Annotated in this window: 170 protein-coding genes, 1 tRNA gene and 1 riboswitch (1 of these 172 cut by a window edge); of the genes, 86 read left to right on the top strand and 85 right to left on the bottom strand. The window is 36.1% G+C overall.

Annotated features, from left to right (window positions below):
• Window positions 1-208: 208 nt before the first annotated feature.
• Window positions 209-283 (bottom strand) — tRNA-Val (locus IEV85_RS14050).
• A 415-nt stretch (window positions 284-698) separates the two neighbouring features.
• Here IEV85_RS14050 and IEV85_RS14055 point away from each other — a divergent pair.
• Window positions 699-3,197, top strand: coding sequence for an AsmA-like C-terminal region-containing protein (locus tag IEV85_RS14055; protein ID WP_188464455.1), 2,499 nt, complete (start codon window positions 699-701; stop codon window positions 3,195-3,197).
• Entirely contained in the window at window positions 3,178-4,236 is a 1,059-nt protein-coding gene (locus tag IEV85_RS14060; RefSeq protein WP_188464457.1) for a WD40/YVTN/BNR-like repeat-containing protein, read from the top strand. Before IEV85_RS14055 ends, IEV85_RS14060 begins: the two co-directional genes overlap by 20 nt.
• 11 nt (window positions 4,237-4,247) lie before the next feature.
• Here the strand turns inward: IEV85_RS14060 and IEV85_RS14065 are convergent, their stop codons facing one another.
• Complete coding sequence (locus IEV85_RS14065) at window positions 4,248-5,543, bottom strand: UDP-N-acetylmuramoyl-tripeptide--D-alanyl-D-alanine ligase (RefSeq protein ID WP_188464459.1); 1,296 nt, start codon at window positions 5,541-5,543, stop codon at window positions 4,248-4,250.
• A gap of 240 nt (window positions 5,544-5,783) precedes the next feature.
• Here IEV85_RS14065 and IEV85_RS14070 point away from each other — a divergent pair, with 240 nt between their 5' ends.
• Window positions 5,784-7,976, top strand: a complete 2,193-nt coding sequence (locus IEV85_RS14070) for a T9SS type A sorting domain-containing protein (RefSeq protein ID WP_188464461.1) — start codon at window positions 5,784-5,786, stop codon at window positions 7,974-7,976.
• 9 nt (window positions 7,977-7,985) lie between these two features.
• Here the strand turns inward: IEV85_RS14070 and IEV85_RS14075 are convergent, their stop codons facing one another.
• The 6 genes from IEV85_RS14075 to IEV85_RS14100 form a co-directional block, all read right to left on the bottom strand.
• Entirely contained in the window at window positions 7,986-8,423 is a 438-nt protein-coding gene (locus IEV85_RS14075; protein ID WP_188464463.1) for a universal stress protein, read from the bottom strand.
• A 166-nt stretch (window positions 8,424-8,589) separates the two neighbouring features.
• Window positions 8,590-9,153, bottom strand: a complete 564-nt coding sequence (locus IEV85_RS14080; RefSeq protein ID WP_188464466.1) for an outer membrane beta-barrel protein — start codon at window positions 9,151-9,153, stop codon at window positions 8,590-8,592.
• A gap of 268 nt (window positions 9,154-9,421) precedes the next feature.
• Window positions 9,422-10,210: an amidohydrolase gene (locus tag IEV85_RS14085; RefSeq protein ID WP_188464469.1), complete on the bottom strand. Its 789-nt coding sequence runs from the start codon at window positions 10,208-10,210 to the stop codon at window positions 9,422-9,424.
• Window positions 10,198-11,343, bottom strand: a complete 1,146-nt coding sequence (locus IEV85_RS14090) for a methionine aminotransferase (RefSeq protein ID WP_188464472.1) — start codon at window positions 11,341-11,343, stop codon at window positions 10,198-10,200. The genes IEV85_RS14085 and IEV85_RS14090 overlap by 13 nt, the downstream gene beginning before the upstream one ends.
• An 82-nt stretch (window positions 11,344-11,425) precedes the next feature.
• Window positions 11,426-11,602, bottom strand: a complete 177-nt coding sequence (locus IEV85_RS14095) for a histone H1 (RefSeq protein WP_188464475.1) — start codon at window positions 11,600-11,602, stop codon at window positions 11,426-11,428.
• A gap of 101 nt (window positions 11,603-11,703) precedes the next feature.
• On the bottom strand, window positions 11,704-12,954 hold the full coding sequence (locus tag IEV85_RS14100; protein ID WP_188464484.1) for an aminotransferase class I/II-fold pyridoxal phosphate-dependent enzyme: 1,251 nt from the start codon (window positions 12,952-12,954) through the stop codon (window positions 11,704-11,706).
• Window positions 12,955-13,124: 170 nt separating this feature from the next.
• On the opposite strand from IEV85_RS14100, the gene accC reads away from it, so the two are divergent.
• From accC to IEV85_RS14135, 7 genes are all read left to right on the top strand, one after another.
• A complete protein-coding gene (gene accC, locus IEV85_RS14105; RefSeq protein ID WP_188464486.1) occupies window positions 13,125-14,618 on the top strand; it encodes an acetyl-CoA carboxylase biotin carboxylase subunit in 1,494 nt (497 codons plus the stop codon).
• A 3-nt stretch (window positions 14,619-14,621) separates the two neighbouring features.
• A complete protein-coding gene (locus IEV85_RS14110) occupies window positions 14,622-15,923 on the top strand; it encodes a DUF1015 domain-containing protein (protein WP_188464488.1) in 1,302 nt (433 codons plus the stop codon).
• Window positions 15,889-16,464 (top strand): Maf family protein, encoded by a 576-nt coding sequence (locus tag IEV85_RS14115; protein WP_188464490.1) that lies wholly within the window; start codon window positions 15,889-15,891, stop codon window positions 16,462-16,464. Before IEV85_RS14110 ends, IEV85_RS14115 begins: the two co-directional genes overlap by 35 nt.
• A complete protein-coding gene (locus tag IEV85_RS14120) occupies window positions 16,464-17,405 on the top strand; it encodes a CPBP family intramembrane glutamic endopeptidase (RefSeq protein ID WP_188464492.1) in 942 nt (313 codons plus the stop codon). Before IEV85_RS14115 ends, IEV85_RS14120 begins: the two co-directional genes overlap by 1 nt.
• 534 nt (window positions 17,406-17,939) lie before the next feature.
• On the top strand, window positions 17,940-19,448 hold the full coding sequence (locus tag IEV85_RS14125) for a glycosyltransferase family 2 protein (protein ID WP_229712592.1): 1,509 nt from the start codon (window positions 17,940-17,942) through the stop codon (window positions 19,446-19,448).
• Window positions 19,449-19,620: 172 nt separating this feature from the next.
• Window positions 19,621-20,274 (top strand): spheroidene monooxygenase, encoded by a 654-nt coding sequence (locus IEV85_RS14130; protein WP_188464866.1) that lies wholly within the window; start codon window positions 19,621-19,623, stop codon window positions 20,272-20,274.
• Between the two features lie 36 nt (window positions 20,275-20,310).
• A complete protein-coding gene (locus IEV85_RS14135) occupies window positions 20,311-21,222 on the top strand; it encodes a hypothetical protein (RefSeq protein ID WP_188464494.1) in 912 nt (303 codons plus the stop codon).
• A gap of 82 nt (window positions 21,223-21,304) precedes the next feature.
• Here the strand turns inward: IEV85_RS14135 and IEV85_RS14140 are convergent, their stop codons facing one another.
• From IEV85_RS14140 to IEV85_RS14160, 5 genes are all read right to left on the bottom strand, one after another.
• Window positions 21,305-21,964, bottom strand: coding sequence for a phosphoadenylyl-sulfate reductase (locus IEV85_RS14140; RefSeq protein WP_188464496.1), 660 nt, complete (start codon window positions 21,962-21,964; stop codon window positions 21,305-21,307).
• Window positions 21,964-22,566 carry a precorrin-2 dehydrogenase/sirohydrochlorin ferrochelatase family protein gene (locus IEV85_RS14145; RefSeq protein ID WP_188464499.1) on the bottom strand — a complete coding sequence of 201 codons (603 nt, stop codon included), beginning with the start codon at window positions 22,564-22,566 and terminating at the stop codon, window positions 21,964-21,966. Before IEV85_RS14145 ends, IEV85_RS14140 begins: the two co-directional genes overlap by 1 nt.
• Window positions 22,550-23,308, bottom strand: coding sequence for a uroporphyrinogen-III C-methyltransferase (gene cobA / locus IEV85_RS14150; protein ID WP_188464501.1), 759 nt, complete (start codon window positions 23,306-23,308; stop codon window positions 22,550-22,552). Before cobA ends, IEV85_RS14145 begins: the two co-directional genes overlap by 17 nt.
• A 4-nt stretch (window positions 23,309-23,312) precedes the next feature.
• On the bottom strand, window positions 23,313-25,439 hold the full coding sequence (locus IEV85_RS14155; RefSeq protein ID WP_188464503.1) for a HEPN domain-containing protein: 2,127 nt from the start codon (window positions 25,437-25,439) through the stop codon (window positions 23,313-23,315).
• Window positions 25,440-25,592: 153 nt separating this feature from the next.
• Window positions 25,593-26,765, bottom strand: a complete 1,173-nt coding sequence (locus tag IEV85_RS14160; protein ID WP_188464505.1) for an O-succinylhomoserine sulfhydrylase — start codon at window positions 26,763-26,765, stop codon at window positions 25,593-25,595.
• Between the two features lie 306 nt (window positions 26,766-27,071).
• A riboswitch (SAM riboswitch) is annotated at window positions 27,072-27,185 on the bottom strand.
• 348 nt (window positions 27,186-27,533) lie between these two features.
• Here IEV85_RS14160 and IEV85_RS25220 point away from each other — a divergent pair.
• Window positions 27,534-27,620, top strand: coding sequence for a type II toxin-antitoxin system HicA family toxin (locus IEV85_RS25220; RefSeq protein WP_188464868.1), 87 nt, complete (start codon window positions 27,534-27,536; stop codon window positions 27,618-27,620).
• 406 nt (window positions 27,621-28,026) lie between these two features.
• Here IEV85_RS25220 and IEV85_RS14170 read toward each other — a convergent pair whose 3' ends face one another.
• Window positions 28,027-29,277, bottom strand: coding sequence for a DUF819 family protein (locus IEV85_RS14170; RefSeq protein WP_188464507.1), 1,251 nt, complete (start codon window positions 29,275-29,277; stop codon window positions 28,027-28,029).
• Complete coding sequence (locus IEV85_RS14175; RefSeq protein ID WP_188464509.1) at window positions 29,274-29,906, bottom strand: NUDIX hydrolase; 633 nt, start codon at window positions 29,904-29,906, stop codon at window positions 29,274-29,276. Before IEV85_RS14175 ends, IEV85_RS14170 begins: the two co-directional genes overlap by 4 nt.
• Window positions 29,907-30,220: 314 nt before the next feature.
• Here IEV85_RS14175 and IEV85_RS14180 point away from each other — a divergent pair, with 314 nt between their 5' ends.
• Window positions 30,221-31,045 (top strand): endonuclease/exonuclease/phosphatase family protein, encoded by an 825-nt coding sequence (locus IEV85_RS14180; RefSeq protein WP_188464511.1) that lies wholly within the window; start codon window positions 30,221-30,223, stop codon window positions 31,043-31,045.
• A gap of 85 nt (window positions 31,046-31,130) precedes the next feature.
• On the opposite strand, the gene IEV85_RS14185 is transcribed toward IEV85_RS14180, so the two are convergent.
• The 9 genes from IEV85_RS14185 to IEV85_RS14225 all read right to left on the bottom strand — a co-directional run bounded on the left by IEV85_RS14185 (window position 31,131) and on the right by IEV85_RS14225 (window position 45,993).
• The gene (locus IEV85_RS14185; RefSeq protein ID WP_188464513.1) at window positions 31,131-31,430 is read right to left on the bottom strand and encodes a helix-turn-helix domain-containing protein; all 300 of its coding nucleotides are present in this window, start codon (window positions 31,428-31,430) and stop codon (window positions 31,131-31,133) included.
• Complete coding sequence (locus IEV85_RS14190; protein ID WP_188464515.1) at window positions 31,417-31,740, bottom strand: type II toxin-antitoxin system RelE/ParE family toxin; 324 nt, start codon at window positions 31,738-31,740, stop codon at window positions 31,417-31,419. The genes IEV85_RS14185 and IEV85_RS14190 overlap by 14 nt, the downstream gene beginning before the upstream one ends.
• Before the next feature lie 537 nt (window positions 31,741-32,277).
• The gene (locus IEV85_RS14195) at window positions 32,278-32,514 is read right to left on the bottom strand and encodes a hypothetical protein (RefSeq protein ID WP_229712593.1); all 237 of its coding nucleotides are present in this window, start codon (window positions 32,512-32,514) and stop codon (window positions 32,278-32,280) included.
• 375 nt (window positions 32,515-32,889) lie between these two features.
• Entirely contained in the window at window positions 32,890-33,168 is a 279-nt protein-coding gene (locus IEV85_RS14200) for a Txe/YoeB family addiction module toxin (protein WP_188464517.1), read from the bottom strand.
• The gene (locus IEV85_RS14205; protein ID WP_188464520.1) at window positions 33,165-33,416 is read right to left on the bottom strand and encodes a type II toxin-antitoxin system Phd/YefM family antitoxin; all 252 of its coding nucleotides are present in this window, start codon (window positions 33,414-33,416) and stop codon (window positions 33,165-33,167) included. Before IEV85_RS14205 ends, IEV85_RS14200 begins: the two co-directional genes overlap by 4 nt.
• A gap of 364 nt (window positions 33,417-33,780) precedes the next feature.
• A complete protein-coding gene (locus tag IEV85_RS14210; RefSeq protein ID WP_188464522.1) occupies window positions 33,781-37,236 on the bottom strand; it encodes a hypothetical protein in 3,456 nt (1,151 codons plus the stop codon).
• A 204-nt stretch (window positions 37,237-37,440) separates the two neighbouring features.
• A complete protein-coding gene (locus IEV85_RS14215; RefSeq protein WP_188464524.1) occupies window positions 37,441-37,863 on the bottom strand; it encodes a hypothetical protein in 423 nt (140 codons plus the stop codon).
• A gap of 11 nt (window positions 37,864-37,874) precedes the next feature.
• Window positions 37,875-44,618 (bottom strand): DUF6443 domain-containing protein, encoded by a 6,744-nt coding sequence (locus tag IEV85_RS14220; protein ID WP_188464526.1) that lies wholly within the window; start codon window positions 44,616-44,618, stop codon window positions 37,875-37,877.
• Window positions 44,619-44,745: 127 nt separating this feature from the next.
• Window positions 44,746-45,993, bottom strand: coding sequence for a hypothetical protein (locus tag IEV85_RS14225; RefSeq protein ID WP_188464528.1), 1,248 nt, complete (start codon window positions 45,991-45,993; stop codon window positions 44,746-44,748).
• A gap of 867 nt (window positions 45,994-46,860) precedes the next feature.
• Here IEV85_RS14225 and IEV85_RS14230 point away from each other — a divergent pair.
• From IEV85_RS14230 to IEV85_RS14325, 20 genes are all read left to right on the top strand, one after another.
• Window positions 46,861-48,702 (top strand): 7TM diverse intracellular signaling domain-containing protein, encoded by a 1,842-nt coding sequence (locus tag IEV85_RS14230; RefSeq protein WP_188464530.1) that lies wholly within the window; start codon window positions 46,861-46,863, stop codon window positions 48,700-48,702.
• Window positions 48,703-49,053: 351 nt separating this feature from the next.
• A complete protein-coding gene (locus IEV85_RS14235; RefSeq protein ID WP_188464532.1) occupies window positions 49,054-52,026 on the top strand; it encodes a SusC/RagA family TonB-linked outer membrane protein in 2,973 nt (990 codons plus the stop codon).
• 10 nt (window positions 52,027-52,036) lie between these two features.
• A complete protein-coding gene (locus IEV85_RS14240) occupies window positions 52,037-53,512 on the top strand; it encodes a RagB/SusD family nutrient uptake outer membrane protein (RefSeq protein ID WP_188464535.1) in 1,476 nt (491 codons plus the stop codon).
• Between the two features lie 29 nt (window positions 53,513-53,541).
• Window positions 53,542-54,822 carry an Ig-like domain-containing protein gene (locus IEV85_RS14245; RefSeq protein WP_188464537.1) on the top strand — a complete coding sequence of 427 codons (1,281 nt, stop codon included), beginning with the start codon at window positions 53,542-53,544 and terminating at the stop codon, window positions 54,820-54,822.
• Between the two features lie 183 nt (window positions 54,823-55,005).
• Window positions 55,006-56,979 carry a glucoamylase family protein gene (locus IEV85_RS14250; RefSeq protein ID WP_188464538.1) on the top strand — a complete coding sequence of 658 codons (1,974 nt, stop codon included), beginning with the start codon at window positions 55,006-55,008 and terminating at the stop codon, window positions 56,977-56,979.
• 185 nt (window positions 56,980-57,164) lie between these two features.
• Window positions 57,165-58,520 carry a glucoamylase family protein gene (locus tag IEV85_RS14255; RefSeq protein WP_188464540.1) on the top strand — a complete coding sequence of 452 codons (1,356 nt, stop codon included), beginning with the start codon at window positions 57,165-57,167 and terminating at the stop codon, window positions 58,518-58,520.
• A complete protein-coding gene (locus IEV85_RS14260) occupies window positions 58,510-59,295 on the top strand; it encodes a carboxylesterase family protein (RefSeq protein WP_188464542.1) in 786 nt (261 codons plus the stop codon). Before IEV85_RS14255 ends, IEV85_RS14260 begins: the two co-directional genes overlap by 11 nt.
• Window positions 59,296-59,301: 6 nt before the next feature.
• The gene (bglX, locus tag IEV85_RS14265; RefSeq protein ID WP_188464544.1) at window positions 59,302-61,593 is read left to right on the top strand and encodes a beta-glucosidase BglX; all 2,292 of its coding nucleotides are present in this window, start codon (window positions 59,302-59,304) and stop codon (window positions 61,591-61,593) included.
• A 43-nt stretch (window positions 61,594-61,636) separates the two neighbouring features.
• The gene (locus IEV85_RS14270) at window positions 61,637-64,117 is read left to right on the top strand and encodes a glycoside hydrolase family 2 TIM barrel-domain containing protein (RefSeq protein ID WP_188464546.1); all 2,481 of its coding nucleotides are present in this window, start codon (window positions 61,637-61,639) and stop codon (window positions 64,115-64,117) included.
• 4 nt (window positions 64,118-64,121) lie between these two features.
• Window positions 64,122-65,816: a sulfatase family protein gene (locus IEV85_RS14275; RefSeq protein ID WP_188464548.1), complete on the top strand. Its 1,695-nt coding sequence runs from the start codon at window positions 64,122-64,124 to the stop codon at window positions 65,814-65,816.
• A gap of 2 nt (window positions 65,817-65,818) precedes the next feature.
• Window positions 65,819-67,648: a family 43 glycosylhydrolase gene (locus IEV85_RS14280; protein WP_188464550.1), complete on the top strand. Its 1,830-nt coding sequence runs from the start codon at window positions 65,819-65,821 to the stop codon at window positions 67,646-67,648.
• Between the two features lie 6 nt (window positions 67,649-67,654).
• Window positions 67,655-68,602, top strand: a complete 948-nt coding sequence (locus tag IEV85_RS14285) for an alpha/beta hydrolase (protein ID WP_188464552.1) — start codon at window positions 67,655-67,657, stop codon at window positions 68,600-68,602.
• A gap of 87 nt (window positions 68,603-68,689) precedes the next feature.
• Window positions 68,690-69,802 carry an alkaline phosphatase gene (locus tag IEV85_RS14290; RefSeq protein ID WP_188464554.1) on the top strand — a complete coding sequence of 371 codons (1,113 nt, stop codon included), beginning with the start codon at window positions 68,690-68,692 and terminating at the stop codon, window positions 69,800-69,802.
• 114 nt (window positions 69,803-69,916) lie between these two features.
• Window positions 69,917-70,492, top strand: a complete 576-nt coding sequence (locus tag IEV85_RS14295; RefSeq protein ID WP_188464556.1) for an RNA polymerase sigma factor — start codon at window positions 69,917-69,919, stop codon at window positions 70,490-70,492.
• A 246-nt stretch (window positions 70,493-70,738) separates the two neighbouring features.
• Window positions 70,739-71,653: a FecR family protein gene (locus IEV85_RS14300; RefSeq protein ID WP_188464558.1), complete on the top strand. Its 915-nt coding sequence runs from the start codon at window positions 70,739-70,741 to the stop codon at window positions 71,651-71,653.
• Between the two features lie 17 nt (window positions 71,654-71,670).
• On the top strand, window positions 71,671-75,093 hold the full coding sequence (locus tag IEV85_RS14305) for a SusC/RagA family TonB-linked outer membrane protein (protein WP_229712594.1): 3,423 nt from the start codon (window positions 71,671-71,673) through the stop codon (window positions 75,091-75,093).
• A gap of 11 nt (window positions 75,094-75,104) precedes the next feature.
• A complete protein-coding gene (locus IEV85_RS14310; RefSeq protein WP_188464560.1) occupies window positions 75,105-76,565 on the top strand; it encodes a SusD/RagB family nutrient-binding outer membrane lipoprotein in 1,461 nt (486 codons plus the stop codon).
• Between the two features lie 6 nt (window positions 76,566-76,571).
• Window positions 76,572-77,387 (top strand): endonuclease/exonuclease/phosphatase family protein, encoded by an 816-nt coding sequence (locus tag IEV85_RS14315; RefSeq protein WP_188464562.1) that lies wholly within the window; start codon window positions 76,572-76,574, stop codon window positions 77,385-77,387.
• A 1-nt stretch (window position 77,388) separates the two neighbouring features.
• Entirely contained in the window at window positions 77,389-78,282 is an 894-nt protein-coding gene (locus IEV85_RS14320; protein WP_188464564.1) for an endonuclease/exonuclease/phosphatase family protein, read from the top strand.
• Between the two features lie 25 nt (window positions 78,283-78,307).
• Window positions 78,308-79,327 carry a choice-of-anchor J domain-containing protein gene (locus tag IEV85_RS14325; RefSeq protein WP_188464566.1) on the top strand — a complete coding sequence of 340 codons (1,020 nt, stop codon included), beginning with the start codon at window positions 78,308-78,310 and terminating at the stop codon, window positions 79,325-79,327.
• Window positions 79,328-79,390: 63 nt separating this feature from the next.
• On the opposite strand, the gene IEV85_RS14330 is transcribed toward IEV85_RS14325, so the two are convergent.
• The 5 genes from IEV85_RS14330 to IEV85_RS14350 all read right to left on the bottom strand — a co-directional run bounded on the left by IEV85_RS14330 (window position 79,391) and on the right by IEV85_RS14350 (window position 83,516).
• The gene (locus IEV85_RS14330) at window positions 79,391-80,464 is read right to left on the bottom strand and encodes a formylglycine-generating enzyme family protein (protein ID WP_229712595.1); all 1,074 of its coding nucleotides are present in this window, start codon (window positions 80,462-80,464) and stop codon (window positions 79,391-79,393) included.
• 118 nt (window positions 80,465-80,582) lie between these two features.
• Window positions 80,583-81,188 (bottom strand): superoxide dismutase, encoded by a 606-nt coding sequence (locus tag IEV85_RS14335; RefSeq protein ID WP_229712596.1) that lies wholly within the window; start codon window positions 81,186-81,188, stop codon window positions 80,583-80,585.
• A gap of 40 nt (window positions 81,189-81,228) precedes the next feature.
• Window positions 81,229-81,684 (bottom strand): nucleoside deaminase, encoded by a 456-nt coding sequence (locus IEV85_RS14340; RefSeq protein WP_188464568.1) that lies wholly within the window; start codon window positions 81,682-81,684, stop codon window positions 81,229-81,231.
• 7 nt (window positions 81,685-81,691) lie between these two features.
• Complete coding sequence (locus IEV85_RS14345) at window positions 81,692-82,228, bottom strand: hypothetical protein (RefSeq protein WP_188464570.1); 537 nt, start codon at window positions 82,226-82,228, stop codon at window positions 81,692-81,694.
• A gap of 40 nt (window positions 82,229-82,268) precedes the next feature.
• On the bottom strand, window positions 82,269-83,516 hold the full coding sequence (locus IEV85_RS14350) for an ABC transporter permease (RefSeq protein WP_188464572.1): 1,248 nt from the start codon (window positions 83,514-83,516) through the stop codon (window positions 82,269-82,271).
• 100 nt (window positions 83,517-83,616) lie between these two features.
• On the opposite strand from IEV85_RS14350, the gene queA reads away from it, so the two are divergent.
• The 4 genes from queA (at window position 83,617) to IEV85_RS14370 (ending at window position 86,716) form a co-directional block, all read left to right on the top strand.
• Entirely contained in the window at window positions 83,617-84,663 is a 1,047-nt protein-coding gene (gene queA, locus IEV85_RS14355; protein WP_188464574.1) for a tRNA preQ1(34) S-adenosylmethionine ribosyltransferase-isomerase QueA, read from the top strand.
• A 137-nt stretch (window positions 84,664-84,800) separates the two neighbouring features.
• The gene (ubiE, locus tag IEV85_RS14360) at window positions 84,801-85,523 is read left to right on the top strand and encodes a bifunctional demethylmenaquinone methyltransferase/2-methoxy-6-polyprenyl-1,4-benzoquinol methylase UbiE (protein ID WP_188464576.1); all 723 of its coding nucleotides are present in this window, start codon (window positions 84,801-84,803) and stop codon (window positions 85,521-85,523) included.
• Window positions 85,472-86,209, top strand: coding sequence for a type IX secretion/gliding motility protein PorT/SprT (porT, locus tag IEV85_RS14365; RefSeq protein ID WP_188464578.1), 738 nt, complete (start codon window positions 85,472-85,474; stop codon window positions 86,207-86,209). Before ubiE ends, porT begins: the two co-directional genes overlap by 52 nt.
• A 93-nt stretch (window positions 86,210-86,302) precedes the next feature.
• Complete coding sequence (locus tag IEV85_RS14370; protein ID WP_188464581.1) at window positions 86,303-86,716, top strand: hypothetical protein; 414 nt, start codon at window positions 86,303-86,305, stop codon at window positions 86,714-86,716.
• Here IEV85_RS14370 and IEV85_RS14375 read toward each other — a convergent pair.
• The 10 genes from IEV85_RS14375 to IEV85_RS14420 all read right to left on the bottom strand — a co-directional run bounded on the left by IEV85_RS14375 (window position 86,711) and on the right by IEV85_RS14420 (window position 94,726).
• Entirely contained in the window at window positions 86,711-87,520 is an 810-nt protein-coding gene (locus IEV85_RS14375) for a M48 family metallopeptidase (RefSeq protein WP_188464582.1), read from the bottom strand. The two genes, IEV85_RS14370 and IEV85_RS14375, sit on opposite strands and share 6 nt — an antisense overlap.
• A gap of 4 nt (window positions 87,521-87,524) precedes the next feature.
• On the bottom strand, window positions 87,525-87,956 hold the full coding sequence (locus IEV85_RS14380) for a magnetosome magnetite crystal formation protein family (RefSeq protein WP_188464584.1): 432 nt from the start codon (window positions 87,954-87,956) through the stop codon (window positions 87,525-87,527).
• Window positions 87,953-88,363 carry a DUF2752 domain-containing protein gene (locus IEV85_RS14385; RefSeq protein WP_188464586.1) on the bottom strand — a complete coding sequence of 137 codons (411 nt, stop codon included), beginning with the start codon at window positions 88,361-88,363 and terminating at the stop codon, window positions 87,953-87,955. Before IEV85_RS14385 ends, IEV85_RS14380 begins: the two co-directional genes overlap by 4 nt.
• A 6-nt stretch (window positions 88,364-88,369) precedes the next feature.
• On the bottom strand, window positions 88,370-88,705 hold the full coding sequence (locus tag IEV85_RS14390; RefSeq protein ID WP_188464588.1) for a TM2 domain-containing protein: 336 nt from the start codon (window positions 88,703-88,705) through the stop codon (window positions 88,370-88,372).
• Between the two features lie 113 nt (window positions 88,706-88,818).
• Complete coding sequence (locus IEV85_RS14395) at window positions 88,819-89,481, bottom strand: AlbA family DNA-binding domain-containing protein (protein ID WP_188464590.1); 663 nt, start codon at window positions 89,479-89,481, stop codon at window positions 88,819-88,821.
• A gap of 97 nt (window positions 89,482-89,578) precedes the next feature.
• Entirely contained in the window at window positions 89,579-90,001 is a 423-nt protein-coding gene (locus tag IEV85_RS14400) for a VOC family protein (protein ID WP_188464592.1), read from the bottom strand.
• A 95-nt stretch (window positions 90,002-90,096) separates the two neighbouring features.
• Window positions 90,097-90,693, bottom strand: coding sequence for a NifU family protein (locus IEV85_RS14405; protein WP_188464594.1), 597 nt, complete (start codon window positions 90,691-90,693; stop codon window positions 90,097-90,099).
• A 25-nt stretch (window positions 90,694-90,718) separates the two neighbouring features.
• Window positions 90,719-92,170: a dicarboxylate/amino acid:cation symporter gene (locus tag IEV85_RS14410; protein ID WP_188464596.1), complete on the bottom strand. Its 1,452-nt coding sequence runs from the start codon at window positions 92,168-92,170 to the stop codon at window positions 90,719-90,721.
• Window positions 92,167-93,246: a chorismate synthase gene (gene aroC, locus IEV85_RS14415; protein WP_188464598.1), complete on the bottom strand. Its 1,080-nt coding sequence runs from the start codon at window positions 93,244-93,246 to the stop codon at window positions 92,167-92,169. The genes IEV85_RS14410 and aroC overlap by 4 nt, the downstream gene beginning before the upstream one ends.
• Before the next feature lie 22 nt (window positions 93,247-93,268).
• On the bottom strand, window positions 93,269-94,726 hold the full coding sequence (locus tag IEV85_RS14420; protein WP_188464600.1) for a BatD family protein: 1,458 nt from the start codon (window positions 94,724-94,726) through the stop codon (window positions 93,269-93,271).
• 153 nt (window positions 94,727-94,879) lie between these two features.
• Here IEV85_RS14420 and IEV85_RS14425 point away from each other — a divergent pair, with 153 nt between their 5' ends.
• Window positions 94,880-95,065 (top strand): hypothetical protein, encoded by a 186-nt coding sequence (locus tag IEV85_RS14425; protein WP_188464602.1) that lies wholly within the window; start codon window positions 94,880-94,882, stop codon window positions 95,063-95,065.
• A 36-nt stretch (window positions 95,066-95,101) separates the two neighbouring features.
• On the opposite strand, the gene queG is transcribed toward IEV85_RS14425, so the two are convergent.
• Window positions 95,102-96,040 carry a tRNA epoxyqueuosine(34) reductase QueG gene (queG, locus tag IEV85_RS14430; protein WP_188464604.1) on the bottom strand — a complete coding sequence of 313 codons (939 nt, stop codon included), beginning with the start codon at window positions 96,038-96,040 and terminating at the stop codon, window positions 95,102-95,104.
• A gap of 147 nt (window positions 96,041-96,187) precedes the next feature.
• Complete coding sequence (ruvB, locus tag IEV85_RS14435; protein ID WP_188464606.1) at window positions 96,188-97,216, bottom strand: Holliday junction branch migration DNA helicase RuvB; 1,029 nt, start codon at window positions 97,214-97,216, stop codon at window positions 96,188-96,190.
• Window positions 97,217-97,326: 110 nt separating this feature from the next.
• Here ruvB and IEV85_RS14440 point away from each other — a divergent pair, with 110 nt between their 5' ends.
• From IEV85_RS14440 to IEV85_RS14450, 3 genes are read left to right on the top strand one after another with little or no spacing between them, the layout of a single operon-like run.
• Window positions 97,327-98,409 carry an FAD:protein FMN transferase gene (locus IEV85_RS14440; protein WP_188464608.1) on the top strand — a complete coding sequence of 361 codons (1,083 nt, stop codon included), beginning with the start codon at window positions 97,327-97,329 and terminating at the stop codon, window positions 98,407-98,409.
• Between the two features lie 2 nt (window positions 98,410-98,411).
• Window positions 98,412-99,152: a class I SAM-dependent methyltransferase gene (locus IEV85_RS14445; RefSeq protein WP_188464610.1), complete on the top strand. Its 741-nt coding sequence runs from the start codon at window positions 98,412-98,414 to the stop codon at window positions 99,150-99,152.
• On the top strand, window positions 99,149-99,892 hold the full coding sequence (locus IEV85_RS14450; protein WP_188464612.1) for a ZIP family metal transporter: 744 nt from the start codon (window positions 99,149-99,151) through the stop codon (window positions 99,890-99,892). The genes IEV85_RS14445 and IEV85_RS14450 overlap by 4 nt, the downstream gene beginning before the upstream one ends.
• On the opposite strand, the gene IEV85_RS14455 is transcribed toward IEV85_RS14450, so the two are convergent.
• The 18 genes from IEV85_RS14455 to lepA all read right to left on the bottom strand — a co-directional run bounded on the left by IEV85_RS14455 (window position 99,846) and on the right by lepA (window position 130,848).
• A complete protein-coding gene (locus IEV85_RS14455; RefSeq protein ID WP_188464614.1) occupies window positions 99,846-100,538 on the bottom strand; it encodes a DUF6962 family protein in 693 nt (230 codons plus the stop codon). The two genes, IEV85_RS14450 and IEV85_RS14455, sit on opposite strands and share 47 nt — an antisense overlap.
• On the bottom strand, window positions 100,535-102,292 hold the full coding sequence (aspS, locus tag IEV85_RS14460) for an aspartate--tRNA ligase (RefSeq protein WP_188464616.1): 1,758 nt from the start codon (window positions 102,290-102,292) through the stop codon (window positions 100,535-100,537). Before aspS ends, IEV85_RS14455 begins: the two co-directional genes overlap by 4 nt.
• Window positions 102,293-102,492: 200 nt before the next feature.
• Window positions 102,493-103,305: an orotidine-5'-phosphate decarboxylase gene (gene pyrF / locus IEV85_RS14465; protein ID WP_188464618.1), complete on the bottom strand. Its 813-nt coding sequence runs from the start codon at window positions 103,303-103,305 to the stop codon at window positions 102,493-102,495.
• A 34-nt stretch (window positions 103,306-103,339) separates the two neighbouring features.
• Window positions 103,340-103,975 (bottom strand): outer membrane lipoprotein periplasmic chaperone LolA1, encoded by a 636-nt coding sequence (gene lolA1 / locus IEV85_RS14470; protein ID WP_345259739.1) that lies wholly within the window; start codon window positions 103,973-103,975, stop codon window positions 103,340-103,342.
• Between the two features lie 80 nt (window positions 103,976-104,055).
• On the bottom strand, window positions 104,056-106,554 hold the full coding sequence (locus IEV85_RS14475; RefSeq protein WP_188464620.1) for an FtsK/SpoIIIE family DNA translocase: 2,499 nt from the start codon (window positions 106,552-106,554) through the stop codon (window positions 104,056-104,058).
• An 86-nt stretch (window positions 106,555-106,640) separates the two neighbouring features.
• Complete coding sequence (locus IEV85_RS14480) at window positions 106,641-107,675, bottom strand: quinone-dependent dihydroorotate dehydrogenase (RefSeq protein ID WP_188464622.1); 1,035 nt, start codon at window positions 107,673-107,675, stop codon at window positions 106,641-106,643.
• A 74-nt stretch (window positions 107,676-107,749) separates the two neighbouring features.
• Entirely contained in the window at window positions 107,750-110,173 is a 2,424-nt protein-coding gene (locus tag IEV85_RS14485) for a TonB-dependent receptor (protein ID WP_188464624.1), read from the bottom strand.
• Window positions 110,174-110,212: 39 nt separating this feature from the next.
• The gene (locus IEV85_RS14490) at window positions 110,213-110,911 is read right to left on the bottom strand and encodes a hypothetical protein (protein WP_188464626.1); all 699 of its coding nucleotides are present in this window, start codon (window positions 110,909-110,911) and stop codon (window positions 110,213-110,215) included.
• Between the two features lie 2 nt (window positions 110,912-110,913).
• Window positions 110,914-114,285, bottom strand: a complete 3,372-nt coding sequence (locus tag IEV85_RS14495; protein WP_188464628.1) for a S8 family serine peptidase — start codon at window positions 114,283-114,285, stop codon at window positions 110,914-110,916.
• A 108-nt stretch (window positions 114,286-114,393) separates the two neighbouring features.
• Window positions 114,394-115,233, bottom strand: coding sequence for a hypothetical protein (locus IEV85_RS14500; protein WP_188464630.1), 840 nt, complete (start codon window positions 115,231-115,233; stop codon window positions 114,394-114,396).
• A 14-nt stretch (window positions 115,234-115,247) separates the two neighbouring features.
• Window positions 115,248-116,651, bottom strand: a complete 1,404-nt coding sequence (locus IEV85_RS14505) for a RagB/SusD family nutrient uptake outer membrane protein (protein ID WP_188464632.1) — start codon at window positions 116,649-116,651, stop codon at window positions 115,248-115,250.
• A 19-nt stretch (window positions 116,652-116,670) separates the two neighbouring features.
• Entirely contained in the window at window positions 116,671-119,736 is a 3,066-nt protein-coding gene (locus tag IEV85_RS14510; protein WP_188464634.1) for a SusC/RagA family TonB-linked outer membrane protein, read from the bottom strand.
• Window positions 119,737-120,633: 897 nt separating this feature from the next.
• Window positions 120,634-122,202, bottom strand: coding sequence for a RagB/SusD family nutrient uptake outer membrane protein (locus tag IEV85_RS14515; RefSeq protein WP_188464636.1), 1,569 nt, complete (start codon window positions 122,200-122,202; stop codon window positions 120,634-120,636).
• Window positions 122,203-122,220: 18 nt separating this feature from the next.
• Window positions 122,221-125,316, bottom strand: a complete 3,096-nt coding sequence (locus IEV85_RS14520) for a SusC/RagA family TonB-linked outer membrane protein (RefSeq protein WP_188464638.1) — start codon at window positions 125,314-125,316, stop codon at window positions 122,221-122,223.
• Between the two features lie 190 nt (window positions 125,317-125,506).
• Window positions 125,507-127,375: an OmpA family protein gene (locus IEV85_RS14525; protein WP_188464640.1), complete on the bottom strand. Its 1,869-nt coding sequence runs from the start codon at window positions 127,373-127,375 to the stop codon at window positions 125,507-125,509.
• Between the two features lie 80 nt (window positions 127,376-127,455).
• Window positions 127,456-128,079: a radical SAM protein gene (locus IEV85_RS14530; protein WP_188464643.1), complete on the bottom strand. Its 624-nt coding sequence runs from the start codon at window positions 128,077-128,079 to the stop codon at window positions 127,456-127,458.
• The gene (locus tag IEV85_RS14535) at window positions 128,072-128,956 is read right to left on the bottom strand and encodes a bifunctional 5,10-methylenetetrahydrofolate dehydrogenase/5,10-methenyltetrahydrofolate cyclohydrolase (protein WP_188464645.1); all 885 of its coding nucleotides are present in this window, start codon (window positions 128,954-128,956) and stop codon (window positions 128,072-128,074) included. The genes IEV85_RS14530 and IEV85_RS14535 overlap by 8 nt, the downstream gene beginning before the upstream one ends.
• Before the next feature lie 107 nt (window positions 128,957-129,063).
• Window positions 129,064-130,848: a translation elongation factor 4 gene (lepA, locus tag IEV85_RS14540; RefSeq protein ID WP_188464647.1), complete on the bottom strand. Its 1,785-nt coding sequence runs from the start codon at window positions 130,846-130,848 to the stop codon at window positions 129,064-129,066.
• A gap of 244 nt (window positions 130,849-131,092) precedes the next feature.
• Between lepA and IEV85_RS14545 the strand changes: the two genes are divergently transcribed.
• From IEV85_RS14545 to rny, 8 genes are all read left to right on the top strand, one after another.
• The gene (locus tag IEV85_RS14545) at window positions 131,093-132,592 is read left to right on the top strand and encodes a GH3 auxin-responsive promoter family protein (RefSeq protein WP_188464649.1); all 1,500 of its coding nucleotides are present in this window, start codon (window positions 131,093-131,095) and stop codon (window positions 132,590-132,592) included.
• A gap of 169 nt (window positions 132,593-132,761) precedes the next feature.
• Window positions 132,762-133,919, top strand: coding sequence for a 1-deoxy-D-xylulose-5-phosphate reductoisomerase (locus IEV85_RS14550; RefSeq protein WP_188464651.1), 1,158 nt, complete (start codon window positions 132,762-132,764; stop codon window positions 133,917-133,919).
• The gene (gene rseP / locus IEV85_RS14555) at window positions 133,919-135,235 is read left to right on the top strand and encodes an RIP metalloprotease RseP (protein WP_188464653.1); all 1,317 of its coding nucleotides are present in this window, start codon (window positions 133,919-133,921) and stop codon (window positions 135,233-135,235) included. The genes IEV85_RS14550 and rseP overlap by 1 nt, the downstream gene beginning before the upstream one ends.
• A gap of 30 nt (window positions 135,236-135,265) precedes the next feature.
• The gene (locus tag IEV85_RS14560) at window positions 135,266-135,883 is read left to right on the top strand and encodes a DUF1684 domain-containing protein (RefSeq protein WP_188464655.1); all 618 of its coding nucleotides are present in this window, start codon (window positions 135,266-135,268) and stop codon (window positions 135,881-135,883) included.
• A 201-nt stretch (window positions 135,884-136,084) separates the two neighbouring features.
• Window positions 136,085-138,502 carry a phenylalanine--tRNA ligase subunit beta gene (gene pheT, locus IEV85_RS14565; RefSeq protein WP_188464657.1) on the top strand — a complete coding sequence of 806 codons (2,418 nt, stop codon included), beginning with the start codon at window positions 136,085-136,087 and terminating at the stop codon, window positions 138,500-138,502.
• Between the two features lies 1 nt (window position 138,503).
• A complete protein-coding gene (locus IEV85_RS14570) occupies window positions 138,504-138,800 on the top strand; it encodes a hypothetical protein (protein WP_188464659.1) in 297 nt (98 codons plus the stop codon).
• Window positions 138,801-138,816: 16 nt separating this feature from the next.
• Complete coding sequence (locus IEV85_RS14575) at window positions 138,817-139,101, top strand: cell division protein ZapA (RefSeq protein ID WP_188464661.1); 285 nt, start codon at window positions 138,817-138,819, stop codon at window positions 139,099-139,101.
• 55 nt (window positions 139,102-139,156) lie between these two features.
• Window positions 139,157-140,719, top strand: coding sequence for a ribonuclease Y (rny, locus tag IEV85_RS14580; protein ID WP_188464663.1), 1,563 nt, complete (start codon window positions 139,157-139,159; stop codon window positions 140,717-140,719).
• A gap of 193 nt (window positions 140,720-140,912) precedes the next feature.
• On the opposite strand, the gene IEV85_RS24890 is transcribed toward rny, so the two are convergent.
• Window positions 140,913-141,137: a hypothetical protein gene (locus IEV85_RS24890; protein ID WP_229712597.1), complete on the bottom strand. Its 225-nt coding sequence runs from the start codon at window positions 141,135-141,137 to the stop codon at window positions 140,913-140,915.
• Window positions 141,138-141,354: 217 nt separating this feature from the next.
• Between IEV85_RS24890 and IEV85_RS14585 the strand changes: the two genes are divergently transcribed.
• The 5 genes from IEV85_RS14585 (at window position 141,355) to IEV85_RS14605 (ending at window position 147,990) form a co-directional block, all read left to right on the top strand.
• On the top strand, window positions 141,355-144,432 hold the full coding sequence (locus IEV85_RS14585) for a T9SS type A sorting domain-containing protein (protein WP_188464665.1): 3,078 nt from the start codon (window positions 141,355-141,357) through the stop codon (window positions 144,430-144,432).
• A 124-nt stretch (window positions 144,433-144,556) separates the two neighbouring features.
• On the top strand, window positions 144,557-145,687 hold the full coding sequence (locus tag IEV85_RS14590; RefSeq protein WP_188464667.1) for an ABC transporter substrate-binding protein: 1,131 nt from the start codon (window positions 144,557-144,559) through the stop codon (window positions 145,685-145,687).
• 50 nt (window positions 145,688-145,737) lie between these two features.
• On the top strand, window positions 145,738-146,706 hold the full coding sequence (locus tag IEV85_RS14595) for an iron chelate uptake ABC transporter family permease subunit (RefSeq protein WP_229712604.1): 969 nt from the start codon (window positions 145,738-145,740) through the stop codon (window positions 146,704-146,706).
• A complete protein-coding gene (locus IEV85_RS14600) occupies window positions 146,699-147,475 on the top strand; it encodes an ABC transporter ATP-binding protein (protein WP_229712598.1) in 777 nt (258 codons plus the stop codon). The genes IEV85_RS14595 and IEV85_RS14600 overlap by 8 nt, the downstream gene beginning before the upstream one ends.
• Before the next feature lie 116 nt (window positions 147,476-147,591).
• Window positions 147,592-147,990, top strand: coding sequence for a hypothetical protein (locus tag IEV85_RS14605; RefSeq protein ID WP_188464671.1), 399 nt, complete (start codon window positions 147,592-147,594; stop codon window positions 147,988-147,990).
• Here the strand turns inward: IEV85_RS14605 and IEV85_RS14610 are convergent.
• Window positions 147,984-148,427, bottom strand: coding sequence for a Fur family transcriptional regulator (locus tag IEV85_RS14610; RefSeq protein WP_229712599.1), 444 nt, complete (start codon window positions 148,425-148,427; stop codon window positions 147,984-147,986). The two genes, IEV85_RS14605 and IEV85_RS14610, sit on opposite strands and share 7 nt — an antisense overlap.
• 167 nt (window positions 148,428-148,594) lie before the next feature.
• Window positions 148,595-150,280, bottom strand: a complete 1,686-nt coding sequence (gene ettA / locus IEV85_RS14615; protein ID WP_188464673.1) for an energy-dependent translational throttle protein EttA — start codon at window positions 150,278-150,280, stop codon at window positions 148,595-148,597.
• A 139-nt stretch (window positions 150,281-150,419) separates the two neighbouring features.
• Here ettA and IEV85_RS14620 point away from each other — a divergent pair, with 139 nt between their 5' ends.
• On the top strand, window positions 150,420-151,673 hold the full coding sequence (locus IEV85_RS14620) for a DUF349 domain-containing protein (protein ID WP_188464675.1): 1,254 nt from the start codon (window positions 150,420-150,422) through the stop codon (window positions 151,671-151,673).
• A 111-nt stretch (window positions 151,674-151,784) separates the two neighbouring features.
• Window positions 151,785-152,006, top strand: coding sequence for a DUF2795 domain-containing protein (locus tag IEV85_RS14625; RefSeq protein ID WP_188464677.1), 222 nt, complete (start codon window positions 151,785-151,787; stop codon window positions 152,004-152,006).
• 16 nt (window positions 152,007-152,022) lie between these two features.
• Here the strand turns inward: IEV85_RS14625 and IEV85_RS14630 are convergent, their stop codons facing one another.
• The gene (locus IEV85_RS14630; RefSeq protein ID WP_188464679.1) at window positions 152,023-152,691 is read right to left on the bottom strand and encodes a 2-C-methyl-D-erythritol 4-phosphate cytidylyltransferase; all 669 of its coding nucleotides are present in this window, start codon (window positions 152,689-152,691) and stop codon (window positions 152,023-152,025) included.
• 185 nt (window positions 152,692-152,876) lie between these two features.
• Window positions 152,877-154,943, bottom strand: coding sequence for an OmpA family protein (locus IEV85_RS14635; RefSeq protein WP_188464681.1), 2,067 nt, complete (start codon window positions 154,941-154,943; stop codon window positions 152,877-152,879).
• Window positions 154,944-155,164: 221 nt separating this feature from the next.
• Between IEV85_RS14635 and yihA the strand changes: the two genes are divergently transcribed.
• Window positions 155,165-155,773, top strand: a complete 609-nt coding sequence (yihA, locus tag IEV85_RS14640) for a ribosome biogenesis GTP-binding protein YihA/YsxC (protein ID WP_188464683.1) — start codon at window positions 155,165-155,167, stop codon at window positions 155,771-155,773.
• 8 nt (window positions 155,774-155,781) lie between these two features.
• Here yihA and fbp read toward each other — a convergent pair whose 3' ends face one another.
• Window positions 155,782-156,771 carry a class 1 fructose-bisphosphatase gene (fbp, locus tag IEV85_RS14645; RefSeq protein ID WP_188464685.1) on the bottom strand — a complete coding sequence of 330 codons (990 nt, stop codon included), beginning with the start codon at window positions 156,769-156,771 and terminating at the stop codon, window positions 155,782-155,784.
• A 55-nt stretch (window positions 156,772-156,826) separates the two neighbouring features.
• Between fbp and IEV85_RS14650 the strand changes: the two genes are divergently transcribed.
• The 3 genes from IEV85_RS14650 to IEV85_RS14660 all read left to right on the top strand — a co-directional run bounded on the left by IEV85_RS14650 (window position 156,827) and on the right by IEV85_RS14660 (window position 159,248).
• Window positions 156,827-158,113, top strand: coding sequence for an aspartate kinase (locus IEV85_RS14650; RefSeq protein WP_229712600.1), 1,287 nt, complete (start codon window positions 156,827-156,829; stop codon window positions 158,111-158,113).
• 48 nt (window positions 158,114-158,161) lie between these two features.
• Window positions 158,162-158,641: a DUF5606 family protein gene (locus IEV85_RS14655; RefSeq protein ID WP_345259722.1), complete on the top strand. Its 480-nt coding sequence runs from the start codon at window positions 158,162-158,164 to the stop codon at window positions 158,639-158,641.
• Between the two features lie 154 nt (window positions 158,642-158,795).
• Window positions 158,796-159,248 carry an Rrf2 family transcriptional regulator gene (locus tag IEV85_RS14660; protein WP_188464888.1) on the top strand — a complete coding sequence of 151 codons (453 nt, stop codon included), beginning with the start codon at window positions 158,796-158,798 and terminating at the stop codon, window positions 159,246-159,248.
• A gap of 93 nt (window positions 159,249-159,341) precedes the next feature.
• Here IEV85_RS14660 and IEV85_RS14665 read toward each other — a convergent pair whose 3' ends face one another.
• The 5 genes from IEV85_RS14665 to IEV85_RS14685 form a co-directional block, all read right to left on the bottom strand.
• Window positions 159,342-160,532 (bottom strand): class I SAM-dependent rRNA methyltransferase, encoded by a 1,191-nt coding sequence (locus IEV85_RS14665; protein WP_188464687.1) that lies wholly within the window; start codon window positions 160,530-160,532, stop codon window positions 159,342-159,344.
• Window positions 160,529-161,245 carry a 2-phosphosulfolactate phosphatase gene (locus IEV85_RS14670; protein ID WP_188464689.1) on the bottom strand — a complete coding sequence of 239 codons (717 nt, stop codon included), beginning with the start codon at window positions 161,243-161,245 and terminating at the stop codon, window positions 160,529-160,531. The genes IEV85_RS14665 and IEV85_RS14670 overlap by 4 nt, the downstream gene beginning before the upstream one ends.
• A 29-nt stretch (window positions 161,246-161,274) precedes the next feature.
• Entirely contained in the window at window positions 161,275-162,360 is a 1,086-nt protein-coding gene (gcvT, locus tag IEV85_RS14675; protein ID WP_188464691.1) for a glycine cleavage system aminomethyltransferase GcvT, read from the bottom strand.
• Between the two features lie 142 nt (window positions 162,361-162,502).
• The gene (locus IEV85_RS14680) at window positions 162,503-163,126 is read right to left on the bottom strand and encodes a 3'-5' exonuclease (protein ID WP_188464693.1); all 624 of its coding nucleotides are present in this window, start codon (window positions 163,124-163,126) and stop codon (window positions 162,503-162,505) included.
• A 19-nt stretch (window positions 163,127-163,145) separates the two neighbouring features.
• Window positions 163,146-165,056: a DUF294 nucleotidyltransferase-like domain-containing protein gene (locus tag IEV85_RS14685; RefSeq protein ID WP_188464695.1), complete on the bottom strand. Its 1,911-nt coding sequence runs from the start codon at window positions 165,054-165,056 to the stop codon at window positions 163,146-163,148.
• A gap of 241 nt (window positions 165,057-165,297) precedes the next feature.
• On the opposite strand from IEV85_RS14685, the gene IEV85_RS14690 reads away from it, so the two are divergent.
• Window positions 165,298-166,521, top strand: coding sequence for a PQQ-dependent sugar dehydrogenase (locus IEV85_RS14690; RefSeq protein WP_188464697.1), 1,224 nt, complete (start codon window positions 165,298-165,300; stop codon window positions 166,519-166,521).
• Between the two features lie 44 nt (window positions 166,522-166,565).
• Here IEV85_RS14690 and IEV85_RS14695 read toward each other — a convergent pair whose 3' ends face one another.
• The 8 genes from IEV85_RS14695 to IEV85_RS14730 form a co-directional block, all read right to left on the bottom strand.
• Window positions 166,566-169,193: a PAS domain S-box protein gene (locus IEV85_RS14695; RefSeq protein WP_188464700.1), complete on the bottom strand. Its 2,628-nt coding sequence runs from the start codon at window positions 169,191-169,193 to the stop codon at window positions 166,566-166,568.
• A 163-nt stretch (window positions 169,194-169,356) separates the two neighbouring features.
• Window positions 169,357-171,255, bottom strand: a complete 1,899-nt coding sequence (acs, locus tag IEV85_RS14700; protein ID WP_188464702.1) for an acetate--CoA ligase — start codon at window positions 171,253-171,255, stop codon at window positions 169,357-169,359.
• A 12-nt stretch (window positions 171,256-171,267) separates the two neighbouring features.
• The gene (locus IEV85_RS14705; protein WP_188464704.1) at window positions 171,268-171,630 is read right to left on the bottom strand and encodes a response regulator transcription factor; all 363 of its coding nucleotides are present in this window, start codon (window positions 171,628-171,630) and stop codon (window positions 171,268-171,270) included.
• A complete protein-coding gene (locus tag IEV85_RS14710; RefSeq protein WP_229712601.1) occupies window positions 171,608-174,334 on the bottom strand; it encodes a sensor histidine kinase in 2,727 nt (908 codons plus the stop codon). Before IEV85_RS14710 ends, IEV85_RS14705 begins: the two co-directional genes overlap by 23 nt.
• Before the next feature lie 332 nt (window positions 174,335-174,666).
• Window positions 174,667-176,361 carry a sodium:solute symporter family protein gene (locus IEV85_RS14715; protein ID WP_188464708.1) on the bottom strand — a complete coding sequence of 565 codons (1,695 nt, stop codon included), beginning with the start codon at window positions 176,359-176,361 and terminating at the stop codon, window positions 174,667-174,669.
• Between the two features lie 25 nt (window positions 176,362-176,386).
• Window positions 176,387-176,650 (bottom strand): DUF4212 domain-containing protein, encoded by a 264-nt coding sequence (locus IEV85_RS14720; RefSeq protein WP_188464710.1) that lies wholly within the window; start codon window positions 176,648-176,650, stop codon window positions 176,387-176,389.
• 11 nt (window positions 176,651-176,661) lie between these two features.
• Window positions 176,662-178,014, bottom strand: a complete 1,353-nt coding sequence (locus IEV85_RS14725; RefSeq protein ID WP_188464712.1) for a porin — start codon at window positions 178,012-178,014, stop codon at window positions 176,662-176,664.
• Window positions 178,015-178,127: 113 nt separating this feature from the next.
• Window positions 178,128-178,544, bottom strand: coding sequence for an IS1/IS1595 family N-terminal zinc-binding domain-containing protein (locus tag IEV85_RS14730; RefSeq protein WP_188464714.1), 417 nt, complete (start codon window positions 178,542-178,544; stop codon window positions 178,128-178,130).
• Between the two features lie 295 nt (window positions 178,545-178,839).
• On the opposite strand from IEV85_RS14730, the gene IEV85_RS14735 reads away from it, so the two are divergent.
• On the top strand, window positions 178,840-179,904 hold the full coding sequence (locus tag IEV85_RS14735) for a VOC family protein (RefSeq protein ID WP_188464890.1): 1,065 nt from the start codon (window positions 178,840-178,842) through the stop codon (window positions 179,902-179,904).
• A gap of 82 nt (window positions 179,905-179,986) precedes the next feature.
• On the opposite strand, the gene IEV85_RS14740 is transcribed toward IEV85_RS14735, so the two are convergent.
• Window positions 179,987-181,771: an ABC transporter ATP-binding protein gene (locus IEV85_RS14740; protein WP_188464716.1), complete on the bottom strand. Its 1,785-nt coding sequence runs from the start codon at window positions 181,769-181,771 to the stop codon at window positions 179,987-179,989.
• A gap of 565 nt (window positions 181,772-182,336) precedes the next feature.
• Here IEV85_RS14740 and IEV85_RS14745 point away from each other — a divergent pair.
• The 8 genes from IEV85_RS14745 (at window position 182,337) to IEV85_RS14780 (ending at window position 190,128) form a co-directional block, all read left to right on the top strand.
• Entirely contained in the window at window positions 182,337-183,440 is a 1,104-nt protein-coding gene (locus IEV85_RS14745) for a Glu/Leu/Phe/Val family dehydrogenase (RefSeq protein WP_188464718.1), read from the top strand.
• Window positions 183,441-183,511: 71 nt separating this feature from the next.
• A complete protein-coding gene (gene nusB / locus IEV85_RS14750; protein ID WP_188464720.1) occupies window positions 183,512-184,693 on the top strand; it encodes a transcription antitermination factor NusB in 1,182 nt (393 codons plus the stop codon).
• Window positions 184,694-184,794: 101 nt separating this feature from the next.
• Window positions 184,795-185,097, top strand: a complete 303-nt coding sequence (locus IEV85_RS14755; protein WP_188464722.1) for a YtxH domain-containing protein — start codon at window positions 184,795-184,797, stop codon at window positions 185,095-185,097.
• Window positions 185,098-185,137: 40 nt separating this feature from the next.
• The gene (locus IEV85_RS14760; RefSeq protein WP_188464724.1) at window positions 185,138-185,707 is read left to right on the top strand and encodes a DUF1573 domain-containing protein; all 570 of its coding nucleotides are present in this window, start codon (window positions 185,138-185,140) and stop codon (window positions 185,705-185,707) included.
• A 6-nt stretch (window positions 185,708-185,713) separates the two neighbouring features.
• Complete coding sequence (gene yajC / locus IEV85_RS14765; protein ID WP_188464726.1) at window positions 185,714-186,031, top strand: preprotein translocase subunit YajC; 318 nt, start codon at window positions 185,714-185,716, stop codon at window positions 186,029-186,031.
• Between the two features lie 15 nt (window positions 186,032-186,046).
• Window positions 186,047-187,024 carry a YbbR-like domain-containing protein gene (locus IEV85_RS14770; protein WP_188464728.1) on the top strand — a complete coding sequence of 326 codons (978 nt, stop codon included), beginning with the start codon at window positions 186,047-186,049 and terminating at the stop codon, window positions 187,022-187,024.
• 75 nt (window positions 187,025-187,099) lie between these two features.
• Window positions 187,100-187,690 (top strand): dephospho-CoA kinase, encoded by a 591-nt coding sequence (gene coaE / locus IEV85_RS14775; RefSeq protein ID WP_188464730.1) that lies wholly within the window; start codon window positions 187,100-187,102, stop codon window positions 187,688-187,690.
• 176 nt (window positions 187,691-187,866) lie between these two features.
• A complete protein-coding gene (locus tag IEV85_RS14780) occupies window positions 187,867-190,128 on the top strand; it encodes a tetratricopeptide repeat protein (protein ID WP_188464732.1) in 2,262 nt (753 codons plus the stop codon).
• A gap of 10 nt (window positions 190,129-190,138) precedes the next feature.
• Here the strand turns inward: IEV85_RS14780 and IEV85_RS14785 are convergent, their stop codons facing one another.
• Complete coding sequence (locus tag IEV85_RS14785) at window positions 190,139-191,314, bottom strand: glycosyltransferase family 2 protein (RefSeq protein WP_188464734.1); 1,176 nt, start codon at window positions 191,312-191,314, stop codon at window positions 190,139-190,141.
• Window positions 191,315-191,518: 204 nt separating this feature from the next.
• Here IEV85_RS14785 and IEV85_RS14790 point away from each other — a divergent pair, with 204 nt between their 5' ends.
• The 8 genes from IEV85_RS14790 to IEV85_RS14825 all read left to right on the top strand — a co-directional run bounded on the left by IEV85_RS14790 (window position 191,519) and on the right by IEV85_RS14825 (window position 206,655).
• Window positions 191,519-196,585 (top strand): MBG domain-containing protein, encoded by a 5,067-nt coding sequence (locus IEV85_RS14790; protein WP_188464736.1) that lies wholly within the window; start codon window positions 191,519-191,521, stop codon window positions 196,583-196,585.
• Window positions 196,586-196,642: 57 nt separating this feature from the next.
• The gene (locus IEV85_RS14795) at window positions 196,643-197,653 is read left to right on the top strand and encodes a PorP/SprF family type IX secretion system membrane protein (RefSeq protein ID WP_188464738.1); all 1,011 of its coding nucleotides are present in this window, start codon (window positions 196,643-196,645) and stop codon (window positions 197,651-197,653) included.
• Window positions 197,647-198,948, top strand: a complete 1,302-nt coding sequence (locus IEV85_RS14800; protein ID WP_188464740.1) for a PD40 domain-containing protein — start codon at window positions 197,647-197,649, stop codon at window positions 198,946-198,948. Before IEV85_RS14795 ends, IEV85_RS14800 begins: the two co-directional genes overlap by 7 nt.
• A 161-nt stretch (window positions 198,949-199,109) precedes the next feature.
• Window positions 199,110-200,192: an OpgC domain-containing protein gene (opgC, locus tag IEV85_RS14805; RefSeq protein WP_188464742.1), complete on the top strand. Its 1,083-nt coding sequence runs from the start codon at window positions 199,110-199,112 to the stop codon at window positions 200,190-200,192.
• Between the two features lie 255 nt (window positions 200,193-200,447).
• Window positions 200,448-202,670 (top strand): exopolysaccharide transport family protein, encoded by a 2,223-nt coding sequence (locus IEV85_RS14810; protein WP_188464744.1) that lies wholly within the window; start codon window positions 200,448-200,450, stop codon window positions 202,668-202,670.
• A gap of 551 nt (window positions 202,671-203,221) precedes the next feature.
• On the top strand, window positions 203,222-204,649 hold the full coding sequence (locus IEV85_RS14815) for an O-antigen ligase family protein (protein ID WP_188464746.1): 1,428 nt from the start codon (window positions 203,222-203,224) through the stop codon (window positions 204,647-204,649).
• Window positions 204,650-204,724: 75 nt separating this feature from the next.
• On the top strand, window positions 204,725-205,423 hold the full coding sequence (locus IEV85_RS14820) for a TolC family protein (RefSeq protein WP_188464748.1): 699 nt from the start codon (window positions 204,725-204,727) through the stop codon (window positions 205,421-205,423).
• 50 nt (window positions 205,424-205,473) lie between these two features.
• Window positions 205,474-206,655 (top strand): glycosyltransferase, encoded by a 1,182-nt coding sequence (locus IEV85_RS14825; protein ID WP_188464750.1) that lies wholly within the window; start codon window positions 205,474-205,476, stop codon window positions 206,653-206,655.
• A 1-nt stretch (window position 206,656) separates the two neighbouring features.
• Here IEV85_RS14825 and IEV85_RS14830 read toward each other — a convergent pair whose 3' ends face one another.
• Window positions 206,657-208,099, bottom strand: coding sequence for a right-handed parallel beta-helix repeat-containing protein (locus tag IEV85_RS14830; protein ID WP_188464752.1), 1,443 nt, complete (start codon window positions 208,097-208,099; stop codon window positions 206,657-206,659).
• A 1,136-nt stretch (window positions 208,100-209,235) separates the two neighbouring features.
• Here IEV85_RS14830 and IEV85_RS14835 point away from each other — a divergent pair.
• Window positions 209,236-210,168, top strand: coding sequence for a sulfotransferase family protein (locus IEV85_RS14835; RefSeq protein WP_188464754.1), 933 nt, complete (start codon window positions 209,236-209,238; stop codon window positions 210,166-210,168).
• A 20-nt stretch (window positions 210,169-210,188) separates the two neighbouring features.
• Here IEV85_RS14835 and IEV85_RS14840 read toward each other — a convergent pair whose 3' ends face one another.
• Both IEV85_RS14840 and IEV85_RS14845 read right to left on the bottom strand, forming a co-directional pair.
• Window positions 210,189-211,067, bottom strand: coding sequence for a hypothetical protein (locus IEV85_RS14840; protein ID WP_188464755.1), 879 nt, complete (start codon window positions 211,065-211,067; stop codon window positions 210,189-210,191).
• Between the two features lie 36 nt (window positions 211,068-211,103).
• Window positions 211,104-211,994 carry a polysaccharide pyruvyl transferase family protein gene (locus IEV85_RS14845; protein WP_188464757.1) on the bottom strand — a complete coding sequence of 297 codons (891 nt, stop codon included), beginning with the start codon at window positions 211,992-211,994 and terminating at the stop codon, window positions 211,104-211,106.
• A 432-nt stretch (window positions 211,995-212,426) separates the two neighbouring features.
• On the opposite strand from IEV85_RS14845, the gene IEV85_RS14850 reads away from it, so the two are divergent.
• Entirely contained in the window at window positions 212,427-213,146 is a 720-nt protein-coding gene (locus IEV85_RS14850) for a galactosyltransferase-related protein (protein WP_188464759.1), read from the top strand.
• Between the two features lie 258 nt (window positions 213,147-213,404).
• Here IEV85_RS14850 and IEV85_RS14855 read toward each other — a convergent pair whose 3' ends face one another.
• Window positions 213,405-215,018 (bottom strand): hypothetical protein, encoded by a 1,614-nt coding sequence (locus IEV85_RS14855; protein ID WP_188464761.1) that lies wholly within the window; start codon window positions 215,016-215,018, stop codon window positions 213,405-213,407.
• A 196-nt stretch (window positions 215,019-215,214) separates the two neighbouring features.
• On the opposite strand from IEV85_RS14855, the gene IEV85_RS14860 reads away from it, so the two are divergent.
• The 7 genes from IEV85_RS14860 to IEV85_RS14890 all read left to right on the top strand — a co-directional run bounded on the left by IEV85_RS14860 (window position 215,215) and on the right by IEV85_RS14890 (window position 224,298).
• Window positions 215,215-216,126, top strand: coding sequence for a glycosyltransferase family 2 protein (locus tag IEV85_RS14860; protein ID WP_188464763.1), 912 nt, complete (start codon window positions 215,215-215,217; stop codon window positions 216,124-216,126).
• A gap of 57 nt (window positions 216,127-216,183) precedes the next feature.
• The gene (locus tag IEV85_RS14865; RefSeq protein WP_188464764.1) at window positions 216,184-217,083 is read left to right on the top strand and encodes a decaprenyl-phosphate phosphoribosyltransferase; all 900 of its coding nucleotides are present in this window, start codon (window positions 216,184-216,186) and stop codon (window positions 217,081-217,083) included.
• A 154-nt stretch (window positions 217,084-217,237) separates the two neighbouring features.
• The gene (locus IEV85_RS14870) at window positions 217,238-218,575 is read left to right on the top strand and encodes an FAD-binding oxidoreductase (RefSeq protein ID WP_188464766.1); all 1,338 of its coding nucleotides are present in this window, start codon (window positions 217,238-217,240) and stop codon (window positions 218,573-218,575) included.
• Between the two features lie 430 nt (window positions 218,576-219,005).
• Window positions 219,006-221,261, top strand: a complete 2,256-nt coding sequence (locus tag IEV85_RS14875; protein ID WP_188464768.1) for a golvesin C-terminal-like domain-containing protein — start codon at window positions 219,006-219,008, stop codon at window positions 221,259-221,261.
• Between the two features lie 312 nt (window positions 221,262-221,573).
• Window positions 221,574-222,302 (top strand): SDR family oxidoreductase, encoded by a 729-nt coding sequence (locus tag IEV85_RS14880; protein ID WP_188464770.1) that lies wholly within the window; start codon window positions 221,574-221,576, stop codon window positions 222,300-222,302.
• Entirely contained in the window at window positions 222,299-222,895 is a 597-nt protein-coding gene (locus IEV85_RS14885; RefSeq protein WP_188464772.1) for an HAD-IB family hydrolase, read from the top strand. The genes IEV85_RS14880 and IEV85_RS14885 overlap by 4 nt, the downstream gene beginning before the upstream one ends.
• Window positions 222,896-224,022: 1,127 nt before the next feature.
• A complete protein-coding gene (locus tag IEV85_RS14890; RefSeq protein ID WP_188464774.1) occupies window positions 224,023-224,298 on the top strand; it encodes a hypothetical protein in 276 nt (91 codons plus the stop codon).
• 326 nt (window positions 224,299-224,624) lie between these two features.
• Here IEV85_RS14890 and IEV85_RS14895 read toward each other — a convergent pair whose 3' ends face one another.
• Window positions 224,625-230,686 carry the 3' portion of a fibronectin type III domain-containing protein gene (locus IEV85_RS14895; protein WP_188464776.1) on the bottom strand. Its footprint extends 3,313 nt past the window's final position, so only the last 6,062 of its 9,375 coding nucleotides appear in the window; its start codon lies off the right edge, out of view; it ends in the stop codon at window positions 224,625-224,627.

Here is a 230,686-nt window from a genome sequence, read left to right on the forward strand (position 1 = left end):
TAACCTGGAAGTACTCAAGAATGCCTTCAGGCAAAAACAACTCAATTAAACCCTGATCCACTTTAACTTTTTTTTTGTGCAAAGTTAATCCTTCATCTATAAATCCCCAGATTTTCAGATTGATCCTCGATTTGTTGTCAACTTATTTCAGGACGAGACACATAAACGAAAAAAGCCTCCCGATTTTTATCGAAAGGCTTTTCTTTTGTGGGGATAGTAGGATTCGAACCTACGACCCCCTGCTTGTAAGGCAGGTGCTCTAAACCAACTGAGCTATATCCCCATTATGTGTAGTTGAATTAAGTCTTACAACTCTCCTAACCTCTCAGTCAGGATGCTCTAAATCAACCGAGCTATATTCTTTCTTTTGTTAAACCGCTCAACTCTTTCGTTGATTGGGAATGCAAATGTAGCACAGTTTTTTATACTTACAAACGTGTTTTAGTAAATATTTCACTTTTTTTTCACCTATCAATTTACATAATTGATTATCAGATTTTTATAACATAAAAAAAATTACTTTTAATTATTCCCATTACCTGTCTCTATTTTAAACATTACACATCAGGTAAAAATAGCCTTTTTTACTTCCCTCCTTAATTTGTATTTTTGTATCAGATTAGAAACTATAAATTTTTGTACACTCATTTAATACAGCTGATACATAAATTACGTTTCCCCCTTAAAACATCCATGCTTTGAATCGCATCAAGAAATTTTTTCTCTATACTTTTATCATTTTTATCACTGTCTTTGCGTCAGTCTCAGCCTACCTTTACTATAATCAGGACAAGCTGGTTAACCAGATTATCACCACACTCAATAAAAATTTGCAAACCCCTATCCAGGTGGGTAAAATTGATTTAAACTGGTGGACAGATTTCCCCAATATATCCCTGCGTTTTCAACAGGTGAATATTCAGGAATCTATTAAAGGAAGTAAATTCCCCTTAGCTAAGCTAGAAGAACTCTCCCTGTCATTTGATATTATATCATTGATTAAAGAAAATTACCAATTCGATAAAATTATCCTGAAAAATGGTGAAGTAACCATTCGCACCACTAAGAATGGCATCACCAATTACCAAATATTTAAAGAAGGAGCCGATGACGCGGACGAACCTCAGGCTTTTAATTTCAACCTCAAAGCAATAGTAATTGATGAAGTGGCCATCAATTATGTGGATGAATCACTAGAGCAATCTTACCTGCTTATAGGACACAAAGTAAATGCACAGTTGGCAAAGGAGGAAGATGTATATATTATAAAGGCAGATGGTTTACTTACTTCAAAAGCAATTAAAATTAATGAGTTCAGCTATTTTGAAAACAAGAAGTTAAACCTGGATGCCGCAGTTGACTATAATGAAGAAAAGAGCACTGTAACTATTAAGCCTTCCAAAGTAATGGTGGCTGCCAATAATTTTGAAATAGGAGGCCTTTACCAACTTTCAGACAGCTACATGAACCTTAAAATTAAAGGTATAGACACCGACTTCTCTACTTTGATTTCACTGCTGCCTGAACAATACAGCAAAACCATTACGGCTTATCAAAGTAGTGGAGAAGCCGATTTTAGCGGGACTGTAATTGGGAAACTTACTAAAGGAGAAAACCCTGCTATCAATTTTGACTTCAATGTGCAAAATGCCTCCTTATACCACCCTGAATATCAAACGAAAGTAAGCAATCTTCAACTGAATGGTCAGTTTACCAATGGCTCTTCCAGGTCTTTTAAGACTTCCAGGTTACAGTTGAAAAATATTGCCTGTAATATTCAGGAGCATCCTTTTACAGCTGAGCTCACCTTAAGCAATTTCAATAATTACTATATTGATCTATCTACCAAAGGAGTGCTAACCACTCAGGATTTATTTTCTTTTCTTCCCAATAAAGAAAAAGTAAGAGACCTAAGCGGGGAGCTGGAATTCAATATAAGTCTTTCCGGCTATACTAATGATTTTAAAAAGGCGTCTACAGCGCATAGAGTAAATAATTCGGGAGAAATAAGACTGAATAATGTTGGTGGCATCTATTTGGATTACCCATTACCACTTAAAAATATCTCCGGAAGGCTCTTATTCAATAAAAATGATATTGGTATTAATTCATTAAGTGGCAGCATCGGTGAATCGGACATATTAATGAATGGCTTCTTTCTCAATATTATTCCCTACCTGCTTCAGGAAAACCAATCTCTTTTAATTGAAGCTAAAACTCAAAGTGACAACATTAACCTTAATGAATTACTTTCGGGGCTTTCCAACGAAGAAAACACCATTGAAAAGCAGGAAAAATCATTCAAATTTTCCATCAGTCCTTATTTGCGTTTTGACCTGGAAAGCAAAGTGAAGAACCTGGCATTTAAGAGATTTTCAGCCAGGGATATCAGCGGACAAATAGAAGTAAAGCATCAGGAACTGAAAGCGAGGAACTTAAACCTTAAAAGTAGTGGTGGTGAAATGTTGCTCAACGGAACCATTAACACCGCCTCAGAAAATGAAGTAAGAATAAATACACTTGCTGCCTTTAATCAATTAAACATAGATAGTATTTTCTACTCATTTGATAACTTTAATCAGAATTTCCTCACCGACAGTCATCTTAAAGGAAAAATAAATGCCAATGTGAGAGCTTTCATTCTTCTGGACAAAGAATTGAATTTTAAGCCTGAATATTTCACGGCTGATATTGAAACGTCTATTGTAAACGGACAACTCAACAATTTTGCACCTATGCAAAGCCTTTCCAATTATGTGAATGAGAAAGACCTTTCTAACCTCAGCTTTGGTGAATTAACCAACACTATCCGAATAGAAAATAAAACTATTTACCTGCCGGAGATGCTCATAAAATCCAATATTTCAGAAATAGTGCTACAAGGAACACACACTTTTGATCAGGAAATAAACTACAGACTGCTTGTTCCTCTAAAAAATTTCAGGAAGAAAGACAAAGATGAAGCCTTCGGTGCCATAGAAAAGACTGATGATTATACTAAATTACATTTGAAAATTGTGGGCACCACTGATGATTTTAACGTTAGTTGGGATGGAAAGCGTTCTTTAAAATCTGTCGCAGACCGTATTCAAAAGGAAGGCAAAACTTTAAAGAAAATAATTACCGGAGAAAAGCTTCCGGATGAAAAGAAAAAAGAAGAAGTAGAACTCACTGAAGATGAATATTTTGACTGGTAAGCACATATTATTATCTCTCACTTTTATAGCACTGGCAAGCCTTGTCGGTTGTCAGAAAAAAACGATCCTTTTTGAATCTGAAAATATTGAGTCTGGCACTCAGGCCTTATTAATTGGCTTAGATGTTATAGATGAAGAAACTATTTGGGCCAGTGGCACCAATGCCACTTTGTTAAAAAGCACTAATGGAGGTGACTCCTGGCAGGTATTTCAATATACTGAAGCAGATACTCTACAGTTTAGAGATGTACAGGGACTTAACCAGAAAGAAGCAATTGTTTTAAGTGCCGGAGAAGGAAAAGCTTCTCAAATTTTTCATTTCCACGAAGACAATGGTTGGAAAAGAGTGTACCAAATGCAAAATGAAAAAGGCTTTTTAGATGCAATACAATTTTGGACTAACGGTACTGGCTTAGCCTATGGAGATGCGATAGACTCCAGCGCTTTTATTTTAAAAACAACTGACTTTGGAAAAACATGGGAGCGCCTCCCAAAAGAAAAATCTCCAATTGCCAGAAAAGGTGAAGGGGGCTTCGCTTCCAGTGGTACTAATATCGTTTCCATTGAAGGTGGCGAGGCATGGATTGGAACCGGAGCCGGCTCCAGTTCAAGAATTTTTTACACAAGTGATTATGGTGAATCCTGGAAAGCCTACAAAACTCCTATGGTGAAAGGCGAGGCTGCAGGTATCACTTCCGTTCGTTATGAAGCAGGCAGGCTATACATAACCGGAGGTGATCTATCAATTGAAGATTCTTACACTAATAATTTATATTATTCAGTTGATAAAGGTAAAAACTGGAATGAGATTCCTCAGCCCATAACTAAAGGAGCATTTTATGGATCAGCACTGGCAAGCTATGCCGATCAGCTATTGTATTTAGTAACTGGTCCACAAGGGGCAGATGTGTGGATAGAGGAACAATATGAATGGATGAACCTCTCCAATCTTAACTTATGGACAGCTGCTTTTATTAATCAGAATACAGCTATTTTGGCTGGTAGAAATGGAGAAATAATAAAAATTAGCTTCTACTAATAAATTTAAAATCACTCTTCAAAATAGGGCAGTAAATCTTCCAGTGCATTCTTGCGGGAGCCCTTTAATAGTATTGTGCTACCATGCTTAATAGGGTGCTCTTTTAAATAGGCTATAAATTCATCCTTATTTTCGAAAAACTTACCAAACTTATCAGTTTTTTTAGCCGCTTTAATCAGTTTACCAATATAAAAACGCTTACTCACTCCAAGGTCTACAGCAATTTCACCTACTTTCTCATGCTCCAGCTCGGAAAGCTCGCCCAACTCCATCATATCTCCTAAAATCACTACTGATTCACTATTTTCTGCTGATACAAGCCCTTTAATGGCCACCTCCATTGAATCTGGATTGGCATTATAGGCATCGGAGATAATGTTGTAATGCTTCGTTTTAATGAGCTGCGATCGCATATCTTTTGGCTGGTAAGTTGCAACTGCTTCCTCAGCCGCTTCTTCCGGAACCTCAAAAAACTTAGCCACACACAATGCAGCCGCTACATTCATAAAATTATACTGACCTACTAAATGGGTACTCACCACATTTGTAGCTGTTTCCAATTCAAGAAAAACCCCTCCGGTTAAAGGGTTAGCCGGATAATAATCATGTTCATTAGGGTAAGTGACTGCGTTTTCAAAACGCTTCTGCATATTTTTGAGTACTGCATCATTCGTATTGACAAATGGTATTCCATTATTCTTCTTAAGGTAGTCGAAAAGTTCACTTTTACCTAAAACTATATTCTCAAAACCACCAAATTCCCCAATATGTGCTTTACCAATATTTGTGATTAAACCATGTGTAGGTTTGGCTATCTTACAGTAAGATGCTATTTCTCCTACATGGTTAGCACCCATTTCTATGATAGCCATTTCAAAAGTATCATCGATAGCTAAAATGCTTAACGGCACTCCTATATGGTTATTAAGATTACCTCTGGTGGCAAAAGTTTTAAATTTTGCAGATAAAGCCGTCTGCATTAATTCTTTGGTGGTGGTTTTACCATTAGAACCAGTAATCCCAATCACTGGAATCCTTAGTTGATCTCTATGATAAGATGCCAAATTCTGTAAATATTTCAAGGCATTTTCAACCAGTATAAAGCTTTCTCCTCCCTTATCGTATTCAGGCTCATCAATTACTACTGCAATAGCTCCCTCATTCAATGCTTTTTCAGCAAATAAATTCCCATTGAAATTAGGCCCTTTTAAAGCAAAAAATAAATTGCCTTGCTTCAATTTCCTAGTATCAGTACAAATACCGGTACTTTTTAGGAATAATTGATGTAATTGATCAATGTTTGGCATAGTAAGAATGTTTACACAAAGCTAAAAAATTGTTTTCTCTTCGTGTGAAAACCTATTAATAAAACTTTAATAGAATTCCATTATTGGCTGGAATTTAGTAACGATGAATAAATTATGTTGTTTAAGGTAGAAAAAAAAGCTTAGCACTTAGATTATGTATCAATATTTGAATTAATCTATAAACTCATCATTTTTCAGATAGGACAACGTTAGAAATCCAAAGTATTGTAAATTTGAAGCATGCGAATCCTTTTCATTCTTTCTTTTCTCTTAGTCAATAGTATTAGCGCAATCGCGCAATGGAACTTTCAGTCTTTTGAAGGCATACCCGTACGTGATCAGGACAGTCAGCAGAAATTATTTCCCTGGGCCGGTGGATTAAATGGCGTACAATACAGCCAGGTAGATCTTAATAATGATGGCTTAAAAGATATTGTTGCTTTTGACCGATCCAGTGGAAGAAAAATGTGCTTTCTCAGAAGAAATAACGGGTATGAATATTCCCTGGCTTATGAGGCATACCTACCTCAGCAAATCTCTAATTTCCTCATTATGAAAGATTATGATCAGGATGGTAAAAATGACATTTTCACTGCCGGCAACCTTGGAATAACGGTGTTTAAAAACACCAGTACAGGTATTTTACCCACATGGGAAAAAGTAATAGATTTTATTCCTTACGAAAGCCTGAGCGGAAACACGGTAAACCTTCAGGTAAATTTTAATGACTATCCTTTTATTGCAGACATTGATGGAGATGGCGATTTAGATATTTTTAATTTCAATTTCTCAGGCCTGGAAAGCAAAATTATCTTCTACAAGAATGAAAGTATAGAAACCACTGGAACTGCCGACATCAATAATTATAGGATAGTAAATAATAACTGGGGAGAGGTAGAAGATTGCGATTGTGGCGTATTTGCTTTTTCCGGGGAAGAATGTAATACCGGTTTGGGTTTAAGTTTAGCCAGAGCGCAGGCCAGACATGCAGGGGGAAAGAGCATCCTAATTCATGATGTAGACGAAGATGGTTCATTTGAACTTATTACAAGCCATGAGGAATGCAAAGAGTTGTATGCTTTTTTAAATAGCCAGACTACCGGAACCTCACCAATATATAATAGTTTCACCAGCAGTTTTCCTTCCGCTGAAAACCCTGCAAATTTTAATTTTTACCCCAACTCCATGCTTATTGACTATAATTTGGACGGTACGGACGAATTGATTGTAAGCCCTAATCTGGAAGCTAATTTCGGGACTCCTGTCGACTTCGTTAATTCTAACTGGCTCTATGAAGTTAACGCTGATGGATACGAATTGACGACTAAATCCTTTCTACAGGAAGAAATGATTGAATGGGGTGCTTTAACAAGCCCTGCTTTTTATGATTATGATGCCGATGGAGACCTTGATCTATTCATAGCTTACACTCATTTAAATGAAGCAGAGAATCTCTACTCTGCTATTGCTTATTATGAAAATACAGGAAATGCAGAAAACCCCTCTTTTCAATTAGTAACTGATAATTTTTTAAACATCAGGTCCATTGGAATGGCCAATATGGTAATGCAGTGGTTCGATATCGATCAGGATGGAGCAATTGACCTCTCCTTACAAGGCACTATAGATAATAGCAACAGGCTTTTTTTCCTCTACAACAATGGAGGAAGTTTCAATATTTCTGAGCGACAGTTGATCACTGATGCTGCAATAGGCTTTGGTTTTTCTGTGCATCTGGCTGATGTAACCGGTTCTACTTCTCCCGATTTACTGGTAGGAAAATCATCGGGCGGCTTAATTTTATATGAAAATGTGGGTTCAGGAAGAAATCCCTCTTTTAACCAGGTAAATAACCAGTACCTGGGAATAAGCGATGATTTCTTCAGATCGGCACTTAATGTGTATGTGGACGACCTGAACAATGATGGAAATAAAGATTTAATAGCTTCTGACTTGAGTGGAAGAATGAGAATTTACAATGATGTAAAAAACAATGAAGGAGATTTTGACACGCTACAGCTTTACAATCCACTCAGTTCAGGTTTTGAAGCATTTGATTTCGGCAAAAGGAATATATTAACTACAGCAAGGTTATTTAATGATGATTACCCTTCTTTAGTAATGGGCAGCATTTCGGGGGGCGTAAGGGTTTTCAGAAACATAGAAGAATTCCCCGTTTCTGAAACAGCTGATGAAAAAATATTTATTGTTTACCCTAACCCTTCAGCTTCAGGCATTCTCAATATTACAAATAATCAAAACATCAGCGTTTCTGTTACTTCAGCGGATGGTAAGCGGATTTTAAACAATATTTTTGTGAGTGCAAATCAACCTCAAACTATTGATCTTTCAACACTAGCCAGTGGACTTTATTTTGTAGGGGCAAGATTTAGCGATGGATCAAGAGTAGTTAGAAAAATCATTATTAAATAAGAAATTGTTTTAGTTTTCTAAGGGAACCATTAAAACCGGTATTTTAGACTTCTTCATCACCTCTGAAGAAACACTTTCCTGAAAAATTTTATATAAAATACTGTGTTCATGATGGCCTATAATAATAAGGTCCGCCTTTAGTTTTTGAGCTTCCTGTAAAATTGATTCAACAGTAGCTCCCTGAATAAGTAAAGCCTCAGCCTTTACTGCTTGTGCGTGCATTAATTCAGAATAATGCTGTAAAGAATGGTGTTCTTCCCTTAAACCCTCTGCTTTGGCATCTCTAATGTATTGTGGCCCTACACTATATCCGACAAAATCAGGATCCGGAGCACCAATATGTAAAAGCCATATTTTAGCAGAAAAAGCCTTTGCGAATTGTACAGCCTGATCTAACAAGAGCTGCTCGTCATTCTTAAAATCGATAGAAACCAAAATATTTTTCATCAGCTTTTATTTAAAAATTGAAGAAGGAAATACCCACTCTTTTTCATCTATCTCTACTGTACCATTGATAAACTTCTTATAGGTATTACGAATATTAAAACAATCAGTTAAAAAAAAGAGCCTCACACTTAAAGTATGAAGCTCTGCTAATAAAATATATTATAAATTATTTTCTTCCTCCGAAAAAGAAACCACCTATTCTAATTCCAATATAGCTGTTTTTAACATCAAAAGTAGTTTCTTCTCCATTGCTATCGAAACCTTGAGCCTCAGAAGCACCTATAATGTTGTAATCTATATTAATGTTAAAATGACCTAAATCGAAACCAATTCTTGGGTAAAAACCAAATTTTGTCTCTGCAGCTGCACCAGCAGCATCTTGACCTACAGAAACTGAAGCCAAACCAAATAAACCTAAACCAGCTCCAACATAAGGTCTGAATTTATTATTTGAAAAGTAATATTTACCATTCACTGTATATGAAGAGGTTCCTGCAATACTTGCCTCAGTATCTCCTACAACTCTGCCCATTAAAGCTGTTTCCCATCTTAAACCTAAAGCAATGGCATCATTTAACCTATAAGCAGGTTCAACATCAAATAAAACACCACCTCCACCTTCCGGTATAGTATAACCAACACCAACATATAACTGAAATGGTTTAAACTCTTGTGCTTTTGCAGTTCCCACTGCAACTACTAACATTGCGATTAATAGAATTTTTTTCATAATTTTTATGTGTTAATTTTAGAATAAGACAAAACTATCACAATAAATTATAAGTTTTTTGACGCAATTATACTAATTCAAGTCATGCGTAATAAATAAAGAGTAGTGCAACTTTTATAAATTTAGGCAAATTCAAATATATCTTTCTAATTCCCTGAAATGCAAACGATTGATTTTTGATTTAATATTTCCCCAGGTTTCATCTTCAATTAGAAACTTTAAAAGGTACATTAACAAATTTTTAAAAATATTATACTATTCCAATAAATCACATAACTTTAAACCTGTCCGCGTCTAAATAGGCTGGAAATTTCTTACGAAAAGCTCTTAGCTCATCTTTTGACAGCACCACCGTTTTTATTTCTTCCCTATCATTGGCAAAATATATTGCTTCACCCTTAGGATTATATACAGCAGAATGTCCATTATGAGGAACACCATTACCATCATCTCCTATACGATTAACACCTATGCAATAACTGAGATTTTCTATAGCCCGTGCCTGAAGTAAAGTATCCCATGCATTTACGCGTACTGCAGGCCAGTTTGCTACAAACAATACAAGGTCAAAGGCCATTTCATCATCCTCAGAGTTATTTCTGCACCAAACAGGAAAGCGAAGATCATAACAAACCAATGGCTTTATTTTCCATCCCTTCCACTCTACAATCAATTGATTGGTTCCTGGTGAGTAGTGTGCATCCTCATCAGCCATTCTAAAAAGATGTCTTTTATCATAAGTAGAATAATTACCGTCAGGCTGCATCCATATAAGGCGATTAAAATACTTCCCTCCATCATTTACTATGTAAGAACCTGTTACTACAGCATTCCTTTGCTCAGCCATCTGTCGCATCCACTTAAAAGTATGCAAATTCATGGGTTCGGCTAATTTTTCAGCCTGCATGCTGAAGCCTGTATTGAACATTTCAGGTAAAACTATTATATCCGTTTCATCATCAATCTGCCATATTTTCTCCTCCAGCATAGCTAAATTAGCTTGCTTATCCTGCCAGTGAAGTGGTGTTTGTATGGTGGTAATTCTTAAATCCTGCATAATATATCCGCTGCTTTTTGCAAGGTATCTTCGCCTTTAGCAAAGCAAAACCTTAATAAATGATCGTCTTTTTTATTAGAATAAAATGCTGAAACAGGAATTGAGGCTAATCCATATTCCCTGGTCAGTTTTTCTGCAAATTCCATATCTGGCAAATCAGACACCTCATCATAACTTAAAATTTGAAAGTAAGTACCATAAGATGGCACTACTTTAAATTTAGATGCACTCACCGCATTCGCAAAAAAATCCCGTTTCTTTTCATACATATCGTTTAAGGAAAGGTAGTTGTTTTCATTTTGCAGATATTCTGCAATGGCAAATTGCGTAGGCGTATTTACTGTAAAGCAATTATATTGATGAACCTTTCTGATTTCATGCATAATAGCTTCAGGAGCAACTACATATCCTATTTTCCAGCCTGTAGCATGAAAAGTTTTGCCAAATGAATATACCACCACACTTCTGGAAGCCAGAAACACATCTTTCAATACACTCAAATGCTCCTTCCCATCAAAAATGATATGCTCATACACCTCATCACTTAGCAGCATTAGTTCAGGGTAATCCTCTAACAGCTGCTTAAGCTCTACTATATCTTCCGGCTTTAATATAGCCCCGGAAGGATTATGGGGATAATTGATCATTAGCATTTTAGTATTGCTGGTAATACTTTCCCTGATCAATTGCCAGTTGGGAGAAAAATCGGGTTGATTTAAAGGAATGGGAACAGGGGTAGCTCCTGCTAATTCAATAGCGGGTATATAACAGTCATAAGCCGGTTCCAGCACTATTACCTCATCTCCTTTTCCTACTAGTGCCATAATACTCGAAAAAATAGCTTCGGCCGCTCCTACAGTTACTGTAATTTCACTGTCAGCATTTATCGCCACTCCACCAATATGTTGAATTTTACCGGCAATTGCTTCTCTAAGGATGGGCAATCCGGGCATAGGTGCATATTGATTATGCCCTATTTGCATGTTTCTGTAAACTAAATCAATTAATTCCTGGGAAACGGGAAATTCCGGGAAGCCCTGAGACAGATTGAGCGCATTGTTTTCAGTGGCCATCTGTGTCATTACTGAAAAAATGGAGCTGCCCATATTGGGTAATTTGGAGTGTACTGGCATAGTTAAGGTTATTTTAAAATGGCTATAAACAAAAAAAGGCTGACAAAATTGTCAGCCTCTTCATTAAATACAGTGTAAGTGATTAAGCTTTGTTCTTTTTGTCTTGAACTTCAATTCTAATCTCTTGTGCCAAGTTTTTCAACTCTTGCATTCCTTTTCTAACACGAGTACCCGCTGCTTGGTTATCCTTGTCGTAGAATTTTTCAAAATCACCTTCTAGTCCCATCACTAGATCTCTTACTTGTTCGAATCTTTTCATTCTTATTTTAGTTTACGGTTGACTAAATAATTATTTAATTTTGAGCAATATAGGCAAAAACATTAAAAAACAACAATTGGAGCAACATTTTTGCTCTTTTTTTACTCTTTAAATGCTTTTGCGAGCTCATTTTCTCTGTAATGACCACTTGAAAGCTTCTCTTTAATAGCTTCAAATGCTTCAATTGTTCTCTTCACATCTTCTAAACTATGAGAGGCTGTAGGGATTAATCGGAGGATGATTGTACCCTTTGGTACTACCGGATAAATCACTACTGAACAGAAAATATTAAAGTTCTCTCTCAGGTCGTGCGCCAGTGAAGCCGCCTCCCCTACTGTACCATTTAAAACCACAGGAGTTACAGGAGATTGTGTACTACCAATACTAAAGCCTTTTTCCTGTAAGCCACCCTGCAATGCATTTACTACATCCCACAGTTTCTTTTTATGTTCAGGCTGGTCTCTTAGTAATTCCAATCGTTTAATAGCTCCCTCAACCATCGCCATAGGCAATGACTTGGCAAAAATCTGTGAACGTAGATTATAACGAAGGAATTTAACAATTTCCTTATCGCCTGCTACAAAAGCCCCTATTAAAGCCATTGATTTGGCAAAAGTACTGAAATACAGATCTATTTCATTCATTACGCCTAATGCTTCACCTGTTCCGGCTCCGGTTTCACCCATAGTTCCAAACCCGTGTGCATCATCTACCAATAATCTGAAATTGTATTTCTTTTTAAGCTCAACCACTCTTTTCAAGTCACCTGTGGCGCCTGTCATACCAAATACTCCTTCAGTAATCACCAAAATACCACCGCCTGTTTCATCAGTTAATTTAGTGGCTCTTTGTAATTGCTTTTCAAGATTTTCAATATCATTATGAGGGTAAACAAATCGTTTTCCCATGTGCAACCTTACCCCGTCAACAATACAGGCATGAGATTCCGCATCATAAACAATCGCATCTTTACGGCCTACCACTGCATCAATTATAGATAGTACACCCTGATAGCCAAAGTTTAAAAGCATTACTTCAGGCTTTTTAACAAAATCTGCCAACTGAGCCTCTAATAATTCATGCTGTGAAGTATTACCGGACATCATTCTGGCACCCATTGGATAGGCCAAACCCCATTTAGCTACTGCGTCAGAATCTGCTTTTCGCACTTCCGGGTGATTTGCCAAACCTAAATAGTTATTTAAACTCCAGGTAAGCACTTCTTTCCCTCTAAATTTCATGTGAGGAGAAATCTCGCCTTCCAGCTTTGGAAACATAAAATAACCTTCTTCTACGTTGGAATGCTTACCCAATGGGCCTCTATCCACTTTCAGTTTCTCAAATAAATCCACGATTGTTTCTTTTATTGATATGTATATTTACTTTTTTCGATCAGCAAAGGTAACAAAAAACTATTCGTTTAAAAATAAGCAGTGGGCTTTAAACAATGTTTCTTTAGCAAAAAACACATAATTTATGTAGCATTGTAAATTGATTTTTTAAGCGATTTTAAGGGAAAAATATGGCGGATATCAAGAAAATTTTAGTAGCTAACAGAGGTGAGATCGCCTTGCGTGTGATGCGCTCGGCAAAAGAAGCTGGAATTAAAACTGTGGCCATCTTCAGTGAAGCGGACAGAAACTCATTGCATGTACGCTATGCAGATGAAGCTGTTTGTGTAGGGCCTGCGGCCTCTTCGGAAAGCTACTTAAGAATAGATAAAATATTAAAAGTATGTAAAGACTTAAAAGTGGACGCCATTCATCCCGGATATGGTTTTTTATCTGAAAATGCTGATTTTGCCCGTCAGGTAGAAGAGGAAGGCATCATATTTATTGGCCCTTCTGCGGAAGCTATAGAAATAATGGGAGATAAACTGGCAGCTAAGGCTGCTGTTTTAAAAAGAAATGTTCCCTTAGTACCCGGCCTCGATAAAGCCATTACCGATATAGCATTAGCTAAAGAGAAAGCAGCAGAAATTGGCTACCCTATCCTGATTAAGGCCAGTGCTGGTGGTGGTGGAAAGGGCATGCGGATTGTGGAAGACCCTAAAGAATTTGAAGAGCAAATGGACAGAGCAGTGAGTGAGGCTAAAAATGCTTTTGGAGATGGCTCTGTATTTATTGAAAAATTTGTGACTTCTCCGCGACATATTGAAATTCAGGTGGTGGGCGACCAACAAGGAAATGTAATCCATCTGTTTGAAAGAGAGTGTTCTATTCAGAGAAGACACCAAAAAGTGATAGAAGAAGCTCCTTCCAGCGTTTTAACTCCTGAAAAACGTGAGAAAATGGGCCAGGCTGCAATAGATGTGGCTAAATCATGTAATTATTATGGTGCAGGAACAGTAGAATTTATTGTAGATGAAAATCTGGATTTTTATTTCCTGGAAATGAATACCCGCCTTCAGGTAGAACACCCTGTTACTGAACAAATTACCGGAGTAGATTTAGTAAAAGAACAAATAAGAATAGTAGAAGGAAAACCACTTTCCATTAAACAGGAAGATTTAAAAATTATAGGACATTCTGTAGAAGTAAGAGTTTATGCAGAAGATCCTAAAAACAATTTCCTGCCTGACATAGGAAAGCTTAAAGTATATAAAAGACCACAAGGCACCGGCATCCGTGTAGACGATGGCTTTGAGCAGGGAATGGATATTCCTATTCATTATGACCCAATGATTGCTAAATTAGTAACCTATGCCGATAATCGTGAAGAAGCAATAAAAAGGATGATCAGGGCGATTGACGAGTATGAAATTGTAGGCATTCAAACTACTCTTGGCTTCTGCAAATATGTTCTACAGCATGAGGCCTTTACCAGTGGTAATTTTGACACCAAGTTTATTGAAAAATACTATGCTCCAGAAGTGCTTGACAGCTCTCCTTCTAAAGAGGAAAAAGAAATTGCAGGAGCACTTGCTGTTAAATTATGGTCTGCAGGAAAATCAAAAGTGACAACTAGCGAATCCGGTCAAAGTAAGGTTTCACTTTGGAAAAAGAACCGCTTGTAATCTATGGCAGAAATTAAACCAATTAGAGCCTGGCGGTATAATAACGCATTACAATCACAAATAGAGCAACTGACAAGTCCGCTTTTTGATGTAGTATCAGAAAAACAGCGTGAGGCCCTCTACAAGCAGGAACTAAATAGTATTCATCTATCTGTTCCCAAAGGTCCGGATGCCTCAGACCATGCAGCAGAAACACTGGAACGATGGAAGAAAGCAGGCATTGTAAAGCAGGATATGCTTCCCGGTATTTATGTTTACTATCAATATTTTAATCTTCCCGGCTCAGCTAAAGAATTAGTAAGGAAAGGCTTTGTTTGCTTTATAAAAGCCTACGATTGGGAAGAAAAAATGATTCTCAGGCATGAAAATACTACCCCTAAATCAGTTAACGATAGAATAGAGATACTGGAAAAAACCCAACTGAATGTAAGTGCTACTCATGGCTTATATTCAGATCCTGACTTTGAGCTGGAGCAATACATGGATGAAAGCATGCAAAGCCCGCTAAGTGAAATTGAGGATTATCAGGGTGTAAGAGAAGTGATCAGCGTAATACATGATGCCAGGGTAATTAAGAAATTTATTGAAAAAATCGCACCTCAAAAGATCATTTTGGCGGATGGCCACCACAGGTATGAAGGCTCCATGCTTTACAGAAAGAAAATGATGGAACAAAATCCGAATCATACTGGTAAGGAAGCCTATAATTATCATATGATGTACCTCACCAATGGTGATTCTGATGATTTACGGATACTACCCACTCATCGATTAATACATAACATCCCCTCGTTTTCTGAAGAAGCCATTATGGAAGCCCTCCGGGAGGATTTCATTATAAAACCTATAGAAAACTCCTCGGAGATAAATGAGATTATTTTAGGTAAGCGATGGGCTTTTGGCCTGATTTTCAAAGAAAACACTTACAAAATAAGATTAAAACCTGATAAAATTGATACAATGAAATGGCCATTTCCGGATGTTGTGAAACATCTGGATCTTACTGTTTTACATTATTTCTTTATAGAGAAGATTTTGGGCGTAAAAGGAAAAGACCAACGAAGCTCAGAATACATCAGTTTCGAAAGAAATTTCCCCAACTGTCTCACTAAAGTAATGAGGGAAGAAGCACAATGTGCACTTATTACCAAAGAAATTAGCATGGAACAGGTGTATCAGGTTTGCAAAAGTGGTTATACAATGCCGCAAAAATCGACTTACTTTTACCCAAAAACAATTTGTGGTTTTTTATTTAGCTCTATTAAAGAAGATGAATTTAGCTTACCCCCTTATTTTAGGCTCTAAATCTCCGCGGAGAAAAGAAATTCTTGAAAAAGCAGGATTTCAATTTACTGCCGAAGCGAAGGACACGGAAGAAACGTATCCTTCTGATTTACCATTGAAGGAAGTTGCTGCTTTTTTAGCTGAAAAAAAAGCAAAGGCATTTTTAGCTGATAAAAAGTATGCTGATAAAATAATTCTAACTGCTGACACTACTGTTTTAATAGATAACCAATTATTGGAAAAACCTCAGGATGCTATTGAAGCGTTTGCCATGCTTAAAAAATTGAGCGGAAGAAAACATCAGGTGGTTTCCGGATTTTGCCTGCTTCATAAGGGCGAAATCATTAAGTTTTCTGATGAAACCATTGTCCATTTTAGCACTATGGAAGATGAGATCATTCATGAATATATCAAAAATCATCAGCCCTTTGATAAAGCCGGTGCTTATGGCATTCAGGAAGGAATAGGCTTAACACATATTGATAAGCTGGAAGGATCCTATTTCACGGTGATGGGCCTACCTATTCATTTAGTTTACAAAGCATTGAGAGCACTAAAATAATGCGGGCTATCTGGAAATACTTTAAAGATTTTCACAAGGAGGTTAAACACCCTCCCGGTCTTTATATTTCTATTGCTTTATTTATTGCAATTATTACTACGCTTAATTATTCGCTACTGAATATTAGGTTTGAAAAATGGATAGATAACCTGAAGCCTGATGCACTACCTTATCTTGCTCATTTCGTGCTGTTCAGTTTCATCTATTTTTTTATTGTATTTCTTTGCTACAGGTATAAAACTATCCCCAATCTATTCAGAAACAGGGCTTTTATGTTAAAGAGTTTTTTCATGTTGCTAATACTTAGCATTGATGTAAGCTTTCATTTTCACAAAGTTCTGGTACAGGAATTTTTTAAATACCAAGACAGACTATTTCTTTATAAAGTAACGGCTCAGGTCACGAGTATAATCGTGGTTTTAATTCCGCTCCTCATATACTATAAAAAATATGAAGAGAGCAATGATAACTTCTACGGATTGAAAGCTTCAGCTAAGAAAATAGGCCAGTATGTCCCCCTTATTTTATTAATGATTCCTTTAATTGCAGCAGCCTCATTTGAAGAAAGCTTCAGGAATTTTTATCCTCGTTTTTTACCCTCAGCTCAGTTTATGGATTGGTCAGTGGAAGTAAGAGCAGTAGTTTTTGAAATTTTCTATGCCTGGGATTTCCTGACAACTGAATTTCTTTTCAGAGGGTTTATGGTATTGGCTTTTACTGCTTTTTTAGGTCCGAGAGCTATTTTACCAATGGTAGGCCTGTATGTTGCATTGCATTATGGCAAACCTTTAGGCGAAACCATCGGTTCATTTTTTGGCGGCTACATATTAGGCGTACTGGCATACCAAAGCAGAAATATTTGGGGAGGCATTTTAGCTCATATGGGAGTAGCCTTATTAATGGAGTTGGCAGCCTGGCTTCAGAAAACACTTAACCCTTAATCATACGCCTGACTTGCTTTGTTGATAAGTGTGTTAAAAGCACACTACAACAAGTGTAGGATTAAACCACACATTGAAGGATTGCACCACATCACACCCACATGGCGAGTAAGGGACACCTACACTTTCCTGTAAAGAATTAAATAAAACCAAAATTTTTGACAATCACTCACTTAAATTATTAATTCCCAGCATTTTATCCACTAATCACCTCATCTTTTCTGCTTATCTCTCCATAAAATAGCCTTCTTTTTAAAAACTCGCTTTTTTAAGCTAAGTACTCTTTTTCAACTATTCAAAAAAACATAAAAACAGAGTAAACAATTGACTATCAACTTAATAAAAAACATTAGTAATCAGATTTAAAGCCATTCCCTTCGCCTAATTTTAAAAACAGGTCTTCAATTAATAATTAGCCCGTTTCTCTCTCAATTCAGCCCCTCCACCCCATGGCATCAAACTTGACTATTCTTCCATAATTATATGAGTTAATATCTGATTTTCATTTTTACAAGCACTAGCTATATATACATTATGGGAGTTTCAAAAAAACTAAACGACAATAAATACAAAGAACCTTCAGTCACAAGTAAAAAAACTATGGAGGTAAGTAAAAAGACTGTACCTCTTTACAGCGTTCTTTTTCCTTATTATAGCAAATTCTTTCATTCTGCCAATGAAGAAAGTAAAGCAGCAAGCAGCACTAAGATCACCTTAAATCCAATAGATTACCTGGTGTTCATAGGAACCGCTTTGATTCTGGGAGGAGCTACTTTTTTAGTTTACTGGTTACAACCTCATTTTGAAGCACTACACTTAAGCAGAATGAATTCAACATGGGGGATTGTATTTTTAACCATTACGGCTTCATTACTCATTTTCAAAGTAGGCTTTCTACTTTACATCTTCATCCTAAATTTAAGGTATAAACCCATTAAATCAGTATCAGATACTGAGTTACCAACTTGTACCGTAATTGTACCAGCCTATAACGAAGGCAAACAGGTATGGGAAACATTAAAGAGCCTGGCAAACAGCAATTATCCTGAGCAAAAGCTGCAATTACTTGCTATAGATGACGGCAGTAAAGATGACACATGGGAGTGGATGCAGAAAGCCAAAGAAGAGTTAGGTGAAAGACTATCAATATACCAGCAGCCACAGAATAAAGGCAAAAGGCATGCACTTTACCGTGGCTTTAAGTTAGCAACCGGAGATGTTTTTGTTACTGTGGATAGCGACTCAATTGTTGAAGTAGATACTTTACGTAATCTTGTTTCACCTTTTATTACCAACAAAGAATGTGGTGCTGTTGCCGGTAATGTTAGAGTTTTAAATAACAAGAAAGCAATTATCCCTAGAATGCTTAACGTGAGTTTCGCCTTTAGTTTTGAATTCATAAGATCAGCACAGAGCAAAATGGGTTCTGTACTTTGTACCCCAGGTGCACTTGCCGCCTATAAGAAAGACGCGGTTCTGAACTGTTTATCGGATTGGATGAATCAGACTTTTATGGGCCAGCCTACTGATATAGGTGAAGACAGAGCTATGACAAATATGATTCTGAAACAAGGGTATCATGTTCTTTTCCAAAGAAATGCGACTGTACTTACAAACATTCCTGAGAAGTATAAAAATCTTTACAAGATGTTTATCCGATGGGAAAGAAGTAACGTGCGTGAAAACATAATGATGAGCAAATTTGCTTTCAAGAATTTTCGTGAAGGATCAAAATTAGGTCCGAGGATTTTGCTTGCTAACCAATGGTTGAAAGTAATTGCAGCGTATCCGTTTTTAATTTTAATGCTGGTTTTTATAATGACTCAGCCACTATTGTTCTTAAGCTCAACGCTTTTCAGTATTCTGATTTTCTCAAGTATTCCGGCCTTCTTCTATGCCAGAAAATATGACAAAGCAGAATCATTATGGGCTTATTCTTATAGCATATTTTACACATTCAGCTTATTCTGGATTACACCTTATGCCATTGCCACAGCCAACAAAAGAGGATGGCTAACCCGAGGTTTACCACAGAAAAAGTAATAAAGACAATACCCAAAACCAATCACTAACTATTAAACCAGGAAAGGGAGCTTCACATGAAGTCTCCTTTTTTTTTGAATTCACTTTACCGATCACTCCCATCTCATGGTATATTATCTTTTTTACGAAACTCTGCCCCTACTATTCAGTTATTTGAATGACACTCACTCTTATGGTTACACTCTCAATAGTTAGTTATTCTAAAAATAAATGGTGGGCTTTTAAGCAAATGCAACTTTTGCCACCTGAATTAGCAAAAATTACAGGATGTGAATTTGTAAAAGTTTTAGGCACGGGAAGTGGATTTGGTTTTAGTCTGTGGCCGGATTTCAATACTTATGCACTACTGCTGAAATGGAAGGATGAGGAAGCCACAGAAAATTTTTTCGGCTCATCAAAAATATTTTCTCAAGTACATTCCCGGTCTGAGTCTGTGGAGACGTATTACCTGCAATCCTTAGGTGCTCATGGAAGCTGGTATGGCAAAAATCCTTTTCCTGAAAAAGGGAAATATACCGGAGGCGAAATTGCTGTGATTACTCGGGCAAGAATTAATATTAATAAGCTTCCACGTTTTTGGCAATTTGTGCCAAAGGCCAGTAAATCTATTCAGAATGCAAATGGCTTAATTTATACTAAAGGAATTGGCGAGTGGCCACTTATTGAACAAGCGACTTTTAGTATTTGGGAAAATGAGCAAGCGATGAAAAATTATGCTTATGCTGATATACATAAAGAAATCATTGGTAAAGTGAAGAAAGAAAATTGGTATAAGGAAGAATTATTCAGCAGGTTTAATGTGATTAAGCGTCTGAGTCATTCCTGAAACAAAACAGTAGCTGTGCTTAATCGTTTTTAGAGTATGAAAAAAATATTCCTCATAGCGCCAGCCATTTTAATTATATTTCAAAGCTGTTCTCAAAAGAATAAGGAAGAAAAACTACAGTCAGATACTACTATTCAGCTCTCCAAGAACTTTGGAGACTATTGGTACCAGGGAAAGGCTGAATTAACTTCTTATAATTTGGAGCAGGTACGTTATGGAGAAAAAAGAGAAGGTCATGCCGTGCTGATTTTTGTTACAGAAGACTTTTCCAGGAGCAAACAGGTAAAACTTGATGCCCCCCAGACAACAGGAGATGATGCTCAAAAAGTGCTTAAACTTAACTTTACTAAGAAATTCAACACAGGGATTTATCCTTATTCTATTATGACTTCAGTATTTTCGCCAGTCTACTCCGAAAAAGATTTACACGCTGTGAAAGTTTCTACCAGCGTACAAGAGTGGTGCGGGCATGTATTCATGCAGTTGAATAAGGAGCCAGACCAATATAAAACATTCATTCGGTCGTATTTTGAAAGTGAAGGTGATCAGGAAATCAGACTTGAGAAAACCTGGTTGGAAGATGAGCTATGGAATTTAATAAGACTAGATTCTGATGCTATCCCAACAGGAAAAATTCAGATAATCCCTTCTACGCAGTTTATCAGGCTTAAACATGTTGAAGCGAAAAGTTATAGTGCTGCTATTGAAAAGTCCAAAGAAGGAAATAACTCAGTCATAACCCTTAATGTGCATGAATTAAGGCGAACTTTAAAAATATATTATAATACTAAAGCTCCTTTTACTATTGAAAAGTGGGAAGAGACCTACCCTGAAGGAGGTGAAATGATGACTACTACCGGTACATTGAAAAAGCGTATTATGCTGGATTATTGGAATAGAAATGGTGTAGAAGATAGTGTTTATAGGAAAGAGTTGGGGTTGGAGTAATCAAAATAAATGCTTAACACATCTTTTTTCAGCCTTTTGGTGGTACGTGAGGCACGTACCAAGGCATATTTATAAATAAGTTCTACAAATGAATGCCACATTCAACCTTTGCACTGCCTGCCCAGCGACCTTCCCTACCGCTACCTTTAACAGTACAATGGGTACAACCAATAGAGCTGTAACCTTTGGCCACCAATTCATGACTAGGTAATTGATGAATGAAAAAGTAAGTATGCACCTCTTCGGGAGTCATATCCAAAAGAGGATATACTTTTAGAATATCTTGTTTCCGATCAAAAAAAGCAAGCTGCTTCCGGTTCTCATTCTGATACTTGAATAAGCCGGAAAGCCATACTTTATGTTGAGCCTTTAATGCCGCCAATGGTTCTACTTTATTAATAAAACAGCATAGATCCTGATTATGCTGGTAGGTAAAGTTGTGCCGTGTAAAACGATGCTTATTTTTCGGAGCAGCAATTATTTTAACATTTAAATTAAGCTGTTGCTCCAGTTTATTTTTATAGTCTAAAGTTTCCTTAAAATGATAACCAGTGTCCAAAAAATAGATAGGGTGGTCAGGACTGATTTTATGGATCAAGTGCAGCAATAGCGCAGAGGAACTGCCAAAAGAGGAAGTCATCAATATTTCCTCCTCAGCATAATGATCAAAAATCCATTTCACCCTTTCTTCTATGGTATAGCTTTTAAAGTCAGGCCATGATGAACCACTATAATTCCCCATTAGTTTTTATTTTTTTCATGCACAAAAGAGGCAGTAATCTTATTTAGCGCCTCTATTTTCTTTTCAAAGTCACCTTTCAGGGCCTTTCGGATTTCAGCCAGGTTCTGTAAAACATCATCTGTATGATCAGGTAAAACCTCTTCCAGAATGGCTCTTAGCCTTTTGGCAAATGTGGGTGACTTCCCATTAGTAGAAATCCCAATCTTCAGGTTGCCTTTCTTTACAGTGCTACCTAAATAGAAATCGCACAATTCAGGTGTATCAGCCACATTTACTAAAATACCTGCTGCTTTAGCATCCGAATACACCTGCTTATTTACTTCATAAAAATTGGTAGCGCCAATCACCAAATTGATTCCCGCCAAATCTGATTCATCATATGCTTTAGTCACCAACTCAATGCCAGAATGGGTCGCAGCAATATCCCGGATTTCCTGCCTAATTTCAGGAGCCACAATTTTTACGCTTGCGTCATCATCATTTTTTAATAGTGCTCCCAGTTTTTCCAAGCCAACATAGCCTGCTCCTACAATTAAAGTTTGTATTTTATCCAGCTTCAGAAAAACCGGAAACAAGTGATTCTCTTCAGACCTGTTTAACATAATGAGGTATATTTTTAATGGTAGCTAAATAATTCTCTTCACCAATGGATTCGCCTACCAAAATTATTCCCGGTGAGGCTACAGTATTTTCTCTAATGGTTTCCTCTAACTGTCCTACAGTAGTTCTGTAAATTTGTGCATTTTCTAAAGAGCCGTTGGATACAATAGCAGCTGGCAACCAGTCTTTTCCTTGCTGCTCATAGGCTCTGCTGATGGCTCCGGCTTTCCTTAAACCCATTAAGAAAACAGCGGTTGATGTACTTTGTGCCACCAACTCCACATCACCGGAAAGCTCCCCACTTTTGGTAGTAGCAGTTACCACCCAAAAGCTTTCGTTGATGCCTCTGGTAGTTAGCGGCAATCCATAAAGCCCTGCCAGGTTAATGCTTGAAATGCCCGGCACCACTTGCGAAGGAATCCCAAAACTTTCCGCATGGTCTATTTCTTCCTTTCCCCTGGCGAAAATAAAAGGATCGCCACCTTTCAAGCGTACTACATGGCCATGGCTAAAAGCATATTGAATGATGAGTGCATTAATTTCCTCCTGCTTATAGCTATGCTTACCTGCCCGTTTTCCAACATGAATTTTGAGCGCTCCAGATGGCGCATAATCCAAAAGATCGGGATGCACCAGCGCATCATACAGTACAACATCTGCCTGCGCTAATGTTTTAATTCCTTTGACACTGATCAGATCAGGATCCCCAGGACCTGCTCCTACTAAACTTAATTTCTTTTCCATGATTTTATGCTTTATAAAAATGAGTTATTACACTTTTTTCAGTGGGCTTAATCCCTCTGATACTCTTGGCTTTATCTAAAAACTGATGTGCAGTTTTAAGGTAGTGTCCGGCAAATTCTTCAGAAGGCTTTTGCTCTTTAATTTGGTACACCAAATCTGAAAAGGTGCTTTCCAATGTTACCTTACCGGTTTCAACAAAATGCTTGTCGAAATCTTCAATAATAGCCACTTGCGTATTACACTGAATATCCTCAGCCAGCAACAATGCTTTTGCCGTGCTCACAAGCACATTGTATGAGTTGTAAATAGCATGTTCCAGCCGATTTTCACTCAAATGCTCATAGGCGTTATTCAGTTTTTCTTCTGCTTCATTAAAGATGGTGCTTATTAAATCGAAGCTTACTCCGGCACATTCACCTACTCCAATTTCAGGAATATACTCTTCTTTATGGTTCCAGTCGATGTATTCAGAACCCTCGATCTCTGACAGGTCACCTAAATGCTTTAACAAATCATAGAAATACTTTTTGCCCTGCTCTCTGAAATAATCCGGGTAAAATGTGCCCGCTGCATTGGTTTCATAATCGTTTAGCAATACTCTGAAAGCTTCAGGAATACGTTTAGTAGGCAATTTGATTACTTTTTCAGCCGCCAAACCAGTACCATCAGCTCGAAGGCCTCCTCCTAAAACCACTTGCATGGCAGGCACAACCTTTCCGTCATTTTTAATAGAACTACCGTGTAAACCAATTCCGGCAATCATATGCTGACCGCAAGCATTCATACAACCACTTATTTTGGTACTGAGCAGCTTACTATTCGCTAATTGTGGATATTCTTCCAGTAAAAAGTTTTCCAGCACTGTTGCTAATGCCGTACTGTTGGTCACACCCAAATTACAGGTATCTGTTCCCGGGCAGGCCGTGATGTCTGCAAAACTTTCTGCTCCGGACTGGTTAAGCCCCAGTTCTCCTAACTTTTCAAATAAAATCGGTAAAGCATCTTTTTGCACAAAGCGAATTACTAAACCCTGGTACACACTGATTACTAAATCTCCGCCAACAAATTTATCGATGGTTTCAGCCAGCTTGATGGCCGTTTTATGATCTATATTTCCTAATGGAGCTTTTACCAGCACTCCATAATAGCCTTCCTGCTTTTGTTCAAAGACATTGGAGTCCAGCCATTTTTGATAGCCCCATTGATCACCTGGCGCATAATTTTTGATTACAGTTTGAGGTATCGCTGTTTTTAAAGTTGTTTCATTCAACTCTAAAGGTTTATGGTGCAATACTTTCTCCTCTTCCTCCAGCAGCCTTCTAAATTCTTCCAGTCCTATGTTCTTGATCAGGAATTTCAAACGGGCTTTCATCCGTTTTTCACGTTCACCATATCTGTCAAAAACGCGTAAAGCGGCTTCCAGAAAGTTAATCAGCCTGCTTTCGGACAGAAAATCAAAGAATTCCTGTGCAAGAATAGTTTGAGCACCTAAGCCTCCGCCCACTAAAACCCTGAAACCTTTCTCTTCCCCTTGCTCTGTTTTCCTGAGGATGGGAATAAATCCAAAGTCGTGGATAAAAGCGAAGGCAGTATCTTTCTCACTGGAGGAAAAAGCAATTTTGATCTTTCGCCCCATTTCCTGGCAGATGGGATTGCGGAGAAAAAACCGGAAAACAGCATCCAAATAGGGCGTTACATCGAAAGGTTCATGGGGATCAATCCCTGCTTTATGGCTGGCAGTAATATTTCTCACTGTATTACCGCAAGCCTCCCTTGCTGTTAAACCTGATTCCTCTAAAGCAGTCCAGATAGCTGGTGAATCATCCAGCTTTACGTGGTGCAATTGAATGTTTTGCCTGGTGGTGAGGTGCAAATTTCCGGTAGCATATTTTTCCGAAAGTGCAGCTACCGTTCGCAGTTGGTCTGTGGTAATTCTGCCTGCAGGAATTTTCAACCTGAACATCTGCACGCCTTGCTGTCTTTGGCCGTACACTCCGCGGGTTAAGCGATAGGCTTTAAATTTCTCTTCTGCTATCTGCCCACTTCGGAACAATTCAATCTTATGCTGCAGCTCTGCTATATCTTTTTTAGCTGCCTTACTGATGTTTAAATCTTCTGTTAATTGTGTCATTATTTTAAAGTTTTTGGTTAAAAAAAATGCCTCTTACGGAATGGCGGATTCTGCAAGAGGCACTATAGTTTGGGTATAGTAATATCACGCAGCGTCCGGTGGGGCCTTACAACAAATCATACAATAGCACATATTTTCTATATGAATTCTCATTTATTTCGAGGTTTTTAAAGCTTGTTCTAAATCTTCAATAATATCATTTACGTTCTCCAATCCGACTGAAAGCCTGATTAATCCATCATCAATACCTACCCTTTTTCTTTCCTCAGCACTCAGCTTGCTGTGTGTAGTAGTAGCCGGGTGGGTTACTATTGAGCGTGTGTCTCCCAGGTTAGAAGTTACAGACAAAGTATTGAGCTGATTGATAAATTTGCTTGACCTCTCTGCTCCCCCTTTTACCGTAAAAGTGAGAATCCCTCCTCCCAATTTCATTTGCTTTTTAGCCAGGTCATGCTGCGGATGAGATTTCAGGAAAGGATATTTTACACTTTCCAATTCTGCATGATCTTCCAGATACTCAGCAATTTTCAAAGCATTTTCGCAGTGCTTATCCATCCGAAGAGCCAGTGTTTCTAAACTTTTAGATAAGATCCATGCATTAAAAGGCGAAATAGCAGGACCTGTATGTCGGCTAAAAAAGCGAACATCTTTAATCAGCTCTTTTGTACCCATGATCAATCCGCCCAGCACCCTTCCTTGTCCATCAATAAATTTGGTAGCACTATGAGTTACGATATGGGCTCCCCATTTGGCCGGTTGTTGCAAATAAGGAGTAGCAAAGCAATTGTCCACTACTAAAATGAGGTTATGAGCTTTTGCCAATTGTCCCAGCCATTCCAAATCAATAATTTCCAAGCCAGGATTTGAGGGAGTTTCCACAAAAATCATTTTCGTTTCCGGCTTAATCAGGCTTTCCCATTCATGGGTTCTGTTAATATCAGCATACGTATGTGTGATGCCCCATCTCGGAAAAATTTGAGTCAGCAACTGGTGTGTGGAACCAAATAAAGAGCGGGCTGCCAGAATATGATCACCTTGTTGTAAAAGTGCGGCCATGCTACCAAACATTGCTGCCATTCCTGTTGCTGTTGCAATGCCATCTTCCACACCTTCAAGTACTGCAATTTTATCAATTAGCTCTGTACTGTTGGGATTAGAAAAGCGAGAGTAAATATTACCTTCTTCCTCATCGTTGAATAAAGCTTTCGCTTGTTCTGCATTTTCAAAAGTGAAAGAGGAAGTAAGGTAAAGAGGAACGGAATGCTCTCTGTTACCGCTTTTAGCAGCTTGTGTTCTAATGGCTTGTGTTTCGAAATGTTGCGACATATTGTTTAGATATTCTTTCTCTGTTGGTGAAATCTCCTTTTTCAAAAGATTTCAGGAAATATTAAATTGATTTGTTGAGAGATTCCCTGTTAAGCAAATGAAATTGCTTTTGTCATTGGCATGCTAAGGAATAGCCGCTATGATATAACAGTGAATGATTTGGTGAAAATCAACAACAGCAAATGCAACAACAAAGTGTGTTGGCATTGTATTGAGATTGATTTAATGGAATTGATACAAAAAGAAAGGAATTTTCTGATTGTTGTACTTCTCGGGTGTAATTGAATTGTTTTTTCATTGCTTTACCGTTTATATGTCCCTTCGTTGGGCAGGAATTGGCACCTTTCCGTATGCTGTAAGCATTTTTGGCGGTTGCCAGAGGATCATCGAGCCTGATCTCTTACCTCTTCTGTATAAATCGGATACTTCCGATATGATTTTTCAAATATAGAAACTTGAATTTGACTTATCCAAATTTGGAAGGGAATATTTTATGAAAAGACTTAAAACATTGTATATATTGACTTTTAACTACTTTGGAGGCAGTCTTTTTTAGTTACCTTTTCTTCCCTTTCTTTTTGCTTGAACAAAAAGAAACAAAGCCGTAGGCATCCCTATGAGAAAATTCAAGAAAATCCGCCAGCTGGCGGACCACCCGCACCCTCCGTCTGGCCCGCATTTTTGCCCTCCTCCCCGCGCCCTTCGATCAAAATTTTACTTCGCTCTATAACTTTGAATTTGACTGATATTAATCCCTGGTAATCCCAATTGAAAAGAGCTATCGTTCCATTTCATAATAAAGATTTACCAATAGGAACCTTAAATGCTATTTTAAAGCAGGCAGGATTGAAATAGAAAATTCAAATTCAAGTATAAAACCTCAAAAATGGCAATTTCACTGAGGATAGAGGTGTGTTTTTTATATCAAGAGTTTTTAAACCAAATTTTATTCCTAATCCTTTGTCTACTATATAACAAGACTTGATTTCCTTCAATGGAAAACTATTCTATCTCGAAAAACACCCTTGTAGTCCCCTCCAGGGGACAGCCACACGGCTTAAGATCAGCAGAACTAAAAGCATCAACACTATTTTCTATCGTAAGAAAAGTTTTGTTATCTCAATTGAGGTTCAGTTCAAAGGACTGCGATGACTTGATACAAAAGGTGCAATGCCAAAGGCATCCCTTTGAGGAAAATCAAGACAAAAAGATGTCAGCCAGAGGCTGACTAGCCTTTGGCTGGAGTCATCAAAACTCAACCTCAACCTCCGGCAGCGATTTGCATTAATAATCCGCAGATGTATGCCGCATAAGTTCCTAAAGCATAGCCTAAAACAGCAAGCAACACTCCCACAGGAGCGAGACTAGGATGAAATGCTCCGGCTACGATAGGTGCAGATGCCGCTCCGCCCACATTGGCCTGACTGCCCACTGCTACAAAAAAGTAAGGGGCACGGATGATTTTTGCCACTATCAGCAACAAAATGATATGGACGCTCATCCAAACCAGACCTACTACAAAAAAACCGGGATTATCAAAGATGGCTGTTACATCCATCATCATACCGATGGTGGCTACCAATACATATATCATCACACTTCCCAAACGTGAAGCGCCAACACCTTCCAGCTTTCGGGCCTTGGTAAATGACAAGCCCAAACCTATGGTGGTAGCTATCACTACCAGCCAGAAGAAGGAGGAAGTTAAACTGAATTTATCGAGTTGAGGTGCAACCTCTGCTATCCATGGAGCTATTAAATCAGCTCCGAAATGCGCAATTCCAGTAGCACCAAAGCCGATCGCTAATACCGTCATCACTTCCGGCAAAGTAGGAATTTTCATGATGGAAGCCTGGTATTTTGTAATCCTGTCTTTAACTTCTTCAATGGAGGAAGCATCCGCTTTTAACTTGCTATCCAACTTTTTGGAAATGCCCACGCCATACAGCAAAAATGCCATCCAGATATTGGCTACAATCACATCTACGGTAATCATAGTAGCGAAAAGATCTTCGCTGGCACCAAATGTTTCAAACATGGCTGCCTGGTTGGCACCTCCACCAATCCAGCTGCCTGCAATGGTGGCCATCCCTCTCCATACAGCATCCGGGCCTACTCCGCCCACCACTTCTGGTGCAAATGCCGACACAATCAGAATAGAAAGCGGCCCTCCTATTACAATTCCTGCGGTACCCGTTAAAAACATCACCACTGCTTTAGTTCCGAGTCGGGCAATTCCTTTTAAATCGATACTTAAAGTGAGCAACACCAACGCAGCAGGAAGCAAATAGCGGGAGGCCATAAAATACAGGTTAGATTCATCTCCTGAAATGATACCGAAAGTATTCAGAATGGAGGGAAGAAAATAACATAGTAGCACTGAAGGAATGAAGCGATAGAATTTTTGCCAGCCCGGTTTTTTACTTGAAGCAGTAATAAACACAAAGGCTAAAATCATCATTAATAAACCCAGCACTACGGCATCATTGGTAATTAAAGGGGTATGCTTCATTCCTTAAATTCTTTTAATATGGTTATAAATTCGCTTAAAATCATTGCGGTTGCACCCCATACCACTTTGTTTTCGATATCGAAATAAGGCGCTTTTAAGTTAATGCCTTCGCCAACGGTAAGTTCTGTTACTTTAAGGGTGTCAGAATGCATAATGTGGTTTATATCGGTAGAGAATATATGTGCTACTTCATAAGGATCTCGCACAAACACCGGCTTTTTCTCCAGGAAACTAATAACAGGCTTTACTACAAAATTGCTGGCAGTGATATTAAGATCAGTCAAGGAACCAATTACCTGGCTGTCTTTTAATGTTACACCAATTTCCTCTTGGGTTTCCCTGATAGCTGTTTCTATTAAAGAAGTATCTTCTTCATCTTTCTTACCTCCGGGAAGGCTTACCTGTCCGCCATGTACACCTTTATAATCGTGCCGCTGTGTTAAAGGAAAATAAATTTTACCCTCCTCACCGGGATACAACATAATCATTACTGCACCATTTCTGGGCGGTTCATTGTATTTCATCCTGAATTGAGGACCTAATTGTTTGGCCATCATTTTCTGATGTGATACCTGACCGGGAAGCGGCTTTTTTAATCTTTCTTCCAGAAAAGTGATAATATTTTGCATTAACTATTAAGTATTTATTCGATATGCATCTTAACACATTCCATGTCAATTTGCTAAAAACACCTTCTAAAACTCCTGAAATTAAAGGCTTATCTCATTCTTCTTTCTTTTGTCTTCTGACATTAGAGTATCTTTCAGAAGCTTTATAAATAGCAATAATACAAAACTAAAAGGAAGTGATAACAAAAAATGACAAAAGCATCACAAAAGCTTAAAGTAGAAAGTCCTCTGTTTACAATAAATTTGAGATATTTGCAGCTCTGGCATTAAAATCTGTAAAGACTCTATTCGTTCTTTGCTCAAACTTATTCAACATGTATAAAATATTCATTGCTTTTCTTTTCAGCATCATCAGCTTTCAATCTATCGCTCAAAGCGATTTAAAGGTATGTACTTTTAATATCAGGTATGCCAACCCGGGTGATGGTATCCATCAGTGGGAGAACAGGAAAGAGCATGTGGTAAATTTTATTAAAGCGGAAGCCATTGATATTATTGGCATGCAGGAGGTTTTATATTCGCAAATTAGCTACCTGAATGAAAACCTGCCCAACTATACGCAGGTGGGCGTTGGCAGAGAGGATGGCAAACAAAAAGGGGAATATGTGCCTATTTATTTCAACTCAGAAAAGTTTGAATTGCTGGATAGCGGCAACTTCTGGCTTTCCACCACTCCTGAAAAACCTTCCGTGGGTTGGGATGCTGCTTTACCTCGCATAGTGACTTTTGTGGTGTTGAAGAATATTAAAACGAATGAGAAAATTCATGTGCTGAATGCTCACTATGATCACGTAGGTAAAAAAGCCAGAGAGAACAGTTCGAAGCTGCTTTCTGAACGCTTACTGGGCAACTACCCAAATGATCAGTTGATTCTACTGGGAGATTTTAATTTGGAGCCTACAGAAGAAGCTATTCAATTAATCCCTGCAGCCGGTTTAAAAGATAGCTACCTAAACAGCGAAGTCACCTTTGGCTCTGAAGGCACCTTTAATGGTTTTGAAGTGGGTAAGAAACACACCACAAGGATTGACTATATTTTCTACAAGAACTTAACTCCTAAAGTGTATAAGGTGAATAGTTCTGTGATTGACCAGACATATTTGTCGGATCACTTTCCTGTGATTGTGGAGTTTAGGTGAAGGTTTAAAGAATAGTAAAGGCGAATGCATACCGCTTCCGTGCGGTAAATCTTTAGAGATGGGGATCGAGACTATAATAAATTGATTAGAGTTTTACATTTATTTGCAATGTTCCTCCTAATCCTTCTTCTACTATTCTCCTTAATGTTGAGATTCTAATATCCCCAACTGCTCTTTCAATTTTTGAAATATATGTTCTTTTTACATTTAATTTGTCGGCCAACTGTTGCTGGGTCATTTTGGCTTCCTTTCGTTTCTCTCTAACTAATTCTGCAATAAGATAAATTTCTGCATTTTGTTCAAAATCAGTTCGGGTAGCTGTTCCTACTTTACCATATTTTAAATCAAAGTGCTCATTAATGGTTTTTGGATTATTTGTTTTCATAATATTCTCTTCTTAATCTTATTGCCCTAACTATCTCTTTTCTTGGCAGTTTCTGTGACTTCTTGGTAAAGCCATGTAATAATATCACCAATTTCCCTTCATCAAAAAAGCTGAAGAGCCTGTAAATATCACTTCCCGACTTTATTCTTATTTCGTAAATTCCATCTTCAATATGTTTAAAGAATTTTTGAGGGATAATCTCCACAGTCATGACGATATGTAAAACATAATCTATTTTTGTCTTTACCGATTTGGACTGATTATTATAAAACTCCCAAAAATAATCTCTAAATGGTTCTAATTTCCTCATACTTTGAACAACAAAGGTAACTAATTAGTTTCTTTTTTTATCCCAGAATATGGAAAATTTAACTACTGCTACTTTCATTTATTTTGCTGCAAGTAATCTTCCGTGTTGAAAATAAGCTAGTTTACAATAAAATAGTAAACTAACACTCATGCTGAAGTTAGGGCTTTGGTTAAAGGCAGTCACTTTCTCGTACGACTGTGCTCCTAAAATACGGATTAATTTATCGTATTCAAAGCCATAGCTGCGTAGGTTGACAAGCAGCGAGATACACGAAAAGCGTGCGCTAGCGGGATTATTTGTTCTCCAGTATTTCCGGGGATTGGACGGTACTTACAATATCTACTACCTGGATGGTGCCTTTCTCTTCTTTGTACAAAACTTTGTAGTTCCTCACAACTATTCTCCGATATTTTGAATTGATATCATCTACCTGGTATTGTTTGGAAAAATAAATGGTCTTGGTCTGTTCAATAAATCTGCTTTTACATGCCTGGCACCCTGAAGCGATTTTTCTTTATAATAATCATAAATACCCTTTCAGGCTTCCCTGGCTTGTTTCGACCAGATGATTCTAAATTTCTCCATTACTGATTCTTTTTCCAGATCTTCCTGGCTTACATATTCACCTGAACTTAATTGCTCTTCTGCTTTCTGCAAACGCATATCATATGCCTTTTTTGTCAAGGGTTCCCCATCAACTGTATAGCCTACTATCATTTCTTCCTCTAGAAGCTTATCGATTTTATCTAATAAAGAGGCCTTTGATACACTCATTATCTTTTGAATTACGCTTAATTTGGTTTTTTGTATTCCCATCATCCTATTTCATTGTTGATTACAAATTAACGATTTATTTGATTTGTATGATACAATACATGGCTTATATGATACTATTATTTTATTATTTTATTATTTTATTATTTTATCATTTTTTCCATCCCTGTAACTTGCCCCCTCACCCCAAGGAATGGAACTTGTCTACTGCCACTTTCAGGCCTTCCATGTCGTTCTGTAAATAGGCTTCTGTATTAAAACGCTAATATCGAAATAACGCGCGCTAGGGAGGGTAAATAGAAGAGGTCAGTCTTTTTATCGGGGTGAAGCGGTTTTAAGCCTAACGTCTGCAAGCGTTAAATCTTTGGAATGGCATTACTTATCTCCGTAATGAGACCAAGCACTCAACACATGGACTGTAACGATTTCTTCTTCGATGGAATAAACTAATCTGTGCTTTCTATTAATTCTTCGAGAGTATAAGCCAGCCAAATCATGCTTTAACATTTCAGGTTGACCCGTTCCACTGGTGGGATGTTCTAATAATTCATTGAGCAACTTCTCTATCTTTTTGAGGGTTGCCTTGTCTCCTGATTTTTTGTGTTTTTCAATATCTTCTAAAGCTGTTTTAGAAAAAGCTAAAGTATAACTCACAGCCCCAATAAATCACTAATTTCTTTAGAAGTGGATACGTTGCTAACCTCTCCTTTTTGAACCTCTAAAATACTTTGTTTAATTTTATTGACCATTTCAGCATTAAAATACATATCATCTTCAGTTATAGGAGTTAATGCATATGCCTTATCATTTCCCCTCTGAACAATAACATGTTCCCCTTGATCTACCCTCTCAAAGTACTTCTTCTGGTTCTGTCTAAATTCTCTACTGCTTATCACTAACATAAAATTATTATTTTGTGTACCGATTTGGTACAAATATATTAACAAAACGTAAACCTAGCAAAATTAGTTTATCCCAGCGAGTGGAACTTATCTACTGCCACTTTGAGTCCTTCTATGTCGTTCTTTAAATAAGCTTCTGTAATAAAACGCTAATATCTCCCCATTAAAATCATATGCTGAAACCCTCATGCTGAAGTTAGGGCTTTGGTAAAGGCAGTCACTTTCTACAACTGTGCTCCTAAAATACGGTTTGTTTTATTAAAAAGACTGTCTTCAAAGTGGTAAAAGTTTACCCCAACACGCTACATGTGTGTTATATAATATAGGAAATAGATTGCCATATACTAAAACAAGATGTTTAAGACTATCTATAGCTATAGCTAATTTTTTTGATTATTTCACCATCTGTATTTCTAATGAGACTTAAACGATTGTAATCATCATATTCATAAAAAACAATTTGGTCATTCATATCAGCTTGAGAAGTCATTCCGATCAAAGGATCGTACGTGTATATTTTGATGTCGCCAACTTCGTTACCAAGTTGCATTCTTATATTATCGTAAAACGTTTCACGTTTATCACCTCCTAATTCAAAATCACCTAAATCAGCCCAAAAGTTTTCTAAATCTGTACTTCCTGAAGCATTAGTTATAATATCAGTCAAACTAGAAATATCAATTCCAATTCCCTCTACTATTGGGTAACTATTATTATATCCCCATATATAAGAATGTTTTACTCCATCTTTATTAACTACTTCTTTTACTTTTCCATTAGTGGAATACGTTATTGAGGTATTTTGATCAAAAGAACCATCAACTACATTGTATGACTTTGATGAAATTAGTCGAGGATCACCATTAACTTCATAATTATTAACAAGTATATTTTGTAAATTATCATCTTCATTAATAGTTGTTTTAATGACTGGATCCAATACATGAAGTTCATTAACCATCTTATCAAAATCCTCAGTTGTCATATCAGTTTGAGTAGGGTAATCACCAGGGTACTCATAAGTAATCTTTTGAGATGTATTCTCAAATCCGAATATTTCTGCAGTTAAATTTTTATGGCTTTCATTATCATATTCATATATCTTATATGTACTTCTTTTTATTATTCCGTTTTCATCAAATTTGTCTTCGGTCCAACCAGTGTTATATGACCATTTTGATTCAACATCAAACCAAAAACCTAACCTATAACTAACTTCTACTCCGAGATTTTCGCAAGGATTTACAACATTGCTTTTAAAAGGAATTATACCACTAACTTTTACAACATTCTCATCTCCATAATTAAATTTCTTCTCTTTAATTTTTATATTTTCTGAATTATATGTCTGAATCATTTCAATCTTTCCATTGTCCAAATTTGGCTCAATTACCATACCTGGAAATAAACTTCTCTCTTCGTCTGGAAAATTCTTGAAATAAATTATTGAATAGCCATTCTTATCCAAATTGTCTTCTGAAAGTTCATCTATTTTTACTTCAGTTTTTTTTACGCGGTTATATCCTATGGAATTACCCTGGGCAGATGTTGAAATTGGCCTAATTGAACTTGAATAAGAATAAAAATTAAGCTGCCTATCCACGGTAAAAGTTGAAAGATAAAATGATTCAAGTAAGTCAAAAGGATAGTTATTAACATGAATAATACTATTACCACCGGCATAAGGTGCGCAAAGTAAATTCTCAAGGCGATATGTATAACCAAGTTTAGAAAGAAGCCTACCTGAAGATCTACTCTCAGCATTTTCAGAATACTCATATTTTTCTTTTTTGATTAAATGCCCTTTATCGTATTCTTCTACAGCTTTAACTCTTAAACCCGCACCCAATTTAAAATTATTAGGTATCTGTTTTAAAATCTTGGCTTTCAATAGCATTTCTAAATATTCATATCCTCCGTCATCAACTTTCATTTCATAAATCCCAGCATCAAGAAACACGCATATATCTGAATTCATATAAGGCACATTATTACCTTCAGAACCTGGCTCTTGATCACTAGTGGGGATGAACCTTATAATTTCATTACCTTCAGAATTTTCAATTGTTGCTCTCATATTGTTCATTACCGAGACATTATAGGGGTCACCATTAAAATTATGATTAGTCAAATCAAACTCTAAAAATATTAATGTGGGTTCTTCTAAATCAATTTCAACTTGATTATTCCCTACATCTGTAACTATCAACTCTTCTTCAATAATATCATACGCATTTGGATCATAATATTGATTAGGTTCATATATAAATTTAGTTCTACCTAACAAAGGATTAATTATTTCTTCTAAAACTGCTGCCTTCATCATTTGTTCATTCGGCTCTCTATCCATACCATTTTTGAGTATAAAGTAGTCTGTATCATCGATTTTGCCAACTTGTGAGAAAAATGGTTGTCTAGTATTTCCAAATGACTCTGGCAAATCATGAACTTCAATTTGGGAACCATCCATTATTCTCTCAAATTTATAATTCTTTAAATCATAAACAGATGCCCCATTATAATAGCCATAATGATCTATTGACTCACTAATTTTTGATGGAAGGTCCCTGGAATTGTAATTAAATTTGTATGGTGGTTTTTTAATTTCTTGATCATTGTCATTATAGTAATACTCAGTGATTTCATCTAGCCTTAATCTTAAGTATGCCTCCTCATAAATAGAATTTAACATATTATTATTAAAATAGCTTGTCTTAAAATCGTAATTAACAATATTATTATTTTGCGAAGAATACACATGTATTTTTTTAAGCCCTTTTGCTTTAGTACTATTTAAAACAGACACTCTATCTCTCCTATCGATATAGTCAAAATCCATATATCCCTCGTTAAACAATATCTTTTTCAGATACAATTCATCGTGTTGGGATTTTGAAATAATTACATTTGTACTGCCTGGATTAGTTATTTCTGAATGTGCAATCCCTTTATCAACTGTATTTAGACCAGTAATTTCTTCATTATAATATTCTTGGCTTTCAATCCATTTACCAGATGATATATATTCCAGTTCAATAAAATCTCCATTCAAATTTTCTACCTTTGTCAAGTACCATGCAGTAATATTAGATTCGGACCAATTACCGCCTGTATTATCTTTCTGATTTTTGAAAAAGCTTCTACTATATTCTTTCGCAGAAAAGGTGTACCTCCAGCCATTACCATCTACTATCATCCAACTCTTCTGATTCAAATCATATTCTATTTTTAAGTTATTTTGATTTATAGAAAGAGCCGTTATTACAGACTCATTTTGTTTAGGAACCACCATTTTACCTGAATGATTGAAAAAGTTAAAATTATACAGATCAGGAGAACCATCCAGAGAGCCATTTGCTATTCTATCAAGAATTTGATCTTCAGGAGTATTCGCATTTGTAAATGTAAAATTTGTAAAAGGGCCATTAATAAAGTCTCCAAAAATATAACCATTAGAACTCTTGAAATCATCCAATCCCCGAACTTGTCTGGTAATAACACCACCTGCATTTAAAGCCCACCCTAAACCTACTGAACTAGCCTCTTGACTAACCCTAACACCTGACGCATGATAACTTACGGAAATTGGTAAAGTTATATCACCCGATTGTATTGTATATATGGGAATTGAAATTTGCGGTACTCCCGTATATTCATTCACGGGATAATTAGCATAGTTTCCCAAACTGGCTGCGTTTGGAGATGCCGGTATAATCTGCTTATTAGATTCTGTTATTTGAGCATCGGACACGTAAGGTATAATCAGAATTATAAATACTGCAATCAGATTTAAAGACACTTTATAAATATATTTTCTCATAAATTCTTTTTTTATAAATTCTCAGAGACTCTTAAAATAATTTATTTTTATCGAGATTTAATCATTTCCAGTAAAACAATAACTAATGTGTGCGCTGACTAAGCCTTTCAAACAAAATACCTAAACTTTCAATACCATTAAAAGATTATGCATTTCTTTAGAGCACATGTATGTCTTCAATAATTTTACTTATTTCTAGAACTTTTATTTAATAAAAATGCGGCTTTTAGTCACAAACGCAGTATCATAATCTGCTTCCGAAGGAGTAAATTTTATAAAAATTCCAAATTGCCAATAATGATATCCGGAGCTATCTTTAGGAAATTCTGGTAAAAATTTAATGTAACCAGTATCAGACTTTAGCTCCAAATATTTTAAGTCAGTATTATCATTTCCATCCCAGAAGGACATGCTAAGGTAATTATGAATGTTATTCTTTAGTGCTATCTCATATAATTGGTCATTGTTCAAATAAATTTTAGCATATACTGAATCTCCACTTTCAATAGTGTCCTCTTTATAATCAATTAGAACATCAATATAATCACTCATTTCCTGTACTTTTTCTTTTTTGTCATTGCAAGCAGCGAAAAATAGGATTGCAATTAAACATTTAATTAATTTCATAATTACTTTGCTTATTTTAAATCACTGGGGCTACCAATAATTTGCCCGTATACATTTATTGGGGTTTGAATTAATTTAATAAATTCACCATTTAATTTAACTGAATCAACTCTTTTAAGATTGTTATCCCATGTGTTACCAAGTCTAGTCTTTGCACTTACAGTGTCATAAGGACTTGCTCCTTTCTGAGATTCATTACTTTCGGACATAGCTTCCTGTAAAGCTTTAATTCCTTTAATAGACGGATCTTTAGGCTTTATATCGTTTGAAGTCTTTCCTGTACTTCTGCTATCAGTAGCATCCTTTTTTCTTTTTGAATTAGATATTTTAAAGGGATTTGATTTATTTAACAAGAACAGTATAAAATCTAATGCTGACAAATCAATAGAAATTGTTGTTTTGTTTGGATCAAAGCTTTTCACATCAGGATCAGGACCATAGCTGCTATTTGGATCGCGATGAACAACTGTTTGGTATGGAAAGAAAGAAGTTAACCAAGAAGAACTCCTTTGATTTGTACCATTTACTTGCACTTCTGCCATAACATGTTGATCAATAACCACATCATCATTTTTGACATTTTTCCAATCAAAACCTGCATCAGTAGTTCTCAATGTATCAAGCCCTAATAAATCCATATATCTAATAGGATTGTTTGTGACTGTAGCATACGGAGATTCAAAGTGTTTATATAATGGGTCTATTTGCCACCACCTTCCTAAAGCTGGATCATAAGTTCTGAAAGTATACATGTTAATATTCAAATCAAAATCTGGAATATTTTCTATCCCATTGTACTTAAAATTGTTTGCCTTTGAATAGCTTCTCTGATAGGAGTTAAAAGTCAGCCCAAAAGGATAATAGTCATCTGCCTGCAACACCGCATTATGATGATGGTCTACCCTAAAGTCATCCCAGAACACTTCCACTGTCTGCTGGCTTTCATTGCTGAGGAACACGATTAAATAGCCATCCTGGTCAATCAATATTTCTTCGAATGAAAGTTTCTGGTGGGTACCACTGCCATCTCCCGGGTCTTCTGCGCTGGTGCTTAGTCTATCGAATCCGCTGTTTAAGTAGTTGAAGTGTTTGTCCAGCATGATGTAGTTCAGGTAAGCCCTCGGGCTTTGCTCATTGGAGTTGTCTGCTATAGCTGCCGAGGTATAGCTGGAAGTAAGGTTGTCCGACACCACATTACCTTCGCCTGTTACCGCTCCGCCCGAAAGCATGTTCACCAAAGCGGTAATTAAAGCACCTGTGTTAATGGCATCGTCCTGGTTTGTGGCCGCTATGTACTTGCCGTACACCTCTGCTTTTACTTTATCGCCTTTGCTTACATACAAGGACTTCATTAAACCCACTGTTTCATTGCTGCCACCTGCCAGCCTGTGGCTAGTGTTTCCGCTCCTTTTTAAGGCACTGGCGAGCTTTGTAACCTGGTCGTAATTGTCAAAATAAGGATTACTAGCTGTCTCAAAATCGGTAGCATATTCATCATCCCTCACTGCAAAGGTAGTGCGCACATTGCCTAAATGGTCTTTTAAATGGTACTGGTATTCATTTTTTTCTTCTCCATCAACCTCTTGAGGCACTATGCGCCCTTCCGCAGTCTGGATAAACTGTAAAACATCATTTTCCACTATTAAAGAACCAATATAGTCTGTAGCTTTTATCAATGCATTGCCTTCATATACTTCCTGGCGGTGCTTAATGCCGGAAGCATCATAAATATAGCGGATTTGGTTACCGTTGTCAAATGTTACTTCTTCGGGTAAGTTCAGGTAATTGTAGCTAATTGTGCTGATCTCTTTATTTTTATCGGAGATCATATTACCATTATCATCATAGCTATAGTCTATACCTGAAGGATTACCATCCCTGAAGCCTGCCTCGTTAGTACTATAATCTTTAACCCACTGAACTTGATTAGATGACCAATATTGATACTGCAAATTATCCATTCTGTTACCTGTAATATCTCTTCTCTCTAATTGTTTGATATTCCCATTATAGTCATACTCATTAATGCGTAACTGGTACTTCTGACTAGGGGTGTGGCCAGGTCCTTCAAAATAATTGGCTTCCGTAATTCTGTTAAGCCGATCATAAGCATAGCCATAAGCATTTTGAAGTACAGTCTCTGTCTCAGTCATATCATTCCGTTTGCTTCCCCACTTAACAGCCGCAATATTACCATTATATTGTGGAGCAGCTGCCATACCAAAGTTATCAGTATAGCCCAATTCCATTCCAAAAAGGTCGGTTGCTTCATTGGCATTATCTGCACTCAGGTCGGCATGGTTAATACGCTCCAGCCAGCCCCTGATGTTGTAGCGGTAGTCCACCGACTGAGCAAAGTTGTGGCCCCCTTGTGTTCCCCCAATGGAGGAAGTTGTTGCATGCAGGTTTTTGGTGATGAGTTCCCCAAGCTCGTTGTATTCATTGGAGACCATAAGTTGGCTTCCTGTGTTAGACACGGTGGCATTGCTTATCTTACCGCCCACGTAATAGGTGGTCACATCAGGGAATAAATCAGTAACTACAGTTTTTGTGGAAGTAAAGAATATCTGCCCATTATGCTGATAATGGATTCGATCACCTATCTTAACAATACTTACATGGTCTCCAATTTGGTAGTATGCCAAACCAGCATTTGTTTTTCTTCCTCCATTCTCATAAATATAAAGTTGCCCATTTCCTGCCACATAAATTGCATAATCCATATCTGTATAACCGGTATTCACTGGATTATCATTTAAGCCAATGAGATAACGATCGACTGCCTCAATTGTAACCCTAAAGAAACCATTTTTTGATACTTCTAATTTCTGGAGGCTATAAGCTCCTGAATTTTCATAGCCCTCATTTCCTGTATGTACGAGGTCTTGATTGTAGTCCGTATCAAGGCCTGTCAAGCTTTCCCATTTCACTGGCTTTGAGACTTCATGGTACATTTCCATTAACCTGTCGGCATGGTCGTAGGTGAAGTTTTCAGAAATTATCAACTTCTTGTTATCATCTCTTTCGGAAAAGGTAGATTTAACTTGGCTGATAAAAGCTTGTGAATGATATATACTTGCATCCACACGAAGTTTCTCAGATGCATCTGCTGTTATTTCATATAGGAGTCGTCCATTTTGTTCAAAATATATTTTCCCATTATATCTTCCTATTTCGAAATAATCTCCTCTAGTGTAACCACTTTCCGATATATATACATTTGATCCGTTATGCCAAATCTTTACTTTTCCATCACTTGCTATTTGTAGGGCGTAAGTTATATCTTTATAATTTTGAGTAGTATTATCTGTAGAGAGTCCTATCATTTTTCGATTTGTTGATGTAAACCCAACATCTTCTAAAAATCTAACATAACCATCTTCATTAGGTTCTAAATATCCTTGAGAATGGGCCCCAGCATTATCCCAACTAGTTTCAGTATTTTTCACTAATTGATTATCATCATTTGCAAATACCCCTACCATTCCACTCCATATAACAGGTTGAAGTTCATTTATCCCCCCTTCTTTACGTGCTATTAGGTTGCCCACAAAATCATAGCCATTATTGGTACTGATGAGTTTAGCTCCCGGCTGCTGGCTGATATTCTGAACTAATCGATAACGCTCGTCATAGTAATTGATGCTGCCCAGCATTTCTTCAGTACCTAACACTCGGGTAAGGCTGCCTGTCACCTGCCCTTTTACCAAATTATTCTGGGCAAACTCATTGGCTACCCCATTGGCGGAATAGTCGTAATCACTGTCATCCATTTCCGCAGCAGAGCGAAAATCGTAGTTATCGTAATAGGTAACGGTGTAGATGTCTGCTTCACTTACGGACGGATAACTGTTATTGGTATAGCTAAAAAGGTTACCTCCTGTAGTTTCGTAAGGATCACTTGTCCACCCTGTTCCTGTAAGGTTATTCCTGATGGTGGCAACCGGGGTAGTAATGACTTTCTCACCTGTCATAATTGGCCGGTTCAGCGCATCGTATTTGGTGAAGCTAAATTTGTTAACTTTCTTCTGCTCTCCATCCTGGGTAAGCACCAGCCTGTCTCTATCATCGTAGATCATAATTACAGGTTCTGCTCCAGGTACTTTCTTCCAGATCATGCGGTTGCGGCCATCATAATGGTATTGGAAAGCAAATTGTTTCAAAAGATTACTATCCACAGTTCCTGAAGTGCCTGTAATTTGTCGGGCTGCTTCAGGTTGGATGACAAACCTAAGGTTATCGTAAATATCATAGATATAATAGGTATCAAACTGATCAGAGCCTTCTCCGTAATTGCGCTTCAGCAATGTTTTGCCAAAGGCATCGGTAAAGGTGGCGGATTGGTTTCCATTTTCATCTGTGACCAGTAGTTTTTCGAACGCGCCATTGCCATAAGGCGTGCTTTTAGTTAACTGACCATTGTCTATGGTAAAGCGCTTTACATTATCTGCAGTAGTGCTGATTAAATAGTCGGTGGTAACGGGTACATTTCCCTGTTCCTTTGCCCAATCTTCTCCCGGGGCATACTGCGCAACAGGCCGGTTGAGGGGGGAAGGCTCGTAGGATATTTCGGAGTATGGATAATCTGTGGTTGCTACATTATTTTCAAGACTCTTATAAAAAGAGAGTTGTTGTGATTCAGTCTGGTGAAAGATGTTTTCGCTGTTATTTGATAGAAATGGCAAATATGATTTACTTACTCTACCAAAATCATCATATTTGGTTAATTGGACTCTATCAAAAAAATTTGGATTGAAGTGTTCAAAAACTTTCAGTATTGGTCTATGGAACCCATCGTAATACTCAGTTCTTGTTAAGTTTTCGTGATTTAAAAGACCATTTATTTCCGACTCATCAGTTATACCTGACTTTTTAATAATTTTCTCTTTAATAAAATTATAATTCGTAGAGGTAAGGACTTTGACAACGTTAGAGAATTCTGATATTGAAGTTGAATTCTTAGTTGCAACTCTATAATAATAATCGAAACCTGATGAAAGATTATTGAAGTTATATTCATCCGATGCAGTTATTACTTGGCTTATTATATTATTAAAAGTCTTTGAAGTTGAAAGTTGAATAATATATTCTTGATTTTCAAAGTTATTCTCATCAGCCCATGTTGCAATAAATGAATTATAATCAATAAAGTTTGGCTGATTAGCAATAGGTGGGACCGGAAATTGGAAAACTTTAATTGTTTCAGAATTATTGGAAGTACCATTACTATTTGCTGCTCTTATTCTGTAATAATATGAATTTTGATATAGATTAATATTATCATAAACAGTAATAGATCCCAATGGATCACCAGAGAATCCGTCATTAGCAGTAGTAATAATATTTTGATATACAAAATTATTGAAATTTGGATCAGTTGCTATATCGAAAAAATATTCTTCAGCACCTAAAGATTCATCCCAATTTACTTCAAAATACGTAGAGTTAATATTAGATGGGTTCTGGGCTAATGGAGCTGGAGGAACTAAAGTGATAGAAGATTCTAAATTAGAATTGGATGAAATACAATCTTTATAAGCTTTAACCCTACAATAATAAGTTTTTCCAGGCTGAAGATTTGTGAAAGTTACATTTGTACTCAAAACTTCTTTTGAAGCAAGAATTGTTGCAAATTCTTCATTTTCAGATATTAGTACATTATAGGAATTTGCATAAAGAACTTCATTCCATATTGCTGTGAAACTAGATTGTGTCACATTGTCAAAACTGATCACTGTCGGAGCTTCTGGAGCCGAAGGAATATACACTTCAACATATTTCCCTGTTGCTTTGCCCCAACACCCTTCTTGAGAACGAGATCTTAAATAATATGTGCCCGTTTCAGTAACTTCATAATTTGCGTTTTTAGCATCATTCGAAGTGTAATCTGTACCATTGGCATTTTTACCCTGCCAATACCATTTTTCTCCATTCTGAGGTACTCCTTCTTTTTCCAAAGTCTTTGGACCACACGTATTGGTAGAAACAATTGGTTCATTTGGTTCAGCTACATCAATAATCTCAACTACGATGGAGGATGACCCTATACTCCAGCAACCTGTGCTTGGATTATAAGCCCTAAGGTAATAAGTACCAGACTCTTGAGCCAAACCTACTTCACTATTGCTCATACTTTTACCATTCGGATTTGTGCCTTGCCAATACCAAATAATCCCATCCGGAGGGTTTTCATGAAATAAAGCTTTAGAGCCACAAACATCTTCAGAGGCTGTAGGTTCAGTAGGATTACTAGGGGGGGCGTAAACATTATTCACAGTAAAAGACCTTGTGGTAATACCCCAACAAGATAATCCAACATTATATGGTCTAACAAAATAAGTGCCCTCTGAAGTTATATTAATGCTATTCGAAAAATTTGATGTATTTGTACCACTTGAGGAAGTTTGCCAATACCATTTAACCCCATTTGGCGGACTTCCTTGGTATGACAACTTTCTAGGAGCACATTCATTTTGATCAATTGAAAAACTTAAATTAGGTGTTTCTGCACAGCTATTAACTCCAATTTCTATTATACTGTAATAATAAACTCCTCCAGCATTATATTCATATAAGAGAGAACCTGAGCCGTTCCATTTTATAACATTATAATTAACACCCGAAGTAACAGAATTACCACCATATAAAGTCCATGAGTGTGTTCCATTGGCAGGAGGCGATACGATTGCACCATTATATTTCCATTCTAATTCATAACTATAATAGTCAGTCGTATTTACTTGTGTTTCTCCCACTATAGAGAGTGTATAGCCATTCTGGGAATATAATTTTGATGAGAAAAACAAGATGACATTGAAAATTATGAACATCAGTGTAAATAGATGGAAGCACAGTTTTTTTAACATACTATTAAATATTTTACTAGTTAATTATCAAATTAACCCTTACCCCCCACCTGGTTTCTGAGGGTTTTGTATAATCAGGGGGAACTATATTATACAATACCTGTGTCTGGCCTTTCAGCTTTTTGTATATTTTGTATTCTATGCCCATGCCCAACCAGCCTTTGGGCTGTAGCGGATTCAGATCGTACCAGTCCTTTCTTAGCTCTTCGCTTTTGGTAGCATAGGGCTGCTCAAATTCCATATGGGCAAAAATGTTTTTGTAAAACTTGTACTGGCTGAACACTCTGTAAGAGATTTCCCTGTTGAATTTGGCTGCCAGTGAATCTTTGTGGTACACTAAAATATCTGCTGTGCCGCTTAAGCCAACCGACCATTTATTCGTGAATTTATAAGCCACTAGTGGAGCGGTTTTTAAGAGCAGCCCGTTCATCCATTTGGCTTCCAGACCAAGTCCAAATTGCCAGCGATCTACAGGCCTTTTATCCAGCTCAGTCAGCACAGGCCCGTTCGGGTTCATCAGGTTTACTTTGCTGTACTTTTGCTTCATCCCTTCCATACCCTTCAATGCAGATTGAATCTTATCGGCATGCCCGCCTAACTTTTCTGCTATTTGCCGGGAGGCTGCCACTTTGGAAGGATCCCATTCTACTGACTTGCCACTTCCTAATTCGGAGCCTAGATCTCCTTCAGCTTGTAAATCATTGAGTTCTTTAAATTCATCCACATGCTCCACCAGCAAAGCTTCGGATTTTTTTTCCAATGCTTCATAGTTGCCACTATCCAATTGCGCTTTTACCTGCTTCGTTTCTTTTAAGGGAGTAGCTATCAATGGTTTTTCAAGGAGCTGGCCTTTTAAGGTACCTGCTGCAGAAGGCAAATGAATACTTTCAGCAGGGAGTTGCAGCTTCGCTACACTTTCTGTGGGGAAAGAGACGCCTTTTAGTTCCGCTAAATCTTTTTTTCCAACAGGCATTAGCTTTTGGGTTCTCCTGAAAGAGCTGTCATCCGCGAAAGAAAGTGAATCAGTGACCACAGAAATATTTTTGTTGATCGAGTCACTTAATGAATGGAGGGAAGTATCTATGGGCTGACCGGGCTTTTTAATTTCTCTGGAAAGGCTATCTACAGAATGAAAGAGGCTATCGGACTTTTCAGCAGTAACCTGCGCATGCAGAGGCTGAATCAGCCAAAACATTACAAGACTTATAAGAAGATGCTTTAAAGCGAAGGATGGAAAAGAAGGGTAATTTTTTGACTGAAACATTCTTTGCTTTTTACCGTAGCAAGTTTTTTTCTTTAAACATAGGAATATTTTCTTAGAAGCTCCAAAATATCACTAAAGAAATATTCGCTATCTGAGAAAATCTTACATTACTTACATACTTCTTTATAGCATATAATTCACCTAACACGTAAATTTAAAGGACTTAAAAAGACTTGTAAGCAATCCCGTAAACCGCCAATTGCCGGTTGTTGACACCCTTCTCTTTAAAGAAGAGAAGGGAAAATTGAATAGAATCATTTAACAATAAAATATTAAAAAGCACTTATCCTCATATAATCAATCTTTATTCAATACCTCTCTCCCAATCGTCCCCTAAGACGAAAGCGCGCGCGGATAAAAATCCGGACTGCGTTGAGTGCTGCGGCTGTTCGCCAGCTGGCGAATTGATTTTTCCCATAAGGGTGCCTTTGGCGTTGTTTCTTTTGTCTCAAGTCATCACAGCCTTGGAACTGAACCTCAAGGGAAATAACAAACCTTTTGATGCAGCAGAAAATAGTGGTAAAGCCAAAGTTTTCCTGCTGATTTAAATCTGTGCGGTTGTCCCAGCCAGCTGGCTGGGACTACAGGGGTGTTTTTCGAGATAGAATAGTTTTCCATTGAAGGAAATCAAGTCTTGTTATATAGCAGACAAAAGAATAAAATCAGAATACCTATGCCGTCCACTAACCCTTCTAAACAAGCCAATCAAGAGTTAAGAACCATTTTACGGCTACACACCTGCTGAGAGTTCTTCTTAATGCAAACATTTAGATAGTACCTTACATTACACAACAGGAACTAAAAACTGATTTTTTAACTATATTTAACATATTTTAACAAAATTTGTAGAAAATTCCTGATAAGTAAATGCTTTTTAACCTGATTTTCTGTTTCTCGCTCCTTTTTCAGCAAAACACGCTGACTATACTTCCCGGGCAGGCAGAAACAATTTTAAGTATTAATGAGCTCTACTATTTTGAAGACAGCACCAACCAAATCAACTTAGAAACTATTCAAAGCCAGGCTTTTCAGTCCAGGTTCATCCACTCGCCCCGGTTTAAACCGGAAGATTATGATAGAAATTCTACCTATTGGGTAAGGCTCAAACTATCACTCCCGGAGCAGAAAGAAAATTATGTGCTGGAATTTTATGATCAAACGATTGATTCCATCAACGCCTACATCAGCCAAAACGGGCAGGAATTTGAAATGGTAAAACTGGGCGATGCCTATCCATTCAGTGATAAAAGTCTTAAACATAAAAATTTTGACATCCTATTAAGTAGCGGTTCAGATTATATATGTTATTTCAAAATCAATAATTCCCAATATGCCGATATCCGCATAGCCATTAAAAAGATAGACAGGTTTATCCAGTACAGCCTTAGCGAGTACATGATCTATGGCATCTTCTACGGAATGATTATCATCATCTCTCTATACAACATCCTCATCTTTCTGGCGATTAAAGAAAAGAAGTACCTCTACTATACCCTGTATATTTTAAGTGTAGGCCTTTACGCCATGTGCATTGATGGCATTGCCTATCAGTATATTTGGCCCAATCAACCTGAATGGAACCAGAAAGCCTACGGAGTGGCTCTATTTTCCATCATATTTTGGTCTATCCTGTTTTCAAAAATTTTCCTTAACACCAAGGTAAGATCGCCCAGGCTGCATAAGATTATTCACCTAGTATTAATCTTAAGAATTCTTCTGTTTTTGGCAGCCCTGTTTATTGACAATTCCTTGTTTCGCTTAAGAAACATCGAAATCATTCCATTATCGCTTATATTCCTGGCGGGTATCCTGGTACTAATTAGGGGCTACCAACCTGCACGATTTTTCGTAGTAGCCTACGGTTTTTTATTTGTAGGCTTTCTGCTGAAAGCGCTGCTGATGCAGTCCATCATTCCTTTTAATATTCTTACTTATTATAGCCTGCATCTTTGTTTTATCCTGGAAATGCTTTTCCTGACTTTTGCACTATCGGACAGGGTACGTATCTTAAAGGACAACAGAGACAAAGCCTTGAAACGAATTGTGCAGCAACATGAAGAAAACTCTAAGGTCATCAACCGGATTAATAAGGAGTTGGAGCAAAAAGTAGAGCAAAGAACAGAGGACTTGCGCATTAAAAACCAGCAATTGGAGGAATCCAACCATACCATTATCAGGCAATCGCGGGAAATAGCAGAAATTAACTCTATGCTTGACCTGGACAATTGGCGATTGAAAAACAATTTAAAAAAGGTACAGAAAGAAAGGCTGCTCAAAAGAAACCTGACTTATGCTGAATTTCTTGAGATTTTCAAAAGCAAGGAGTGGTGCCTTGATATATTAGCTGCTTTTAAATGGAGAAAAGATTACCATTGCCAGAAATGCAACAATGAAAAGTATATTGAAGACAGCAGCACCTATGCCAGAAGATGTACAAAATGTGGCTATAATGAAAGCCCAACAGCCTTTACTATTTTCAAAGGCATCAAATTTCCGCTTCCCAAAGCTTTGTTTATAGTGTACTCCTACCTGAACGAGGAAAACCATACGCTTGATGAAATGGCCAATATTCTGGAAATGAGAAGAAATACCGTATGGCAATTCAAGCACAAAATTGAAGATGAAGTCTCTAAAAACGGAAAAACTTATTTAAACGAGCTACTTCATTTCGGTTATGAAAGGTCAATAAACTTCATTGACATTCAATAATTATATCACTTTTCCAATATTTCAATTTGTACTTTAAAATGTTTTTTTTCCATGACAATAAAAAACATTATTCATTCTTATCAGTATAATAGGTGATTTATTAATGTTTTTAAAACGTGAAAAACGACTCTTAAAAACATAATCCCTTCAGCTCCAAATTGAATATTTTAAAGTTAATTGCTTTGCCAATATCAAATGATTACTCTAATTTCATTTAAAATTCGAGATTATTAATCTATTTCAATCGTTTAAAGTATACATAAATATGAGCGGATCACTCCATTTTTTTTTTTAAGACAATGTAGCAATACGTGAATATTTATTGTGACAACAAAAACAATTACAAAACACATGAAACAAAAAGTACTGATTTTTTTACTCACCCTTTTTACAGTGTCTTATGGTTATAGCCAAAACACTGTATCTGGTAAAGTGACTGCAAACGATGGTAATGGTATTCAGCCATTACCTGGGGTCTCTATTCAAATAGTAGGCACAACTAATGGAGCCGTTACAGATTTAGACGGAAATTATTCTTTAGAAGCTCCTGAAAATGCAGAGTTAAAGTTCTCTTTTATAGGGTATAGCACGCAAACGATTCCTGTTAACGGTCGCTCTGTTATTGATGTTGAGATGATGGAGGACATTGCAACACTTTCTGAGGTTGTAGTGGTTGGTTACGGAACTGTAAAGAAAAGTGATTTAACAGGTTCTGTAAGTTCTATAAAAGGAGAAGAATTAGTAACAGTGCCAACAGTAAACCCTGTAGATGCTTTACAAGGTAAAGTGGCAGGTGTACAAATTACGAATTCTTCCGGAGCACCAGGTAGTTCCCCCAATGTAAGAATAAGGGGTGTCGGCACTTCCGGTGACCCATCTCCAATATATGTGGTAGATGGAGTGATATTAAATGATATTTCCTTTTTGAATTCTAAAGACATAGAATCAATGCAAGTGTTAAAAGATGCTTCTGCATTGGCCATCTATGGAAACAGAGGAGCGAATGGAGTTATTATTATCACCACTAAATTAGGAAAGAAAGGGGAAGCAGCCTCCATTTCAGTAAATTCTGATTTTGGTATCCAGGTGCAGCAGAATAGAATAGACCTTCTAAATGGAAGACAATTTGCAGAAGTAGTGAATGCAATAAATCCTGGAACTTACAACAATCTGGATGTACTACCTAATACCGACTGGCAAGAATTAATTTTTGAGCCTGCTCCAGTACAAAATCATCAGGTATCAATCTCCGGTGCATCTGAAACAAATCAATATTTCTTCTCATTAGGGTATTTCGATCAATCAGGTACTCTTCCTGAATCAAGATATCAAAGGATAACGATGAAGTTAAATGACAAATACTCTCCTAAAGAATATTTTTCATTAGGCACTAACCTTACGATTTCTCCTTTCGAGCGAAATAATACAATTAACAATGCTCCTTTTAATGCCTACAGAGCCTGGCCCATTATTGAACCTTACACGGAAAGTGGAGACTTTAATGTTGTGCCTAGTGTGGGCAATATCTTGGCAGATCTTGCTTACAATACAGATAATGTGACCAGAGGTTTTACTACTGTGGGACAGGTGTATGGAGAGGTTAATTTTTTAGATGGCTTTAAGTTGAAATCCAGCTTAGGCGTTGAGTTATTTTTAGAAGAGAATGAGTCCTTTGTTCCAGTCTTCGCAGTAGGTCAATCTCAACAGCAAAACCCGGAAAGCAGATTCACCAAGAATAACTTCAGAAGATCTTCTATCATTTGGGAAAACACATTAAATTATGATAAGCAGATTGGAAAAAGCCAAATTAATGCTGTAGTAGGGTATACAGTACAGGAAGTCTCTAATGAAAGGTTTAATATTACTGCTCGTAATTTAATTAGGGATGGAAAAGATTTCCGATATATCAACCCTGGAAATATTGATCCGGCAACAATAGAAAATGGAATAAGAGACATTAATGATTTCTACAATCAGATTTCCTATTTGGCTCGATTCAATTATTCCTATGATAATAGATATATAGCTACACTTACTTATAGAAGAGATGGGTCTTCTAAATTCCTAGGAGACAATAAATATGGTGATTTCCCTGCTGTAGGTTTAGGTTGGAATATTATCAACGAAGATTTTATAAACTTCCCAAATGTAATTACAAATATGAAATTGAGAGGAAGCTGGGGAAGAGTTGGAAACGATAAAATAGATTACTTAGCTGCTTATAATGTGGTTAACAATAATTTAAATGGTGTTTTCGGTTCTCCGGAACAGTTATATTTTGGCCAATCAGATGCCGGATTTGGAAATCCTGATTTGAGATGGGAGATCGTTGAACAAATTAACATAGGGCTTGAACTCGGTTTTTATCAGGAAAGATTAACTGCAGAGCTAGATTTCTACAACAGGGATACTGATGGTTTTTTAGTAAATCTACCTGTACCTGCATACTTAGGCAACGGAACCGACTTAGTTTTCTATAATGCAGGAAAAGTAAGAAACAGAGGATTTGAATTTAATATTAACTGGCAGGATGAGATCGGGGATTTCACTTACTATGTGGGATTTAATGGTGCAACACTAAAAAATGAAGTACTGGAAGTTAGCGGACTGGAAGGTTCTGATGAATTACTTGGAAATATAAACAATAATGTTATTTCCAGAACTGTTGCCGGCTTACCAATTGGCGCTTTTTATGGTTACCAGGTAGAAGGAGTATTTCAAAATACAGACGAAATTGCCGGACGCCCCACTTTTGCAGGAACTCAGCCAGGTGATTTAATTTTCGCAGACACTAATGATGATGGCGTACTCAATGGAGATGATAGAACCTTTATTGGTTCACCAATACCTGATTTTAACTATGGTATCAACTTAGGAGGTACTTATAAAAGTTTCGGCTTAGATCTTCTGTTCCAAGGACAAGAAGGAAATGAGATACTTAATTATAAAGAAACCGTAAGACCCGACAGGTATAATTTTGAAGCACATGTTTACGACTATTGGAGAGGAGAAGGTACAAGCAACACAGAACCGCGCCCAACTGACGGAGGGAACAACTACAGAGTTTCATCTCAATATATTCAAGACGGGAGTTTCTTAAGATTGAGAACAGTTACTTTGTCTTATAACTTACCAAGCACTTTAATGGAAAATATCGGGCTTAATACTGCCAGAGTTTACCTTAGAGGAAACAATATTTTCACAATCACAGATTTTACTGGCTATAACCCTGAAGTACCAGGTGGTACTCTAATAAATGGAGTGGATCAAGGCACATACCCTGTATCTAGTGTATATTCTGTTGGAGTCAATTTAACTTTTTAATTAAAATCACATGTTTAAGAATAGCATTTTAGTAATTATAATAATATCTACTTTTCTTCTTTCATGTAAAGAGGAATTTCTTGAAAAAGCACCTCAGGATAAATTAACACAGGAGAATTTCCCTTCAAATCCTGCTGATGCATTAGCTGCCACTAATGCAATTTATGAAGTACTTAGATTTGGCACATACCACAGAGGCTATTATCCAATTGATGATATTATGTCAGATGATGCATTAAAGGGAAGTAGCCCGGGAGATTTAGTGGCTGATCTACAGCCATTTGATGTGTTCGATCACAATGTTACCAATCCCTTTGTTCTCAATTGGTGGAGAGCCCTTTATACAGGCGTACGCAGAGCTAATGTTGTTATAGACAGAGTATCTCAAGTAGAAATGGATCAAAATTTAAAAGAAAGATATATAGGTGAAGCTAAGTTTCTGAGAGGGCTATATTACTCCGATTTAGCCCGTGGATATGGTGGCGTACCATTGGTAACTGAATCTGCTATAAGGACGGATTATACCAGGGCCACAATTGAACAAACTTACGATTTCATTGAAGCAGATTTAAGAGCAGCTATTGAGGCTCTACCTGAAAAATCAGACTACGCAGCTGATGATTTGGGCCGAGCTACTAAAGGAGCTGCAAAAGCTTTACTTGCGCGGGTTTACCTTTATCAGGAAGAATATGATAGTGCAGCTTTTTTTGCAGAAGAAGTGATCAACTCACAACAGTATGATTTGGAACCTTCTTTTGAAAGCGCTTTTAGAGAAGAAACCGAGTTTGGCTCTGAATCTGTCTTTGAAATAGGAGGCATTGGAGTACAAGGAGGTGTTACAGCAGGAAATAATGAATATACTACCGGACAAGGAGTAAGAGGAAACCCTAACCGCGGAATTGGAGCTAACAGACCCTCTATGGATTTAATTAATTCCTTTGAAGCTGGTGATCCAAGGATGCAGGCTACGGTAATATTTGTAGGAGAAGTATTGGATGGAATAGAGATAGTAGGAGACTCTCAAACCCCGGATACTACTGCCACAGGCCAAATAGAAACCTATAATCAAAAAATATGGACTCCGGGGACCACTCCTTTTTCTAATACAGCTCATAACAGGCGATTAATCAGGTATGCCGAAGTTTTATTAATAGCAGCAGAAGCACTTAATAGAAGTAACAATGCAGCGCAAGCTTTAGTATATCTTAATGAGGTAAGGGAGAGAGCGAGAGAAGGCAATGAAAGTATTCTTCCGGACATAACTGAAACCGATCCAGACTTATTAGAGGGTTTAATTTTGGAAGAAAGACGTCATGAATTAGCCATGGAAGGCCACAGGTTTTGGGACTTGGTGAGAACAGGTAATGCAGAGGAAGTTTTAGGAACCTTCGGTTTTCAAACCAATAAACATGAATTACTCCCTATTCCTCAATCGGAAAGAGATATCACTAACGGACTGCTGGAGCAAAACCCTAATTGGAATTAAACTTTAAATATAAACAAACAACTATGAGAATGTTAAATAAAACAAAGTACCTAATCGGTGCCTTTTTATTAAGTGCACTGGTATTTACAGGATGTGATGATGATGATAGTGCTCCGGCATTATCCGTGACAGCTATTTCGGCTACAGGAACAAGCCTTGAAACTGGCGATGAAGTAACTAAAGACCTCAACGGTGCTACTTCAGCAACAGATGTTCCTCCTAACGCTGTATTTGAAATAAGTTTCGACAGAGAGGTAGATGCTTCTACAGCTACAGCTACATCTGTCACCTTAACTAGTGATGGAAGTGCTGCCACTACTACAGTGACTACAAGTAGCTCTGTTGTAACAGTTACTCCTACAGAGGATTTAATTCAGGGAACTGACTATACGCTGACTATTACCTCAGCCGTAGCCGCATCTGATGGTGGTACGTTTTCTAGTACTACAAGAACATTTAGAACTGCTGGTAGATCTGAAGTTGTCCCACCTCAAAGTGAAGCACAAGTCGGATACTGGAAATTCGATGGAAATACTGAAGCAGCTGTAGGCGAATTCAATACTGTTTTTGAGCAAATTACATATGCTACTGATAGATTTGGATTTCAAAATGGTGCAGCTAAATTTAATGGTGCAAGTGCTCCAGGTAATGGTGATATTGTAGAAATAGAATCTGATCCCTCTCTAATAACGGATAGCAGAACAATTTCTGTGTGGTTTAAGGTTGATGGCGAAGACTATAAAGCTATAGGAAGTTCTAAATTTATGATGGGAATGGCTGCTGAAAAAGGATTTTTCTTTGAGTTAGGTGATTCAGAAGTTGCCTGGATAAAACTAGCTACTAATCATAAATTAGATCCGGATCCAAACAACCTTAAATATGCTGTCAACTGGAGTGATCCAAACGGCAGTGGAGCAATTGGTGGCCAAATCTCCTTTAATTATGAAGGATCTATTTCAGCACTGATAGCTGATGATAATTGGCATCAATTAATTTTAGCATTTGATGCAGTTACATCTGTAAAAACAATTTACTTAGATGGTAATAAATTAATGGAACTAGATATTGATTCTGAGACTGAAGAATACTTCTTAAAAGGAATGGCGATAAATGATAGTAATGTTGAAGATATTATAGACACTAATTTAACTTTTGGTTTTGCTGGTAGCAGAGCAAACGGAGCAACTGACTGGGCAAATTATAAAACAGCTCAAAACACTTACAAAGGGTTAATGGATGATGTCAGAATATTTGGTTCTGCTCTAACAGCACAAGAAGTTCAGACGCTTTACAATGCCGAAAGACCATAATTGTTTAATTGTTAGTTTAATTTTAGCAGAGGCATCAAATGCCTCTGCTTTTTTTTACCTCACTGTGAAATAAATATAATTTAAGCCTATCAACCGAGAGTAATTGGTTGAAAAAAGCAGTCAATCTACCGGAGAACTATGTTGGGTTATTCCATGTGTCCGATAGAATCAAATAATATACACATGAACTACTTAAAATACTTCCTACTTCTTCCTTTCTTATTGATTTCCTGTTCTGATGATGACCCAATAGAACAAGAGAAAGGGCTACTGCAATTACAAAGCGTAAGAATTGGCACCTTAAATCTCAATGCTAATCAAACCACTGAAGATGCTCCAATTGATAAAGGTGTTGTCATTTCGTTCTCAGAAGCTTTGAATAAACAAACTGTAGAAACAGAACTAAAACTATTTAATTCAGCTAACACTGAAGTACCTCTTACCATTAGCTATTTAGATCAGGAAAGAACTGTATCATTAATTCCGGAATCAAATTTGAGCAACAATTCTTCTTATACCCTAAAAATTGGCCAGGTTCAATCAGTAGCAGAAAATGAATTTCCTGGTGCTGAATATACCTTTCAAACTATTGAAGGAGCTTTGACACTCGAAGAAGCCTTAATTAGTGAGGAAACTCTTCTTACCACTTCCAGAATTACAAATATTGAACTTACCCCACAAATTAGCCTTACATTTTCAGACCCACTTGATCCTGAAAATGATTTAAATGACTTTATAAATATCATTAATAAAGGAGCAAAACTACCTTTAAGCTTTACTCTTTCTAATGAAAATAAAACATTAGCCATCTCCTCAACAGAAGCTGCCAGAGATTTAGCAAAATATACTTTAACAATTTCCACCAACCTGAAAAGTATTAATGATTTTAGCTTTTCAGGGTTCACAAAAGAATTCTACACCCAACTCGACTCCACCTACAAATTCCCCGAAATCTCTGATGAAGCACTGCTCACCAAAGTGCAGGAGCAAACTTTTAAATATTTCTGGGATTTTGCTCACCCGAACAGCGGCCTGGCCAGAGAGAGAAACACTTCTGGCGATTTAGTGACCATCGGAGGCTCCGGATTTGGCGTAATGGCTATTTTAGTAGGTGTACACAGAAATTTTATCACCCGCCAGCAAGCAGTTGAAAGACTCAACAAAATTGTTACCTTTTTAGAATCGGCAGACCGTTTCCATGGCGTCTGGCCTCACTGGATGAATGGAAATACCGGAGCCACCATTGCTTTTAGCACCACCGATAATGGCGCTGACCTGGTAGAAACCGCTTTCATGATTCAGGGACTCCTTACTGCTCGTCAGTTTCTGGATGAATCGGTTCCGGATGAACTTGCCATCATTAATAAAATTACAGCACTATGGGAAGCCGTAGAATGGAATTGGTTCCAAAAAGAAGGAGAAAATGTGCTTACATGGCACTGGTCACCCAACTTTGGCTTCCAGATGAATTTAAAAATCAGGGGATGGAATGAAGCCTTGATTATTTACACACTGGCTGCCTCCTCTCCTACTTACCCGATCAGTAAAGAGGTCTACGAACAAGGGTGGGCACAAAATGGGGGCATCCAAAACGGCTCTCAATCCTATGGAATTACCATGCCGCTCGGTTCTAACAGAGGTGGTCCGCTTTTCTTTGCCCATTACTCATTTTTGGGAATGGACCCTACCAACCTGGAAGATCAGTATGCTAATTACTGGGAACAGAATACGGCTCATACACAGATCAACAGAGCTTATTGTATCGCAAACCCGTTAAACTATGTGGGATACAGCGAAGCTGTTTGGGGACTAACCGCCAGTGATAATCATGAAGGTTATTCTGCTCACTCTCCGAATAATGATTTAGGAGTAATCACACCCACAGCAGCCATTTCTTCTATTCCTTATACTCCGGAAGCTTCCATGGAAGCCATCAGACATTTTTACTACTTAATGGGAGATAAACTTTGGGGAGAATATGGTTTTTACGATGCTTTTAATATCACAAAAGACTGGTATGCTAACTCATACCTCGCAATTGATCAGGGACCTATCATTATTATGATAGAAAACTATAGAACAGGCTATATCTGGGATTTATATATGGCTGATCCTGAAGTACAGGAAGGTTTAACAAAACTTGGATTTACTTACTAGCGGACAGAGGGTTTCGGAGGCTTACAATAAAGCCCTGTTAACCTTAGATGGAGAGAATAAACTAATACCATTTAATAAATATAAACATGAAATGAGCATAAATATTCTAGGCGAATTTATACCAACCGCCAGATGAATATTTATCGCGAATTCCATGTGACAATTAAAAACAAAAATATATACACATGAAAAAACTCTTGTTATTTGGCAGTATTGCACTTCTTTTTAGTTACTGCACTTCAACTGATAAAAAAGCAACAGAGGAAGAAAACGATGCATCGGCTTCTGAAATTAGCGAGGATTCACTGCTCAACCTGGTGCAATATCAAACCTTCAACTATTTCTGGGAGGGCGCTGAGCCTAATTCAGGATTGGCCAGAGAGAGGTTTCATGAAGATGATGTGTATCCTTCCAACGATAAACACATAGTAACAACAGGAGGAACCGGTTTTGGCTTAATGGCTATTTTAGTAGGAATTGAGAGAGGTTTTATTTCAAGGGAAGAAGCACTTCAAAGGTTTGAAAAAATGGTGAGCTTCCTAGAGAAAGCTGATCGTTTTCATGGAGCTTACCCTCACTGGTTAAACGGGGAAACAGGTAAGGTAAAAGCCTTCAGTAGCAAAGATGATGGAGGAGATTTAGTGGAAACCGCCTTTCTGATCCAGGGATTGCTTACAGTGAGGCAATACTTTGAAAATGGAAATGAACAGGAAAAAGCCTTAGCTTCCAGGATTAACAAAATATGGGAGGCAGTTGATTGGAACTGGTATACCAAAGGTGGAGAAAATGTACTCTACTGGCACTGGTCGCCCAATTATGGCTGGGACATGAATTTCCCTGTAGGAGGTTATAATGAATGCCTGATTATGTACGTATTGGCCGGCTCCTCTCCTACTCACCCTATTGATGCGGCAGTTTACCATGAAGGGTGGGCGCGTAACGGAGATATTGCAAATGACACAACCGCTTATGGCTTACCTACTATATTAGATCATTATGAACATGCTAACAAAACTGTAGGTCCATTATTTTGGGCTCACTACTCCTATTTAGGTTTAAACCCTAAAGGCCTGAGCGATAAATACGGAAACTACTGGGATTTAAATAAAAACCATGCTTTAATCCAATACAGATATGCTGTAGACAATCCTAAGGGTTTTGAAGGTTATGGAGAAAATATGTGGGGGTTAACTTCCAGCTATTCCGTAAGGGGCTATGCCGGGCACAATCCAAATGATGATTTAGGTGTAATTTCCCCTACAGCGGCCTTGTCATCTTTCCCTTACACCCCTGAAGAAAGCATGAAATTCTTAAAATTTATGTACCAGCCGGCTCAGGATAGTCTGATTGGAAACTATGGACCTTATGATGCCTTTTCTTTTGAGCACGATTGGTATGTACCTCGTTACCTGGCTATCGATCAGGGTCCTATTCCTGTAATGATCGAGAATTACCGCACAGGATTACTATGGGATTTATTTATGACAGTGCCTGAATTGCAAAAAGGCTTAACCAAACTAGGATTTACTTATGAAGACTAAACTATCGATTCTTTGTATACTCATATCTTTTTCCAGCTTTCTGCAAGCACAGGATAAAGAAGCATTTAAGCGCGAAATCTACATCAAAGGAAAAGATTCCCTCAATTACAGAATCCTATATCCTGAAAATTTTAGTGCTGAAAAAAAATATCCACTGCTTCTTTTCCTGCATGGTGCCGGAGAAAGAGGAAGTGACAATGAAAAACAACTTGTTCATGGCTCTAAACTATTTTTGGATGCACAGAACAGGCAAAAAAATCCTGCTGTTGTCATCTTTCCTCAGTGCCCGAAGGACGACTACTGGGCAAAGGTAGGTGTGGACAGATCAGAAAATGGAAATACTTTTGACTTTGACTATAGCGGAGACCCCAACAAGTCATTAGGCCTTGTGATGAACCTGCTGGATTCCATGCTTAAAAAAGATTTCGTAGAGCAAGAAAGAGTTTACGTAATGGGGCTTTCTATGGGTGGAATGGGCACTTTTGAAATCCTATACAGAAAGCCTAAAACATTTGCTGCAGCAGTACCCATTTGCGGAGGTGGTGATCCTGCAACCGTTAAAAAATACGCTAAAAAGGTAGATCTATGGGTTTTTCATGGCGCTAAAGATGATGTTGTACCTCCTTCTTACTCCAAAGAAATGGTAGCTGCCCTAAAAGCCAAAAAAGCTAACGTGAAATTCACTGTATTTCCTAATGCCAACCATAATAGCTGGGATCCTGCGTTCGCTGAACCCGGATTGCTTGACTGGCTATTTTCTCAATCTAAAAAGTAAACTAAAATGATCAAACAATTATTATACGCTGCTTCTTTTGCATTAATAGCAGCTTCATGTACCATCCAAGCCTCAGAGAAAGATCCTGAAAGAGCTCAAAATGAAAAAATTGACTCACTGCTGTCAGTTATGACACTGGAAGAAAAAATTGGCCAGCTTAACTTACCATCGGCAGGAGATGTAAGCACAGGAATAAGCACCAATTCTGGCATTGCCCAGCAAATAAAAGAAGGAAAAGTGGGTGGTCTTTTTAACATTAATGGAATTGATAAAATCCGGGCTGTACAAAAAGTAGCCGTGGAAGAAAGCCGCCTGGGTATTCCTTTAATCATTGCCAAAGATGTTATTCATGGCTATAAAACTATATTCCCTATTCCTTTTGGCCTTTCTGCCAGCTGGGACATGGATTTAATTCAACAGTCTGCCAGAATTGCTGCAGAAGAAGCCTCATCTGATGGTATTGCATGGACTTTCTCTCCCATGACAGATATTTCAAGAGATCCTCGTTGGGGAAGAGTTTCAGAAGGCAGTGGTGAAGATCCCTACTTAGGTGCTCAGATAGCAAAAGCCATGGTAAATGGCTACCAGGGAAATGATTTGTCAGTTGCCAATACTATTTTAGCCTGCGTAAAGCATTTTGCCCTTTACGGAGCTTCTGAAGCCGGAAGAGACTACAACACAGTAGACATGAGTAGGCTAAGAATGTACAACGACTATTTTCCTCCTTACAAAGCAGCTGTAGATGCTGGTGTGGGAACAGCCATGGCATCTTTTAATGAGGTGGATGGAATACCTGCAACAGGAAATAAATGGTTAATGACTGAGGTGTTAAGGGAAAAATGGGGATTTGATGGCTTTGTTGTGAGTGACTACACAGGCGTTAGCGAGATGATTGCACATGGAATGGGCGACTTACAAGACGTATCAGCTTTAGCACTCAATGCAGGTGTAGAAATGGATATGGTAAGTGAAGGTTTTCTTACCACTTTGAAAAAATCAGTGGAAGAAGGTAAAGTTTCAGAAGAAACTATTAGCAATGCTTGCAGACTGATTTTAGAAGCTAAGTATCAATTAGGACTCTTTGATGATCCTTATAAATACATGAATGAAGAAAGAGCAGCCGAAGTAATCTTCTCTGACGAAAACAGAAATGTTGCCAGAAAGGTTGCTGCGGAATCCATGGTTTTATTGAAAAATGAAGGGGTTTTACCTCTAAGCAAAGATGCTAAAGTAGCTTTAATTGGCCCACTGGCTAACAATAAAGAAAACATGGTGGGTACATGGAGTGTAAGTGCTGACATCATGAAATCTGTTTCTATTTATGATGGTCTCAAAGAAGTTTCTGAAAACCCTCAGGGAGTTCAATACGCAAAGGGCTCCAACCTGGTAGAAGATCCTGAACTGGAAAAACGAATTGGTATGTTCGGCAAAAACACGAATAGAGATTCGCGTTCAGAAGAAGAATTGATAAAAGAAGCTGTACAATTAGCGAAAAAATCTGATGTAGTAGTTGCCATATTAGGTGAGGCTTCCGAGAGTTCAGGAGAAAGTTCAAGCCTTACTGATATCAGCATTCCTGATATTCAGGTACGCTTATTAAAGGCACTTGAAGCTACAGGTAAAAAAGTAGCTGTTGTTTTACTAAGTGGAAGGCCACTTGTGCTCAATGAAATAATACCACATTCTGATGCTATCCTCAATGCATGGTTTCCGGGTTCGGAAGCAGGCTTAGCTTTAGCGGATGTATTGTATGGTAATGTAAACCCTTCTGGTAAACTTACCATGACTTTCCCTCAAAATGTAGGGCAGGTGCCGATTTATTATAGCAATAAAAACACAGGCAGACCTTTAGAAGGTGAGTGGTTTCAAAAATTCAAATCGAATTATCTGGATGTTAGCAATGAACCGGAGTTCCCGTTTGGATTTGGATTAAGCTATACCACGTTTAAATATAATAACCTGAAAGTGAACTCCAATACAATGGATATGGATGGCACCCTCACTGTTAGCGTTGAAGTATCTAACTCAGGCAAAGTAGCGGGTAAAGAAGTGGTTCAATTATACATACAAGACCTGGTAGGTACAATTACCCGCCCAATGAAAGAACTAAAGGGCTTTCAAAAAATAGAATTGAAAGCAGGAGAAACCAAAAAAGTAGAATTTAGCATTTCTAAAAATGATTTAGCATTCTATCATCAGGATATGAGCTTCTATGCAGAGCCGGGTGATTTCAAGGTGTATGTAGGTACAAATTCATCAGACGTTTTAGAAACAGAATTTGAATTACTTAAAAAATAGAATGCGTTATCTCTTTTTAACTTTTTTTTTATTCCTCTTATCAATGGATATTTCTGCCCAGAGTGGCAGAAATATCCAATCTCTCAACTACAGTTGGTCCTTCCATAAAGGCGAAATAGCCGATACTGCTGAATGGACTACTGTCAATTTGCCTCACACCTGGAACGCATTTGACCCCTTTGATGAAGAAAAGGGCTATTACAGAGGAGTTAGCTATTATAAACGTTCACTTAAGCTTCCATTAGCAGAAAATAAAAACTGGTTCCTTTACTTTGAGGGAGTAAATCAGGTAGCTGAAGTGTATGTAAATGGTCAGTTAGCCACCAAACATATAGGAGGTTATACAGGATTCTCTGTTCCCCTTACACAATTTCTACAGGAAGGAGAAAACCAACTGCTGGTTAAGGTGGATAACAGCCACAATGAGGCAATTGCTCCTTTAAAAGGTGATTTTAACTTTTACGGAGGCATTTACAGAGATGTATTTTTAATCTCCACCGGGAAAACCCATTTTGAATTCAGTGAATATGGCGACAAAGGCATATTTATCTCTACACCTAAGGTTTCTGAAAAAGAAGCTTTGGTAACTGCCCGACTCAACATCTCTTCCTCAGATAAGTCAAGCCTAAAAATCATAACTGAACTAATTGATCCTGAAGGCATAAGTATCTTCAAAAAAACTAAAAAAACCAGTTTAAAATCGGGAACAAACACTTTAAGTTACGATTTACCTAAAGTGAATAATCCTAAGTTATGGCATCCTGATCATCCATATTTGTATCAACTAAAAATTTCTCTGGAGAGTGCCAAAGGCCAAAAACTGGATGAACAAATGGTACCTTTTGGCTTCAGGTGGTTTCGCTTCGATGCCAATGATGGATTCTACCTTAATGGCAAGTATCTGAAATTAATAGGAACCAATCGTCACCAGGATTTTGAAGGCCTCGGAAATGCACTCTCTGATCAACGACATTTAAATGATGTTCAACTGATTAAAGAGATGGGCAGTAACTTTTTCCGAACAGCCCACTATCCGCAGGATCCCGCAGTAATTAGGGCCGCAAACAAATTAGGTTTATTGGTAAGTATGGAAATTCCGCTCGACCATGACATTACTGATTCCGAAGCTTTCTACGAAAATTCTCAACATATGATGAAAGAGATGATTCGACAGAATTACAACCACCCGAGCATTATCATATGGGCTTACATGAACGAAATGCTGCTGGGAAGAAACCTGGAAAAGGATCAGGAAATCATCAAGAAAATAGTTGATTTCGCTAAAGTGCTTGAAGATTTAACCAGAAAAGAAGATAGTAGCAGATATACCATGATCCCTAACCATGGCAGTTTAGAGCTTTACCAAAAAGCAGGTTTAACACAAATACCTATGCTGGTAGGATGGAATCTTTATTTTGGATGGTACGAAGCACAGTTGGGTGCAGGAAAATTCCTTGATGCTTACCACCAATTAGTTCCCGCAAAACCAATGGTCATTACTGAATATGGCGCAGGATCCGATCCACGGATTCGATCATTCAATCCTGTCCGTTTTGATTTTTCCATTGAATGGCAAACAAAGTTTCATCAGCAAAACCTGATTGACATCATGGAGAGGCCTTTTGTTTCAGGTGCTGCTGTTTGGAATTTAGCCGACTTCGGATCGGAAAACAGGAACGATGCAGTACCTAAAATCAACAGCAAAGGCCTTATTTCAGTGGACAGAACCCCTAAAGATGCTTACCACCTATACCAGGCATGGCTGCTTAAAAAGCCATTTGTAAAGATTGGAGGAGAGAATTGGCAATCGAGGGTTGGCTATAGCGATAAGCAAAACCTCCAGGTTTTTACCAATGCTGATCACATCGAATTATTAGTAAATGGCCAAGCAGCAGACCTACTTTCTTTCGAGAACCATCTGAGTGAGTGGAGAGTTTCTCTAAAAACAGGACGCAATATCCTAAAAGCTACTGCCTATTTTGGGGATTCTTCCATTACGGATTATAGTGAAATAAACTTCGGGAAAATAAATAAAGACTGGCTGAGTAATAACACCCTCTACTTTAACTGTGGCGCAAATTTCTTTTTTACGGACCCTATAGATCACATTACATGGTTACCGGAAACGGAATTCAACAATGAATTACTAGGCTACAAAGGGGGTGAAGTGTTTATGCCCCGCGGCCAGGGAGTAGGCACGGATCGCGAAATATTCCTCACTAATAACGACCCTATTTACCAAACGGCAAGAATTGGTGGCGAGTATTATTTTGATTTGGAAGCGGGTCAATATGAGGTAGTACTTCATTGGGCAGAAATTGATCCGGCTTATCAGGACAAAAACAGACAATTTGATATACTTTTTAATGATAAAGTGGTAGTGGAAGGCTTACAAAGTAAAGCAGCCTTCACGGCAATCAGTAAAAAGATAATTACCTATGTTGATAAAGAAGGTTTAAAAATTTCCTTTAAGCTTAAAGAAGGAGAACCCATTTTAAATGCAATAGAAATACGAAAACTATAACATTATGCGAATAGGTCACTTTACCCTGGCTTTGCTTATCCTTTCCTCTTGCAGTAAGGAAGCAGACCAGCAAAAAACAGGAAGCAGAGAGTCTGCCAAAAGGCCAAACATTATTTATATCATGTCTGACGACCATGCAGAGCAGGCAATTAGTGCTTATGGCCATCCTGTGAGCCAATTGGCGCCAACTCCCAACATCGACAGGATAGCGGATGAAGGTGCATTATTTAAAAATAATTTCTGTACCAACTCCATTTGCGGGCCCAGCAGAGCGGTAATACTTACAGGCAAATTCAGCCATTTAAATGGTTTTAGAATGAACGGAGACCTCTTTAATGGAGATCAGCAAACATTCCCCAAACTGTTGCAAAAAGTTGGCTACACAACAGGAATGATAGGAAAATGGCATCTGGCTGGCCACCCACAGGGTTTCGATTACTGGAACATACTAACAGATCAGGGCAATTATTACAATCCGGACTTTATTTCCAGTAACAAAGCAACTAATACTATTGACACTAACAGAATTGCTGGTTACGCCACTGACATCATTACCCGGGAGGCGCTTGATTTTATCAGCAGTGCCAAAAAGGAGGAAAAGCCTTTTATGTTAATGGTGCACCATAAAGCACCACACCGTAACTGGATGCCGGCTTTACGCCATGTAAATAAATATGACTCCGTACAATTTCCATTACCGGACACTTATTTCACTGATCACGAAGGTTCTGTTGCTTCTCAAGAACAGCTTCAAACTATTTATAAGGATATGTATGAAGGACATGACCTGAAAATGACCAAAGAAAAAGGAAGTCCGGAGCTGGCGCACAATCCCTGGACCAATGATTTTGACAGAATGACACCTGAGCAAAGAAAAGCATGGGATGAAGCCTATAGCAAGAAAAATGATGCTTTTCATGAAGCGAACTTAAGTGGCAGGGCATTGGCTGAATGGAAGGGACAACGCTATCTGCAGGAATACCTGGCCACCATTGCCGCAGTGGATGAAGGAGTGGGTGAAATTTTGGATTACCTGGAAAAAAGCGGACTGGCTGAAAACACCATTATTGTTTACACTACCGATCAGGGGTTTTATTTAGGAGAAAAAGGCTGGTTTGATAAACGCTATATGTATGAGGAATCACTCGCTATGCCACTGATGATGAAATATCCGGGCCATATTAAGCCAGGCACCGTGGTCAATGCCTTAACTCAGAATATCGATTTCCCGGAAACTTTCCTGGATTATGCCCAGGCAGAAATCCCGAAGGACATGCAAGGTAAATCTCTACGACCGCTATTGGAGAATACCATGAATGACAATGCCTTTAGAGATGCTGTTTACTACCATTATTATGATTTCCCCGCTTTCCATATGGTGAAGAAGCACTATGGCGTGAGAACTGATCGCTACAAATTAATGCATTTCTATGATGATATAGATACGTGGGAACTCTACGATTTGAAGGAAGATCCAAATGAAATCCATAACCAAATTGACAACCCTCAATATGATGCTATTGAAGCACAACTTAGGGTAAAGCTGGATTCTCTTCAGAAAGTATATAAAGTTACAGAAAAAGAATTTGAACAGGCCCCTGAGCAACAGGTGGAGCGTGCTTACAAACAATTTGAGAAATTGCGCGGAAATACCGGCACTTCTTATGACCCAGTTAAAAATCAGGATACACAACTTTAATAATGCAACGACTATTTATTTTTATAACACTTAGTTTTTTCTTGGCCTGCGACAGCAATCAACAGGCAGAAACAACAACCGAGAAAAAAGATGCTGGTAAGAACTACCAAACCTATTGTAACCCTATAGATATCGACTACTCATATATGTCACACTACAGGGCTGAAAATAAGGTTTCCTACCGATCCGGGGCAGATCCGGCCATCGTGAATTATAAAGGAAAATATTATCTGTTTGTTACCCGATCACATGGATACTGGGTATCAGAAGATATGAGCAACTGGAAATTTATCAGACCACAAAGCTGGTATTTCAAAGGAAGCAACGCGCCTGCAGCAGCAGTATTTAAAGATAAAATCATTGCATATGGTGATCCCTCCGGTAGAGGCCCGATAATAGAAACAGACAACCCTGAATTGGGGGATTGGAAAACAAATTTTGCTGTGTTAAACATGCCACACGGTATTCAGGACCCTGCTCTTTTTGTAGATGACGATCAGAAGGTATATTTATATGAAGAATCTTCCAATAAATGGCCCATCAGGGTGGTAGAGTTAGACCCCGAAAATTATTTTGTACCAAAAGGAGAGCAGAAGGATTTGTTTAACCTAAAACCGGAGCAACATGGCTGGGAACGCTTTGGCCAGGATCATAAATCTGACATTGATCCTTATATTGAAGGCCCGTGGATGGTAAAGCATAATGATACTTACTACCTGGAATATGGCGCACCTGGAACGCAATGGAATGTTTATGCTGATGGTGTGTATACAAGCGACAGCCCCTTAGGTCCATTTGAATATGCCCCTTACAACCCAATATCCTACAAGCCCGGTGGTTTTCTTAAAGGATCGGGCCATGGAAGTACAGTAAAAGATAATAATGGGAATTACTGGCATTTTGCTACAATGGCCATTTCTGTCAATTACAAATTTGAACGCAGAATAGGGATGTATCCTGCAGGTTTTGAAGAAGACAATGGTCAGATGTATGTAAATACTGCCTATGGAGACTATCCTCATTATCTACCTGATACAAAAGTAGAAAATCACAAAAAGCGCTTTACAGGCTGGATGCTGCTTTCCTACAATAAAAAAGTTTCTACCAATTCCCCTGAAGTAAAAGATAGCATTAATGTGGTAGATGAAAGTAGCTCAGGGTATATGTTGGATCAGATCAGAGAATTTGACATTAATAAAATAAACGATGAGGAAATAAGGTCCTACTGGGTGTCAAAAGCCAATCATGATTCAATATATGTTGAAATTGATTTAGGAGAAATAATGGAGGTAAACGCTGTACAAATCAACTTCCAGGATTTTAATAGCAATATTTATGGAAGACCGGACACCCTAAAGCAGCAATTTGCTATTTTAGGTTCAGAAGATGGGGATAAATGGGAAATACTGGCTGATTTCAGAGAAAATCAAAAGGACATGCCCCATGCGTATATCGAATTGGATAAAACTGCTAAAGCTCGCTTTATTAAGTATGATCATGTGTATTGTACTAATAATTACCTGTCAATTTCCGAATTGCGCGTTTTTGGTAAAGGATTAAAAGCAAAGCCACAAACACCTGCTAAGTTTGAAGTATCGCGTCAAAGCGATAGAAGAAATGCTAACTTAAGCTGGCAATCTGTACCTGATGCAACAGGTTATGTTATTTATTGGGGAATTGAAAAAGATAAACTTAATTTATCTGCTCAAATGTATGATCAGACAACCTATGAACTCCGGGCTCTCAATGCCGATCAGGAATATTATTATCAGGTAGAAGCATTTAATGAAAATGGCATTTCCGAAAAAAGCGAAATACTTTATACAAAATAGAAACAGATGAGAAAACTAGCCACTCTTATACTATTTATTGCACTTTCAGCTTCACAGCTGATGGGACAACGCTATCAAAATCAAATTTTCAATGAAGTGAATGTCAGCACTGAAACCTATTTGCAAACCAAAGATGAGGCACTGAAACTGGATATTTATCAGCCTGCGAACGATGATGCAACAGACCGCCCTCTCCTGTTATTTGTTCATGGTGGAGGCTTTGCCGGAGGTGCCAGAGATGAGTACGAAATAATGGAATTTTGCAAAAACATGGCGCGCAGAGGCATTGTTGCTGTAAGCATGTCCTATACTTTAACTATGAAAGGTAAATCATTCGGCTGTGATCAGTCAGCCGAAAATAAACTGGCTACTTTCAAACAAACAGCATCTGAAATTAACGAAGCGACTAATTATCTGTTAAAAAAGAAAAGTGAGTTAAAAATTAATCCTGAATTAGTTATTATAGCTGGCAGCAGTGCCGGTGCTGAGGCCGTTTTACATGCAGCCTTTCTTCCTGAAACTCAAAAACCTCTCCCATCCGACTTTAAATATGCCGGGCTGATTAGTATGGCAGGAGCAATTATTGATCTTAATCTTATCACCAAAGAAACAGCAATGCCTATGCAGCTATTTCATGGTACTTGTGATGATTTAGTACCCTACGGATCGGCTCCTCACCACTTTTGTAAAGAAAAAGATGCAGGCTATTTAATGTTGCATGGTGCAGGAAGTATTTCAAAACACCTTCAATCGCTCAACAAAGGATATTACTTAATCACCGGCTGTAATGACAACCATTCCTGGGCAGGGAAACCCTTTAAGTTTTACAGAGAAGAGGTTGCTAACTTTATCTATTATGATTTAATTAAGAAAAAGTTCAGACAAACTCACGAGGTTATAAGTAATAAAAGAAATTGTGAACTTACAGCAACACCAGAAGTTTGTGTTAATTAGAATATATGCAAACTTAATAATTTCACAATCTAGAAGATCGGCAACCTCATAATAAACTGCATAATTTTGAATTAAATTAATAACCTTATGAATTTCAAATATTTTATGTTCTCATTATTACCTTTTTCTTTCCTCTTAAGCTGTACGAAAAACGGAGGAGATCAACAAGAAAATCATAAAAAAGAAAAAAGTGAAAACCCCAATGTAATTCTTCTTATCGGTGATGGAATGGGACTTTCTCAAGTAACATCTCTCTACTATTTTAAAGAAGGGGAACCTAACTTATCAAGATTTGAAAATATAGGTTTATCAAAAACAGCTTCTTCAAGCCATAAAATAACTGATTCCGGTGCCTCAGGTTCTGCTATGGCTACTGGGCAAAAAACGTATAATGGAGCAATTGGAGTGAACAAAGACACTACCGATATTGAAAACATGGTGGAGTTGCTGTCTAAAAGAGGTTATCATACTGGTATTATAGCCACCTCCACCATAACTCATGCAACTCCGGCTTCCTTTTTTGCCCATTCAAAGGATAGAGGTATGGAGGACTTCATAGCAGCGCAATTACATAATACTGAAGTAGATTTTTTTGCAGGAGGCGGATTAAAAAATTTTAATAAAAGAATAGATGGTATAAACTATCTGGACAGTTTAAAAACTAAGAATTTTTCAATAGATACTACCTCTTTAAATGCTGAATTAGTACAAAAAGATAAAATTGGCTTTCTATTGAGCGATGGCGCAATGCCAAAAAAACTTGAAGGCAGAGACGAGTTTCTACCAGAAGCTACAGAATTAAGCATTAATTTTCTCAAGCAAAAAGAAGGTCCGTTTTTCATTATGTCAGAAGGGTCGCAAATTGATTGGGGAGGTCATGATAATAACAGTGATTACATTATTACAGAAATAATTGACTTTGACAAAGTAATAGGATTAGCCCTTGATTTTGCTGAAAAGGATGGTAACACTTTGGTGATTGTAACAGCCGATCATGAAACCGGAGGATATACCTTAAGATCAGGTAAAAATGAAGAAGGTAAAACAGATTATAACATAATTGATCCTTCATTTTCCACTTCAGGTCATTCTGCCACTATGGTACCTGTATTTGCCTATGGACCTGGCTCAGAAAAATTCCGGGGCATTTATGAAAACACCGAAATCTTTCATAAAATTAAAGAAATTACAGCAGAGTAATATTTGGAAATAACGTAATAGCACTTATTCATTTAAAAAAAACCAAAACCATCAAACTTAACACTTATTAAATGTAGAAATTAAGATTATCATCTGAGATTAATTTACTTTAAAATGTTTCGTAAAAACCACAATAACATCATAATTGATGAAGTCTTCTTCAAAAAGCTTCATCAATTATATAGTGGGATGATATACAACTATCTTTATAAGTTAACTGCTAATTCCTATCTGTCAGAGGAAATTACTCAGGAAGCATTTATAAAATTATGGAATAAAAGAGAAAGCCTTCCTGAAATTACCAATTACAAAGCTTATCTATTCACTATCGCTAAAAATCTTTTATTGGATGCATTTAAGCAAGAGAAAAAAGTAAAGGAAGCCAGCCTTCAAGCATTACCTCAAGACTATCATCAAAATACACCTCAGCTAATCCTGGAAGAATATGAACTTGAAAAAGTTAAAACGGAGGCAATTAATGGCTTGAAAGGAATTACCAAAGAAGTTTTTATTCTTAGTCGTGAAAAATCACTTTCTTACCTGGAAATTAGTAAAGCTCTTGGCATTTCAAAAGTAGCTGTAAAAAAACAGATGATGAAAGCTCTATGTGCCATTAGGCAAAAAATAAACCCTTTTGTAGATATTGAATTAATTATTTATTTATTAATTTCTTTCTCTTTTATTAAATAGAGCCTATTTGGTTATTACCCATTGTGTAATCTAATTTTAGATTATACATAACTCTATTTAAGCATCTGCTTCAGAATTCAATCCCTCATTTACACCTGGCATTATCCTGTTTTAAAAGCATTATAAAGCTCATTTAGGTTAGAATTTACTCCTACGTATCCTTTTATTTTTTTATCTCTACAAAAAAAATGAAAATATGGGGTACCACTCTTTCCTTTTACAAGTCTTAACTATAACCCAACAATAATGAAATACAATACAGAATATTTTTTACGTAAAATCATTAACAACGAAGCTTCAGAAGAAGAGGAAATTGCCTTTAGGCAATGGTTAATGAATTTAAATGCTCAACAACAAAAACAACTGCTTGACAAATTTGAGGTTATTCATAATGAACTTACTGAAAGCAAGCAATTATCCCCCCTCCCATTACCAAATATAACTTTTAACCAAAAGAAAAATAACAGTAAATATTATGCGATTGCCGCTACTGTTTCCTTATTGATTATTTCAATTTTCACCTTCTTAATCCTCTCAAAATCACCTGAAGAAATTGAATATCAAACTTCGACTACTGGTAAAACTATGAACCTGGAAGATGGAACAGCAATAAAACTTATGCCAAATAGTAAATTGAAAATCCATTTCACTGAAGATTTCAGAAATATTGAATTGAAGGGCGAGGCTTTTTTCCAGGTAGCTAAGGACAAAACAAGACCCATGATCGTCACCACAGAAGGAGTTGCTACAACTGTTTTGGGTACCACATTTCACATTAAGCAATGGAAAAGAGGTGTATTGGTTAATTTAATAGAAGGCAGTATAAAAGTTACTCATAATGACTTGCAAAATAAAATAGTGCCACTTCAACAATGGTACCTGGACCGATCAAAAAATAAAAGCTATTTATTTAAAGCTAAAAATGAAGATTTTAAGGAGGTAAAATTTGAAAATGAGCCTCTGGAAAAAATAATTAGCTATATAGAAATGCGCTACGATGTAGATTTTGATTTCCATTCAAAAGATCTGCAAGAATGCAAAATTTCAATCACTCTTGGTAATTCTCCCCTTCTCACTTCTCTGGAATTAATTGAGTTTGCAACAACATTACAATTCGATAGAAGTGGCAATCATTTTAAAATCTTAGGAAAATGTAATTAATCTTTAAAGAAATAATCATGAAGAAAAACTACAATCTAATTCAAACAAAAAGGGGGAAATGGATTATATTATTTTTGCTCTTTTGCATTCTCTTATCACCGTTTAATATGACTGCTCAGGAAGCACAGTTGAATCAACAAATAATTCAGCTAAGCAGTGAGAATGTTTCGGTCAATAATATCTTAAAAGAAATAAGTCAACAAACTGAACTGGATTTTGTGTACGATGCGGGAAAAATTCCACTCAACCAGATAATTGAGTTTGGAGAAAGAGACCAAAGTTTACAAAATATATTTAAAGAATTGACAGAACAGGCAGGTGTTAGCTATAAAATTGCAAACAAACAGATTTCTCTCACCAAAGTAGAAAAACAACCACAGCAAGGAACTAATAATCAAAATGATACTAAAATTATTCGTGGTACCGTATTAGATCAACAATCTAATGATCCTTTGATTGGAGTTACGGTCATCTTAGAAGGTATCAATCAAGGAACGGTAACAGATATAGAAGGTAATTATAAGCTTAGCGTTCCTTCCAATGCTGAAAATATAGTGTTTTCGTATGTAGGCTATCAAACGCAAACTATTGAGATAGGCAGCCAATCACAAATTGATGTTTTTATGAGTAACGATATCTCCTCATTACAGGAAGTAGTAGTTACTGCATTAGCTATTAAAAAGCCTACCGAAAAATTAGGGTATGCTACGCAAAAAGTTGATGGGACTGCGCTTACCAAAGCGCAGGAACCCAATATAGTCGCCAATTTAACGGGTAAAGTAGCTGGTTTAACAGTATTTAATTCAACAGACTTTTTTCAAAATAGTTCATTTGAATTAAGAGGACAGGAACCTCTCATAGTAATTGATGGCGTTCCAAATACCTCCACCAATCTATGGGAGCTCAACTCCAATGATGTAGAATCAATCGATGTATTAAAAGGGGCTCCTGCTTCAGCATTATATGGCTCATTAGGCAGAAATGGAGCTATTATGATTACTACAAAAAGAGGTAGTCAAAAGGAAGGTCTGCAGGTGGAATTTAGTTCTAATACCATGGTAGCTTTTGATTTTCTCCGAAGACCTGAAATGCAAGACGTTTACGGATCAGGACGAAATGGACAATATGGTTATATTAATGGTACTGGGGCTGGTACGGAAGGTTCCGGTTTCACATGGGGGCCAAGGTTAAATCAACCAGATCCTTCCACACCAAGTGGGTTTGTAGAACTTGTTCAGTATAATAGTCCAAGAGATCCTGAAACCGGTGAATTAATACCTATTCCATGGATTAACCGAGGTGGTGATAATTTAGATAACTTCTTTAGAAACGGTGTAATTAGCAATAATACCTTGGCAGTAACTGCCGGTAATATGGAAAGAAACGTAAGGGTTTCTGCCAGCCATAAGCAACAGTCAGGAATTGTACCAAACACAAGCCTAAGCTCATCAAATTTCAGTGTTGCAGGAAAATATACTTACAAGAAATTAACTGTTGATGCTTCTCTTAATTATAATAAACAACAGTCTGACAATATACCTGAGATAGCCTGGAGCTCACAGAGTTTTATTTACAATCTCGCATTGTGGATGGGCCCTAACATAGATGTGAATGATTTAAGGGATTATTGGGTGCCAGGACAGGAAGGCTTTCAACAAAGACATTACAGTACCAGCTTTTACAATAACCCCTACTTTTTAGCCTATGAGTATAACAAAGGATATTACAGGGATGTAACTTATGGACAGGTTCTGGTTAGTTATGATATTTCAGATGACCTCTCAGTGAGTACAAGGAATGGAATAAACTATTTTTCTCTAAACAGAAACGAAAAAGAGCCTATAAGTTTTGTAAGAAACTTTAACAGAACTGACGGTAATTATTCACAAACCTATAATACAGATTTCACTATTAATACAGATGTATTTTTAAACTATAGTAAAAATTTTAATGAAAATTTCAATCTTCAATCAACTGTAGGAGTATCTAATAATTATAGAAATTCCTGGTCAGCCAACATACGCACTAATGGATTAAATGTACCTGATTTTTATAATGTAAGTAACTCAAAAAATGCTTTATCGGGCTACAACAGTTTTTCAGAATCAAGAATTAGTTCAGCCTATGCAACAATAGATTTCGGATTTTTAAATTCCATTTACCTGGGAATTACAGGAAGAAATGACTGGGTTACTACCTTACCTATTGAAAATAATTCCTTTTTCTATCCTTCTGTTTCATTGAGTTATGTTGCCAGTAAAATGTTTAATTTACCGGATTTCATCTCAAACTTAAGGATAAGGGGTAGTTGGGCTGAAGTTTCCAATGGAAGTTTTGGTGGTACTTATTCACATATCCCCACTTATAACAGCGGTATAAACTGGCAAAACAATGCTTCTTTATCATTCCCCGGCACATTAATTAGCCCCGATTTACAACCTGAAACTTCTTCAGCTTTGGAAACAGGGATAGCAGTAGGTTTCATCGAAGATAGATTGACCATAGATGCCAATTATATTTATACATTAGACTATAACAATATTACCAGTGTGCCAATTTCCATCTCCTCCGGGTATTCCAGTCAACTAATAAATGCCAATGAGTTCGAAAGAAAAGGCTTTGAACTGGTTCTTAAAGGTAGACCTATCCGAACACAACAATTCCAATGGAACATCACTGCCAACTTAAGCCAGTATAGAACCTACATCAAGACAATTGATGTTGGTGACCGAATTGGTCAACAGAAAGAGGGTGATCGCACAGATAAACTCTTCAGAACCGTGTGGCTGGAAACACCAGATGGAAAGCCAATCATTGGGAGCAATGGAATTAATATACGGGATCCCTTCGATAGGCACATAGGTTATAGTGATCCGGACTATGTGTATGGATTTTTAAACAACTTTAATTATAGAAATTTCTCTCTTTTTGTTGGAATAGATGGCAGAATAGGCGGGATTATGGAAAGTAAAACTATTAGAAATATGTGGTGGTCCGGTGTACATCCGGAAACCGTTAATGAATTTAGGGCTGCTTCCGTCAGAGGTGTTAGTAATTATGTAGCAGATGGCGTGGTGGTAGTTGATGGAGCTGTGGAATATGACACAGAAGGTAATATTATAAGGGATACCCGATCCTACGAACCTAACTCTCAGCCAGTCAATTATGAAACTTATATTTCTACCTACCACTCAAGGTCTTATGGTAACCATTATTACGATGAAACCTTTATAAAATTACGTGAAGTTACACTAAGCTACAATTTCCCAAACAAGTGGCTGGATCGCACATTTTTAAGCGCTGCAACAGTTTCTTTAATTGGAAGAAACTTGTTTATCCTATCCAATATAAAGTATATCGATCCGGATTCAGGAAACGACCAGGACATGCAAACTCCCTCAATGAGGAATGTTGGATTTCATGTAAATGTTAAATTCTAAAAATTGAAACAATGAAAAATTCTATACAATCAGTTTTTGTTATTTTATTGATTTTTCTAATTGGCTGTAGAAACCATGAAGAATTTCAAATTAACCCTAATAGTACAACAAATGCCAATCCGGGATTGCTACTAACGGGTATAGAAGTGAACGCTTTCAATTCCATTGATCTGAACGCTGCTATGGCATGCAGATACTTGGTTAATGTTAACCTTGTAAATGATTTTCAATACTATGGATGGGACAGAGCAGGTTTTGGTTTTTATGCAACACTAAGGCAAGTACAGAAAATGGAAGAAGAAGCTGTTGCTTTCGATAACACCAATTATGTTGCTATTGCCAAATTTTTCAGAGCTTTTGTTTACGAGCAAATCACAAGGCAATTTGGTGACATTCCTTTTTCTGAATCAATGAGAGCAGAGGAACTACTGATTACCCCTGCTTATGATGATCAAAAGACAGTTTATCTCGGGATTTTAAATTTATTGGAAGAAGCAAATGAGCAAATCGATCCAAATTCAGACCCTATAACCGGTGATGTAGTTTTCAATGGTGATATTTCTAAATGGCAGAAATTAATTAATTCTTACAGGCTTCGTGTGCTAATGAGCCTTTCTTTGAAAGAAAATGACGCTGATTTAAATATTGCTAATACATTCAATAGTATATATAGCAACCCTGAGAGATATCCAATAATGCAGTCCGTTGAAGATAACTGTCAGTATACTTACTCCGAAGAAACAGGAAATACCTATCCATTTTGGAGAAGCGCATCCATTACTACCTCCTATATTTTAGAAGAGTCTTTTATTAACAAATTAAAAGATTTTAGTGACCCCAGATTATTTGTTATTGCAGCCCCAGAGATTGCCTCTGCCGGCATGGATGAATTTAGCTTTGATAGTTACAGTGGGTTTAATGGAAGTGCTCCTATAGATGTTAATACTACCAAACTTGGGCTGGGAGAAGGTTCTCCTTTAGACGATCGATATATAGAAGATTCCGAGGCTGAACCTAATTTAGCTTTCGGATTTGCTGAACTCAATTTCACAGTAGCAGAAGCTGCTAACAGAGGCTGGATAAGTGCTGATCCGGCTGAATTCTACCTGAGGGGGATTAAAGCATCTATGCAATTTTACAACATTAATGAGGCTGAAGTAAATGATTATTTAAGCCAGGAAGGGGTAGTTTATAACCCGGCAAATGGCTTAGAGCAGATTCTTACACAAAAATATTTAGCCATGTTTTTAAACTCCGGATGGGAGCCTTTTTACAACAACAGAAGAACAGGGATTCCTGAATTTGATACAAGTGGAGGTGGCACCCTAAACCAGGGAATGGTTCCTAAAAGATGGATGTATCCAACTTCTGAAATCAATCAAAATCAGCAGAACCTGGAAGAGGCTATTCAAAAACAATTTCCGCAAGGAGACAACATAAATGGTGTAATGTGGTCAATTGACCCTGAATAATAAATTATGAGACAGTTTTTAATATTTTTATTTTTTGTAGGTACAGTTCCCGTTGTTGGTCAGCCCACTAAATTGTGCACTTTCAATATCCGTTTTGAGAACCCGAAAGATGGTATACATCAATGGGAGAACAGAAAGGAAAGCGCTGTCAATTTTATAAAAATTGAGCAAATTGATGTGATTGGAATGCAGGAAGTATTGCATTCCCAAATTCAATATTTAGAGGAAAATCTGCCTGACTACCAGAGAGTAGGTGTGGGTAGGGATGATGGTAAAACCCAGGGAGAGTATTCTCCTATCTTTTTCAGGAAAAATAAATATCAATTGTTGGATAGTGGCACTTTTTGGCTTTCTACTGACCGAACCCAACCTAACAAAGGCTGGGATGCTGCACTTCCCAGAGTGTGTACATGGGTTAAATTATTAAATAAAGAAGATCAAGACACACTTCTACTACTTAATACACATTTTGACCATGTGGGTGTGCAGGCCAGAATTAAAAGTGTTGATGTAATGGTAGAAGTAATTAATGAAATGAACCACCACGGCAAAACTGTTCTAATGGGAGACTTTAACCTGGAACCGGAAAAAGAGCCGGTACAAAAAGTTATTGCAGCCGGATTCACAGATAGTTATGATGCCCCCATAAAATTAGGCCCAAAAGGCACTTATAATGCTTTTCAGGTCGGTAAAAAATATGAAAGAAGGATTGATTATATTTTTTTAAAGGGTACCTCACCTAAAACCTACAAAGTAAACAGTATGCTCATTAACGAAACATTTCTATCGGATCATTTTCCGGTAATTGTTGAACTCAATTAATATGATTTATAAAAAAATACAACAAATTCCATTATTAACTATTCTTACTCTAATACTTTTTTCCTGTGCTGATGATAACACAGCCTTAGAAGATGAAATGACCCCTGTTAGCTTAAATGATATAAAGGTAAGTTCCTTTAACATTAGGTTTGCTAACCCTTCAGACGGATTTAACAGATGGGAAAACAGAAGAGATGATATACTGAGCTTTCTTCAAATTGAAGATTTAGATATCATCGGAATGCAGGAAGTATTATACTCTCAAACCCTATTTTTCGAAGCTAACCTTACAAACTATACCAAAATAGGAGTAGGTAGGGATGATGGTAAGCAAGGAGGCGAGTATGCCCCACTTTACATTAAAAATAACCGTTTTGACATACTGGACAGTGGTAATTTTTGGTTGTCCGAATCCCCTGAAGTGCCCTCTAAAGGTTGGGATGCGGTGTTAAACAGAATCTGCACCTACGCGCATTTATATGATATAGAAACTTCCCAGGAAGTTTTTGTCTTTAATACGCATTACGATCATGTAGGCTCAACCGCTCGGGTACAAAGCTCTTCACTTATTTTAGATAGCGTACAAAATAAGCTCAATGAAGATATAAGGGTAATCTTAACAGGCGATTTAAATGTTGAGCCCGGTAATACTGCCTACAACACATTAGCTAATATTTTGGATGATAGCTTTAATTCAAACATCAGATTTGGCCCTCAGGGCACCTACAACGGGTTTAATGTAGGGGATAATCATAATAGACGAATTGATTATATTCTATTTAAGGGGTTTAAATCCAATTCTTATAAAACCATCAGTACAGTAATTGATGGAAGATACCTTTCAGATCATTTTCCAATAATATCCAACCTGGCTTATAGGCCACTTAATAATTAAATTTTTACACTTAAACTAAATAATAATGATGATGAAAACAACAAGAAAACTTCTCTTTACTGCTTCAGTAGCTTTTTTAAGCTTACTAATGGCTTGTAGTGATGACGATGAAGCATCAAACTCGGTCGTTTCATTTAGCAACGCCACCTTAACTATCACTACGGATGATTTAAGTCCTGCTACTGTATCTATGAGTATTTCACCTGCAGCAGCTTCTAACTCAACCATTAGTGTAATTGTTACAGGTAGCACCTACGGGGAAACTTTTACCACTGACCCTGCCCTCGCTGCTGGTCAGATTGACATACCTGTTGCTCAAGGAGCTACAAATGCTCAATTTACTATTATCCCAAATGAAGAAGGAATCAGATTTGATGACATCAACCTTGAATTTGAAATTATTAGTGTTGGTGCCGGCTTATCTACTGAGGAATTTGACGGCAGGTTTCTAGACTTTACTATTGAAAACAACAAGGAACAGGGAACCGGATTACCTTATATAGAAAGTTTCAATAATTGCGGTCCAGATGGAAATGGTGAAGCTGTACAAGACGGTTGGGAGCAGATAGTTATTGAAGAGAATTCTTTTGGAACTGGTAGCTTTAATTGTTACACTGGCCAAGGGGTTGTAGGTTTAATGGCCAATGCATATAGTGGGGATGCTGAGAACGAAGATCCTGATTATACTGAAGTATGGTATATTTCTCCTGTAATCGGCTTAATAGATGAAGTTAATCCTACCTTAAATTTTGATGTAGACAGAAGATTTGACGCACCTATTGATGATAATACATTGGCGTATGGTATTCAGATTTCCACTGACTACGATGGTACAAATTTTGAAACCGCTAATTGGGAAGTTTTTCAGGCAGGCGTAACTGCTATGACAGCAAATGATCCTGAAGCTGATGATATTGCCAGTACAGGTGATCTGGATTTATCTGCTTATGCCGGAGAAACTATTAGTATTGCTTTTATTTATAGAGCACGAAACGCCCGGTTTGGAGCCACTGCCCTAAGAATTGCCAATGTAGTAGTTGAATAATTTTTTTTAGTTGTTTGAAAGGTACCGGCCTGCCAGGTCGGTGCTTTTTTTATAATCAACCCCTTATCTGTACTTATCCCTTACACACCTAAAACCTGTGTGATTAAAACCTGAGTCTTTACTTGAACTCATTCTTCTGGATACTCTGTAACCTGAGCAATAATCATCATTGCAAAGGAAGGAGCCTCCTCTTATGATATGCTTAGGAGAGAAAGGCTCGCGCGGATCTTTATACTCTGATGCTCCCTTTGGGTTTTCTACCAACCCCTCCTTAGCATACTGATTGTAAAGATCAATGTTGTATTTATCTACACACCACTCCCAAACATTGCCCGCCATATCATACAAGCCAAATTTATTTGCAGGATAGCTTTTAACAGGTGCAGTTCCATAATATCCATCCATTTCAAAATTATTGTAAGGAAAATTACCCTGCCAGAAATTAGCTTTATCTATAGCTTCCTCAACAGGCTGATTACCCCAGGGATATTTAGCATCCGAATTTCCTCCTGAAGCTGCCCACTCCCATTCCGCTTCTGTGGGAAGTCTTTTGCCGGCCCATTCCGCATAGGCTTTGGCATCCTCCCATGCTATATGCACTACCGGGTGATCCATTCTATCTTTAATAGTACTTTCAGGCCCCTCAGGATGCCTCCAACTGGCTCCAATGGTCCACTTCCACCACTGGGAGTAATCATTCAAATTAACAGCTCCTTCTGTTGGTTGAAATACCAACGAACCCGCTTTCAGTACCGAATCTGCAGGTTTGGGGGTGCCTGCAGGAAGTTGTTCTTTTAACTCTGCCCAATTAATATCCTTCTCAGCAATTGTTACATAGCCGGTGGCTTCCACAAAAGATTGGAGTTCTTTGTTGGTAACTTCAGTGGCATCCATATAAAATGCTTTGATCTTTACTTGGTGGCGAGGGTATTCATCCTGATACGCCTGCTTTGTTTTAGCTCCCATCATAAAATCTCCTGCAGGAATAAAAACCATCCCTTCAGGCACTTCAATCTCATTTGAAGTAGTCCCGTCATTACCGGTTTCTCCATTATTACTGCACGCATTGAGTAGCAATAAAAGCATTCCAAACTTGAGTATTCCTAAAACTGTAGTTACTTTCAAAAGCAATTTCATTCTTTAACAATGAAAAAATCATTTAACAAAACTAACTCAAAAATCATGAAGATTATTTTGCATAAAAAAAGACCCCGATTACTCAGGGTCTTTTTAACCTCTTATATGTTAGCAAAAATTATTTTGCTGCATCATATCTTTTAGAAACTTCATCCCAGTTAATTACATTGAAAAATGCATCAATGTATTCTGGTCTTTTGTTCTGATAATTTAGGTAGTAAGCGTGTTCCCAAACGTCAATTCCTAAAACAGGCGTTCCACCGCAGCCAACATTTGGCATGATCGGGTTATCCTGATTTAATGAAGAGCAAACTTCAACTTTTCCTCCTTTATGTACGCATAACCATGCCCAACCTGAACCAAACCTGGTAGCAGCAGCATTGGAAAATTCTTCTTTAAATTTATCAAAGGAGCCATACGCATCATCAATAGCTTTCGCTAAGTCGCCACTTGGCTTCCCTCCACCTTTTGGGCTCATAATAGTCCAGAAAAGAGAGTGATTGTAGTGTCCTCCTCCATTATTTCTTACAGCTGCTTTATCACTGTGGTTCTTAAGTAACTCTTCCAAAGACTTACCTTCCATTTCTGTGCCTTCTACAGCTGCATTCAATTTAGATACATAACCAGCATGGTGTTTGCCATGATGAATTTCCATTGTTTTAGCATCAATGTGTGGTTCTAAAGCATCTTTAGCATATGATAATGCCGGTAATTCAAAAGCCATAATATTTATTAATTATAGGTTAAACATTTATTTATTATATTCAATTTTTTCTTCTCGCATTTGTAAAAAAAGCATCAATCAATTGTTTACTCTCGCTAGCCATTAAACCAGCTCTTACTTCAGTTTTAGGATGAATCATAGCAGGGTTTATTTTAGTAAAACCCCTTTTCTCATCGGGTAAAGCATAAACAATTTTATTGATCTGCGACCAAAACAGTGCACCTGCGCACATTCCACAAGGTTCCATTGTTATGTACAAAGTACAATCTTTTAGATACTTGCCTCCCAAATAGTTGGCAGCTGAAGTAATAGCCAGCATTTCTGCATGTGCTGTTACATCATTCAGCATTTCTGTCTGATTGTAAGCTCTCGCAATAATAGTTTTCTGACAAACAACGATAGCACCCACGGGAATCTCATCTTGATCAAACGCCATCTGCGCTTGCTTTAGAGCTTCCTTCATGTAATGCTCATCTGAATAAACGGTGAGTTCCATCTTATGTTTACCTGAATTTGATGGTTTTAAACATCTTTTCAGCAATTGGTTTCCATTTCTCTTTTAAATAAGGTGGGCAAGAGAAACTTACAGTAACCAATCCATTTCTGTAGATAGTGTATAATAAATAAGTATGTCGCTTTTCTGGCATCCTATTCCCTCTTTCAACTGCCGGGGTTGCATCAAATTGATAAGCAATAAATTGTTTATCATTAATCATTACCATCTCCTTTTTTTCAAATTTAATATCCTGAAAAAGGGTAGGAATGCTTGAGTCATAAAAATCCTTCAATAAATTTAAATCCTTCTCAGCCCAAAAAGTAGGGGAACCTGTAACTGTTAACTCTATTGCGGACTGCTGATCTGTAAGTGCCGCATCCGGTATTTTTGCCCCCAGAAACTTGGCTGAGAGCTCCTGCTGCGTCATGTTACGCAGCTCTGTGGATACACTCATTGTTAAATATTCTGTCAGCTGCTGCTTTTTAAGTTCCGGCTCCTGTAAGGTAGCCAAAATGAAAATAGGAATTAATAAAAATTTTAACATTTAACTTTCGTAAGATTTTAAATCAGTTGTTAATAGTATTTTAAGCTCTGATAGCAATTACAGGATCCATTTTGGCAGCCATTCCCGCAGGTATAATTCCTGAAACCGTACCAATAATAACGGAAACGGAAAGCCCAAGAAATACATTCCCAAAGGAGAGATTGAGATCCAGGCTACCTAAGGAAACAAAACTCAGTAAATAAACCAGTAATAAACCAAATAGCCCTCCTAACAGAGAAAGGAATACTGCCTCAAACAGAAACTGAAATAGAATAAAAAAATTCTTGGCTCCTAAAGATTTTTGAATACCGATAATGTTAGTTCTTTCCTTCACGGAAACAAACATTATATTGGCAATTCCAAAACCACCCACCAATATAGAAAAACTCCCAATTACCCATCCTGCCAGAGAAATAACTCCAAAAATTGAACTTACCACCTCCCCAAATGCTTCGGGTCTGTTTAATGCAAAGTTAGTGGCTTCTTTTGGTCTCAAACCTCTTTTTTGTCGCAATAAACCTGTTAACTCTCCTTCAAGCTCTTTTAAACCTTCGTCAGTTTCAAATCCTTTGGCTGCTATAATTGATTCAACTCCCCAAACACCTTTTCCCGAATACATTTTAAAAAATGTTTTATAAGGCACATAACAAAATTCATCGGCACTCGGAGCATCAATTACACTAGCGCCTTGCTCCTCCATAATTCCAATTACCCTGAATTTAATACCTCGTATTTTTAATTCTTGCCCTAAAGGATTTGATGTAGGATAAAGTGAACGTGCAATTTCCTTACCTATAATAGTAACATTAGCGCCATTATCTACCTCCTGAACGCTAAAATACCTGCCTTCTTCCACCGGAATTTCAAACACATCCTTATGCCTGTAGGCCACTCCTGAAATTATAGCACTGTTAAAGCTATTGTTCTCATGTTTTACCATGGTGCCAAATCTTTCAGCAAAAATGGTGATATTGCTAGCCTGAGCTGCATTTTCTTCTAGAAACTTGTACTCCTCATAATTTGCCTTCGGTCTGTTTACATATTTCCACCAGGGATAGTCATCTTCAAAAATCCATGGAAACTTCTCTATCCTGATTACATCATCGCCCAAAAAGTTAAGGCTGCTTCTAATATTATTTTCCAGGGAATCCACCAGGGTAAACACAGCGATAATAGAAAATATACCCACTGTTACTCCTAGCAAGGATAAAATGGTACGCAGTAAATTAGCTCTGAGCGCACTTAAGGCAAACCGAAAACTTTCCAGAAACAGATGAATGTAAATCATATCGGAATATTAAAATATAAAGCTACAAGAATATAGAAAACTATTATTAACTTTGCACTCTTAAATTTAAACCTAACCACTTAATACCGTAATATTAAGTATGAAATTATCAGAATTCAAATTCGATTTACCACTAAAATTAGTGGCTCAACATCCTGCTGAAGACAGGGATCTCTCAAAATTACTGGTTTTACACAAAGATACCGGAAAAATTGAACATAAAGTTTTCAAAGACATTGTAGATTACTTTGATGATGGTGATGTTTTAGTAACTAACAATACCAAGGTTTTCCCTGCCCGATTGTATGGAAACAAGGAAAAAACAGGCGCTCAGATAGAAGTATTCCTATTGAGAGAACTCAATAAAGAGATGCATCTATGGGATGTATTGGTTGATCCGGCCAGAAAAATCAGGGTAGGCAACAAGCTTTATTTTGGAGATGGAGAGTTGGTTGCGGAAGTAATTGACAATACTACTTCAAGAGGTAGAACAATCAGATTCTTATACGATGGTGACGATGAGGCTTTCTACAAAATGGTAGACACTTTAGGCGAAACTCCATTACCAAAATATATTAAAAGACCTGTTGAGGAAGCTGACAGAGATCGTTTTCAGACTATTTATGCCGAAGAAATTGGTGCCGTTGCAGCTCCTACAGCTGGAATGCACTTTACCCGTCAAATTTTGAAGAGGATGGAATTGAAAGGTGTAAAAACAAGTCCGATCACACTACATATTGGCTTAGGAACATTCAGACCTGTTGATGTGGAAGACCTTACAAAGCACAAAATGGATTCGGAAAATTATAAGGTGCCTTCAAAAACTGCTGAAATAGTTAATGAAGCATTGGATAATAAGAAACGTGTTTGTGCTGTAGGAACTACATCAATGCGCTCAATGGAATCTTCTGTAAATGCCAACAACAGATTAAAAGGAAATGAAGGCTGGACCGACAGGTTTATCTTCCCTCCCTACGATTTTAAAATCTGTAATGCTTTATTAACAAACTTCCACATGCCGGAATCTACTTTATTAATGATGGCTTGTGCGTTTGGAGGTTATGAGAATGTAATTAACGCCTATAAAGTAGCCATTAAAGAGAACTACAGGTTCCTTTCATATGGTGATGCGATGTTAATTATATAAAAAAACTAGTTTGTAAATTTTTATATTATAAAAAAAGTCTCTCCATCAATGGCGAGACTTTTTTTTAACTTAATCTAAAGCAAACAAATCAATTCCGTTTAGGTTTTGTTAGAAGTTTGCACTTAATATCAAATCGGATGACAGTACTCCCTTACAAAGATAAAGATTCAGGTAAAAAACAGCAGGTAGCTGATATGTTTGACAACATCAGCCCTAAATATGATTTTCTCAACCATTTTCTCAGCTTAGGTATAGATATAAGGTGGAGAAAAAAAGCAATCAAATTACTTAAAGAAATCCAACCTAAAGTAATATTGGATATAGCCACAGGTACAGGTGACTTTGCCATTGAATCATTGAGCTTGAACCCTGATAAGGTAATCGGAGTGGATATTTCTGAAGGCATGCTAAATGTAGGGCGAGAAAAGCTAAAAAAGAGAAAGCTGGATGATCGCATCACTCTCAAATCAGGAGATTCTGAAAACCTGCCTTTTGAAGACAATATGTTTGACGCAATTATCGTTGCTTTTGGAGTAAGAAATTTTGAGAATTTAGAAAAAGGACTGGCTGAAATGTATAGGGTTTTGAGACCCGGAGGAAAAGTAGTAGTGCTCGAATTTTCCAAACCAAAAAGTTTTCCGTTTAAGCAATTGTATAATTTCTATTTTAAAAATATCTTACCAACAATTGGTAAAACCATCTCAAAAGATAATGCAGCTTACACCTATTTACCTGAGTCTGTAAAATCTTTCCCTGATGGTGCTGCCTTTACATCAAAACTAGATAAGCTAGGCTTTAAAAATACTAAATGCAAACCATTAACTTTAGGAATAAGCTCCATCTATACAGGTATAAAATAATCCTGCTCGCAGGATTACTCATTCCTTTTAATATTTCAGCTCAGTATCGTGAGAAGGAAAACCTTCCTAATTATGATAATGAGCTCATCCATTACGGCTTCTACATTGGGGGGCACATGGCAAGCATGAAAGTAAAGTATAATCAGGCTTACATGTCCAACAGGTTTGACTCCCTGCATTCTGTCATCCCACTGGAGTCACCCGGCTTCACGGTAGGCTTTATTGTAAACCTGAGGCTGGCTCAATACCTTGATTTTCGTGTGCTGCCAGGGGTAGGCCTATACCAGTATACATTAAATTACAACACATTCGATCAGGCAGCTCCACAGGTTTTTCAAGGTAAAAAAGAGGCTTTTTATGCTGAGCTACCTTTATTGTTTAAATATAAATCTCAACGCAGAGGAAATTTCAGGGCCTATTTAATTGGCGGAGTAAAACCATCCTTTGAAGTAAGCGGGAAAAGGCCTGAAGAAATAAATGAAGACGTACTTTTAATCAACACTTTCAACATGGCTCTGGAGTTTGGCTTTGGGGTGGACATCTATTATAAACTTTTTAAATTCTCTCCTGAAATTCGTTTCTCAAGAGGTTTTTCCAACGCATTATTTGATCGGCAGAATTCTTACAGCAGTCCGATTAATGAATTAGTGACCAACAGCGTATCGATTTACCTCCAATTCCAGTAACAACAAAGTAAGTTCTAAGCTTTTATTTAACATTTTGTTAAAGATGCTTTAAGTACTTTTGAATAGTTTTACACCAAAATCCAATTAAATACTATGAAGAAAATTTTAACAATTGCATTGCTACTATTTGTCATCACTGCTTTTGAGTCAAAAGCCCAGTGGAGAATTGCCGGTGGCCTTGACTTACTAAGTACTCCCTTCTTTGAAAATGTACCAAAATACCGCTTTGGAGTGGAAGCCAATTATTTCGTGGCCAGTAGTTTTGCTGTTACAGGTGGGCTTGAATTTATTGAGAAAGACCTTGGAGGTTCATTAGGTTTTAGATTCTATCCAATTAATCCTGTTTTCCTTAGATTAAGAGCTATCCTCAATAATAATTCAGATGTAGCACTTGGTATGGGCTATGCAATAGGGCTCAATTCCAATTGGCGACTGGAAACAATGGCCGATTATTTTGCCGTCAACAATGGTTTTGCGCTAAGGCTTGGAGTTGCTGTAAAGCTATAGCTCCTGACCCGAATAAATCTCCACTTTTTCGAGGAGCAAATTCCAGGAACTTTCAGAAATTACAGGGCGGTACACATCGCCCTTATTTTTTACCTGCTCAATAATTTCCAGCGCTCTTTCTTTACTATCAGGATGAGTGCTGAGCCAACCTAGCTCAGAAGCAAATTCAGGCTCATTCAATGCCAACTGATAAAAAAAATCCGCTAAAGGATTGGGGTTAATATCAGCATTTAGCAAATAATGTACAGCATACTCATCTGCTTCTGCTTCCAGTGAGCGGTCATAGGCAGATGATGTAAGCGTACTAGTAACCTCCTGTATCACCTGTCCTCCCCCGCTGGAAGTCATGGAAACTAATACTGAAACACCCACTTCTTTCACCAACTTCTTCATTACATGGTTAAGTTCTAAATGAGCCATTTCATGGGCAATAACCCCACTTAAAGCTTCAGCACTGCCACATTCTTTAATTAAACCACTGTAAATTATTATATGATCATCAGGAAGGGCAAATGCATTTACCTGAGGATTGTTTACCACCATTACAGTTAATTTACCCGCATCGAGGTAATTTTCCTTTGCTAATTTATCTACAATACTGTCGATAGTATACTTTACATCACTGTCTTTAATGATTTCTTCTGTGCGTTCAATGGATTCTTTAATAATCCGTGTCAGTTCTTTTTCGGTCTTATCTGATGCTTGCTGAACATGTAGAATTTCAATCCAATTGATTTGAGCCATAGCCATCCAAATAGCTACAAAGCCTACGACAAATACTAAAAACCTTACTAATATCTTCATTTTACTAATCTTTAATCATTGCATCGGAGAAATCACCATAAAACCACCATTTCACATGAATTCCTTTTCTTGTCTGAATTGCAGTATAGATAGTAGCGATAAATTCACCTAAATTAAAGGACAGCAATACTATCATGTAACCTATGTAGTCATTTGAAAGGGAGTTTGCTCCAACAATCATTGACATTGTCCACCAGAAGCCAATGCTATTAATAATTACTAGTGATAGCTGAGAAAAAAGTGCCTGGGTACAATGCCACCTCACAAAAGGAGTGGACTTCCTATTACCCAGATAAAATATAAAAGTAGCTAACAGATTGATAATGGGAAGAGGAAGGCCGGCAACTATTGCTACCAACGACATAAGGTAGCTATTTGAAGCTCTCTCTCCTTCGGATTCATCAACTTTATAAAAAAATTTACCTGTAGTAATCATATTTCTTTCATTATATTCCACACCCAATTAGCTATTACAACCATAATAAGAGCAGAAGCCACGTATTTTTGTTGAACAAATAATTCTGCTCGTTTATAAAACCTGTAGAAGCTTTCTCTTCTTTTGATCAGGTCATACATAACCCAAGGAGGTAAAGTAATCAGTAAAACAATTGCTAAAATACCGAAGGGATTTATCATGATAGCATTATTCACATTGCCTTCAAGAAGGGTTACAACACTTCGGGTGGTTCCGCAAGCAGGACAAGGAACGGAGGTTACACTTTTAAAAAAACAAACAGTAAAAAGGCTACCATTAGTAGGCTTGCCTGAAATGATAAAAAAAAGCCAGCCATAGCTCAAAAGGCTAATTACCATAATGAGTATGTACAGGCTTTTTTTGTTCATATTTTATTAAAGTACTTGCTGTAATTTATCAATATTCTTTTCTTTCGTAGCTCCCATTATAAGAAACCAATCAACTATGGCCCAAATTCCAAAGCCTCCACAAGTTAACAATTTACCGATACCGAGACCTGTATCTCCAATCATAAACCTGTCAATTCCTAAAGAACCGGCAATAATCGAAATAATTAGACTAATTGTTGGATCTTTGAATTGCGTCATCTGGATCATTGACCATTTAGAATCATCCGCATTCATCAATCTTTCTCTGATTTGAGGTAATTGATAACTTTCAAAAAATTTACCATTGTTCATGATAAACATATCAACCTTTTGAGCATCCATAAAATTTTGTGCTTATTTGTAAAATTATATAATTAATTAAGTTTCAATTATAAGAATAATAAAAGAAATTATTGAAGAATTATACAAATATTCTATCAATGATGTACTATTTCCTAGAAATTAACAATAGGAGCCAGGCTAAATACATCTTCTTTATCTGACGGACGAACAAATAATATGTTAGATAGCACTAAGGTGATTAAAATTCGGGAAGCTTTATATTTATTGAGATTACTAATCTTCTGGAATTGGCTTAGGGTAATATTCTTATGTTCATCCAGATACTTGAGTAAGAGTCTTTCTTTATCCTCAATAGAAAAAACCTTTGCGGATTTCCTATTCGATAATTTGATAATACTGCGTACTTCTTTGCTTGCCTGAATGCTTTTATCCAGAACTCTCACATAAGCCTTTCCCCACTCAGCAGTAGTGTCAGGTAATGCATAATGAGGTTTCTTTTTACTTTCCGCAATCTGATAATGAACTACAGAGCGACTTTGCTCCTCATCCAAAGGAATAATATCATATTGAAATTTAACCTTTGGCTTACATAACGTGAAAATTGCTTTATTCAGCACAAATATTTCTTCCTCAGCATACTTTACACCGGGAATGGTTCCATTATCATCTACGCCAATTAAAAGATCTCCACCCTTAGTATTTGCAAAAGCTACCACTTCTCTGACAATTTTCTCAGGATGGGCTGCTTTTCTTTTAAATTCCAGAGTTTCCCCTTCTCCCTTACGCACAAGACGATATAGTTCTTTTAATTCCATTGAAGAAAATAGCTTGAAAAATCATTAAATTCCGTTCATCTTTTTACAGCTACAGATAAAACACTGTAACGAAAAGATTGGCTAAAAAATAAAGAAGCTAGGACTTAAAAATAGAGGCATCATCCTTAAAAGCCTTAAATTCTAAGGCATTTCCACTAGGATCTAAAAAAAACATGGTAGCCTGTTCTCCAGCCTCACCTTTAAAGCGAATATAAGGTTTTATGATAAAATCAATTTGATGTTTCTCCAATCTTTCGGCTAATTGGTGCCATTCATCCCACTCCAGAATAACTCCAAAATGCTTAATGGGCACTTGCTTTCCATCTACCTCGTTAGCAGGTGGTTCTTGTATAGCATGTTCGGTTAAGTGTGCGGAAAGCTGGTGGCCATATAAATCAAAATCAATCCATCTTTCAGAACTCCTGCCAATTTTACAATTCAGGACTTCTTCAAAAAACTGACGTGTAGCAGATAAACTTTTCACAGGAAAAGCAACATGAAAGGGTCGGATATTTTTCATTGATAGTAATAGGTAGTGAAAACAAAAAGAATAGCAAAAAGAAAGCACAGAGAAGAAAGAAAGCAGATTATCAACTTTCTTTCCTCTCCATAAAATCAAACTCCTTGTGCTTCAACCTCCTTCACATCGTTCGGAAGCATCCTTTTTAGCAAGTTTTCAATCCCCGCTTTTAAAGTAATGGTTGAAGAGGGACAGCCGCTGCATGCCCCCTGCAATAATAAGTGGACTTTTTGAGAATCTTTTTCATAAGAATGAAAAGATATTGCTCCTCCATCCTGCTCAACAGCTGGCTTGATATATTCTTCTAAAATATTTTTGATCTGCTCTTCTATCTCAGCATTTTCGCTTGTGTTGGGTTTTTCCACTAAATCAGCTGGTTTCAAATCAATTACTCGCTGTCCGCTTTCAAGAAAATCTTTGATAACAGCTTTTATTTCATTTTGAATTTCAGCCCATTCAATCTCCGGATTTTTAGTAACGGTAATAAAATTACTCATGTAAAAAACCCGCTCTACGTAAGGCTTTTCAAATAATAAAGCTGCCAACGGTGCATTTTTTGTAGCCTCGGCAGACGGGAAATCGAAGGAGTCCCCTTCTGGCACCAACATTTGATTAGTAGCAAACTTTAGTGAATTAGGATTAGGATTTGACTCCAAATATATAGTAACAGGTTGTTGTGTCTGTGTACTCATTTTAATCTATTTATAATGCTTTAAATTATTTACTTGCAGGAACGTCTTCCGGCACATTTAGTTCTCCCTCTGACTGTGCAATCAAAGTAGAAACAGTTGCATCGCCTGTAACGTTCACCACTGTTCTAAACATATCCAGAATTCTGTCTACCGGAAAAATAATGGCCACCCATGCCGGATTTAGTCCTACTGAGTTTAATACAATAATCATCATTACCAAACCAGCACTAGGCACAGCTGCCGAACCTATGGATGCAAGAGTTGCAGTCAAAACAATTGTTAATTGCTGCCCCAACGTAAGATCAACCATATGGAGTTGAGCCAGAAAAACCACAGCAATTGCCTGATACATACTTGTTCCGTCCATATTTACTGTAGCTCCTATAGGTAAAACAAAACTGGAAATTTTCTTTGAAACACCCATGTTTTCTTCTACACACTCCATAGTTACAGGTAATGTGGCTGCACTACTTGAAGTAGAAAAAGCCAGAAACTGAGCCGGGCTAAAACGTCTGAAAAACTCTCTATAGCTAATTTTTTTAACAAAAGCTGAGATTACTAATGGGTACAGAACAAAAACCATGAATAAAAGCCCAAAAAGCAATACCAATGAGTAGCTTCCTAAACCTTTAAAAATTTGCAGTACTTCTGCCGGAGTATTGGCCATTTTAGCAATCACACCTGCCAGTAAAGCAAATACAAAGAATGGTGCAGCTTTCATGATAATATCTACCATCTTAAGAATGGCCTCATTTGCTCCATTTACAAAGTCCAGCACCCCCTGCACTTTGGAGTTAGGTAGCATAGCTAATGTTATGCCGAAGAATAGTGCAAAGAAAATTACCTGAAGCATATTGCTGTTAGATCCAAAAGCACCAAAAACATTCTCAGGAACCATTTCTACAAAAAATGTAAGAGGCCCTTGATTGGCAGTTTCATCAGCAGACGCTGCTAATTGATCTACCCTTTGATTTCTCTCTGCTGCCACCTGTTTTAGGCTATCCATTGCTTCTTCATCAATAGCACTGCTCACTAAATCCTGGTATTTTGCTTCCTGTAGAAAAGATCTACCATCTTTTGGCTTCGGCACATCAGGATTCTCACTTACCCAAAGCTCATACTTAATCCTGTTTTTCACTCTTTGCTCTTCATTAACAAATTTACCGGGTTGAAATAAATTCACTAAAGTAAGCCCTATTCCCACAGCCAGAATGGTGGAGAATATATAAAAAACAATCGTTTTCAGGCCAAGCTTGCCTAATTTATTGATGTCAGTAAGGCTTGAAACCCCGCTTATTATTGATAGCAAAACCAATGGTACTGCAATGGCTTTTAATATGCGAATAAAAATAGTACCGAATGGGTCAATCCAATCTATAGTAAACTGATTCCAGCCTAAGTAACTAGAAATAAATGCCCAGGCAATCCCCGCCACTAAACCAAAAATAATCTTAATATGTAATGGTAATTTTTTCATTCAATCTTACTTGTTTTCGCTCTTAATATAAAGTCCGCAATAGTTAAAGCTGCCATAGCCTCCACTATAGGCACTGCTCTTGGTACTACGCATGGGTCATGCCTGCCCTTTCCTGACACCGTAACTTTATTTCCTTCCTTATCTATACTTTCCTGATCATTCATGATAGTGGCAATAGGTTTAAAAGCCACGTTCATATATATATCTTCTCCATTGGAAATACCACCTTGTATACCTCCGGAATGATTAGTTCTAGTAACTATTTTATCACCCTCTTTCACGAATACATCATTATGTTCCGACCCGTACATTTTCACCCCTTCAAAGCCACTACCGTATTCAAAACCTTTAACAGCATTAATGCTCAACATTGCTTGCCCTAAAACAGCATGAAGTTTATCAAAAACAGGTTCTCCTAAACCTACAGGAACATTCTCAATTAAACATGATACGATACCCCCAATTGTGTCCCTGTTTTTCCGGGTTTCATCAATCAGTTCAATCATCTTTTCAGCCGTTTCTGCATCGGGACACCTTACAATGTTTTCTTCCGCCCGAGACAAATCCATTTGGGAATAATGCTTCTTAAGCTTAAAATCACCCACCTGAGAGACATATGCCTGTACTTTAATACCATAGTGAGCTAAAAACATTTTAGCAATAGCCCCTGCTGCAACTCTTGCTGCCGTTTCACGGGCTGAGCTTCTTCCGCCACCACGGTAGTCTCTTACGCCATACTTTTTATCATAAGTATAATCTGCATGAGAAGGCCTGTAGCTATCCTTAATATGAGAATAATCCTTACTTTTCTGATCCTGATTTCTAATGCTGAGCGCAAGGGGAGTGCCTGTTGTTTTACCCTCAAATACACCTGAGAGTATTTCCACCTCATCTTCTTCTTTCCGCTGAGTAGTAATTTTTGATTGACCTGGTTTTCGCCTCTGCATCTCAACTCTGATCAGATCTTCATCTACATCAACACCTGCGGGACAACCATCAATGATTACCCCTATTCCTACACCATGAGATTCCCCATAGGTAGTAATTTTGAAGATTTTACCAAAACTATTACTCATCTACTAAAAATTGAAGCGCAATTTATGACTTTTTAAATAATATGAACAATGAAATAGCCAAAGCCAACACAATAAAGATATTTACTACCGTCCGCATCCAGTCAAAGCCGGCTAAACTTTGCAGTTCATTATTTTCAGATTCTATTCTATCATAAAATAGGCCTTCTGCAGAAGCATCACTTATTACTTTGTTTTTTAGGCTACTGCCCTCTACCTGTAAGGTATAATCTGATTTTAAGGTGTCATATTTTTGCGTTTTGGTATTGAAAAACACAAAATTGATGTAATCAGCCAACTTATATTCACCCGGCTCCTTAGGCACTATGTAGTAATTAAAAGACTTGGTTCCCATTACTGATACCCCACTTCGCGTAATTCTTTCCTGAGAATTAGGTGGGTAAATTTCCAGTTGCTTGTCCTTCTTGATTCTGGGCTCATTAATATTCGCAATGTTTCCAGTACCTCTGATAGCAAACTCATACTGGAAACTTCCTCCTGTTTGTGCCTGAGTACCACTTATTTTCTCCTGAAGTTCGTAATTACCCACGGAAACCACATCTTTTAACGGATGAGGTGGAAGAGGCTTCACTTTAACAGTTTTAGGCTGAGAATAAAAAGTTTTAAAATCTTCTTTTCTGTTCTGGCCAAAGAAGCTGGGATTTTTAGCCAGTTGATACTTAATCATTTCCAAACCTACTTTCGGAAAAACCAGATCCTCTTCATTTAAAGGAAAAAAAGTAGCCTGAAATATCTTGTAAACGCTGTAACGCTTGCCATTTAACATGACTGGTTCAGGTGTAATATTCTCAATGCTGAAATTTTCCTCCCACACATTAGCAGGACGAATTTTCTTAAGAATTTGACCCAGCTGATTAGTTAAGTCATGAAATTGTAAGGGTGCTCTGTTTTCATCGGAGACATAAAAAGCAAGTGTCGTATTTACACCTTCCCCCACATAAACTTCATCTTTATTGGTAGTTACTGCAAAAAAAGCATCTTCCTTAACATCTACAAACTCTGTAGCATCATTTCCTCGTCCGAAAAAATCTTCGAAAGGATCGCTTCCGAAGGGATCGTACCTTCTTTTTTGTTGTTTTTGTTGAGCAGGCCCTATCTTAATGGTTTTTCCCGGAGAGCTTACTTCCTTTCCATTTACTGTGATAGTAAATGGGGGAATAGTAACTGTTCCTTCACGCTCTGCTACATAGGTTTGGGTTACACTCTGACTCCGTGTTACCTGACCGTTAAATATATTAGTAGAACTGCTGCTAGAAGTACCTCTTTTTATTAATCCATTAATATCAGGAAATTTATCGTACGATTTCAAGGTCTCTCCTTCCACATTAATAGTGATGGTAAAAGCCTGGTTAAGAGCTATTTCTGAAGGACCTAAATTGATAGAAATATCCTGTGCCTGTACACTTAACAGGGTAAATATATTCAATGAAAATAATGAGATAATTTTTTTCAACCTATTCATTGTTATCTCCGTTTTATGAGTAATTTTTATGTTATTTCAACGTTAAAATTAATGGATAATTTCCGATTCTTATGGAAAATTACTATATTACTTTCCCTTTAATTAGTGGAAAGTTCTTTTATTTCTTAACTACAAACCTAAACCATAATAGCTATGTTAGATTACGTTAAATCGATACTTTCTAAAGTAAGCTTTGACAAAAGGCTTTTTGAGAAAGAGTTGATCAAAGCTATTGCTCTTTTAGTAGAAAAAGAGTTGTATTCGTTAAAGGATTGGTGCTATCGAAATTTCAGTTCGAAGTACAATGATGTTTTAAACAAACATTTCTCAGGTATTTAAATTTTACTTCAGGCTTCCTTTAGGAGGCCTTTTTTATTACTTAGCACTCTCTTCCAAAAATTTCACATTTCTCATAAGCCCTTCATATTTTGTTCTCTTAACTGCTGACTTTTTAAAAATTTCGTTAAATACTTCTCTAGTAAGCTCCTTCCATTCAGATTTCTTCATTTCCCTAAGCTGAGCATGAGGTTTAAACGCTTTTTCATTATGCGGGGAAGAAAACCTGTTCCACGGGCAAACATCCTGGCAAATATCGCAACCAAACATCCAATCATCCATTTTCCCTGAAAATGCATCTGGTATTTCATCCTTTAGCTCAATGGTAAGATAAGAAATACATTTAGATGCATCAATCACCTGATTACCAACAATCGCATCCGTAGGGCAAGCATCTATACATTTTGTACAGGTACCACAATAATCTTTTACTGGTCCGTCAGGCTCCAATGGCAAATCAATTATTAACTCTGCCAGGAAAAAAAAACTACCTCTTTGTTTATTGAGCAAAAGGGAATTTTTTCCCAGCCAGCCTAAACCACTTTTAGCTGCCCACTGCCTTTCCATCACTGGAGCAGAATCTACAAAAGCACGCCCACCTACCTCGCCAATTGCCTCATGAATACGAGCCATAAAATCTTTTAGCTTCTCTTTAATCACAAAGTGATAATCTTTGCCATAGGCATATTTGGCAATTTTGTAAGAACCATTACTGGAAATATCTTCAGAAGGATAATAATTATAGAGCAAGGACACTACAGATTTTGCACCCTCCACCAGCTTAGTAGGATCCAGTCTTTTATCAAAATGATTAGACATATAAGCCATTTTGCCCTGGTAATTCTTTTTCAGCCAGGATTCCAGCCGGGGTGCCTCTTCTTCCAAAAATTCCGCCTTTGCAATGCCACAAAATTGAAAGCCCAATTCTGAAGCTATTGCTTTAATAATACTGGAATTTTTGGCATGTGAATTTTGCATCAGGTTGTTTTCCCTTTGATGGAAGAATTTAAAAGAAGCCTGAGATAGGTTACTTTCAATTGGTTAATTACAAACTTCAGTTGAAGAAAGTTTACAGTGAATATAAAAACACAGTCAATTTAACCTCCTTCATTTCTTCAATGCGTTTTAATCGAACAGACTCCCTGTTCTCGAAGGAGGAATGATTCCAAGATGTTTGTAAGCCAGCTCTGTAACCTGTCTGCCGCGGGCAGTTCTTTTCATATATCCTTCCTGAATAAGGTAAGGCTCATATACTTCTTCAATTGTATCAGCTTCTTCACCTACTGCAGTAGCTACAGTTCCCAGCCCTACCGGTCCGCCTTTAAATTTCTCTATAATAGTGCTTAATATTCTATTGTCCATTTCGTCCAAACCATGTTCATCCACATCTAAAGCATTTAATGCAAATTGAGCAATTTCTTTATTAATGGTGCCATCACCTTTAATCTGAGCAAAATCTCTTGTCCTGCGCAATAGCATATTGGCTATTCTTGGTGTACCTCTACTTCTTCTGGAAATTTCATAGGCGGCATCTTCCACAAGGGGGGTATTCAAAATACTGGCCGATCTTTTTATGATTTGCTTAAGTAATTCAGCATCATAATATTCTAACCTTGCATTTATACCAAAGCGTGCACGGAGAGGTGAAGTAAGCAAACCTGACCTTGTAGTGGCTCCTATAAGCGTAAAAGGATTTAGACCTATTTGCACCGATCTGGCATTGGGTCCTGAATCCAACATAATATCGATACGATAATCTTCCATTGCCGAGTACAAATACTCCTCTACAACAGAATTTAGCCGATGAATTTCATCAATAAATAAAACATCGCCTTCCTCCAGGTTAGTTAATAAACCAGCCAGATCACCGGGCTTATCCAATACCGGACCTGAAGTGATTTTAATATTGCTATTCATTTCGTTAGCAATAATATGAGAGAGCGTAGTTTTACCAAGCCCCGGAGGCCCATGCAACAGCACATGATCCAATGGTTCAGCTCTTTTAAGAGCCGCCTGAACAAACACTTTGATATTTTCAACTACTTTGTACTGACCTGTAAAATCATCAAAAGAAAGAGGCCGCAAGGCCTTTTCAAATTCCTTTTCCACAGGACTCAAGTGCTCATCATCTCCACTTAAATAATCTTCTCTCATGCATTTGGTAATTTAATTGCAAGTTAAAATAATCTGTGGTATTTATTGTCAAAGGATAAATCCAGTTTTTCAATAAACTGTGAATAAAAGAAGTGAAATAGTCGTAAAACATGGACTTATCAAGTAATTTCGCATCAGATTTTAAGATTATTATGAATAACAGGCAAAAGAATGCGATTTACTCACTTGTTTTAATTTTAGCTGTTGCTACAGTTTGGTTTTTAAGGAACAGGGTTTTTAATGAAAATGAGGAGAGCAAAGTAGCTTACATCTATATAAATGGAGAGGCACAGGGTACTACTTACAACATCACTTACCTGGACTCGGCTTCCAGAAATTTCAAAAGTGCTGTAGACTCCTTACTATTAGAATTTGACAAAAGTCTTTCCACTTACAGAAAAGGTTCTGAAATACTAACTTTTAATGAGAATGACAGCTTTTATTTCAAACTACCCTACTTTCAGCCGGTTTTGCAAGCATCCCAAGCAGTATACGAGGCATCTCATGGAGCATTTGATCCTACCGTGTACCCGCTTATGCAAGCATGGAATTTTAAACAGGAAAAGCCAACCATTCCTGATAGTGCCAGGATAGATTCAATCAAGAATTATATTGGCTTTGACAAAATTACTTTCAACGAGAAAGTGGTGAAGAAAAAAATGAACAAAGTAAGACTGGATTTTAACGCCATTGCACAGGGCTACTCCATTGATGTGGTCTTTAATTTTTTGGTTTCTGAAGGCATAGAAAATATGATGATTGAACTAGGAGGAGAGTTACGTGCAAAAGGAGTAAATGCCAATGGTGATTTGTGGGCAATTGGTATTGATAATCCTAAACCGGAAGCCAGCGATGTTAAAAGAATAGCCATCATTTCTGTTGATGATAAGGCTATGTCAACCTCGGGTAACTATCGGAATTATTTCACCTATGAAGGTGTAAGATACGGACATACGATAGATCCCAGAACCGGCTATCCGGTTCAAAGGGACATTATCAGCGCTACAGTAGTAGCACCCACTTGCATGGAGGCCGATGCGTGGTCCACTACTTTTATGGTAACAGGACTGGAAGAAGCAAAGGAAATTTTAAAAACCTTACCTAATGTTTCTGCTTTTTTTATTTATGAAGATGGATCAGGTGAGATGAAAACTTTTACATCAGATAACCTTTCTTCCAATATTATTTTATAACTATGGATAAAGGCAGAAAAGAATGGTTCAACAAATGGTTTAATTCACCATATTATCACATACTTTATAAACACAGAAATGAAAATGAAGCCCGGTATTTTATACAAAGGCTAATCTCATCTCTTGAGATACAACCCACTGACAAAATATTGGATGTTGCTTGTGGAAAAGGCAGATATTCAATTTACCTGAATAGTCTGGGATTTCAGGTAGAGGGAATTGATTTATCAGAGAGAAACATTGAAATAGCAAATCAATCTGCTAATGAAAACCTTCATTTTCAAATCCACGATATGAGGCAGGTTTATAAAGAAGCTTATTTTGATTATGCTTTTAACATGTTTACCAGCTTCGGCTACTTTGAAAAGGAAGAGGACAACCAGAAAGCTATTTCAGCTATTGCAAAATCATTAAAGCAGGAAGGAATATTTGTTCTGGATTTTCTTAATCCTTATAAAGTTATCAATAACCTGGTTAAAGAAGAAACTAAAGAAATTGAGGGGGTTCATTTTAAAATAAATCGCTCATTTGATGGCACTCATATTATTAAGAAAATCAATATTACTGATAATGATGAAACTTTTGAGTTTTACGAAAAAGTGATGGCAATAAGAAGGATATCTTTTTTAGATTATTTCCGTAATGCAAATCTTATGCATTTACAAATATATGGTGATTATTCTCTTAACCAGTATGAGCCTGAGTTTTCGGATAGAATGATCTTTATTGTTAAAAAATTATGATTTTATACTCACTGATACTTTTCCTTCTCACTTTTGCAGCTGGAGCGGCAGTATTTTTTATTCCTAAAATAAATAATCAATACTTTAAATTAAGCCTGGTATTTGCCGGAGCCTACTTGTTTTCTATCACTGTTATTCACATTCTTCCAGAGTTATTTACCCATAACCAATCTAATCCTAACATAGCTCTATATGTGCTGTTAGGGTTCTTCATTCAGGTAATTCTGGAATATTTTTCTGAGGGGGTAGAGCACGGACACCTTCATGCTCAACATGCGCATCATGATCATGGCAATAACAAATGGATAGGATTATTGATTGCCTTGTGCATTCATGCTTTTTTGGAAGGTACACTTTTGGCTCATCCGGAAACCATGCATTCTCATGATAACTCAAATACTATTTATCTGGGGATATTGATGCATAAAATGCCGGCTGCCTTCGCTTTGATGTCAGTGATGATTTGTCATTTTAATACCCGCTGGAAAGCGATTCTTGTGCTGGCTATTTTCAGCCTTGCCAGCCCTGCAGGTCTTGGATTAAGCAGCCTTTTCCACGACCAGTCAGTTTTCTCTGATGATGCCTTTGTCATTCTCTTTGCAATAGTTTCGGGGAACTTCTTACATATTTCCACTACTATATTTTTTGAGAGTAGCCCGGATCACAGCTTTAGCTTCCAGAAATTGTTTGTTTCTATAGTTGCTGCCCTGATTGCGGTACTGGCTGAATTTGCTTTTTAGTAAGCACAGCTACTTTAGCTACATTTTTGTAAAGGATGAAATAACATGGCAGAAGAATGAGGTGGCTTATTACATTTTGATTAATCCATGCATTATAGTTTATACCAAATCCATGAACAAATGCAGGAACGATAAAGAGTGATATAGAAAGAGGCACCCCCAAATAGGTACCATCTTTTGTGGTAAAGTATTTATATAAATGGATTATAAATGCGAAGCCTATTAAACCTAAAGTGGAATTAAATTTAACCACGCTAAAAGCCTGAATATTAAAAAGTAGGGCAATAAAAATACCAAAAGAGCCATAAGTGATCGCCCTTAAAAGATTTCTGGCATTTCTTTTATCTATCAATTTAATACAAGCCAATTCAACAAATAAAACAGAAATCCCCTGAACCAACCAGGCAACTAAATGAGGGGTTCTTCCTAAATAATTCTCCAACAAGTGAGAGCTCCCTCCCAAAAAAGATGACATGCCTAAAAAAAGAAAGAACAGGGCAAATAGTTTGCTGTATTTATTGTCAAAATCATAGAAAAGTCTGTGGCCACAATAAAAGCATACGGCAGCCATCATAATATCAGTAATAAATGTTAATGGGTCGGCTAAGGTCCAACCCATCAATTCTATGTAAGTATGCTCAATCAACTTTTTGCTGTTTTAATGGACAAGTGGAGTTCTTTTAGTTGCTCTTCAGAAATAGTTGCGGGAGAGTCAATCATAACATCCCTACCTGAATTATTTTTAGGAAAGGCAATATAATCGCGAATTGAATCTGAACCACCAAACATTGCACATAACCTATCGAAACCAAAGGCTATACCACCGTGCGGAGGAGCGCCATACTCAAAAGCATCTAATAAAAAGCCAAATTGCTTCTTGGCCTCTTCAGGAGTAAAACCTAATGCTTTAAACATTTTCTGCTGAAGTTCCCGCTCGTGAATTCTGATGCTACCGCCACCTATTTCTACTCCATTAATAACCATATCATAAGCATTGGCTCTGATTTTACCTGGCTCTGAATCTATCAAATGTAAATCCTCCGGCTTCGGACTAGTAAAAGGATGGTGCATGGCATGGAATCTCTTCGAGTCTTCATCCCACTCCAATAATGGAAAATCCAAAACCCATAATGGCTTAAAGGTATTCCTGTCTCTTAGCTCCAGGTCACTTCCCATTTTAAGCCTTAACTCGCTCATCGCCTTCCGCGTATGGTCGGTATTCCCACTTAACACTAATAGGAGATCACCTGGTTTAGCATTGGCTGCTTCCGCCCAGGTACGTAAATCATCTTCAGAATAAAACTTATCAACAGATGATTTTAAAGAACCATCAAGATTATATTTCACGTAAACTAAACCTTTAGCACCTATCTGTGGCCTCTTCACAAAGTCTGTTAAAGCATCTAATTGCTTTCGGGTATATTCTGAACAGCCAGGGACATTAATAGCCACCACTAATTCCGCTGAATCAAAAACATTAAATCCTTTATTTTGGGCCAGGTCATTAATTTCTACGAAAGGCATTCCGAACCTTAAATCCGGCTTATCTGAGCCATAAAGCTTCATTGCATCATCGTAAGTCATTCTTTCAAAATCACCTACTTCTATTCCTTTTATTTCTTTAAAAAGATATTTCACCAGTCCTTCGAAGGTGTTCAATATATCTTCCTGTTCCACAAATGAAAGCTCACAGTCAATTTGAGTAAACTCAGGCTGTCTGTCTGCTCTTAAATCCTCATCTCTAAAGCATTTTACAATCTGAAAATACTTATCGAAGCCCGACACCATTAATAATTGTTTAAAGGTTTGAGGAGATTGTGGCAATGCATAAAACTCGCCTTCGTGCACGCGTGAAGGCACCACAAAGTCTCTTGCACCTTCCGGTGTGGACTTAATCAGCACAGGTGTTTCCACTTCCAGAAAATCCTGCTGATCCATGTATCTTCTTGTAGCCTGCATCAATTTATGACGCAACTGCAACTTCTCACGCACAGGACTTCTTCTCAAATCCAGATAGCGATACTGCATTCTTAATTCCTCCCCTCCATCAGTATCTTCCTCAATAGTAAAAGGAGGAGTCTTAGCTGCATTTAAAATTTTTAGCTCTTCCACGAAGATTTCAATATCTCCGGTACTCATTTTATCATTCTTGGAAAACCTTTCAACAACCTCACCTTTAACCTGTAATACAAACTCACGCCCTACACTGCGGGCTATTGCCATTAGCTCATCAGACGATTTCCCTTCCTCAAACATCAATTGCGTAATGCCATATCGATCCCTTAAGTCAATCCACATCATGCCGCCTTTGTCGCGCACACGTTGTACCCATCCACTTAATACTACATTCTTGTTTTTATCTTCTAATCTTAAGGCTCCGCAGGTATGAGTTCTTAGCATAATTAATGATATTTCTATTCTCTTGAAATTTGGGCAAAGGTAAACAATTAGGACTTTTTATATCATTTTTTTATTACGGATTTTTTAATCCGGCAAAATGAATGATAGAGCGCCACCCAAATTATTCTACTTTTTAGGGAAGCTAAATAGCTATAATTAGCTCACGTTTAAGGTTGGCACTGCAAAACTTGAAATGTGATTTATAATTGATCAAGATACACTTTCATTTCTTCCTGCAAAACCCTGGCTTCTTGTGCAGCTGCCTTTGCAAAGTCTTTTTCTGAGGATGCATAAATTATACCCCGAGAAGAGTTTACGAGTAATCCTCCATCCTTATTAAGTCCTATTTCTGAAATTTCTTTCAGGCTTCCTCCTTGAGCACCTACTCCGGGTACCAGTAAAAAATGCTTAGGAATTAATTGACGAATATGTGCAAATTGCTCATTTCTGGTAGCTCCAATCACATACATCATGTTTTCATGGCTTCCCCAATTCTGAGACTGCTCTATTACTTTTTCGTAGAGAGGCTTTCCATTTTGCAGTTCTTCAAATTGAAAATCCTGAGCACCTTCATTAGATGTGAGGGCTAATAAGATAACCCACTTTTCCTCAAATGTGAGAAAGGGTTTCACTGAATCACTACCCATGTAAGGAGCCACAGTAACTGAATCGAAATTTAAACTCTCAAAGAAAGCCTTAGCATACATCTGCGAGGTATTTCCAATATCACCTCTTTTGGCATCAGCAATAGTAAAAACATCTTTAGGCAGATAATCAATCGTTTTCTGTAAGGTTTCCCAACCTGAAGGACCCAGCGCTTCATAAAAAGCAATATTGGGTTTGTAAGCAACAGCAAAATCAATAGTAGCATCAATTATTTGCTTATTAAATTCGAAGATGGGATCTTTTTCTTTTAATAAGTGAGAAGGTATTTTATCAAGTGCTGAATCCAGTCCTACACATAAGTAGGATGATTTCTTAAAAATTTGTTGGGAGAGTTGCTTGTAATGCATGTTATAAAAAAAGCCCGAGGAACGGGCTCTGCTGTTATCTAAAATCTAAAACTTCAATGTTAGGGTATTTACTTGGGTCGAAAACGAAATCATTTGCTGTTAAAGTGTTTAACACTTTAAAATCAGTAACAGCATAATTAAATATATTTCCGGCACGGTCAAAAACAGACCAACTTTTCAACAAGTTTGTATTCTTATCTATTTTAAGACGAATTTTGTAAAAAGTCTCATCCTTATTTTCCGGAACCAAGTCTATCACATGATATTGCGAAGTGCCTTCACCAGCCATGTACAGATATTTATATCCTTCTTTATAGGCATCATAAATTTTACTTGGATTCATTTCACCAGCCTCAGCATCATAATTATTGATAGTTACCTCGTTCGCATCTTTCAAATAAGTCCAGACTGTTTTATTGTTATTCACAATTAATTGCCCTGCGACATCTGCTTTAAAGCTGTTACCCATAACAGTTATTTTACCTGTAAAACTGTCATTAATATCCTCTATTTTATTTTCCAGGGTTTGGGTAAAAGTGGCAGTAAATGCAGGAATGTTTCTGTATTTAGCACTCATTTTATCCAAAACTTCTTTCGCTTTAGGATCATTTTGAGCAAAAGCTGCTGTGCTGAAGATTATCAGCAAGAATATCATTTTTAACTTCATCATTCTTTCTTTATCGATTATTGAACTCCAAAGTAGTTCAATAACTGTTCCAAATTTTACACATTATATTGTTATACGGAAATTTAAACTCTACTATCCATATTTTTCAAAAGATGTTCCAAACTCATCTCATCAGGAATTAACACTTCACGCGCTTTACTTCCCTCAAAAGCACCTACAATACCTGCTGCTTCTAATTGATCAATCAATCGGCCGGCACGATTATAGCCTAGCTTTAGTTTTCTTTGGATTAGTGAGGTACTGCCTTGCTGATGCATAACAATCAACCTCGCTGCTTCATCAAAAAGAGCATCTCTTTCGGATAGATCAACCTCTCCTACTTTACTAGTATCGTCATCCCCGCTAAACTCAGGTAGCTGGTAAGCTCTCTCATAACCTCTTTGGCTGCCAATAAACTCTACTACTTCATCTACCTCCGGAGTATCAATAAACGGACACTGCAATCTGATCAGATCAGAACCTTGCGATAAAAGCATATCCCCCTGCCCTACCAATTGTTCCGCTCCACCCATATCTAAAATTGTTCTACTATCGATTTTTGAGGTTACTCTAAATGATAATCGTGCTGGGAAGTTAGCCTTGATAATACCTGTAATAACGTTTACTGAAGGCCTTTGTGTAGCAACAATTAAGTGAATTCCTATGGCACGTGCCAACTGAGCTAACCTTGCAATTGGTGTTTCTACTTCTTTACCGGCAGTCATCATTAAATCAGCCAGCTCATCTATTACCAGTACAATGTAAGGCATAAATCGGTGGCCCTTCTCAGGGTTTAACCGTCTATTAATAAACTTGGTGTTGTATTCTTTTAAATTTCTACAACCTGCATCTTTCAACATATCATACCGATTATCCATTTCGATACATAGTGAATTAAGCGTATTTACCACCTTTTTTGTATCTGTGATTATAGCTTCTTCGCTATCAGGTAAGGATGCCAGGAAGTGCCTTTCTAATTTATTAAATAAGGTAAGCTCTACCTTTTTTGGATCAACAAGAACAAACTTTAATTGAGAAGGGTGTTTTTTATAAATCAGGGAAGCCAACATTACGTTCAGTCCAACTGATTTACCTTGTCCGGTCGCACCTGCCATTAACAAGTGAGGCATCTTCGCCAAGTCTGCTACAAATACTTCATTCGAAATTGTTTTACCTAAGATGACAGGCAGTTCTTTGTCACTCTTCATGAACTTATCAGTTCCCAAGACAGAGCGCATACTCACCATTTCTCTACTCTTATTAGGCACCTCAATACCAATTGTACCCTTACCTGGTATAGGTGCAATAATTCGTATGCCCAGTGCTGCCAGACTTAATGCGATATCATCTTCAAGGTTTTTAATCTTAGATATTTTAACCCCTGCTTCAGGCACAATTTCGTAAAGGGTAACCGTGGGCCCAATAGTGGCTTTTATACTTGAAATATTGATTTTAAAGTTGGTAAGTGTTTCAAGTATTCTATCCTTATTCGCTTCCAATTCTTCCTGGGTGACTTTCACCCTCCCGGAGTCATGATTCTGGAGTAAATCAAGCGTAGGGTATTGGTAAGAAGAAAGGTCTAGTGTAGAATCATAATTCTCTACTTTAGTGGCTGCTTTCTCCTGAAATTCGGCATCATCTACTTCAAAAGCTAATTCATCCTCTTCAAAAGCATCAAAATCTTCAACAGTATCCGCTTCTTTCTTCTGCTCAGGTTTAGCTTCTTCTAGTGTATTTTCCACCTCCATTTCCAGCTCAGGAGATTTTTTCGCTTTAGCAGTATTAGTTAATGTCCAACTGGATGCATCATCTGTTTCTTCTTCATCGGCACTCTCAGGTTCATTATCAAAATCTAAATTATTCTCAACATTTGTATCTGAAGTTTTTTCAGTTTTAACCACACTGCCTTCAGCAGAAGGTTGAGAATCCTCTGTTTCAGTTTTTTGATTGAACCCAAGCAGAGAGGTTACATTGAAGTAGAATATTATGAAAATGATCAATGATAAAATCAGGACAAGGTAAGTACCCCATCCAAACAAGCTATTAAAAAGGATCGCCAACTCATAACCTATCCCCCCACATAAAAATGAAAAAGAAGTAACTTCTTCAGACTCAAAAACCATGAACCCCAATAGAAGGCTAATCCAGAAAAGGAAGAAAGCCATAAAAGTAAATGCCCTGCCTGGAGAAAGGATCATTTTCCTAAAGGTTATATGATAACCTAAAAGGAAAAGAAAAGGAGGTATTAAAAATGCGGCTAACCCAAACCATTTATATATAAAATAATAGGCACTTTGCGCACCTAAAAGCCCAAGCCAATTATCCATTTCTGCCCCAGAGGCTTTTATGCCTGTTTCAGCAACGGACTGCAACACACTCATATCTGCTTTTCCTGTAAATAAGTAAGAGAAAAAAGCCGTTAATAAAAACAAAGAAGCTGTGAGCAAAAAGAAACCAGCCGCCAAATGAAATCTCCTGTCTTTCATAAACTGAAGATTCAATTTAAACTTCCTGGGCTCTTTAGCTTTAGGAGTTTTTTCGTTTTTCTTGAAAGTATTTGATTTAAACGTATTTTTAGCCATTATAGAAGCTGAGTAAGCGCTTGTAAAATTGAGAAATTCTAGGGTAAACGCAAAATACGTGAAATATTACAGAGAAATAAAATTATCTACCCCCTCTTTAAGATGGCATTATTAATTTTTTTAATTAAGCCTGGACCTTCGTAGATAAACCCGGTATACAATTGAACTAAACTGGCCCCGGCTTCCAATTTATCCAGAGCATCTTTAGGAGACATAATTCCACCTACCCCAATAATAGGAAATGCACCATTAGATTTTTGATGAAGGTATCGAATCACTTCAGTTGACCTTTCGGCTAATGGCTTTCCGCTCAGCCCTCCATTTCCGATTGCTTTTAATCTGCTCTCAGACGTTTCTAAACCTTCTCTGGAAATTGTGGTATTGGTAGCTATTACACCTGCAATTTTTGTTTCCATAATTATCTCAACAATATCATCCAGCTGAAGAAACGTTAAATCAGGAGCGATTTTTAATAGAATAGGTTTCGGCTTTTCTTTATTTCTATTTTCCTGCATCAGTTTTTCAAGCAAGAGCTTTAGTGGCTCTTTCTCCTGAAGTTCGCGCAAGTTAGGGGTATTGGGTGAGCTTACATTTACTACAAAATAATCGACATGATCGAAAAGCGCATCAAATGCTTTCTTATAATCACTAAATGCATCATAATTAAGAGTGACTTTATTTTTACCAATGTTTCCACCGACAATAACATTGGATTTTCTGTTTCTTAATCTTTTCACAGCGGGCTCTAATCCTTCATTGTTAAAGCCCATCCTATTAATAATTCCATGGTCGGGCTTAAGCCTGAAAAGTCGTGGCTTAGGATTTCCTTCTTGAGCTACAGGTGTTAATGTACCTATCTCAATAAATCCAAATCCAAGCGATTCAAACTCATCTATCAACTTAGCATCTTTATCAAATCCTGCTGCCAGGCCCACAGGGTTCGAGAATTTCAAGCCAAAAAGCTCTCTTTCTAAGCTTGGATGCTTTATTTCAAAAAGTGAGCGGTTGAAGGCTTTAACTCCTGGAATGTTAAATAAAAATTTTGCCAGTCGGAAAGTTACATGATGTGCTTTCTCAGCTGGCAAAAGGAATAAAAGAGGGCGAATGATGGATTTGTACATTTTTGAAAAAATTATTCTTCAATTAAAAAAGGTAAAGTTACTTCAACATTAGCAAACAGAATAATATTATCGTCTTACTTTCTTACCTTAATTGTATCTAGAACTCTACCAACTTTTCCATCTTGAGTCATTCCTTCAACATACAGAGTAATATCCATTGGTTCATCTGTAGTATAAAAGGAAACCTCACCTAGTCCTTTTTTAGTTTTAATCATAGGTTCCCACAAAATCTGAGCTCTTTTATCAGGTTTAATGTTTCCCTTGACTTTTACGCTGTAATCAGGACTGTAAAATTCTTTATTAGATTGATAACCTTGTAATATAGCTGTTAGAACATTCCCTTTATCATAATAAGTAAAATCAGAGCTCCCTGGCTTAGTAAAAAAAGATAAAACACCATTTGCACCACTTACTCCAAAAATAGCAGCAGAAGCTCCTTTATACACCTCAACCATTTCTATTTGACTTGCAGGAATAGAATTTAAAAAATCGAGAGGAACTTCAACATTATCAACTAATATCAAAGGTTGAGTACTAGAGTTTATAGAACCTGGCCCTCTAATCTCAACTGACCAACTAATAGCACTTCCTGAAACTCTTACTCCAGCTATTCTACCTCTAATTAGTTCTAAGGGGTGTTGAGCGCTCTCACTAATTTCCAAATCCGTGACATCGAAGCTCACATCGCCTTTACCATACAAATTATTTACTTTTTCTTGTTTTGTTATCCTATCAGCTGTAATAGTTACTTCATCTAAAGTTTCAAAGTTGTTGTCAAAATTATATGCAGCATCTATTTCTTTTCTCTCCAGAGTATTTTTAATACTCTTTCTTTGAAAATTAGTTAAATTATGATCAAAATATTTATAAACTCTATCAGTCTGAAATTGAATATTACTAGTATCCAACTGTACCCTTACGTATGGCTTATCTCTCTTATTAAAGCCTGTCAGGACAACAGCTTTCTTATCAGTAAAGAATAAATCCAAAATCTCAAATTCACCTTGTTCATTAACCTCAACTCTATCGAACACATTGTTATTACTATCTTGAACAAAATAGTTTACATAGCCATTAACAGAAGCTTTATCAGAAAGATCACTAGTCAATTTACCTTTTATAGATAAACCCTGTTCAATTTTATGTATGTAATCAGGGGAGCTGTTCCCACTAAGTATATAATCCCAATTATAATTAGACCATGCTTGCGTCATCATCAATAAGTCTAATCTCTTCCATGCGTCTTCATATGCACCATTGAAGTAATTAGCAGGTTTTTCAATATGCCCATTTATGTCGCTTGACAAATACAAATATGTTACAATATTATCTTCTTCAAAATCTAAAAGCACATCATTGTTACTAGTGGCAGAAAGGGACAAATACATTGGAACATCTAGTGCAGTGCTATCTGTATATAATTTCAATTGCACTTTTTCTCTTAAACCATAAAGCTCCTTATCACTTTTAATAGAAAGATTAATTGAAGGTATATCATTTATAAAGAATGCTCTTTCAGCTAAGGGTAATCCTTTGTCATTAAATATAGTGATATAATTAATCCCTGGAAGAAAATTATCCTTAGCTATTAGTCCGATAATAGGTTTGCTATTTATATCTGAACTTGCAACATAAGTTGGTAAGCCTCTACAATGACTTAGAATATGAATTCTTTCTGATGATAAATTCTTAATATCAATTTTATAGCGTACATCATTTAGCTGAGGAATATTTAATAGCGTTATAGCTATACCTGCCTCTTCAACATTTGGCAGCTCGTATCTTTCATTAGAATCTACTAACCTTGCATAATAATTAGCACCGCGAACAGGCTTAATGGAAAAAACACCCATTCCCAAATGATTAGAAGTAAACTCCCCGATAACATTTTCATTTTCGTCAAAAACTTTTCCTGAAACATCAATTCCATATCCATCCTCTCCTATTGCTTTAAATGCTACATTTGTTTCGACTCCATCAATTAGCTTGCCACCTTCAGGCATAAAAGACAATGAAATTCGATGTCCCTCATCACTAACTTCTAAAGAATCCTGAGAAACACCAAAAAGATTAAAAACTTTAACCTCCTTTTTAAATATAAAATCTTTCCTGTCATTTAGCATCCATTTAGTATAAGCTTTAATAAGATAAGAGCCTGTTTCAAGTTCATTAGAAAGCTGAAAATATCCTGAACCAATTCCATTATCAGAAAAAATTTTAACATTATCTATAAGTTCATTATAGGGATTATAAAACTCTACATAGACAATTTTACTCAGAGGTGACAATTGATTCAAATATCCCGCTGTAGAATATAATTTAAACCACAAGACTTCACCAGAGATATAGTTTGATTTATTGAAGTCAAGATAAACCTTCTCTATAGGGTTGGAATCAAAATGATTTGTTACAGATTTTGAAATATAACCAGCATCAAACTGTTGTGAGTAAAGATTATATGTTAATAAAAAGTAAAAAAAAACTACAAATCTGAACATAAAGTAAGGTTTTCGAAAATAAACAGGCTGATTGAAAGCCTACAAAATCTTACTATCTATTTCCTTCAGAAGAGCTCTAATTTCTTGATCACTAGCAAATCTATTATAGTTTTCCTTCACTAGTCTTTTTATTTCATCTTTCTTTTCAGGTGCTATCTCATAATAATCAGATTTCCTATTTTTAAATTTCCTAACCTGTCCATCGATAATTAAAAAAGTTGACTCATCCTTTACAAACTTTGTATATTCACTAGCTCCATAAGTAGCTGGAGTGACTTTCGTCTCAATCATCTTTAATTCCTCAAGAAGCGAAAAGTTTGTACCGCTATAAATAACTTTAAAAAAATCAGTCTTTTCAATTTCCCCAGGTATAGAATAACCATTCCTAAATTGATATAACTCTCTATTGGTTCCATCCTCAGGCTGATAAAAGAAATCAAAGCCACTGAGATTGTAATTATCAATAATTAAAACATTACTATTCACTCTATATTCCACCTCATCTTCAAAAGCGTTATACCTCAGTCTAACACCATCAACTTTCTTTCCGTCAGCTGTATATAATACACCATCCATCCAAGTGTTAGTCCCAAAATAGTAAGGAGAGCCTTCAATTTTAGAGTATTTTGATGCCATCAATGGCTTTCCCCCTATATCTGTAATGTTTCCTATTTGGGAAAAAGAATTTGTTGCCATTAAAAACCCAAGACTAACAAAATAGATTTTAATTGATTTCATATTTAATTAATTAAAAATTTATAAGTTGATGTTTTAAGATCAGTATATATCTCAATAAAATATAGGCCTCTTGAATAAGAGCTTAGTTCAATTTGTATTGTTTTTTCATTATTCCTTATTCTTTTGAACATAAGCACTTTACCATCAGAATCAAATATTCTAAAATAATCTATAAAATCCAAGCTCTCTACCGTTAATATATTATTAACAGGGTTTGGAAATAGTTTAACATTTAAATCTAATTTACCTTGATTAGAAGTAATAAAATATTCAAATACTGGTGATACCCTACTACTACAGTTTACACCATCTGAAAAATAAGCAACACTATACTCACCACTCTCGGAAATATTTGATAGTATTCTTTCTTTACCTCCCTGTTCTATAGCTATACCATCTTTAAACCACTGGTAATTCTGAACCGCAACTGTAGCTACTAAACCCTGGTTATTTTCTACTATCTTAACCTCTGGCAAAACATTTTCAACTATCTCAACTGTTTTTATATAACTCGCCTCTTGCACAGTGTTACTTATAGTCAATTTTATATCATAAATACCTGCAGAATCAAACCAAACCATGGGGTACTCTACATCAGATATACCTTCTCTGTACTCCTGATTTCCAAATTGCCAACTATAACTTGATATTTCTCCAGTGGATTTATTGTTTATGGAAATAAGAGAATTAGCACAAAAAGAAGTAAACTCAAAATCTGCAAAGATTAAATCTTTACAAGGAATCTGCAAAATACCAGTTGTGTTATTTAATGAACTTTTAGTATCAACGTTAATCACAGATTCAGAAACAATTTGAATATCATTAAAAGTTATATTATCAAAACACATTTTTTTACGAAACCCTAGTATCATAGTAGTCTGAGAACCAGTATTGAAGCCTTCAATAACCTGCCCCCCATCAACTTCAACTTCTAAAAATTTATTTATATACAGAGAATCATATAGTACTGTGCTGCTACTACTACTTAATATGAGCGAATCCACTCTGGTAATAGACTTAAATTCAATTTGTCCCGAATTAACTAATTCTTGAAATTCATATTTACCCGAAAGACTAACATCTCCAACCATATTAACAATATCATCGAAAATCAAACTCTGAACTGAATTAAAGTTCGCATCCCTTATATTCCAATTATTATTAAGAAATGTCAACTCCTTTGATTGATTAAAGAATGAACCTGTAAAATCAACTTGATTATTTCGCATTGAAACTACAGCCATTTCCTCAATGGAAAGCCCCTTTAAAGTTACTTTTCGATTGCTGATATTATAAGTGCCACTACTAATCACCAAATTATCAATATTTATATCAGATCTCACTTCATGTGCCCCCCCCGAAGTGAGGTTTATTACTAAATTCTCAGAACCATTAAAATTAAAATAAATATCCTCATTAGGTAAGGGAGAAAAATTTACAACTCCATTTGTTATTTTCAGAAGACTTCCATTAGAATAAATGGTATTTGTTATATTTAAAACATGACCATTGAGGTTAATTGTAACCTCCTTATTGCCATTAAATATAATAGTTTCTAATGAGATATCTTCAGAGAGTGAGATAATCCCTTCAGTTGAAAAAGAATTTTCATCTATCACCAAAGTTTTTAAATCATTAACTGATATAGTAGCTACTTCTCCACCTGACTCCAGGGAAAAATTACCTGCTTCATTCAAGATTGCTCCATCATTTACCCAGTATACGAGCTCATCGGTTACGTTAGCGCTACCATAAGTAAGCGTTAATGCGTACTTTTGAGCATTATTTTGCAAAGTGCCTTTATGTTTAACAATTAATTTATAATTGCGGACACTGGGAGCCAAAAATTCGATCTTTTCAACGTTATCTCGAATATTATCTCCTTTTTGAGCAGCCTGAGTTCTATTCTCAAGATTCATTTTCCAAGGATAAACCTTGTTTTGAGCATCATCGACTAAATAAATATCTAAATCATTAATAAGATCTGCATTTGTTGAGCCTAATTCTTTTGCAAGTCCTGGCACATCAGTCCAAGCAATAGTTGCAGTAATTGGCGTCTTAGTGTCCGGTATTATCTGATATTCATGCTGATCATTATTCAAGAGTTCAGCCGTTAACATAAAAGTATCTTTCTGATTTACACCACCAATAGTTTTTATAGCATCAATGCAATTTAGTACTCCCCAACCAAATTTATAATCAGGTCCCGGGGATGTGCCTGCTTCTCTTGCAGTATGAATAGCTAAGGACTTTAATTGAGCAGCTGTCATGAATGTGTCAGCTGATTGGCGATAATACTCCTGAAGCACACCCAAAGATCCAGTAACATTAGGTGCTGACATCGATGTTCCACTTAAGGTGGTATAAGAATCCACTCCTGCAGAACTAGTTGAAAGTAAACCTACACCATCAGCCACAATATCTGGCTTTATTCTGCCATCATCAGTAGGCCCCCATGAACTGAAACCACTCATCACTGCTGATGTAGGACCAGAATATTCTTCAAAACCAGTAATTGCTCCCACAGTTATAATATTCTTAGCTCCTGCAGATGGTCCAATTAAATCATAAGGCCCATCTGGTGGCCTAGATCCATCACCTACATCACTTCTATCATTACCTGCAGACCACACAATAGTATAATAAGGAGCATTATAAGCTATATTATCTATAGTTCGACTCTCACTTGTATAGGCTCCAAACCTGTTATCTTTCCCATCAGCTTGACCAAACCATTGCCAACTTTGAGTATTAGAGTTATAATTCCAACCTAAAATTAAACCATAGGAATGATTAGATAAAATGAGACCATTAGCTGCCTCTTCGGCCATAGGACCTAAATCATCTTCAAAGGCATAATAGGAATGAATGTTTACATTTGGCAGCATCCCTTTTGCTTCAGGGTTAATACCTGCTGCAGCTATTGTTCCCGTAACATGAGTAGCATGATTGCTATATTCAGAACCTAACTTATTTTTAATCCTACCCTGAAACTCCTGATGAGTATTTAAAACCAGTCCACCATCCCAAACACCAATAATCATATTTCCTCCTTTAAGCGGAAGGTTCAAACCACCCTCAGATTGAATATAATCTACTCCAGTAGTTTTCCGAGCTTGCAAATTATGAGTGGTCAAGTAATAAGGTATCCCATTTACAACATCAGACAAAATAGCGTCTTTGTCTGGCCCCAATGCTATACGTCTCTTTAAATTATTGTGATTTACAAACTTCTGTACCCTGTCGCTTTTCACATGATTTCGAATCTTTTGCTGCTCAGATATACCTACCAAAGCTTGCTGATTGAACTGCTGGCAATGGACTGCGGAACTAAGTGAAAATAGAAAAAACAAAATTAATAAAGAGTATCTCATGTAATATGAATTTACTATGTATAAGTGTAAAGAATAAGAATAACTTAAGGGATTAATATAAAAAAAGGAGGCTTAGTTCAGCCTCCTTCAAATTTAATATAGACTTTATTATTGTTTTGTTAAAACAGTAGTTCCCTTATCTCCATAACCATTTGACCAAACTAAAGTAATTACCCCAGTAGTAGCATTGTAGGTACCTGATCCATTAAGTACATCATCACCGTAAACAACATCTTCTTGGTTAACCAAACTAAGATCTCCACATACATAATTAACTATGCCAGGATTATCAGCATCTCCATAACAATTAATATAAAGCCCACCTGTAAGATCTGAAAATTGCAACTCAACATCTGAACCATCTACCTCCGTAATCTCTACAACATTTGTGACACCATTACATCCTGCAGGGGATGTTTCAGTAGTCACCGCATCATAAGTACCAAATATTCCAGCAGGGGCAGGACAAGAAACGGATAACGTTATTGATACTTCAGAGTATTCTTCCAATATAGGTACAGAAGCTTGTACAATCCTGAAAACTATTGTAACTGGATTGTCAACCTCAAGATTATCATCAACTACTTCAAAATTAATAGGTGCAGTATATTCACCCGCTGGAATAGTAATTGTATTGCTTGATAGCAACACAAAATCTACACCTTCAATAGCCGTTGAAGCCTCAGTATCAATTTCATAAGTGATACTAACTTGTGAGGCACTAACAGCACCACCATAAGAAACGGTAATAGAGGAATTAACATTTTCTCCATCAGGAACCGCCACAAAGGCTTTATTCCTAGAGGCACCTCCACTTGCTTCAACTATTTCAACAAACCCTGTATCAGTAAAATCCGTGATTAGGGTACTGGTTCCTGGTTCGTCAAAACATCCTGTCATTAAAGGAATCAGAACCATAACATATAGTATATTTAATATTTTTCTCATATCTATGCTATAAATTAATTATAATTTGGATTTTGTACTAGAATGTCATCGCTTAATTCTATCTCTGATTGAGGTAATCGAGGAAGAATTCTAAAGTTCTCATAAGGAACAGGATCAACATCCGCAGCAGCAGGTTTAGGTATATCACGACCTAAGCGTTTTAAGTCATACCATCTGTGACCTTCTGCCATATATTCTATTCTCTTCTCCCTTAAAACATTGTCTACAGTCGCAGAAACTCCTCCAGCCAAACCTCTAGCTGCTCTGAAAGTATTCAAAAACACATCTCCTGCACCCGGTCCTAAAGCCTCTGCTGCAATGAGATACCCTTCAGACAATCTTAATATAGGAATATTCTCTTGAAAAGGGAGTGTTCCTTTATTACCTTGCCATTTAGTAAATTCCTGACCTAAGTTTTCCGTGTTCAATAAGCCACTTCTTACGTCAGAAGGCTCAGATTCAATTACTTGAACCAATTCATCACTAGCAGTGATAATAAATTGACTACCACTAGTATTATTCATTAATAAAGAGTGAAGACTATTATTAGCCCCATCTACAGAGCTCCAATCAGGAACCTGAAGATCTGATTCGAATACTGACTCAGGGTGAAAGTTAAAGGCAGCATCATCCCAAGACTCAACATAGTCGGCAGCGTCTACTAAATCTGAACCATCACCTGCTATTGCTCTTTGAGCGTAATCAGCTGCTTCCGTATTCCTTCCCCAGTAAAGATAAACCCTGGCAAGCAATAATTCAGCAGCAGTTTTATTTGCTCTAGCTACAGCAGAAGTCCCTGCACCTACCTCTGGTAATCTTTGAATTGCATCTAACAAATCTTCTTCAATTTGTTCATATACCTCCAAATTAGTAGCTCTAGGTCTATCATCAGCGTTAGCAGATCCAAGCGTAGGCTCTGTTCTTAAAATAGCTGACAAATTAAAACCATTAACTTCTCTTCCTGGTTCATATCCAACAGTTCTAGCTAAATCATGATAAAATAATGCTCTTAAAAATTTAGCTTCACCAATCAATACATCTTTAGCTCCTTGATCACCTTCAACTGATTCATCGTTAATTAAATTAATAACGATATTACATTCGTTTATAGGAGTATATCTATCACTCCATATATTTATACCAGCATTTACGGCATTAACATATTCTGTCTCATATCTTCCTGTAAATTGAACTATCTGCATTTGGTCTGCCAGAATTTCAGGCGCAATCATCATCTGCTGCCCATAATAATTAAAATTATTCACACTTTCATATGCTGAAAAAAGAACAGCTTCAAATCCTCCAACATCTTCAAGTACAACTTCTTGAGGTAATGCTGCTTTATTCTCAACATCTAAATCATCACAAGAGGTAATAATCATACCTAATGATATAAATATATACAATATCTTTTTCATAGTTATCCTTTGCTTAAAATTATAAACCTATATTTAAACCTACTGAAAATTGTCTTCCTAAAGGATAGGTTCCATAAGAAGACACTCCTGTCCCATTATTATTTGCTACAACTTCAGGGTCAATACCATCATATTCTGTCCATGTAAGAATATTTACACCTTGAACAAATATTCTAGCCTGTCTCATATTGACTCTATCTAAAATAGACTTAGGTAAATTGTAAGATAATGTTAATGTTTTTAGTCTTATATAAGATGCATCTGACAAGAACCGATCAGTCACCAGATTAGTACTTGTCTGGGATATACCAGCAATAGTACCGTTCTGTGTTACTTTAGGAACATTGGTCAAATCCCCTGGATTTTGCCATCTATTTAAAATATCAGAACGTTGATTGCTTACGCCACTTCCTGAAAGAATGTTATATAAGTCTCCATTATAAGCTGTATTTCCATACTGATATTGAAAGAAGACATCTAAGGACAATCCTTTATAAGAGAAAGTATTGCTCCATCCTCCATAATGAGTTGGTATTGCACTTCCAGCTATATAGCCATCTTCAAAGCTCTCTTCATAAGATAAATTCCCATCTTTGTTAATAAACATGGCTCTCCCATTTGCAGGATTAACACCAGCTGATTTTGCAACATAAAAGAAGTCAGCAGGTTCCCCAACAATAAGTTGTGGAATACCAGTATCATTATCAAAAATAGTATCTTGTCCTCCAATCAATTCCGTTACCTCATTTTGCAAGAAAGTTATATTAAACCTGGAATCCCATCTGAATCCTCCTTGATCTACAATAACACCACCGACCTCTATGTCAACGCCTTGATTTCTTAACGCCCCAATGTTATCAAAAATATTATTATTATCTACACCAGCATTCTGAAAGAATGGAACAGCAAAAAGAAGATCACGATTGTTTGTTCTCCAGAAATCTACGGTACCAAATAATCTATTATTTAATAAGGAATAATCCACACCTATATTTATAGCTTCTTCTTCCTCCCATCCAATAAAATCATTCCCTAGTTGAGTAATAGTGACTGTGGAATTACCTAAGTACTGACCAGTAGCTCCACCCCAGGTAGTTTGAGGCGCATAATTTACAGGAGTTCCATCTGTCGGGTCTCTTAATTCAGCGTTTCCTAATACACCATAACTAGCTTTTAGTTTAAGATCATTTATAAAGTTTACATCTTCTAAAAATGCTTCATCAGACAATCTCCAACCAACAGAACCAGCATAAAATGTTCCGTATTTACTTTCAGAACCAAACCTTGAATGGCCATCTCTTCTTACAGTAGCACTAAATAAATATCTATCATTATAATCGTAATCTACTTTCCCAAAGATACCTAATCTCTTATATTCTTGGAAAAATCCACCTACTGATGTAGGCTGTCCATCTCCTGGCAACCTAAAGAAAGGGTTTGCAAATTGGTTAGCCCCTAGACTGTTACCCTCTCTCTCTTCAAATTTATATTCGTAACCAACTATTGCTTTTACTCTATGTACATCCGCAAAAGTTTTACTATAGTTTAAATTGTAATTTGTATTTACATTGATAGTTCTTCTGTTGTTAATAAAAATAGAACCACCTGAAGGAGCAAAAGCAGGAATAGTTGAAGGTCTTTGATTATCATCTCTATTCATAGATAAATCTATACCAACAAAAGCAGTAGCTGATAAACTTGGTAGAATCTGATAAGTAGCATTTGCGCTTGAAACAGTTTGAAATGTTCTGCCAAGTCTTACTTCTTCATTTACTCCCTGTAGAATATTATATCCAAACAAATGTGACAGCCCATTTGTTGGATATGGGTTATAGTCCCCATTTTCATCTACTGCTGGCGAAGTAGGTACCGCTTGAAAAGCTGCTGCAAAAGGCCCATTGACAAAATTTCCATTAGCTATTGATCCGAAAATTTTCTGATGAGAGATTGACAATTTAGCACCAACTGTTAACTTTTCTGTAGCACTATGTGATAAATTTAATCTACCAGTGAATCTTTCAAAATCAGACATAATTATCTGTCCTTCCTGCTTATTGTAAGATCCTCCAAAGTAAAATTGAGTTTTCTCATTCCCACCAGACATAGATAAATCATATGTTCTGAATCGAGCATCTTGAAACATAGCATCTACCCAATCATATTCTTGATAGCTTGTAGGATCTTCTGGGTTTCCGTATAATGCATATGCTCCTGTTAATGGTGTTTCAGGATCAATGCCTACATTACTCTGTTGTTCTGCTTTTATCGTAATAAAATCTTTTGCACCCAAAACATCATACAAATTAAAAGGCTGTACAACCCCTTCTTGCACACTGAGGTTAACTTGAGTTTTACCAGACTTACTTCCAGACTTTGTTGTAACAATTACTACTCCGTTAGCTGCCTGAGCTCCATAAATTGCAGATGCTGATGCATCTTTTAAAATATCGATCGACTCAATATCATTTGGATTAATAGAGTTCAGAGGGTTTGCGGAACCTTGAGTTGTCCCTCCACCTTGCGTACCTACTTGTACTCCATCAATTATTATTAGTGGATCATTACTTGAGTTTATGGAACCAATACCTCTTATTCTGATATTCATTGCTCCCCCTGGTTGGCCACTTGCCGCTGAAATTTGTGTGCCTGCTACACGGCCTTGAATAGCTCTATCAAAAGATTGCATTGGTAAATTTTCAATTACGTCCCCCTTAACAGAAGCTACTGATCCGGTGATCTCTCTTTTTAATTGAGAACCATAACCAGTAACAACAACCTCAGATAACTGAGCCACATCAGTAGCCATTTGTACATCTACAACTGACCTATTACCTACTTGTACTTCTTGTTTTTTCATTCCTATAAAAGAAAAAACTAAGGTACCACCCTCGGAAGGAACAGAAATCTTATAGTTTCCATCCAAATCTGAATTCACTCCAATACCAGTACCTTTTAATAATACGTTCACACCCGGCAAGCCTTCGCCTGTATCAGCATCAGTAACTTTACCGCTTACGGTGCGATCCTGTGCCCATGCATATAGCACAAACACCAACATAAAACATGTTAGTAGAATCTTCTTCATACTTAATTTAGTTTAGGTTTAAATTTATTAATATTTAAAGATATGTAATATTCACTTATTCTTCCTAATAAATCTTTTATTTTTTGAAATTAAATTAAGCAACAAATAAAAGATGCAACAGACTCATTCCAATAAACTATTGATTAGCATTGTAGAATTAAAGCAAAATATTATATCAGAAAAAACAATACGGTAAAACATAATTATTTTAATAAAACAAATACATTATACTAAAGGTTTAAATAAATATTAAATTAAGATAAAACTTTGTCAGCTTTTACATTAAACTCATATAACTACTTAGTTTACAGGGTGCTCACTTTTCAGAATTGAGGTGCAAGGCAATAGAATAAAAGTATACTTTCAATCAGAATGAAAACAACAACTTATTCAATCATAGAAATAAAACACTCATCGTCATTTTTTTCGTTTTATAATAACTCTTGTAAGATATAAGCTATTTTATATCCTTCTTTAATATTAAATCTAGTCATACTCCGTAAAGCAAGACCCCCATACAAAATCTAATATATTCCTTACATAACATCCCCTAACAATAGGAAAACATTTACTCACTATATTTTTGAGGTTTCCACATACCCTATATATCAATAAATACTAATTCATATTCATATACTCACCTGCAAATATTCATTGAAAAGCTATCTAATGGCTCACAATCGACCCTCCATATTCTATTCCATCTGATCTTCGTAAACACCTTGGAAGTATAATTGTATTGGATTACAATTAGCTTATTAATTAAATCCCCATAAATATTATCTGAGAATTCTAACCTAAGGATCATAAATTAACAAAAACATTTGTGAATCAAGAGCATAAAAAAAGGCCCTATCGAATGATAGCGCCTTTAACATCGTTTTAGATTCTACGTATTTAGTAACCGGGGTTTTGCTGATTAGCTAAGGTCGGGTTATTAATAATTTCAGGTTGGGGAATCGGCCAGATAAATAAATTATCTTCATAATCAAGGTCATGATCGTAAGTAATCTTACTTTCCCCTGTATAAAACTTAATAGAGTTCACAGATCTTGATTGAGCTTTCTCAGGGATTCCATCCATTATACCTTCTCCAGAAAGTCTATGAATATCGAACCATCGTTTACCCTCTGCTAAGAACTCTATCCTTCTTTCATTAAAAATTGCCTGTAGAACATCATCGCCAACAGTAATTTCCGGAGTCATAGCTGGAACAGATCTATTTCTTACTTTATTCAATAACAATACTGCATTACTACTATTTTGCGTCAACCTTTCATAAGCTTCCGCAGTGTTTAATAAAACTTCAGCGTAGCGCAAAATTGGGTTTGGATCTGCAGTAGTTGCGAAGTCACTATACTTCATTGTAAATATCCCTGAACCTGGATTACTTGAGACCATTGCTCCTGCAACATACTGATCTGCATATGTACTATCTCTACTATCTAAAGGTCTCACATCTCCTCTTCGTAAGTCACCAGCAACCCAGAAATCTGCTGTCCAAATAACAGGACTAATCTTTACCAGCCCTCTACCATTTAAAGCAGGGTCACCATACATTGATGCTAAAGCTCCATTTGTACCAGGGTTAGATTGAGCACTGTGAATAAAAGAAAAGATATTTTCTTCACTTGTACCTGACCCGAAAGGTCCATCAGGTGTTTCAGTAAGGGCAAAGTCATCTTCAATCTTTAAAAATTCATCAATTACACCTTGCCAATCTTGTTTATGAAGTTTGACTCTTGTTTTAAGAGCAATTGCAGCACCTTTACTCACTCTGAACGGAGCGCCACCCTCTGAAAGAAGAAGCTCTGCATTATCTAAATCAGCTAAAATCAATTCATAATCTTCTCGGACAGTTGTTCTACCTAGAGTAATAGCTTCATCTACTAAACTAACATCATCAACCGCATCAACTCGATAGGGAACACCTGGAGTAGAAGGATCATCTGAGTAAGGCCGTGAAAAATACACGAGCAACTCATGATATGAAAGTGCCCTTAAAAATAGCAACTCACCTTTAAATCCATTATATTCTTCCTCTGTTAGTATTTTATTTTCAAGAGCTCCATCCAACCCTTTCAAGACAACGTTTATTCTATTTACTAATCTATATATAGAGATCCATTGCCCATTGTTATTAGCAGTATTAATACCGTGAGCATTAGTATAAGTAATTTCATAAAATAATTGATCATTATACATATCCTCTCCTCTCATATCTCCTTGCTGCACATTTGCTGCACCAAAAGGATAACCTCTCTGAACGGCTCCAGCATAAAAGCCTCTTTGCGCAGCCTCATATACTCCTAATACTGTTCCGTTAATTCTATCAAGATTTGCATAAGCCTCATCCTCAGGCACCAAATTCGCAGGTGAAAGATCGGTCACCTCACATGATGTCGCTATAGTTAATAGGCAAACAAGAATAAAAAACTTTATGTGTTTAAAATTTATTAGTTTCATTTCTTTAATTTTAAATTATTAAAACCCAATGTTTAAGCCAGCAGACCATGTTCTTATTATAGGTGCTACATTCCAATCTACACCAAATTGTAGTGAAGCATTAGCAGCTGACAGGTTATTTAATTCAGGATCCAGTCCCGAATATCCAGTTATAGTAATTGGATTTTGTACTTGTGCAAATATTCTTACACTTTTAATATTTCCTTTAAAAGCAGTATTCAAAACCTGATTAGGCACATTGTATCCCAAAACAACATTTTGCACTCTCAGAAAATCTCCTTTTTCAACAAACCTAGAATTAGAAGCACTAGTTTGCCACATGTTTGCATCTTGTCCAGAATAAAGTTTAGGTATATCAGTCACTTGGCCCCCTTCCGTCCATCGGTTTAATATGCTTGCATCATTGTTGGAAAAACCTTGACCTAATAATCCTCTCTGAGATTCGTTCATAATGTAATTACCACCTGAATATCTCAAAAACAGCTCAAACGTGAAATTATTATAATTCAGAGTATTAATCCATCCACCCTGCCAAACAGGCAAAGTATTACCAAGAAAAGCCTGATCATCACTTCCTAATGCTTGTGCAGCTGTGCTTACATCTGCTGGATTTCCTTCATTATAAGTTTTCCAACCTGTCTGACCTTGCACTAGATTATATTGTACAATTGATCCATCATTTTTATAGTACATAGGGTTACCATTAGCTGAGTTTACACCTGCCCATTGAAAACCATAAAGAGAAGCAATTGGCTGCCCAACTTCAGTCCGATTATAAGTAGTTTGAATAGGAGCATTTAAGTTAGTTACCTCATTCTTAATCCAGGTAAAGTTAAAATCTGTATTCCAGCTAAAATTACCAGTTTGGATAACTGTCGAGCTTAAACGTAATTCCACTCCTTTATTTGTCATAGCTCCAATATTCTCACTTATTTCATTATTAGGAACCCCTAATGACGGTGCTGTAGGTCTGGCTAAAACCAAATTATCGATGTCATTTATAAAATAGTCCGCATTAATTGTTACTCCTCCTACAATCAAATCAATACCAAAATTAGTTTTAGCAGAAGACTCCCATAAAAGATTTTGATTAGCAACTTGAGCGTAGGCAATTCCCGGACCAGCCCCATTTAAAACAGGACCAAAGCCTCCTACGTAAGGAAATAAACCAATCTCAGTATTTCCAACCTCTGCATAGGAGGCTCTTATTTTCAAGTCTTTGAATAAACCATCATTATTAAAGAAATTTTCATCAGAAATTCTCCAACCGATTGAAGCTCCTGGAAAAGTTCCTCTTCTATTTGCTGAAGGCAGTGAAGAGATTCCATCATTTCTAATAGCAGCACTAAGTAAATATTTCCCTCCGATACTATAGTTTACTCGTGCAAAGTATGAATCGAACCCTTGCTCAGAAAAACCTCCTCCTGAAAACTGATTTTGAAAAGAGTTGCTTATTAAATTCTCCTGCTGAAAAAACCTATCTGAAATACCTGTTCCCTGACCAAAGAAATTATAAAAATTAGTATATTGATACTCAACACCTGCCGTCACATTTAGTCTATGGTTTTCTAAAAATATAGTTTGATAATTCAAAGTATTCTGCCAGTTCCATCTATAAACTGGAGCAAACTGCTGATAAACGCTACCAACAGAACCTCTACCATCACCATGTCTAGGATCCCAGGATCTAAAATCATCCGGTAATGTTACATCCACACCGATTTGGGTTCTAGCAGTTAAATCTTTAAGAATATCAATCTCTCCATATAAATTACCCAATACTCTATGAGCTCTATTTCTGAAAATATTATTTTCTAAAACAAATCCTATATTCGGTATATTGTTATCTACTGTTGCATTATTAGCTCCTTGTCCTAACGATGCTCCATTAGGTGTAACATTAAACCCATCAAATGCCACATTATCAGCATCAAAAATAGCCACATTAGGCAAAGCTCTTGTAGCATTGTAAATAACCCCAGACAAAGAATTAGCCCCAACATTTAAACCTCTAGTCTCCGTTAAAGAGTAGGACAAACTTGTTCCTATTCTCAATCTATCTAGAATAGAATGGTCAATATTAGCTCTAAAGGAATACCTAGTTAAATCATTTTGTTTTACAGCAGACTCCTGATCAGAAAACCCTAAGGAGAAATAGTACTTAGTATTATCTGAACCACCACTAACTGATATATTATGTTGCTGTACTAACCCCTTTCTAAATATATAATCTTGCCAATCGGAGTTCTCACCTTCATTAGCTAAACTAGAAGCACCTGCGTTAGTCCTCTTCTCATTAGCGATTACTACGAACTCGTCTCCAGAAAGAAGATCAAACCTATTTACTTCCTCATTCACGCCATAACTCATACTATAATTTACCTTTGCAGCTCCTTTTGAGCCTCTTTTAGTAGTAATAAGTATAACACCATTTGCTGCTCTTGAACCATAAATTGCTGTAGCAGAACCATCTTTCAGCACTTCGAAAGATTCAATGTCTGCAGGATTAATGTTAGATAAGGGGTTTGAAGCCGCTATTGCAGAACGATCAGAATTAACAACTGGCACTCCATCAATTACAATCAAAGGATCAGCACTTCCTGTAATTGAGTTAACCCCTCTAATTCTAATTTGAGGTGCTTGCCCTAGGATTCCACTTGGAGTAGTAACCTGCACCCCCGGTGCCCTACCTCCCAGTTGTTGATCAAAAGAAGGAGTTACCAGATTACTAATTGACTCTCCAGAAACTGAAGTCACAGAACCAGTCAATTCCCTTCTCTCCTGAGTACCGTAACCAACTACCACAACTTCTCCTAATTGTCTAATATCAGGCATCATAGAAACATCTATAACGGACTTAGCACCAATTTCAACCTCCTCATTTGCATAACCTATAAAGGAAAAAATTAGAACTCCGTCACTTTGAGATACCTCTAGTCGATAATCTCCATTTAAATCAGATATAGCACCTTCTCCTGTACCCTTTATTAATACATTCACACCGGGGAGGCCCTCACCATTCTCATCGGTTACCTTTCCACTTACGGTGCGATTCTGCGCCCACGATTGGAGCACAAAAGCCAACATAAAACATGTTAGTAGAATCTTCTTCATTCTTTAATTTTGTTTAGGTTTAAATAAATTAACAACTAAATGTAATCCCTAAACAAAATAACATCCAAGCAAAACAATATATTTATTTTACTTAAATCACTTCAACCTTATTCCACATATCACAATACTCATAAAATAAACACCTTATGTATTCAACGAAAAATAAAATAAACTTCTAAACCACAACGAGTTATATTATATTTATTCTAACAGTCTTGGCATATCTTCCGTCAGGCTGAGCCTTTTCTCCGTAGCCTTTAGAAGAAATTTGATTTTTTGAGACCCCGACTTTAACCAGTGCTTCATAAACTGCCAGCGCACGCTGTTCAGAGAGCTTTAAATTATAAGCATCGCTACCCTGCTGATCGGTATAGCCCGCTATTTCAATTTTCATAGAGGGGTTTTGCTTTAAGAAATTAGCTACTTTATGAATTTCGTTCTTTGACTTTGCATTCAATTCGTAACTGTCAAATTCAAAATAAATATTATTTAAAGGAATTGACTGCCCTTTATCCAACTTATTTAATTGAAAATCAAGCTGTTGCTGTCTCTCCTCTGATTTAGTAGAAATTTGCTTGGATTCAAACAGGTATCCCTGCTCCTCCACATAAAATGAATAATCAGATTTTCTCGGGATCACAATCTTATACAACCCGCTAACTCTATCACTAAAGGTTTCGTGTACAAGGGTATCTTTTTCAAGGTCATAAATCTGAACTTGAGCTTTTAATGGTTTTTTACTTTTGGCATCTATTACATATCCATATACAAGTCGCACATCATCTGATTTTTTATCCTGCTCGTTAAAATAAAAGATATTGCTAGGTGGATATTTTTCATCACCAGCGACTTCTCTGGACCAATATCTGCTTCCATCAAACTTCTGGTGATAAGAAATTTCATCAGAATAAGTGTTGATAGGATAGCCTAAATTCTCCACCATCCCATTCCCGACTCCCCAGGGAGCTATGTATAGATCGAATCCTCCCATTCCCACTCTTCCATTTGAGCTGAAGTAAATTGTATCGTTAGCCAAAGAAAGAAAAGGTGAAATTTCATCAGCAAAGGTGTTGATATCACCTCCTAAATTCTCAGCTTTAGTCCAAACACCATCTATTTTCCTGGAATAATATAAATCACGTTTTCCATAGCCTCCTTTTCTATTAGAACTAAAGATGAGCAATCTTCCATCTGATGATAAAAATGGCTGTGATTCCCAGGCAGAGGAATTGATATTAGCGCCTAAATTTTCAGGAGTCTGCCATTTACCATCCTCTGAAAAAGAAATATATAAATCACAACTGCCCAGGCCACCTCGCCTATTGCAGCTGGTAAAAACCATCACTCTTCCATCGGCTGATATAGCTGCTGCACCTTCATTATCTGAAGTATTAATAACCGGCACTTCTTCAACTCTTTCAAACTGATCTCCTTTTAATTGAGCCCTGTAGATTCCTTCTTCCAGTTGTGCGGTTCTCTGACCTGTAAAATACAGAAACTCCGAAGGGTAAAGAGTAAAGAAAGGAAAATAAACACTTCTGAAAATATTATTAGACTTAATGGTTCGGATATCATAATTAATTCCACTTTTTTCCTTGAGCTCAGCAAGCGCAAAATCAATAGATTTCAAAATAACTTCGGTTAACTGGACAAATTCCTTATTATATCCTTTTTCAGCATAAATCTTCAATGGATTTTCGGCTACCTCATATTTACCTTTATCAAAGAGCTCTTTCCCCAGCACAAAATAATAATCATGATATTTAGCAGGCCAACTATTGCTTAAGGAAAATGCGAGCTGTAATGCAGGAATCATTTCATTAATGTTGCCTGCACCGTAATACAATGCTGCCTTTTCAAGATAGACCAGATGATTATCGGGTGCTGAATCAACTGCCTTTTTCATATAAGAGATTGCAGCATTCCAATCCCTTTGATAAAGTGCTTCTTTAGATTTCTCTATTAATTTCTCAGTCTTTCTTTTAAAAGATTGGGCATCTATTCCAATTGAATGGAGCAAAAAAATAAAGGGTAGTACGGCAAACAATTTTCTCATCATACCAGCAATTTACTGGATATGATATAATAATAAAAATAGAATTCTTCCTTAAAAGAGAAAGAAAAGATGCTTTATACCTTCTACGGAATATTAAGATACTTATGAGTTTGGAGAGAAATTTGCCATTGAGGATTTTCCTTTACATAATCCACTATCAAAGGAGTCATTTTTTCCTGCTTGCTCCATTCGGGTTGTAAAAGCAGTTTGCAGCCTGAATTGATTTTTGACGCATGTTCTTCCGCCCATTGAAAGTCAGATTGATTGAAGATGATCACTTTTAATTCGTTGGCATGCTGATACCATTCAGGTAAAGGTGCTTTAAATTTCTTAGGAGATAAACAAACCCAGTCCCAGCTACCAGAAAAAGCGTGGGCACCTGATGTTTCCACATTTATCTGAAACCCTTGACTTCTTAAATTAGCTGTAAGGACAGACATATCATACATTAATGGCTCTCCTCCTGTAATTACAGCCAGCTTGGCAGGATGTTTATTAGCTTCCTCTACAATCTTATCAATGGAAGTGACTGGCCACTTATCTGCATTCCATGAATCTTTTACATCGCACCAAACACACCCCACATCACATCCACCTAATCTGATAAAATAAGCAGCACACCCACTGTAAGCGCCTTCACCCTGAATAGTGTAAAAAGCCTCCATTAATGGCAGTTCAATGGCAGGGTTAATAGCTGTTTTATCCATAAATTTCATTTTTGGCAGCCAGCCAGGTATTCATTAATAGGCCAGCCCTTGTCATAGGACCTACCCCGCCTGGAACTGGTGTAATGTGTGAAGCTTTCTCAGCAACAGTTTCAAACAGTACGTCTCCTTTTAAAGCAAATCCGGCTTTCTTAGTGGCATCCGCTACACGAGTAGTACCCACATCAATTACTACAACCCCTTCTTTCACCATATCTGCTGTAATAAGTCCTGGTTTACCCACCGCTACTATTAAAATATCTGCCTGTTTTGTGTAATGTTCCAGGTTTTCGGTAAATCTGTGTGTTAATGTAACAGTAGCATCACCAGGATAATTCGCACTACCCATTAATATTGAAACCGGAGATCCCACAATATGGCTTCTACCAACAACTACACAGTGCTTTCCCCTGGTAGGGATATCATATCTCTTCAATAATTCCATCACTCCATAAGGCGTTGCAGGAATATAAGCAGGAAGATTAGAGGCCATTCTTCCAAAATTTACAGGATGGAAACCATCAACATCTTTCTCGGGCTTTATAGCACTCAAAACTTTATCCACATTTATATGCTTTGGCAGAGGTAGTTGCACTATAAATCCATCAACACGATCATCGTTGTTCAACTTATCAACCTCGTGTAATAATTCTTCTTCTGTAATGGTATCATCAAAAACAAATTTCGAAGACTCAAAACCTACTTCTTCACAATCTTTCACTTTAGCGTTTACATAGGTCTGACTTGCTCCGTCTGTGCCGACCAGAATAGCAGAAAGATGAGGCACTTTCCCTCCTGCTGATTTTAACTGAATTGTTTTATTCTTTAATTCCTCCTTTATTTCAGAGGCTAATTTTTTTCCGTCTAATAGGATTGGCATGTTGGTAAGTGTATTAAGTATTGACTACAAAGTACCGAGTACTAAGTATAAAGATTAAAGTATTAAGTAATGTATGAAAAGTAATATGCATGTGATGAAAGATTACATTAATCAAGTTTAAGGACTGCCATAAAAGCTTCCTGGGGAATTTCCACATTTCCTACCTGACGCATTCTCTTTTTACCCTTCTTCTGCTTTTCCAATAATTTTCTCTTCCGGGTAATATCACCTCCATAACATTTGGCAAGTACGTTTTTTCTTAATGCCTTTACACTTTCTCTGGCAATTACTTTAGTACCAATGGCTGCCTGAACAGCTATTTCAAACTGTTGGCGAGGAATTAACTCTTTTAGCTTCTCACAGAGCTTTTTACCCCATTCGTAAGCTTTATCTCTGTGAACTATAGCTGAGAGTGCATCTACCTTGTCGCCATTCAAAAGAATATCAAGCTTAGATAAATTACTCACTTTGTAGCCAATCAATTCATAATCAAGTGAAGCATAACCTTTCGATATTGTTTTTAGCTTATCAAAGAAATCAAATACTATTTCTGCCAATGGAATCTCAAAAGTAAGCTCAACTCTACTTTGTGTTAAATATACCTGATTTTTAATCTCCCCCCGCTTGTCCATACAAAGCGTAATTACAGGTCCTACAAATTCATCTTTAGTAATGATTTGAGCTCTTATATAGGGTTCTTCCAAATGATCTATATGACCAATATCCGGCAGTTCGGAAGGTGCACTTACCTTTTTCATGGAGTCATCTTTTAAATAGGCATGAAACTGCACAGAAGGCACGGTTGTAATAACCGTCATATCGAATTCACGCTCCAATCTTTCCTGTACAATTTCCATATGTAGCATACCAAGGAAACCACACCTGAAACCGAAACCAAGTGCTGCAGAAGTTTCTGGCTCCCAAACCAGGGAGGCATCATTCAATTGCAGCTTTTCCATGGAAGTTCTTAATTCCTCAAAGTCTGAAGTATCTACAGGATAAATTCCGGCAAAAACCATAGGTTTTACGTTCTCAAAACCTTGAACAGCCTTACCAGGATTATCAGTTTGGGTAATGGTATCCCCAACTTTCACTTCCTTCGCTACTTTTATGCCACTAATAAGGTAACCAACATTTCCTGTACTAATTACTTCTTTAGGCTGCTGCTTTAATTTCAGCACACCTATTTCATCAGCACCATAGCTTTTACCTGTATTAATAAATTTTATATTATCTCCTTTCCTGATTTCACCATTAAAAACCCTGAAGTATACTTCAATTCCTCTGAAAGGATTAAAAACAGAATCAAAAATCATTGCCTGAAGGGGAGCATCTTTATCTCCTTTAGGGGCAGGAACTCTTTGGGCAATAGCTTCTAAAATTTCGTAAATACCAATACCTTCTTTTGCACTAGCATGTAAAATATCTTCCTTTTTACAGCCAATTAATTCAATAATTTGATCAGAAACCTCTTCTATCATTGCACCGGGAAGGTCAATCTTATTAAGCACAGGAATAATTTCTAAATCGTGCTCAATAGCCAAGTATAAATTGGAAATGGTTTGCGCCTGAATACCTTGTGCTGCATCCACTATTAATAAAGCACCTTCACAAGCAGCAATAGACCTTGATACTTCGTAGGAGAAATCTACGTGACCAGGTGTGTCTATTAAATTATATACATATTTCTCTCCATCTAACTCATAATCCATTTGGATTGCATGGCTTTTTATAGTAATTCCACGCTCCCGCTCCAGATCCATGTTATCAAGAAGCTGTTCTTTTTTTTCCCTCTCGGTCACAGTTTTTGTAGCATCCAACAACCTGTCGGCCAGGGTGCTTTTACCATGATCGATATGTGCAATAATGCAAAAATTCCTTATATTCTTCATCTCCATAATCAAAGTGCAAAACTACGTATTAATGTGCAAAGTTTATAATCGTACAATTTTAATTTATTTCCCGTTTTCAGATAGTGTAAAATATTTTCATACAAGCATTTATTAGCTTAATTCAGGCATCAATCATGAAATATTATAGTATAAAGCCACCTTGTTTCGGTCAGCATTTTAACTGGAAATTCAAATGATTTAAATTTACGATAGGGTTCACAATTAATTTTCTAATTTTGTAATTATGGGAATACGTTCAGTTTTAAGTAAGCCTTTGGCAGCATTCATTGTTGGGCAGCAGAATAAATGGGCCGCTCATCCTGCTATTTCGCAGTTAAAAACCTTTAAAAAGATAGTCTCCGCAGCACAAGATACAGCTTTCGGCAAAGATCATGGATTTTCCGATATACAAAATTATGCTGATTTTAAAAGGCAAGTACCTATCCGGGATTATGAAGAACTTAAACCATATATCGATAAAATTTTAAAGGGAGAAAAGGATGTATTATGGCCAGGAAAGCCGGCTTATTTTGCTAAAACAAGTGGAACCACCTCCGGCACTAAATATATCCCCATCACCAGAGAATCTATCCCTAACCATATTAACAGTGCCAAAAATGCCATCTTAAGCTATGTGCATGAAACTGGAAAGAGCAAATTTTTGGATGGAAAGCTCATTTTTCTTTCAGGGGCTCCTACTTTGGACGAAAAAGCAGGCATAAAAACCGGAAGACTTTCAGGAATAGTAAACCATCATGTCCCTGGTTATCTAAGAACCAACCAAATGCCATCTTATAAAACTAATTGCATTGAGGACTGGGAAGAGAAACTAGAACGCATTATAGATGAAACTATTGATCAGGATATGTCGCTCATTTCCGGCATCCCTCCATGGGTGCAAATGTATTTTGATAGAATACAGGCAAGAGTTAACAAACCTATAAAAGATATATTCCCGAATTTTGAAATGTTTATTTATGGTGGAGTAAACTTTGAGCCTTACAAGGCTAAGCTTTTCCAAACCATTGGTAAAAAGGTTGATTCAATAGAAACTTACCCTGCTTCAGAAGGCTTTATCGCTTATCAGGATAGCCAGAAGAAAGAAGGATTGTTGCTTCTGTTAAACAGTGGCATCTTTTTCGAATTTATTCCTGCCGATGAGTATTTTGATACTAATCCTACCAGGCTAATGATTGATGAGGTGGAGATAGGCAAAAATTATGCTTTAATTATTAATAGTAATGCAGGCCTTTGGGGCTATTCAATTGGCGACACAGTAAAATTTGTTTCTAAACAACCTTATAGAATAGTTGTTTCAGGAAGAATTAAGCATTTCATTTCGGCTTTCGGAGAGCATGTTATAGGTGACGAAGTTGAGAAAGCAATGAAGGAAACTTTAACTAAATTTGAAGGTGTTAAAATTACAGAATATACGGTAGCTCCGCAGGTAACTCCCCAGCAAGGTTTACCTTATCATGAATGGTACATTGAGTTTGCTCATGCCCCAATTGACATGGAAGCCTTTGAAAAGGAGCTGGATAAAAATTTGCGAAAGCTGAATACTTATTATGATGATCTTCTAAAAGGAAATATCCTAAGAGTATTAAGAATTAAAAGTTTAAAGCCTCAAGCCTTTATTAATTACATGAGATCTTTAGGTAAATTAGGAGGTCAGAATAAAGTGCCTCGTCTGGCTAATGACAGAAAAATTGCTGAAGCACTTGCTCCTTACTGCAAAGACTGATGGCAACATTTATTCAGACAAATTGGAGAGTAATTATTGCATTAGTACTTAGTACAGCATTTTACTTCTTAGACTATAAAGCAATTTCCTTATGATTATTGGTAGCTGCAGTAGTAATAATCAGCATTGATTATTTAATAAATTAAAAAAGAAGACCAGAACTAATATAGTGAAACAAAAAAAAGCAATAGCCATTTTAGGCTCAACAGGTTCTATTGGCACTCAGGCATTGGAAGTAATAAAAGCCCACCCTGAAAATTTTATTGTTGAGGTACTGAGTGCTCAAAACAATGCTGAATTACTTATTAAACAAGCTCTGGAATTTCAACCCAATGTAGTGGTAATTGGCAATGAGCAATTATACGAGCAAGTCTTTAATGCTTTAAATTCACAAAACATTAAAGTATATTCGGGAGAAAAGTCGCTGGCTCATGTAGTGCAAATGGATACAATTGATCTGGTATTAACAGCATTGGTAGGCTATGCAGGATTAATTCCTACTATTAAAGCCATTGAAAGTGGAAAACATATTGCTTTAGCAAATAAGGAAACACTAGTGGTAGCTGGAGAACTGGTTACAAAACTAGCTGAAGAAAAGGGAGTAAACATCTACCCGGTAGATTCAGAGCACTCTGCAATTTTTCAATGCCTGGTAGGCGAGTTTCATAATCCTATAGAAAAAATTATTTTAACAGCTTCCGGGGGGCCTTTTAGAGGAAAAGATAAGAATTTTCTTTCTTCTGTCACTAAAGCACAAGCCTTAAAACATCCCAACTGGGAAATGGGAGCTAAAATCACAATTGATTCTGCCTCCTTAATGAACAAAGGTCTGGAAGTGATTGAAGCCAAGTGGTTGTTCAACCTAAATCAAAACCAGATTGATGTGGTGGTCCACCCTCAGTCAATCATTCACAGTCTGGTGCAGTTTCAGGATAGCTCAATTAAAGCACAATTAGGCTTACCAGACATGCGCGTTCCTATTATGTATGCACTAAGCTTTCCCGAAAGGTTACCCTCAGATTTTGAGCGGTTTAACTTTTTAGACTACCCTAACCTTACATTTGAACAACCTGATAAAGAAACATTCCGTAACTTAGCGTTGGCATTTACTTCCTTGGAAAGAGCAGGGAATGCCCCTTGTATTTTGAATGCAGCAAATGAAGTGGTAGTTTCTGCTTTTCTGCAGGAGAAAATTTCGTTTTTAGAAATGTCGGATATAATAGCTGATTGCCTGGATAAACTACCTTTTATTCAAAAGCCAAGCCTTGAGGATTACATTTTAACAGACAAAGAAACTAGAATTAAAGCTTTAGAGTTTATAAATTAATGGAAACAATAATAATGATTGCCCAACTACTATTGGGCCTGTCTATTTTAGTAGGATTGCACGAAGCTGGCCACATGTTGGCAGCTAAAGCATTTGGTATGAGAGTGGAACAATATTCAATTGGTTTTCCTCCAAAGATTTTTAAGTTTAAATACGGTGAAACAGAATATTCCTTAGGAGCTATTCCTTTAGGAGGTTTTGTAAAAATTACCGGAATGATAGATGAATCTTTAGATACAAAATCACTCAGCCAGGAACCTGAGCCCTATGAATTTAGAGCTAAACCGGCATGGCAAAGATTAATTGTAATGATGGGTGGTATTATTGTAAACGTAATTACGGGTATTATCATCTTTATTTTCCTGCAGTATGGTTATGGCGAAAATTATATCCCTAAAGATATTGTAATGGAAAATGGCATTTATGCCTATGACTTGGGGAAGGAAATTGGCCTGCAAACCGGTGATAAAATAATTGCTGTAAACGGTCGTGACTACGAACGGGTAGGTGACCTTACAAGTACGGATGTTTTATTAACATCAAACAGCTACTATACTGTACTGCGCGATGGAAAAGAGATTAAAGTACCAATTCCAAATGATTTTATTGAGAGATACTCTGAGAACAATAAGTCTGTAGATTTTTTCGATCCTCTATATGAGTTTAAAATTGACAATGTTGCTCCTCAAAGCAATGCTGATATGGCTGGCCTGCAAAAAGGTGATAAAATAATTGCTGTAGATGGTAAGCCTGTAAAATTCTTCCAATTATTCAGTGAATATCTTGAGTCAAACAAGAACAAAGAAATAAATCTAACGGTGCGAAGGCTGGAGGAGACAAAACAATTAACAGCTCAAGTTACTGAAAAAGGGACATTAGGATTTTATGCTGAACCAGAAATGGAGCTTGCTCATCAAGATTTTACATTTGCAGAAGCCATTCCTAGTGGAACAGCCAAAGCATTTGATGTAGTATGGGTTAATATTAAAGCTTTTGGAAAAATATTCAGAGGCGAAGTTTCTGCTTCCGAATCATTAAGCGGACCAATTGGTATTGCACAAATTTTTGGTGGACAATGGATCTGGCAAAAATTCTGGACAATCACCGGATTACTTTCAATGGTGCTGGCATTTATGAACTTTCTACCCATACCTGCACTAGATGGCGGACATGTTGTTTTTATCACTTATGAGATGATTTCAGGAAGAAAGCCCTCTGATAAATTCTTAGAAAATGCCCAAAAAGTAGGGATGGTTTTATTATTAGGGATAATGGGGTTTGCCATTTTTAACGACATCTGGAAAGCAATTTTTTAACATCCACTTAGTAATTAATTACAGACTTAAATGAAACCAACCAAAATATTAACATATGTAGGTGCACTGGTAGTTATCATCATCTTGATATTTAATATTAACCCTAATTCTTCTGCAACTGTAGAAACAGGCAACTACGCTGAAGAGGTGAAACAACATAGAAGAGAGAAGCATGAGTTCATGGAAAGCCATGAAGCTTCTCCCTTTGTTGAACAGTCTGTTCCTTTTGATAGTCTTAAATACTTTAAAATTGATGAATCTTTTAAAGTAAAAGCTACGGTAGAAGAAATTAAAGATGGAGAAGTACATAGATTAGCAACCAGTGATGGAAAAGAAAAAAATTTCACAGAGGTAGCTATACTTCATTTCGACCTGCAAAAATCTCATCAGGACTTAACACTCCTAAAGTCTCAGGAAACTTCAGATTATTTTCTACCCTTTTATGATGAAACCAGTGCGATTACTACTTACGGATCAGGAAGATACCTTGAAGTAGATTATGCACCGGGAAATTCGAAAATCACTCTGGATTTCAACTATGCCTACAATCCTTATTGTGCTTACACCACTGGCTATAGTTGCCCTGTACCTCCCAAAAAAAATTACATCAATATAGCTGTTAATGCCGGAGAGAAAAATTACGATTAAGCATCCTTAATCATTTCCAATATCAATCATTTCCTTAATTTTGTTTTTTGAATTCAATTAAATTCAAAAATAGAACCATTCTACTCATATTTAAAGGTATTAAGATGGTTCAGAAATAAATATATTGAATAAGCTTACAGCAAGGTTCAATTACATGTACCGACTAATTTCGGCACAACAAATAAAACAGATTCTAAAAACATGAAGGTAGCATTAAACTGGTTAAAGAGATATATTGATATTAACGAAAGTCCTGAGCAACTGGCAGAATTACTCACTAATACAGGTCTGGAAGTAGAAGGTTTTGAAGAAGTAGAAACTGTAAAAGGAGGTTTAAAAGGAGTTGTTATTGGAGAAGTGCTCACTTGTGTTCCTCACCCGAATGCTGACAAGTTAAAAATCACAACCGTAGCTATAGGAGAAGCCGAACCAGTTCAGATAGTCTGTGGAGCTCCGAATGTGGCAGCAGGACAAAAAGTAGTGGTAGCTACAGTAAATACTACTCTTTACCCTAAGCCAGATGAGCCATTTAAAATTAAAAAATCAAAGATCAGGGGTGAAGAATCTTTAGGAATGATCTGTGCTGAAGACGAACTAGGCCTGGGTGTCAGCCATGATGGTATTTTAGTTTTAACTACAGATCTGCCTAACGGAACACCTGCTGCCAAATATTTCAACCTTGAATCAGACACTACTTTCGAAATTGGCTTAACACCTAACAGAGCTGATGCTACTGGTCATATTGGAGTGGCCAGAGATATTAAAGCTGTTACAGGAAATGAAATTTCTTGGCCAGATATTTCTTCTTTTACCACTGACAATAAAGAATTAGAAATAAAAGTAGTAGTTGAAAATAAAGAGGCCTGCCCAAGATACAGCGGTGTAAGTCTTACAGGATTAACTATTAAAGAGTCTCCTGATTGGCTCAAAAATGCATTATTGAGTATTGGTTTAGACCCAATAAACAACGTGGTGGACATTACCAATTTTGTGCTTTACGAGACAGGGCAACCTTTACATGCTTTTGACGCAGCAAAAATTAAAGAAAAAACAGTACGAGTAAAAAACTTAAAGGACGGCACACCTTTTACTACATTAGATGACAAGGAGCGAAAATTAGCTGCTACAGATCTTATAATTTGTGATGGAGATTCAAACCCTATGTGCATTGCAGGTGTATTCGGAGGAAAGGAATCAGGCGTAACTAACAATACTACAAGCATTTTTCTGGAGTCCGCCTATTTTTCAGCAGACAGCATAAGGAAATCATCACAGAAGCATCAACTCAAAACTGACGCTTCCTTTAGATACGAGAGAGGCACCGATCCAAATATTACTGTTTACGCATTAAAAAGGGCTGCTTTGCTAATAAAAGAAGTAGCAGGAGGTAAAGTTAGCAGCGAAGTTGTTGACATCTACCCCACCCCATTAGAGGATAGATCAATTAATGTTAAATATAAAAATATTGACAGATTGATAGGTGTTAAAATTGAACATGAAAGAATTCACCAAATTCTGAGTCTGCTAGATATTAAAACCACCGATAAAGACGACCACATCTTTACAGCAATTGTACCTCCTTACAGGGTGGACGTTACACGTGAGGCCGATGTGATTGAAGAAATAGTTAGAATATACGGATTGAATAATATTGCTATTCCTGAAACACTTTCCAGCAGTTTTCTAGCTAGCTTTCCAGAGGTAGATCCCGGTAAAATGAAAAAAGAAGCCGGCCTATTGCTAAGTGCTAATGGCTTTCAGGAAATAATGACAAATTCCCTTACCAAGGCAAGCTATAGCCAGCAGCTTAAGGAATACGATGAGTCAGAAAATGTTGAAATTTTAAATAAACTGAGTGAGGAGCTTGGCGTAATGCGCCAGGACTTATTATTCACAGGTTTAGAGGTACTCACTCATAATATTAATAGAAAACAGAATAACCTTAAGTTTTATGAATTCGGAAAAGTTTACAAAAAAACTAAGGGCAAATACAAGGAGAAAATGTGCCTTGCACTGTATCTGACGGGTAAAAATGAACCAGAGAATTGGATCAGAAAAAATGAATCAATAAAATTTCATGATTTGTATTCGGCAATTCTGAAAATTTTCAATAAATTTAGTGCGGAAAGTATTGAAAATGAAGATTTTCACAGTGAGGTCTTCGATTATGGCTTGAAGTTAAAAATCAACCAAAAAGTAATAGCTGAACTAGGAAAATTAAGTAAAAAAGCCCTGAAATTGAGCAACATAAAACAGGATGTGTTTTATGCAAATGTAGATTGGGAGGCATTATTGAAGAAGGTAAATACTAATACTGTATTTGAACCTGTTAGTAAATTCCCTGAGGTAACCAGAGATTTATCTTTGGTAATTGATAAACATATTTCTTATCAAACAATTAAATCAATCAGTTTGAAAGAAGCTGGTCATTTACTAACAAACATAGATGTATTTGATGTATATGAAGGAGATAAAATAGACAAAGAGAAAAAAGCTTATGCTTTAACTTTTACACTTCAGGATAAATCAAAAACATTAACAGATAAAATTATTGATAAAACAATGAGTAAACTAATGCAAGCTTTTGAGAAAGAAGCAGGAGCTGTAATTAGAAAATAAAATGAATCAGGAAGGACTACATACTGAATTAAATGCTCTGGAGCGCAAGGTTCAATTGCTTTTGAATGAATATCAAAATGCTAAGAATGAATTGAATATTTTAAAAAGCGAGAATCAGGAGTTGAAGTCTGCACTGAAACAAAGAGATGAACGAATAAAGGACTTTCAAAATCAAGATAAAATTAGTAAGATTGTAGGAAGTATTGGGAAGAGTGAGGAAGAAACTTCTGAAATGAAGGGTAAAATTGACGAATACATTAAAGAAATTGATAAGTGCATTTTACACTTAACAAGATAGATAAAATACCGGTAATATGAGGGAGCTATCCATCAAAATAAAAATTGCTGACAGAGAATACCCTATGACCGTTAAAGCGGACGAAGAAGAGCGTATTAGAAAAGCCGGTAAATTGATTAATGAACGGTTGAAATCGTACAGAGAAAAGTTTGGGATCGATGATAAGCAGGATTTGCTTTCAATGGTGGCTTTTGATGCTTTGATAGACAGACTTAGTGTGGAAGATAACAGACAGGGTGCTGATGAATCGGTTTTAAATAAAATTAAATCTATTAATCATTTAATTAGTCAATCAATATAACCCCCTCTATTTAGAAATAACAACACTGCTTCCCAGCAATATAAATATATATAAAATGGGAACATTATACATTATTATCGCAGGTGTTGCAGGCCTTTTATTAGGCTTCTTCCTGAGTAAAATCGCTCAGAAAAGCCTATTGAATAAATTAGAACAGGAAGCTCAGGATAAAGCGGCTCTTATTGTAAGAGAAGCTGAAATAAGTGCTGAAAATATCAAAAAAGATAAAATGCTTGAGGCAAAAGAGCATTATCTTAAAAAGAAGTCAGAGTTTGAGGAGGAAGTGAGCAGGCGCAAAAACCAAATGATCACTAATGAAAACAAGCTGAAACAAAAGGAACAAACCCTTTCAAAAGAAATAGAGCATTTCAAACGAAAAGAAGCTGAAACGGAAAAGCTCCAGGAAAATCTTGCTGCACAACACGAAATTTTAAGTAAGAGAAAAGAGGAGTTGGAGAAAGTTAAGCAACAACAGGTAAACATACTCGAAAAAGCAGCTAATTTAACAGCTGATGAAGCCAGAGAGCAATTAATAGAAACGCTCAAAGATGAGGCAGAAACAAAAGCTTCATCGCTCATTAAAGATATAATGGAAGAAGCTAAGCTTTCTGCTACAAAGGAAGCTAAGAAGATTGTTATCTCTACTATTCAAAGAACAGCCACAGAGCATGCAGTGGAGAATTGTGTTTCGGTGTTTAACATCGAAAGTGATGATATTAAAGGTAAAATTATTGGTAGAGAAGGCCGTAATATCAGAGCTTTAGAGGCAGCAACAGGGGTTGAAATAATTGTAGATGATACACCCGAAGCTATTATTATTTCAGGCTTTGATCCTGTAAGAAGAGAAATTGCCAGGCTTTCTTTACACCGATTGGTACAGGACGGAAGGATACACCCTGCCAGGATTGAGGAAGTAGTGTCAAAGACCATTAAAAACATTGAAGATGAAATTGTAGAGATTGGTGAAAGAACTGTGATTGATCTCGGTATTCATGGTTTACATCCTGAATTGATCAGAATGGTGGGCCGTCTGAGATTTAGATCTTCTTATGGCCAAAACTTATTACAACACTCTCGTGAAGTAGCTAACATGTGTGCTACGATGGCCTCAGAGCTAGGCTTAAATGCCAAATTAGCAAAAAGAGCTGGCTTATTACATGATATTGGTAAAGTGTGGCCTGATGAACCGGAACAGCCACATGCTATATTAGGGATGGAGTTTGCCAAGAAATTTAAGGAGCATCCGGATGTACTCAATGCAATTGGAGCACACCATGATGAAATTGAAATGACTTCACTCATCTCTCCTATTGTTCAGGCTTGTGATGCCATTTCAGGTGCGAGGCCTGGTGCAAGGCGTGAAATTATGGACAGCTATATTAAACGTTTGAAAGAACTTGAAGAACTGGCCATGAATTTTGAGGGTGTTAATAAATGCTATGCAATACAGGCTGGCCGTGAGTTACGTGTAATGGTAGATGCTGAAAATGTATCTGATAGCAAAGCAGGGCAATTGTCATTTGACATTTCTCAGAAAATAGAAAAGGACATGCAATACCCTGGTCAGATTAAAGTAACAGTGATTAGAGAAATGAGATCAGTATCATTTGCTAAGTAAGAATTATTTATTCGTAATTAATTAAGAGGCTATCCTATTAGGGTAGCTTTTTTTTATCACTTTGTCCACCACAAAATAATTTCACCATCTACAGTTATTTATTAACCTCAGTTCAATTAATAAAATGGCGTCTCCGCTAAGGCGAGGCAGCTATGCCGCAAAATTAAGACTTAATTTTTAAAAAAAGCATAATTTATGCTGCCTGTGCCGACCAATCGGCATATCTCTTGTTATAATACAATGAGATTACGGATACCAATGGGTCTGTACAAGTTAATTTTCTTTTTCCTGAAAAATAGAATCCACATCGTTCGGGACCGAAATAGCTTGTCCCGCCAAAACGGGAGCGCTCTGTAGGGCTTTTAAAGTAATTAAGAATCGACCTCAGGTTATTAGTAATTAAAACTTGCAGATTCATAGCAAGTAATGTAAGAAAACAGATAAGTCTTCTAGAAAAATTATTCTTAAGCAGCTGAGGAACTATTATCTTTAACTCTTAAAATAAATATAAAATATGAAAAAAAATTCTACTATCATTTTTATTCTTTTGCTGTCTTTTTACAGCAAGTGCACAGACAAGTGACAATTCACACTTACAGGAACTTTATCAAAGAAAACCTTACTTAAAACAAAATTTGAATAATAGTTCCACTCACTCTTCTGTAATAAAAAAAGGAAATTACACGCAGGCTAATTCTCAGAATATTGGAGGGTTAACACTTTTAGGTGGTAATGGTAAAAATACTGGAGAATTTATTGTTACAGATGAAAATAACAATACTTACATAATTGGGAGTTTCAGGGTTTCAATGGAATTAGAAGGGCAAACTATTGAAGGTTATGCTGCCAATTCCTATTATCTTGCTAAATACAATAGTACAAATGAACTGGTTTCATTCAAAAACCTAGTAGATTCAGAGGTTGATGCCAGTTTTAAGATTGATGGTTTTTCATTTTTTGATGATGGTTTGCTTTTATTAGGACAAACCAATGATGACCTTATTATTAATGAGAATACCGTCTCTGTTAACGACAGGATTACATTTTTACTAAAATTAAATACGGACGGCACCACCTCTTGGTATAAAGAATACGAATACAGGTTTAGTGGTAATTCCAGAACTAACCTTATTCCATTAGCTCACAATGACACCCATATTTTCACCTGTTTCGAAAATACCACTGTTACAAAACTTAATGCTATCGGAGATATTATTGATTCTTATTACTTACCAACCAATTATGGATTTATTACAACTATACTAGCGAAAACAAATAATTTAGTAGTCGGTGGATATTTTGACAAAACTATCTCAATAGGAGATGTTACCTTGACCTCAAAAAATTTTTACGAAACTTCATTTATAAGCTCTTTAAATATAAATACCTATGAAAGAGAGTGGGCATATCACAATGGCACGCTTTTTCAAGGTGAACCAGGAGACTCTTGGGCACAAAAATTATTTGCAGATCAATCTGGAAATATTTACCTCAAAGGAACTTTCCGAACTCAAATTCAATGGGGAAACGACCAATATCAAGGAATCATGACTTCTGATCAATATATTAGTAAATTTAGCAGCAATGGAGATATAGATACCACCATAGTATTGGCAGGTAGCATTGGTTCAGAAGTAATTCTCAACAATACGCTTTATCTCATAAATGCCAGTATGTATGGAATTGATGGGAACACATCCACTTCTGAAGATAACATAATTGTACTGGATAATGACTATAACTTCAAACGATCAGCAAAATTCCCCACTAGTGAAAAAAACTATCAGGCGACCGAAGCTACTGCTAAAAATGGAGATTTAATATTAACTGGTGATATTGACAATAATTCCGTCCTTTTTACTATCGATACATCAGATTTATCTATTATCAGTGAAAACAAATCTCAATCTGAAAAGAATGGATATTTTACCTTATTAGGTCTGGAATCTATTAACTCTACTGAATATATAGCAGGAAATAAAAATGGCAGCATTCAGCTTTACAATAGCGTATTAGCTGATTCTTCTACAGCAATAATTGCAAGCGTTAAAAATAAAAATGTTGAAAATATAACTTCATTTTATAACGCTACCTTTTCCTATTTTTACCCAAGTACTATGAAAATTAGTAACTTAACCAATAAAATGATTGTTAAAGGAACTGCCCAACCTAATTTTCATATTAACGAAAATCAATATGACATTAACGGGAATTTCCTTGCTCAAATCAATATTGATGGCTCTGTAGACTGGGTTAAAGACTTAAGTAGCTTGGAAGAGCTACATTCATTAACATATGATGACGAAGGTAATATTTATATTTCAGGAAGCACAGAAGATGCTTTCAATGAAAATGGAATAACTATTACTTTAAATGGTTATGCTGATTACTTTGTATTGAAACTTAATAGTTCAGGTGAAATAGTATGGTTCAAAAATTTTGGTTCAATCTATGCAAATTATTATACCTCTGTTATTTCCTATATAAAGGACCAAATTATTTTTAGTGGGGAATATTCCATATCTCAAGAAACAATTATAGAAGGAGATGGGATTTCAGTACCTTTAGGAACACCGGAATTGGGGAACAATATCTTAATCGCTTTTAATAAAGAAGGAGAGGTAAATTGGGCAAAAGGACATGGGAAATCAACAGATAGTGATAATAACTATTGGGCATGTGCTTTAAAGAGTTCTTCTGACGGAGGGTTCTACATGACTGGTTTTTTTGGTGAAAACAATTCATTTGGTGATATAACTTTAGAAAGTCAATACTATTTAAATCATTTTGTTGCAAAATATGATAAAGATGGCAAAGTAATATGGGCCAATCCAATTAGATTAAGTCAATTTGGTTTCAATTATTCCGAGATTGGCACAGATGAAAATAATAACGTTTACATACAAGGGGACTTCCCTGCTGAAATTGAATTTGGAGCTGATACCACACTAATGAGCCAGGGATCCAAATCAGTTTACATTGCTAAATATGGTTCTGCCGGAGAATTTCAAAATGTAAATGTTTTCTCTGGAGATTATTTATATACTAGAGTTATGGATGTAAAAGGGGAAGATAACCTATCCATAGGAGGCACCATTTCTCGTTCATTTAATATTGGAAATGGTTCAGAAAACTCTTACTTAGGCAATTCTTATATAGTAGAGCTATGTACAATTCCTTCAATACCTTCTGTACCCAATGGCTTGACTGAAGTATTTCAGGCAGACACTACTTCTTATATGTCGTCTATTCCCTATTTCAATAATGAACAATGGGTATTGTCTCCTACAGAGGCAGGAGAAATTATATTTGAACAGAATGACTCAATAGCAATAAAGTGGAGCAAAACCTATACTGGAGAAGCAGTAGTGAAGGTAAAACAATTCAATTCCTGTGGAGAAAGTGAGTTCTCTGAAGAATTAGTAATTAATGTTAATAAAGAAGAAGTGACTTCCATAGACAAAAAGCTTAATGAAAATCTTTATTTCTATCCAAACCCGGTAACATCAAATTTAAACTTGGAATGGAATAGAGATATAAATGTAAGAAGTATTCAATTACTTGATCTGACTGGTAGAGAGGTAATCAATATAAAACTATTGTCTAGCTTGGAAACTTATTTAGTTAATATGCAAAATCTCAGTCAAGGTACCTATATATTAAAATTAAGTACTTATTCAGGAGAGATAATTGAAAGAGTCGTGAAAAGATAAACTAAAAGGTATAAAAGCATCAGGAAAAGTGGACACTTTATTATAGTCCGCTTTTCTTATTTTAGAACCAATTATAAGTTACAACATATCCAAAAGCTCTACATTTTCGCTATTTTTGCTGATTATGAAAAGCTTTAGATTTATTCCCGGTTTTCTATTGATAGTATTAGTTGGTTGCTCCAATCAAAAAGAATCTTCAAAAGCACATGATGGAAAAGAGCTTATCCAACACAGTGATAAGCTAAGCATTCAGCAATTTGATGATTATCAAAGAATCACTGTAAACTACTCAAATAATAGTGCTGAAACGCTTACTTACATTTTATATCCGGAAAACACCACTAAACCTCAGGTTGAAGCAGATTTATTTATTACCACTCCCATTAAAGGTATTATATGCTTTTCTACCAGTCAATTACCTGCGCTTGATGTCCTAAATTTAGAAGAGAAGTTATTAGCTTTTCCAGGCACACAGTGGATTTATGATAGCACAATGAGAACCTCTGTAGCAGCAGGAAAAATTAAAGACATTGGACAGAAAAATGGTGTGAATATTGAAAAAATACTCTCTCTTCAACCAGACCTCGTAATGGGCTATGACATGAATAATTCATTTGATAACCTCAAAGCAATTCAGCAGGCAAATATACCTGTAGTAATCAATGTGGACTATCTGGAAAACTCTCCTTTAGGAAGAGCAGAATGGATCAAGTTCATTGCTTCTTTTTTTCAAAAACTAGACGAAGCGGATAGTGTATTTGACACCATTGAAAAAAACTATACAGACCTGAAAGAAATTGCTGAATCTAATAATTCTGAAAAAACTACCGTATTAACCGGGGTAATGTACGGAGATACATGGTATATTCCCGGCGGTAATAGCTATGGAGCAAGGTTTATACAAGATGCAGGAGGAAACTATTTATGGACTGATACTCAAGAAAGTGGCAGTTTGGAAATGAGTTATGAATCAATATTAAATAAGGCACAGAATGCTGATTTGTGGATTGGTGCGGCAAATTTCAAATCCTATGAGGAACTAAAGAACACCAATACAAAATATACGTATTTCGATGCATTTAGAAATAAGAAAATCTACAGCTATACTAAGAGAATGCGAAACTCAGGAGGGAATGATTATCTTGAATCAGGTTACCTAAGACCTGATTTGGTGCTTCAGGATCATATAAAAATAATTCAGCCTGAATTACTTGAAGATAAGCCCTTCACCTATTTTGAACCTTTAGCAGATTGAGCAAAAGAAGAACATACCAATTTTTTGCCGCACTCTCATTTTGTTTGCTGGTGCTGTTAATACTCTCTGTCAGTTTAGGCTCCGTTTATATACGGCCTTCCGAGGTATTGAGTATCCTTATAAATCGGACCTCAGAAGATTCTGCATTCTATCATATTATTTACAACTACCGCATGCCAAAGGCATTTACGGCTGTATTTGCTGGTTCTGCGTTAGGTTTTGCAGGATTACAAATGCAAACGCTTTTTCGAAATCCACTAGCCGGCCCTTTTGTACTTGGCATAAGTTCAGGAGCTAGTTTAGGCGTGGCCTTGCTTGTGCTTTCAGGTATAGGAATCACAGGAATACTAGCTTCGTGGGGCATGGCAATTGCTTCTATTACAGGATCCTCCTTAGTACTTATTCTTGTACTGACAGTCTCATTCAACATCAGGGATAGCATGTCTTTATTGTTAATTGGGCTGATGGTCGGAGCCTTTACATCGGCTGTAGTTAGCGTTTTGCAATATTTTAGTTCTGCTGATAATATTCAAAGTTTCCTCTTCTGGACTTTCGGATCCACAGGCAATTTAAGCTGGCAGGAAATGAAAGTTTTTATTCCGGTAGTAGTGTTGGGTATTGTAATAGGTATTTCGCAAGCAAAACCTTTAAATGCTTTATTAATGGGAGAAAATTATGCTCAAAGCATGGGATTAACTGTTAAGAAAGTCAGAGTAGCATTAGTTATAAGTACCAGTTTGCTTGCCGGAGTAGTCACCGCATTTTGTGGGCCAGTTGCATTTTTAGGGTTAGCCGTTCCCCATGTAGCAAGAATAATTTTCAAAAGTGCAAACCACATGATACTTATTCCTGCCACACTTTTATTAGGCTCAATCCTATTATTGACTTGCGATATTATTGCCCAATTACCCGGCATAGATTTAATTTTACCCATCAATGCAGTAACTTCACTATTTGGGGCTCCTATTGTAATATGGCTAATTGTTAAGAGAAAAAATATAAGCAGGAACTTTGGATAAGAGTACAGAAACTATACTATCCCTTCAGAACCTGAACATTGGCTACGGCAATAAAAAGAAGTTTATCAAGTTGATGGACACTTTGAACCTATCTGTGAACAAAGGTAAAATGATCAGCCTTTTAGGAGCCAATGGGGTAGGTAAAAGCACTTTAATCCGTACTATAGCAAGGCTTCAGCCTCCACTATCCGGTCAGATTTTCTTGCAAGGAAAAGATATTACTACGCTCAGCAATAAAGACATTGCTAAGAGAATCAGCTTAGTCTTGACAGATCCTATACAAGGAGGTAACTTAAGCGTGCTGGAGCTGGTAGAAATGGGGAGGTATCCTCACACCTCGTGGTCTGGAAAATTAAATAAAGTGGATCATGAAAAAGTTGAAAATGCAATTCACCATTGCAGCATTAATTACATAAAAGATGCCAATATTTTCGAAATAAGTGACGGACAACTTCAAAAAGCATTAATTGCCCGAGCATTAGCCCAGGACGGAGAGCTAATGTTGTTAGATGAACCTACTGTTCACTTGGATGCCAACAACAGATACAGCGTGATGCAGCTCTTGAAAAAACTGGTGCAGGAAACCGGAAAATCTGTGATATTAAGTACCCATCAGGTAGAAATGGCTTTGGATTTATCTGATGAACTATGGCTAGCTAACTGCGCTGAAAGCATTATTACAGGGAGTCCCGCGACCTTAGTGGAAGCAAACCATATTTCCAGAATGTTTCCTTATTTATCCGGAAAACATACTATGGGTGAGAAATAGCCGTTGATAAATTTTACTGGCACTTTTCTTTTATCTTGAAAAATAAAAGTAAAGACGAATGTATTTAAAACAGATATTCTGTAATTTTGATTTTGATTGTATTTCAACCAGGTCCCATGCTTCTACTAAAACGAAAAACATTGCTATTCACAGAAGAACTTAACTACTTCAAAGTGGTAAGTAGAGGTGAAAGATGGCATTTTGCAGAGGTAATACAAAATGCCAATAAAATACATCAAGCTATTCAAAAATCACCCTATAAATTGGTATTGCTCGATTATAGAGAAACGTGTTATCATTTACCTCAAAACCAAACTTTTAATCTGGTAAAAGTTTTTGAAATACAACTTAGCAAGTTTAAGGAGGTTAAAATAGCTGTAATAGTAAGTAACAGAAGCAAGGAAATAGGTAGCTTCTGGTCCTCTGTTTGCAGATCAAAAGGATTAGACTGTAATATTTATAATGAAGTAAAAGAAGGTGAAAACTGGCTCGCAAGCCATTTTTCTACTTATTGACAGTCCTTACAAATTCCATTCATTGTATAACTTACACTATTCAGCTGGTAATCATCTGAAAGTTTAACATCTGGAATTTTTACTTCTTGTAAGCAATAGGTCTGGTTACATTCATCACAGATAAAATGCGCATGCTCATCTTTGTGATGATGGCCGGAACAACCTTCCGCACACAATGCGTAACGCATATTACCACTTTTATCAGGAGTTTGATGTAAAATACCATTTTCCTCAAAAGAGTTTAGAGCTCTGTAAAGTGTTACTCTGTCATGGCTCGATTTCACCATCTTTTCCAGATCGTTAACAGATAAAGCATGGTCTTGCTGCATAAAAAGCTGTAAAATTTCCAGACGAATCTGAGTTCTGCGTAAACCGTGGGAGGTTAATAGGTCTTCTGCTAGCTTATGGTTATTCATCACTTTAGTTGCTTTTTTCAAATATCGTTAATTTTTAACAAAACCAAAAGTAATGCAAAATAGTTGCTATTGCTTTGAGTTTTATCCGTTTATTAAATCCCCACCAATTATTAAATTAACAAATTACGCCATAAAAAGGGTAACAATATATTGTCACCCTTTTATGATATTGAATAAATATTAGAAATTTATCTGGTAAGTTTTTTATACTTAATTCTTTTAGGAATAGCATCCTCTCCTAACCTCTTCTTCCTGTTTTCCTCATAATCTGAGAAATTACCTTCAAACCAATATACTTGTGAATCTCCTTCAAAAGCCAGGATATGCGTAGCTACCCTATCAAGAAACCACCTATCGTGACTGATAATTACTGCACAACCTGCAAAATTCTCCAAACCTTCCTCCAAGGCTCTTAAAGTATTTACATCTAAATCGTTAGTTGGCTCATCCAGCAATAATAAGTTAGCTTCCTGCTTAATAGACATTGCCAGATGTACCCTATTTCTTTCTCCTCCTGAAAGTACTCCAACTTTCTTCTCCTGGTCACTTCCAGCAAAGTTAAATTTACTTACGTAGGCACGGGAATTTATTTTGTTATTACCTAACTGAATCCATTCATTACCTTCAGAAATATTTTCCCAAACAGATTTATCAGGATTGAGGTTATGATGCTCCTGGTCAACGTAAGAAAGCTTTACGGTTTCCCCCACTTCGAAACTACCTGAATCCGGTTTTTCTTTACCCGTTATCAGGTTAAACAAGGTAGTTTTACCTGCACCATTGGGACCAATTATACCTACAATACCACCTTGAGGAAGAGAGAAATTCAAATCTTCATACAATAATTTATCACCAAATGCTTTCGAAACATTCTTTGCTTCTATTACTTTGCTTCCCAGTCTTGGGCCGGGCGGAATAAAAAGTTCTAACTTCTGCTCTTTCTGCTTTACCTCCTCACCCAACATTTTTTCATAGGAGGATAAACGCGCTTTAGATTTTGCTTGCCTAGCTTTAGGGGACATATTGGCCCATTCTAGCTCTCTCTGCAACGTCTTCTGACGCTTGGATTCTGTTTTCTCTTCCTGGGCTAATCTTTTTTGCTTTTGATCTAACCAACTTGAGTAATTTCCCTGCCATGGAATACCCTCTCCTCTGTCAAGCTCTAATATCCAACCCGCAACGTTATCAAGAAAATATCTATCGTGAGTAACGGCAATTACAGTTCCTTTATATTGCTGTAAGTGATGCTCCAGCCAATGTACGGATTCTGCATCCAGGTGGTTAGTAGGCTCATCAAGTAATAATACATCGGGTTCCTGCAAAAGCAAACGACAAAGTGCTACTCTTCTCTTTTCACCACCTGAAAGGTTTTTCACAGGAGCATCTGCCGGTGGAGTACGAAGCGCATCCATAGCCTGCTCTAAGCGGCTATCTAATTCCCATGCATTAAAATGATCTAATTTCTCCTGCACCTTTCCCTGCTTCTCAATTAAGTCATTCATCTTATCAGGGTTATCCAGAATTTCAGGATCAGCAAATTTCTCGTTAATCTCCTCAAACTCTTTTAATAAAGCTACAATCTCCGCAACACCCTCTTCTACCACTTCCTTTACCGTTTTATCAGGATCAAGTTGTGGCTCCTGCTCCAGCATACCTACTGAATATTCTTTAGAAGCTACCACTTCACCAAGGTAATCGTTATCAATACCAGCAATTATGCGTAATAAGGATGATTTTCCAGATCCATTCAGACCAAGTACTCCAATTTTAGCTCCATAGAAAAAAGAAAGATAAATGTCCTTTAACACCTGTTTTTTAGGTGGGTAGATTTTAGAAACACCAGACATTGAAAAAATTATTTTATCTTCACTCATATGATTAAGGTTAGTTATTATCAACAATTATAATTCAAATTACGTGAATACCTCCGTAATAACACAATAGGCATGCGGGTATCTCATAAAATAAATTTAATTTTGCAGCTAAACGTTTTTAAACCAAATTCTAAATATTTTGACTGAATTAAAGCAAGACATGGCTTTCATTGAGGAGGGTAAAGTTATTCTTAAAGCACAAGGGAAATTTCCTGAGCGTGAGATCGGTGAGGTAAAAGATTCTGAAGCTGAATCGATTAAATTCTTTGAAGATAAGTTTGCTCTACTGCAAAACAAGGTGGATGCAGTGCAAAAACAAATTGAAGAAGAGGACAATAAAGGATCTTTTCTAATGAAGGTTCTTAATCTTAAAGAATCGTTGGCCACTTATGATGGTATAGGTGATTTTGTAGCCTTACATGACCGTCTTGTGATGCTCGAAAAACAATTGGAGGATTACATTAGTCAAAATAGAAGACGAAACCTTGAAGTAAAAACCACTTTAATTGAGGAAGCCAGAAGCTACGCGGCCAACCCAAACTGGAAGGAAGCTACCGAGCAACTGAAGGAATTGAGACAAAGATGGATCAGAATAGGTGCTGTTGATGATGAGAAAAAAGAGGAAATAGAGAGCAACTTTCAACAGGTTTATGATGAGTTTTATGAGAGAAAAAAAGCATTTCATGAAGCCAAGAAGGAAATGATGGCTTCCAGAGTTACTCAGTATGAAAATCTTATCAATAAAGCCTCAGAATTAAAAAAGAATGAAAAAGATGCTGATAAGCTTTCTGTAGCTTTAAATAATCTGGTTGAGGAATGGAAGTCTCTCGAAAATATCCCCAGAGAAACATATAGTTTATTACTTAATAAGTTTAGAAAGTTAACACAGGCAAATCAGCAATCGGGCAAAAAAGGCAAAACAAGTGCTCCATCTTCTCAGGAAGGAGCAACACATAAAAAAGCGCTTCTTGAAGATTTAAAAGCTGCTAAAGAATTACCTATTGATGAGGCCCTTACCAAAGCCAAAGCTATTCAGCAAAGCTGGAAAAAGATTGGAAGAGTGGGCATAGGTAAGGAAGCCAATGAAGAGTTCTTTTTTCTGAACGACTATATTTTTGAAAAGCATTTCTTAGAAACGCTCTTCCGAAAAAAAGCTAAGCCTGGGCTGGATGAGAAAGAAGCTATAAAATTAAAAATGAACCTGCTTCGTGATTTATTAAGCCGTGACCAGAAAGAACTACTCATATTTGAAGAGAATTTAGAAAAATTTAATCTGGGCACAGCTAATATTGATAAAATGGTAGGCTTTAAGCATGAAAAACAAAAAAGAAAGGTTGCAGTGAAGCAACAATTATTGGCTGAATTACGTGATTCCAACAAAAATCAGAAATAATTATTATACCGCGCATTTGCTTAAAAAAATAAAAAAATCGAAAGCAAATTAAAACTTTGATTTTCAAAAATTTATCCTACTTTTGCGCATCAAAAAAAAATACGTTAAAATATGTATTGGACATTAGAATTAGCTTCATATTTAGAAGATGCACCATGGCCTGCTACTAAAGACGAATTAATCGATTTTGCTATCAGATCAGGTGCTCCACTGGAAGTTGTTGAAAACTTACAGGAACTGGAAGATGATGGTCAACCTTATGAAAATATTGAGGAAATTTGGCCGGATTATCCATCAAAAGATGATTTCTTCTTCAACGAAGATGAATATTAGCAAAGTGAGCAAAAGCTCACTTTGCTTTTAATAGTGCTTCGGCAATTAATAAATCTTCAGGAGTAGTTATTTTTATATTTTTATAATCTCCTTCTATTAAATGTATTTGTTGTCCATATGCTTCAACCACTGAGGCATCATCAGTAAATTCCTCTTTATAGGTCTGTTCGTAAGCAGCTTTTAATATTGTGGATTGAAAGGTTTGTGGTGTCTGAATAGCACGCAGGCTGTTCCTGTCTATATTTTGGTTTTTATCTGTCTCTACTCTCCTCACTGAATCTTTCATAGCAACAGATGTAATTGCATTGCCTTTTGCTTCAGCTAATTGGTAGGCTTCAAGAATTATTTCTTTACTAACAAAAGGCCTTACACCATCATGCACCGCCACAAGTGATTCTTCTTGCACATAATCAAGCGCATTTTTAACAGAATGAAATCTGGTATTACCGCCTGGAACTATTCTGTGTGGTGTATAATTATAATGCCATTCGCATAACTCATTCCAAAACTGAATTTCCTCCTGTGGTAAAGTAACAATCAATTCAATGCTAAAATCAGTTAAATGAAAAGCCTGAAGTGTATGCATCAATATAGGTACCCCTTCTAACTTAAGAAATTGCTTAGGGATATTTACTCCCATTCTTTTCCCGGAACCACCCGCCACTATAATTGCATATCTTTTCATCTTCTCTTTTTAAGATATTGAAACACAGAAAAATACTTTAATCACCAATTAATGCCTTTAGAATCTAAAGATGATCGGTTTAGAGGCGGACAGCCTCTACTCTCTGTTTAATCTCCACAAACTATCAATTCTGAAAACAAAAAAAGGGCCATTCAGACCCTTTCTAAATTTTTATAGTTTCAAAATCACTCTATCACTACAAATTCTACCCTTCTATTAATCTCCCTACCCATCACTTCATCATCATTACTAACTAATGGTTTTTCTTCTCCATACCCTCTTGAAGTAAGCCTTCTTTTATCGATGCCTTTACCAGTTAAATAATTTACTACTCTATTTGACCTCATCTGGGAAAGCGTTTTATTGTATGCTTTATCTCCAATATTATCCGTATGTCCTGCTATTTCAACATTCACATCAGGATTTTGCTCTAAGAACTTCACCATTTTATTCAGTTCATCGTAAGACTCAATAGTAAATGTAGCCTTATCAAAATCAAAATAGATATTCTTAAGTATTCTCCTGGTGCCTACTACCGGTTTACTTAACCTGATAGTTTCTCTTACAGTCTGCTCCTTATCAGTTGACGCAGGCACTGATAGCCTTTTATTGGTAAAGATATAGCCCACCTTTTCTGTAGAAAGTAAAAAGTCAGTAGTTTTTTTACGAACAATTGCAAAACTATAAATTCCTTTATCTACCTTAACTGCAGGCACTGCCAGGTTATCCGGTATACTCTTCAGATTAATTGTAACATCTATTGGTTCTCCCGTTTCAGCATCTAAAACCCTCACCATTAAATTAACGGGAACCGCTGTGGGAACTATTGGCTTTTGTTCTACTACCTTTTCTTCTACTATTTTTTTCTCTTCTGCTTTAGGAACATCAACTCCTGTCACCTTGGTGTCATTTGTACTTTCCTCAACATCTACCTTTTTTTCATTTTGTGATGCTTGTGCTTTCTTTAAGTCACTGCCAGGGTCTGCAATAGTTACTCTGTAAATATCATTATAACCCATTCCGTCATCCCTAACAGAGGCATAATATCCTGTTTTGCCATCTTTCGTCATCACAAAATAAATATCATCATCGGGTGAATTAAGAGGATATCCAAGATTCTCAGGCGTGCTCCACTCAGCACTGGTACTATCATAAACAGATTTGTAAATATCAAATCCTCCCATGCCATCATGGCCTGTAGAACTAAAATATAGAGTTTTCCCGTCAAACTGAATAAAAGGACCATCTTCATCCATCTCAGTATTGATAACGCTGCCTAAATTCTTTGAAGGCCCCCATTCACCTTTTTTATTTTTGGTAGAGAAATAAATATCAAACCCACCATTTCCTCCAGGCCTGTTACTGGCAAAAAAAACTGTATTACCATCAGGTGATTGAGAAATAGATTTCTCGTTGTAACCAGTAGAATTAATGTTTTCGCTTAATCCAATGGGGGGTGACCATGTATCTTCAGAAAGCAAATTAGTATAGTAAATATCCCCATTGCCCTCATCGCTGTAGATGTAAAGTGTTTTACCATCAGGTGAAAAAGCTAAGTTAGAGTCGTGGTACTTAGTATTCACAACGCTACCAATATTTTTAGCAGGCTGCCATTTTCCATTGCTTTTTCTGGAAATAAAAATATCTTCATAATGAAAGTTATCATCAAAAACGTTCTCGTTTAGGTTGCCCTGGCCTCTTCTGGTGGTAAAAACCATCATATCTTCCTCCGCATTTACATTAGGTGCAAAATCCCAGGATTCAGAGTTAATGTTACTTCCCACATTAACAATGGAATAATTGACAGGTTCACTTTTGTATCTAATACCATTTTCACTTTCATAAATTCTCCTTTCAACTTCTATCAATGGTGTTTTATCAGAACCTTTGTACTCAGCACTTTTCTCAAGTTTTCTTTGGTATTCATCATAATATTCAATCGCAGTTTCAAACTCATATCCATATTGATATGCTCTGCCAATCAGGTACAATAGATCAAATTTATAATTAGGATCTAATTGATAAGCCCTCAAAAGGTATGTAGTCGCTTTAGATTTTTCAGTGGTTTGAAGGTATGTATTCCCTGCCATAAAGTTAGCTTTTGCACTGTTAGGATCTGCCTCAGCAGCAAGCACATACATCTCTCTGGCTTGAACTAAGGCTTTGGTGGCTGCCAGCACCTCTTCTGCCATTACTAAATAATCTTGAGATAACTCTTCCGGGGTCTTCTCTTGGGAGAAGCTTTTGTTCATAAAAACAATGGTTGTAAGAAATATAAATAGCAGTCTATATTGTAATTTCATATTCTTCTTAATTCGGTAAAAGATAGCGAGTTAAGTCGCTTCACTCAAATAATCACTTAAATTAAGTTACTTTTTATGTTATATCAAAAAAACAAGCAAAAACTTATTAAAATTCTTTCATATTATCAACTAATCTATCTTCTTTAGTACAAAGGCTTTATCTTTGCAGGATGGAAATCATTAAAGAAGCAGAATTCATAATTAGTAATACAGACCACACCAAATGCCCCGCTCCTGACTTGCCGGAATATGCATTTATAGGACGATCCAATGTAGGCAAATCTTCTTTAATAAATATGCTTTCTGGCAGAAAAAGCCTTGCAAAAATATCAGGAAAACCGGGCAAAACACAACTAATTAACCACTTTCTGATGGATAAAGCCTGGTATCTTGTAGATTTACCTGGCTACGGATATGCAAAAGTGAGCAAAAAAGTAAATGCCGGATGGGGAACAATGATCAATAATTACCTCACCTCACGAGAAAACCTTGTATGTGTATTTGTACTGATTGATTCTCGCCTTCCTCCGCAAAAGGTAGACATGGAGTTTATAGATTTTGTTGGTAAAAATGGATTACCATTATCACTGATTTTCACCAAAGCTGATAAGCAATCTTTAAATAAAACAAATCAAAGTATTGCCGCTTTTCGTAAGAATATGCTTAAGACATGGGAAGATTTCCCACCTTATTTCATAAGTTCTGCTACAGAAACCATTGGTAAAGCTGAAGTACTTAATTTTATTGACAAACTCAATCAAGCCTGGAAAAAAGAATAAGGCTCCCACTAAGACAAGCCTTTCATCACCTCCTCCACCATGCAGGTGGAGCCAACATAAAATGGCACCCGTTGATGTAAAGATTCCGGCTGGATATCCAAAATTCTCATTTTACCATCTGTAGCCATACCACCTGCCTGCTCACAAATCATGGCCAGCGCATTACACTCATAATTGAGTCGTAGTTTCCCATTGGGAGTTTTATCGGTGGAAGGATAAATGTATATACCTCCTTTTAGTAGATTCCTATGGAAATCAGCTACTAAAGAGCCAATATAGCGCGCTGTGAACCTCTGCTTTTTACAGTTTTCAATGTATTTAACCACATGTGGTTCAAACCCTTCATATCCTCCTTCATTAATAGAGTAAATTTTACCATCTTCAGGTATTCTGATGTTGGAGTGAGACAGAAAAAATTCACCAAGTGAAGGATCGTAAGTGAAGCCGTTGACACCCCTACCGGTAGTATAAACCATCATAGTGGAAGAGCCATACAAAAGGTAACCTGCTGCCACTTGCTCAGAACCCTTTTGTAAAACATCTTCTTCAGAAACAGGCCCACCTACAGGAGATGTTCTTCTGAAGATGGAAAATATAGTTCCAATGGAAACGTTTACATCAATATTAGAAGAGCCATCCAATGGATCCATTGCTACAATATAACGTCCATCCGGGTTTTTCATATCCAGTATTTCATCATCTTCTTCGGAAACGATTGCACATACTTCGCCACCATTACGGAGGGCACGAATAAACCGTATATTGGCAATTACATCCAGCTTCTGTTGTTCCTCTCCCTGAATATTTTCAGTACCATAGGCGCCACCAATATTAAGAAGCCCGGCTCGGTTTACTTCGCGGTGAATAATCTTGCCAGCCAGGGCTATATCTCTCAAAAGCTGCGATAGTTCTCCTGTAGCAAAAGCGAAATCATTTTGCTTCTTCTTTATAAATCGATCTAATGTAATGCCAACTGGGGTAGCAATTCGGTTTTGCATGGTATAAATTTTTACTATTGCGCTAAATTATAAAAATTGCAACTTAATTTGCCGATTGAAGACAGAAAAGAAATTTATGCAGGTTTTTAAATTTGGAGGTGCCTCTATAAAAAATGCAATTGCAGTAAAAAATATCGCTGCAATTATTAAGCTTTTTCCGAAAGAAAAGCTAGTGATAGTTGTTTCTGCTATGGGAAAAACAACCAATGCATTAGAAGAAATACTATCAACATTCTTAAATGGGAAAAACCCTGAGTTACTCATTAGTAATCTTTATGAAAACCATCTTTCTATTGTTAATAATCTTTTCCCTGAACCGGAGTTGGTAATCCAAAAACTAACCAGTGAATTTAAAAAACTTGAAGAAAGCCTACTCCTTTGCAGCAAAGCAAAATATGATGCTTCTTATGATAGTGTAATTTCCCGGGGGGAATTTATCTCTTCTATGATTATTGAGTCATTTTTAATCCAGGAAGGATTTTTGGCAAAAAAATATGATGCTCCTTTGTGGATTAAAACAGATAGTAACTTTAGAGATGCCACCATCAACTGGCCTTTAACGGAAGCGAAGATAAATAAGGGAGTGCAGGAAGGTTTTAAAGAGAATAATTTACTGATCACTCAAGGGTTTATCGGTTCGGATAATAAAGATAATATCACTACTTTAGGAAGAGAAGGTTCTGATTTTACTGCAGCAATTATTGCATCTTCTCTACATACCAATTCAGTAACTATTTGGAAGGATGTGCCAGGTATTTTAAATGCAGATCCTAAAAAAATACAGGACGCAATCCTCTATCATGAACTTTCATATCGGGAAGCTGCAGAAATGACTTATTACGGAGCATCTGTTATCCACCCCAAAACGATTAAACCACTTGCAAATAAAAACATTCCACTATTGGTTAAGTCTTTTCAGGATCCCACCAAAAGTGGCACTATTATTCATGAATGCAAGGTAGCGCATCATATTCCTTGCATCATCATTAAAGAGAAACAATGCCTGATCACTTTTCAGGTAACAGATTTTACTTTTATTAGTGAGAGCAATCTATCTGATATTTTTTCTGCGATAGATCGCTTGCATATCAAAATAAATATGATGCAAAATTCAGCTATCTCATTTTCCATCTGCGTAAATGATGATTGGTACAAGTTGGAAAAACTTATCAGTGGATTGGAGGATAAATTTGATATACTTTACAATAGAGAACTGGAGTTAATTACAATTAAAAACTATGCTGATGATTTGATTGAGCGACTTAAAAAAGATAGAAATATATATTTAGAACAGAAAACCAGGAAGAATTTCCAAATGGTTGTAAAGCCTCTGGAGAATTAAGCTTTACAAAGATTTGTATAATTGGAAGGGATTCCGCTAAATTCGTTTTTGAAAAAAGGAAAAAAGGAGATTATGGAGTTAAATGAAATAGCGTCAGTAACAGGAAAAGGTGGGTTATTTAAAGTTCTAAAGCCTTCAAGAACAGGTGTTATACTGGAATCGTTAGATGATAAAAAGAAAAAATTAATAGCCCATGCGCACGACAGGGTATCAATATTAGATGAAATTTCAGTTTACACTACTGATGCAGAAGGCAATGTACCTTTGCACACTGTTCTGGTGAAAATTAAAGAAGAATTTGGTGATGATACCGGAATAGATAATAATTCATCGAAAGAAGAAATTATGTCATTCTTAAAACACATTCTTCCTAATTATGATGAAAATCAGGTATACCCTTCTGATGTAAAAAAAATTATCAGTTGGTATGAAATTATTCTGAAAGAAGCACCCGAGGTTTTAGAGAACAAGACTGAAAAAACTGAGAAGAAAAGTAAAAAAGAGAAAGAAGATAAAGCTGAAAAATAATTCACCACTCGCGAATTATTTGCCGGATTTACCCATTTAACTTTTAGCAGGGGTATAAAGTATTTTATTGGTTAAGTTCGATTTACGGATGGGAAGCATTTCTACCTCTCCTATCGGACTTAGCTTTATCCCTCTTTTCATTTACTCTAAAAATATGTTATCAAAAAAAGCAAAATATGCCATTAATGCGTTAGTCTATTTAGTGCGAAATTCAGAAAGCACACCTATAGCTATAGGGCAAATTGCTAAGGATCAGAATATTCCTCACAAATTTTTAGAAGCCATTCTTCTGGATTTAAAAAAAGCCAAAATCCTTAATAGCAAGAAAGGAAAATATGGGGGCTACTCTCTCAATAAATCTCCTGAGAAAATTCATATGGCTGAAGTAATGAGGCTTTTTGATGGGGCCGTTGCTTTACTTCCTTGTGTTACCTACAAATACTACGAGAAGTGTGAGGAATGTACAGACGAAGAAATCTGCGGCATTCGGGAGGTCTTTTTAGAGATTAGAAATGAAACTGTCAGGAGGTTAAAAGGAGCAACACTTGCTTCAATTGTATCAAGCGAAGAAGAAAAAAAAGCCCAACAAGAAGCGGCAAAAGGTTAAGTAAAGATAAAATTCACCGCTTAACTCCATTAAATTCTTCCTGTCTTATATTGATATAAAATCTTTCTATTAGGAATTTGGAAAGCTAACCTGTTACCAAACTCTTAGTACCAGCCCCTTCAAATATTCACCTTCAGGGTGGTAAATACTAATAGGATGATCCGCTGGCTGATGCAATTGATGGATTATTTGCACTTCTCTACCTGCCCTGGCTGCTGCAGAAAATACTGCTGTTCTGAAATGTTCTGAGGTAATCACCTGGGAGCAACTGAAAGTAAAAAGTACTCCTCCTGACTTCATGTTTTTAATAGCTTTTTCATTGATGGTTCTATAGCCTTTTAATCCATTACTTAACACGCGTCTGTGCTTGGCAAAAGCCGGTGGATCCAACACAATTACATCGTATTGCTCGGGCATCTCATTCAAAAAGCTAAACACATCCGCACAGTACGATTGGTGAGCACTTTGATCCAGGAAATTAATTTGCACATTTTCATCTGTCAGATCAATGGCCAATTGCGAGCTATCTACGCTGTGCACCAATGAGGCCCCTGCTTTTAAAGCAGCCACAGAAAAACCACCTGAATAACAGAATGTATTAAGCACTTTTTTGCCTTTGCTGTAACTTTCAAGTAGCTTCCTATTCTCTCTCTGGTCTACAAAAAAGCCTGTTTTTTGCCCTGTTACTACGTTAATGTTGTAAATGTTACCATATTCTCTCACTCTCCATTCAGCCTTTTCCTCTCCAAAGAGAAAAGCATCCTTTTGTTCTAAGTCTGCTTTAAACGGCAGAGAATGATCGCTTTTATCATACACCGCCTTTAGCTTATCACCCAAAAGTGACTGTAAAACATTAATAAAGACATCTTTTATTCTGTACATCCCTACTGTATGCGCCTGAAACACCACACAGCCATCATAATAATCAACAATGAGGCCCGGAAAACCGTCTCCCTCACCGTGGATCATTCTAAAAACATTTGTTTCTTCGTTTTCCCATAATCCGGCAACTTTTCTTAATTGAATTGCTTTCTCTAACTTTCTGTGCCAAAAATCTTTATTGATTTCTTCCTGAGAGAAGCTTAACATCCTCACTGAAATAGACCCTACCTGGTAATATCCCAAACCTATAAATTCCTTGCCAGCATTTCTAACCTCCACAAAATCTCCTTCTGTTAATTCTTTAGGCAATATTCGAATGGCTCCGGAAAAAATCCAGGGATGGAAACGCTCCAGAGATTTCTCCTTGCCTTTCTTCAGAACTATGGTAGGGTAATTATTCATTTTTCTAAAGGAAATAATGATTCACCAACAAGTACGGGGATTACATCATAAATGCTTTCCTGAGAGCAAAACTCAATGTCCTTAATTACATTTAATTTTGCTAATCGCTTAGCATGTGATGAATTTTTCATATAGCCGAAAATATCATTTTGCGCTTGAAGATACATTGCTTCCGCAGCTAATGGTGCATCGCAGGCAAATTCAAATTGATCTCTTAATCGGTAACAAAGAGCACCAGCAAATAAGGTATCTTCCAGATTGAATTTACCCTTCCAGCCTGCGCAAACAATTATCACATCTTCTGTTTGGGTTTTCAGGTACTCGGTAAGTGCAGCAATATTTAAAAAGGCCCCTACTAAAATTTGTTCAGCGGCTAAACTCTTATTAAGTGCCAGCGTACCGTTGGTGGTGGTAACTGCTACTTTTTGTCCTTTTACTTTTTCCTCCATATATTCAAATGGAGAGTTACCCATATCAAATCCATTAGCTTTAGCACCTTCCCTTTCCGCAGCTGCCAGATAGCCAATTTTCTGAAGTGCGAGGCACTCTTCCAGCGTAGAAACAGGAACAATTTCCTTCACTCCATTTGCCAGCCCGGAAACCATGCAAGAGGTGGCTCTCAGTATATCCACAATTACTGCAATTTTCCCATCCAAATCATACTGATGAAGCAAATCCGGGGTAAGGCAAACATCTATTGTTTTAGTATTCATAAAAGCATGCTAAATGTGTAAAAAAAAGATTAGATTAAAGGAAGCTTTTTTACCACAGCTTTAATTTTATTTTTTCTTACTGCAACATAAATTTCTGTTTCAGGAGCTGCAAATGCAACGTCTACATATCCCAAACCTATTCCATGCCCAAGGTTAGGTGATTGTGTGCCGGAAGTAACTCTTCCAATTGTTTTACCATCTGCATCTACTATTTCATAATCTTTACGTGGAATACCTCTTTCCACCATATGAAATCCAACAAGCTTTCTTTTTACGCCTTCTTCTTTCTGCTTTTTTAATGCTTCACTATTAATGAAATCTTTAGTGAATTTAGTTACCCACCCAAGTCCTGCTTCAATGGGTGAAGTAGTATCATCAATATCATTACCATACAAACAATACCCCATTTCCATGCGAAGCGTATCTCTTGCTCCTAAGCCGATTGGCTGGATGCCGAATTCAGCTCCTGCTTCCATAATTTTATTCCACACAGACCCGGCATCTTTGTTATGCAGATAAATTTCGAAACCACCGGCACCGGTATAACCTGTAGCTGAAATGATGGCATACTCCACACCTGCAAAATCACCTACTTTAAAAGTGTAAAATTTTATTTCAGATAGATCAACAGAGGTTAGTTTTTGCAAAGCCTCTGTTGCTTTAGGCCCTTGTACCGCGAAAAGAGAAAAATCATCAGAAATGTTTTTCATCTCTGCTCCGATAGTTTCATTCTGCTTAGAAATCCACTCCCAGTCCTTTTCAATATTAGAAGCATTTACAACTAACAGGTATTCCTCCTCCTTTACTTTATAGATCAATAAATCATCAACCACACCACCTTTATCATTAGGTAAATAGGCATATTGGGCTTTTCCCAGTACTAATTTTGAGGCATCGTTACTACTTACTTTCTGAATTAACTCCAATGCTTTAGGGCCCTTTACTAAAAATTCACCCATGTGAGACACATCAAAAATACCTACCGCTTCTCTCACTGTTTTATGTTCTTCCAACAAGCCTGAGTATGAAACTGGCATATTATATCCTGCAAAAGGCACCATTTTAGCACCCAATTGCTCGTGTACATCGTTTAAAGCAACTTTTTTTAATTCCATAGTAATTTGATTTTGACCGATTTTAAGAAAATTTAAGGAGCTAAAAAACCCTCCTAATTTTTATGTTGCAAAACTATGGAATTAAACTGATTTAGGAAGTGCAAACCGGCAATTAAAGCAATCACTTTGTGCCTTATAAAAATCAACTCTTAATTTTAAGAAAAAGCAAAGCTGTTGTAAAAGCATCTCCAAGTGCTGTGTGTCTTTCTATCAGTTCAATATTATGTTTCTCAGCAAGTGCATCAAGAGAATAATTTTCCGACTTAATGGCTATATCGGGCTTCCGCTTTTTATCATTTTCAATGGCAAGCTCTGCTGTGTCAATTACATGATTCAGTAGTCTTATACCAGGGAATATTTCAGACAAATACCTGTTAATCAACCCTACATCATGCTTTGCATGGTGTGCTATTAACACAGCATTTCCAACATATTCCAGGAATTTCAATAAAGCAAATTCAACCTCTTTCTTCTCATCTTTACCATTTTTCAATATTTCATGAATCTGCACATTTCTATTACTTCCTGCATCATTCGATTGAAGGAAATAGTGAAAAGTTTCTTTCATTGAGATGCTATTATCCTTTATTTTAACAGCTCCAATTGAAAGCAATTCTGCAGTAGAAATTTTAAGGGAAGAGGATTCAGTATCAAACACTACAAACTGTTTTCGCTTATTTTCCCCGGGTTTATTCGCCTTTAAGTAACTCTTAATTTCTTCAGGATAAGATGTTTCTCCACTATTTCGCCAAAATTTGAACTTCATTTACTGGTGGTTTGGGGCTTCAAGAAAAATAGCTTAATTGAAATTTTAACTCAATCATTTGTTGCAAAAGATAGATAGGTTCAAAGGAGTTTCTTAAAACTTGTCTGTCGAATTTCGTAATCTGATTGATGATGATAAACCGGCCTGAATCGCTGTTTCTAATACCCTCCAATGCTCTGAAATGTATTAGAAATTCATAGGCTTGTGCTGCCTGCAAATACAATTCTTTTCTTGACACATCTTCATTTGCTAAAAAGCGATATCGCTCCACTGTATTTTTAATTTCAATATTTCCCGCTTCAAGGCATAATACTCTTGCAATATCAGTTAAGGGCATTAAGGCCCGAGCCTTAAGATCAAATTCTTCCTTATGCGCACCAGATCTTTCTACTACCAGGTTCTTAAAAAAGCTCAGTGGTGCAGGGTTTTTTGTAGCATTTTTAGCCAGAAAATTCAGGAATATTTTATTGGCTTGTACTTCACTTTTAAGAAAGGTATTCAATTTTTTAACAAGTTGTTGATCACCTGAAACGTATCTGTAGTCAAAGAAAATGGTAGATAGCAACAATGCTTCTTTCTCAGGAGAATGGATCCATCCTTTAAAACGATTTTTCCATTCCGAAATACTTAAACACCATTCCGGGTTCCCTGCCATCATGTTAGCAGGGCAATAAGCAAAACCAGCCTGAAAAAGAATGTCATTTACGCGCCTTGCCAACTGTAAAAAATATTCTTTTACATAATTAAGCTGTGGAGCACTTACCTCTCCAAAAATTAACGCATTATCCTGATCTGTTTTTAGCAATTGTTCTTCTCTTCCCTCACTGCCAAGGGAAATCCAGGCAAAAGGAACATCCGGCTGATAATGTTTTTTTTCGTTAAGCTCTATTAAAGCAAAATTGATGGCTTTTTTAATGAGTGCATCATTAATTGTAGTAATAAGCTTTGAAATAACTGAGATATTGATGTTTTGCTCCAGATAATACTTGAGAAAATAATCTACTTTATTCCTATTCAAACATAATTTCTCAACACTTTCAGCGGTTTCAATGCTATACAAAATAGAAAATGGATTGAATTGTAGTTGTGAGAAAAGAGTTTGCTGATTAAGAATACCTATAACCTCATCTTCTTGAGTAATCAGCAAATGCTTGATATTATTTTTCAGCATTGTTAACAGGTATTCTGCCAATGGAAGACCTGGTTTTTTAGTAATTAAGTTTACTGACATAATTTTAGAAACAGGATCATCAATATTGATTGTCCCACTTGCTATTTTTCTTCTAAAATCTGTATCAGTAACTACCCCCTTAGCCTTACCTGCTTCATCTATCACTACTATTCCGTCAGTAGCTTTTGCTGTCATTTTTAGCGCAGCTGATTTAATGGAAGTTTCTGACCCAACTAATAAAAGTGGAGCGCTCAATTCTTCTAAAGGCTTTTGCCAACTTAGAAAATCAGTAATTGTTCCTGAATTCTGATGCAAGGCAATGCTATTGAAACTATCCGGCTTTTGACCGGAAGCCAAGCCAGAAGCAAAAAATAAGCTCACTTTATTATTGGATTCTACTATTGGCTTAAAGATTGAAAGAGGAAAAGCATACACTAATGACTCCTCCTCGCAATAAGCTTCAAAAACATAAGGGTTGCCTGTTAGCATAGCCCTAACTCCGAATAACTCCCCTTCATCACAAACATCTACAAGTCTTTTTTCTTTACTCACTTCCTCTCGCAGCTGCACCTGCCCCTCTTTTAAAAAATAAATAAAAGGTTTTGCTTTTTGGTTTTGCTTAAAAACAAATTGGCCCTTCTTAAAATACAACACTTCAGCTTCTTCGCTTAAACGTTTTATTTGTTCTTTCTCCAGCACATTAAATGGAGGAAACTTCGCTACGAAATCAGCTATTTTAGAAGAGATAATATTAGCCATTGCAATCTCATTTGAAGTTAATTATTTGATGGAGTGAAAGGTATATCCGATAAAATACTTCCTTATAAATATAACCAATGTTTTCTCAAAATAAAACACCAATCATTTACTGAAGTAACATCTTTATACTACTCAGCCAAAAAGAATGCACAAAACACCAACGTTACAAAATTTGCTTTCGTAGTTATAAAGAAACCTAACTGACTGAACTTTTTCTATTATCAACTTTAACCTATTTTTTATGAAGATTACTAAAGAACCTCAAAACACTAGTATACATGCTTTATTAACAAAAGTGCAATTACCTGCCTTTCTTTTGGTTTTTCTGTTAAGTTTCTCCGGCTATAGTCAAAGCAAGGAAGCTTCAGTTACCTCCATTAATGGACATATTTTTCAGCCATCCGCAGTTAAAGCAACTGATGAGCGGGTAAAAAGCCTGAAGGTTCCTGAAGGTTATAAAGTGGAAGTTTTCGCCAAAGATTTAAACCAGCCACGCATTCTTGATGTAGCCGATGATGGTACAGTTTACCTGACAAGGAGAGAGGATTTCGACCTGATAATGCTTAAGGACACAAACGGTGATGGTAAATCCGACATGCAGAAGACCATATGGAAGAAAGACCAATTGCACGGACTGGATGTTGATGGAGATAAAATTTTTCTGATAACCGTCAATAAAGTATATGTTGCCAACAGAAAAGCTGATGGCTCAATAGATGAACCAAAAATGATAATTGATGGCTTACCGGAAGCAGGGCAACATCCTAACAGAACATTGGCAGTTGGGCCGGACAATAAATTATATGTCTCTGTAGGAAGCACATGTAATGCCTGTGGTGAAACAAGTGATAAAAATGCCACGCTTTTACGTGCTGATAAAGATGGAAAAAATGTAGAAATCTATGCAAAAGGATTGAGAAATACTATAGGTTTTGACTGGTATCCGGTAACAGGAGAATTGTACGGAATGGACCATGGTATTGATTGGCTGGGTGACGAAGACCAGAAAGAAGAATTAAACAAATTGGAACAAAATAACGATTATGGCTGGCCTTATATTTATGCCGACAGCAAACATAACCCAGCGGATGAGCCTCCAAAAATGTCTTACGAAGCATATGCTAAAAAATCCACTGAGCCTGAGCTTTTATTACCTGCTCATGCAGCCCCTATGGAAATGATCTTTTACAGAGGAAAAATGTTTCCAAAGAAAGATAAAAATTCTGCTTTTCTTGCACTACATGGTTCATGGAATAGGGAAAATCCTGTAGGTTACAAAGTAGTGAAAATTGTTTTTGAAGATGGAAGGCCTACTGGCTTTGAAGATTTTTTAACTGGATTTTTGGTTGAGAATGAAAAATCCCAATTTGGAAGGCCTGTTGGAGTTGCCGAACATACTGATGGGTCGTTGCTAATTACTGACGACTCCGGTGGTATGGTTTACAGGGTAAGTTATAAGGATTAAATTTGAGATACATGCATCTTGTTAAAATAGCAGGTGCATGTATTTTATTTATTACTTTTAATCTTCTCTTCAGTAATATCAAAACAGATACAGGATATTTTAACCAGCTGTCCATCATCATCAAAAATTGGCATATAGCTGGCACGCAACCAGAAATGTTCTCCATTCTTTTTAACTCTTTCTACATCCCGCACAAAATGATCTCCTTTACTTAAATCACTCCACAGCTGCTCAAAAGCTCCTGATTTTATACTTTCTTTGGGTACATAATAAGAGTGAGGCTGACCTATCATTTCCTCTTCAGTATAACCCGTTACTTCTTTAAATTTTTTATTGACATGAATAATTTTTCCTTGTTGATTGAAATCAATAATAATTGATGAATTATCTACTGCATTAGTAAAGTCATTCATTTCCTTTTCATGTATTTTTTCTTTAGTTACATCAAAACAGATACAGGAAATCTTGATTAAATCACCTTTGTCATCAAAAATCGGCATATAGCTGGCACGCAACCAGAAATGCTCACCATTCTTTTTCACTCTTTCTACGTCTCGAACAAAATGCTGCCCTTTACTTAAATCGCTCCAGAGTTGCTCAAAAGCTCCTGATTTTATTGCATTTTTAGGTACATAATAAGAGTGAGGCTTACCTATCATTTCTTCTTCAGTATAACCCGTGATTTCCATAAACTTTTTGTTGATATGGATAATTTTTCCTTCCCTGTTGAAATCAATAATAATTGATGAATTATCTACTGCATCGGTGAAATTACTCATCTCTTTCTCATGCAACTTTTCCTTCGTTACGTCAAAACAAATGCACGAAATGCGTGTAAACTCCCCTTTTTCATTATAAATGGGCATATAGCTGGCGCGCAACCAAAATGGGGAACCGTCTTTCCTTAGTCGTTCCACATCTCTCACAAAATGACTCCCGTCTTTAATATCTTCCCATAGCTTTTGAAAGCTACCTGATGTTATTTTATCTGCCGGCACATAAAATTCATGTGATTTACCTATTATTTCCTCTCTTGTATAGCCTGTAAGGTCAAGAAATTTCTGATTAACGTGAGCAAACTTACCTTCTCTGCTAAACTCCACAATTACTGATGAAGAATCTACTGCTGAATTGAAAACCTCCATTTCCTTTTTCTGCCGGGCCATTTCCTCTTGTGTAGCCTGTAACTCCTCCATATTCTGCCTCATTTCCTCTTCCTGAGCTTTAAGTTCTTCTGCCTGTTGTTGTGAAATTTCCAACAGATGCCGGGTATTCTGATTTACTTTGGCTATTGAAAATGCTGAGGCTAAGCTTTCACATAACTTCTCAATAAACTCTTTTTGATGAAGCTCCATTTTGTGAAGGAATGCCAATTCAAGCACCCCTTCAATTTTGTCTTCTGTTTTAAGCGGCACAATAAAAATGGATTTAGGTTGAGCATCTCCCAGGCCTGACTTTATCTGAATAAAATCATCAGGAACTTCCTCCAGGTATACACTATCCGCTTCCCTCCATACCTGCCCCACCAACCCCTCACCATAATCTATTTTTTTAGAGAAGTATTTGTTTCTATCCCAGGCATAGCAAGCCACCATTTCCATATACTCTTCCTGCTCTTGTTTATTCAAAAGGAACAAAGCTCCCTGGCTACCTCCTACATACTTAACTAATTCAGAAATGATTTTGGAAGCCAGTTCTTTAAAATCTTTCTTAGAATCTCCTCTGAGCATTTGAGAAAATTCTGACAGACCTTCTGCAATCCATCTTCTCTTCTGGTCCTCGGAAGCTGAAGCTGTAAGCTTATCCCGCATTAATAAAAGCGCCTGACTTAACTGGTCGTTTTCTGAAGCCTCTAGCTCCTCTTCGTAATCATCATTACCTATTCCGATAGCAAAGCTGGTTGCTTTGCCAATTTTCTGCTTTGTAGCATCTAATTTATCTATTATTACGCTTAGCTCGTTTTTTGCTTCGTATTGTCTTTCTACATTTAAATTGCCTTCAGCCAAACTAGTGGCAAACAATTCAATTTCATCAACCGGCCGCCTCAAATGTTTTTTAAACAAACGGTAGAATAAAAAAGCAAACAGTAGATAGAGAAAGAGCATTACAGCCATTGCATTTAAAAAAACAGATTGTCGAGCATCTTTTTGCTCTGTAAATATGGAAATTAAAACATCATCTGCATTTAATACTTCGGCAGCGTGTTTTCCAATATTCTCTGCATTTTCTTGATTAATGCCATCTCCTGAAGAAGCATTTATAAGCTTTAGCCCGGAAGTCTCAAAACCATTCCAAAGCCTTTCTACTTTCATCAGACTTTCCAACTGCTTGCCTTGCGCAGGAGCAAGTTGTATTCCTATGGCTGTACTTCCCGGAACTTCACCTCCTTCTTTTAGCACTTTTAAATAAGCCGAAGAAAGCCTAAGCATCTGCTCCATCTCTTCCTTTTTCCCGTCCTCTCCGTGTATAACTTTATTGGCATATAAAAGTACCCATTGAGAAAGCATTTTTCTCTTGGATGCAGTTTCAATAGCTAGGTCATCCTCTTTCTGCTTGGAATTATAATATAACACTATCGAAAAATTGATGACTGCAAGACTAGCAAACACAGTTAATGCTAACAATACCTTGCCCATTACTGACAAATTTCTCATCGCTTTATTTATTTTCATGTGCTTTTAAGCTTTACATCTTCATACACAATGCCTTATCTCTGCCATTTATTTCCAATCATATTTTTTACTACTAGTCATTTTTAATTGGTATAGCCGGCATTGCTGACATTTATCTGTCAAAATTTTACGATAGTGCGTTAGATCTAGATCATCATTTAATTTATTTAGCTCCTTCCTTTATAGCCTCTACCACTTCAGGATTTAATAAAGTAGAGATATCTCCCAAATTGCTCGTGTCACCTTCTGCTATTTTTCGCAATATCCTTCTCATTATTTTCCCTGATCTGGTTTTCGGTAATCCCGGAACAATTTGAATTTTATCAGGCTTGGCTATTGGCCCAATAATATTTTTCACAGTTTCGCTAATTTCATTAATCAGGTTAGCTTCAGTTCTGTTTTCAAGATCGCAGATCACATATGCATAAATACCTTGTCCTTTTACATCGTGAGGGTAACCTACCACTGCAGACTCTATCACTTTAGGGTGTTCATTGATAGCATTTTCAACTTCTGCAGTACCCATTCTATGGCCTGAAACATTGATCACATCATCCACTCGGCCCAAGATTCGATAGTATCCATCTTCATCACGTTTTACGCCATCTCCTGTAAAATACATCCCTTTGTAGGTGGAAAAGTAAGTCTTTTTGCAGCGTTCGTGGTCTCCATAAGTGGTTCGCAAAATACTTGGCCAAGGAAATTTTATGCACAAGTTTCCTTCTACGCTGTTTCCTTTCAGTTCTTTTCCGTCCTGATCTACTATCATTAGCTGTATACCCGGCAATGGCAAGGTTGCATAAGAAGGCTTGGTAGGAGTAACTCCTGCAATAGGTGAAATCATGATACCTCCGGTTTCAGTTTGCCACCAGGTATCCACCACAGGACACTTCATTTTGCCTACATGAGAATGATACCAATGCCAGGCCTCTTCATTAATAGGTTCGCCTACAGAGCCTATAACTTTTAAGGAACTTAAATCATGTTTTTCAATCGGATCTGTGCCGTAAGCCTGCAATGCTCGGATAGCTGTCGGAGCTGTATAAAATTGATTTACCTTATATTTAGCCACAATTTCCCAAAATCTTCCTGCATCAGGATAGGTCGGAACACCCTCAAACATTAATGTGGTAGCTCCTGCCAACAATGGCCCGTAAACAATATAAGAATGCCCTGTAATCCATCCAACATCTGCCGTGCACCAATACACATCTCCTGGTTCGTATTGAAATACATTTTCGAAAGAATATTTCGTGTAAACCATATAGCCTCCTGTGGTGTGTACTACTCCTTTTGGCTTACCTGTTGAACCGGAAGTATAAAGTATAAAAAGCATATCTTCAGCATCCATTACTTCCGCTTTGTTTTCTTCTGACTGATCTTTCACCGCATCATGCCACCAGATATCGCGACCCGATTTCATATGGACATCATCACCAGTTCGTTTATAAACAATTACTTTTTCAACATTTCCTTTGGCCTTATCAATTGCTTCATCAACCAGTGCTTTCACTGGAATAGACTTACTTCCTCTGTAGTTTCCATCGGAGGTTAATACTACTTTCGCTTTGCAATCCTCAATTCTATCGGCCAGGGCACTTGCTGAGAATCCGGCAAAAACTACAGAATGCACAGCGCCTACCCTTGCGCAAGCTAACATAGCAACTGCAGCTTCAGGCACCATAGGCATATAGATAATCACCCTATCTCCTTTTTTTACACCATTTGCCTTAAGAGCATTGGCAAACTTATTTACCTGATGAAATAGTTCTTTATAGGTAAGTGTTCTGTTTTTCTCCTTAGGATCATTAGTTTCCCAAATAATGGCCGGCCTGTCACCTAAAGTATATAGGTTTTTTTCAAAGATGTTCTCAGTAATATTAAGTTTCCCATTAACGAACCACTTAACATCCGGCCCATCAAAGTTCCAATCCAATACTTTATCCCATCTTTTTTGCCAATGAAAAGAGTCTGCAATACGGGCCCAAAAACCTTCCGGATCCTGTACACTTCTCTGGTACTCATGAATATAACCACTTAGGGTGTGAATTTTATCGCTCATAGTTTTCTATTTTTAATTAAAAATTCCTTTTACTTTTTTCACTAATTCTTTGGTTGAAAAAGGCTTTTTCAGGTACAAATCTGCCCCTGCCGAAAGCCCCTTTTGTATATCTGATTCCTTTGCTTTTGCTGTAAGAAAAATTATTTTAATGTGTGCTGTTTCTTCATTTGTTTTAATAAACTCACACACTTCAAATCCATCCACTTCAGGCATCATTATATCCAATATTAAAGCATCGGGCATTTCCTTCTTCACAATGTCGATGGCTTCCTTCCCATTGCGGGCAATAAAAATTCTATAGCCTTCCTTTTTCATAAGAAATTCTATGGACAACAGAATGTTAGGCTCATCATCAACTATTAATATTTTCTTCATTTAAATAATTTTCATTCTCTAATATACTTTCATTTGTTGAGGTCGGAAGAGTAAAAATAAATTTTGACCCTTGCTTTCCATCACTTTCTACCCATATTTCTCCTTGATGGTATTCAATTATTTTTTTACAAATACTTAAGCCCAAACCACTTCCCTTAGGTTTTTTGCGCGTTTGATCCGGTGCCTGATAAAAGACATCAAAAATAGATTGCTGTATTTCTTTTACAATTCCCTTACCGTTATCATTTACCTCTACCACAATATTTTCAGATACTTGCTTGCTACTGATCTCAATTTTTCCTGCCATAGGGTCGCAAAACTTAATAGCATTAGAAATTAAGTTAAGCAAAACCTGGATCAATCTATCCTTATTAGCATTTATGAACCCAATTTGCGGGGCTAACTGAGTAGTTAATTGTATTCTACCTTGCTCCACTAGAGTTTGAACGGATCTCACGGCTTCAAGGATTAGATCATTGATTTGCAGATATTCCAGGTGAAACTCCTGCTTACCGGTATTAAATTTTTCCAAGTCCAGCACTTGAGAGATAAGCCTGTCCATCCGCTCAGTTTCTTTTATAATTGTATTCAAAAATTGCTGTTTGTCCTCTAAAGAGATATCACTATTATCATGAAGAATCTCCGAAAATGCCCTAATGGAAGTGATAGGAGTCCTCATTTCATGAGTGATAGTACTTATGAACTCATCCTTAGTGTGGTCCATTTGCCGGAGTTTTTCATTACTACTGAAAAGTTGGCGGGTTACCTCCTCAAGCGCCTGAGATTTTTCTTTTAACTGCTTATTCACCACAACAATCTGCTGCGTCTCCTTTAATATGTCTAACACCTCCTTGGTTGAAATCTCCTCCTCCTTTAAAGTGGTACTGATCAGAAGCCTTGCTGAAGAAGAGCCAATAAGTCCTGCTAAAATTCTTTCTACTGAATTTACTAGTTTGGAATCTGCCCTGTCTTCTTTTTTCAACTTCTGATTATATTTCACCTCATATTCCCTCAAAATTTCTTTTGTCTTTTTATCTCCTACAAAATGAATAAGTAATTCTTCAATATCCTGCACGTAAGCCGTGCCCTTCCATACCATCGTTGATTCAAACTCTTTGGAGTATTTAAATATATCCACAAAAACCTCTGCCTGGTTTCTTTCTTTGGAACTTTGCATGTAGCGAAGGGAGATAAACACATACAGCGAACTGTTGATCAGCAGACTCCAGAAGAGCGCTGCAGGGATTTTGTTCATAGGTAATCCGAATGCTTGCCCATCCGCTAAAGGGATAAAGTTAAAGAGCTTGTCATTTTGGATAAAGAAAGAAATAAACCCCGCCTGATCAATAGTGGGGAGTACAAGTAATAAAAACCAGATAGTGAATCCGGCTATCAGGCCACTTATGGCTCCACTTTTATTTCCTTCTTTCCAGAAGATTCCTCCAATTACAGCAGGAGCAAACTGCGCTACAGCTACAAATGAAATCAGGCCTATGGAAACAATTGAAAAACGGAAACTTATGAAACTATAGTAACCATAACTTAATAGCAAAACCAGTAGGATACTTGCCCTTCTGATATTTAATAAAAACCTGCTGAAATTACCCTTAAAATAGCGTATAAACTGTTTATTACTCACTACATAGGGAAAGATGAGGTTATTACTTATCATAATACTTAATGCAATGGTGGAAACTATCACCATGCTGGTGCCTGCAGCAAAACCTCCTAAATAAACGAAAATGGCTAAAAAATCCTGAGAGAGAAAAATAGGAATAGCCAAAACAAAAGTATCTGAAAGCACATTAGTCTCTCCTGCAAACATAATTTTCCCGGCAAAGGCAATAGGAATCACAAAAATATTGATTACTAAAAGGTAAAGCGGAAATAGCCAAATTGCTTTATCTAAGTGTTTTTCACTGGTATTTTCTTTTATGGAGACATGAAACTGGCGCGGCAAAAACATGAAAGCCATCATAGATAACATATTCAGCCAAAACCATTCAGAATAGCCTCCTATGGAATCCAGAGTGGTTAATCGACTGAGTTGCGGATCATCATTAACACGGGAAAAAATATCGCTAAAACCGTCAAAAACCACGAAGGTGATAAAGAAACCAATAACCAGAAAAGCAACTAGTTTTAAAATAGACTCAAAAGCAATGGCAGTCACCATTCCTTCTTGTTTTACAGTGGCATCAATATTTCTGGTGCCAAACAAAATGGTGAAAAATGCAAGGCCTATAGTGATATAAAGTGTATAATCGTTAAAAATATGATTCGAAATTGAAGCATTTGCATCGCTTACCAGATTAGAATTAGAAACCATTTGGAAGCTGGAAGAAATTGCCTTTAGCTGAATTGATATGTAGGGTATAATTCCAAGCACGCAAAAAATAGCAACAAGGCTTCCTAAAGAAACCGACTTTCCGTATCGGGTGGAGATAAGGTCTGCAATAGTGGTAATTCTGTAAACTTTACTGATTCTGATAATCTTTTTAAATATAAACCACCAGATAGGAGCCAGAAGTGTAGGACCAATGTACGTGGCTAAAAAATTCAGGCCTGACTCAGCTGCATTCCCTACAGAACCATAGTAGGTCCATGCGGTACAATATACAGCCAGGCTTAACGCATAGATATAGGGGTTTTTTAATAAACTTTTCCCTTTTTTGGCTCTATATTCACCAAAGTAGGCTAACATGAACAATAAAGTTAAGTAACCAACTGATATTAATATTATCACCCAGTTACTGATCATTTTCTATTGCTATTAATGTTTCTTCTCATAAATATGATCAGTACAATAATGAATACCACCCATGCCAAAAACATGTACAGGTATAACACCGGGACTCCAAGAAAACTTTGAAATGTATTAAACACAGAAATAAAAGGAAAATTGAATAGTATAATAAACACTATACTGATGAAGGCCAACCTCTTTGCTGTATCTCTTAATAACATGGTAATCCAATCTACTAAAAATAAAGAGAACAGTAAAGGTTTACTGTTCTCTTTAATATAATGGTTAAATTAATGAATTTCAGTTGCGGTACCAGCGCCTCTTGGAAACCTGATATCGTCTACAATATCCATAACATGTTGTGGGGGTGGTGGCGTCATAGAACTTACTATAAAAGATACTATGAAATTGACAATCATACCCACAGTTCCAAATCCTTCCGGAGAAATACCGAACCACCAATCAGCGGAGGTAGTCTCTCCAAAGGCATTGAATTTATAAGTGATCATGTAAAAAAGTGTAACGGACAAACCTGAAATCATACCTGCAATGGCACCTTGCTTATTCATTCTTTGATAGAATATACCAAGAATAATAGCTGGGAAGAAGGAAGCTGCCGCCAAACCAAAAGCGAGTGCTACTACAGCTGCCACAAAGCCCGGAGGGTTAATTCCGAAATAACCAGCAACAACAACTGCCACAAAGGCTGATCCTCTTGCGATCCATAGCTCCGTACTATCAGTCATATTTGGAGAAATCTGCTTTTTCACTAAATCATGAGATACTGAAGATGAAATCACCAATAGCAAGCCTGCTGCTGTAGACAGTGCGGCTGCAAGCCCACCTGCTGCTACCAATGCAATCACCCAGTTCGGAAGTTGCGCAATTTCAGGGTTAGCCAGCACCATAATATCTCTATCAATTGTAAGTTCGTTTCTCTCACTATCAGCCACATACTGTATGGCTCCGTCATTATTTTTATCATCAAAAGTTAACAAACCTGTTTTTTCCCAATTGCTGAACCATTCAGGCATGCTGGAATAACTGTTATTACTTACAGTTTCAATAAGGTTTGTTCTGGCAAAAGCAGCTACTGCAGGAGCAGTAGTATACAGTATGGCAATAAAAACCAGGGCATAACCAGCTGAAAGTCGGGCATCTTTTACTTTAGGAACGGTAAAAAAGCGAACGATTACATGTGGCAAACCAGCAGTACCCACCATGAGTGCTGCTGTAATAAAAAATACATCAATCATAGATTTAGAACCACTTGTATATTCTGCGAAACCTAATTCTAAATGAAGACCATTTAGTTTATCCAGTAAATAAGTTTCACTACCTGTAACAGTGGAACCAAAGCCAAATTGAGGAATAGGATTACCTGTAAGCTGAATAGAGATAAAAATAGCAGGGACCATGAAAGCAAAAATAAGGATCACATATTGGGCCACCTGTGTGTAAGTAATCCCTTTCATTCCACCCAATACTGCATAAAAGAAAACAATCGCCATTCCTATATACACTCCCGTATTAATATCCACTTCCAAAAAGCGGCTGAAAACCACTCCTACTCCGCGCATTTGGCCTGCTACATAAGTAAAGGATACGAATAGAGCACAGATTACAGCAACAGTTCTTGCTGTGTTAGAGTAATATCTGTCTCCAATAAAATCAGGCACTGTAAACTTACCAAACTTTCTAAGATATGGTGCAAGTAGCAATGCTAACAGTACATAACCGCCAGTCCACCCCATTAAATAAACAGCACCATCGTAGCCAGCAAAGGAAATGATCCCTGCCATTGAAATGAAAGAAGCTGCTGACATCCAATCGGCTGCAGTTGCCATTCCATTAGCCAAAGGAGAAACACCCCCCCCAGCTACATAAAACTCTTTTGTTGATCCGGCCCTTGACCAGATTGCGATACCTATATATATAGCGAAGGTGATCCCCACTAATAAATATGTCCAAACTTGTACATCCATTGTTTAAAAATTTTAAGTATTAAAATTATTTTTCATCTACATCAAATTCCTTATCCAGCTTGTTCATTAAGCGAACATACACGAATATCAGGACCACGAAAACATAAATGGACCCTTGCTGTGCGAACCAGAAACCCAGAGGAAACCCAGCTATATGAATATTATTTAATGGTTCAACCAGTAAAATCCCAAAGCCATAGGATACTACAAACCAAATGATGAGTAGGATGAGTAAATACCGGAGATTTCTCTTCCAGTAGGCTTTCATGCTTGCTTTTTTATCTGTCATAATTATTGTATTTATAAAAATATGTGAAGTTGTAATCTCAGTTGTTGTACGCCATTCGGATTGCCATCCGCATCCAAACCGCCTTCCAGCGGATTGTTAGAGATGGTATGATATTCCAGGGTAATTTTAGCGTTATGCCCATTTACAAAGTAGTTAATACCGGCATCAAAAGCATTTAAATTATCTCCATAGGCATCATAGCTTCCGGATTGGAAGGCTACATAAGGCATCAGCTTTGCCTTGCCTATATAATAACCAAGCTGACCATATATATTAGTACCTGTGCCTGCCCAACGCGACATGTAATTCTCGCCATAATTAAAGTTTATTACTGATGCATAGGCATTGATAGCATTTCCTGAGGAGCCGACAGGCGCATCATAAAATATATCGGCAGCCAAATGAGTCACGTTTTCATGTTCATCAGTAGCATTATTATACATTCCATTTGGATGAGCGAAAAAGCCTAAACCAATTCCAAGTACTTTCTTTCCTCCCATATAAGTACCTACCTGGTAAGGTAATTTTGTAGATTCCGTATCAAACAAATTATAGCGGAAGTAGCCTTCTATAACAGCATTTCCTACATGGTCTCCATCCGCATTAGGCTCAATACTTCCTGTGTAAGTTAAGTCACTATCTACTCCACCATTACCTGAGTTGATTAAATCTGCTCCTGCACCTAGTGCATTGGCGGGAGACATCGGATTATTGGCCGCTATTCTGTAATCAAATTTCCCAAGCTGCCCTTTGGCATAAAAACCTATATGCCTTGCAAACTGATCTGTAATCCCTAAAGAGTGCCATTGCACAAATGGCCTGGTATTATCCATAGTCATAAAATTAAGCGTGCTTTGATTGGCAAGCCTGGTAAGCCCTTTCCAATAATGCAAGCCTCCCCCAATATACAATGCATCAGAATTTTCTGTGACCTTAAATTCCGTCCATGCATCATGTAAAAACATCTGCGGACCATCTCCCTGGTTACCTAAAGCATTCATATTGCCAGTAGTCAGGTTATTCAAACCAAAATGCGTTAAGATGAGAAATCTGGGAGAAATTTGTGCAAATGCTAAAATTCTGGATCTTCTGATAAGAGTATTTAACCGGAGAGGTGCATCATCAATTGCCAGATTAGAAGTTTGTAACCATTGCTGGTGCCATAAAATAAACCGCACATATTTTGTGCCGTCATCGGAGAGCTTTAAAGTAAGAGGTTTGTAAGTATGATCAACTTTTTGTTGAGCCAGATCATCCCAAACCTTTGCTGTACTCGATTCTTTCTTAGTTGTGTCATTTTGAAAAGCAAGTGAAAACTCTGCAAATCCCAAAACTATCACAACAAGCAATATAAGTTTTTTCATAGGTGAAATTTTTATGGTGAACATTCACAAAACCAATGCTTTGCATCATAAAAATGACATCACTAAAACTTATTTGCATTATTGTATATATACTATTGTTAATGGTATAGTTACTACCTAAATCTTTCCCATCTGATTACCATATATTTATCGCCTAAGGAGGTTACCATTAAACCCGCTTCACTCAGGTTTTTCCCATCCTGCACAAACCGAACCAACTCGCTGTGCGACAGTACCTTGTAGGTAGGATGATATTCATATTTTTCCGGTGATTTTATATTATATTTCTTCACCCAATTGCTTACAGAAACATGACTCACTCCCAATACCCGCTCAATTTCCCTCATAGAAATTCCTTCCACGTAAAGTTGAAGTGCCTTTACAACATAGTAAGAATCTATTTCCTTCCCTACCTTACTTACAGTGAAGTTATATTTACAAGTCTTACACTTAAATCTTTGTCTATTTTTAATTATACCACTTTTAACAATATCTTCAGACTCGCATTTAGGACATGTAGTTAACTTCATTACTTATAAATTTAAAAGGTTAGGTTAAAATAGTATATAAATATATCAATTTAGCATATATATACTAAATTAGCAATATTTTACACTACTATTACATACAGCATTAAAATTTTATTTCATCTATCCGCAATTATACCATATTTCATAAGCATGTTTTTATATTGAAAGATAATTTCATCCTATACCTATTTCTCACCTTACCCCTACAATAAACATTCGGTAAATATTGTTTCGAAGGGAATATTTGCCAGTAAAAGTATTAATTGCTTATTTAGGCTTCGGAAAGAATAAATATATGAGCCAGACAATTATTAGCGGTATTCAACAGATAGGCATAGGTGTATCAGATGTGCAGGCAGCCTTTAAATGGTATAGACAAAATTTCGGCATGAGCGTGCCAGTTTTTGAAGAAGCTGCAGAAGCTGCTTTAATGCTGCCTTATACGGGTGGAGAGCCCAGAAGCCGCCATGCTATTTTAGCTATTAATATGCAAGGAGGCGGTGGTTTTGAAATCTGGCAATACACCTCTCGTACTCCTGAAGCTCCAAAATTTACACCTCAGCTTGGAGATTTAGGAATTAACATTGCCAAAATGAAAAGTAAGAATGTAGAAGCCACCTATGAACTTTTTAACAGAAGAAGCTTGAACATTTTGGGAGGTCTGGAAAAAGGTCCGGATGGAAAGCCTACCTTTTTTGTGAAAGACCCATGGGATAATATTTTTCAAATAGTTTCCAGTAAATCATGGTTTCAGCAGAGAAAAACGGATTTACCTGGTGGTCCTGCTGGAGCCATTATCGGTGTAACAGATATAGACAATGCAAGAACACTCTATTCTGATATTTTAGGATACGATGAAGTAATTTATGAGGAAGAAGGAGTTTTTGACGATCTGAAAGGTATACCCGGTGGAGATAAAAAAGTAAAAAGAATTCTTTTAAGACATAGCAAGCCAAGAGAAGGCGCATTTAGCCCTTTATTAGGAGCAAGTGAAGTTGAACTGGTAGTAGCTACTAATAGAACACCTAAAAAGATTTTTGAGGATAGATTCTGGGGTGATTTAGGTTTCATACATCTGTGCTATGATATTAATGGCATGCAAAACCTTAAAAAGCAATGTGAAGCAAAAGGCTTTCCTTTCACGGTAGATAGTGCCAACAGCTTTGACATGGGAGAAGCTGCCGGACATTTTACCTATGTGGAAGATCCTGATGGTACTTTGATAGAATTTGTGGAAACACATAAAGTACCTATTATGAAGAAAATTGGCTGGTATTTAAACCTTCAGAAGAGAAATCCTAAAAAACCTTTACCAAGGTTTATGCTGAAAGCAATGGGCTTGAGCGAGGTAAAGGATTAGCAATAGACATTTTGACAAAAGCAGTGGTTCGTATCTCGCGAATCATTGCTTTTGGACATTGCTAAAATTGCATAATTGTTAATTACTCCACAGCTTCCCCTTGCAATTGTTTATTATAAAGCTCTTTGTAGGGCCCGTTTTGCGCTAACAATTCTGCTTCTGTACCTTGCTCCATAATTTGGCCATCATCCAGAACAATTATGTAATCTGCCAGCTTGGCTGAACTTACCCTATGAGAAATGATGACACTGGTGCGCTGCTTCATAATCTTCTTGAGGGCATTAAGAATTGCATTTTCTGTTTTGGTATCAACAGCAGAAAGTGCATCATCCATCACCATAATTTTAGGATCTCTGGCAATAGCCCTGGCAATTGAAACTCGCTGCTTTTGCCCGCCTGAAAGCGTTATACCTCTCTCTCCCAACTGTGTTTCATATTTCTGAGGAAAGCCCATCACATTCTCATGCAAATCTGCGTCTTTAGAGGCCTGAAGTATTTGCGCTTCAGTTAGCTCATTTGCTCCAAAGGCAATATTTCTTTTAATAGAATCAGAAAAAAGAAAGACATCCTGCGGAACATAGCCCAGCTGGCTTCTTAAATTTTGCACATTAAATTCTGCGATAGGGACTCCGTCTATCGTGATACTTCCTGATGTCGGGTCATACATTCTACCTATTAAATTAGCAATAGTGCTTTTACCTGAGCCGGTAGTACCAATTACTGCTAAAGTCTCTCCTTTTTTAACTGAAAAACTTACATTTTTTAAAGCTTTTATACCTGAATCAGGATAAGTAAAGCTCACATTTTCAAAAACAATATCCCCCTCAATTTTCTTTTCCAGCTCTTTTGTAGAGGTGATTTGAGTATCCGTATCAAGAAATTCATTAATTCTTTTTTGAGAAGCTGCAGCCCGTTGAATAATACTGGTAACCCAGCCGACAGAAGTAACCGGCCAGGTAAGTAAGTTTACATAAATAATGAATTCAGCTATATTACCAGCTGTTACGGCACCATTCATCACCTCTACACCTCCTATATAAACTACCAAAATCACACTTAAACCCACCATTCCCATGATTAGTGGAAAGAAAAGAGAGTCTACAAAAGTGAGTCTTAATGATCTGTACTTATAGTTATTCGTTTCCTTGGTAAAATTCCTCAAGGAATCGTCTTCCCTCGCAAAAGATTTTAGCACCCTTATTCCTGAAAAAGCTTCCTGCACCAAGGTGGAAAGCTGAGACTGACTTCTCTGGATCTCTTCAGATCTTTTATTCATTAAATTGTTAACGAAATAAATACTTACAGAAAGAAATGGCAATGGAATTAAAGAATACCATGTTAGGGTAGCATTTACTGAAAACATGATAGGAATAACAATCAAAAATAAGGTGACCAGGTTGACTGAGTACATTATTGCAGGCCCAAGATACATCCGAACCTTGCTTACATCTTCAGAAATCCGGTTCATAATATCTCCTGTATTATTTCTTCTGTAAAAGCTTAAAGGCAGTTCTTGGTAATGGTTATAAATCTCGTTTTTCAGGTCATACTCAATCAGGCGTGACATAACGATAATTGTTTGCCTTACAAGAAATAAGAACACCCCTCTTGCTAAGGCGAGAAGAATAATTATTCCACCGTAAATAAATATTGCTGAAGCAAAAATCTCATAAAAATCTTCCTGAAGAGAGAATCCTTCATACAGCCTATACATCTCGATATTCTCCTTCACCAAATTAAAGGCATACCTAACCACCTGAGCCGGAAAAACTGCAAAAAAGTTAGATACAATCATAAAGAGTGTACCTAACAGTAAATGATATTTATATTTAAAAAGGTATTTATTAAGATACTTTAAATCCTTCATGCATTTTTATGGTTTTACAGGCAGGCTGCCAAATAGTAAGAGGAAGTGTTAAATGGATAAAATAATCATCATACAACGCTATACTTCTAATTTAGTTTTTCAAAAAAACGAAGGGTTACTACACTCCTGATACAAATGTACGATGATACAGCCAAATCGAGTAGTTCTGAAAGAATTTTATCTTACGTGCTATTAAACAGATATGCTCAATTGGTATATAAAAGCAAAAAAATCAACATGGGAAAAGCAAATAATTAACTGAAATTGAATATTTTATCCTTTCGGCTATCCGGTTTTAAGGCTGATTTAAAACTTTTAAAAAAGAATATTAAAAACACCTGTAAATTTTACTTCGCTATTCAGGAGAAAAAACAAAACAATAGAAGGAATAATATTAGAAAAGCCAATTTTTTATTTCAAAACATCTCCTCATCACAAGATTAGCATTGGAATTTTACAATTAGTTATGCAATTGATTAACTAATAAAATTAAACTATTTTTGCACCACTTTCAATTGAGAATAAAAGTCTCAGGCAAGTAACACAAATTTAAACCCACTCAGCAATGGTAGAAGTTAATGAAGCACAAAGTACAGAGGTATTTTCTTCTTTTAATGAGATTACAAAAATGGGTCATGAGCAGGTAGTTTACTGCTATGACGAACCTACAGGCTTAAAAGCCATCATCGCTATTCATAACACAGTTTTAGGCCCTGCTTTGGGTGGGACCAGAATGTGGAGCTACGCCTCAGATCAGGACGCTCTAATTGATGTTTTAAGATTATCCCGAGGGATGACTTATAAAGCTGCTATTTCAGGATTAAATCTTGGTGGCGGAAAAGCTGTCATCATCGGTGATGCGAAACAGTTGAAAAATGAAGCCTTCTTAAGAAGATTTGGACGCTTTGTTGATAGCTTAAGTGGACGCTACATTACTGCTGAAGACATGAACATGAGTACTGCTGACATGGTACAATTGTCATATGAAACAGATTATGTTATGGGACTTCCGGAATCCATGAATGGAAGCGGTGATCCTTCACCTGTTACTGCTTATGGTGTTTACATGGGAATGAAAGCCACTGTAAATAAAGCATACGGGATAGATAGTTTACAAGGTAAAAAGATTTCCGTACAAGGTGTAGGTCAGGTAGGTCATTATTTAGTTGACTACCTCATTAAAGAAGGCGCCATTGTAACTGTAGCTGACATCAACGAAAGCAATATAAAGAGAGTAACTGATAAGCATGATGTAACCGTTGTAAATCCTGAAATGATTTATGATGTAGATGCTGATATCTACGCGCCATGCGCCATGGGAGCCACTATTAACGACAATACCATTTCAAGAATTAAAGCAAATGTTATAGTGGGTGCTGCTAACAACCAGCTTAAAGATGAAGTTAAGCATGGTGATATGTTAAAGCAAAAGGGTATTTTTTATGCTCCTGATTTTCTTGTGAATGCAGGGGGCATTATCAATATTTTCCCGGAACTAATGGGGAATTACCATAAAGAGCTTGCTTTACAGCAAACAGAAAAAATATACGATAAATGCACTGAAATTTTAAACAAGGCAGAAAACGAAGATAAAACTTCACATAAAGCTGCTTTGGAAATTGCGGACAAGCGCATTGCTGATATGGGTAAAGTTAAATTGGCTTACTAAGTCAAAATCATTAATTTTGCAGGAGGGAGATTAAATCCCTCCAATAACTACGTTCTTTTTATTATTGACTTATGCTGAACAGACGATCCTTAAGAATAAAAGCCATGCAATCATTGTATGCAGCACAAAAATGTGAGGAGGCTGATTACGAGCTTGCATTATCTTTTATCGAAGATTATTTCGCTCCTGACCTTAACTCAATGGAGGTGCAGGATAGAGCTTTATTAAGCCGTAATGCTAAAGCTGCAAAGAGTATATTTAAGAAAAGTTACCTCAAAAATCATATTACAGAAGAAGGGGAAACCTCTGAAGAGATCAGAAAAGCTGTTAGCGAAGCCATTGATTACTACCAGAATATGGTAAAGAAAGACCACTCCTTTATTAAAAAGAATATGATGGAGGCGGTAGAAACTTTACTGGAGAATTACTACCTCATTATTTTACTCACCATAGAATTTGCCGAAATGGCAAAGGAGGACATTGAGATTCGTAAAAAAAGACTTGTAGAATCCGGCAAAAAGGTTTTTGAAAGCGAACTGAACCTGTATAATAATAAGGCGATCCAAATCTTTAAAGATAATTCCGGACTTCACAGCGAGTTTATACGGTATGGCACATCGTGGAATGAGGACAGACAGAATGTATGGCAGTGGTTTAGAGATATCCTTAAAAAGGAGGACTTTTATAAAGCATATACTTTAAAGAGCAACCCTAGCTTTGAAGATGATGTTGCAGTGCTTGATCAAATGATAAAACAAGTGGTTTTCAAAAACGAAACACTTGCTAAATACATGGAAGAGCGGGATTTATACTGGGCTGAGAACAAGTCCGCATTAAAATCCATGCTCAAGAAAACCCTAAAGTCTTTAGAAGAAAATTCAGATCATGTAGAACTTATTGAGCTTTCGGCCAATTGGGAAGACGACAGCGAATTCTTTAAAAAATTATTCCAACTAACACTTGAAAATGAAGAGGAATATGAAGAGCTTGTGTCGAAATATGCCAAAAACTGGGCAACCGAAAGAATTGCTGCCATTGACATGATCATTCTTAAGATGGCTGTTTGTGAAATGATGAATTTCACCAGCATTCCGGTAAAAGTGTCAATTAATGAGTATATTGACCTTTCAAAAAATTATAGTACCCAAAAAAGTAAAATATTCGTTAACGGTATGCTGGATAAAATTTCTGAGGAATTGGAAAACCAGGGGAAAATAAGAAAAAGCGGAAGAGGCTTAATTGATAATAAATAAAACCTCTTTTATATTTAATTTTGGGTTTACCGGGAATTAATATTATTTACTTGTTGTAATACAAAAATTAAAACACTGATTGACTAAAAAACTAAAGCATTATGAGTAAAGGAGGCAGTAATTTTTTAATGTTTATAACTGGTGCCGCAGTGGGCGCTGCCATAGGAATTTTGTATGCGCCTGATAAAGGAATAAACACCCGTGATAAACTTTCATACAGACTGGATAAATATAAAGAAATGCTGGAGGATTTATTGAACGATATTTCTGAAGGTAAGGAGTTAGGTTTAAGCTCTGCGAAAAGTGATGGCGAAAAGGTAATTAACTCAGCTAAGTTAAAAGCTGAACAATTATTAAGTGATGTAGATGAGCTTTTAGGCCAGATAAAAAACAAAGAGGATTAAATTTCAACTAAAAAAAGTTTAAATCAAATACAATTATAAAATGAAAAAAATAGTTTATGCATTTTTAATAGTTGCAGGAGCTTTTTTAAGCGCTTGTTCTAATGGAGATCTAGAGAAAAGAGTGACTGACCTGGAAAGAAGAGTAGCTGCCCTTGAAGGTGGTGGAGTTTCTAAAGCCTCTCCAAATAACAATTCTAACAGTACTATTCAACCTGTTTCAGAAAACAATGCATTGCCTGAGGAAAAACCTGAAGGCCCCATCCCTGTTATGGAGTTTACAGAAAAAATGCATGATTTCGGCACCATTTCTGAAGGAGATGTAGTGACAAAAGTGTTCAAGTTCAAAAATACTGGCGAAGCACCGTTGCTCATATCCAATGCTTCTTCATCATGCGGATGTACAATCCCTTCCTATCCTAAAGATACTCCAATTGCTCCTGGTGAAAGTGGCGAAATTAAAGTTCAGTATAATTCCAGAGGTAAGAAAAATCAGGACAGCAAAGTAGTTAGAATTACTGCTAATACCTGGCCAACTACTAACAATCTTACAATTAGAGCTTTCGTTGAACCTAAAGCAGAAGCTTCAGAAGCAGGACCGTTAAAACAATAAATACTAATGATACAAATTATATTTGCACAGGCTACTACCGGTGGTGACAATGCATGGATGAGCCAACTATTACTATTTGGTGGAATCATCTTAATTTTTTACTTTTTTATGATACGCCCACAGCAGAAAAAGCAAAAAGACCACAAAAAATTTGTGGAAGATATAAAGAAGGGCGATAATGTAGTTACAATAGGAGGTTTACACGGGAAAATTTTCAGTGTTGATGATGATAAAATCACCCTTGAAGTAGACAAAGGAATAAAGCTGACTTTTGAGAAATCTTCTATTTCATTGGAACAAAGTAAAAAACTTCAAGGCAAATAAGATTTGTAGATATTTTTGAAAATTGTAGAGAAAATATTAGACGGGCTAAGCAACACGCTGTTGCCCAGTTCAAATGAACGACTGAAAGTGGTAGTACTGTGCATAGTAACAGCTACCACTTTTTGGTTTTTCAATGCTTTGAACGATAGTTACACTACAAGAATAAAATATCCTATTGAATTTATCTACCCGGATTCCATTTATATTCCGGTTAAGGAACTTCCTGAAAGAGTATCCATCAATGTTTCCGGTGGGGGCTGGAACTTATTGAGAAAAACGTTTGGCTTTAAAACCGAACCGTTAAAAATTCCTCTCTCAGAACCTGCATCCAGAAATTTTATATTAGGCTCTTCATTATTTTCTACAATATCTGATCAGATTACAGAGATACAACTCAATTTTATTGAGACTGACACCCTTAAAATTGAGATTGATTCTATCAGAACCAAAAAAGCCAGAATTTTAATAGACAGTATTGGCATTCAGCTTAGTGAAAATTACCGTATAACATCTCCTATTCAAATTTCACCTGATTCAGCTCAGTTTACAGGGCCTGAGCGATTTATCAAAAATATTCCTGACAATGTTTTAGTTTCTTTAGAAGACTCACAAATAAAGGATAATTATTCGGAAGAGATAGAACTCTCTACATTTGGCTCTAGTCTTGTTAATAGAAACCCTGTTGAAGTACGTGTACAGTTTAAAGTAGAAAGGTTTATCAATCAGGAATTAATGATCCCTTATAGCACTATCAATCGGCCTGCAGATTCCTCTTCCTATATTTTTAAAGACTCTCTAGCCAGACTTAACTTCCAGATAAAAGAAACAGAAGCCAGTCAGTTTAATTTGGATAGTATTCTGTTGCAAGTGAATTACAGAAATATGAGCAAAAAAGATTCAATAGTGGTACCTGAGATTGTGAATTTACCTCAAGTCTTAAAAAACAAAACCATAGAGGTAGATTCCATTCATTACTTCTACCAGAACAAATAGAAATTCAGGTAAAGCGCTTTATCGGGTTAAACTTTCTTTTCTCTATTTAGCTGAGTTAATACTAAAAACTTATCTATGAAAAAAATAGGCATAACAGGTGGAATAGGAGCTGGAAAAAGTCTGATTTGTAAAATATTTGAATTATTGGGTATACCCAATTACCCTGCAGATTATAGGGCTAAATGGCTTCAGGAAAATGACCCTCATTTAACAGAGCAAATCAAAAATAATTTTGGCCAAAACAGCTATACCTCGGATGGTAAATTAAACCGTACTTATTTAAGCGAACAGGTTTTCAGTGATGATAGCAAATTGAAACAACTTAATAGTTTAGTTCATCCAGCTGTAGCTATAGATTTTGAAGAATGGTGCAGACAGCATGAAAATAAGCCTTATATTTTAAAAGAAGCAGCTCTTCTATTTGAAACCGGATCATTTAAGCAATTAGATGCTACTATTAATGTTCATGCATCCCAGGAGCTAAGACTCAAGCGAACACTGTCGCGCGACTCCCACAGGAAAGAAAGTGATGTAATTGCCATTATGCGTAAACAATTACGTGATGGAGAAAGGCTGAAACTTGCTGATTATATTATCTATAATGACGAAAGCCGATCAATTATAAAGCAAGTAATTGCCCTTAACCAACAAATACAATCTAGTTAAGTAAGGCATTAACTTTACACCTATGTGAGCATTTCAAGTATTAATTTTTACCGCTCATTAAACTTAAATAAAATAATAGCTGCTCACAACATTAATTATTCTCTTCACATCAGCGAATTATGTTCTTTATATTTCTGGTTAAAATTAATGTTGCTTATTTTTGATAGATATCTCATATGAAAAATTGGATAGGATATATAATAATAGCTCAACTTTCCCTCGCGATAAATAATCTTTATGGCTTGCAACAAGATAGCTTGCAGGTGTTGCTCCAAACAATGGAAACCACGCAAGAGAGAGTTAATATACTTGTAGATAGCTGTCTGGCCAACAGAAATAAGAATGAGGAAAATATGCTGAAGTTTGCTAATGAACTCATTAGAATTTCAGATGACACCCTCAGTGTGTCATATGCGTGGGGCAGTTTTTTTACTGGAGAGTATCATTATCTGAATGACCACTATGACAAAACTGAAGCTAATTTTTTAAAAGCTTTTGAAATATTCAGTAAACAAGGCAACGTAGCAGGTCAGGCAGAAGCATCAGCCTCTTTAGCCAATGTCTATTTCTACAAAGACAAGTATAGGTCTTCTCTGAACTTTGCTAAAATTGCGCTAGATAAGTATTACGCAACTGAAGATTTACCTCAACAGGCTAATATTTTAGCCCTTATTTGCGACATATATACTTATATGGAAAACTACAACCAGGCAATTCAATATTGTGTGCAATCTTTGCGAATAAAAGAGCAGCTCGAGATTGAAAATGGAAAAGAAATCATTCTCAATACAATGGGGATCATTTACCAGGGTTTAGGCACTAATGAAAAAGCAAGTGAGTATTTCTTTAATGCCTTGAAACTGGCCCGTAAAAATGGGGAATCTTATAACCTTGCTACCACCTACAGTAATATTGGCAACTATTATTTATCCTTAAATAAGAATGATTCAGCATTATATCATTTCCAGAAAGCTATGGAAATTGATTCAACAGCCGGGGATTCTGTAGGTTTGGCTTATTCCTACTTTGATGTAGCTAAAGTATACAGGCAACAGGAAGATTCTTTAAGAACAATCGAATTCCTACTGGCAGCTCAAGATTTAGCTGAGCAACAAGCTATGCCGGAACTTCTGGCACGGATTGGCCTTGAACTAGGCGATTTTTTTATTGATAAATTACTGTATCAGAAAGCCATTTCAGAATTAAAAAATAGTCTCGCAATCTCTCAAAGAATCAATTCAAAAGGTATATTAAAAGATAGTTATCAAAAATTAGCTAAATATTATGATAAAGTAGGCGATAAAGACAATGCATTGGTTTATATGAGACTTTATATGTTAGAGTCAGAGAAAAAATACCGAGAAGAAAATATTAAATCCATTGCTGAAATAGAAACACTTTATAATATTGAAAAGAAAGAAAAGGAGATTGACCTCTTGAGGAAAGAAAATGATATTAGGCAACTTCAATCAGAACAAAGGAAATTCTTTCTAATTGCACTAGGAATTGGTTCTTTACTTCTTCTGATCCTGATTATTATACTTTACAGTAGAAATAAATTAAAGAACAGAACTAACAAAGCTCTCCAGTTTCAAAATGAGGCCATACAATTACAAAAAGCTGAAATAGAATCACAAAAAGAACAGTTGAGTGAAAAAGGAGCTATTCTTGAAGAGAAAAATAAGCAGATAACTGATAGCATTATCTACGCTCGACAAATTCAGGAATCTTTACTTCCCTCCACCCAACTCCTTAAAGCAGATTTTCCCAAATCATTCATTTACTACAGACCTAAAGACATTGTAAGTGGGGATTTCTTTTGGAATGCCAAAATTTTGGACAAGGTTGCATTGGCAGTAGTGGATTGTACAGGGCATGGTGTACCTGGTGCATTTATGACAGTATTAGCAAATAGTCTGCTGAATCAAATAATACTTGAAACAGGTATTTCCTCCCCTGACCTGGTAGTTTCTTTACTCGACCAAAAAATTCAACAAAATTTACATCAGCATCAATTAGGAAGTCATAATACTGACGGACTGGACATTGGACTTATATTTATTGATCAAAAAAAAGGGATAATAGAATATACAGGTGCTAAAATTCCTCTATTTATTGTAGCTGGCGGAAAAGCGACTACAGTGAAGCCTGATCGTTATTCAGTAGGAAGCTCCCAGGAACAGAATAAAACTTTTACAAAGAAGCAAATTCCTTTGGAAAAAGGGAGTAGTATTTATTTAAGCACAGATGGTTTCCAGGATCAGTTTGGGGGACCACACGATAAGAAATTCATGAAGCCCAATTTCTATAAGCTTTTACTTTCTCTTCATCATCTATCTGCTGAAGAGCAGGAAAATAAGCTGGAGCAGCAATTTCAGATTTGGAGGGGCAACAAGGCCCAAACAGATGATATCCTCATTTTAGGAGTGAAAATCTGATGTTTTGATTTTATGCAGCCTTTGCTCTCCTGGCTTTTTCCCAAACTGCTGATTGCTTTCCTCTTACTAAACGAAAGAAGCCCTGAAATACTGAAACATTCATAAACACAAAGTAAAAGGGAATAAAGAAGATTTTAGGTGATTTTTCCATCTTCTCTGTTAGCTTTCCAACAGCAGCTAAAGCATAAAAAGCCAGCTGAGCTAATAATAAATAAACGTATATTCCTTGTAAATTAATCGCAAGAAAAATATTTGATAGTAATGCAGTTAACAATCCTAAAGGAGCTAAGGTCCAGCGGAGCATTCTGTGCGATACATACTGAAAGCTAAGCCAACCATACTTAAAAACATTTAAAAGCGGCTTAAAAAGCCATACCGCCTGTAAACCACCTGCCGAAATACGTACTTTACGCTTCCTCTCCTCTGATATAGAGGCTGATCCAGTTTCAATAGCATATGATTGAGGTTCATAAACCACTTTATATCCCTCCTGGGCAATTTTCATTGACACATAAAAGTCTTCAATCAAAATACCATCAGGCACAGGTTGCATAAGTTCTCTTCTTACTGAGAACAATTCCCCGGCTGCCCCTACAACAGTCTTAAGCTCTGCATCCCACTTTTTTAATGCAGACTCATACTTCCAATAAGCTCCTTCTCCGGCTCCAGCTTTATCAGACAAACCTGCTGACTCCACCCTTTTCTCCCCAGCAACTGCTCCCACATTAGAATCTTTATAATGTCGTGCAATATTGAATATAGCCTCCTTATTAAGAAAAGTATTAGCATCGCAAAACACGAGAATTGGTGAGTTTATCATAGGGAGGATTCTATTGATGGCAGCATTTTTACCTTTTCTTTCCTCGGAATGAAAAAGAGTGAGTCTCTCATTCTGCGCTATTAGCCTCTCACTACCGTCAGTTGTGCCATCAGTAACAAAACAAATTTTCAACTTGTCCGCTGGATAATCCAAAGCCAAAGTATTGGAAATTTTATCTCCCAGAAACTCCGCCTCATTGTAGCAAGCAATAATCAAACTTACTTCAGGCACTTCATTATAATCATAATATAAAGTTTCCTGCCCCCTAAAAAAACGATGTAATTTTACTAACACAAAAAGTAGAATAGGGTAACCTACATAAGTGTAAGTTATTACCACAATTGACATCCAAAAAATAAACTCCATGAATTATAATTTTAACTATTTCTGCAAACAAATGTACTAAATCTCGTTATTTAAGTCTATTGTTATATATCCTCATTTTATATTTTGATCGTATATAAAACAACTTCTTGCAGGATAATGTAATATTTTGATCGATAAATCACTGCAATTTAATATATTACAAGTAACATTTTGTAATTTTCCACTTGATTATAAGTTGTAAAAATGATGTTAGTACATAGTTCCTTTAAAAGTACAATTTCCATCTTAAAGAAAGCCGGGTTAATGGGTTTTATTTTCTTTCAAAGCTTCTATTTATTAGCACAACCGGTTTTCGATAGTGACCCAGTGGAAGAAGCCACTTATGGTATTGAATATTTATATGAAATTGAAACGAGTGGTACGTTTTTCCCACCTATCATTGAACAAACTGGCATTCTACCTCAGGGTGTTAGCTTTAACAGTTTTCTTGACGTACTCAGTGGAGCACCTTTAGAAACAGGCTCTTTTGACATAGTTCTGGAAGCTTACTCTGCACTTAACCCCGGAAATAAAGCCTTTCAGGAATTTACTCTGACAGTTGCTCCTGCCGAACTTACTGTAACAGCCGACCCTCAAACGATCACTTATGGAGAAACAATTCCTGAACTTACTTTTACCTACTCAGGATTTGTAAATGGAGATGATCCTTCTGATTTGGATGTAATTCCTACTGCAAGCACAACTGCAAACTCTACTAGCAGTACAGGCGTATATCCTATTACCATTACAGGGGGCTCAGATGAAAACTATACTTTTAATTATGTAGGTGCGAACTTAACCATTAATAAGGCACCACAATCTATCACATTTGATGCTCCCGCAAATAAAACATATGGTGATCCTGCTTTTGACTTATCAGCTGGTTCCAGTAGTGGATTACCTATATCATTCTCAGTGATATCAGGAAGTGCAAGTATTAGTGGAAATACTCTTACCATTTTAGGCGCAGGAGATATTACAGTTGAAGCCAGACAAAGTGGAAACGAAAATTATGAAGCAGCAGAGCCGGTTACAAGAACTTTTACAGTGGGGAAGGCTTCTCTTATTGCCACAGCCGAAGACAAAAGCACTACTTATGGATCCCCTATCCCGAGTTTTACTATCGCTTATTCTGGTTTTGCAAATAGTGAAACGGCAGCGGTTTTAGATATTCAACCTACGATAAGCTCTTCAGCCAATAGTTCAAGTAATGCAGGATCGTACCCTATTACTTTGTCTGGCGGGATTGACAATAATTATGAAATAAATTTAGTAAATGGGACACTTGTCGTTAATAAGGCCATCTTAACTGTTACTCCTGATAATAAAACGATTACTTTCGGAAACACCATTCCACCACTCACTCTCAGTTATTCAGGATTTGTTAACAATCAAAATGCTTCAGTTCTTGGAACTGCACCCACTGCAAGTACAACTGCTACTTCTTCCAGCCCTGCAGGAAGCTACCTAATTACTGTTTCAGGAGGAGTAGATGAAAACTATTCTTTCAACTATGTGAATGGTTCTTTAACTATTAATAAAGTAAATCAGACAATTACTTTTGATCCTATCAACAATAAAACATACGGAGACCCGGCATTTTCTTTAACAGCTACTGCAAATAGCGGACTCCCTGTAACATTTTCTATAGTTTCAGGTAACGCTACCCTCTCTGGAAATACTTTAACAATTACAGGAAGCGGAAATATTACTGTAAGAGCTAATCAACCTGGAAATGAAAATTATAATGCTGCTCCATCTGTTGACCAGACATTTACAGTGAATAAAGCTGTCTTAAATGTTGCAGCAGACAATAAAATTATAACTTATGGTAGTGCTATTCCAGCTTTAACATTTTCTTATTCCGGATTTGTTAATGGCGATACTTTTGTAGGCATAGATGTAGCACCCAATATTTCAACCTCTGCAAATTCTGCGAGTAATGTTGGCACTTATCCTATTACATTATCAGGTGGAACTGATAATAATTACAGTTTCAATTTTGTTAATGGGATGCTTACCATTAACAAAGCAACTGCAAGCGTAACAATTTCTAATCTTCTGCAGAATTTCAATGGTAGCCCAAGACCTGTAACAATAAACACTATTCCTGCAGGCCTACCTGTTTCAGTAACTTATAATGGAAGCACTCAAGTTCCATCAGCAGCAGGCACCTATAATGTTGAAGCTATTATTACCAGCAACAACTATATTGGAAGCAACTCTGCAGTACTCACTATAAATAGCGCACCTCAAAGTTCCGGGATTCCTGATTTCAATAAAAATGAAGATGCTCCTCCCTTTCAAATTAATTTATTGAATTACATCAGCGATGCAGAAGACAATAATAATCAATTAACCTTTGAGTTAGTTTCAAATACCAATTCTGCTCTTTTCAATACCTTTACTTTGACTAATGCTACATTAAATGTTAGTTTAAAACCTAATGCAAACGGCAATACTAGCATAACAATAAAATGTACTGACAGCAATGGTCTCTTTATTACTGAATCTTTTGATATAATTGTAGCACCGGTACAGGATGCGCCAACATTTACAAGTACTCCTGTGACTGAAGTGAACCAGGGAGAGCTTTATATATATGAAATCATAGCTAATGATGCTGATCAAGGAGATCAATTAACTATCACCAGTAATATTTCGTTACCTCCCTGGTTAAGCCTTACCGCTACTGGTAATGGCAGAGCTACCCTAAGAGGTACTCCGGGAAATAATAATACAGGGCTTGTCGGCATTTCTTTACGCGTTCAGGATAACAATAATAATTCTGCAAATCAATTTTTCGATATCAATGTAATAGATGTCAATGACCCTCCTACTTTTACTAGTAGCCCTAATACCAGCGCCACCTTAAATGCGCAATACACTTATAACATTACAACTAACGATATTGATGAGAATGATCAACTGACTTTATCTGTTATAAGCAAGCCAGTATGGCTGAATTTTACAAATCAGGGTAATGGCAGAGGCCGTCTACAGGGCGCACCAGGAAATGATAGCAGAGGACAACCACAAAACGTAGAACTCAGAGTACAAGACAACCGTGGAGCAAGTGCCACTCAATCATATGCTATAGAAATTGATTTTCCCAATTCAGCACCACAATTTACATCAACTCCAGTAACCAGTGCTACGGAGGATCAGCAATATTCTTATACAATTACTGTGAATGATGCTGATGATGACGATATTAATTTAAACGGAATAGTAATACCTGGCTGGCTCACTTTAACCCCTACCCCTACAGGAGGACGACTCCGTGGCACACCTACTAATTCTGATGTAGGCAACCACACAATTGTGTTGGAAGCCGAGGATTTTCTGGGACTGACAAGCACTCAAAGCTTTACTATTACAGTTCAAAATGTAAATGACGCACCTGTTATCACCTCAGAACCTCCGTTAGCTGCCATTCAAAATTCACTGTATACTTATACAATCACTACCTTAGATGTGGATAAGAATGATGAGGTGACTATAAGCATTGTTGAAAAGCCGGAATGGCTTAATTTTGATGGAGAAGCCACTTTAAGTGGTACACCAACTGCAAATGAAGTAAATGAAGGACCTTTTACTGTTGAAATTCTGGCCAAAGATTTAGCTGGCGCTTCAGATAAGCAGAGGTATCAGATTACCGTTAGAAATGAAAACTTACCTCCTACTATAGACCCTATCCCTGATCCTGCCACTGTCAATGAAGACGCAATGGAACAAATAACTATACCCCTAACAGGCATAAGCGCAGGAGGGGAGAGCAATCAGACAATTAGCATAAGTGTTAGTACTAACTTTCCCGGCCTTTTCGAAAATTTAAATGTTCACTACTCTTCTCCTAATACCACAGGAGAACTTACTTATCAAATTAGGCCTGACTCTTTTGGCATAGCTACAGTAACTGTGAGGCTGGAAGACAGCGGCCCCGCAGATATTAATTTCTACGAAGAAACGTTTCAGGTAGAAGTTTTACCTGTTAATGATGCTCCAGTATTTACTTCACAACCGAAAGAAAAAATTCAGCCTGAAACCACCTATACATATCAAATTACAGGAAGAGATGCTGACCCAGACGATGAACTAACCATAGAAATGCTAGTGGGTCCTGAATGGTTAACATTAACGGATGATGGAGACGGTTCAGCTTTACTACAAGGAAACGTTCCTTTATCTGCTGATAATGAGGAAATAATCTTAAGGATTACAGATTCTCAAGGTTTGTTTTCAGAACAGGAATATCAACTTCAAATCAATATAAAGCCCTCAATTCAGAATTTTAGCATTTCAATGAAAGAAGATATCCCTTACTCAATCAACATATCTGAGTTTCAAAATGCCTACACTGATCCTAATGGTGATCCTCTTGAAGCCATTACAATTAGCTGGACAAGAGGATCTATTCAAAATAACGGGCAAAATATAAGCTCTGGAGAAGAGATAGCTATTAATTCTTCCACCTCAATTCAATACATTCCTCCTACTAACTTTTTTGGAGATGTCACTTTGCAATGGGCGGCCTATGATGGTTTTAATTATTCAGAAACAGCAAATATTTTAGTGAAAATAGATTCCGTTAATGATAAACCTACTCTTTCAAATATTGAAACGGGCATTATCGAATATATTCAAGGCTCAGGTACAATTAACTTAACAGAAACTATTACAGTTTCAGATGTTGATGACCAGATTATTGATAGTGCATTTATCGAAATTGTTGATAATTATAATCCTGAAGAGGACAGGATTAATATTTCTAACCAAAACAACCCCAGCTTTAGTAGTAGTTTTGATGTCTCAACTGGAATTTTCGTATTAGCTGGGGAAGCTACCAAATCTGCCTATGAAACGGCTTTGAGAGAAATAACCTATGAAAACATTAATGCCTTAACCAATGATACCCGTCTAAAAAGCATAAGCATGTCAGTTTCGGACGGCTCAGCCCTGAGCGAACCAGTCTTCAGGCAGATTCAAATCACGAATATTTTACCCGAGCTAGACATAGTAAATGCTTTTACTCCAGATGGAAATGGGGTAAATGACACATGGGATTTTGTTAACCTTGATCAGTTTGAGCAGGTAAATATTGCTATTTATAATTCATCAGGACTAGAGGTATTCTCCTGTAATACAACGGATTGTGAATGGAACGGAACGTATAAGGGTGAAGAGCTTGCAGGAGGAGTATACTTCTACTTAATTAATTTAAATAATGGAAGAAGAAAGTATGAAGGCTCTGTTACCATACTTAAATAAAATCCCTGTAAGTAATAGCTCTCTTCAGTTTATCTGAGACAAACAAATGAAATTAAAATGAAAAAAGAAATACTTCTTTTATTGGTCATCCTGGTAAGCTGGAAAACACAGGCACAGGACATATTATCTCGCACTCAAATTTTTCATGCTGTAGAGTGGCAGCATCCCGCACTTTCGGGGGTTCAAGAAAACCTATCTATAGATTTAATGTACAGGCAGGCACTTAATGGGTATGGTTCTGAGTCCGGGTATTATCAAGTGGGTGCATTCTATCCTATAAAAAACAGTGTTGGCGGTGAATCTGACAATTCAGGATTTAAAATCAGTAACCCTGATAAAGCCAGGGAAATCTATAATTCAAAAATAGCCAGAAGAAAGCAGGGTGTTGGTTTACAATTAAATGCTATTATTTTAGGCCCGCTTGACAGAAAAGAGATTAAAGGTTTTTATGCATATCATTTACCCATCTCAGAGCAACTTAACCTGAGTTTAGGCACTAGCCTAAAATTCCAGCAAAACATGATTGGTTTTAACAACCTTTCGGTTAGGGATGAAATCAATGATGATTTTTATCAACAAATAATTAATTCCTCTGAAGGCAAACAAACTAATCTGCAGCTGGATATTGGAACAGCTCTTTACAGCAAACAATTTTTCTTTACTTTTACAGCAAAATCATTGTTTATAACAGAATTAAACAAAAATAATACACTTGAGTACTTAAAGGACGGGGAATCTTACAGTGTACTGGCAGGCTATAAATGGAAATTTAATCCTGATTATTCTATTTTACCTAATGCAGAAGTCAATTACCTTACTGATTACGGTACCCAGTTTAAAGGTACTATTCGATTTAAGTATAAGGAACTAATGTATGTAGGTGCTGGAATGCAGAATGACTTAAAATGGTCTGGACTGATAGGTCTTAATATTCCTGGCAATATATTCTTAAATTATTCGTATGACTACTATACTGGCTACATTAGCGAGTTTTCGAATGGTGTACACGAGGTAAGTTTAAGCTATTTATTCAATAATCAAAACGCAAGCACACCTTTTACATGGTAAAGGACTTACTATTATTAATTGGGCTTTTTTTCTTCAACGTTACAGTGCCATTGAAAGCACAAACAGTGATAGAGTCTGTTAAAAGGGTTTCTGAAGAAGTAAATTCAGAAGCAGAAGAAATTATGCCTCTTTTAAGTAACAGTGGTGACAGCTTATTTTTTTCAAGAGTGTTTTACGAAAAAAATGAAGGAGGACTTTATAGTGGATCAGATATTTGGCTTAGCACCAGAAAAGCAGATTCCGGGTGGTCAACTTCAACAAATGATGTTGGAAAATGGAACGACAAGAGAAATAATTTTATAGTGGGTATTTCAGATAGAAATCATGAACGGATTTTATATCTTAACAACCCTAAAAATCCTGATAGAGGTATTCAATTTGTAAAGGAGGTTTTCGGAAATTGGACTAACCCTGAATTGATTTCTATAGAAGGAATTGCCAAAAACGGGTACCAGGGGCTGTATGTGTCTCCAGACTACGAGGTTATTTTACTTTCCATGAGTGGTGAAAGCACCAACGGTGAGGAGGATTTATATGTCTCTGTTAAGGATGAAAGAGGTAACTGGAAAAAACCAGTCAACCTGGGTTCTACTATTAATACTGCACAATCAGAAATTTCTCCCTTTCTCTCCAAAGATAAAAAAACCTTATATTTTGCCAGTAAAGGACATGGAGGCTTTGGTGATATGGATATTTTTTCATCAGAAAGGCTTTACAACAGCTGGAATGTGTGGAGCAAACCAAAAAACTTAGGTGATAAAATAAACTCAGAAGCTTTTGATGCTTATTATAGTCAGTATGGAGACACATTAGCATATTTTAGCAGTAACCGGGAAGGTGAGCTGGCGGACATTTACGAGGTAAAAATGCTGCAACCAAAGACTATTCAAAACACAGTATTGCCTGTAGCAGATGCTAATACTATTGCCAAACGAAATTACCTTACCCAAACTGAGCTTAAAGAAAGTTTGGAAATAAAGGAATTGCCATTTATCCAAGTACAAAATGATGCCTCTATCAATGAAAATGCAATTGCAGCAGAAATCATTTATTTTTTAATCAATAAACTTTCGCAAAATCCCAACCTCAATTTGGCTATTAAAGTAAATGTGTTAGAGATTATGAGCACTGAAAAAATGGTAGTGACAGCTTCACAAATTGCTTCATTCATTGCCACAGAAATACAAAATGCGGGTATTAATATGGAAAGGGTTCAATATGATGGAGTAACCATTGGTAACCAAAATTCAGCTGATGGCGTGAGCTTTCAGGTCAGTTTTAGTTTTTATAAATAATAATATTTGTAAGATATTGTGGTATGAAATAAAAGCTCTAAAACAAACCTCCTAACAAACTATTCTAATTAGATAAAAATCAATTTATCGAAAAGGTTTACCCAATAAAATAAAAAAAACATTTATTTGTATATTTACAATAAATTGTAATAAAAGATATAATGAAGGAAAGAGTATATTTTGTTGATTTTGCAAGAAGTTATGCCATTTTTTTAGCGCTTTTCGATCACTCTCTTAACGATTTTAACATATGGTCTAAATACCCTTTTGAGCAATACGCTATTATTAAGCTTTTTACTAGTTCTGCCACACCCACTTTCCTTTTCTTATTTGGCATGATGTTAGAATTGGTTTATCTCAAAAGATTAAAAGTAAAAGGATTATCCTCAATTCGCCCCCAGTTGATTAAAAGAAGCTTCCAATGTTATCTAGGATTTATGCTTACTTCATTAGCTGGGCTTATTGGTGGTTACATGACAGTAAAAGGACTTTTAGGCTCTTCGATTTTCGTGGTAAACAATCACTATGGCAATATATTGAAAATTTATTGTGTCCTTATTCTACTAGCAATTCCAATGTTACTTTTAAGGAGGAATTACGGTATTTGGTCACTTATAATATTATGTTTCTCATTCTGGATATTCTACCCTATTACTTCTCAAATAGAAGTGGCTAATGGTAATATCAACAATTTTACCTCATTTATATTTGGAGTAGGCAACAGTGGGGGGCCTAGCGTTATACATGCTCTTTCAATAGTTTCATTAGGTATGCTATCAGCAACTTTTATTGATTTTAATAACAGATGGAAATTCCCAAAGATGAACATGCTACTTTTATTAGTTATAATGTCAGGAATTTGCTTATACTTATTTTCAATTCCCTTTAATGATTTTATAGAGAACTACTTTTCTAACAACTATAGAAATAACAATCATCCATTATATTATTTGGTATCTCTTAGTCTAGCTATAATTTTAATTTTAATATTCTCCACATTAATACCTCTGGGAATAAAATTAAAACCATGGACTAATCACTTACTTGTTTTTGGGCGTAATTCTTTAAGTGCCTTCACTATTGGAAATATAATTTTAAATTTGATTTATAATGAGGCAAAGGATTATACATTTAGCATAGTGATTCCACTACTATTTATCATATTGATATATGTAATATTATTTGCCTATGAGAAGGTAGAAATCAAGCTAAAAAAGAGGAAAATCACTTACTCAAATCAGTAAATAACTCAAAATTTAATAAGAAATAATTACAAATACTATTGATATAAAGTTTAGTGTTAGCCATCAAAAAGCACTTAGAATTGAGTTTAAAATTGCAGATAGTAAAAATTTAACATAACCTGATTAATAGTGTAGGACCTCTGCTTATAAAAAAATAATGTTTGAATTATAAGAATTCACCGTAGTTTTGCAAAACTACAGTGCATTCTTATTGTTGTGCTAATAAAAATTGAATTAAAATAAAACTATAAAATAATGGACATTCTATACCTTTTAAGAGTATTGTGGAGAAAAAAATGGATTATAATTTTAGTTCCTAGTATTTCCATTATTGCAGCATTTATCTTTACCCAGAGGTTAAAGCCGGTTTATAAAGCTAGTACACAAATAGCTACCGGATTTACAACGAATGAGGGGGTAAGTATAACAGACGAAAAGTTTAACTTAAGAGAAGCTGACGTTAAATTCAGTAATTTACTGGCTACCATGAATTCAGGCACTGTTTTCAACATGGTAACCTATAGATTAGCAGTTAATAAACTCCAAAATATAAGCAAAAATGAAACTAATGAATTGGAGTCATTTACAGATCAACAGATAGATTTAGCACAAAACATATTAAGTAATAAGTTAATAGAGCAAAAAACTCTGAATATTAATGAAGAGAATGCACAGCTGGTAATTAATATATTAAAAGAACTTAATTTAACATTTGCGAGATTTAATGAAGGATTTGAAATTAAAAGGATTCCTAATACCGACTATATCAATGTCTCATTTATATCAGAAGACCCTGAGTTTTCTGCAAACGCAGTAAATGTATACTGCGAAGAACTACTCCGCTACTACGTTTCTTCTAAGAAAGAGTCATCTAGTGAGTCAGTCACATTTATTCAAGAATTAGTAAAGCGCAAAAAAGAAGAACTTGATGATAAAACGGAAGCATTACAAACTTTTAAGTCAAGTAATAATCTGGTTTCAAATCAGCCTCAAGGTGAAACCCAATTAAGTCAGGTTTATGCTTTAGAAGGCCAGAGAGACGAAATAAATAATGAAATATATGGTTTAAGGTTAAAATTAGAAAGCTTGAAGTCCAGTTTAGCAGACAAAACCGGAGGAAGTGATAGAGGCTCTACTTCGAATCAAAGAATAATAGATTTAAAAAAGAAGATTGATATTCTTAATGAGCGCTTTATAAGTAATGGTACTAATAATGCTAATCTTCTTGATTCATTAAACCTATTAAGGCAACAATATAAGATGGAGTTGAGCATGATGGAAAAAGGTAGTAACTCTGTACAAGCCACTGGAATGACAACCGCTGAAATCAAGGAAGAAATTAAAAATACCCAAATTAATATTCAGGTGCAGCAATCTAGATTAGCTAGTGTAAATGAAAAAATTTATAGGCTAAGGGGTTCCATGTCTGGCTATGCAAGTAATGAAGCAATACTAAATACTTTAGAGAGAGATGTAAAAGTAGCTTCTGATGAATATTTATCAGCGGTGAATAAATATAATGAAGCACAAAATAAGCTAATGGCATCCTCAGGTACAATCAGGCAGGTTTATAAAGCTTCTCCACCCGCAAGTCCTGAACCCTCTAAAAGAATATTGATTATAGCTCTGGCTGCAATTGCAAGTCTTGGATTTACAGTTTTTGCCATTATTGCAGTTGAAGTTTTGGACAGTAGTATCAAAACTGTAGATCAGTACCAAAGACAAGTAGGATTACCGTTAGCAGGAACTTTGATTAAGATTGACACTAAAAAGCTGAATTTCCCTTCTTTATTTGCAAAAAAGCATGAGAATAAGGATTTGGAATTATTTAAACATTTTTTAAGAAAAATTAGATTTGAAATTGAAAATTCCAAAGGGAAAATATTCTTACTTACAAGCCCGAATGAAGGAGAAGGCAAAACCTTTGTCACATTTTCTCTGGCTTTTGTATTGAGTCTGGTCAAAAAAAGAGTCCTGATTATTGATACAAATTTTAAAAATAATTCACTTACAAACTGGTTGGTAGTTCCCAAAAAGAACCTCAAATATATTGACCAAAGATCACAAGGCTCGGATGAGATAAAAATATTTAACAAAGAAGACAACCCTGATATTGAAAATCACTCAGTAGATGAAGCCGAATTTGTGACCGCTACAAAATATAAGAATATCTTTATAATTGGTAATTCCGGAGGGCATGACTCTCCGGAAGAGATATTCCATAATAAAGACTTTAATAGCCTAATATCAGGCCTCGCAGATAACTTTGATTATATTTTACTTGAGGGACCTTCATTAAATGAATATTCTGATTCAAAGGAATTAATGAGGTATGTAGATAAGATAATTCCGATTTTTTCTGCTGAATCATCTATCAAACAAATGGATAAAGAATCTATTGATTTCTTAGAATCCTTAAATGAAAAACTTACAGGAGCTATATTAAATAAAATTGACCCTAAAAATATTAATGTTTAAATATAAATAATCTTTTGTTCTACTTTTTAAATCATAGGTAAAAGGATATTTATTGGGTTAGCAGGTAACTTTATTGAATTCTAAGAGATTTATTATCTAAGTATATACAACAGGGGCATACTAAATAAAAGAAGCTTAATTTCTAGAATTTCTTCTTTATGTCACCCCTTCAAATTATAATTACCTAATTGATCTATAGTTGCTGGTTTAATTGATTCGTTATTAACTGTACATAAATTTATATTTTTTACCCGAAATCCTTTAAAAGATCTTAATTAAAACTTTTAGCCTTGAGATGTTTTAAAATATAATGAGTACCTGATTACTAAATTCGTGCAATTCCTTTAAAACCCTTGCTAAATAAGTTAAATTTGATGAGTACCTCTGATTCAACTATTATTAGTCTTAACTAAATTATGTAGGATGAAAAAAAAAGAACCCCCTAAGAAAAATAATGCCCCAAAGAATTTGAATTTATTTATATGCATTAGCTATGTAGTGCTCATATACATTATCATATTCCTGAAAATTAGCTTTATTAATTAGGAGAAATGAATTCTATCAATGCAAAGAAAACCATCTTAGTGGCAATAATGCTATTATTTGCAATTTTATTGCCCTATTTAATGGTCCTTACTTCATACATAATTGCTCCTTTAGTTATTCTAGGAATCTTATCGCTATTTTTTGTTAGCTTAACACTGATAAATTATAAAGCAGGTATATATCTTGTTTTTTTATATGGCTGCATTTTTTCATTAATTAGCAGACTTTTAAGTGTTATACTTCCCTATGGAATAGTATATGATTTAATCATTTTAATAACACTTATATCTCTTGTTATAAAAGCAAATAGAAAAGAAGGGTTTCAATGGAAAACTTCAGAACCTATAGTAATACTGCAATTTGTATTCTACGCTTATTTTTTCCTGCAGATAGCAAATCCAAACGCTGTAAATATACTAGCATGGTTCGATGCCTCTAGGTTTTTAATATTATTTTTGCTGTTCTATATTTTTATACACTTTTTCAACAATAAAGAAAGTGTTAAAAATTTCACGAATCTATGGATTTCAGCAGGACTAATTATTTCATTATATGGTATTTTTCAGGAATATGTGGGTTTTCGAGACTTTGAATACAGATGGCTAACAGCTGACCCGTTAAGATTTAAGCTCTATCACATATGGGGCCATATCAGAATTTTCTCAACTCTATCTGATCCTTCAGCCTATGGATTATTTTTGGCATTTTGCGGTACAGGATCATTGCTTCTTGCTATCGGACCAGGTCCCTATACTAAGAAAGTTATTTATCTTACGGCTGCTTTAATTATGTTCTTCGGAATGTCTTTCTCTGGTACGAGAACCGCTTACGCGATGATCTTCATAAGTATTGTCTTATTTATAATTGCCAATTTACAGAATATCAAAATACTGATAGCAAGCTTCGTGATGGTTTCTATCTTTATTATACTGATGGTAGGCCCATTTTATAGTGGCCCTATTAATAGAATGCGATCAACGTTTGAGTTTTCAGAGGACGCTTCTATGCATGTAAGAGATGCTAAACGAATTAGGCTTCAAAGTTACGTGAAGTCTCACCCTATCGGTGGTGGCTTAAACACAGCAGGAAATGAAGGAATGAAGCTTTCCAGAAGTCATCCATTAGCTGGACCTTATGACCCTGATAGTGGGTACTTAAGGACTGCGCTTGAAATGGGTTGGATTGGATTACTTATTGTGATCAGCTTAAATACAGTTGTTGTTATAAAAGGAATCAGAAATTATTTTAGTATCAAGGATCCAGAATTAAAGATTTATTCAATGGTTTATATTGCTCCTTTCTTAGGATTATCTGTAGCCCATTATACGCAAGATGCACTCTATCAAAAGCCAATTAATATTCTGGTAATGGCTACATTAGCTCTAATGATAAAACTTAAGGACCTGGATAAGACAATAGTACATGAACAATAATTTATTCAATTAAATAATAATAATGCTTATAGATTTAATATTTTTGTGAGATAACGTGACTTTAAGATGAATCAAATGAGAGTAATAATCATTTCAGTATTACTAATTGTAACTTCTAGTGTTTTTGCGCAAACTATAGACTACAACAGAATTATTTTACCTGAAAATAGTGCAGACATAGAATTATCAGAAAAATTAGTTCAATTAGCATGGCTAAATCATCCTGATAACCAGTCAGTTAAAGAGAATCTTCGCATCTCACAGATAGATTTAAAACTATCAAAAAGACGATGGCTAAGCAACTTCAGAGTTTCTGGTAACCTAAACGAATTTAATATCGATGAATCTAGAGATTTAACAAACAGGTCTCAATTCTTTCCACGCTATAATTTCAGTCTTTCATTTCCACTTGGGGATTTATTTATGAACCCATTGGAGAACAAGCAAAATAAGATTTTGATCGACATTTCCCAAAACGAAATAAATGCCGCTAAACTATTAGTTAGGCGTAATGTCCTACAAGCATATAACAATTTTTTATTACTTGAAGAAGTTTACAAAATCCAAAGACTAGCAATGGATAATGCAGAAACCAATCATGCTATAGTTGAAGAAAGTTTTGAACAAGGTGAGGAGACATATGAGAAATATACTGCCAGTTTTAATAATCTAAATCAACGAAAAATAACTATTCTTCAGGCGGAGAGGGATTATAAAAACGCTAAACTAGTCGTAGAGGAAATGATAGGAATGCCGTTAGAAAATGTGAATTAAGCCATAAGAAAGTTTGTAGACTTAGTTTTAATCAGCAGATCACCTAATCATTGGAAATTAAAAAGAGTAATATAATAATTTTAGCACTGTCTAAATGGGATGGAGATTATTCATCTACCACTTTCTCACTAGCTTCAGAGTTCAGTAAAAACAACCGCGTTCTATATATTGATAAACCTATTACCTGGAAAGATATTCTATTTCAGACTTTCCGTAAAGGAGGTATTTCATTAGTTAAAAGAACTCTAATAAAAAGCAGACTAAACTTCTTGAGTGAGGATTTAATCATCTATTATCCAAGTCCTGTAATACCTATAAATTTTCTACCCAAAGGGAAACTGTATAAACACTTAAAGCAATTAAATGAGAAAATAATCTTTAACAAGTTAAAAAGAACCCTAAAAAAAATAGATTTTACCAATTATATATACCTCAACATATTTAATCCTTTCTTTGATCATACTGACTTTCTACAACCAACTCTTTCTATATATTATACAGTTGACAATATTTCAGAATCAGCTTATGTAAAGAAACATGGTGTTTGGCTGGAGCCATATATGATGCAAAAGGCACATTTAAATTTTGCAACATCGCTCATGTTAAAAAATACTAATGAGAAATATAATAAGGATATTTTTTACCTTCCAAATGCTGCGGATTTAGAAATCTTTGATTCTGAGAAAAATTACGATAAGCCTCAAGAATTAAGAAACATTGAGGCTCAAATTATAACTTATATAGGACATCTGGATACCAGGACCAATATTGAAATCCTTAAAACTATATTATCTGAGCATGACAATAAAATTTTAATGATTGTAGGACCTGTATCATTACCAAAAAGCACATTAGAAGAACTTAGTTGTTTCAATAACATTCTATTTGTAAAACCTCAGCCGCTACAAGAAATACCTGCTTTTTTAAAATATTCCTGTTGCACAATTATACCCTTTAAATGTAATGAACTAACTAAAGGCATATATCCTCTTAAAATAAATGAATACCTCGCCATGGGGCTTCCTGTAGTTTCAACTTCATTTTCAGAAGATATTAAACATTTTAGCGAAATAATTTCACTTGCCAATTCTCCTCAAGATTTTTCTAAGATGATTGACAGTGAAATTATAAATGATTCTTCATCAAAAATAAAGGAAAGAATACTATTCGCTAAAAATAATACCTGGCCACATAGAGTAAAACAATTTTGGGATATAGTAGAAAGAAAATAGTTTATTGAAATTCGTATGCCCCTATATCGAAGTCTGCTCCTGATGGCCTCTTTCTTCCCAAAATATCCATATCAATACCATAACTACTTAAATCAACTCCTTCATCTATAACAGGGGAATCTCTTGTTAAAGAGTAATCATCTTTATTTATATTAAATAAATTCAGCTCTTCAATTTTCATTGCGAAAAAATTAGCTTCAGTTTCCGTATTAGATCCATAATCGATGTAAGCATTGCTCCCCTCAGCGTCAATATTCGCCGGATTTATTACTAAATTATTTTTCACTTCATTTTTCAGATTCCAAGCATAAACTTTTATACCTTCTAAACCACTATTTACAATTGTGTTATTAAAAAGTTTAAACCCTTCACCAGGCGAATATCTCTCGTCTACAAAAACTCCAATTAATTTAGGATTTACTATTAAGTTATTAAAAATGATATTATCACCATACCCCAGAACAGTCATACCATTTCCCGATCCGTTTTTAATAATATTATTAAAACAAAGTCCACCTGTACCTTCTCCAATTTGAATCCCACTTCTTTGGTTTGCTCTGTTTTCAACTCCAAAGTTCTCTATTGTATTGCTATAAATCTTTGCTCCTTGCACTGCACTACCTAATTGAATTCCATCCCAACCTGTATTTCTAACATCATTTTTATAAATTTTGATGTTTACTATGTCATGGGGTAATCTTTGACCACATTCTTTTTTAGCACCATTAGCATAAAAAGAATTTCCAATATATAAGCCTTCCCCACCCACATCATGAATATAGTTATCATGAATTGAGACATCCCGCATGGTAAAATTACCTCTGATAGTCTCATCATCGCAATTAGGATCAGTTTTTGCCATTATACCAGTAAATCCTATGTCGAAAATTTCTAAATGATCGACTTCAAAATTTGATGATAAATAATTTAAATCTAAGCCCTTAGATCTTACACCTGATAGCTTTATTCCATACTTGACTGTCGGGTCCCCACTACCAGAAATTCTAAAGTATTTACAATTCTTAGTACCGATGTTATAAGTTAAATTTGGCAAGTCAATCACAGCCGTTCCATTACAGTTTGTTATTAATACTGGGTTTTCGGGGGTACCGATAATATTTTTAAACAAAACAGGTCGTTTATAGGTCAGAGAACCATCTAAGCAAATTATATCTCCTGGTTTAACGCCAAACTCCTCCCCATCAAATCCGAATTTTTTATTTGTAATCGAAACAAAAAAATCACACTTAGAACAATCCGTAGGAGCGCAAGATCCATCATTCACTGTAGCCTCAGAGTTGTAATTGTCTGAAAGAGGGCTGGTACAGCCATATATCTCAGATTCGTAAGAAATTTGTTGTGAATTAGTAACTTCCTCTTCTTTAAAGCAGCCCAGGAACAAAACGTTGAGAAGTAAAATACTTCTTTTGAAAATGATATGCATTTTAAACTGAATTTATATTTTCCTCAATAAGTAAAACTGGTTTTTAACAAATAAATTGCAAAATGTTATAAAACTCATAATTTCATCTATTGTCTTATCTTAACAAATAAAAGGTAATAGAATTCATTTAATCCTTATTAATTTTAAACACCAGGGATACAACCTAAAATTAATGATTTTTATTCTTTTTATTCAAAAAATAAAACAATACATGGCAAGTAGTAGTAGAATGTAAGTCTTTCCTTAATAGTTAGTTAGTTATTCTTTTCAGCAAAAATTGAAGTTAAGCATTCTGTCATGGAATTTAAGTAAATGAAAATATATTTAAAAAAAACTTCAACCAGAGTGATCATATTACAATTAGGCAATAAATATAATAAGGTGAGAGTGTTGCCCTATTATTCTTTTAAACGCATATTGGGTTTAAAGATAACAAATTAGAGAAAATTTACTTTTCAATTATACTCATTTAAAGCAAATACTACTAAAAACAACTTAAGAAGCACTTTAAAAACACGCGGTCGTAAAAATTGAGAGTATTATTTGATAATATGCAATCAAACTTTTAAAGAATATCAGATTAATATATTATTATATAATAAACCACCTCTCTAGCATATACTATAAAACATTAATATTTTTGTAGGAAAGAAAACCATTATCCTTTTTTTGTCACAATAAAAAACTCTTAAGTAAATCAATTTTAAAAAGAGAAGAGAATCAAATTAAATCAGGGTAATGTTATGATTTCTCAATATCTCAAAATGACATAAAAGTAACAGCGAAATAATTGTTTTGGAAAGTGTGGCATTATTCTGTTTCAAAGAATAAGAAAATTTAAATAAGTAAAATATCAAACACAAAAAAGTATATTTGATGTCTTTAAAATAAAGAAAAAGTTAGCTACTAAACAGCGGCTAGTTAAGCCTTACTAATAAAGGCCTGGCTGTAACTTAACTGAAAAGTATTTAATATTTACTGATTTAATATCTCTCTAAATAGTCTTATTGCAAATAACAAAATATGAAATGACCGCGCCAATCCTGTTTTGAAGAATCAATAAAATCTAAGGCCTTGAACTGATTCATATTATATACTTTACAGCAAAATATCTGCGAAAGCAAACCTATTTATATATGGAAAAAAAAATTAATAATTTACCGGATTTTTTAATTATCGGGGCTGGCAAGTCAGGAACGACCTCATTGGATAATTACCTAAAGCAACATCCTCAAATATTCATAAGTGAGAGAAAAGAACCTAACTTCTTCGGGTATGAGTTAAATCAGTTATCAGACTTTTCTGTAAAATCAGAAATAGATCATTATAAAGGGTCTGTTACAAATTTAGAAGAATACCTCAAACTCTTTTCCTCTTCTCAACCCGGGCAGTTAAAAGGTGAAACATCAAATACATATATGTATCATACAACCGCTGCTGAACGAATATATCATTACAATCCTAATATTAAATTAATTGCTATTCTAAGACAGCCAGCAGAACGGTTATATAGTAGGTTTTTACATCTGGCAAGAGAAAATGAACTACCCTCTGAGAATTTTTCAGATTGCTTCGACAAAAGTAGTATCTGGTGGTGGAGAAATGATCTAGTAAAAGAAGGAATGTATGCTCAATATTTAACTAAATATTATAAGCTCTTTGATCAAAATCAAATAAAGATTTTTCTTTTTGAAGACTTAAAAAGTCACCCGGAAAAATTGTTTAAAGATATTTTTGAGTTTCTTAATGTGGATTCAAGTTTTGAGCCAAATCTATCAGTAGAATACAACCAATCAGGGTTTATCAAGAATAAGAAAATAGACGCTATTTTTGGCGCTAAGGGCATTATTAACAGAGGTGTAAAGTTACTTCTGCCACGGAAAACCCTTACTGCGTTGAAGAATAATCATAAACTCCAAAAGAAAATTCAGACACTTAGAAATAGAAATTTACATAAACCTAAATTTGATAATAATCTTAAAAATAAAATCACCAATGAAATTTATCTGGAAGATATTAAACAATTGGAAAAGTTAATTAAAAGAGATTTGAGTCACTGGTATTTATAGAGTGAAAGGGTAAATGTATTCTAATCACAATTATAAATACTATCAGGGATAGCTATGCTATAAATTTTACCCCCTAAAATACCCCTAGTTAACTCATCAGTAATTAAGTAAGTTCCTTGAGTATCATCGAAATCAATTGCTTCTTTTTGGCTAAAATGATCTAGTGGCAACATTTCGAAATTTCCGTTAAAGAAATCATCACCTTTAAAACAGGAAAAGAAAAATATTTTATTGTGAGAAAGTAGGGCCAGTATTCCATTTTGCCGCGAAATAGTAGCTCCTGTGATCCAATTTTCCAGCATAAGACCTTCCCCTGTATAAAATGTATCCTTTAATTGTGCAATATGCTCACCAGGCTGGTCAGTTAACTTATATACTTTTATTTGGCCTTTAAAAGGATTCCCTCTGCTTTTACTAAACAGATAAATGTTCCCATTGAAGTGAATCATAGCCTCAATATCAAATTCTAATTTACCTTTTGGTGGAGGAAATGTTTTTTGATCTGACAATTTAAATCTTATAATTTTTGCTGTATAGATTTTTTCAGCAATGCTATCAGGATCAGGAATTATATAAATTTTCAAATCCGTTCTGTTATTGTCATTATTACCAAAATCACCAATATAAAAATTACCGTGATCATCTGAGGTCAAATCTTCCCAATCCTTGATTTTATTATTAAGATATACCGTTTTATTAATTGTAAAAGAATCTTTTGTTAACTGATACAAAACAGGCTTTCCGTGGTCATTAATCGTCCAAATGTTACCACTCTTGGAAAACTCAAGACCTGAAGATCCGGATAAAATTTCAGGCAAACTTCCTAGCTCAATTATCTTCTGAGAAAATAAAAAAGAAGGATACATAAAAATTACTAGTAAAAAAATAAGACGTTTCATATTGCTTCTAACATTCAAAACAACATTAACTACTTATTAATCTTGTGAATATTTCTTTTTAATTTTATCAAGTGTAGTTAATAATTGATTTCCTTTGGAGTTTAATATTGTATCATTACTCAAAGAAGGAGCTACTAATTTAAGCTTTTCAAATTCTCTTACCACACCCTGCACCAAAAACATACTCTGATATACTTCATACATTCTTACAACCGGAGAAAGTGTACCAAGAGGTAAGGGATAACCCGTTTTATCTCTTATAACCTTCCGTGTAAAATTAGTATCATTGTAAAGTGACTTAATCTGAATAGGATTATACTCTAAATTCAAAGAAGATGCCCAATCCTGCCATTTAAAAAAGTTTATCCCTTTATATGCTTTTACAGGAATCCAAGGAACACGTAATGCATCCGCAACTATTGCTCCATGCATTGCTTCTGCAATAACTACTTCAGATTGTTTTATTTGACTTAATACACTATCTATGCTATCTGTCGGTTTAATGTAGTGAACGTCTGACATTTCGCAAATTGTTTCCCAATTAAACTTTTCCATGCTTTCCCAATGCGGTATAAATGAAAATTTATATTTCTTATCATCCTCCTTCTTTTCCATAAACTGAAGAAGAATTGCTCCATCACTTACAGCTAAATTCTTATTGATTTTCAGAGCTTCACAGGTTAAAGGTCCTCGGACACAAAATATATCAAAAGAGCTATCGACACTTGGTATTGCACCGTAAGCAAAACCACTACTAAATACAATTTTTTTATTAGCCTTTCTTACATGGCTTAAACCTAATATAGAACCAATACCTACAAAAGACACTTCAGGATCACCGTCAAAAAAATTTGGCAAAAAGTGGTTAAATATGTACGGATTTAGAGCATCGCCAAAATTATTTGACTGAAAATAATTCAAGATCATTAAATCAGAGGTTAGGTAGATTTCAAAATATCACTCAAAAATAAAAAAAACTTACATAGAATTTCATTTATAAAGATTAATTTTAATTATCAATTTTTTTCTATTTTAGATTATTGCTTATTCATATTTTTAACTTTAAATATATCCTTAAGAAGAATAGCATATTCTTAACAGAAACCCTTTTTCAACGTAATCTATATATTAATAACTATTAGCACTCAAAGTACATCAAACTCACTCGTGATTAACAATAAAATTTAGCCCAGAATGACAATCAAGAAATTAACTATAAAAAAAATGATCCCACAGAAATTTGAACGAATAATACGTGGATTTAGAGATCATTTTCTAAGATCATATCAAATAGAAAAATTACCAAGTGAAATATACACTCAACCAAAAAATTATCAAATATCGTTTTGTACTACATGTATGAACAGACTCTTTCACCTAAAAAATACGCTGGAAAAAAATATAATTGATAATCAGGATTATAAAAATATCGAGTTTGTTGTAATTAATTATAATTCAAAAGACCATCTGGATGTATGGATGAAAGAACATATGCAAAAATATATTGAGTCAGGACTGGTAAAGTATTATAAAACCAATGAGCCTCAATCATTTCATGCTTCCAAGGCTAAAAATCTATCTCACCTACTGGCCGAAGGTGAAATAGTATGTAATTTGGATGGTGATAATTTTACCGGTAAAGACTTTGCTTTTTATATAAATTACATGTTTAATAAGTATGGTGAAAACCTATTTCTCCATTTTACTAAAAAACCATTTTGGGGAACAGAAGGTAGGATGGCGCTTTCAAAAAACAATTTTCTTAAGTTGGGGGGCTACGATGAGGACCTACTTCCAATTGGTCATGAAGATCATGATTTAATGAACAGAGCTAAAGCATTTGGTCTTAAATATTTTAAAATTGAAATTGAAAATTTCCTGAAGTACTTGAGCAATACAGAAAAAGAAAAAGCTGAAAATTGTGCAGATGGAGCAACAAGCTTTTATGTCTTGGAAAAAGGAAATCAAGAAAAATCGAATGGCAACATTAAAAATGGCAAATTAATTGCTAATCCTAGTGGAAGGGAAAAATTTACTATTTATAAAAATTTCTCCTCAGAACCCTACACATATTATTAATAACCTCAGTTCGATTAATAAAATGGCATCCCCGCTAGGGATGGGCAGGCTATGTCGCAAAATTAAGACTTACTTTTTCAAAAAAGTTTAATTTATGCGATACCTCTTGTTATAATACAATCAGATTACGGATACCGATGGGTCAGCACAAGTTAATCTTTCATCTGAAAAATATAATCCCGCCAAAGCAGGAATGCTCTGACGGGCTTTTAAAGCAAATAAGAATCGAACTCAGGTCAATAGATAGTACTTATTCTATCATTTCTTAATATATACTTCAACAGAATCAGTTTTGTAGCCAGTAGGCGATAAAAATTTTGTTGCTTGTATGTAGTTAGGAAATAAACAATCTCTTACTTCGTAAGGAAAAAAATTATCTACGTCCGGCATATCTTCAAATAATATTAAATCATATTCTGAATTTTGAACCTTTTGGCAAAGCATATTAATTTCACGATCAAATACTGCTACCCCTTTATGAAACCATAATGGGAAATTTTCTCCTGATGGCGGTTCATAATTTAGTTCATGAGCTAAAAAAGTTAGATTTGACATATTAAGAACTTTGAGATTTCCCTTATTAACTATATCTAATTTTTTAATATAGGTTAATCCTTCTTTAGTGTCTTTAGGAATTTTGATACCTTTAAGAGATCGCATATCTGACTCTACCCATATAACAGGTTCAGTTTTAACTACACTATCAGATTTAGCAGCCCAATTTCCTTTTGCTACCACATCAGAAGGAGGAGGAGCTAATAAAGATGGTGCTAATTTGCTTATTATAGGTTGTGAGTATTTCCAATAGTTATCGGATTTCCAAAAGAAAATTAAACCCGATACGGCTACAAATACTACCACATTATTAAACCTGATACTGCTTTGAAGATTATAAAATATGAAGGCGATTGCAAAACTATGAAAATAAAAGTTCACAGTTGGGGGACTAAAACTCGTAACTTGAATAATTATAGCTTGAATAATGATACCAATGGTGAATAGGGCAAATAGTATAAAATTCTTGTCTTTTAATAACACTTTAATACCAACATTATTTATTTTATAAAAGACAATCAACATTATTGATAAAATATATGCTTTCAACCACTGGGATTGAGTAAATATATCATTAATAAAATGGTAACTGTTCACTCTTGAATAATGAGGACTTTGTCCATAGTTAAACCAGTAAGTAAAATCATATTGGAGAAACGGTAGTACGAGCACTATATAAAATAAAGCAAATGACCCTATAAGAATTAAAAGCGGCTTCCAGGTACGTGTATAAATAAAATCTATTACTAATAAACTAAACACAAATAAAGTAGAAAGAGCTCCCCCATCTTGTTTTGTTAGTAGAGCCAGCCAAACGAAAAAGGCACTTAATACAAGCCAATAAAATTTAGAACTCCGCTTTATATAAAGTAGTACGAAATAAATAGCCAGTAATTCAAAGAAAAAAACTGTGTGGTTATACCATGGCCAAAAATTTATTAAAGTAAATGATAAACACATTATCAATATACAGAAAAATATAGTGGCTTCCTCCAGTTTAAAAAGTTTCAATATTCCTCTAAAAACAATTAAACTTATAAAATTAATAAAAGCTTGCGCCTTTATTAATGTCATCATATACGGACCAAAGAGCTTAAAAAAGATAAAAGGAATAATCCAGAATCCGTAACCTAAAGGCATTCCAAAATCCTTAAAAGGTATTTGCCCTAAATACATTCTATATGCACCTTCCCAGGTTACATATATGTTAACGCGATAAGGAAACTTAAGTAATAGAGGTAAAAATGAAAAGAGTACAATTGTTCCAAAAACAATCCATTTTACATTTGCATTTTTTAAACTACCAGAGAAAGACATAGAAATCACAATTAGATCATCACAAAAATATTAATTATATTGAATATTTTCTTAGGTTATTAATATTAATTTAAATTTTAATTAAATTTGATGAAAGAAGACAAATTATCGTTATACACTATGTTTAAAATTCGTATAAAATGGACAACAGTAAAATAATAATATGATTCAATAATGTATTAATCTACTTTTTTCTATGAGATTTTTTAAAAACCCTATCTGGATCAATGATGATTTGCTTCAGATAGAAAACTATGATTCTTTAAACGAGAACATATTTACTTCCATTAATGACAGATTAATTAAAATCACATCAAAAAAACCTCAGGTATCAATAATTATATCTGCGTGGAATGAAGAGTTAAATATAATTCGTTGCATAGATTCACTTTCAAAATTACAAACTGAAATTCCTTTTGAAATTATTGTTGTAAATAATAACTCAACAGATAGGACGCAAGAGAGTATAGACAAGCTTCAGGTCAGGAAATTCTTTCAACCTATTCAAGGCTGCGGGCCGGCCAGACAATTAGGACAAGAAGAGGCTCTCGGCAAGTATATCTTATTAGCAGACGCAGACTGCTTATATCCTCCCAAATGGCTAAATTTAATGATTGCTAAACTAAAGAGGAATAATGTAGTGTGTGTATACGGACGCTATTCTTTTATAGCAGACACAAAATTATTGCGATTTAAGTTGTCAATTTATGAGTTTTTAAAGGATATTATAGCAGAATTTCGTCAGTGGAAAAGACCGTATTTAAATGCTTATGGAATTAGTATGGGGTATTTAAAGGAAGCAGGGCTTAAAGCTGGCTATATTCAGCATAAAACATGGGGAGATGACGGCCGTCTAGCTTTCGATATGATGAAGTATGGTAAAATAAAACAAGTTAAAGCTGGTAATGCACGAGTGTGGACAGGCTATCGTTCTTTAATGAGGGACGGAAGTATTAGTAAAGCTTTTTTGACTCGTATAATTAAGGAATTGCAAAGATTTGGGACATACTTCAGAAAAGAAAAGGATCATGACACTAAAACCTCAAAGAACACACCACATTCTTTAGAGGAGAATTTAAAAGCCTTGAAAAATAAAATTAAGTTTTGAGTATTTACTATATTACCGTGAAATAAAAATAGAATAAAATGCAATTAGAAAAAACCAATGGCTTTTATTAAACAGAGTGGTCTACCTTATTGGATAAAATTAATTCGTCCTCACCAATGGATTAAAAATCTCTTCCTTTTTTTACCTGCCTTTTTTGCAGGAAGCCTTAATAATTACACTTTCCTAACAGATTTAATTATAGGTTTTTTTGCATTCAGTTGTGCTGCTAGTGCTATTTATATTTTTAATGACATAAGAGATATTGAAAGTGACCGAAGCCACCCGGCTAAAAAATTTAGACCGTTAGCATTTGGAAAAATATCAATCACTGTTGCCTATTTTATGATAGGGATATTACTCTCTCTTGCTATCGCATTATCTTTTTTATTAAATACTGCATTTCTAATTATATTGTCCATATACCTTATATTAAACCTGTTCTATTCACTAGGTTTGAAAAGAGTTGCTATTCTGGATATCATTATAGTTTCAAGTGGTTTTGTAATTAGAACATTAGCTGGAGGAATAATTGCAGAGGTTCCTGTTTCAAGATGGCTTATACTTATGATTTTCCTGCTAGCTTTATTCTTAGCAATGGCAAAAAGGCTGGATGATTTATTAATAGAGAAGGAAACCGGTATTATTAGTAAAAAAAATATGGGAAAATACAATATTACCTATATCACTTCCGGAATAACAATGTTGGCAGGAATTATTATTGTATGCTATATAATGTACTCAATTACTGAAGTATCCGAAGAGGTGATGAGTAATATTCATAATGAAAACTTATATCTGACCAGCATTTTTGTTATAGCAGGCATACTAAGGTACCTTCAAATAATACTAGTTGAAAATAAGAGATGGTCCCCCACAAGAGTGCTATATAAAGACCCTTTTATTATTATTACAATTTTACTTTGGGCCTTAAGCTATACACTTATTATTTATTTTTGATGGTATTAATCATATTAAATTGATTCGAGGTTATCTTCGAATTTGATCAGGTATTTTATAAATTTAATTATTATTAATACACGATATTTAATAAAAATTTGATGGAAATTTAACTAACGAATTCCAAACAAGTTTGCTCTATAGCCCTAACTAGATGCCAAGAATAAAAAGAAATATTTCTAATTGGAATAATTTTCCTACCGCTGAAACTACGGAACATTCTTTAATTTATAAGGATGATGCCCTCATTACTATTGAACAGACCTCTAAGAATTTGATAGCAAGAGGTAACGGAAGGTGCTATGGTGATGCTTCACTGGCTGAACATGTCATCTCTACCCTAAAATATAATCAGATAGTATTCTATGATGCTAAGAATGGCATCATAGAATGCGAATCGGGTATATTATTTAAGGATCTTCTAGATTTTTTAGTACCAAGAGGATGGTTCTTACCCGTAACCCCCGGCACTAAATATATAACCTTAGGTGGTGCTGTTGCTTCAGATGTTCATGGAAAAAACCATCATAAAGAAGGAAGCTTTTCTCAGCATATTTTAAGTCTTAGCATTATGCTTGAAAATGGAAATATTCTAGAAGTGAATGATGCAAATCACTCTGATTTATTTCATGCAAGCATGGGGGGCATGGGGCTCACCGGGTTAATTCTCTCAGTTAAGTTTAAATTAAAGAAAATTGAAACTGCTTATATTACACAACAACAAATCAAAACAAAAAATCTTGACCATACCATAGACTTATTTACTGAGTTTAAAGACTCCACTTACTCAATGGCCTGGATAGATTGCTTAAAAAACAGCACGAAACAAGGCAGAAGTATAATATTTACCGGAGAACATAGTGCTATCTCTGAACTTTCTAAAAAGAAACAACAAGAACCTTTATCTTTCAAAAAAAAGAAAAAGATTACTATCCCTTTTAACCTACCCCCATTCGTATTAAGCCAATTATCAGTTAAAGCTTTTAACGAGTTATACTATTTAGCACACCCTACTAAATATAATCAAATAATAGATTACGAAAGCTTTTTCTATCCCCTTGATGGCTTATTGGAGTGGAATAAAATGTATGGAAAAAGAGGGTTCATACAATATCAGTTTGTTATTCCAGCTTCTGATAATGCCGTTGGATTAAAGGATATACTAGACAGAATCAATAAAAAAGGATGGGGTTCTTTTCTTGCAGTATTAAAAATGTTTGGCCCACAAGAAAGTTTAATTTCTTTCCCTATGGAAGGGTTAACATTAGCTTTGGATTTCCCACTAAAAAAGGGGCTTTTTGAATTTTTAGATGAGTTAGATGAAGTTGTTGAGGCACATGGAGGCAGGGTCTACTTATCTAAAGATGCGAGGATGAAAAAAGGCATATTCACTGCCGGCTATAAAAATCATAGAAAATTTATAGAAATTATTGAAAAATATAATCCTCATCGAAAGTTCAACTCATATTTGTCGACAAGAATCGTTTATTAATCTATAAAACTTACATAAGTTGATAATAATGAGTTTTTAGTAGCCTCGTTAAATATCTATCTCCTAATTTTGTTCATCAAAACTTTTAAAGTCATAAAATCGTCTAAATGAACAAGATACGTTATCCCTTCCTCTCCATCTACCAACATTACTTAGTAGATGAAATAAAAAAAATTAAGACTCCCTATGCGAGCCAATTATTCACTCATTTTCACAAGCGAATTAGGGGAAGTCTAATTTTCCAGTACAGCCCCTACCCTAATTGCATAAGTTGATGCCTTAATCACTCTAGTTAATTCTAGTTAGGGTTTATATTTTTTCATCAATAAATCATTTGCTGATACTTAATCAGATTAATCCAGATTGATTTTTCAAAAAACCATTAATAGTTTTTCTTTCACAATTTCAACTTTTACTAAATTCTACTATTATGCATTTATGTAATCTTCAACACACGACTAACAGAAAAATAAAATTATACTTTTTTTTACTCATAATATTTTCTGCTTTTAGCCTTCCAGTTACAGCCCAGCAAACGGCTAAAACTTCCGACAATGGAATCGGTTATTTGGAATACTTACCAAATAATTATAATTCGAATAATAATTTATACCCCGCAATTATATTTTTACATGGGAGTGGAGAAAGAGGGGATGGATCTCCCAGTGCTCTGGAGAAAGTAAAAAGAAATGGTCCTCCTAAATATATTGAAAATGGAGAAACTATGTGCTTCAATAATAATGGGGTTCAAGAATGTTTCATTGTATTATCTCCGCAAACTTCACGTTGGGCCTGGGTGGGTTACGAAATGATCCCTTTTGTACAGTATGCACTAGAAAAATACCGCATTGATCCAGACAGGGTATATTTGACAGGATTAAGTATGGGAGGAGAAGGGACCTGGAAAGTCGCCTATTCTGAGGAAAATTCCACAAATTATTTTGCGGCTTTAGCCCCAATAGCAGGCAGAGGGAACTACAATGATGCTTGTACTATAGCAGATCATGAGCTATCCGTTTGGGCTTTTCACGGTGACAAAGATACTGCAATGAGTTTATTTGCTGGTCAAAGCCCAATAAATGGTATGAATAATTGTGGTGCAGACCCAGCTCCAATTTTCACAGTTTATGAAGGGGTTAATCATGCTGGTACCTGGCAGCGAGCATATCGAACAGATAATTCCCTGCATTCTCCCAATCTATATGAGTGGTTTTTGTCTCAAACAAAACCGAATTCAAATGCGAATAACAATAATGAACCAACAGCTCCAACCAATTTAACCAGCAATTCTTCTACAAGCAATAGCATTAAATTAAAGTGGACAGATAATTCAAATAATGAAGATAATTTTCTGATTGAAAGATCACTCAGTTCCAATAGTAATTTTGGATTCATCCATAATACTAATAATAATATTACAAATTTTGAAGACACAGGTTTAGAACCTAACACACAATATTATTATAGAATAAGAGCAAAAAATCAATCAGGTTACTCTTCTTATTCTAATATACTATCTGTTAAAACAGAAGTCGAGATACCTAATGGATCTCAAAATACAAAGATCGTTGATAATAAGCATTCATCTGTTACAAAAGTAGGCCAATGGTCAGTAAGTACAGCAGGGGGTAATAGTAAATATGAAACAGACTATTTACATGATGAAAATTATCAGAAAACTGGTAAAAAAATTACTTTTGATGTGGAATTAGCTCCCGGAAGATATGAAGTATTTGCATGGTGGTATGCTTATGAAAACCGTGCATCAAATACTCCTTTCGAAATAGTAAGTGATAAAGGAACTTCCATAATTTATAAAAATCAAAGGCAGGATAATGCCAGATGGGTATCCCTTGGAACATATGATTTTACAACTAATGCTGTAGTTAATATCAGCAATCAAAATACAAATGGTTTTGTTGTAGTTGATGCCTTGAAATTTGAATACCGATCAGCCTCCGAGCCGTTACCAACTAACGAAATTGTTTTGGATAATCAGGACAACCAAGTTCAACCTTATGGCAATTGGGAAACAAGTTCACATGGCGGAGATAACAAGTATGAAGAGGATTATTTTCATGATGGAAATGCGCAAAAGGGTGATAAAAGCGTTCATTTTAGTGCTTCTGTGGCTTCTGGTGATTATGAAGTTTTTGCCAGATGGTATGCTTTCAGCAATAGGGCAACTAATACTCCATTTGAAATAGTTACTTCAAACGGCACTGAAACTATTTATCAAAACCAGCAGTTACACAATGCCGAATGGGTTTCCCTCGGGAAATATAATTTTGAAGATGTAGCTGAAGTAATTATTAAAAATGATAATACCGATGGCTATGTTGTTGCAGATGCAGTTAAGTTGGTTTCTTTAAATAATAATATGAATTCAAGTTCTCAACAAGCGACACAAGCTGAGAGTTTGGACCCAATTACTTTAGATGAAGTAGTAGTATTTCCAAATCCCATACACAGCTCCTTTAGTGTTAAATCACCTTTCAAGGATCTAAAACCTTTTCATTTGAAGATGAGAAACAATGCAGGTGAACTGGAATGGGAGCAAACAATAGAAGGTATAGGTGAAATTAAAATTGATATCAACAGAGCAGATATTAGCGCAGGTATAAAATATCTAAGTATAGAAGTGGAGGGCTATCCTGTTAAAATTGTACGAATCATGCTTCTATAAATATTTCTTAACAATTTATAAAATAAACACATTAAGTAAGATTGCTCATTAAATAATGAGCAATCTTAACTTTTTATAAGTAGTTTTTCAACCGCCAAAGGTTAATACCAAATCACTTAAAATGCAGGCCAAACCACTCCTGACTTTAGCTGATCAGTGATTCTTATTTTATCTAGTATTGTTCAAGTAGAAACATTTTTTCTTTTAGAACTATTTTACTAATTTTAATAGTCAATTTCTTAAACTCATTATACTAAAGGTTATTTTCACATCAAACTCACCTAATATTTACTAATACACCCCAATCATAAAATGAATGTTTTAATATTAGGAGCCACTTCGGATATGGCTAAAGCATTAATTGAAGAGTTAGCTAAAGAAAAACATAAATTCTTTCTAGCAGCAAGAAATGTTAAAAGATTAGAACCCTTTTCGAAGAATCTCAAGATCAAGTTTGATGTTACAGCAGATTTGATTGAATTTGATGCACAAGATTTTAATTCCCATGAAATAATTTACAATCAAATTAACCCAAAACCAGATTGGGTTATAAGTTTCATTGGTTACTTAGGAGATCAAAATAAAGCCTCAGGTAATTGGCAGGAATCAAAACATATAATCGATACAAACTATTCCGGAGTGGTTTCCATTTTAAATATTGTAGCTCAAGACATGTCGGCTAGAAATGCAGGTGTTATTGTTGGCGTTTCATCCGTTGCCGGTGATCGTGGAAGAGGGAGTAACTACTTGTATGGCAGTGCAAAAGCAGGGTTAAGCGCATACCTTTCCGGTTTACGAAATAGTTTATATAAGCAAGGTGTGCATGTAATGACGGTTAAACCAGGCTTTGTTGATACACAGATGACAGCCGGCCTCAATTTGCCTAAACCCATTACCGCTAGCCCTTCTCAAGTTGCAAAGGGAATTATAAAGGGAATTAAAAAACGAAAAAATGTGATTTATCTCCTCCCTCTATGGAGATTAATAATGTTTACCATAAGAAATATCCCAGAGTTTGTTTTTAAAAAGCTAAAACTTTGAAACGAAACCTTGCCTTATTCGATTTTGACGGTACTATTTCCCGGAAAGATTCGATGATAGAATTCCTTAAATTTTACTGTGGAAGCAGCAAAGTCTATGTAGCCTACCTTTTACACCTCCATTGGCTACTATTAATGCAAATAGGGTTTATTGAAAAAGGAAAGGTTAAAGAGAAAATTTGGCATTACCTTCTAAATAGTAAGGCTATTAGCTCCTTCCAGAACAAAGCCCGATTCTTTTCATTAAATATATTACCAGCGTTTTTATATAATGAAGCACTTCAAAGGATACAGTATCATAGGGATCTGGGAGATAGAATTATAGTAGTATCTGCCTCCGCAGAAGAATGGCTAAAACCATGGTGTGATATAAACAAATTAGAGCTTATAGCTACAAAACTGGAAAAGAAGGATGGTAAACTTACAGGGAAAATGATGACTCCGAATTGTAAAGGGCCAGAAAAAGTAAAAAGAGTAAAAGAATTCTTGAAAATTGAGGATTACTCATACATATCCGCCTATGGGGATTCCGCTGGAGATAAAGAAATGTTGCAATTAGCTCACTACCCCTTTTATAGGAAATTTAGAAAATAACTTATGATAAGAAATGGTTGTTTTTTAAAATCAATTCAGGTTATTATAGGCGCCTCATGAAAAATAATTTTCACTTATAAATTATGTGTTTTTGTCTCTATATTGATATTTACAAGATTTAAATCTTAGTATAAAACCTCAACAAACGGAAATTTTATTGAGCATTGAGGTTAAATTCTAGTTACAACCTGAGTTCGATTAATAAAAAGCCCCCCTGCATCACCAAATCGGTAACGCTCTGCCGGACTTTGAAATAAATTAAGAATTTAACTTAGATTTATAGCATAAGCCAACTCAATAAAAAAGACACTATTCCAACATGCTGTTGAAATGAACAGATTTCCACCTCCCGATAATGATCGGGACAAGTTGTGTGGGAATGACGATCCTAATTGTAATTTGAGTAAGAAAAACCCTGTCTTACTGCACAAATACCCGAAAAGCCCCAGGTCTTTTGCTCACTCACCAGAAGCAAAAAAACGATCTCAATCAACAGGCACTATGTATTTGTCATCACCACAAAGCAGGCAATTATCGTCATCCCAGAAATTTTTGGAGAGCAACGGAAAAAATTATCAGGGATCTTTTCAATGAAATGAAATTTCATTACCTGACTTTTCTAGAATAATAGAAAAGATTGCTTTGTGCCTGGCAATGACTGTTTAATTGTAGGTTTATAGCAAAGGCAATTCTATAAAAAGACGTTATTTCAACATGCTGTTGAAATGGACAGATTCCCTTCTGCAAGGGAATGACGTTCTAATTGTAATTTGAGTAAAAAAACTATCTTATTACACAAATGAACAGAAAAACCAAGGTCTGTGGCTCACAGACCTTCCCCTTTTTGCTGGACTGTAAGCCGCAGACCAGTGGAAAAGAAAGACTTAAATAAGCAAGCACTAAATGCTTGTCACCACCACAAAAGCCGGCAATTATCGTCATCCCAGAAATTTTTGGAGAGCAACGGAAAAAATTATCAGGGATCTTTTCAATGAAATGAAATTTCATTACCTGACTTTTCTAGAATAATAGAAAAGATTGCTTTGTGCCTGGCAATGACTGTTTAATTGTAGTTTTATAGCAAAGGCAATTCTATAAAAAAGAAGTTATTTCAACATGCTGTTGAAATGGACAGATTCCCACCTCCCGATAATGATCGGGACAAGTTGCGTGGGAATGACGGTACTAATGGTAATTTGGGTAAAAAACTATCTTATTGCACAGAGCACCTGGGACAAAAAGATTGCTTAGTACCTCACAATAACCAGTTGATTGGAATCTTCTTTCTAAAGACTTCTTTTTCTAAAGGGGTATACTATTATTGCTCACTCAATATCGGGTTATTCCGAATTCCATATGCGCAACTTGTTGAGCCTTTGAATGAAGGAATCTGCGTGCTATGAAATGCTATTGAGAGGTTGGCGGTCTACTAATAGAATAGAGAAGATTGCTTCGTTTCTGGCAATGGCTATTAATTGCAGGAGATTAGCTGAGTTAGATTAATAAAATGGCGCGTCCCTGCCTCGCCCAATCGGAAACGCTCTGACGGACTTTGAAATAAATTAAGCATCGAACTCAAGTTTACAGGGATTATTGAACCAAATTTTAATTTTATATCTTTCCTGATAAAAGTTTGGGACAGGACAAAAGATGCAATATAAAAGGTTCATAAACTGCTAAAACATTCAGTTTAGCAGTTTATGAAAGCTTATTATTTTTAATGGAATAGCTAATTAACTAATAGTCTCTTCATGTAAACTTTATTCATATACATCATTCTTACCACATATGTACCTGAAGATAGATGATTTACCATAACCACACTCTCCTTATTACCTTTTCGAACGATATCAGAATAAACTTCCCGACCAGCTAAATCAACGATTTTGACAAGAACATCTTCCTCTAAAACCTGGTTAAAAACAACATTAAAATCCTGATCCGCAGGGTTAGGATAAATATTTAAATCTAAAGTAGCAGAGTTCGTATTAGAAGTGATATAATATTCATAATTATCAGATATAATTTCACAAATACCATTACTCACTTTTACTGAATAAACACCCGGTTCTGAAACCGGTAAACTTTGATGAATAGCATCTTCTATAAGCTGACCATTAAAGTACCATTGATTTCCATTTTCACTACTGGAAAATAATGAGCCATCTTTAAAGTTGATAACAGGCTCGTCCAGCTTTTCAACCAAAATCTCTATTACTTCTCTTTTGGAACTTTCACAGCCATTTGAGTTAACAGCAGCATAATAATAGGCAGTAGAGCTATTTAATACAGGAGATTCAAATTGTAAAGAGGATGTCTCCAAGATAGGATCTTCGTCAAATTCGTCTGAATACCATCTGAATGAAAGATTTGAAGCTGTAGGGTTTATAGTAATATGGGCAGAATTTCCTGAGCAAATTGTTATTGGATCCACAGGGTTAACTTCAGGTTGCTTTGATCTTTCTATAACTATAGAATTATTAAGAACTTTCACCCCACAATTTCTAAATCCTGCTTCTACTAAAACTACATTTTCACCATAATTAAGCTTTTCAGAATCAATAACTAAAGTAAGATCATTTCCTGTAGCTTTAACCATATTATTTTGCTCTTCCCCATTTACAATTAAACTGTAAAGAGCATTTTTTTGAGAGCCCTTAATGGTTAAAGTTACTTGATCGTCTTCACAAATGCTCTGAGATGATTGTGTAAGAGTTAAACTTTGATCAATCTCTGGTTTTCTAATAATTAGTGTAAACCTACCAACCCCAGATGGGTCACCTGCATGCTCTACATCAAAAGCATAACTTGTTTGGAGAGTAACATCTACTTCAGTTTGTAAAAAATGATCGATTAAAGTAAATTCTTCATTGTCGTGAAAAGTCTCCAATTTTTCAAAACTGATCTTATAATTCCCCGGAGCCAGGTTAGAAGTTAAAATAGCTATACTATCACTACAGAAATTATTTGGTAAGTGATTGACAGCTAAATCAACACCATCAGCAGACGCTGTAGCAATATTGAAAATATCATTTGTACGTTTTCTGCCGTGTATAGCTCCATTGTAAATTCGTGAGCCAGCTTCACTATACAGAATAAAAGCCTTATCTTCTATTCCATCTTTCGCTAATCGTATAGTAAACTGAACTGGCTGCTGTACAGCATTTCTGTAAAATACTGCACTATTAGTATTTACTTTAGCAGATTCAGAGATAATTAATTGCGGATTACTATCAATTGCCTGAACCCAAAATCCCTGACCTATAGCTACCTCACCATTGAATGAAGAATCACTCACTCCTCCACCCGCATAAAAATATTTACCTCCACCGGGGTAGTCTGCATCCCAGATTGATAACACAGGACTTAAATTGCTGCTAGTCCATCCTTCTCCCCCCCATTGAATTGGCGATTGATAAGGGTTAGCAACTAAATTCCATCCATCTCCTACTCCATCATTAGCAGTAGGATCATTAGTACCTTCTGCTAAAAGATTAAACTCAAAGTCGCCTTGTACAGGCTCTCCTACTAATTCAAGTCTTAAAGGATTTTTTGTGTCACGGGTGAATACTGAAAAACCTTTACCAACTTCCATTATTTCCTGATTACTTGTAGTAGGAAAAGGCATCCAACCACTTACCGTATTTTCATCATAATAATGAACAGATGGATTAGCTGTTAACCCCGGACCGGTAGAACGTCCTGAAAAATTACCAGTGATGGCAATATGTTCTTGCCAATCGGCCACAGTTGCATTTCTAACCGTACTACCAAAATATCTATACATCCTGTTAGGTGGTGCTGAGACATACCTCTGAGCTTTTATCTTTCCTCTAATTTCACCCCTGTTTTGAATTTCACTAATGTAAGCTGTTCCTTCTGCATCAGAAACCATTGTTAGATTGCCCTGAGCATCAACTATACCATCCCTTACCTGAAGTTCATCTGAAATATATAAAGGTGAATTAATTTCTATTTTACCGGAATTTGCCATATCAGTTAAAAGCATTTTTAAAGTATCGCTTCCTGCCTCAAAATGTAAATGAGATGTTAAAGTGCTTCGAGAACGAAATTCTAAACTTCCATTATTGGTCTTAAGCCTGCCAGTTTGATTTTGAGAATTGATTATTCCTCTACCATCTATAATCAGATTATGATGACCAATATTTAAACTAGCTCCCTCTTCAATTACTAAACCTCCTCCGGAGGCATTACCCAACTGTATCTGCATTTCCGGATTATTAGAATCAAATACAACTTCTGCTCCTTCACCAATCCGTAAATTAAATAAGTTAATATTATCATTAAGCACTTCAATATGTTGCTCTCCTGTTCCTGCCATCACTAAGCTCAACATTTTTTCAGATGGAATTGCAGATCCTACTCCATGAAAGGAAACAGTTCCTTTAGCTACTATATTTGTACTGTTAGGATCCACACCATTTAACTCTACACCATCTTCCACGCTTAAGGTTCCCTCAATAGTAAGATTGCCTGATCGAAACTGTTTAGTTGCTCCAGTGTTACCTCCTAAAATAAGATTGCCATAGGCAGAAGTAGGAATATTATTATTTAATGCATTGAAACTAACCGTAGATGAAGGGTGCATCTCTACAAATTCTGGTGCTGCATCAACATTTATAAAAATGCCAGCATTTTCTAAAGCAGAAATAGCACCTTCAAAACCAGCATCAATGGTTAAAGACACATCATTAGATACTATAAGTTTAGACCCCGTTCCTGAAATTGTCCATTCACCACTCAATGTAGCCGTTCTATTTAATATGAATTCATTATTGTTTAAAGTAAAATCTGCTGGAGAAGTACCACTTCCATCGGTCTGTGTATTCCAGGTTCCCGGACTGTTTAAACTTCCTGAAGGTAAGGAGTAGTATGTAATAAAGCCATCAGCTGGATCAGAAGTTGATATTTTCAAATCATTAGAAAAAGCAGAATGGTTACTATTTCTATCAACTGATCTCACCGTAAAAAGATACTCATAACCTGGCACCAGATTAGCTACATTTAAAGACGCTTCTTTGGTGGTAGCAATCATTACACCATTTTGGTACACCTCATATCCACTTAAACTAACATTATCCGAAGCAGTATTCCATAGCAAGTCTAAACTATTTTCAGTAATATTGTTAGCCACCAGATTTTGAGGAACAGAAGGTGCTATTTTATCCAAAGCCACATCTGCAGAGCGATGTTCTTCGATTACTAGTGAATTAAAAAGGCCATATTGGGCATCATTTTCATTAGAAGCATCTACCTCAAATAGAATTGTACTATTATCATCCGGAGTTACATCATGTATAGTAGATGTTCTATACCTATTACTTTTACCGAAACCAGTAACTGTTTTTTCTCCAACTGTATAATCTGTAATTGCAAATAAAGTACCTCCATGTGACCCCATGAATGTTAGATCATAAACCATACTGTCAGATAAATTAGATAAACGAAATAAACCTGGTGCAGCATTGGGTTCGAAATAATAGTAAGCTTGCATTACAGCCGCAGGATAAATCAAATCTCCACTTGTAAAGCCATTTTTATTGTTGCTACCGTCTCCAATATCTTCTATTATCATTTGAATAGGTACAGGGTTACTGGTAAAGTCAACAAGGTTGTTAAACACCAAACCTGTTGTTGGTACTTTATTGGTATTATTCCATGGCGCACCTGCCTGAAGATAGTCCGAAATATCAGTGTTAACATTGATAAATATCTTATTGTTAAGGGTTACAGCAGCAATTTCAGGAGTATATTCTGAATTTCCATCAATTCCCACGGCTCTGATTTTATATATGCGAGGTGCATTTGCAATAAGACCAGTATGCTTGTAATACTCCACATCAGGACCAGTAGTGGCTAATAATGTAAAAGCTTTCCCTATTTCATCACTCTGATATATTTCATATCCGGTCTCATTTACAGCATTATCCTGCCATTTTAATTCTATTTCTGTTTTAGATATACCTCTGGCTTCAAATTTTGAAGGAGCTATAGGTGCTACATCTATTATATTTTCTTTTAAAATTAAAGCATTGATAAACATAGCTTCAGTGATAGTATTGAATTGGGCTAAGCTTATAGTTATTTCTCCAGCTAAATTGGGTTTGACTCCACTAAAAGATAGAAGGTTATCTTTGTTTTTAGTTACGTTTACATTGTTTCGGCTTTTGTTCTGAACAGTAAAATTGGTCTCTGTATTTAACCATGCATTACTTGAAGATAAAAGCTCAATTGTATAAAGTTTTTCTGTATCTAACCCTGTGAGTTTTAAAGAAGCTGAGGAATTATTACTACGCCAGTAATTCTGAAATACTATATCTTCCAGAATAAAGCTATTATTGCCGCTCGACATTCCATCTGATGCAGTAGCAGACCATCCAGCACCTATCTCCAAACCTACATTGCCAGCTATCCCATTAAAATTGAGTAAAGAGTTATAAGAGGTACCTTGGGCGAAACTTCCAGAGATATTATTCCATGGGGAACCGGCGTTAGAGTTATTGCCAAAATTTAAATAGAAAGTATTTGCAAAAACATTATCAATCACCTGAATATTAAATAAAGTTTGTGCACTTAAACCATAAATATCCGTTGCTTCAACAATATTATTACCGTAAAACCCAGCATCTTTTCCTGTAGGAATAATTGTAAGTACTCCTGTACCATCATTATTATCTACTAGTTCCACAAAATCAGGTAACGAAACAGCCGTGAAAATTATTCCATCATTCTCTGCATCAGTAGCACTAAAAGCTATTGAAAGAGTATCACCTACTGATATGGTAACATTTTCGATATTAGTTAAGACAGGAGCACTATTCTGAGTTGTAATAAATGCCACTGTCGTTTCTGCATTACCAGTTGAATTTACTGCTCTTACTTTATAATAATAAGTAGTATTTCCATTTAAGTTTTCATCAAAAAATGTAGTTTGATTTAATGGTGCAAATCCTACCTGCGTAAAAGGACCTGTTTCTGAAACATTTGACCTAAAAATTTCGAAACGCTGTTCATTATTTGCGTTATCTTCCCAGGAGAGTTCCACTTCTGAATTAGATATAGCAGTCAATGTTAAATTAGTTGGTGCAGCTGGAGGTAACCCATCTTCATAATAAACATTCACCTCCATGCTGTTTAGAATAAAATTACCACTGTTCTCTCCTTGAACCCCTATATTCAGTACTCCATTTTCATCTGGTTTTAAGCTATTAAACACAACAGTATTGCTAGTGTTATTAAGAACACTTAAAAATTTTGAGGTACCATTAATTGTAAACCTCGTCCGGGTATAAGACAATCCATCATTATTATTCAATTTACCCGCAAAGAAAGTTATATCATAATTCAAACCCGGGTTTAGATTCGTAAGTTGAAAATTAGCATTTCCTGCATTCTTTCTAAGAAAATAATCTACTACCTCTGGAATATACAAATCTGAATTTAAAGTTGAATTTCCGTACGAATTATACCATTGGCCAGTATTAGATAACACTACATCCTCACCTCCATCATTAGATTCTATAAATCTCTCTCCTTTAGATCCATTTCCAAAAGAAATATTATTCCATGGAGATGGCGCAACATTGGTTCCAAAATTCACAAATACGGAGTAATTCCTTTTGGCTTCTTCAATATTGATATTAAAACTTTCTTCAGAAAAACCTCCATTGCCATCATCTGCCAAAAGCTTGATATTATTAAAAACTCCTGCCTGATTAATTTCAGTAGATATTGTAAAGGTACCGATTCCTCCTCCTAAGTCTTCAAAAA

The organism is Marivirga lumbricoides (assembly GCF_014636295.1).
GTDB classification, from domain to species: Bacteria; Bacteroidota; Bacteroidia; order Cytophagales; family Cyclobacteriaceae; genus Marivirga; species Marivirga lumbricoides.

What these genes read in the sequence shown, in the direction of transcription:
- IEV85_RS14060 (WP_188464457.1), top strand. Translation starts at nt 3,178, where the DNA reads ATGAATATTTTGACTGGTAAGCACATATTATTATCTCTCACTTTTATA.
- IEV85_RS14065 (WP_188464459.1), bottom strand. Translation starts at nt 5,543, where the DNA reads ATGCCAAACATTGATCAATTACATCAATTATTCCTAAAAAGTACCGGT.
- IEV85_RS14070 (WP_188464461.1), top strand. Translation starts at nt 5,784, where the DNA reads ATGCGAATCCTTTTCATTCTTTCTTTTCTCTTAGTCAATAGTATTAGC.
- IEV85_RS14075 (WP_188464463.1), bottom strand. Translation starts at nt 8,423, where the DNA reads ATGAAAAATATTTTGGTTTCTATCGATTTTAAGAATGACGAGCAGCTC.
- IEV85_RS14080 (WP_188464466.1), bottom strand. Translation starts at nt 9,153, where the DNA reads ATGAAAAAAATTCTATTAATCGCAATGTTAGTAGTTGCAGTGGGAACT.
- IEV85_RS14085 (WP_188464469.1), bottom strand. Translation starts at nt 10,210, where the DNA reads ATGCAGGATTTAAGAATTACCACCATACAAACACCACTTCACTGGCAG.
- IEV85_RS14090 (WP_188464472.1), bottom strand. Translation starts at nt 11,343, where the DNA reads ATGCCAGTACACTCCAAATTACCCAATATGGGCAGCTCCATTTTTTCA.
- IEV85_RS14095 (WP_188464475.1), bottom strand. Translation starts at nt 11,602, where the DNA reads ATGAAAAGATTCGAACAAGTAAGAGATCTAGTGATGGGACTAGAAGGT.
- accC (WP_188464486.1), top strand. Translation starts at nt 13,125, where the DNA reads ATGGCGGATATCAAGAAAATTTTAGTAGCTAACAGAGGTGAGATCGCC.
- IEV85_RS14110 (WP_188464488.1), top strand. Translation starts at nt 14,622, where the DNA reads ATGGCAGAAATTAAACCAATTAGAGCCTGGCGGTATAATAACGCATTA.
- IEV85_RS14115 (WP_188464490.1), top strand. Translation starts at nt 15,889, where the DNA reads ATGAATTTAGCTTACCCCCTTATTTTAGGCTCTAAATCTCCGCGGAGA.
- IEV85_RS14120 (WP_188464492.1), top strand. Translation starts at nt 16,464, where the DNA reads ATGCGGGCTATCTGGAAATACTTTAAAGATTTTCACAAGGAGGTTAAA.
- IEV85_RS14125 (WP_229712592.1), top strand. Translation starts at nt 17,940, where the DNA reads ATGGGAGTTTCAAAAAAACTAAACGACAATAAATACAAAGAACCTTCA.
- IEV85_RS14130 (WP_188464866.1), top strand. Translation starts at nt 19,621, where the DNA reads ATGGTTACACTCTCAATAGTTAGTTATTCTAAAAATAAATGGTGGGCT.
- IEV85_RS14135 (WP_188464494.1), top strand. Translation starts at nt 20,311, where the DNA reads ATGAAAAAAATATTCCTCATAGCGCCAGCCATTTTAATTATATTTCAA.
- IEV85_RS14140 (WP_188464496.1), bottom strand. Translation starts at nt 21,964, where the DNA reads ATGGGGAATTATAGTGGTTCATCATGGCCTGACTTTAAAAGCTATACC.
- IEV85_RS14145 (WP_188464499.1), bottom strand. Translation starts at nt 22,566, where the DNA reads ATGTTAAACAGGTCTGAAGAGAATCACTTGTTTCCGGTTTTTCTGAAG.
- cobA (WP_188464501.1), bottom strand. Translation starts at nt 23,308, where the DNA reads ATGGAAAAGAAATTAAGTTTAGTAGGAGCAGGTCCTGGGGATCCTGAT.
- IEV85_RS14155 (WP_188464503.1), bottom strand. Translation starts at nt 25,439, where the DNA reads ATGACACAATTAACAGAAGATTTAAACATCAGTAAGGCAGCTAAAAAA.
- IEV85_RS14160 (WP_188464505.1), bottom strand. Translation starts at nt 26,765, where the DNA reads ATGTCGCAACATTTCGAAACACAAGCCATTAGAACACAAGCTGCTAAA.
- IEV85_RS14170 (WP_188464507.1), bottom strand. Translation starts at nt 29,277, where the DNA reads ATGAAGCATACCCCTTTAATTACCAATGATGCCGTAGTGCTGGGTTTA.
- IEV85_RS14175 (WP_188464509.1), bottom strand. Translation starts at nt 29,906, where the DNA reads ATGCAAAATATTATCACTTTTCTGGAAGAAAGATTAAAAAAGCCGCTT.
- IEV85_RS14180 (WP_188464511.1), top strand. Translation starts at nt 30,221, where the DNA reads ATGTATAAAATATTCATTGCTTTTCTTTTCAGCATCATCAGCTTTCAA.
- IEV85_RS14185 (WP_188464513.1), bottom strand. Translation starts at nt 31,430, where the DNA reads ATGAAAACAAATAATCCAAAAACCATTAATGAGCACTTTGATTTAAAA.
- IEV85_RS14190 (WP_188464515.1), bottom strand. Translation starts at nt 31,740, where the DNA reads ATGAGGAAATTAGAACCATTTAGAGATTATTTTTGGGAGTTTTATAAT.
- IEV85_RS14195 (WP_229712593.1), bottom strand. Translation starts at nt 32,514, where the DNA reads ATGAGTGTATCAAAGGCCTCTTTATTAGATAAAATCGATAAGCTTCTA.
- IEV85_RS14205 (WP_188464520.1), bottom strand. Translation starts at nt 33,416, where the DNA reads ATGTTAGTGATAAGCAGTAGAGAATTTAGACAGAACCAGAAGAAGTAC.
- IEV85_RS14210 (WP_188464522.1), bottom strand. Translation starts at nt 37,236, where the DNA reads ATGAGAAAATATATTTATAAAGTGTCTTTAAATCTGATTGCAGTATTT.
- IEV85_RS14215 (WP_188464524.1), bottom strand. Translation starts at nt 37,863, where the DNA reads ATGAAATTAATTAAATGTTTAATTGCAATCCTATTTTTCGCTGCTTGC.
- IEV85_RS14225 (WP_188464528.1), bottom strand. Translation starts at nt 45,993, where the DNA reads ATGTTTCAGTCAAAAAATTACCCTTCTTTTCCATCCTTCGCTTTAAAG.
- IEV85_RS14230 (WP_188464530.1), top strand. Translation starts at nt 46,861, where the DNA reads ATGCTTTTTAACCTGATTTTCTGTTTCTCGCTCCTTTTTCAGCAAAAC.
- IEV85_RS14235 (WP_188464532.1), top strand. Translation starts at nt 49,054, where the DNA reads ATGAAACAAAAAGTACTGATTTTTTTACTCACCCTTTTTACAGTGTCT.
- IEV85_RS14240 (WP_188464535.1), top strand. Translation starts at nt 52,037, where the DNA reads ATGTTTAAGAATAGCATTTTAGTAATTATAATAATATCTACTTTTCTT.
- IEV85_RS14245 (WP_188464537.1), top strand. Translation starts at nt 53,542, where the DNA reads ATGTTAAATAAAACAAAGTACCTAATCGGTGCCTTTTTATTAAGTGCA.
- IEV85_RS14250 (WP_188464538.1), top strand. Translation starts at nt 55,006, where the DNA reads ATGAACTACTTAAAATACTTCCTACTTCTTCCTTTCTTATTGATTTCC.
- IEV85_RS14255 (WP_188464540.1), top strand. Translation starts at nt 57,165, where the DNA reads ATGAAAAAACTCTTGTTATTTGGCAGTATTGCACTTCTTTTTAGTTAC.
- IEV85_RS14260 (WP_188464542.1), top strand. Translation starts at nt 58,510, where the DNA reads ATGAAGACTAAACTATCGATTCTTTGTATACTCATATCTTTTTCCAGC.
- bglX (WP_188464544.1), top strand. Translation starts at nt 59,302, where the DNA reads ATGATCAAACAATTATTATACGCTGCTTCTTTTGCATTAATAGCAGCT.
- IEV85_RS14270 (WP_188464546.1), top strand. Translation starts at nt 61,637, where the DNA reads ATGGATATTTCTGCCCAGAGTGGCAGAAATATCCAATCTCTCAACTAC.
- IEV85_RS14275 (WP_188464548.1), top strand. Translation starts at nt 64,122, where the DNA reads ATGCGAATAGGTCACTTTACCCTGGCTTTGCTTATCCTTTCCTCTTGC.
- IEV85_RS14280 (WP_188464550.1), top strand. Translation starts at nt 65,819, where the DNA reads ATGCAACGACTATTTATTTTTATAACACTTAGTTTTTTCTTGGCCTGC.
- IEV85_RS14285 (WP_188464552.1), top strand. Translation starts at nt 67,655, where the DNA reads ATGAGAAAACTAGCCACTCTTATACTATTTATTGCACTTTCAGCTTCA.
- IEV85_RS14290 (WP_188464554.1), top strand. Translation starts at nt 68,690, where the DNA reads ATGAATTTCAAATATTTTATGTTCTCATTATTACCTTTTTCTTTCCTC.
- IEV85_RS14295 (WP_188464556.1), top strand. Translation starts at nt 69,917, where the DNA reads ATGTTTCGTAAAAACCACAATAACATCATAATTGATGAAGTCTTCTTC.
- IEV85_RS14300 (WP_188464558.1), top strand. Translation starts at nt 70,739, where the DNA reads ATGAAATACAATACAGAATATTTTTTACGTAAAATCATTAACAACGAA.
- IEV85_RS14305 (WP_229712594.1), top strand. Translation starts at nt 71,671, where the DNA reads ATGAAGAAAAACTACAATCTAATTCAAACAAAAAGGGGGAAATGGATT.
- IEV85_RS14310 (WP_188464560.1), top strand. Translation starts at nt 75,105, where the DNA reads ATGAAAAATTCTATACAATCAGTTTTTGTTATTTTATTGATTTTTCTA.
- IEV85_RS14315 (WP_188464562.1), top strand. Translation starts at nt 76,572, where the DNA reads ATGAGACAGTTTTTAATATTTTTATTTTTTGTAGGTACAGTTCCCGTT.
- IEV85_RS14320 (WP_188464564.1), top strand. Translation starts at nt 77,389, where the DNA reads ATGATTTATAAAAAAATACAACAAATTCCATTATTAACTATTCTTACT.
- IEV85_RS14325 (WP_188464566.1), top strand. Translation starts at nt 78,308, where the DNA reads ATGATGATGAAAACAACAAGAAAACTTCTCTTTACTGCTTCAGTAGCT.
- IEV85_RS14330 (WP_229712595.1), bottom strand. Translation starts at nt 80,464, where the DNA reads ATGAAATTGCTTTTGAAAGTAACTACAGTTTTAGGAATACTCAAGTTT.
- IEV85_RS14335 (WP_229712596.1), bottom strand. Translation starts at nt 81,188, where the DNA reads ATGGCTTTTGAATTACCGGCATTATCATATGCTAAAGATGCTTTAGAA.
- IEV85_RS14340 (WP_188464568.1), bottom strand. Translation starts at nt 81,684, where the DNA reads ATGGAACTCACCGTTTATTCAGATGAGCATTACATGAAGGAAGCTCTA.
- IEV85_RS14345 (WP_188464570.1), bottom strand. Translation starts at nt 82,228, where the DNA reads ATGTTAAAATTTTTATTAATTCCTATTTTCATTTTGGCTACCTTACAG.
- IEV85_RS14350 (WP_188464572.1), bottom strand. Translation starts at nt 83,516, where the DNA reads ATGATTTACATTCATCTGTTTCTGGAAAGTTTTCGGTTTGCCTTAAGT.
- queA (WP_188464574.1), top strand. Translation starts at nt 83,617, where the DNA reads ATGAAATTATCAGAATTCAAATTCGATTTACCACTAAAATTAGTGGCT.
- ubiE (WP_188464576.1), top strand. Translation starts at nt 84,801, where the DNA reads ATGACAGTACTCCCTTACAAAGATAAAGATTCAGGTAAAAAACAGCAG.
- porT (WP_188464578.1), top strand. Translation starts at nt 85,472, where the DNA reads ATGCAAACCATTAACTTTAGGAATAAGCTCCATCTATACAGGTATAAA.
- IEV85_RS14370 (WP_188464581.1), top strand. Translation starts at nt 86,303, where the DNA reads ATGAAGAAAATTTTAACAATTGCATTGCTACTATTTGTCATCACTGCT.
- IEV85_RS14375 (WP_188464582.1), bottom strand. Translation starts at nt 87,520, where the DNA reads ATGAAGATATTAGTAAGGTTTTTAGTATTTGTCGTAGGCTTTGTAGCT.
- IEV85_RS14380 (WP_188464584.1), bottom strand. Translation starts at nt 87,956, where the DNA reads ATGATTACTACAGGTAAATTTTTTTATAAAGTTGATGAATCCGAAGGA.
- IEV85_RS14385 (WP_188464586.1), bottom strand. Translation starts at nt 88,363, where the DNA reads ATGAACAAAAAAAGCCTGTACATACTCATTATGGTAATTAGCCTTTTG.
- IEV85_RS14390 (WP_188464588.1), bottom strand. Translation starts at nt 88,705, where the DNA reads ATGGATGCTCAAAAGGTTGATATGTTTATCATGAACAATGGTAAATTT.
- IEV85_RS14395 (WP_188464590.1), bottom strand. Translation starts at nt 89,481, where the DNA reads ATGGAATTAAAAGAACTATATCGTCTTGTGCGTAAGGGAGAAGGGGAA.
- IEV85_RS14400 (WP_188464592.1), bottom strand. Translation starts at nt 90,001, where the DNA reads ATGAAAAATATCCGACCCTTTCATGTTGCTTTTCCTGTGAAAAGTTTA.
- IEV85_RS14405 (WP_188464594.1), bottom strand. Translation starts at nt 90,693, where the DNA reads ATGAGTACACAGACACAACAACCTGTTACTATATATTTGGAGTCAAAT.
- IEV85_RS14410 (WP_188464596.1), bottom strand. Translation starts at nt 92,170, where the DNA reads ATGAAAAAATTACCATTACATATTAAGATTATTTTTGGTTTAGTGGCG.
- aroC (WP_188464598.1), bottom strand. Translation starts at nt 93,246, where the DNA reads ATGAGTAATAGTTTTGGTAAAATCTTCAAAATTACTACCTATGGGGAA.
- IEV85_RS14420 (WP_188464600.1), bottom strand. Translation starts at nt 94,726, where the DNA reads ATGAATAGGTTGAAAAAAATTATCTCATTATTTTCATTGAATATATTT.
- IEV85_RS14425 (WP_188464602.1), top strand. Translation starts at nt 94,880, where the DNA reads ATGTTAGATTACGTTAAATCGATACTTTCTAAAGTAAGCTTTGACAAA.
- queG (WP_188464604.1), bottom strand. Translation starts at nt 96,040, where the DNA reads ATGCAAAATTCACATGCCAAAAATTCCAGTATTATTAAAGCAATAGCT.
- ruvB (WP_188464606.1), bottom strand. Translation starts at nt 97,216, where the DNA reads ATGAGAGAAGATTATTTAAGTGGAGATGATGAGCACTTGAGTCCTGTG.
- IEV85_RS14440 (WP_188464608.1), top strand. Translation starts at nt 97,327, where the DNA reads ATGGACTTATCAAGTAATTTCGCATCAGATTTTAAGATTATTATGAAT.
- IEV85_RS14445 (WP_188464610.1), top strand. Translation starts at nt 98,412, where the DNA reads ATGGATAAAGGCAGAAAAGAATGGTTCAACAAATGGTTTAATTCACCA.
- IEV85_RS14450 (WP_188464612.1), top strand. Translation starts at nt 99,149, where the DNA reads ATGATTTTATACTCACTGATACTTTTCCTTCTCACTTTTGCAGCTGGA.
- aspS (WP_188464616.1), bottom strand. Translation starts at nt 102,292, where the DNA reads ATGCTAAGAACTCATACCTGCGGAGCCTTAAGATTAGAAGATAAAAAC.
- pyrF (WP_188464618.1), bottom strand. Translation starts at nt 103,305, where the DNA reads ATGCATTACAAGCAACTCTCCCAACAAATTTTTAAGAAATCATCCTAC.
- lolA1 (WP_345259739.1), bottom strand. Translation starts at nt 103,975, where the DNA reads ATGATGAAGTTAAAAATGATATTCTTGCTGATAATCTTCAGCACAGCA.
- IEV85_RS14475 (WP_188464620.1), bottom strand. Translation starts at nt 106,554, where the DNA reads ATGGCTAAAAATACGTTTAAATCAAATACTTTCAAGAAAAACGAAAAA.
- IEV85_RS14480 (WP_188464622.1), bottom strand. Translation starts at nt 107,675, where the DNA reads ATGTACAAATCCATCATTCGCCCTCTTTTATTCCTTTTGCCAGCTGAG.
- IEV85_RS14485 (WP_188464624.1), bottom strand. Translation starts at nt 110,173, where the DNA reads ATGTTCAGATTTGTAGTTTTTTTTTACTTTTTATTAACATATAATCTT.
- IEV85_RS14490 (WP_188464626.1), bottom strand. Translation starts at nt 110,911, where the DNA reads ATGAAATCAATTAAAATCTATTTTGTTAGTCTTGGGTTTTTAATGGCA.
- IEV85_RS14495 (WP_188464628.1), bottom strand. Translation starts at nt 114,285, where the DNA reads ATGAGATACTCTTTATTAATTTTGTTTTTTCTATTTTCACTTAGTTCC.
- IEV85_RS14500 (WP_188464630.1), bottom strand. Translation starts at nt 115,233, where the DNA reads ATGAGAAAAATATTAAATATACTATATGTTATGGTTCTGATTCCTTTA.
- IEV85_RS14505 (WP_188464632.1), bottom strand. Translation starts at nt 116,651, where the DNA reads ATGAAAAAGATATTGTATATATTTATATCATTAGGTATGATTATTACC.
- IEV85_RS14510 (WP_188464634.1), bottom strand. Translation starts at nt 119,736, where the DNA reads ATGAAGAAGATTCTACTAACATGTTTTATGTTGGTGTTTGTGCTATAT.
- IEV85_RS14515 (WP_188464636.1), bottom strand. Translation starts at nt 122,202, where the DNA reads ATGAAACTAATAAATTTTAAACACATAAAGTTTTTTATTCTTGTTTGC.
- IEV85_RS14520 (WP_188464638.1), bottom strand. Translation starts at nt 125,316, where the DNA reads ATGAAGAAGATTCTACTAACATGTTTTATGTTGGCTTTTGTGCTCCAA.
- IEV85_RS14525 (WP_188464640.1), bottom strand. Translation starts at nt 127,375, where the DNA reads ATGATGAGAAAATTGTTTGCCGTACTACCCTTTATTTTTTTGCTCCAT.
- IEV85_RS14530 (WP_188464643.1), bottom strand. Translation starts at nt 128,079, where the DNA reads ATGGATAAAACAGCTATTAACCCTGCCATTGAACTGCCATTAATGGAG.
- IEV85_RS14535 (WP_188464645.1), bottom strand. Translation starts at nt 128,956, where the DNA reads ATGCCAATCCTATTAGACGGAAAAAAATTAGCCTCTGAAATAAAGGAG.
- lepA (WP_188464647.1), bottom strand. Translation starts at nt 130,848, where the DNA reads ATGAAGAATATAAGGAATTTTTGCATTATTGCACATATCGATCATGGT.
- IEV85_RS14545 (WP_188464649.1), top strand. Translation starts at nt 131,093, where the DNA reads ATGGGAATACGTTCAGTTTTAAGTAAGCCTTTGGCAGCATTCATTGTT.
- rseP (WP_188464653.1), top strand. Translation starts at nt 133,919, where the DNA reads ATGGAAACAATAATAATGATTGCCCAACTACTATTGGGCCTGTCTATT.
- IEV85_RS14560 (WP_188464655.1), top strand. Translation starts at nt 135,266, where the DNA reads ATGAAACCAACCAAAATATTAACATATGTAGGTGCACTGGTAGTTATC.
- pheT (WP_188464657.1), top strand. Translation starts at nt 136,085, where the DNA reads ATGAAGGTAGCATTAAACTGGTTAAAGAGATATATTGATATTAACGAA.
- IEV85_RS14570 (WP_188464659.1), top strand. Translation starts at nt 138,504, where the DNA reads ATGAATCAGGAAGGACTACATACTGAATTAAATGCTCTGGAGCGCAAG.
- IEV85_RS14575 (WP_188464661.1), top strand. Translation starts at nt 138,817, where the DNA reads ATGAGGGAGCTATCCATCAAAATAAAAATTGCTGACAGAGAATACCCT.
- rny (WP_188464663.1), top strand. Translation starts at nt 139,157, where the DNA reads ATGGGAACATTATACATTATTATCGCAGGTGTTGCAGGCCTTTTATTA.
- IEV85_RS24890 (WP_229712597.1), bottom strand. Translation starts at nt 141,137, where the DNA reads ATGAATCTGCAAGTTTTAATTACTAATAACCTGAGGTCGATTCTTAAT.
- IEV85_RS14590 (WP_188464667.1), top strand. Translation starts at nt 144,557, where the DNA reads ATGAAAAGCTTTAGATTTATTCCCGGTTTTCTATTGATAGTATTAGTT.
- IEV85_RS14605 (WP_188464671.1), top strand. Translation starts at nt 147,592, where the DNA reads ATGCTTCTACTAAAACGAAAAACATTGCTATTCACAGAAGAACTTAAC.
- ettA (WP_188464673.1), bottom strand. Translation starts at nt 150,280, where the DNA reads ATGAGTGAAGATAAAATAATTTTTTCAATGTCTGGTGTTTCTAAAATC.
- IEV85_RS14625 (WP_188464677.1), top strand. Translation starts at nt 151,785, where the DNA reads ATGTATTGGACATTAGAATTAGCTTCATATTTAGAAGATGCACCATGG.
- IEV85_RS14630 (WP_188464679.1), bottom strand. Translation starts at nt 152,691, where the DNA reads ATGAAAAGATATGCAATTATAGTGGCGGGTGGTTCCGGGAAAAGAATG.
- IEV85_RS14635 (WP_188464681.1), bottom strand. Translation starts at nt 154,943, where the DNA reads ATGAACAAAAGCTTCTCCCAAGAGAAGACCCCGGAAGAGTTATCTCAA.
- yihA (WP_188464683.1), top strand. Translation starts at nt 155,165, where the DNA reads ATGGAAATCATTAAAGAAGCAGAATTCATAATTAGTAATACAGACCAC.
- fbp (WP_188464685.1), bottom strand. Translation starts at nt 156,771, where the DNA reads ATGCAAAACCGAATTGCTACCCCAGTTGGCATTACATTAGATCGATTT.
- IEV85_RS14660 (WP_188464888.1), top strand. Translation starts at nt 158,796, where the DNA reads ATGTTATCAAAAAAAGCAAAATATGCCATTAATGCGTTAGTCTATTTA.
- IEV85_RS14665 (WP_188464687.1), bottom strand. Translation starts at nt 160,532, where the DNA reads ATGAATAATTACCCTACCATAGTTCTGAAGAAAGGCAAGGAGAAATCT.
- IEV85_RS14670 (WP_188464689.1), bottom strand. Translation starts at nt 161,245, where the DNA reads ATGAATACTAAAACAATAGATGTTTGCCTTACCCCGGATTTGCTTCAT.
- gcvT (WP_188464691.1), bottom strand. Translation starts at nt 162,360, where the DNA reads ATGGAATTAAAAAAAGTTGCTTTAAACGATGTACACGAGCAATTGGGT.
- IEV85_RS14680 (WP_188464693.1), bottom strand. Translation starts at nt 163,126, where the DNA reads ATGAAGTTCAAATTTTGGCGAAATAGTGGAGAAACATCTTATCCTGAA.
- IEV85_RS14685 (WP_188464695.1), bottom strand. Translation starts at nt 165,056, where the DNA reads ATGGCTAATATTATCTCTTCTAAAATAGCTGATTTCGTAGCGAAGTTT.
- IEV85_RS14690 (WP_188464697.1), top strand. Translation starts at nt 165,298, where the DNA reads ATGAAGATTACTAAAGAACCTCAAAACACTAGTATACATGCTTTATTA.
- IEV85_RS14695 (WP_188464700.1), bottom strand. Translation starts at nt 169,193, where the DNA reads ATGAAAATAAATAAAGCGATGAGAAATTTGTCAGTAATGGGCAAGGTA.
- acs (WP_188464702.1), bottom strand. Translation starts at nt 171,255, where the DNA reads ATGAGCGATAAAATTCACACCCTAAGTGGTTATATTCATGAGTACCAG.
- IEV85_RS14705 (WP_188464704.1), bottom strand. Translation starts at nt 171,630, where the DNA reads ATGAAGAAAATATTAATAGTTGATGATGAGCCTAACATTCTGTTGTCC.
- IEV85_RS14710 (WP_229712601.1), bottom strand. Translation starts at nt 174,334, where the DNA reads ATGTTAGCCTACTTTGGTGAATATAGAGCCAAAAAAGGGAAAAGTTTA.
- IEV85_RS14715 (WP_188464708.1), bottom strand. Translation starts at nt 176,361, where the DNA reads ATGGATGTACAAGTTTGGACATATTTATTAGTGGGGATCACCTTCGCT.
- IEV85_RS14720 (WP_188464710.1), bottom strand. Translation starts at nt 176,650, where the DNA reads ATGACAGATAAAAAAGCAAGCATGAAAGCCTACTGGAAGAGAAATCTC.
- IEV85_RS14725 (WP_188464712.1), bottom strand. Translation starts at nt 178,014, where the DNA reads ATGAAAAAACTTATATTGCTTGTTGTGATAGTTTTGGGATTTGCAGAG.
- IEV85_RS14730 (WP_188464714.1), bottom strand. Translation starts at nt 178,544, where the DNA reads ATGAAGTTAACTACATGTCCTAAATGCGAGTCTGAAGATATTGTTAAA.
- IEV85_RS14735 (WP_188464890.1), top strand. Translation starts at nt 178,840, where the DNA reads ATGAGCCAGACAATTATTAGCGGTATTCAACAGATAGGCATAGGTGTA.
- IEV85_RS14740 (WP_188464716.1), bottom strand. Translation starts at nt 181,771, where the DNA reads ATGAAGGATTTAAAGTATCTTAATAAATACCTTTTTAAATATAAATAT.
- IEV85_RS14745 (WP_188464718.1), top strand. Translation starts at nt 182,337, where the DNA reads ATGGTAGAAGTTAATGAAGCACAAAGTACAGAGGTATTTTCTTCTTTT.
- nusB (WP_188464720.1), top strand. Translation starts at nt 183,512, where the DNA reads ATGCTGAACAGACGATCCTTAAGAATAAAAGCCATGCAATCATTGTAT.
- IEV85_RS14755 (WP_188464722.1), top strand. Translation starts at nt 184,795, where the DNA reads ATGAGTAAAGGAGGCAGTAATTTTTTAATGTTTATAACTGGTGCCGCA.
- IEV85_RS14760 (WP_188464724.1), top strand. Translation starts at nt 185,138, where the DNA reads ATGAAAAAAATAGTTTATGCATTTTTAATAGTTGCAGGAGCTTTTTTA.
- yajC (WP_188464726.1), top strand. Translation starts at nt 185,714, where the DNA reads ATGATACAAATTATATTTGCACAGGCTACTACCGGTGGTGACAATGCA.
- coaE (WP_188464730.1), top strand. Translation starts at nt 187,100, where the DNA reads ATGAAAAAAATAGGCATAACAGGTGGAATAGGAGCTGGAAAAAGTCTG.
- IEV85_RS14780 (WP_188464732.1), top strand. Translation starts at nt 187,867, where the DNA reads ATGAAAAATTGGATAGGATATATAATAATAGCTCAACTTTCCCTCGCG.
- IEV85_RS14785 (WP_188464734.1), bottom strand. Translation starts at nt 191,314, where the DNA reads ATGGAGTTTATTTTTTGGATGTCAATTGTGGTAATAACTTACACTTAT.
- IEV85_RS14790 (WP_188464736.1), top strand. Translation starts at nt 191,519, where the DNA reads ATGATGTTAGTACATAGTTCCTTTAAAAGTACAATTTCCATCTTAAAG.
- IEV85_RS14795 (WP_188464738.1), top strand. Translation starts at nt 196,643, where the DNA reads ATGAAAAAAGAAATACTTCTTTTATTGGTCATCCTGGTAAGCTGGAAA.
- IEV85_RS14800 (WP_188464740.1), top strand. Translation starts at nt 197,647, where the DNA reads ATGGTAAAGGACTTACTATTATTAATTGGGCTTTTTTTCTTCAACGTT.
- opgC (WP_188464742.1), top strand. Translation starts at nt 199,110, where the DNA reads ATGAAGGAAAGAGTATATTTTGTTGATTTTGCAAGAAGTTATGCCATT.
- IEV85_RS14810 (WP_188464744.1), top strand. Translation starts at nt 200,448, where the DNA reads ATGGACATTCTATACCTTTTAAGAGTATTGTGGAGAAAAAAATGGATT.
- IEV85_RS14815 (WP_188464746.1), top strand. Translation starts at nt 203,222, where the DNA reads ATGAATTCTATCAATGCAAAGAAAACCATCTTAGTGGCAATAATGCTA.
- IEV85_RS14820 (WP_188464748.1), top strand. Translation starts at nt 204,725, where the DNA reads ATGAGAGTAATAATCATTTCAGTATTACTAATTGTAACTTCTAGTGTT.
- IEV85_RS14830 (WP_188464752.1), bottom strand. Translation starts at nt 208,099, where the DNA reads ATGCATATCATTTTCAAAAGAAGTATTTTACTTCTCAACGTTTTGTTC.
- IEV85_RS14835 (WP_188464754.1), top strand. Translation starts at nt 209,236, where the DNA reads ATGGAAAAAAAAATTAATAATTTACCGGATTTTTTAATTATCGGGGCT.
- IEV85_RS14840 (WP_188464755.1), bottom strand. Translation starts at nt 211,067, where the DNA reads ATGAAACGTCTTATTTTTTTACTAGTAATTTTTATGTATCCTTCTTTT.
- IEV85_RS14845 (WP_188464757.1), bottom strand. Translation starts at nt 211,994, where the DNA reads ATGATCTTGAATTATTTTCAGTCAAATAATTTTGGCGATGCTCTAAAT.
- IEV85_RS14850 (WP_188464759.1), top strand. Translation starts at nt 212,427, where the DNA reads ATGAACAGACTCTTTCACCTAAAAAATACGCTGGAAAAAAATATAATT.
- IEV85_RS14855 (WP_188464761.1), bottom strand. Translation starts at nt 215,018, where the DNA reads ATGTCTTTCTCTGGTAGTTTAAAAAATGCAAATGTAAAATGGATTGTT.
- IEV85_RS14860 (WP_188464763.1), top strand. Translation starts at nt 215,215, where the DNA reads ATGAGATTTTTTAAAAACCCTATCTGGATCAATGATGATTTGCTTCAG.
- IEV85_RS14865 (WP_188464764.1), top strand. Translation starts at nt 216,184, where the DNA reads ATGGCTTTTATTAAACAGAGTGGTCTACCTTATTGGATAAAATTAATT.
- IEV85_RS14870 (WP_188464766.1), top strand. Translation starts at nt 217,238, where the DNA reads ATGCCAAGAATAAAAAGAAATATTTCTAATTGGAATAATTTTCCTACC.
- IEV85_RS14875 (WP_188464768.1), top strand. Translation starts at nt 219,006, where the DNA reads ATGCATTTATGTAATCTTCAACACACGACTAACAGAAAAATAAAATTA.
- IEV85_RS14880 (WP_188464770.1), top strand. Translation starts at nt 221,574, where the DNA reads ATGAATGTTTTAATATTAGGAGCCACTTCGGATATGGCTAAAGCATTA.
- IEV85_RS14890 (WP_188464774.1), top strand. Translation starts at nt 224,023, where the DNA reads ATGGACAGATTCCCACCTCCCGATAATGATCGGGACAAGTTGCGTGGG.